Genomic DNA, 215001 nt, shown 5'->3' with positions numbered 1-215001 from the left:
ATCCCAGATAGGTTGACCGTCGCCGTAGAGGCGCCTCGCGGCATCTCGAACAATAAGCTCGTCATCAAGCCGCGACATAATTCCGAGTTATGTGACGTTATTCTCTCTTTCGAAATTACCTTCCTCCACTATCGCCGCTCCCTTCTCCTTCGGAGAGTAGCGAAAATGCACCTTCCAATTGCTGTCGACGCCTTCATTCAATTTTGTGTTGTCGAGCGGCGGCTGTCGCCGCACACGTGCGCGGCGTACCGGTTCGACCTTGCTGATTTCGGGAAGTGGGCGAAAGTCGACCTTGCTGACATCACGACGGCGAGCCTGAAGGAGTACATGGAGGACATGGCGTCGCGAAAACTGTCGACGTCGACGGTGCGGCGGCGGCTTGCCTGCCTCAAGGCGTTCTTCCGTTACACCTGCGAAGCGAGCGGGCTGGCCAATCCGTTCGACGGCTGGCGGATCAGGATCGCGCGGCGCAAGCAGCTGCCGCGGTCGTTGTCGCGCGGCGAAACGTCAGCGCTGCTGTCGACGTCGGGGCTTGCCGTGCCGAGGCTCAGCCGGAGCCACCAGGCGATCGAGATCGCGATCCGGCTGATGGTCTCGACGGGCCTGCGTGTTGGCGAATTGTGCGCGCTACGGAGTGACGATGTGCTGTCGCAGGGCACGGCGTTGCGGGTCCGCGGCAAGGGCTCGCGCGACCGTATTGCCTATGTGTCAGATCCGAAGCTGGCGCAGGACCTGGTGGCGTTGAGCACACGGTCGGCCTCCAGCGCGGCGCTGTTCCTCAATCGCGCAGGGCGTCAGCTGCGACCACATTCGGTCCGCAGCCGACTGCGGACGCTGGCCGAGCAGGCCGGCTTCCGGCGCAAGCTGACGCCGCACATGCTCCGGCATACCGCCGCGACGCTGCTGATCGAGACCGGGGTCGATATTCGCTTTGTGCAGCGGCTGCTCGGCCATTCCTCGATCTCGACGACGGAGATCTACACGCATGTGTCGGATGAGGCGCTGCGCACGACGCTTGCACGGGCCAATGTGCTGAGTTCGTTAGGATAGCTCAACATCGCGCTAAGCGTCGTCATCGTCCGGCTCCTCCTCGCGATATTCGCCGCCGATGGTCAGACCCTCGATCGCCGTGGCGCCTTTCTGTTTGATCACACGGCGAAGCGGGACAGCGCTCTCGCTTCGCAATGCCTCCATCAGCTGTTCCGAATGGGTGACGATCCAGATGTCGGCGCGGCTTGATGCCTTGGCGATCAGCCGGGCCAACGGCGCCAGCAGCGACGGATGCAGGCTGGTCTCGGGTTCGTTCAGCGCGATGAACGGCGGCAGCCGATAGCCCATGAACACCGCGAGCAGGCAGATATATTTCAGTGTCCCGTCGGACAGTTCATGCGCCCCGAACGGCCGCGGCATGTCCTCCAGCTGCAGAGCGAATTCGCACACGCCGTTGTTTTCCCATGCACTGAGCTCGGCGCCCGGGAATGCATCCTGGATCGCGTCCTGGATGTCGGTAGCGTCCTGCCGAATGGTATAAAGCGTCGCCAGGGCGGCAGCCAGATCGCTTCCATCAGCGCTGAGCGAGGGCGTCGTGATCGCGAGGCAGGGCTTTCGGATCAGCGATGCCGGATCGGTACGGAAATCGTGATAGAACCGCCAGCCCAGCATCGCGTTTCTGATCAGATCGATCTCGGGGCATTCCTTGCCGTTGTAAAAGCTCGCCAGCGCCGGCTCGGACGGCAGCACCGCATCCTTGTGGTTGACCCATGCGCCGCTGTCGTTGCGGACGCTGACGAGCGAATTCTTCCGCTCCATCAGTTTAACCGTTCGTTTGCCCTGCGTCGTCTCGATGCTTTCTTCCTTGATCATCGGCTCGCCGGCAAACGACGCCGAAAGCGGGCTGGGAAATCCGATCTCAATGGAATATTTCAGGCGATCGAATCTAGCCGACAATTGCAGTCGCCCGTCCTCGCCGCGCTTGCGGATGCCCGACCAGCAGACCGAATTCAATCCGCCTTCGTCGGCGATCGTCCGCGTGATCCGCCCGGTCGCCGCGTCGCGCAGCAGCGACAAGGACTTGTAGAGATTGGATTTGCCGACACCATTTTCGCCCACAAAGACGGACAAGGGGTGGATGGGTATGGAGAGCCGCCGAATCGAGCGATAGTTCGAGATCGCAATTTCGGTCGGGCGCATCAGGTGCTCTCAATCGGCAGGCTGGTTATGCATTCGCGCAGCTGAGCGAACACGCGCGTTTCAATCCAGAGATGTAGTTTGGATCGACGAACCCGGGAAGGCAAGCTCCGCTCGTCATTCCAGGGCGCGCCCCTTGGCGCGAGCCCCGGAATGACAGTGTGCCCTACGGCTTCACCTGCGCCGGCGGCCCATACGCCTCGCCGTCCTTCGCAGCCTTCGGCTCCTGATCCCCCGCGAGCACGCGCTGCACGGAGACGAAGAACACCGGCACCATCAGCAGCGCCAAAATCACCACCGCGATCATGCCGCCCATCACGATCGAGCCGAGCGCTTGCTGGCTGGCGCCGCCGGCACCATGCGCAATCGCCATCGGCAGCACGCCGCAGATGAAGGCGAGGCCGGTCATCAGGATCGGGCGGAAGCGCAGACGGCAGGCCTCGATGGTGGCGTCCACCAGCGGCTTGCCTTCCTTGCGCAGATCCTTGGCGAACTCGATGATCAGGATCGCGTCCTTTGCCGCTAGACCGATGATGGTGATCAGGCCGACGGTGAAATAGACGTCGTTCGGCAGGCCGCGCAGCATGGCCGCGACCACGGCGCCGACGATGCCGAGCGGCACGGTCAAGAGCACCGCGAGCGGAATGGTCCAGCTCTCGTAGAGCGCGGCCAGACACAGGAACACCACGAACACGGAGAGACCGAGCAGGAACGGCGCCTGCGAGCCCGACAGTTTTTCCTGGAGCGATTGTCCGGTCCAGTCGTAGCCGAAGCCGCGCGGCAGTTTTCCTGCAAGCCGCTCCATCTCGGCGATGGCGTCGCCCGAGGTGAAGCCGGGTTTGGCCTCGCCGGAGATGCGCATCGCCGGATAATAGTTGAAGCCCGCGATCTGCGTCGGGCCGCGCGCCCATTCGACTGTCGCAAAGGACGAGAACGGCACCAGCTGGCCGCGGCTGTTCTTGACGTTGTAGTTCAGGATGTCCTCGGTCCGCATGCGGTCGCGCGCATCGGCCTGCACCACGACGCGCTGCATGCGGCCGCGGTTCGGAAAGTCGTTGATGTAGTTCGAGCCTAGATTGGTCGAGATCGTGTTGTTGATGTCCTCGAAGGTGACGCCGAAGGCGCCGGCCTTTTCGCGGTCGATCATGAGATTGACCACGCCGGCCTCAGGTAGACCTTCGACATAGACTTTCTGCAGCACCGCGCTCGCATTGGCTTCCGCGATCAACTGATCGGCGGCGCGCATCAGGGCCGGATAGCCCTTCTGGCCGCGGTCCTGGAGGCGGAACGAGAAGCCTGACGAATTGCCGAGATTGTCGATCGGCGGCGGCTGCAGCGCGGAGATTTTTGCATCGCGGATCGACGACGACAGATCGCGGTTGATGTCGGCGACGATTGCCGCAGCCGACTCCTTCGGCCCGCGCTCAGACCAGTCCTTCAGCGTGATGAAGGCCTGCGCGGTGTTCATGCCCTGGCCGGAAAAGCTAAAACCGGTGAGGAAGGTGACGTTGTCGACGCCCGGCCGCTGCGCCAGATATTTTTCCACCTTCTCGATCACGGCCTCGGTGCGGCCGTAGGACGAATCCGACGGGGTCTGCACGTCGGTGGTGACAAAGCCCTGGTCGTCGACCGGCAGGAAGCCGCCGGGCAGGCTGACGAAAGCCCAGGACAGACCAACCAGCAGCGCGGCATAGACCAGCATCAGGCGGCCGGTGCGCTTCAGCGAAAAGCCGACGGTGCGCGCATAGTGAAATCGGCAGGCCTCGAGCAGGTGATTGAACCGGCTGAACACGACATTGCTCGAATGGCCGTGCCCCTTGGCAACGGGCTTCAACAACGTCGCGCACAGCGCCGGCGTCAGCGACAGCGCCAGGAAGGCGGAGAAGCCGATCGCGGCGACCATGGTCACCGAGAACTGGCGATAGATGATGCCGACCGAGCCCGGAAAAAATGCCATCGGCACGAACACCGCCATCAGCACCAGCGTGATGCCGATGATGGCGCTGGTGATCTGGCCCATCGCCTTGCGCGTCGCATCCTTCGGCGACAGGCCTTCCTCGGCCATGATGCGCTCGACGTTCTCGACCACGACGATGGCGTCGTCGACGAGGATGCCGACCGCGAGCACCATGCCGAACATCGAGAGCATGTTGATGGAATAGCCGGCAAGCAGCAGCACGCTACAGGTGCCCAGCAGCGCCACCGGCACCACGATGGTCGGAATGATGGTGTAGCGGATGTTCTGGAGAAACAGGAACATCACCACGAACACCAGCACCACGGCTTCGAGCAGCGTCGTCAGCACCTTCTTGATCGAGGCCTCGACCACCGGCGTGATGTTGTAGGGGATCTCGTAGGCGATGTTGGCCGGGAAGAAGCGCGACAGCTCCTTCATCTTCTCCTCGACCGCGCCCGCGGTCGCCAGCGCATTGCCGGTCGGCGACATCAGCACGGACAGACCTGCGGTCGGCTTGCCGTCAAGCCGGGTGTTGAACTGGTAGCTGAGACCGCCGACCTCGATGCGCGCGACGTCGCGCAGGCGCACGGTCGAACCATCAGGGTTGGCGCGCAGGATGATGGCGCCGAATTCGTCCGGCGAGGAGAGCTGGCCCTTGACCAGCACCAGCGCGGAGGTGCGCTGGGTCGCGGTCGACGGCTCGGCGCCGATGCTGCCCGAGGCGACCTGCGCGTTCTGCGCCGCGATCGCCTTGTTGACGTCGTCGGCCGTCAAGCCATAGCCGACGAGCTTGGACGGATCGACCCAGACACGCAACGAGCGCTCGGTCGAATACAGCGTGGCACGGCCGACGCCGGGGATGCGGCGGATTTCGCCGAGCACGTTGCGGATCATGAAATCGCCCAGCCCAACCTCGTCGAGGCTGCCGTCGGTCGAGTTCAGCGTGATGATCTGGAGCACCGCGCTCGATGCTTCCTCGATCAAAATGCCCTGCTGGATCACCGCGCGCGGCAAGCGCGCCTCGACGCGCTTGATGCGGTTCTGCACCTCGACCGAGGCCGCGTTCGTGTCGGTCCCCGGCTGGAAATTGGCGATGATCTCGACCTGGCCGAGCGAGTCGCTGGTGGATTCGAAATTGAGGATGCCGGAGGCGCCGTTGAGCTCCTCCTCGATCAGGCGGGTCACGCTGTTGTAGAGATTTTCCGGCGAGGCGCCGGGATAGCTGGTCGAGATCGAGATCGAGGGCGGCGCGATGATCGGATATTGCGCGATCGGCAGCAACGGGACCGCGATCGCGCCGATCAAGCAGATGAACAGCGCGACGACCCAGGCGAAGATCGGCCTGTCGATGAAGAAGCTTGGCATTTGCCGCTTGCCCTCGTTGTTTCGTTAGTCCTCATGGTGAGGAGCGCGGAACGCGCGTCTCGAACCATGAAGGCCCGGCTCTCGCCCGCGGCCATCCTTCGAGACGCCCGCTACGCGGGCTCCTCAGGATGAGGATGACACTTGCAGCGCTCGCGCGTTACCGCGCGACCTTGAGGGCGTGGCGGTTGTCCGCGCTCGCCTCGGCCTCGGACCAGGATTGCGGCGCGACCTTGTCGCCGGCCGCGAACTTCTGGAACCCTTCGACCACGACCTTGTCGCCGGCCTTCAGGCCTTCGGTGACGAACCAGACGCCGTCCTGCACCGAGCCGGTGCGCACCGGCTGCACGGCGATGCGGTTGTCGTCCTTGACGACGAACACCTCGCTGCCGCCGCCGCCATTGCGCTGGATCGCCTGCTGCGGCACCGCGATGGCGTCGGTATCGAGGCCCTGGTCGAGGCGGACGCGGACATACATGCCCGGCAGCAGCTCGCGCTTGGGATTGCGGAACTCGCCGCGCAGCGTCACCTGGCCGGTATGGGCGTCGACCTTGGCCTCGGAGAACAGCAGCTTGCCGTCGAGCGAATAAACCGTGTTGTCGTCGAGCACGAGGCGCACCTTGACGGCGTCGGCCTCGATGCGATCGAGATCGCCGCTCTCGAAGGCGCGGCGGAGCTGGTTGAGCTCGGTCACCGACTGGGTGAAGTCGGCATAGATCGGATCGAGCTGCTGGACGGTGGCGAGATTGGTTTCGTTCTGCACGACCAGTGCGCCCTCACTGACGGCAGCGGCACCGACCACGCCGTCGATCGGTGCGCGCACGGTGGCATAATCGAGATTGAGCTTTGCGCGCGCAAGGTCCGCCTTGCGGCCCTCGACTTCGGCCTTGGCCTGAAGCTCGCCGGCGATCGCCTTTTCATTCTCGGCTTCGGGCGCGGCGCGTTGATTGGTCAGCGTGGCGATGCGATGCGCCTGCTGCCTGGCCTGCATCAGAGCGGCGTCGGCCTTGGCGACCCCGGCCTCGTTGGCCATCACCTCGACCTCGAACGGACGCGGATCGATCCGGTAGAGCGGATCGCCGGCCTTCACCTCGCTGCCCTGGCGGAACAGGCGCTCGACGACGATGCCGGAGATTCGCGGCCGCACGTCGGACATGCGCGTCGGCGCGATGCGGCCCGGCAGCTCGCGCACGACCGCGCGGGCTTGCTGCCTCACGGTAACGACGCTGACGTCAGGATCGGCGGGCTGGGCAGCGGAAATGGCGGAGTTCGATTGGTCGCAAGCGCCGAGCAGCGGCGCCAAGGCCGCGAGCATCATTGCAACGCATGCCGATCGCGCGCGAAGTCCTGACATGAAGTTAAGTGCCCCGATGTTGTTGAAACTGGTCTCGTTCAGCGCGAGCCCGTTCTGGGCGATTCCGCGCGACTGATGCCGTCAAAATAGAATGGACTTGCTGCGACGCAACGCAGTTGGCGGGCGGCTCAATGCCACACGGTCTATCGTGCTGAGTTCAGGGCACTTTTACGGGCTCACTGTATTGTGAGTCAGGTTCCATCGCCGCGTGCTGCGACAGAAGATCGCAATTACCCGGCGGCCTTCATCCGGTAGCGGCTGACGCCCCATTCGGTTCCATCGGCGTAGCCGAACAGGCCCGATGTCGCGAGCAAGAACCAGCGCCAGCGCCACATCCACAGCACGGTCTCCTCGCCATAGACGTTGCGCAAGGCCGCCTCGATCGTGTCCCGATGCGCATCAAAATTGGCGAGCCAGTCATTGGCGGTGCGCTGATAATGCGCGCCGCTCCAGCACCATTCCTTCTCGATCGCGAGGATGTCGCCGAACTGCCTGATCAGGTGATGGCTCGGCATCAGCCCTTCCGTGAAGATGTGCTGCGCGATCCAGTCCTCACGATTGGCCCGGTCGAGCAGATGGGAGCCGGAACGATGGGTGACGATGTGCATGAAGAAGCGCCCCTCCGGCGCGAGCCATGACCGCACCCGCGTCAGCAGCTTGCGCCAGTTCATCATCTGCTCGAACATCTCGATCGAGATGATGCGGTCGAACTGCCCCTCGGGCGCGAACACGTTCATGTCGGCGGTGACGACGCGCAGATTGAGCAACCCGCGCTGTTGCGCCATATCCTCGACATAGGCGCGCTGGTCTTGCGAGTTCGACACCGCCGTGATCTTCGCATGCGGAAACTGGCGGGCCATCCACAGCGACAGCGAGCCCCAGCCGCAACCGAGCTCGAGGATGGTCTGGCCGTCGGCGATGCCGGCATGCTCGACGGACTGGCGCAGCGCCTCCTCCTCCGCCTCCTGGAGGGTGCTCGCATCGGTCTTGTAGAAGCAGGAGGAGTATTTGAGGTTGGGGCCGAGCACCTGCGCAAAGAACAAGGCGGGCGCCTCGTGATGCCCGGCATCGGCGTCGCCAGCGATCGGCCGTATCATCATCCTTCCTGCGAAGGCGGCATCGTCGGCTGCTCCCAGCGCGGACAGGCGCGTCGCCGATCGGGAGCACAGGCGCTGGATCGCGGCACGGATCACCACGTCCGGCAAGGGCACGCGTTCGACCGTCCCGATGATCGCGGACACGACGCTCATATGACCCCCTTGGTCAAAACGCGGGTCCCCCTGCCAGGATTCCGGCCCGAACCTGCGGAATGCCGATGTTCTGGAAGATACGCAGGTATCAAAGCCCGGTTTCAGCATTGGGTTCCGCATCGCCCCCCGAAATCGGCGCATCCGGCGCTTTTTTTGGCCCGGCGCTGTGCCATAGTGCGCACCGCAAGCAAGTTTCGTAACGGATGATACCGGCCATGCCGTCAGGCGCCTCGCCCCGCTCCCCCATCGACATCGACTACACAAAGCTATCCTCACCCAGCGTTTTCCTGGTGCGGATGCTGGTCTTTCTGGTGCTGTGCGCGCTGGTGGGCGTGGTGCTCTACAAGCAGATCATCCAGGCCTTTTTCGCGAATCCCGGCCTCAACGCCCTGATCGGGGCGGTGCTGTTCATCGGCATCGTGCTGGCCTTCCGCCAGGTCATCCGGCTCTATCCTGAAGTGTCCTGGGTCAACAATTTCCGCATCGCCGATCCCGGCCTGGCGCCGGCGCGGCACCCCAAGCTGCTGGCGCCGATGGCGATGATCCTCGGCGGCGAGCGCACCGGGCGGATGACGATCACCCAGACCACCATGCGGCATCTGCTCGATTCGATCGCGACCCGGCTGGACGAGTCCCGGGACATCTCGCGCTACATGACCGGCTTGCTGGTGTTCCTCGGCCTGCTCGGCACCTTCTGGGGCCTGATCGAGACGGTCGGCTCGGTCGGCAAGGTGATCGACGGGCTCAAGGTCGGCGGCGATTCCGGCGCCCTGTTCGATACGCTGAAGGAGGGCCTCGCCGCCCCGCTCGGCGGCATGGGCATCTCGTTCTCGAGCTCCCTGTTCGGCCTCGCGGGATCGCTGATCCTCGGCTTCCTCGACCTGCAATCGAGCCAGGCGCAGAACCGCTTCTACACTGATCTGGAAGACTGGCTCGCCACCACCGTGCGCGAATATGGCCACGGCGAAGTGGCTGTCGCCTCCGGTGGCGGCGGCGGGGTCGCCAGCGGCGAGCTTCAGGCCGCCGTCGAGCGGCTGCGCATCGTGCTGGAGGAAGGCACTGCAAGCCGCAGCACCACCGCATCGATGGCAAGCCTTGCCGAAGCTATCCAGGCGCTGGTCTCGCACATGCGGACCGAGCAGCAGATGATCCGCGAATGGGCCGACAGCCAGGGCGAGCAGAACCGCGAGATAAGGCGCCTGCTGGAACGCATCGCGCGTCAGCCCGAGAAGGGTTAGCGACATGGCCTTAGCGCGCGGCCGCCGCGGCGATACCTCCTTCAACTACTGGCCCGGCTTCGTCGATGCGCTGTCGACGCTGGTGCTGTCGATCGTGTTCCTGCTGTCGGTGTTTTTGGTCGTGCAGTTCTTCCTGTCGCAGGAAGTCACCGGCAAGGACAAGGCGCTGGAGCAGCTCAACGCCAAGATCGCCCAGCTCAACGAGCTGCTGTCGCTGGAGAAGCTCGGCAAGCTCACGCTCGACGACCAGGTCTCGTCACTGAAAGCCGGCCTCGCCTCGGCCGAGACCGAGCGCGACCGCATCAAGGGCCTCTATGACGGGCTCGCCGCCGCCGGTAACGACGCGCAAGGCAAGAGCTCCGAGCTCGGCAAGGCGCTGGATTCGGAGAAGGCGGTCTCGGCGCGGGCGCTGGCGCAGATCGAGGTGCTGAACCAGCAGATCAGTGCACTGCGCCGGCAACTCGCGGCACTGGAAGAGGCGCTCGACGCTAGCGAGAAGCACGACAAGGAATCACAAAATCGCATTGCCGATCTTGGCTCACGTCTGAACGTGGCGCTGGCCCAGCGCGTGCAGGAATTGTCGCGTTACCGTTCTGAATTCTTCGGCCGGCTGCGCAAAATTCTCGGCGACCGGCCCGACATCCGCATCGTCGGCGACCGCTTCGTGTTCCAGTCCGAAGTGTTCTTCGACACCGGACAGGCGACCTTGCTGCCCGAAGGCCGCGCCGAGCTCGACACCTTGGCGACCGCGCTGATCGAGCTCGACAAGAAGATCCCGAACGAGATCCCCTGGGTGCTGCGCGTCGACGGCCATACCGACGTGCGGCCCGTGAGCGGTGCGAACTTCAAGTCGAACTGGGACCTGTCCGCGGCCCGCTCCATCTCGGTGGTGCAGTACCTGGTCTCGCTCGGCGTCCCCGCTCAGCGCCTCGTCGCCGCCGGCTTTGGCGAATTCCAGCCGCTCGACACCGCCAACACGGAAGAGGCGTACAAGCGCAACCGCCGCATCGAGCTGAAGCTGACGGAGCGGTAGTGAGCGCCGCCCTCCACCTCCGCCCCTATCGCGCAGAGGACGAAGCCGCCTCGATCGATCTCTGGCATCGCACCTGGCAGCAGGCCTATCCGCAGATCGATTTTGCAGCCCGGCTGGACTGGTGGCGCGAGCGCTGGCGGAAGGATCTGGTGCCAAAGGCCTCGATCGTGGTCTCTGAACAGGACGGCGCACTGACCGGCTTCGTCACCATCGACGGCGACGGCTATCTCGACCAGCTCGTGGTCGATCCCGATCACTGGGGCTCGAACGCTGCAAGGCTGCTGGTGGATGAGGCCAAGCGGCTGTCGCCGACTGGTATCACGCTGCTCGTCAACAAGGACAACAGCCGCGCCATCCGCTTCTACGAGCGCAACGGCTTTGCGCAGGCGGGGGATGATGTGAACCCGACCTCGGGACGGCCGGTGCTCAAGATGGTCTGGCGGGCGTGAGGTCTGTCACGTAGCAATCTTGCGGCGCTTGCTATTCGTTGTCGCTACGGCAAGCGGATGGAGATAATCGATGCGGCTGAGCGAGCTGACCAAGGGGTCTACGGTGTTGCTGGGCGTGATCGTCGCCGGATATGTCTCGACGAGCTATGTCGACCAGCGTTTTGCCGCGCCGGTCAAGACGGCGAGTGCGCCTGCACCGACGAACAGTCCAGCTCCAACGAACAACTCTGCTCCGACGGCTTGCGTCGATTCGGACGGGAGCTGGAAAAACTGGCCGTGGCCGAATGTGCCGACGCTGTCGCCGAAGTGCCGGTAAGGTGCGAATCTCCCTCCACACGTCATTGCGAGCGCAGCGAAGCAATCCAGAGTCTTTCCGCTGAGGCAGTCTGGATTGCTTCGCTGCGCTCGCAATGACGAGAGTGCGGCGACGCCTCACGCCTCTCAAGGAGCCTCACACCCCCTCGAACTGTAACCTCGCCAGCCTGGCATAAAGCCCGTTCGCAACCACCAGCTCCGCATGCGTCCCCTGCTCGACGATCTTGCCCTGGTCCATCACCAGGATGCGGTCGCAGGAGAGTACGGTTGCCAGGCGATGCGCGATCACCAGGGTGGTGCGGTGACGCATCAGCTCTTCGAGTGCGGTCTGGACCAGCGTCTCGCTTTCGGCATCGAGCGCGGAGGTGGCTTCATCGAGCAGCAGCAGCGGCGCATCCCGCAGGATCGCACGCGCGATCGCGATACGCTGGCGCTGGCCGCCTGATAGCGTCACGCCGCGCTCGCCGAGCGGGGCGTCAAAGCCTTCGGGCAGGCGGCGGATGAACTCGGCGGCGTGCGCGAGTTCTGCCGCGCGCTCGACTTCGGCATCGGTCGCATCGGGCCGACCGAAGCGGATGTTCTCGCGGGCGCTCGCGGCAAATACGTTCGATTCCTGCGGCACCAGCGCGATCCGGGACCGGAAATCGCGCGGGTCGGCAGACCTGACCGGCACGCCATCGAGCGAGATTGCGCCGCCCCTGGGATCGTAGAAGCGCAGCAGCAGATGAAAGATCGTGCTCTTGCCGGCGCCGGACGGACCGACAATCGCGACCTTCTCACCTGGACGCACGGTGAACGACACGGCGTCGAGCACCTTGACGTCGGGCCGCGCGGGATAGGCGAAGCTGACGTGATCGAAGCCGACCTCGCCGCGGGCCGGTACCGGCAGCGCGCGCGGAGACGCAGGCGCCTTGATCTCGGGCTGCACATGCAAAATCTCGAACAGGCGCTCGGCAGCACCTGACGCCGCGGAAATCTCGCCCCAGACCTCGCTGAGCTGGCCGAGGCCCGCCGCGGCGAACGCCGCATAGAGCACGAACTGGCCAAGACGGCCCGGCGAAATCGTGCCGATCAGCACGTCATGCGAGCCGATCCAGAGGATCGCGACCACGCTTGCGAACACGATGAAGATGATGATGGCGGTCAGCACCGAACGCGCCTGGGTCGAGGTGCGCGCGGCCTCGTAAGCCTGCTCGACCTCGCCGCCAAAACGCTTCTCGGCGAGCCCTTCGCTGGTGTAGGCCTGCACGGTGCGGATCGCGCCGATCAGCTCGCCCGCATAGGCGGAGGCGTCGGCAAGCGTATCCTGCGCATTGCGCGAGAGACGCCGCACCCAGCGCCCGAAGGCGACCAGCGGCAGCACGATCAGGGGAATGGCGAGCAGCACGAAACCGGAGAGGCGCGGGCTGGTGATCACCATCATCGCGGCCGCGCCGAAGAACATCATCAGATTGCGCAGCGCGATCGATACGGAGGCGCCGACCGCGGATTTGATTTGCGTGGTGTCGGCGGTGAGCCGCGACACCAATTCGCCGCTGCGCGCGGAATCGAAGAAGGCCGGCGACAGCGAGAGCAGATGCGCGAAGACATCGCGGCGCAGATCGGCAACGATGCGCTCGCCGATCGTCATCACGAGGTAGTAGCGCGAGGCACTCGCGAGCGCGAGCACGGCGACGACCGCGATCATCACCGAGAAGTAGCTGTTGATCAGCGCGATGCCTTCCGGCGTCAGGCCGAAATCGATCATCCGGCGCACCGCGACCGGCACCAGCAGCGTGGTCAGCGCCGCGACCGTCAGCGAGACGAAGGCCAGCGCCGCCCGGCCGCGATAGCGGGCCACATAAGGCGCCAGCGCCATGAGCGGCCGCAGCTTGGCGCGGCTCTTGGCGGGCTGCTCGATCAACTCGGCTTCGATCGACGGGGCTTCTGCTGGCCCGGTTTCAAGCCGTTCTACTGCGCTCATGGGATCCGACCGTAAGAGAGGAGTCCGCTCCAAATAGGCCGGGGGAGCGGGAGTGGCAAATCCGGGATGTCCCTTAGGGGACGGCCCGGTTGTCCTGTCCCGACAATGGCTTGTTTTAGGGGGGATCGTGGGTTATAGAGCGCCCAAATCCGTCATCGATTATCACTCGAGCGAGCGGCGCCGGTCGCCCTAGGAATTGCCATGAAAGCCGAAATTCACCCGGATTATCATACGATTAAGGTCGTGATGACCGACGGAACCGAGTACCTGACCCGCTCCACCTGGGGCAAGGAAGGCGACACGCTGAACCTCGACATCGACCCGAAATCGCACCCGGCCTGGACCGGCGGCAACGCCCAGATGCTCGATCGCGGCGGCCGCGTCTCGCGCTTCCAGAAGAAGTTTTCGGGCTTCCTCAAAAAGGATTGATCCGGCCGTCAAGGCTGGAGACGAAAAACGCCCCCGGGAAACCGGGGGCGTTTTTGTTTTGGGTGCGTGTCCCGGACGCGCTGCAACGCTTTTGCGTTGCTGCGCTGAGCCGGGACCCAGAAAACCGCACACCCGTTGCTGCTTGGGCCCCGGCTCTGCAGCGCACCGTCGAAGAGACGCTGCGCTGCGTCCGGGGCACGAGACCTGAGCTACGAGCGGAACAGCATCAACATCGTAGACACCGGAGCGCTTACCGCTCGAACGCGGCCTTCAGCGCGTTGAGGTGCGGCACCAGCGGATTGCCGATCGCGGGCATATCTGCCGGCGGGGTGTGGATGGTGGTGTCGAGGCGGCGGACGCGGGTCTGCAGGCTCATCGAGCGATGGATCAAATCCTGCAGCTGCGAGGGCAGCTTGTCGATGGTGTCGGACCCGCCGGGATCGGCCGCCGAGAGCTTGACCTTGGTCTTTTCGCGATTGGCCTGGCCCAGCGTCATCTCGCCTTCCTTCACCGCGCGGTGCAGCAGCAGCCAAGAGGCGAGCTGCATCAGGCGGGTGGTGAGGCGCATGCTTTCGGTCGCATAGGTGAGGCTGACGGCGCGATCGAGCGCCTTGGCCTCGGTGCGGCCGGCACCGTCGAGATAGGCGGCGGTCTCTTCGACCAGGTCCATGCCCTCACGGAACAGGACGCCGAACGCCGCAGAATTGGTGAACCGCTCGCTGAGTTGAACGAGAGCGCCTTCGGCTTGCAAACGTTCCATGGTTAACGCCCCTTACGCAACTGTTTACCTGTCCGGCTTTGCGCCGGCTTTATGATGAACAAATCATTGCGCGGGCGAACCGCGGAGTCCAGCGGCAAGCGCGGATATGGTTTCCACGGGTCTTTCCTCGGAATTCAACCTTCGTGAGAAGCAAAAAAAGAGCCGCCGGAAAACCGGCGGCTTTGAAAGTTGATAACAGGGAGGCGTCAAACAGAGTGGACAGGAGCCACTCGGTGTCCAAACAAGGACAGTTCCAAGTCATAAAGTGAAAAGCTTAATCGGGAGTAAACGAACGATTTTTTTGAGGGTTCATTAGCCATGTCGGTCAGCGGCCGAGCCGTCCTCGTGCCCCGGACGCAGTGCGGCACCAAAAGCGCGTTTACGCGCGTCTTCGACACGCCATGGTGCTGCACTGCTGAGCCGGGGCCCAGCTCTTTTGGCGGAGTTGCTTGGGGAGCCATGGGTCCCGGTTCTGCGCAGCAGCGCTGACGCGCCGTAGCGCGCCCGGGACACGAGAGCGGAGTGCTGGGGCGCTACGACTTGAAGACGCTGTTGGCCGCATCGCGGGAGGCGCGCTTTTTTGTGGCGGCTTCCTCGAGCCTGACGATCTCGGTCTTCAGCAATGCGACGCGCTCGGTCAGTTCCTCGACCGACAAGAGTGAGAGATCCTGTCCGATTTCATGGCTGATCTTCTTGCGCGGGCGATCGTCGTCTTCCGTCGGCATGTCTTTCCTCCTGCGTGCGCGTGGACCAAACAGGCTTGGGCGGTTGCCAGCGCGGACCGCGCTGGCTAAGCAATGGCCCACGTTTCCTCCCGCACCTTTGCTCAAGGACACATCATGGACAAGCTGCCCGCGCAAATGACCGTGGTCGCCATTTCCAAGCCCGGCGGACCGGAGGTGCTGGTGCCGGAACAACGGGCGCTGCCGCAGCCCGGTCCCGACGAGATCCTGGTCAAGGTGCAGGCCGCGGGCGTCAACCGCCCCGACGTGGCGCAGCGCTCCGGCGCCTATCCGCCGCCGCCCGGCGCCAGCGACCTGCCGGGCCTCGAGATCGCCGGCGAGGTAGTGGCGGTCGGCAGCAATGCCAAGCGGCACAAGATTGGCGACAAGGTGATGTCGCTGGTCGCCGGTGGCGGCTATGCGCAGTACTGCATCGCGCAGGACGGCCAGGCCATGAGCGTGCCGCCGTCGCTGTCGATCACGGAAGCCGGCGCGCTGCCGGAAACCCTGATGACGGTCTGGCACAATGTGTTCGAGCGCGGCGGCCTGAAGGCCGGCGAGACGCTGCTGATCCATGGCGGCTCCTCCGGCATCGGCACCATGGCGATCCAGCTTGCCAAGGCGTTCGGTGCAAAAGTGTTCGTCACCGTGGGCTCGCAGGACAAGATCGACGCCTGCCTCAAGCTCGGGGCAGACCGCGCCATCAACTACAAGACCGAAGACTTCGTCGAGGTGGTCAAGGCGGAGACGAACAAAGCGGGCGTCAATTTGATCCTCGACATGGTCGCCGGCGACTATGTCGACCGCAATTATGACGCCGCCGCCGTCGACGGCCGCATCGTCCAGATCGCAACCCTCAACGGCCCCAAGATCAGCGTCAACATCGCCAAGGTGATGGTGAAGCGGTTGACCCATACCGGCTCGACGCTGCGCCCCCGTAGTAATGCGGACAAGGCGGCGATGGTGGCTGCGATCGAGGCGAAAGTGATGCCGCTTTTGCGCGAAGGGCGCGTCAAACCGCTGATGGACAGCGCTTTCCCGCTGGAAAAGGCAGCCGACGCCCACCGGCGCATGGAGACCTCGGCACATATTGGCAAAATTGTGTTGGAGGTCTAGGCCTCTGGCCCACCGGGGACGCCGGAAACCCTTTGATTTTCCTCGCTTTCGTGGCATCTATCGCGACGCGCCGAACCACCTCTGTCCGGCCTGAAATCGTCTTCACCTGAAGAGTTTGCGTCGAAAGCGGAGAACTGACCTTGCGTCTGATCAGGCGCCTCGCGCCCATCGCGCTGGGCCTCATGATTCTTGTCGCCGCGTGTCCCGCGCGCGCGCTCGACGCCGTCAGCGTCCGCGGTGACGCGCCCGCGATCGACCTCACCGGCGTGCTCGAGCATCAGCGCAGCGACGCCGACCGCATCCAGGTCTCCACCGCGCCCGGCACCGACGGCATCGTCCGCCGTATCGAGGTGCGCGCCCGCGAAGGCGGCCAGAACTGGGTGGTGTTCGCGCTCGCCAACAACACCGACGACCAGCTCGACCGCCTGATCGTCGCCCCGCATTACCGCATCGTCTCCTCGGGGCTGCTGTGGCCCGACCTCGGGCTGTCGCGCATCGCGACCATCACACCCTCGACCGGCGACCGGCCGGAGCGCCAGGAAAGCCCGACCGCCGACGTCTTCCGCATCACGCTCGACCCCGGCGCCGTCATCACCTTCGTCGCGGAACTGCGCACCGACAAGCTGCCGCAGCTCTATTTGTGGGAACCGGAAGCCTACAAGGACAAGGTCAACTCGTTCACGCTCTACCAGGGCATCGTGATCGGCATCTCCGGTCTCTTGGCGCTCGTTCTAACCATTCTCTTCGTCGTGAAGGGCAGCATCATGTTCCCGGCCGCCGCGGCGCTGGCCTGGGCGGTGCTGGTCTATATCGGCGTCGATTTCGGCTTCTGGGGCAAGGTCCTGGACATGTCGAACAACGCCGAGCGCATCTGGCGCGCGGCGGGTGAAGCGATTTTGGCGGCGACGCTGCTGGTGTTCCTGTTCGCCTATCTCAACCTCAGTCGATGGCATGTGCGCTATTCGCACATCACGGTGGGCTGGCTCGCCTTCCTGGGCTCGCTGGTGGCGCTCGCTTTGTTCGACCCGGCCGTCGCCTCCGGCATTGCGCGCATCTCGCTGGTGCTGATCGCCTTCGCCGGTTTTGCGCTGATCGTCTATCTCTCTACCCACGGCTTCGACCGCGCGGTGCTGCTGATCCCAACCTGGTTCCTGCTGGTGATCTGGGTGATCGCCGCCGGCATGACGGTCGCGGGCTCGGTCACCAACGACATCGTCGGCCCTGCCCTGCTCGGCGGCCTGGTGCTGATCGTGATGCTGATCGGCTTCACGGTGATGCAGCACGCTTTCGCCGGCGGCGGCGCCACCACGGGCGTCGTGTCCGACATCGAGCGCCGCGCGCTGGCGCTGGCCGGTTCCGGCGATTTGATCTGGGACTGGGACGTCTCCGCCGACAAGGTTTTCACCAGCCCCGAGACCGAAGCCCTGCTCGGCCTCAAGCGCGGCACGCTGGAGGGACCGGCGGCCTCCTGGCTCGAAGTGCTGCACCCGCTCGACCAGGATCGTTTCCGCGCCGCGCTCGACAGCGTGCTCGACCAGCGTCGCGGCCGCCTGGTGCAGGATTTCCGCCTGCGCACGCCGGACGGCCACTTCATGTGGTTCGCGCTGAAGGCGCGCCCGGTGGTCGGCTCGGACGGCGAAGTCTCGCGCGTGGTCGGCACGCTCACCGACGTCACCGAGATGCGCAATGCCGAGGAGCGCCTGCTGCACGATTCCGTGCATGACAACCTCACCGGCCTGCCCAACCGCAAACTGTTCATGGACCGGCTGGGCGCAGTCGCGCATTTCGCCAAGACCATGCCGACGCTGCGGCCGACGCTGATGGTGATCGACCTCGACCGCTTCAAGCAGGTCAATGATTCCGTCGGCATCGCGGTCGGCGATTCCATCCTGCTGACGCTGGCCCGCCGCCTCACCCGCATCCTGAAGCCCCAGGACACGCTGGCACGGCTCGCCGGCGACCAGTTCGGCCTGATCCTGCTCTCGGAGCAGGACCCGGCCCGCATCACCGCCTTCGCCGAGACCATCCGCAAGACCATCCGCGCGCCGATCGCCTTCAACGAGCGCGAGATCTTCCTCACCGCCTCGATTGGGCTGGCGCTCTCCGATCCGCAAGTGCAGCTCACCGACGAGATCATCAAGGACGCCGAGCTTGCGATGTATCATTCCAAGCGCATCGGCGGCGACCGCATTGACGTCTACAAGTCCGCCATGCGCGCGCGAAAGACGGACCGCCTGACGCTGGAGAGCGAGCTGCGCCGCGCCATCGAGCGCCAGGAGCTGACGATCCTGTACCAGCCGATCGTGCGGCTGGAGGACCGTTCGGTCGCCGGTTTCGAGGCGCTGGTGCGCTGGGATCATCCAAAACTCGGGCGGATGGCGCCGTCGGAATTCATCGCCATCGCGGAAGAGACCGGCCTGATCATCGACCTCGGCATGTTCGTGCTCGACCAGACCGCCAAGCAGCTCTCGATCTGGCAGCGCGCGATGCGCTCGCGCGAGCCGATCTTCGCCTCCGTCAACGTCTCCTCGCGGCAATTGCTGCGCCACGACCTCATCCACGACATCCGCACCGTGCTGTCGCGCTCATCGGTCGCGCGCGGCACGCTCAAGCTCGAATTGACGGAATCGATGGTGATGGAGAATCCGGAGCACGCGGCGCAGATGCTGACGCGCATTCGCGAGCTCGGCACCGGGCTCTCGCTCGACGATTTCGGCACCGGCCATTCGTCGCTGGCCTATCTCCAGCGCTTCCCGTTCGACACCATCAAGATCGACCAGTCCTTCGTTCGCACCACCAACCGCGGCACGCGGCCGGTGATCCTGAAGTCGATCATCGCGCTCGCGCACGATCTCGGCATGGACGTGGTGGCCGAAGGCGCCGAAACCGATTCAGACGCGGTCGAGCTCTACCAGATGGGCTGCGAATACGCGCAAGGCTTTGCCTTCGGCGAGCCGATGGACGCGGATGCCGCGATGCGCCTGCTGACGGAAGTGCGGCTGGAAGCTGCGAGCTGATTTTTCTTCGCCTTACCCCGGCCTACGCCCGTCCTTCTTCAGCTTCGTGAACCGCACGCTCTGTCCGTCCGGCATACGCATCGCCTTGAAGCCCGCGGCGAGGCAGGCTTCGCGTTGCGGCATCTGGATGTCCGGACTGCGCTGGGTGTCCCACCATGAGGCGCGGTTCGCCGCGCGCGGCAGGGCCGCGCCGATGATCTCCTCGATCTGTTCATAGGTCAGCACGAATTCGGCCTGCTTGTGCTGCATCAGATAGTCGCGCAACGCGTCGTAGTCGTTCACGATTGTCCTCTCGTTCGAAGCCTGGATTGGCCGCTCGCGGCCTGCCGAAAATCGTTAGCCCAATAAACCGTTTCTTAACTCATTGCGGCAGCGCCGTCCTGCCTTAAACACTACTCAAGATTTCGGGCGCATCCATCGGGATCGGGAGCAAACGATGCTGTCTGGATGGCGCGACGTCACGGCCCGCCGGCCGTGGCGCATTTCGGCGAAGCTGCTGATCATCTCCTCCGTGGTGACGGTGATCGGCTTTTCCGCCATTTGCGTCAACGTCATGCTGGACATGCGCCGGGGCGAGGAGGCGCTGGCCCGCCAGATGCTGGAAAACCTGGCCACGACCATCGAATCCGACATCAGCCGCAACATCGAGATCTACGATTTGTCCCTGAAGGCGGTCGCCAGCAACATGCTGCTGCCCGAGATCGCGACGGTCTCGAAGCCGATCCGCCATCTCATCCTGTTCGATCATGCGACCACGGCGAGGCATTTCGGTGCCATCCAGGTGTTCGATGCGGACGGCAAGCTGACCATCGACGCCTCCACGCTCGATCCCCTTGCGGAGAACCGGAGCGACGAGGATTATTTCAAGGTCCATCGCGACAATCCCGGCGCCGACCTCTTCATCAGCCGCCCGATGCTGTTCCGCGGCGCCTATTCGATCGTGCTGAGCCGGCGCATCAGCGACACCGACGGCGGCTTCCTCGGCGTCGTCGCCGGCTCGATCCGCTTCAGCTATTTCCACGAATTGTTCGAGCGGCTGAGCCTCGATCCCGAGGACACCATCACCGTGCTCAAGCGCGACCGCACCATCATGATGCGGCGGCCGTTCGATCTCGACGTCATCGGCAAGAATCTCGCCGGGCGCCAGGCCTGGAAGGCCAACAATCTGCGTGTCGGCGCGTCCTATTCGGGCCAGGGCCCGGTCGATTCAACGCCGCGGCTCTATGCGCGCAGCGGCGACAACGGGCCGCTGTTCGTCGTGGCCGGCAAGCCGCTCAGCAGCGTGTTCGCGCTGTGGCAGCGCGAGGCGGTTCGCATCGGCGCCGTGGTGCTGCTGCTCGCGCTGTTCCTGCTGGGATCGGCGATCGTGCTCGCACGCGAGATCGGCCGGCGCGCCGAGGCCGAGAGCAAGCTCGAGGAGATGGCGACGACGGACGCGCTCACCGGCCTGAAGAACCGGCGCAAGTTCGACCATGTCATCGACGTCGAATGGCGGCGCGCGATGCGGGCAAAGACGCCGGTCGCACTGCTGATGATCGATGCCGATCACTTCAAGGCCTATAACGACACCTTCGGCCACCAGGCCGGCGACCAGGTACTGGTCGGCATCGCCATCTGCATTTCCGATTCGGTGAGCCGCGCCGGCGATTGCGCCGCGCGCTATGGCGGCGAGGAATTCGCGGTGCTGCTGCCGAACGTTTCAGTCACCGATGCCTACAAGGTTGCCGAGACGATCCGCGGCAAGGTGCAGGGCTGGTCCGACGACCACACGAGCTCGACCGTCTCATGCGGCATTGCGAGCCTCGTTCCCGCTGTTGGCATGGACTGGGCGATCCTGGTCGCCGCGGCCGACAAGGCGCTCTACGCGGCAAAAGCCGGCGGGCGCAATCAGTCGGTGGTGGCGAGCCTTCCGAAGCTGTCGCTGGTGGCGTGAGGCCGCTACTCACCGCCGTCATTGCGAGGAGCTCTTGCAACGAAGCAATCCAGAGTCTTTCCGCGGATGCAGACTGGATTGCTTCGCTTCACTCGCAATGACGAGGAGCGCTACTCTCCCAGATACTTCTTCATCTCCGCAATCAGCCCATCGCGCAGCTCCGGCCGTTGCAGGCCGTAGGCAATGTTGGCGCGGAGGAAGCCGGGCTTGGAGCCGCAATCATGGCGCTCGCCTTCGAACTCGACGCCGTAGAATTTTTGCGACTTGGCGAGGCCGATCATGGCGTCGGTGAGCTGGATCTCGCCGCCGGCGCCGCGCTCCTGGGTCTCCAGGATCTTGAAGATCTCGGGCTGGAGGATGTAGCGGCCGGTGATCGAGAGGTTGGAGGGCGCGGTGCCCTTGGCCGGCTTCTCGACCATGCCGTCGACCTCGAACATCTTGCCGGTGCGTTTTCCGACGCCGCAGATGCCGTATTGATGGGTGAGATGGTCAGGCACGGCCTCGACCGCGATGACGTTGGATTTCTCGCCGAGCTTGGACGCCGTCTCGATCATCTGCTTCAGGCAGCCGGGCGAATTGAGCACGAGCTCGTCGGGCAGCACCACCGCGAACGGCTCGTTGCCGACGATGTCGCGCGCGCACCAGACCGCGTGGCCAAGACCGAGCGGCGCCTGCTGGCGGGTGAAGCTGACGGCGCCGGCTTCGGGCTGGTTCTGCGCCAGGACGTCCTGCTCGGCCTTCTTGCCGCGCGCGGCGAGCGTCGCATCGAGCTCGAACATCTTGTCGAAATGATCTTCGATGACATTTTTGTTGCGGCCGGTGACGAAGATGAAGTGCTCAATGCCGGCTTCGCGCGCCTCGTCATAGACGTACTGGATCAGCGGCTTGTCGACGATGGTCAGCATTTCCTTCGGCATCGCCTTGGTGGCGGGCAGGACGCGGGTGCCGAGGCCGGCGACGGGGAATACGGCTTTGCGAATTTTCATGGGATCGATCGAATACCTGAGGAAGGGAGTAATGGCATCTTGCTAGCTTGTTTGCAGCCGCTAACAAAGGCGGATGTGGGGCCTCGCCAGCACACAGTTAAGAAAAAATCAGCCACTAAAATTTCACCTTTGTTAAGCTGTTGGCAACCGGTGCCGGGCCTCCTGAGGACGGATTTTTTCAGCCGGACAGGTAGGGTATGATGCAATCGGTGGCAGCGCTGGCGAAACGTGCTGGATTTGTGACCAACGTAGCAATGGTTGCGGCCGCCTTGCTGCTGCCTGCCGCCGCGCACGCCCAGGCGCAGAACGGTCTGTCGAACCTGTTCGGCGGTATCTTCTCCGGCCAGAATCAAGCGCCTGCGCAACCGGCGCCCGGCCCCGGCGGCGCCCTGACTGGACCTCAACCTTGGACCGGCGAGGACGGCGCGTCCGGCCATCCGCTGATGACGGCGGCGGCGATCCGCGAGGCCGCGGGCAACTTCAACAATTGCGTCGCAGGCATGTGGCCGGATGCCGCACGGCGCAACATCACGCAGGAGAATTTTCAGCGCTTCACCGCGGGGCTCTCGCCCGATTTGCGCATCATGGACCTGATGGACTCGCAGCCGGAGTTCACGAAATCGATCTGGGACTATCTCGACATCCTCGTGAACGACAACCGCCTCGCCAAGGGCAAAGAAGTCCTCGCCAAATACAAGGCGCAGTTCGATGCGACCGAAAAGGCCTATGGCGTCGACCGCTACATCATCGCCGCGATCTGGGGCATCGAGTCCAATTACTCGACGCAGATGGGTGACCGCAGCGTACTGCAATCGACCGCGACGCTCGCCTGCGTCGGCCGCCGCCAGGCCTATTTCAAGGACGAGTTCCTCTCGGCGCTGGAGATCGTCAATCGCGGCGATCTCAGGCCGGAGCAGATGCGCGGCTCCTGGGCCGGCGCCTTCGGCCCGACCCAGTTCATGCCGACCGCGTTCAAGCGCTTTGCCGTCGACGGCGACGGTGACGGGCGGCGTGACGTCGTCGACAACGCAAGCGACCTGATTGCGTCCACCGCCAACAATCTGAAGAAGGACGGCTGGCAGAGCGGCCAGACCTGGGGCTTTGAGGTCGTGATGCCGCAGGGCTTCAACTACATGCTGGCCGACCGCGCCAAGGCGATGACGATCGCGCAATGGGAGAAGCTTGGGCTCAAGCGCCCGACCAACCAGCCCTTCCCGCATCCGGCGGAAAAAGCCTATCTGCTGGCGCCGGCGGGCGCGCAGGGGCCGGGCTTCCTGATGCTGCAGAATTTTCGCGTCATCATGAAGTACAACCCGGCCGAGGCCTATGCGCTGGCGATCGGCCATTTCGCCGACCGTCTGCGTGGCGGCCAGCCCTTCGTGCAGCCCTGGCCACGGCAGGAACGGGAGCTGTCCCGCACCGAGCGGCTGGAGCTCCAGCAGCTCTTGGTCCAGCGCGGCTTCTACAAGGGGACCCCGGACGGCCAGTTCGGCGGCCAGACCCGGGAGGCGCTCCGCAATTTCCAGGCCTCGATCGGGGTTCCCACGGACGGATTTGCCTCCTCCGACGTGCTGGATCGGCTGCGCGGGCGGTAAAATCGCGCCGAAAGTAACCCTGAACAGGGATTTTGGCCGGCCACCTTGACGGGGGCGGCTGTTCCCCGGTGTATGGGACAAGAATCTGCCAAAGAATCTGCAACGGAATTTGCCCGTTTGGCGCCTGATTCCGTTATTATATCGAACCAATTCCGATCCCCATTGCGCGTGCCCGAGATCGCATGTCGAAGCCCAGGCCCCAGTCCAAGTCCTTCTTCAAGGCGCTGACCGAGACCGGCCCGTTGATCGCGCTGGGGACGGCGCTTGCGATTCTGCTTTCGATCGCGGGACCGGCCTCGGCGCAGTTCTTCAACTTCCCCGGCTTCGGCGGCCCGCCGCAGCGCCAGGCCCCGCAACGCGGCGGCGGTGGCCGCGATGGCGGCTGGTTCGGCGGCGACTTCTTCGCGCCATTCCAGCAACAACAGCAGCAGGCACCGCGCCAGGATTTTTCGCGCGCACCGGCCCCAGCCAAGCGCGACGCGATTGCCGACAAGAACGTGCTGGTGATCGGCGACGCCATGGCCGACTGGCTCGCTTACGGTCTGGAGGACGCCTACAGCGAGCAGCCCGACATGGGCGTGATCCGCAAGCACAAGACCACGTCCGGCCTGATCAAATACCAGCCGAAGGGCGAGCCCTCGGATTGGACGACTGCTGCGAAAGGCATTTTGGAGACCGACAAGCCTGATGTGATCGTCGTCATGCTCGGCCTCAATGATCGCATCTCGATCCGCGAGGCCGCGCCCGACAAATCGGACAAGGCCTCGGACAAGGACAAGGACAAGGACAAGAAAAACGACAAGGGCGCCCGCGCCAAGCCGCAAGGAAAGGGTGACGCAAAGCCCGGCGATGCAAAGCCCGGCGACACTGCCGCCAAGCCGGACGACAAGCCCGCCGATGCCGACTTGCCGCAGGATGACGCCGACAACGCCGACACGCCGGCGGCCGCGCCGGAAAAGACTGCGCGCAACCCGAACGGCCTCTACGAATTCCGCGACGAGCGCTGGGTCGAGCTCTACGGCAAGAAGATCGAGGAGCTCGCCAACGTCCTCAAGAGCAAGGGCGTGCCGGTGCTCTGGGTCGGCCTGCCCGCGATCCGCGGCCCCAAGGGCACGGCGGACATGCTGTTCCTGGATTCGCTCTATCGCGAAGGCGCGGCCAAGGCCGGCATCACCTATGTCGACGTCTGGGACGGCTTCGTCGACGACGCCGGCCGCTTCCTCCAGAAGGGCCCGGACTTCGAAGGCCAGATCCGTCAACTCCGCAGCGGTGACGGCGTCTATTTCACCAAGCCCGGCGCGCGAAAACTCGCGCATTACGTCGAGCGCGAGATCACGCGCCTGCTGGCGGGACGCTCCGGCCCGATCGCGCTGCCGAGCGAGCCGGCGACGCCCGACACCAGCGCCGAGCCCGGCAAGCCCGCGCCGCGGCCGCTCGCCGGCCCGATCGTGCCGCTGATTGCGGCCTCGATTTCGACCGATCAATTGCTGGGTGGGCCGGGCTCGCGTCCCGCCGCCGTCGATGCACTCGCTGCGAAGACGATGGTGAAGGGTGAGCCGCTGGCCGCGCCCGCGGGTCGTGCCGATGATTATGCCTGGCCGCGCCGCGAAGTCGGCCGCGAGCAGGCCAAGGGCGATACGCCGATGGCCGCGACGAATCCTGACGGCAGCGCTGCTTCGGGTACGCCCGGCGCAGCCGCAGCGATCGCGCCGCAAAAGCTCGCGCCGAAGAAGCCGGTGGTGCAGCAGCCGGCACAGGCCCAACCGTCATTGCGCGATTTCTTCGGCTTCGGCTCCCCGCAGCCAGCGCCGCGTCAACTGGCGCCGGGGCCGCGCAACCCGAATCCCAATCCCGCGATCCCGCGTCCGCCGGGTAATGTCGGGCGTTCGGCCGAAGTCATCCGATAATTGATATCGCGATAATTGATCTCGTGTCCCGGACGCGGCGCAGCACCTCTTGGTTATGCGACGCAGAGCCGGGATCCAGCACGTGCGACACTCACAAAAGAATGGGCCCCGGCTCTGCAACGCGGCGTTTCCGGACGATGCTACGCATCGCCTGGGCCGCATTGCGACCGGGGCACGCGAATGCGTGTTTGTGGCTCAGCCGTAATAGCGCCAGCGCGGCGGCGGACGGCGGGCGGGGCGCGACATCAGAAGCGCAAGCGCAAAGCCGATGCCGCCGGCGACCAGAAGTGCACCGAACGGATTGTCCTGCACCTTCTTCGAGATCGCCTGCGAACCGTCACGGAACGTGTCGCCGCTATTCTCGTAGGCATCCTTGGCATAACCGGCCGCCGTCTCGCTGGCGTCACGCACGGCGTCCTTGGCCTGGCCGTAAAGATTCTGCACGGTGCCGGCGGCCTCGCGCGCCTTGCCGGACGCCTGTGTCTGCGCATCGCCTGCGAGATCACCGACAGCGCCTTCCGCGCGTCCGGCGAATTCCTTGGCCGATCCGACAATCCGATCCTTGTCCATGATGCTCCTCCTTGGGGGTCTGCCGGAGTAACCGATCAGGAGCGGCGCGGTTCCAATCCTTTCCGAAAGTGTAGCCCGGGTGAGCGAAGCGATACCCGGGAACGGGGCGAGCAAAGTCCCGGATATCGCTTCGCTCATCCGGGCTACAAGGCGTTACAGGATCAACCCGCCATCGACGACCAGAGTCTGGCCTATGATGTAGGACGACAGCGGCGAGGCCAGGAACAATGCCGCGCCCGCCATGTCGGCCGGCGTGCCCAATCGCCGCAGCGGAATGCGTGACAATGCGCCTTCGAGCCGCTTGGGATTGTCGGTGGTCACTTTCGTCATCTTGGTGTCGACGAGGCCGGGCGCGATGCCGTTGACGCGGATGCCGTCTTCGGCCCAGGCCTCACCGAGCGTGCGGGTCAATCCGACCGCGCCTGTTTTCGAGGCGTTGTAGGCGGGATTGCCCATGGTGGAATGATAGGCCGCGGTCGAGGACACCATGATCAGTGCGCCTTTTGAATCCCGCAACATGGAATGAAAGCGCGTCGCACACGCCATCAGGCTCATCAGATTGACCTCGACGACCTTGCGGAAGCCGGCCATCTCGAACTCGCCGCGGCGATAGAGCACCGCGCCCTGCGCGAGCACCAGGATGTCGAGCCGGTCGAACGTCGGCATGAATGTTTCGATCGCACTGGGGTTGCTGACGTCGAGCTGCGCGTAAGCAAGGCCGGTGAGATCGGAGCCTTCCTCCGCAAGATATTCCTTCGCGTGAGCACGCGTGCCGCAAACCGCAACAGCTGCGCCCCTCGCGCGAAAGGCTTGCGCGATGCCGTTGCCGATACCGCTGGAACCGCCGACCACCAGCATCTGCTTGCCTGAGAAATCCAGCTCGTTCGCCATCGCGGCCTCCCCTTTTGTTTTGCTTGTTTGACCTGTCTGCGGATCGATGCCAGCCTTGTCAATCATAACAACAAACAAGACGCCGCGAGGAAACAGCATGTCCGACTTCAAGCAGCTCAGCAGGTCGGTGAAGGGCCTGACCGTTCTCGTCACGGGCGCGGCCAGCGGCATGGGGCGCGCGACCGCGCGTGTGTTCGCCAGCGAGGGCGCGAACGTTGCCGTCACCGATTACGAGGCGCAAGGCGCGCATGCGGTTGCCAAGGCGATTGCAGCGAACGGCGGATCGGCGGAGGCCTGGAAGCTCGACGTCGCCGACGGCGGCGAGATCAAGCGCGTGGTTAGTGATGTCGCGGCGCATTTCGGCGGGCTCGACATCGTCATCAACAATGCCGGCATCTCCGTGCGCGTCGCTATCGACGACGAGGCTTACGAAGACGCCTGGGCCAAAGGTATCGCCGTGATGTTGACGGCGCATCCACGCATCATCCGCGCGGCGCTGCCTCACCTGCGCAAATCGAAGAGCCCGCGCATCGTCAACATTGCCTCGACCGAGGCGCTCGGCGCGACCGGATTGCACAGCCCCTATTCGGCAGCGAAGGGCGGTGTCGCGAGCCTGACGCGCTCTCTCGCCGTCGAGCTCGGCCGCGAAGGCATCACCGTCAACTGCATCTGTCCGGGGCCGATCCGGACCGCCATCACTGATCGCATTTCCGAGGAGCACAAGACGATCTATGCCAAGCGCCGCACAGCACTCGGCCGCTATGGCGACCCCGAAGAGGTCGCGCACATGACGCTGAGCCTGTGCCTGCCGGCGGCGTCGTTTCTCACCGGTGCGGTGATCCCGGTCGACGGCGGGTTGATGGCGCGCAACGCGTAAGAGCCATGCGCGGCCTGCGTTGACAACGCCGGTTACGGGAGTAGCTTTTTCACCAGCAGAGCGGGACCAACCGCTCGCGGTTCGCGGGAGAGACGCCATGACGATCGCCATCCGGCAGCTTCAGACGCATTTTGTCGGCGAGGTGTCCGGCCTCGATCTGCGAAAGCCGCTCACCGAGACCGAGGCGCGCGAGGTCGAGGCCGCCATGGACAAATATGCGGTGCTCGTCTTCCACGACCAGGACATTAACGACGAGCAGCAGATGGCGTTTGCGCTGAATTTTGGCCAGCGTGAAGATGCGCGCGGCGGCACCGTCACACAGGCGAAAGACTATCGGCTCCAGTCGGGCCTCAACGACGTCAGCAATCTCGGCAAGGACGGCAAGCCGCTGGCGAAGGACAGCCGCACGCATCTGTTCAACCTCGGCAATTGCCTGTGGCATTCCGACAGCTCGTTCCGTCCCATCCCCGCAAAATTCTCGCTGCTGTCGGCGCGCGTGGTGAACCCGAAGGGCGGCAACACCGAGTTCGCCGACATGCGCGCGGCCTATGACGCGCTCGACGACGAGACCAAGATGGAGATCGACGATCTCGTCTGCGAGCACTCGCTGATGTATTCGCGGGGCTCGCTCGGCTTCACCGAATATACCGACGACGAGAAGCAGATGTTCAAGCCGGTGCTGCAGCGGCTGGTGCGGACGCATCCGGTGCATCGCCGCAAGTCGCTGTATCTGTCATCGCACGCCGGCAAGATCGTCAGCATGAGCGTGCCCGAGGGACGGCTGCTGCTGCGCGATCTGAACGAGCACGCGACCAACGCAGAGTTCGTCTACGTCCACAAATGGAAGCTGCATGATCTCGTGATGTGGGACAACCGCCAGACCATGCACCGCGTCCGCCGCTACGACCAGTCGCAACCGCGCGACATGCGGAGGGCGACGGTGGCGGGAACGGAGCCTACGGTGCAGCAGCAGGCGGCGGAGTAGGCCCCGCTGCCTCCGTCATTGCTTCGTCGCTTCGCTCCTCGCAATGACGACGGTGAGGGCCATGCTACGCCCCCCAACCAACTACGCGTGCCCGGCCTCGTTCGAGAGCATGCCGGGATCGATGCCGATCTTGCGCAGGGCCCGCCCGTACTTCTCATCGACGTCGTCGCCAAAAATCAGATCCGCATCGGCGTCGCAATGCAGCCAGCCGTTGCTCTGGATCTCGGTCTCGAGCTGACCGGGCGCCCAGCCGGCATAGCCGAGCGCGAGGATGGCGTGCTTGGGGCCGGAGCCGTTGGCGATCGCGCGCAGGATGTCGACGGTCGCGGTGAGGCAGACGCCGCCGTCGATCCGCAGCGTCGCGTTCTCGATGTAAAAGTCGCTGGAATGCAGCACGAAGCCGCGGCCGGTATCGACCGGGCCGCCGCGCAGCACCTTCATGCTCTCGGCATTCTCCGGCAGCTTGATGTGCTCGCCCTTCTTGATGATGCCGAGCTGCTCCAACAGTTCGGGGAAGTCGATGCTGCCGGCCGGATGGTTGACGATGATGCCCATGGCGCCTTCGGCCGAATGGGCGCAGAGATAGATCACCGAACGCTCGAAGCGGGGATCGCCCATCACCGGCATCGCGATCAGAAGCTGGCCATCGAGATAGCCGGCCGAGTTGGCAAGCGCGGGGCTCGCGCCGCGGGTGCTTTCGCCAATTCGCTTGCCTGTGGGAGCCATCGGTAAACCACTCCGGTTTCAATTCCTATCCTGATGTCGGGCCGGCCCGCTGTCAAATCAAGGCTTGCGGAGACTTGTTTCGAATGTATCCATCACAAGCAATTCAATGGTTTGCCCCGCGGTGACCCTGTAAAGACGTGCCATGCTCACACAAGTTCCCCTGCGTGCGGCGATTGGCGTCGCGACAACCTTGCTTGCGTCGTCACTGGCGATGGGGGCCCATGCCGACGATTCTTCGCCGTGGCAGCGCGACGGACATTCCGCGGTACGGCTGCTCGCGGGATCGCGCAGCGGCGCGGTCCTGCTCGGCGGCATCGCCTTCCAGATCCAGCCGGGATGGAAGACCTATTGGCGCATGCCCGGCGATTCCGGCGTTCCGCCGCGGTTCGACTTCTCGAAGTCGGACAATGTCGAAGCGGTGACAGTGATGTGGCCGGCGCCGCTGAAGTTCGACGACGGCGCGGGCGGCCATTCGATCGGCTATCACGACCAGATCGTGCTGCCCTTGCGCATCGTCGCCAAGGCCGCCGACAAGCCGGTGACGCTGCGCGCCGAGATCAATTACGCGGTCTGCGAAAAGCTCTGCATTCCCGTCGAGGCCAGTGCCGAGCTCGGCTTCAACAGCGTCGCCTCGACCGAGGACACGAACTTGCGTGCCGCGCTGGACACCGTGCCGAAGCCCGCCAATATCGGCGATCCCAATCCGCTGACCATCCGCGACGTCAAGCGCGACGGGCCCAAGAACGTGCTGGTCGACGTGGTCGTGCCCGACAACCGCAACGTCAATCTTTTCGTGGAAGGGCCGACCCTAGAGTGGTCGCTGCCGATCCCGGAGCCGGTCAAGGAGAGCCCGCCCGGCGTGAAGCGATTTTCGTTCGAGCTCGATGGACTGCCGCCGGGCGCCAAGCCTGATGGTGCGGCGCTGAAATTCACGCTGGTCGGGCCGGAGAAGTCGTACGAGTTCAATACGAATCTGGAGTGAGCCCGAGCCGTCGTCCCGGCGAAGGCGAGGACGACACCGCGGATAGGGCGACAGCGCCACCACCCAACCGAATCTTAACGAATGGTTGCTAATTCCCAAGGCTGCCGCAGCATGCGGGACGCCCTGGGGATCCTCGACGTGGCCGTGATGGATGCAGAACCCGCAACGACCGGACCGGCCGGGCTGATCGGGCGGCTGCGTGCCAAATTGACGGGCGGCTCGAGCGAGGCGTCGCTGACGCGGCGGCTGGCCGGCACCATCTTCATCATCCGCGTCATCAGCGCCGGCCTTGCCTATTTCTCGCAGGTCCTGCTCGCGCGCTGGATGGGCACGTCCGACTACGGCATCTATGTCTATGTCTGGACCTGGGTGTTGCTGCTCGGCAGCATGATGGATTTCGGCATCTCCGCTTCCGCGCAAAAAATCATTCCGGAATATCGCAGCAGCGGCGAGCATGCGCTGCTGCGCGGCTTTCTCTCCGGCAGCCGCTGGCTGACCTTCGCGGTGTCCGCGCTGGTGTCGCTTGGGCTTGCCGGTATCGTGAGGCTGCTGTCGCCCTGGATCGACCCGGCCGAGGTGCTGCCGCTTTATATCGGCTGCATGACGCTGCCCGCCTTCGTCGTCGCCAACACCCAGGACGGTATCGCGCGCTCGCATGACTGGATGCAGCTCGGCCTGATGCCGCAATTCATCATCCGCCAGGCGCTGATCATCGGCATCACCGCCTCTGCCTTCCTGCTCGGCTATCATCTCGGCGCGGTCGCCGCGATGGTCGCGAGCCTGGGCGCGGTGTGGATCGCGATGACCGGGCAGATGCTGGTGCTGAACCGCAAGCTCGCCGATCACATCGAGCCCGGCCCGAAGGCCTACGACGTCAGCGGCTGGCTCGCGGTGTCGTTGCCTATCCTGCTGGTCGAGAGCTTTTACCTGCTGCTGTCCTACACCGACGTGCTGGTGCTTCAGCAATTCCGCCCCTCCGACGAGGTTGGCGTCTACTTCGCTGTCGTCAAGACGCTGGCGCTGGTCTCCTTCATTCACTACGCGATGTCGGCGACGACCGCGCATCGCTTCGCCGAATACAACGCAGCCGGCGACAAGGCGCGCCTGTCGGCCTATGTCGCCCATGCCATCAACTGGACGTTCTGGCCGTCGCTGGCAGCGACCATTGTACTGCTCGCGCTCGGCAAGCCGCTGCTGTGGTTGTTCGGCCCGCAATTCATGGTCGGCTACGACATCATGTTCGTCGCCGCGATCGGCCTCGTGGTGCGCTCTGCTATCGGCCCGGTCGAGCGCCTGCTCAACATGCTCGGCCAGCAGAAGATCTGCGCGCTCGCCTATGCGCTGGCCTTCGTCATGAACGTCGTGCTCTGCATCGCGTTGGTGCCGCGCTACGGCGGCCATGGCGCCGCGGCCGCGACCTCGATCTCGCTCACCTTCGAGACCGTGCTGCTGTTCTGGATCGTGCGGCAGCGGCTCGGCCTGCACGTGCTGGCGTTCGGCAAGCGCAGGGACTGAAACGCGTCAGCCGTTCTGCAGGGCGACGGTTCCGGCATCCCCGACCAGCAGCGCATCGAGCATCTTGCGGCCGGAATTATCCGCCTGCATCAACGGGTCGGACTTGAACATCGCCTTGAGGAAGCTCGAGACGGCACGAATGCGCGGCACGAACTGGAGATCGCTGTGGACGTTGATCCAGACGTCCCGCGTCGTCGACATCTTTTCGTGCAGCACCGGGATCAGATCGTTGCGGCCGGCCACCGCAAAGCTCGGCAGCAGCACGAGGCCGATGCCGCCGGCAGCGGCGTTCATCTGCGCGATCATGCTGTTGGAGTGAAAGCTCACCGGCGGGTTGCGGATGATGTCGTCGAGCCAGCGTACCGAGTCGAGCTGGATCAGATCGTCGATGTAGGTGACGAAGCTGTGGCGCGCGAGATCCGCGGGCCGTTCGGGCATGCCTTCGCGCGCGAGATAGTCGGGTGAACCGTAGAGGCCGAGCTGGAAGCTGCCGAGCCGCTCCGACACCATGCCCTGCCCCGGCGGACGGAAGAAGCTGAGGAAGAGATCAGCCTCGCGCCGGTTGACCGAGACCGCCTGCGGCGACGTCAGGAGCTCGATGGTCAGGTCGGGATAGCGCTGCCGCAAAGGCGCGAAACGAAACGCCAGATAGAGCGAAGCGATGCCTTCCATCGTGGCGAGCCTGACCCGGCCCGCCATCCGGCCGCCGCCGCGCTGCACGTCCTGATGCATCGCAATAACGGCGCTTTCGATCCGCTCGGCATGACAGAGCAGGCGCTCGCCGGCCTCGTTGACGCGCAGGCCTTGCGGCGAGCGCTCGAACAAGGCCGCGCCGAGCGCGCATTCGAGATGCGCGATCCGGCGGCTGATGGTGGACTGATCGACCCGCAGCCGCTTCGCCGCGCTGCCAAGGCTGCCGCCGCGGGCCGCGTGAAGGAAGATCTTGAGGTCGTCCCAGTCGAGTGAGTTGAACTCCTGCATGGCCCCCCCAAACAGCAAGCGCTGTGCCACCGGGGTACGGTGGGGCGGATTGCCGCCGTCTGCAAGCCGTCTTGCAGGATTGTCTGTATCAGGGTCCTGGGGACGCCATTAGCCTGACCTGAACCAAGGACAAAGCCATGCTTCCCCGCTTCAAGGCCGCCGCAGTGCACGCGGCGCCGGTGTTTCTCGACCGTTCGGCGACCACAAAAAAGGCAATCTCGCTCATCCGAGAGGCAGCCGCCGCCGGCGCCGGGATCGTGGCATTGTCCGAGACATTCATTCCCGCGTTCCCGGTATGGGCGGCGCTCTGGGCTCCCATCGACAATCACGACCTGTTCGTGCGCATGGCCGACCAGTCGGTGCTGGTCGACGGCCCGGAGATCAAAGCAATCCGCGACGAAGCACGCGCGCTCGGCATCGTGGTCTCGATCGGCATCAGCGAGAAATCGCCGGCGAGCGTCGGTGCCATCTGGAATACCAACTTGCTGATCGGCGAGGACGGCGAGATCCTCAACCACCATCGCAAGCTGGTGCCGACCTTCTACGAGAAGCTGATCTGGAGCAACGGTGATGGCGCGGGCCTGCGCGTAGTCGACACCAGGCTCGGCAAGATCGGGCAACTGATCTGCGGCGAGAACACCAATCCCTTGGCACGCTATTCGCTGATGGCTCAGGGTGAGCAATTGCACATCTCGAGCTGGCCGCCGGTCTGGCCAACCCGCCGGCCGGCCGCGGGCGGCAACTACCACATCGCGGCGGCGACAAGGATTCGCGCTGCCGCGCATTGCTTCGAAGCAAAGGTGTTCGGCCTCGTCACCGCCGGCGTGCTCGACAAGGCGGCGCGCGACATGTTGGTGGCGCGCGATGCCTCGGCCGCCGCGGTGCTGGACGCCACGCCGCGCGCGGAAACCTTCTTCCTCGATCCGACCGGAGAGCAGATCGGCGACGCGCTGCGCGACGAGGAAGGCATCCTCTATGCCGAGATCGATCTCAACCGCTGCGTCGAGCCGAAACAGTTTCACGACGTGGTCGGCTATTACAACCGTTTCGATATCTTCGACCTCAGCGTCGATCGTCGCCGGCTCACCCCGGTGTCTTTCACCGGCGACGCGGCGACGACGGACGCGGCAACCGATACCCGACCCCACACCAAGATCGACGCCGGCGCGTGAGCCGGGCTTTGTCTCCAACCGCAATCCACCAGCCGATCCGGCGGTGACGAAACATGGAAGGTGAGTCATGAAGTTTGACCGTCGTCAGATCCTGCTCGGAAGCGCCGGCGCCGCCGCCAGCCTGATGCTTCCAGACGTCGCCTTGCTTTCAGGTGGCGCCGCCTGGGCACAGACACCGGCCAGCATCGGGACTTTTCCGGACGGCGTCACCGCGGACTCGGTCTTCGTCGGGTTGACCATCCCGCTCACCGGCGTGTTCTCCGGCGACGGCGGCGACCTCAAGCTCGGCTACGAGCTCGCCATCGCAGAAATCAATGCGGGCAGCGACGCCGCGAAAAAATGGGGCTTGCAGGGCAAGGGCGTGCTCGGCCGCCAGATCCGCTACAAGGTGTCCGACACCGAAGGAAAGCCCAATCTCGACGTGCAGAGCGCGACGCAGTTCATCCAGCGCGACAAGGCGATCATGCTGGCCGGCTCGGTGTCGAGCGCCAGCGCGATCGCGCTGGAAGAGCTCGGCTCGCGCGAAAAGGTGCTCTACATGGTCGGCATCGCCGGCTCCAACGACATCACCGGCAAGAACTGCCAGCGCTACGGCTTCCGCTCGCAGCAGAACGCCTACATGGCCGCCAAGGCGCTCGCGCCGGTCGTCGCCAAGGCGCTCGGCAAGAACATGAAGACCGCGTTCCTGGTGCCCGACTATACCTACGGTCATACGGTCTATGACAGCTTCGCAAAATTCTCCAAAGAGCAGGGCTGGCAGCAGGTCGCCAAGGAAGTCGTCCCGCTCGGCACCACCGACTATTCCTCGGCGCTGCTCAACATCGCCAACAGCGGCGCCGACGTGTTCGTCAACATCGCCTTCGGCGCCGATGCGGTGGCCTCCACCAAGCAGGCCGAGCAGTTCGGCGTGCTCAAGCGCATGAAGCTGGTGGTACCGAACCTGTCGTCGTTCCAGGACAAGGAGCTCGGCGCCGAGATCATGCAGGGCGTCTATGGCAGCTGCGACTTCTGGTGGACGCTGTCGGACCGCTATCCGCTCGCCAAGGGCTTCGTCGACGCCTTCGTCGCGCAGAACAAATATCATCCGCGCTGGGGCGCCCATATCGGCTACATGCAGACCTATCTCTGGGCGCTGACGGTCGAGCGCGTGAAGAGCTTCAATCCGGTCGAGATCATCAAGGCGATGGAAGCTTCGAAAGAGCAGCCTTACGAGACCACGATCGGCAAGGTGTATTTCCGCGCCGAGGATCACCAGATGGTGCGTCCGATCCCGATCCTGCGCGGCAAGGCGCCGGCCGAGATGACGAGCCCGGAGGATTATTACGAGATCGTCGACGTTGCCGACGGCGAAAGCGTGATGAATCCGCCGGACCAATTCGGCTGCAAGCTCGGCCCCTATACCTGAGCCATCATGATGCCGAGCTGGCCCGCCCTCGCCTCGCAGGCCTTCAACGGCCTGGCCCTCGGTTCGCTGCTGGCGCTCGTCAGCAGCGGCCTGACCATCATCCTCGGCACGCTCGGCGTGCTGAACTTTGCGCATGGCGCGCTGTTCGCCGTGGGCGCCTATGCCGCCGTCGTCATGCTGCAATATACGCAATCGTTCCTGCTCGCGATCGCGGTCGGCTGCGGCTTCATGCTGGTGCTCGGTTTCCTGCTCGAGCGCTTCATCATCCGCCTGTTCTACGACCGGCCGGATGAGGATCAGATCCTCGTCACCTATGGCGTCGGAATCGTGCTCGTGGAGTCCGTGCGCGCCATCTTCGGCGGCAACGCCCAGCGCGCGCCGACGCCGTCATGGGGACAGGGCGCCACCCAGCTCGGCTTCCTGATCTATCCGACCTACCGCCTCCAGCTCATTGCGATCATCGCGATGCTGCTGCTCGGCCTCTATCTCGTGCTCTACCGTACCTCGATGGGCCTCGTGGTTCGCGCCGGCATCGAGAACCCGCGCATGGTCGGCATCCTCGGCATCAATTTGCGGCGCACGTTCATGCTTGTGTTCGCGATCGGAATCGTCGCGGTCGGGCTGGCGGGGATGCTCTATGCGCCGGTCGTCGCCGTGACGCCGGACATGGGCGCCAACTTCATGGCGCAATCCTTCGTCGTGATCGTGCTCGGCGGCCTCGGCTCGTTCCCCGGCGCCGTGGTCGGCGGTCTCATTGCCGGCGAGATCATCAGCCTGACCAGCGCGTTCAACTCCTCCTATTCGGAGGTGATGCTCTATGCGCTGATGGCGCTGCTGCTGGTGCTGCGACCGCAGGGCCTGTTTGGCTCGGAAGGACGCGTATGAGCAGCGCGCGATCGGGCGGGCTGCGGAGCCATGTTCCGGAACTCGCAGTATTCGTCACGCTGGTGGCGGCGCCTCTTGTGCTGCCGCATCTCGGCTTCTCGATCGACCTGCAGACGCGGGTGCTGAACTGGGGCCTGATCGGGCTCGGCTTCGATATCCTGTTCGGGCTGGCCGGCCTGCTCTCGTTCGGCCAGGCCGCGTTCTACGGCGTCGGCGGCTTCGTCACGGCCTATCTGCTGGTCTCCGGCGTCCTGAAGAGCGTGTGGCTGGCGCTCGCCGCCGGCACGATATCGGCGGGCGCGTTCGGGCTCATCGTCGGCTGGCTCGCGGTGCGCCGCATCGGCATCTACTTCACGATGATTACGCTCGCCTTCGGCCAGATGGCCTATTTCATCGAGAATTCGCCGCTGTCGCACTATACGGGTGGCGAGAACGGCATTCCCGGTGTGCCGGTGCCCGTGCTCGGTTTCGGCGACCACGCCATCCGCATCGGCGCGGGCCTGCCGATGTATATTCTGTTCGCGGTGATCTTCTTCGCTGCTTACGTACTAGCGCGCCGCATCGTCCGCTCGCCGGTGGGCGCGATCCTGCTCGCCATCAAGGAGAACACGGCGCGTGTTGCGATGCTCGGCCACAACGTGCCGGCCTACAAGCTCGCCGCCTTCGTCATCGCCGCGCTCTATGCCGGGCTTGCCGGCGGTCTGCTCGGCTCGTTCCAGAGCTACATGCCGCCGGATGCGTTCTCGCTGGAAACCTCCGGCCAGCTGGTGGTCCAGACCATTGTCGGCGGCGCCAACACCTTGATCGGGCCGCTGGTCGGGGCCGCACTGTGGCTATGGCTGCGCGACAACCTCCAGCTCATTCCCGGCCTCACCACGCTGTGGAAGCTGGTACTCGGCATCGCGTTCATCGTGCTGGTGGTCGGCCTGCGTCGCGGCATCTGCGGCGAGATCATCCATTGGTGGAGCGAACGCCGAAGCCTCGCCGCACGGCAGGCCGCGGAAGCCGTGACCGAAGCGATCGAAGCCCGCGGGAGCGCGGCGACGACGGGATCGCGCCGGACGCACGACACTGCGCTGCCGCTGCCATCACCCCTCACCAGCGAGAGCGATATCGCCTTGGAAGCGTGCGCGCTGGCGCGGCACTATGGCGGGCTGAAAGCCGTCGACGGCGTCTCGTTCAGGGTGCGCTGCGGCTCCATCCACGCCGTGATCGGCCCGAACGGCGCCGGCAAGAGCACGCTGTTCAAGATGCTGCTCGACGAGGTCAGCCCGACCTCGGGCCATGTGCTGCTGTTCGGATCGCAGGTGACAGGCCACGGCGTCAGCCGCGCCGCACAGTTCGGCATCGCCAAGTCCAACCAACTCAACCAATTGTTTCCGAACCTCTCGGTGCGGAAGAATTTGCGCATCGCGGCGCTGGCGCGGCGCCGTGGGCCGCTGCGGATCGACCTGCTGCGCGCGGCCGACAGCCTGCCGGATGTGGAAGCCCAGATCGATGCGATCATGGCGCTGCTCGACCTCGGCGCGCGCGCCGATACGCCGACGCATATCCTGGCCTATGGCGAGAAGCGGCGGCTCGAGATCGGCATGGCGCTCGCCACCAGCCCGAAGGTGCTGTTGCTCGACGAGCCGCTCGCCGGCATGAGCCCGTCGGAGCGAATTGCGACCTGCGCGCTGATCCGCGACATCGCGAAAGCCTGCACCATCGTCATCGTCGAGCACGATCTCGACGCAATCTTCGGCCTCGCCGAGCACATCACGGTGCTCTATGAGGGCCGGCTGCTGGCCGACGGCACCGCCGACGAGATCCGCGGCAACAAGCAGGTCCAGGACGCTTATCTCGGAGGGCTTCACGCGCATGAGCCTGCTTGAAGTCGACCGCATCAACACGCTCTACGGCGATTCCCACGTGCTGTTCGACCTGTCGATCCGGGTCGAGGAAGGCGAGGTCGTAGCACTGCTCGGCCGCAACGGCGCCGGCAAGACCACGACGCTACGCTCGATCATGGGCGTGCTGACGCCGAAGAGCGGCGAGATCAGGCTCGGCGGCAAACCGATCAGCGGACTGGCGCCGTCCGCCATCGCCAATATGGGCGTACAGCTCGTGCCGGAGGAGCGCGCGATCTTTGGCGGCCTGACGGTAGAGGAGAACCTGCGCGTCGCCGCGTTGACCGCGCCGAATGCGTGGTCGTTCGAGCGCATCTACGGCATATTTCCGCGCCTGAAGGAGCGCCGCAAATCGCTAGGGAGGACGCTGTCAGGCGGCGAGCAGCAGATGCTCTCGATTGCGCGCGCGCTGATCCGCGATGCCCGCATCATCCTGCTCGACGAGCCCTTCGAGGGGCTGGCACCCCTGATCGTCCGCGATCTCGTCAACGTCGCCGCGGGCCTCGCGCGCGAAGGCCGCACCATGATCGTGGTGGAGCAGAACGTCGCCGCGGCGCTCAGCTTTGCCACCCGCGTCTACGGCCTCAACAACGGCCATGTGGTGTTCGAGGGCACCTCGGCCGAGCTCACCGCCAACCCGGACCTGGCGCGGGATTTCCTCGGCGTCGGCGCGTGACCCCGCGCGGACGGCTATTCCGCGAAACGACGCCGATTTGGTCGAAATGACTGCCCGGCGCCTCCCCGCAGCATGATTTTTCTTATTCCATCCAAGCAGTTGCACCACAGGGAAAGTTTATTCTACGTCGTATTGCTCAACCGACGAGATAAACCTAGATTCCCTGGACATGATTGATCCGCTCTATGTCGCCTCAGGATTCGGCGTCGGCCTGCTTGTCGGGATGACCGGCGTGGGCGGCGGCTCGTTGATGACGCCGCTGCTGATCCTGCTGTTCGGCGTCCATCCCGCCACCGCCGTCGGCACCGACCTGCTCTATGCCGCGGCGACCAAGACCGGCGGCAGCGTGGTGCATGGCTGGTCGCGCAGCGTGCACTGGCCGGCGGTGCTGCGGCTTGCCTGCGGCAGCATTCCCGCGAGCGCGCTCACGCTGTTCGTGCTGTGGAAGCTCGATCTCAACAGCGACGCCGAGCGCGGCCTGATCAATTTGGTGCTGTGCTTTGCGCTGCTGCTGACCGCCACGTCGTTGATTTTCCGCAAGTCGATCATGGGGCGCTATCGCCGGCGCCTCGAGCAGGTCGACGAGCGCACCACCGCCATTGCGACAATCTTCACCGGCATCGTGCTCGGTGTGCTGGTCTCGATTTCGTCCGTCGGCGCCGGCGCGGTCGGCGTGACCGTGCTGCTGCTGCTCTACCCGCGCCTGCCGATGGCGACCATCGTCGGCTCCGATATCGCGCACGCGGTGCCGCTGACGCTGGTGGCCGGGATCGGACACTGGATGCTCGGGTCGGTCGACTGGGGCCTGATGGGCGTTTTGCTGATGGGCTCGCTGCCCGGCATCATCCTCGGCAGCTACTGCGCGACCCGCGTGCCCGAAACGGTGCTGCGCCTGACGCTTGCCTGCGTCCTCGTCGTGGTCGCCGGCAAGATCCTGTTCGTGGAGTTGAATTTGTCATCCGCGATCGTGACGGCTTTGGCCTGGAGCCATTGAGACCCGACCGGGCGACGGAATCGTAGGGTGGGCAAAGCAGAGCGTGCCCACCATCTCTCTCAATCGCAGAAGCATGATGGGCACGGCGCTCTCGCGCCTTTGCCCACCCTACGGCATCGTAGCCGTTACTCCGCGGTCCAGCCGCCGTCGATCGACAGGTTGGTGCCGGTGATCTGCGCGGCATCATCGCCGCACAGGAACAACGCGAGGGCCGCGACCTGCTCGGACGTCACGAACTCCTTGGTCGGCTGGGCGTCGAGCAGCACGTCGTTGATGACCTGATCGCGCGTGAGGTTGCGGGCCTTCATCGTATCCGGGATCTGCTTCTCCACCAGCGGCGTCCAGACATAGCCGGGGCTGATGCAGTTGCAGGTGATCTTGTTGGTCGCTACTTCCAGCGCCACGGTCTTGGTCAGGCCGGCGATGCCGTGCTTGGCCGAGACGTAGGCCGACTTGAAGGGCGAGGCGACCAGCGAGTGCGCCGACGCCGTGTTGATGATGCGGCCCCAGCCCTTTTTCTTCATGCCGGGGATGGCGGCGCGGATGGCATGGAAGGCCGAGGACAGGTTGATCGCGATGATCTGGTCCCACTTCTCGATCGGGAATTCCTCGATCGGGGAGACGAACTGGATGCCGGCATTGTTGACGAGGATGTCGACCGAGCCGAAGGATTTTTCGCCGAGCGCGATCATCCCGGCGATTTCGACGGGCTTGGTCATGTCGGCGGGCGAATAGACTGCCTTGACGCCGAAATCGGACTCGATCTTCGCGCGCTCCTTCTCGATATCCTCGGGCGAGCCGAAGCCGTTGATGACGACGTTGGCGCCCGCGGCCGCGAAGGCGCGCGCATAGGCAAGGCCAATGCCGCTGGTCGAACCAGTTACGACGGCGTTCTTGCCTGACAGACTACCCATTTTATTCGCTCCTTTTTGGTGGGGGCACGGTGACGTCCCCCGTGAGATCGTAGGTCATCATGGTCTCGCCGGACTGCGGTCGCTCGAGCCAGTCCTTGTGGCGCATCGACAAATGCACGTCGCGCACGCCGCTTTCCCAGTGCTCGACCATGGCAACATGCGAGAAGTCGTAGTCCTTGGACGAGGATTCGTAGTTCTTGCTGCGATAGATCAGGTGCACCACGGTGACCGTGCTCTCACGAGATGCCTTGGCAAGGAACTCGACGGAAGGGTCGTTCTTGAGATAATCGGGCAATTTTGAAATCAGGTCGCGCACCGCCCTGCGGGCGTTGTGCACCTGCTTGTTCTTGTCGGTGTTCATCCGCGTGCGGCTGGAGAAGCGGATGTCCTTCTCGCGCTCCGTGGCCTCCAGCAGCGAGGTCGGCAAATCGCCGCGCGCGCTGAACAGATCCACCTGGAAGATCAGCATGTCGCGATCGACCTCGGCATCGAGCACGTAGTCGAGCGGCGTGTTGGAGGCGATACCGCCGTCCCAATAATGCTCACCCTCGATGACGACGGAAGGAAAGCCCGGCGGCAGCGCGCCGGAGGCCATGATGTGCTCCGGGCCAATCTTCTTGCCGAGCTTCTTGAACTCGTAATTGTCGAAATATTTGAAGTTGCCCGAGGTGACGCCGACCGCGCCGACCGACAGCCGTGTCTTCAAATCGTTGATGCGATCGAAGTCGACCAGCCGCTCCAGCGTCTTCTTCAACGGCGCGGTGTCGTAATAGCTCTGCGCCTGCGGGCTGCCCGGGGGCCAGAGCGGCGCGGGTGGAAGGCGCGGAGTGAAGAAGCCCGGCACGCCGAAAGTCGCGATCAGCGCGGCGCTCGTGGAGTTGAACAGCTCGCGGCTGTGATCGCTCTTGCCGAGAGGCTTCCACGGCACCGGCGCGGAGACCATCTCCCAGAATTCCTTGAGCCGCTTGACGCGGGTCGGGCCTTCATTGCCGGCGATGATGGCGGCGTTGACCGCGCCGATCGAGATGCCGGCGACCCATTCCGGCTCGAAGCCGGCATGGCACAGCGACTGATAGGCGCCGGCCTGATAGGAGCCGAGTGCGCCGCCGCCCTGGAGAACCAGGACGCGTTGCGCATTCGCGGGGACGCTGGCGGATTCCGGACTGGTGTGATCTGTCATATGGGATCAATAGCAGATGGCAGGCCACCGTGGGAGGAGTTCACGGCGGCGTCAATGTATCCCGGGATCAAGTCTGGCTTATCGGGGCTCGGTCGAGGCCAGGATCATGGTCCAGAACACCTTGTACTTGGTGCCCGGAGCATAGCTCGCCGCGATGCCCAATTTTGTGACACCGCCCTTGAGCATGTTGGCGCGGTGGGGGGGCGAGTCGCGCCAGCCGGAAAACGCTTCCGCCAGCGTATGATAGCCGGCGGAGATGTTCTCGACCGCCACGGTCGCCGGGTAGCCGCCGGCGGCAAGGCGTTTGGCCAGGGGCGCGCGGACGTCGTGGTCCATCTTGTTGGCCGCGGCCATGGCGTTGGACTGGGATTCGGCGAGCCGCATCAGATCGGGGTCGATGACGACGGTGCCGAGGGCGTTGTTCTGGCGGTACTGCGAGATCATGATTGCGGCCGCCTGCGCGTCCAGCTTGGAGCCAGGGACGGACATGTCGGCATACATCGACGGCTGCTGGACCGGCGGCTCATTGCCGGCACAGCCGGCGAGCAGCAAAGTGATGAGAATTGCGGCCGCAGCGCGCATGAATCGAGGCCCCCAGATGAAGGGCCGTTGTTGCATACCAACCGTGGCTGAAAGGTGAATTTTGAGGAAAATTTGACCTGTCGGAGGCCGCTCAGGCGCCCGCATATATCCGGTAGCGGCGCGGATTAAGGCCGATCGTGTCGCCGGCGCGCAATTCCCTGTCGCGGGGAGCGTCGATCTCGATGGTCTCGCCGCCCGACAGGGCGACCTCGGCGCGCTGCACCGGGCCGAAATTGCGGACGTGCTGGACGGCGCCCTCGAAGGTGCCGCTGCCGGGCGGACCGACCAGCATGTCATGTCGCCGCACGAACAGTTTTGACGCGCCAGGCGCAAGACCGTCGGCAGCAAGGGCGAGCGGTTGGTCGCCGAGCCTGATCACCCCGCCCTCGACCTGGATCGGCAGCTCGATGGATTCGCCGATGAAGCCGTGGACGAACGCGGTCGCCGGGGTCTCATAGACGTCATCGGGCGAGCCGATCTGCTCGATCCGGCCCTTGTCCATCACGACGACGCGGTTGGCGACTTCGAGCGCCTCCTCCTGGTCGTGGGTGACGAAGATCGAGGTGACGTTGATCTCGTGATGCAGCGAGCGCAGCCACCTCCGCAGCTCCTTGCGTACCTTGGCATCAAGCGCGCCGAAGGGCTCGTCGAGCAGCAGGATGCGCGGCTCGATCGCGAGCGCACGCGCAAGCGCGATGCGCTGGCGCTGGCCACCGGAGAGCTGGCTCGGATAGCGATCGGCGAGCCAGTCGAGCTGCACGAGGTCGAGCAGCTCTTTTACACGTGCACGGATCGCGGCCTCGTCCTTGCGGACCGCGCGCGGCTGGACGCGCAGGCCGAAGGCAACGTTCTCGAACACGGTCATGTGGCGGAACAGCGCGTAGTGCTGGAACACGAAGCCGACGTGACGTTCGCGCGCACCTTGCGCCAGCGCGTCTTCGCCGTTGAAGGCGACGTCGCCGGAGTCGGGCCAATCGAGGCCGGCGATGATCCGCAGCAGCGTGGTCTTGCCGGAGCCGGAGGGGCCGAGCAGCGCCAGCAGCTCGCCGTCATTGACCTTGAGGTCGACGCCGTCGAGGGCTTTAAAGCTGCCGAACTTCTTGACGAGATTTTTGACTTCAATGGTCATTGACGTCTTGTCCTTCGTCGAGGTGATGTTCGAGAACGGTCTTTGCGATCAGCGTGATCAGCGCCAGCATCGCCAGCAGCGAGGCGATCGCGAAGGCCGCGACGAACTGGTACTCGTTGTAGAGAATCTCGACCAGCAGCGGCATCGTGTTGGTCTCGCCGCGGATGTGGCCGGAGACGACCGAGACCGCGCCGAACTCGCCCATCGCGCGCGCATTGCAGAGCAGGACGCCATAGAGCACGCCCCATTTGATGTTGGGCAGCGTGACGCGGAAGAAGGTTTGCAAGCCCGAGGCGCCGAGCGAGACCGCAGCCTCTTCCTCCTGCGTGCCCTGCTCCTGCATCAAGGGGATCAGCGCACGCGCCACGAAGGGGAAGGTCACGAAGGTGGTGGCGAGCGCGATGCCGGGCACCGCGAACAGGATCTGGATGTCGTGATCCCGAAGCCAGCCGCCGAAATAGCCCTGCGCGCCGAACAGCAGCACGAAGACGAGGCCGGAGATCACCGGGCTCACCGAGAACGGCAAATCGATCAGCGTGATCAGGAAGGTCTTGCCCGGGAATTCGAATTTTGCGATCGCCCAGGCGGCAACGAGACCAAAGACGAGATTGAGGCCGACCGAGATCGCCGCCACCAGCAGCGTCAGCTTGATCGCGGATAATGCCTCCGGGTTGGCGAGCGCGGCGAAATAAGCGAGGATTCCCTTCGAGAACGCCTGCGCGAACACCAGAACCAGCGGCAGCACCACGAAGACGGAAAGGAACAGCACCGCCAGCGCAATGATGACGACGCGGACCGCGGGCGGTTCGGTGCGGAGGCTGTCGCGCGCCGCGGCGGCGTGCGCCCGCGCGCGCGCATCGGGCGGGGTCAGAGAGACGGGCTCTGCGATCTGCATCGTCATCGCATCCCCCTCAGCGCGCCGGAATCCGGCTCTGCGCCCAGCGCTGGAGCCGGTTGACGGCGAAGATGATGACGAAGGAGACGACGAGCATGACGACCGCAATCGCCGTCGCGTCGGCATAGCGGAATTCGGAGAGACGGATCACGATCAGCAGCGGCGCGATCTCGGAGACGTTGGGCAGATTGCCGGCAATGAAGATCACCGAACCATATTCACCGACCGCGCGGGCAAAGGCCAGCGCAAGTCCCGTGAGCAGCGCCGGCGCGAGCGAGGGCAGGATCACGCGGATGATGGTCTGCCAGCGACTGGCGCCAAGGCTACCCGCGGCCTCCTCGATCTCGGGATCGAGGTCCTGCAGCACCGGTTGCACCGTGCGCACCACGAAGGGAATGCCGATGAAGATCATGGCGACGAAGATGCCGACCGGCGTGAACGCCACCTTGATGCCGAGTGCGGCGAGCGGCGCGCCCAGCCAGCCCTTCTCGGCAAACAACGCGGTCAGCGCCACGCCGGCCACCGCCGTCGGCAGCGCGAAGGGCACGTCGACGATGGCATCGAAAATTCGGCGGCCGGGAAAGCGGTAGCGCACCAGCGCCCAGACGATGATGCTGCCCATCACGAGATTGACGCAAGCCGCCGCGAAGGCGAGGCCGAAGGAAACCCGCAGCGCATTCAGGGTGCGGCGGCTGGAGATGATGGCCCAGAACTGTTCCGGGCTCAGTTCCAACGATTTGACGAACAACCCGGCGAGTGGAATCAGGATGATGATGGACAGCCAGGACAACGTCAGTCCCATCGTGAGACCGAAGCCCGGAAGAGTCCGTCGTCGTGCTGCGGTTACGCTCACCAGGCCCCCTGTTGCCCCTTCGACAGCGCCCGATCAGTTCTTGTAGATCTGATCGAAGACGCCGCCGTCGGCAAAATGTTCCCTCTGTGCCTTGGTCCAGCCGCCGAAGACGTCGTCGATCGTGAACAGCTCGACCTTTGCGAAGGAGTTTTCATATTTTTTAGCGATCTCGGCATCGCGCGGACGATAGAAGTTGCGCGCGGCGATCTCCTGCCCCTCCTTGGTGTACCAGTACTGGAGGTAGGCGTCGGCGACATTGCGGGTGCCCTTTTTGTCGGCAACCTTGTCGACGATCGTAACCGGCGGCTCGGCGAGGATCGACAGCGGCGGTGCCACGATCTCGAATTTCTCCGGACCGAACTCCTTCAGCGCGAGATAAGCCTCGTTCTCCCAGGCGAGCAGTACGTCGCCGACGCCGCGCTCGACAAAGGTCACTGTCGCGCCACGCGCGCCGGTGTCGAGCACCGGCACCTGCTGGAACAGCTTTCCGATGAACTCCTTGGCCTTGTCGACCGAGCCGTATTTCTTCTGCGCAAAGCCCCAGGCCGCCAGATAATTCCAGCGCGCGCCGCCCGATGTCTTCGGGTTCGGCGTGATCACGGCAACGCCCGGCTTGAGCAGATCGTCCCAGTCCTTGATGACCTTGGGATTGCCCTTGCGCACCAGGAACACGATGGTCGAGGTGTAGGGTGATGAATTCTGCGGCAGACGCTTCTGCCAGTCGGCCGCGGTAAGACCCTTGCCGGCGATGGCGTCGATGTCATAGGCGAGCGCCAGCGTCACCACGTCGGCCTGCAATCCGTCGATGACCGCGCGTGCCTGGGAACCGCTGCCGCCATGCGACTGCTTGATCTCGACGCTCTTGCCGGTTTCCTTCTGATAGGCAGCCGCGAACGACTTGTTGAACTCGGCATAGAGCTCGCGCGTCGGATCGTACGACACGTTCAAGAGGTTGATATCAGCAGCGAAAGCCGCGCTTGCCAACAAACCCGTCGCGAGAAGTCCTGCAGCGAGCGGAACGATACGGCGCATCATGTCCATCTCCATTCACTTCGATGACGTCAATGTCAGCGAAGGCATGCAGGCGAAACTCGTGGCGAAACGCTCTCAAGTCAACGGAACCGGATTTTCTTGTTCGCTAGCTCGCAGCGCGGCTGTGCTACGAAGTCTTCATCGTGTGGATGCCGCATTCTGTCTTGGCCCGTCCGCGCCAGCGACCGGCGCGCTCATCCTCGCCCGCAGTCGTTCTGCTCGTGCAAGGCATACACCCAACCGACAGAAAACCGGAGGCGGCCAGTGGATGACGCGGCAATTTGGCGCGGACGAAGATCGCCTCGAGTTCCTCGCGCGACACATTGGCGAAGGGATTGAACTTCAGCCGCGCGCCGTCGTCCTCGACCACGGAAATGCCGGTCCGCGCATTGCCCTGAAAGCGCTTGCGGCCGTTGAGCCAGGCATCGAACGGTTTTAGCGCGCGCGCCAGCGGCTCGACTTTGCGAATGCGGCAGCAGGCGTCGGGATCGGAGAACCAGAGGTCGCGATCGGCATCCTCGCGCGACAGCGTCTCTTCCGCTGGCTTGATTGAGCGAACATCCTTCAAGCCGAGCGTTGCGATCAGCGTGTCGCGATAGGCCAGCGTCTCCTCGAACAGCCAACCGGTATCGAGGAAGATCACCGGAATCGCCGGATCGACGTCCGCCATCACCTTGAGCAGCGTCGCCGATTCCGTGCCGAAGGACGACACCAGCGCAAGCTTCTCGCGCCCGACCGTCTTCAGCGCCGCGGCAATGACTTCCGCGGGCGAGGCATCGCGCAAGGCGCGATCAAGCTCCTCCGCCGAGGGCAGCGCAGAGACGGACACTGACGAGACCTGGGGCGCGACTGCGTTCACGTGCCGACACCCTCGGAGTGACGCAGCTGCATGCGCCGGTGCAGCGCCGTGATGCGACCATCGCCGGTCGGCTGATAGAACACCGAATAGCGTTTTGCGGTCAGCATGAAGGCTTCCGCGTCGGCCTGCTTCTTGACCTCGAAGGAATCGAAGCCGGCGCGCAGCATGAACACGAACTGATCGCGCAGCACCTGACCGGTGGCACGCAGATCGCCGCGATAGCCGTAACGCTCACGCAGCAGCCGCGCCTGGCTGTAGGCGCGTCCATCGCGGAAGTTCGGGAACACCAATGCAACGGTGGCGATCTTGCCGAGATAGGGCACGAGCTCCGCGATGTCGCGGTTGTTCGGCCAGATCACGCCGACCTTGCCAGCTCGCTTGAGCAGCGCATCGGCATCGCTCAGGAAGCGCTCGGCCGGCACCAGGATGTCGCCGCTCTCGGGCAGCGGCGTGTCGACGGCGAGTTTCACAAAACTGTCGTCGGCGATCTTTCCGCCGTTAACGAGTGGCATAGACGCGCTCCTTGAAGGGTTCGACGCCGAGGCGTTTTACGGTGTCGACGAACAGCTCCTCCGGACGCTCGCGCAGCGCCAGATAGGCTTCCACGATGTCCTCGACGACGTCGGCGACCTCGTCGAACTTGACGCCGGGGCCGATGAGGTTGCCGAGCGCGGCGCTCTCGTCGGCACGGCCGCCGATAGTGATCTGGTAGACCTCCTCGCCGTTCTTCTCGACGCCGAGAATGCCGATATGGCCGACATGATGATGGCCGCAGGCATTGATGCAGCCGGAGATGTTGATGTGGAGACGGCCGATCAGATTGGCCAACTCGTGATTGGCAAAGCGCCGCGTCAGCTCCTGCGCGATCGGGATCGAGCGCGCATTCGCCAGCGAGCAGTAATCCAGACCCGGGCAGGCGATGATGTCGGTGATCAGATTGACGTTCGGCGTCGCGAGGCCAAGCTTGTCGAGCGCCTTCCACAGTGCCGGCAGATCGCGCTTGGCGACATGCGGAAGAGCCAGATTCTGCTCGTGGCCGACGCGAAGTTCACCGAAGGAGTATTTGTCGGCGAGATCGGCCAGCGCATCCATCTGCTCGGCGGTCGCATCGCCCGGAGGCGCGCCGATCGGCTTCAGCGAGATCGTGACGATGGAGTAGCCCGGGTTCTTGTGCGGGGCGACCGAGTTCTTGCGCCAGGCTTCGAAATCAGGCTCGGCTGCGGCCTGCCGCAACTCGTCAGGCATGTGCGGCAGCTTCTCGTAGGCGGGATAGATGAAGCGCGAGCGGATATCCTCAATCACCTCGTCGTCGATCTGGAGCGAGGAGTTACGAAGGTGCTGCCACTCCTCCTCGACCTCGCGGGAGAATTTCTCGATACCTAGCTCGTGCACCAGGATCTTGATCCGTGCCTTGTAGATGTTGTCGCGGCGGCCGTACTGATTGTAGACGCGCAGGATCGCCTCGATATAGCTCAGGAGATCGCGGCCGTGGACGAAGTGCTTGATGGTCTTGCCGATGAACGGCGTGCGACCCAAGCCGCCGCCGACCAGCACCTCAAAACCGGTCTCACCCTTCTCGCTCTTGATCAGGCGCAGGCCGATATCGTGGACCTTGATCGCCGCGCGATCGTGGTCCGACGCAGTGATGGCGATCTTGAACTTGCGCGGCAGGAACGAGAATTCCGGATGCAGCGTCGTATGCTGGCGGATCAGCTCCGACCAGATGCGGGGATCCTCGATCTCGCCGGGCGCGACACCGGCCCACTGGTCGGACGTGACGTTGCGCATGTTGTTGCCGGAGGTCTGCATCGCGTGGATGCCGACCTCCGCGAGGTCGGCCAGCGCATCCGGGAGGTCCGAAAGCTTGATCCAGTTGAACTGGATGTTCTGGCGCGTGGTGAAATGGCCGTAGCCGCGGTCGTATTTGCGCGCGACATGGGCAAGCTGCCGCAACTGGTTCGACGCCAGCGTCCCATAGGGGATGGCGACGCGGAACATGTAGGCGTGCAGTTGCAGATAGACGCCGTTCTGCAAGCGCAGCATCTTGAATTCGTCCTCGGTGAGTTCGCCCGAAAGGCGGCGCTGCACCTGGTCGCGGAATTCCGAGACGCGCTCGTTGACAAGCGTGCGGTCGATTTCGTCGTAAGCATACATTGAAGCGTGCCTTAACCCTGAGCCGGCAGCTCGATGGTGACGCCGGCCTTGCGAATCTGTTCGCGCAGGTTGCCCGGCTCGATCACACCATCATCGCCGACCTGCACCGGTGCGATATAGGGACCGATCGCGCCGACGTCATCGGCAACGGCCTCGGCGAGCAACACTTTCGCCTCGTCGGAGTTGCGCACGATTGCGGCATCGGCCAGCTCCGCCGACCAGCCCTTGTTGGCGGTGCGGTAGACGACGATGCCGTCCCAGGTGCGGTTGGCGGTCACGATGGAGGGACCGGCGATCTTGATTTTCTGTTGCAGTGGGGAGGTCATTCGGCAGCATCCAGGAGGTCAGAGATGATTTGCTTGGGTGTTTGGCGGCGAAGCGAACCGGCATGCCGGACCACGTCGCCGATGATGAGGATGGCAGGACCGCCATGGGTCCGCTGCACCAGCTCGGGCAGGTCGCGCAGCGTACCGATCGCGCCCTGCGCATCCGGACGCGTGACGCGGGCGAACACACCGACCGGCGTCTCCGGCGAGCGGCCGGCGGCGAACAGGCCGGCGCGGATGGCGGGTGCAGCGCTCATGCCCATGTAGACCACGACTGTCATTCTGGTGTCGGTCAGCGTCGACCAGTCCACCGCTTCCGCATCGCGCGCCTTGTGCGCGGTGAGGAAGGTGATGCGGGTCGCTTCATGACGGTAGGTGAGCGGCACCTCGAAATCGGCGGCACCGCCGAGGCCCGCGGTGATGCCGGGAATGATCGAATAGGCGATGCCGGCGGCGCGCAGCGCTTCGACCTCTTCGCCGCCGCGGCCGAACACGAAGGGATCGCCACCCTTGAGACGCACGACGCGCTGGCCGGATTGCGCGGCCTCGATCATGCGCTTGTTGATGGCATCCTGGCCGATGCCGGGCTTGCCGATACGGCGACCGACAGCAACCCGCGTGGTATCGCGGCGGATGCGGTCGAGAATCTCGGGCGAGACCAGTTCGTCATGAAAGACGATATCGGCATCCTGCAACGCGCGCAGCGCCTTGATGGTGAGCAGATCGGGATCGCCGGGACCCGCGCCGACCAGCACGACCGAGCCTTCCGGCTTGTCGGCGCGCGCGAATTCGGACGGATTGGAAATCGCCTTGAGCGCCGCATCCGCCTCGTCCTTGCGGCCGGCGAGCACGGCGGCGCCGATCGGACCGTCGATCACGCGCTCCCAGAAGCGGCGGCGCAGCGGAAACTCGGCAATGCGCTCGTTAATGGATTTGCGGAAGCCGCCGATGAACTCGGCGAGCTCGCCGATGCGCGCCGGCAGCAGCGCCTCGATCTTCTCGCGCACGCGCCGTGCCACCACCGGCGAGGTGCCGCCGGTGCCGACCGCGACCACGACGTCGTCGCGGTCGACGATTGCCGGGAAGATGAAGCTGGAATGTTCGAGATCGTCCATGACGTTGACGGGCAGGCCGAGCGACTTCGCCCGCGCCGACATCGCCACACCGACGTCGCCTGCGCCCGCGCAGACGACGGCGATGACACCTGAGAGATCGGCGGTCAGCGGATCGCCGGCCGCGATCTCGATGCGCGCCGCCTCCCCAAGGCCCAGATCCTGATTGCCGTCGATCGCATGCACGCGGAGGCACGCGCCGGCAGCGGCGAGCACGCGCAGTTTTGCGCGCAAAAGCTCACCCGCGCCGATGAGGACCACCGGACCGGCCTTGAGATCGAGGAACACCGGCAAGAACCGCATGCGATACTCGCTTCCCCCACATCCGGGGTTGACTGGAATTATTTTCTATATATGTGTCGTTTCGAGCGCGCAAAGAGAAAATTTCTTCTTCTCTTCCGCAGTGCAACTATAGAATTTTCGCCTCCAAACGCAAAGTGGCAGAGATGCATCTTCTCAGGACCGATTCCGGTGCAGATGGACGGGACTCCCGCCCCCCCGTTTCCGAGCAAATTCCAGTCGGGCTGACCACCCCCAGCATGGACCATCTGGACCAGTTGGAGGCGCAGAGCATCTACATCTTCCGCGAGGCGTTTGGCCGTTTGAAGAAGATTGCCCTGCTGTGGTCGCTCGGCAAGGACTCCAATGTGATGATCTGGCTGGCGCGCAAGGCGTTCTTCGGCCGGCTGCCGTTCCCGGCCCTCCATGTCGATACCGGCAAGAAGTTTCCGGAGATGTACCGCTTCCGCGACCATTACGGAAAAGAGTGGGACCTGGACCTGCGCGTCGAGCCCTGCCCGCCCATCGATGCCGTCGACCCAACACTGCCGCCAGCTGCCCGTTCCGCCGCGCGCAAGACCGAGGGCCTCAAGATGGCGCTCGGCAAATACGGCTTTGATGGCCTGATCGCCGGCATCCGCCGCGACGAGGAAGCCACCCGCGCCAAGGAGCGCGTGTTCTCGCCGCGCGGTCTCGAAGGCAATTGGGACGTGCGCGACCAGCCGCCGGAGTTCTGGGATCATTTCAATGCGTCGCCGCCGCAGGGCGCTCACTTACGCATCCATCCGATCCTGCATTGGACCGAGTCCGATATCTGGGCCTACACCAAGCGCGAGAACATCCCGATCATCCCGCTCTATCTCTCGCAAAACGGCAAACGTTACCGCTCGCTGGGCGATCAGGACATCACCAATCCGGTCGCTTCGACCGCGTCGAACATCGACGAGATCCTGATCGAGCTCGAGCAGACCAAGGTGCCGGAGCGCGCCGGCCGTGCGCTCGACCACGAGACCGAGGACGCCTTCGAGCGCCTGCGCGTCGCCGGCTATCTCTGATTCCCAAGGACGCGAGCGCGATATGAACATGATCGTCACCCCGGCCTCGCCCGCCACCCCGAACGGCACGACGTCGATGCCAAATGGCACGACGAGACCGCAGGTCCGCATCGTCATCGTCGGTCATGTCGACCACGGCAAGTCGACGCTGGTCGGTCGTCTCCTGCACGAGACCGGCAGCCTCCCCGACGGCAAGCTCGAGATGCTGAAGGCCGTCAGCGCGCGGCGCGGCATGCCGTTCGAATGGTCGTTCCTGCTCGACGCGCTCCAGACCGAGCGCGACCAGGGCATCACCATCGACACCACGCAGATCCGATTCCGCACCAATTCGCGCGACATCGTGCTGATCGACGCGCCCGGCCACGCCGAATTCTTGCGCAACATGATCACCGGGGCGTCGCAGGCCGACGGCGCAGTGCTGATCATCGACGCGCTCGAAGGCGTGCGCGACCAGACCCGGCGGCACGGCTATCTGCTGCATCTGCTGGGCGTGAAGCAGGTCGCGGTCGTCGTCAACAAGATGGACCGCGTCGACTTCTCCGCCGATCGCTTCAAGGAGATCAGTGACGAGATCTCGGCGCATTTGCAGGGCCTCGGCGTCAAGCCCACGGCCGTGATCCCGATTTCCGCGCGTGACGGCGACGGCGTCGCCGAGCGTACCGACCGGATCGGCTGGTACAAGGGACCGACCGTGGTCGAAGCGCTGGATCAGCTCGAACCGGCGCGGCCGCTGGAAGCATTGGCGCTGCGGCTGCCGGTGCAGGCGATCTACAAGTTCGACGACCGCCGCATCGTCGCGGGCCGGATCGAATCCGGCAGCCTGATTGCCGGCGACGAGGTCGTGATCATGCCGGCCGGCAAGATCGCGAAGATCAAGACGGTCGAAAGCTGGCCGGTGACGCCGGTCGCTGGACGCCAAGGCGCAGGCCGCTCGGTCGGCATCACGCTCGACCGCGAATTGTTCCTCGAGCGCGGCGACATCATCGCGCATGCCAACGCCGCCCCGCGCGAGACCCGGCGGCTGCGTGCGCGCATCTTCTGGCTGCACGACAAGCCGCTCGCCAAGGGCGACCAGTTGCTGGTCCGCTGCGGACCGAAGGAAAGCCGCGCCACCGTCGTCGCCATCGAGAAGGCCGTCGATCCCGGCGAGCTGTCGAGCGTCGAGAACAAGGCGATCGGCCGCAACCATGTCGGCGAGATCGACATTTCCCTCTCCAATCCGATCGCGACCGATCCCTACACCGAAAATCCGCGCACCGGCCGTCTGGTGATCGAGGTCTCCGGGCGCATCGCCGGCGGCGGTCTCGTGCTGTCGGTCGATGCCGGCCAGCGTGCCGTGCCTGTCGACATCGTGCCGGTGGAATCCGCGCTGCGGCTGGATGAGCGCTCCGCGCGCTATCGCCACAACGGCGCCGTGGTCTGGCTCACCGGCCTGCCGGCCTCCGGCAAGTCGACCTTGGCCAAGGCACTGGAGCGGCGTCTCTTCACCAATGGCGGCTCGCCGATCCTGCTCGACGGCGACACGCTGCGTGCGGGCCTCAACAGCGATCTCGGCTTCTCCGCCGCCGACCGCAGCGAGAACATCCGCAGGCTTGCGGAAGTCGCGACGCATCTCGCCCGCAATGGCCATATCGCCATCGTCGCGGCCGTCTCGCCTGCCCGCGAAGACCGCGCCACCGCCCGCCGCATCGCCGACACCGCGTTCCGTGAGATCCATGTCGCGACGCCGGCCGGAATCTGCGAGGAGCGCGACCCCAAGGGCCACTACAAGAAGGCCCGCGCCGGCGCGCTTGCCTCCTTTACGGGCATCGGCAACGATTACGAGACGCCGCAGGCCGCCGAGCTCGTGATCGATACCTCGGCACGGACGGTTTCGGATGCGGCCGACGAGATCGAGCAGATGCTGAAGACAACCGGCGTGCTGTTCGACGAAGTCGTGGACCTCGCCGCGAATATTTGAGGCTGTCCTGGTCCCGCTGTCGTCGTCCGGCTTGACCGGGCGACCCAGTATTCCACCGACAGCAGTGATTGAGCCGAGAAGCCGCGGCGTACTGGATTCCCCGCCTTCGCGGGGAATGACAGCGGTGCGTGGGGCCCCGCCCATTCCTTGACATTTTGACAGACGTTGGGGGTCTTCTCACCGCCCCGATTTTGGGGCTAATAGGTCCTGAAAGCTGCCCCGCGTGGGCGCATTTTGCTGCTGTCGGGTCAAAGCAGCCAAAAACAGCCATTTCCAACAAGAAAGACCATCATGAAACGCGTCGATGCCCACGGATTGAGAATCGCTCCCGTCCTGTTCGATTTCATCGCCAAGGAAGCGGCCCCGAAAACGGGGATCGCGCCGGATGCGTTCTGGGCAGGCGTCGCAGGCATCATCAGGGAATTGGGGCCGAAGAACCGCGCGCTGCTCGCCGTGCGTGACACGCTGCAGGCCAAGATCGACGACTGGCACCGCGCCAGCAAGGGCAAGGCGTTCGACCTCGACGTCTATACCGCGTTCCTGAAGGAGATCGGCTATCTCGTCCCGGAGCCGGCGACGCAGAAGGTCGAGACCGCCAATGTCGACGAAGAGATCGGCAAGATCTGCGGTCCGCAGCTGGTCGTGCCGCTGACCAATGCACGCTACGCGCTGAACGCGGCGAATGCGCGCTGGGGTTCGCTCTATGATGCCTTCTACGGCACCGACGCGATCCCGCACGATCAGTCCGAGAGCGGCAAGGGCTACAACAAGGCGCGCGGCGACAAGGTGATCGCGAAGGCAAAAGCCTTCCTCGATGCCGCCGCTCCGCTGGCGACCGGCAGCCACACCGACGTCACCGCCTACAGCGTCGTCGCGGGCCAGCTCGCGGTGAAGCTGAAGAGCGGCAACGCCACCGCGCTGAAGAACGCCGTGCAGTTCGCCGGCTTCCAGGGCGATGCGGCCGCGCCGAGCGCGGTGCTGCTCGCCAATAACGGCCTGCATGTCGAGGTGAAGATCGACCGCAGCAGCGTTATCGGCAAGGACGATCCGGCCGGCGTCGCCGACATGATCATGGAATCTGCCGTGTCGACCATCCTCGACATGGAGGACTCGGTTGCCGCTGTCGATGCCGAGGACAAGGTGCTGGTCTATCGCAACACGCTCGGCCTGATGAACGGCACGCTGTCGGCGGACTTCGAAAAAGGCGGCAAGACGCTGACGCGTTCGCTCAACGCCGACCGCTCCTACAAGACGCCTGATGGCAAGGGCGAAGTAAAGCTGCACGGCCGCAGCCTGCTCTTGATGCGCAATTGCGGTCACCACATGTTCACCGACGCGGTGCTGGACGACAAGGGCGAAGAGATTCCGGAAGGCCTGCTCGATGCCGCCGTGTCGGGGCTCCTTGCCATTCATGACTTGAAAGGCGGCTCCAAGACCAAGAACAGCCGCACGGGATCTGCCTATATCGTCAAGCCGAAGATGCACGGCCCCGACGAAGTGTCGCTGACCTGCGAGATATTCGATCACGTCGAGAAGATGCTAGGGCTGCCGGAGAACACGCTCAAGGTCGGCATCATGGACGAGGAGCGGCGCACCACCGTCAATCTCAAGGCCTGCATCCAGCGCGCCTCCAAGCGCATCATGTTCATCAACACCGGCTTCCTCGACCGCACCGGCGACGAGATCCACACCTCGATGGAAGCGGGTCCGATGATCCGCAAGAACGAGATGAAGGCGCAGGCCTGGATCAAGGCCTATGAGGACTGGAACGTCGACATGGGCCTGATCGACGGCCTGCCCGGCCATGCCCAGATCGGCAAGGGTATGTGGGCTGCGCCCGACAAGATGGCGGACATGCTGACGCAGAAGCTCGCGCATCCGCAGGCCGGCGCCACCACCGCGTGGGTGCCCTCGCCGACGGCTGCGACCCTGCATGCGCTGCACTACCATCAGGTCAACGTGACCGCGCGGCAGCAAGAACTGACCAAGGGCGGTCCACGCGCAAAGCTGTCCGACATCCTCACCATTCCGGTGTCGCAGTCGAACTGGGCGCCCGACGACGTCAAGCAGGAGATCGACAACAACTGCCAGGGCATCCTGGGTTACGTCGTGCGCTGGATCGACCAGGGCGTCGGCTGCTCCAAGGTGCCTGACATCCACGATGTCGGCCTGATGGAAGACCGCGCGACATTGCGCATCTCCAGCCAGCATCTTGCCAACTGGCTGCACCAGGGCGTCATCACCGAAGCGCAGGTGATGGAATCGCTCAAGCGCATGGCCGTCGTCGTCGACAACCAGAACGCTGGCGATGCCATCTACAAGCCGATGGCGCCCGCCTTCGACGGTGTCGCCTTCAAGGCGGCCAGCGACCTCATCTTCAAGGGGCGCGAGCAGCCGAACGGTTACACCGAATACATCCTCACCGCGCGCCGCCGCGAGGCGAAGGCGGCGGGTTGATTGCGATCATTCGAACACCGAAAGCCCCGGCTCGCGCCGGGGCTTTTTTGTTTGAGCAGCAGCCCGCTAGAACACCGCGAGATATTTCAGCAACGACACGATGCCGATGATGATGACAACTACGCGCGCGATTTGCTTGGCGCGGCCGTCCATCGGCAGCATGTTGATGAGATAAAGCACGAGGATGATGACGAGAAAGGTGACGAGTACGCCGACCAACATTGCAAGGCCCCCTTCAGGCAAATTGCTACCGGTCTCTTAACGTCCATCTCCCATGCAGGTTCCACTCAGGCAACCCACTGCAACTTCTAGTATTTCCGTACTTATACGGCTGGAACCGCTGCCTAAAACTTTACCCTTTTCCTTTCAGATGCAGAAACCGTTTGGGCTCCGCGCCGCAAACGGCATGTCATTGCCGAACTGCCGCGCCCCCCGTTTGTCGATGTTGCCGGGCGTCTTCGCGAACTTTGAATTGGGAATTTTGGGGGAACTTCGATGTTGAATCGTTTGACCGTATCCGCGCTGCTGAAGGCGGTGATCGCGATCACATCGGTCTGTGTGGTGATCGCGCTCTCGCTCACCGCCTACGAGTCCTGGGGGCGCCTGAAGACCGCCAACCGCATCTCGCAGATTGCGGACGCCTCCGCCGATCTGTTCAAGGCGATGCACAATCTGCGCACAGACCGCTCGACGACCAACCGGCTTCTCAACTCGACCGAGCCGATGGATTCCGAGATCGAGAAATATCTGCGCGCGATCCGGGACGCCGAGATGCCGGCGATGGCACGCGCGCTGGAGCTGCTGCCCGCCATGGAATTTCCGCAGTCGAGCACGTTGGTGCCGGAGCTCGCGCGTCTGTACAAATCGGCGAGCGAGCAGCAGAAGCAGTTTTGGGAAGATGTGGCCAAGCCGAAGGGCCAGCGCCGCGCGGGCCTGCCGAAGGAATACATGGAGACGACGCAAGGCCTGCTCGAGACGCTGGACAGGCTCTCGAACGTTCTGGCCGCAACCGTCAACCACCAGGACGCGGCGATCGACCAGTTGCTCTCGATCAAGCAGAACGCCTGGCTGCTCCGCAATACCGCGGGCGAAGCGTCGCTGATCGTCTCGACCGGTCTCAACGCCGGCCGCATCACGCCGGAGGCCCGTCTCGCCTATAGCCAATTCGTCGGCGGAACGACCGCGATGTGGCAGGCGCTGGAATTGTCGACGTCCGGCATGCAACTGCCGCCGGCGCTGTCGTCAGCCATGGCCGCCGCCAAGACCGCCTATTTCGAATCGCAATATCTGGCGCTTCGTGATCGCCTCGCCAACACGCTCGCCAACGGCGAAAAGGCTGAAATGACAGCGAACCAGTGGACCCCGGTCACGGTGGGACGCCTTTCCAGCGCGGTTGCCGTGGCCGAGAGCGCACTGGATGCCGCCAAGGGCCATACGCTGGACCAACGCGACGCAGCTCAGCGCGCGCTGATCGTGCAGCTCGTGCTGCTGGCGCTCGCGATCGGGCTTGCCGCCGGTGCCATCATGCTGGTCAGCCGCCGCGTCATCACCCCGCTCAACACCATCCGCGATGCCATGCTGAAGGTCGCCGGCGGTGATCTCGCCGTCGACAGCGGCTATCTCGATCGCCAGGACGAGATCGGCGCGCTTGCCGGCGCACTGGAAACTTTCAAGCAGCAGGCGACCGACAAGCTCAAGATCGAGGAGCACGAGCGCGAGCGCAATGTCGGCGCCTCCGCGCGCCAGCGCGCGATCGAATCCTATGTCGGGGAGTTCGAGGGCGCGGTGCGCAAGACGCTCGGCGAATTGAGCGAAGCATCCGGCGAGATGCGCAAGACCTCAGGCGATCTCTCAAACGTGTCGCGTCAGACCAATGACCGGGTCCAGACGGCCGGCAAGGCTTCGAACGACGCGTCCATGAGCGTCGATAGTGTCGCCGCGGCCGCCGAGGAACTCTCCGCCTCGATCAACGACATCAGCCAGCAGGCCGCGCATGCCGCAGGCATCGCCAGCCGCGCCGTGACCCAGGCGCGCGAGACCGACGGCACCGTGCAGGGATTGCAGAAGTCGGCCGGCCGCATCGGCGAGGTCGTCGGCCTGATCAACACCATCGCGCAGCAGACCAATTTGCTGGCGCTCAACGCCACGATCGAAGCCGCGCGCGCCGGCGAAGCCGGTCGCGGCTTTGCCGTGGTGGCCTCGGAGGTGAAGTCACTGGCGAGCCAGACCGCGAAGGCGACGGAAGAGATCTCCGAGCAGATCGCCGACATCCAGAAGGTCGCGGGCGACGCCATCAACGCGATCCAGACCATCGGCGGCATCATCGGCGAAGTGAACGAGGTCGCGACCGCAATCGCCGCCGCCGTGCAGGAGCAGGGCGCGGCGACCCAGGAGATCACCCGCAGCACCCAGTTCGCCGCGCAGGGCACCAAGAACGTCACGGACAACATCACCGGCGTGAAGGCCAATGCGGACGCCGCCGCGGCCGCGGCCGACAACGTCAAGCATGCCTCCGAGATGCTGGAGACGCAGAGCCGCCAGCTCGGCCATGAGGTCAGTGACTTCCTCGGCAAGATTCGCGCAGCATAAAGTTGCGGGGCGTCGCCCGTAATTATACGGCAAATTATACGGCAAGAACACTGTCTAAGTTTTTACCCTTTTCAGGCCAAATGCGCTTCGAGCGCTTGCCTTAAGGCAGGCGCGTTCATCGCGCGCATCCCTTGGTTTCGAAGTTCGTGGGGGCTGCCGTTCGGGGCCACGAACTTCGAAACGCGTACCGGGGTGTCCGATGCTCAATCGCCTGTCCGTATCCACGCTGCTGAAGGCGGTGATCTCTTCCACTGCACTCATCGTCGTCATCGGTTTCTCGCTCAACGCGTGGAGTTCGTATACCCGATTGCAGCAGGCCAACCGTATCGTGGCAATCGCAGCGGCGTCCGCCGATGTCTTCAAGACAATGGCCAACATCCGCGCCGACCGCTCAACCACCAACCGGCAGCTGACCAGCGACGTCCAGGTTGATGCCGAGATCGAAAAATATATCCGCGGCATCCGCGACGAGCTGATGCCGGCGCTGGCCCGCGCGATCGACATCCTTCCTTCGATTGATATCCCGCAGCGCGACGCGATCGTTTCCGATCTGGCCCGCCTCAACAAGGCGCTGCTGGCGCAACAGGCCGAGTTCTGGACCGAGGTCGCCAAGCCAAAAGCCTCGCGCCGCGCGGCGCTCGCCAAGGAATATCTCGAGAGCGAGGACGGGCTGATGACCATCCTCGAAAAGCTGTCACCGGTGCTGGCGGCGAGCGTCAACCATCAGGACGCCACCATCGACCAGCTGCTGATGATCAAGCAGATGGCCTGGCTGCTGCGCCAGAACGCCGGTGAATCCTCTGTCATCGTCGGCAACGCATTGAGCAGCGGCAAGATCGCGCCTGACGCTCAGCTCGCCTTCACGAAATTCGTCGGTGCAACCGATGCCGCCTGGAGTGCGATCGAGCTTGCCGCAACCGGCATGCAACTCCCGCCCGCGCTCTCCGCCGCCATGAGCGAAGCCAAGTCGGTCTATTTCGACCCGCAATATACCGACACACGCGATGGAATCATCGCGACGGTCGCCAAGGGCGAGAAGCCGTCGATGACGGCCAATCAGTGGAGTCCCTACTCAGTCAGCCGCATGGCGAGTGCAATCAGGCTCGCTGACGCTGCGCTCGCCGCTGCCGGGGAACACGCCGCCAACCAGCGCGCCGGCGCGCTCCAATCCTTGCTCGTCCAGTTGGCTCTGCTCGTGGCCGCGATCGTGTTGACCGGAGCTGCGATGCTGGCGGTCAGCCGCCGCGTGATCACGCCGCTGCACCGGATTCGCGACGCGATGCTCAAGGTCGCCGGCGGCGATCTCGGCGTCGACAGCGGCTATCTCGACCGCCAGGACGAGATCGGCTCGCTCGCCGGCGCGCTTGAAACCTTCAAGCAGCAGGCGATCGACAAACTCAAGATCGAGGAGCAGGAGCGCGAGCGCAATGCCGGCGCCGCCGCGCGCCAGCGCGCGATCGAGAGCTATGTCGGCGAGTTCGAGGGCGTGGTGCACAAGTCGCTGGGCGAGCTGAGCGATGCGTCCGGCGAGATGCGCAAGACCTCGGGCGACCTCTCTGCCGTGTCGCGCCAGACCAATGAACGCGTCGAGATCGCGGGCAAGGCGTCCAACGACGCCTCCACCAGCGTCGAGAGCGTTGCTGCCGCCGCCGAGGAGCTCTCCGCCTCGATCAACGACATCAGTCAGCAGGCTGCCCATGCCGCGGGTATCGCCAGCCGCGCCGTCGACCAGGCTCGCGAGACCGACGGCACCGTCCAGGGGCTGGCGCGGTCGGCGGGACGCATCGGCGAGGTGGTCGGCCTGATCAACACGATTGCGGCGCAGACCAATCTGCTGGCGCTGAACGCCACGATCGAGGCGGCACGCGCGGGCGAAGCGGGGCGTGGATTTGCCGTAGTGGCCTCCGAGGTGAAGTCGCTGGCGAGCCAGACCGCGAAGGCGACCGAAGAAATCTCCGAGCAGATCGCCGATATCCAGCGGGTCGCCGGCGATGCCATCAACGCCATCCAGGCGATCGGCGGCATCATCGGCGAAGTCAACGAAGTCGCCACCGCCATCGCTGCCGCCGTGCAGGAGCAAGGCGCGGCGACGCAGGAGATCACCCGCAGCACGCAATATGCGGCGCAGGGCACCAAGAACGTCTCGGACAACATCACCGGCGTGAAGGCAGATGCCGACACCGCGGCCGGTGCGGCTGATAACGTCAAGCAGGCCTCGGAAACGCTGGAGACGCAGAGCCGCCAGCTCGGTCAGCAGGTCAGCGACTTCCTGGGCAAGATACGCGCGGCGTAGGGAGGCGCCCTACTCCTTCGCCACCACCGGCACCTGACGGAATTTTGCGCGGATCGACTCCGGCAGCGGCGAAAAATTCATCGCGACACCGCGGCGATCGTTGGCGTTGCGGCTGGCGACGACGAGGCCATCGCTGCCCGCGACGATGTCGCCCTTGCGCAAGGTGGGGTCGTCCTCGGCCTTGACCTGGGCGAGCCCGACGGAGTCCTTGCCATTGCAGGTGCAGCCCGCGACGATCTCGTTGCGATAGCGGAACGCGTTCGGCAGCTCGGAATAGGATTTCCCCCTGTCCGTCGTGGCATCGTCGATATTGCTGCCATAGACCAGCGAGGTCTCCGACGTCGGGCAGAAGCTCTTGCAGGATTGCGCCTTGCTCTCGGCATCGTTTCCCTGCGCCGGGAAGTAGCGACCGTCGCAACCGCGCACGCAATAAGCGGTGCCGCCGCCATAGGAAGCCCGCTGACGTGGTGTGTCGTAGCGCGGCATGTCGTCGTTCGCGAACGGCATGCGGACCTCCGGCGCGGGCCGGGCACGAAAGCCACCGAACAAAGCCGAGAAGAAATCCTCCGCATGTGCCGAGGGCGTCAGCGCGAGGCCGAGGGTGGCGACGGCGACGAACGCCGCCGCGCTACCAGCCAGTTTGCCGATCGAACGACTCTTCATGTGACCTCACTCAACTTCTTTAGTTCACGGCCGACGTCGGGATGTTCAGCGCCTGCCGGCCTGAAGGCAGCGTCGTCACGGCCGGGCGCTTGCGCCAGGAATCGCTCCCCTTGTCACCTCCCCTGGCCATGATCGGCGCGTTCTTCGGCAGCACCACGACCTTGGTACCGACGCTAACGCGGCTGAAGAGATCGCTGACGTCCTCATTGGTGAGGCGGATGCAGCCCGAGGAAACGAACTTGCCGATGGTGGTGGGATCGTTGGTACCGTGGATGCGGTATTCGCTGGAGCCGAGATACATCGCGCGTGCGCCGAGCGGATTGCCGGGGCCGCCGGCGACGAAACGCGGCAGATAGGGCTGGCGCGCGATCATCTCGGCCGGCGGATGCCAATCCGGCCACTCGGCCTTGCGCGTCACGCTCTGCACGCCTGCCCAGGTGAAGCCTTCGCGGCCGACGCCGACGCCGTAACGGATCGCGCGGCCATCGCCGAGCACGTAGTAAAGGTAGGTGTTGCCGGTATCGATCACGATGGTGCCGGCCGGCTCGCTGCGGTCGAAGCTGACGATCTGCTTGCGCAGCCGATCGGGCAGCGCAGCGTCCTCGTCGGCGGCTGGCTCAGCCGAATAGCCCTGCGAATAGGTCGCCTGGTCTTGCGGATAGGCCTGCGGCTGCATCGGGGCATAGCCGAGCGTCTGGGCCTGTGCCGCGAACGGCACGGTCAGCAATGCTGTCGCGAAGGCAAAAGCGGTGACGGCGCGCGGCGAGAAGCTGCGGCGGACTGCAGAGAACTTTGTCATGTGCTGCCCCGTGGGATGTGAGCATCAGGGTGATGCGGCTTCCCAACAAACGCAGATGAGCCGACTCAAGTTCCACTGAGCAATGCGGCGGCGATGTCACAGTCAAGCGAGCACAGCTTCACGAAGCCGCGATGGAACTCTGACGCCACTCCGCCGTTCTCTGTTGACCAATGGGCGCCCGGAGACCTCCGTGCGGGAGAGAAATTGTGCGCGTCCTTCCCAGCGAACGTCTGATGTCCGGCAGCAGCGAAGGCGATCCGCTCCCCGGCAGCCGTGCCGACCTGCCGCCGATGATCCGGCGCACCGAGTTCGTCGCCTTTGCGCTCGCCGGCCTGCTTCTGATTGCCATAATCGCCGTGCTCTATTTTGCCAAGGCGTTCTTCCTCCCGGTCGTCATGGCCGTCGTCGCCGGCACCATGCTGTCGCCGGCTGCATCCTTCCTGGAGCGACGACGGGTGCCACGCGCCCTCGGCGCCGTGCTCATCGTGATCGCGGTGACGACGGTGGTCGCCTTCGTCGTCGCGCTGATCGCCGTGCCCGCGATGGAGTGGAGCTCGCACCTGCCGGAGCTCGGCGCGCAACTGAAGGAGAAGATGCACGTCTTCGATCGACCGCTGGCCCTGTGGAAAGATCTGCAAACCATGGTCGGCGGCTCCGACGGGCTGCCGAGCCTGCCACTGCCGAAGGTCGAATGGGTGCAACCGACGCTGGAATTCGTGTCGCCGACCTTCGCCGAATTCCTGCTGTTCTTCGCCACGCTGATCCTGTTCATCGCGAGCTGGCGCGACCTGCGGCGGGCAATGATCATGACCTTTGGCGACCGTGACGCGCGGCTGCGCACGCTGCGGATCCTCAACGAGATCGAGGTCCATCTCGGCAATTACCTTTTGACCGTCACCGTCATCAATGTCGGCGTCGGCATTGCGGCCGGTATCGTCTGCGCGCTCACCGGCATGCCAAATCCCGCGGGCCTGGGCGCGCTTGCGGCCACGCTCAACTTCATCCCGATCATCGGGCCGGTCGCCATGTTCGTCGTGCTGGCGGTTGTCGGGCTGGTCACCTTCCCGACCATCGGCGGCGGGCTGATGGCAGCGCTTGCCTTCGGCGGCGTCACCTTCATGGAAGGGCACTTCGTCACGCCGACCATCATCGGCCGCAGGCTGGAGCTGAACGCACTCGCCGTCTTCATCGCACTGGCCTTCTGGACCTGGCTGTGGGGGCCGATGGGCGCGTTCCTGTCGTCGCCGCTGCTGATCGTCGCGCTGATCCTGAAGGAGCATCTGATGCCGGTGAATTCGCCGCAGCTCCCGCAGGAATGATGGGATCCCACGAACGGAACTTCCGTCATAACGAAACGTTTTCAGCCCAACACACCGCCAACAGTTCGGAGCTTATGATGTCAATAGCCGACGGCGAAGCCAGGATGAGAGACTGGACCGACAAAGCCACCGCAGAACGCCTCGAGAAGGATGTAGCAGCCGTGAAAAACGATATCGCCGCCCTCACCGATCAGATCACCGACGCGCTCAATACCTTTGCCAACGCGACGGGCAAGCAGGCTCGGCGTGGTTACAAGCAGGCACGCGAGAACATGGATTCGACCCTCGACGACATGTCGGAGCGCGGCAGCGCCATGATGGGTGCTGCACAGGACGCCTACGGCTCGATCGAGGAGACGCTGGAGGACGCGATCACGCAGCGACCGCTTGCGACCGTCGGGATCGCGCTCGGCATCGGCTTCCTGATCGGCGCCGTCTGGCGCCGGTAAGGCGACCGGGATCGCGGTGACGGCGGCGCCGTGGCGCCGCCGCGATCGGCTGGTGAGAATTCGGCTTGTGGGGAATTGAGGAGCAAGTCCATGTTTCAACGCATCATCGATGGCATCAGCGCGTCGACCGGCACGACGATCCGGCTGACGTCGCTCGCCGCAGGCGCTGCGTTCGCGCTGTTCATCACCACATGCTTTCTCTGCGCCGCCGCCTTCATCTCGGTGCTCCAGACCTACGGACCGGTGCAGGCCTGCCTCGCCGGCGCCGGCATCTTCTTCCTGCTGACGCTGACTGCTGCGGCGACCTATTGGGGCTACAAGCGCCAGATGCAGAAGCGTGCCCGGATCGCGGCCGAGCGCGCCGCGAAATCGGCGGCCTCGAGCATGCTCGCCGACCCCATGCTGATCGCGACGGGACTTCAGATCGTGCGCGCCATCGGGGTCAAGCGGCTGCTGCCGATCCTCGCCATCGGCGGCGTCGCCCTCGGAATCATGGCAAGCCGCGCAGGCGCCCCCGACGAAGCAGCGGCTGAACCGGCAGAATGATTCTCGAAAGCGCGGCCAGACTGGAAATTTTTTCTTTCGGAAAGTTGCGCTGAGAGGCGATTGAACCGGCTCGCTGGAATTCCACAGCGTATCCTGCGCAATTTTGCGCCATTCGGGACAAATCCCGTCCCGCTCACGTAAACGCTACTCGGATAGGCAGCAGGTTGCCGGTAAAAGCATCACCCTGATTCACAAACCTATTTTACTCAATGAAACTGTCCGTCAAGGCGAACCTCGCCGCATTTCATCACGACGCCAGGCTCTATTTGACGCTCGGCATTGCCAATTGGTCGGTGTTCGTCGACCACATCCCGAACAACGTCGTCAATTTGCTGACGCTGCGCAATTTCGGCTTCAGTGGCGCGGCCGATTTGTTCGTGTTCGTGGTGGGCTATGGCGTCGCCATCATCCACGGCAGGATAGCGCTGGAGCGCGGCTACGTCGTCGCGGCGACGCGGATCTTCCGCCGTGTCTGGCGGCTCTACGCTGCCTATGTCGTGCTGTTCGTGATCTATATCGACACCATCGCCTATGTCGCCTCGCAGTCGATGGCGCCTGAGATCATTCAGGACTACAATATCTCGGGGATTCTCGAGCACCCGCTGCGCATCCTGGTCCAGGGATTGGTGCTCCAGGAAGAACCGCTCAACCTCGACCTGCTGCAACTGATGATCCCGCTGATGGCGTTCTTCCCATTCGCACTGTGGGGTCTGCTGCGGCGTCCGAACGTGACGCTGGTGATGTCGGTCGCACTGTATCTCGCCGCGAGGTGGTTCGGCTGGAATTTTCACGCCTACCCCGACCAGGAATGGACGTTCAATCCGTTCTGCTGGCAGATGCTGATGGTGCTGGGCGGCTGGTTCGCCGTGACGGGCGCACCCGGACGCGCGCTGTACGGCATGTCCTGGCTACGAATCCTCGCAGGCAGCTATCTCGTCTTCGCGATGGCCGTCACGCTGATGCGGCATTCGCCGACGCTGTCCGCTTACCTGCCGGACGTCGTCCTCAACGGCATCGCTCCGACCGACAAGGAAAACCTCGCGCCCTATCGCGTGATCCATTTTCTCGCGCTCGCCTTCCTCGCGACCCATTTCATTCCGGCTGACCATCCCGGCCTGAAATTGCGGCCGCTTCAGGCGGTGATCACATGCGGCGAGGAATGGCTCGCGGTATTTTGCGTCGCCGTGTTCCTGTCCCTTGCCGGCCATCTCATCCTGATCACCGGGGCAAACCTGGTGGTGATGCAGATCGCAGTGAGCCTCGCCGGCTTTGCAGCGATGACAGCGGTCGCCTATTACATCACCTGGTCGAAGCGGCAGGACCTGCCTGCGGCACTGCGTCAGCAGGCCTAGCGCCCCGTTCCGATGCAATCGGAACGCGGCTCTGGAGTCCTGTTTTGACGCGTTTTCTTCACGCGAACCGGTATCCACTTCGCTCGAAAACGCTCTCACAAAATAATCGTGCGATTCTGCTAGGCCGAAAGCTGTGGCTGCGCTATGCCGAATGGCTTTGCGTGAGGAGACCGGCGTGGCGATGGTGAAGGGCGGTGGTGAAGAGGCTGACAGCGCACCCAGGCGCGGCCGGCCGCGGTCGATCGAGACCACCAACGCCATTCTCGAAAGCGCCTATGCGCTGATGGCCGCCACGGGACTCTCCACCACAACGATCGACGCCGTCGCGCGCCACTCCAGCGTCTCCAAGATGACGATCTACAAATGGTGGCCGTCACGCGAAGCGCTGCTGATCGACGCCTTCCTTCATCACGCGGCGCAGATGCTGCCGCTGCCGCCGGTGAGTTCCGGAACGCCAGCGGCGCGCGCGCGCCGCCATGCCGCCGCTTATGCCGAGGCGCTCCAGGGCGAGTTCGGCAAGGTGCAGCTCGCCGTCATCTCCGAATGCATCTCGAAGACCGGCTCGGCGGAGCTGTTCTACGCGCGCTATCTGCAATTCCGCCGCGACGCGCTGGTCGAGATGATCGCCGCGGGCCAGACCGACGGCAGCGTTCTGGCCGACGGGACGCCTGAAGATCTCTACGACGCAATCTATGGCAGCCTGTTCTACCGCTACGTCTTCGGCATCGCGCCGATCACGCCGGCCTATGCGCGCAATCTGGTCGACATGGTCTTGCAGCCGAAGGATTAGCCAGGCGGCTATCGTGCAGGCCTCACCGGCGCGGAGAGCTTGTCGGTGCGATCGCGCTCGGTCATGTCGACCACCGTCACCATCGGCGCGGTCAGCTCATAGACGTAGGAGACATCGGTGAAGTAGCGCTTGGCGGTGCCGCCGAGCGCCTCGGGCGCGACACGGTCGAGCAGGATCAAGCCGAAATCGGAATCCGCGCGTCGCGTCGCCTCACTGGTGTTGAACTCCTCCCAGCGGAAATGGAAGACCGCCTCGGGCTCCTCGCCCGTCACCGTCCAGTTGGCGGTGATGTGCGGATGCTTGCCGACCAGCGACAGGCCCTCGTCGGAATGCGAGGCGAGCTCGAAGAACAGCAGCGAGAGACTTTGCGCCGCGCGCGCGCTGACCGCGATATCAGGACCGGTGACGGCGATGCGGTCGGCGTGGGGAATGGCGCGCGCCTCGAACAGCCCCTTCAGCTTGACGCCCTGCCACTGGCTTTCGCTGAGCAGCGAGACCACGTTGGACATGGCGTGGATGCGGCCGATCAGCAACTCGCGCGCGCCATCGATGTCGGCGCCATGGCGCAGCGTTCGCGTCACGATCGACTGGATCACCGCCAGGATGTTCTTGACCCGGTGGTTGAGCTCGTCGATCACGGCGGTCAGCCGGCGCTCGAAGCCGATCCGCACCTGGATCTCGCGGCTGAGCCGCAGATTGTTGTAGGCGACATAGCCGAACAGGCCGCACACCATTGCGGTGATGGCAAAGCCGATCGCAGCCACGATGATCGCGGTCTGCTCGGCGCGCCGGGCCGAATTGGTCTTGGCGTAATAGCCGAGCTGCCAGTCACGCCCACCGAAGCTCACGGTGCGGGTCGCCGATGGCGCCGGGCCATCGACCGCGGTCATGCGCGTGGAGACCACGCCCTGGTCGTTGGCGACGAGCTCGCCGCCATCCTTGCGCGGATCCCTGAGCGCGACCGAGAACAACGACATGTCGTCGTTGGTCAGCATCAGCGACGCGAGCTCGTAGGAAAACGTGATGAAACCGACAGGCTCCGTTGCCCCCTCGGGAATGACGGGGGCGGCGACGATGATGCCGACCGCCCCGTTTTCGCGCAGGAGTGGTACCGGGTCGGAGGCGACGGACCTCTTCTCGATCCGAGCCCGGGCGAGCATCGCGCTGCGGACCGGGTCCTGGTCATAGCTGCGGCCGGGCAACGCCTTGGTCTCGTCGCTGCGCGGCTCGAGGTCCATCAGCACGTCGATCGGCTGGGTGAGGCTTGCCGGCGCGATCGGCTTGTCGCCGTAGTCGCGAATCTCAGGCTTCGGGAAGCCCGCGGCCGCGATCGCCGCCTGCGCCGCAGCAAGCTCGTTCGGCTGGAGCCGGGCGACCCAGCCGGCCACCACGAAATCGGTCTTGAAGGCGTAGATCGCCGAGCGCAACGGCTCCAGCATGTTGGGCTTGAGCACCGACGGCGTGCGGAACAGGCCTGAGGCGACACGCGCAAGCAGCTCGCGCTCGGTGAGCCGGTCCTGAACCAGGCTCGCATGAACGTCGATCGCACGCGCGAGTGCGATCCGGTCCAGCGCCAACTCCTGGTCGTGGACACGATAGGCCGCCAGCCCGGAGAGCAAGACCCCGAGCAGAGCGATGAAACCGATGATGAATCCCAGCCGGACCACGCGACTACTCAGGCGGAAGCAGGAGGTCGGCAATAAACACGGAGCATATGAACGCCGCTCGAACGGCCATGTGCCGAAACAGGGTGAACCCCAGTGGCGGTGATAATGGATGAGGAGGCATCAGTACGCAACTTGGGTCGCCTGAAAAGCTTAATCTGCCCGGCCGATCGTCCGGCCAAATTGACTTACAAGGCGGATTTGCCCTGGGCGCCGAAAGTAGTTAATCGCCATGTCCGAAATTTGTTCCGCAGATGCCAGTTTGGCCCCGGGCGTTAACGGCAAGAACGCCTGCGCCAAGTCGTCGCGCCGGTCAGCCCGCCCGTCTCAGGCCGCCTTTGGCCTCGATGAAGCCGACGATGCGGTCGAGCCCCTCGCTCTTCTTCAGGTTGGTCATGACGAAAGGGCGCTCGCCGCGCATGCGCCGGGCGTCCGTCTCCATCTTTTCGAGGGATGCGCCGACATGGGGCGCGAGGTCGATCTTGTTGATGACCAGGAGGTCGGAGCGGGTGATGCCGGGGCCGCCCTTGGACGGGATCTTGTCGCCGGCCGCGACGTCGATCACGTAGATGGTGAGGTCGGCCAGTTCCGGGGAAAAAGTGGCAGCGAGATTGTCGCCGCCGGATTCGATCAGCACGAGGTCGAGGCCGGGAAATTTCGCGCGCATGTCCGCAACCGCGGCGAGATTCATCGAGGCATCCTCGCGGATCGCGGTGTGCGGGCAGCCGCCGGTCTCGACGCCGGCGATGCGGTCCGGCGTCAGCGAGCCCGAACGCACCAGGAATTCCGCATCCCATTTGGTATAGATGTCGTTGGTGATCGCGGCGATGTCATAGCGCTCGCGCATGGTCTTGCAGAGCAGGTCCATCAACGCGGTCTTGCCCGATCCGACGGGGCCACCGATACCGACACGCAAGGGGCCGTGAGATTTCGTCAAGACGCTCGCCATATCACTTGCTCTTTCTTGATAGGTCAAAGGCCGCACCGCTCACGAGCGAAACAACCGCGTATATTGCGTCTCGTGCCGCAGGCTGGCGAGATCGGCGCGAAAGGTCGCGCTGCCGAGATCGTCCAATGCCGCTTTCAACGCACGATGGGCGGTCGCGGCAACAGCTAGCTCCAGTTTCACCAGCACGCGCTGGCTGTCGGTCTGACCAAGCGGAACGAGCCGGCTTGCCGCCGAGATCCAGTTCGAGACCAGCGCATGCAGGAAGGCGTGCAAGGTCGGCGCCAGCGGCACGCCGTGCATCGCGGCGACGACGCCGACGGCGACGGGATAAACCAGTGGCGTGCGGCATGCCGCGACCATGGCATCCAGGCCTTCCGCATCCCACGCCGCACGGGAGATCTCGACGAAGGCGCGCCCCTGAGAGGTGGTCTCGAGTTGCCGCTCGCGCGACGGCACGAAGGCGCTCGCGAGTTCCGCGATCTCGCTCAAGCTGGCGTCTTCGCCGGCTTCAGCGGCGCGATAGGCATGGACCAGAAACGTCGCATCGCAAAAGCCGGAGCCATCGGCGAGCATCGCATCGAGCCAGTCGGCCAGCGTCGCGACGTCGGTGATGTCGCCCGCCTCGACCGCCCATTCGATGCCGCTGGAGTAGGAGAAGCCGCCGACGGGAAACGCCGGCGACAGCCAGGTCATCAACCGGTACAGCGCCGCGGCCTCGCGCTCGGCGAGGTCGCAGGCCGCGACCGGCTCATTTGTGGTCATGAGCATGCTTGTGGCCGTGGTGATGGTCGGGATGGTCGCAATGCTCGTCGTGATCATGCCCATGGTCATGCGCGTGGTGCTCATGGCCGTGATGATCATGGTGATCGTGACCATGATGGCCGTGATCGTGGTGCGCATGGTCGTCGTGGCCATGCGCGTGCCCGGCATCGGCATAGGCGCCGCCTTCGGGATCGAACGGCGCCTCGATCTCGACCACGCGGGCACCGAGGCCCTTCACCATGGCCTCGATGACGTGGTCGCGGCGGATGCGCAAGGCCTTGGCCATGATCTGCGTCGGCAGATGGCGGTTGCCGAGATGCCAGCCGACACGGATAAGGTGGTGCGGATCGTGGCCGCGGATCTCGAGCAGCGGCTCGGGCGCCGCAACCACTTCGACCAGCCTTCCGTCCTCCAGCACCAGCGCATCGCCGCCGCGCAGCGCAACGGCATTCTCCAGGTCGAGCAGGAATTCGAGACCCCGGGTCCCCGCCATCGCCATGCGGCGGCGGTGCCGATCGTCGAAATCGAGCACGACCGTATCCGCCGGCGTTTCCGTGAAGCGGTGCTGTCCCTTAACCTGCGTCGCCCGGATCATGCGCACTATCCTCAGAGCTTCTCGACCTTGCCGTCGCTGATGATCTCGATCACCGTCGGCGCCGTCTTCATTTGCGCGGAATATTCACGCCACACCTTCATGTGCGGGGCCTTGCCGTGAGCGTTGAGATCCTCGCGGGTCTCCCAGCGCTCGACCACGACATACTGGTTGGGGTTGTTGACGCTGACATTGCCGTCATAGGAGAGGCAGCCCTTCTCCTTGAGCGTCTCGACGGTGCAGACCTTGTGCCCTTTGATGAAATCGTCCTTGTTCTCCGGCTTCATGGGCGTGGTGGCGATGACATAGATCATGGGGTTATTCCCTGTTGTTCTTGTTAGCGGACGTCGACCTTCTCGGGCGTGATCACTTCAATCTTGGGCGGCGCCGTGAAGCACTTCACCGCGACGCGGCCGAAAGTCTTCATGTGCTCCTGGCCACGATGCGGCACCAGCGCCTCGGCATTTTCCCACTGCTCGACGAACACCATCTTGGCGGGATCGGTCACGCTCTCATGCAAATCATAGGCGATATTGCCGGGCTCCTTCCGCGTCTCCTTGATGCAGGCGGTGGCGGCGGCAATGAATTCGGCGCGCGTTTCAGGCTTGATGGTCAAGGTGGCAACGACGTAGATCACGAGAAATCCTCCCGGCTTTTCTTCTGGGTTCATATACCAGGCGGGACCTTAGACCAGCCGGGATCGAACGCAAAACCGGAAAAGCCCTCCCCGGACATGCACTCAAGCCATGTTCCTGGGACATGCGTTGAGGCGCTATTTCAGTACATGAAATATCGCTGCGCCATCGGCAGCACCTCGGCCGGCGCGCAGGTCAGCAATTCACCGTCGGCGCGGACCTCATAGGTCTCTGGATCGACCTCGATATTGGGTGTGGCGTCGTTATGGATCATGCTCTTCTTGGAGATCTTGCTGCGGGTGTTCTGGACCGCATAGAGCTTCTTCTCGATACCGAGTTTTCGCGCGAGGCCGCCGGTGATGGCCGCCTTCGAAGTGAACACGACGGAAGTGGCCGTCCGCGCCTTGCCGAAGGCACCGAACATCGGCTGGTAATGCACCGGCTGCGGGGTCGGGATCGAGGCGTTGGGATCGCCCATGGGGGCCGCGACGATCATGCCGCCCTTGACGATGCAGTCCGGCTTGACGCCGAAGAAGGCCGGCGACCACAGCACGAGATCGGCGAGCTTACCCTTCTCCACCGATCCGATCAGCTTCGACACGCCGTGCGCAATCGCCGGGTTGATCGTGTACTTGGCGATGTAGCGCTTGACGCGAAAATTGTCGTTGTCCTTGCCCTTGTCCTGCGGCAACGACCCGCGCTGCTTCTTCATCTTGTCGGCGGTCTGCCAGGTCCGGATGATGACCTCGCCGAGGCGGCCCATCGCCTGGGAGTCCGAGGACATCATCGAGAGCGCGCCGAGATCGTGCAGGATGTCCTCGGCGGCAATGGTCTCTTTCCGGATGCGGCTCTCCGCGAAGGCCAAATCTTCCGCGATCGAAGGATCGAGGTGGTGGCACACCATCAGCATGTCGAGATGCTCGTCGATGGTGTTGCGGGTGAAGGGCCGTGTCGGGTTGGTCGAGGACGGCAGCACGTTCTTGAGACCCGCGATCTTGATGATATCAGGGGCGTGACCGCCGCCGGCGCCTTCGGTGTGGAAGGCGTGGATGGTGCGGCCCTTGAACGCCTTGATCGTATCCTCGACAAAGCCGGACTCGTTCAGCGTGTCGGAATGCAGCATGACCTGGATGTCGTAATCGTCAGCCACCGACAGGCAGTTGTCGATCGCGGCCGGCGTCGTGCCCCAGTCCTCGTGCAGCTTCAGCGCGCAGGCGCCGGCCTTGATCATCTCGACCAGCGCCGCGGGCCGCGAGGCGTTGCCCTTGCCGGAAATGCCGAGATTGACCGGGAAGGCGTCGAACGACTGGATCATCCGCCCCATGTGCCACGGCCCGGGCGTGCAGGTAGTCGCGAAGGTGCCGTGCGAGGGGCCGGTGCCGCCGCCCAGCATCGAGGTGACGCCGGACATCAGCGCGTGATCGATCTGCTGCGGGCAGATGAAATGGATGTGGCTGTCGAAACCGCCGGCGGTGAGGATCTTTCCTTCACCCGCGATCACGTCGGTGCCGGGGCCGATGATGATGGTGACGCCCGGCTGGATGTCGGGATTGCCGGCCTTGCCGATGCCTGCGATCATACCGTCCTTGATGGCGACGTCGGCTTTGACGATGCCCCAATGGTCGACGATCAGCGCATTGGTGATGACGGTGTCGGCCGCGCCTTGCTTGTTGGTGATCTGCGACTGCCCCATGCCGTCGCGGATCACCTTGCCGCCGCCGAATTTTACCTCCTCGCCGTAGGTGGTGAAATCCTTCTCGACCTCGATGATGAGATCCGTGTCGGCCAGCCGCACCTTGTCGCCGGTGGTCGGGCCGAACATGTCGGCATAGACGGAACGCTTTATTTTGACGGACATCACAAGCCCCGTTTGCGTTTGAATGTTTTGGTGGTGCTCACAGCGAGGCCCTCGCTCGTTTCACCATGTTCTGGACGCAGTTTGGCAAAATTACTTCCGTAGGAGCTCGTGGCTCACCGCTCTCCCCAACCGTCCCCCGCAAGGCGGGAGGGAGCCTGACCAATGTGCTCACCTGACAAAGCATCATGGCTCCTCTGCTCTGTCGGCATCAGGAGTAAGGGGCGCATCGCTGGAAGGGTTTCCTCCCCCCTTGCGGGGGAGGGTTAGGGAGAGGGGTGCCGCTTGCTCCGCTGCCTCGAGAATAGAAAGAACAACCCCTTCGAGATTTTTCATCACGTCGTCATTGGTAGAACGCAGCACGCGATATCCGCGGGATGCGAACCATTGGTCGCGCCGTTCATCATGCCGGATACGTTCTTCGAAGTCGTGGCTCTCGCCGTCGAGTTCAACGATAAGCTTGCAGGAATGGGCGACGAAATCCGCGATGTAGTGGCCCATGGGTGTCTGACGGCGAAAGGCGAGGCCCGCGAGACGATCGGCCTTCAGGTAGCGCCACAGCAATGTCTCCGCGCGAGTCATCCCGCGTCGCAATCGTTTGGCGCGGGTTCTTTGCTGTCGAGAGACCTCGTCGTGCGGCATACCCCTCTCCCCAACCCTCCCCCGCAAGGGGGGAGGGAGCCCGACCGGCGTGCTCACCTCACATTGAATCACAGCTTGCCCTGCACCTCGCCACGAAAACCGTAGATGGTCTTCTTCCCCGCCACCGCGACCAGCTGGACGTCGCGGGTCTGGCCGGGTTCGAAGCGGACGGCGGTGCCGGCGGCGATGTCGAGGCGCATGCCGCGGGCTTTCTTGCGGTCGAATTTCAGCGCCGGGTTGGTCTCGAAGAAATGGTAGTGCGAGCCGACCTGGATCGGGCGGTCGCCGGTGTTGGCGACCGTCAGCTTCACGGTCTTGCGGCCGGCATTGAGCTCGATCTCGCCGTCCTGGATGAAGAGTTCGCCGGGGATCATGCGTCTTACTCCTACCTGATCGGTTCGTGCACGGTGACGAGCTTGGTGCCGTCCGGGAACGTCGCCTCGACCTGGATGTCGTGGATCATCTCGGGAATGCCGGGCATCACCTGGTCGCGGGTCAGCACCTGGGCGCCGGATTGCATCAGCTCCGCGACGGTGCGGCCGTCGCGCGCGCCTTCGAGGATGAAATCGGAGATGATCGCGATCGCCTCGGGATGGTTGAGCTTGACGCCGCGATCCAGCCGGCGGCGGGCCACGATGGCCGCCATCGAGATCAGAAGCTTGTCCTTTTCGCGGGGAGACAGGTTCATGAAGAATCTCTTCCGTTCAACACGTCAATTCATCCGGTCAATTCAGCCAGAGCCGCGGCAACGCGGCACCGGTGCGCGCCAACACGGCCATCATGTCGGCGCGCAAACGCGCCGCATCTTGGGCACAGAACCGCGCCATTGCAAATCCATTCCAGGCGGATATCCCGACCTCGCCGGAGAATGAGTCCGACGCTTCGCGAATGCGCTCGACGAGAGCCTCGTCGCCGGGAACGATCAACGCCGTACCGATCGCGGCACCGCCCTTGGCCACCGCCGATCGCCCAAATTTTGCGCCGATATTGCCGTCGAGCCTGACGGTCTCGGCGAACACCAGCCTGCCGCCGCGGCGCAGCCGCCAGCGGTCGACGAACTCACCCTGCTCCATCCGCTCGCCCATGGCGGTGCGGCCGAACACGACAATTTCGCAAAGCAGGAGCGAGGCGGTGTCATCGAGATCGATGTCGAAGCGGCGGTGGACCCGAGCGCGATCGAACAGGATCGTCTCTTGCGGCAACCAGCCGAGGTGCGCGCCCGCGGCGACCTTCAAGGCGATATTGAGCTGCGCCGCCCCTCCCGGCGCACGATAGACCTTCTCGGCCGCGGCCGTGGTCAATGTCAGGCGCGAGCCCTGGCTAGCTGCGATGTCGATATCAAAATTGTCTCCCCCGGCAACACCGCCCGCCGTGTTGACGAACACGCCGGACAGGCCGTCGTCCTCCGGCGAAGGAAAGCGCACGCGCAGCGAGCCGGACTCATACAAGGTGCCGCGCCGCGTCACGCCATCGCGCGCGTGGACGTCGAAACGCACCGCGCCGCGGGCACGGTTGGCTTCGAATACCGAAGATGTCGCCATGACGTCGCTGCGCATCCGTCTTCCCCAGCCGGCCGCGGCAGAAATTTTTGGATTACAGCGCCATCTGGCGGCTGATTTCGGCCGGGTCAAGATTGGAGCGATCGCAGGTGAATTTCACTGCGCCGCGATCCATCACCGCGAAACTGTCGCCGAGTTCGCAGGCAAAGTCGAGATATTGTTCGACCAGCACGATGGCGATGTTGCCGAGGTTGCGCAAATAGGAGATGGCGCGGCCGATGTCCTTGATGATCGAGGGCTGGATGCCCTCCGTCGGCTCGTCGAGCAGGAGCAGTTTCGGCCGCATCACCAGTGCACGCCCGATCGCGAGCTGCTGCTGCTGGCCGCCGGAGAGGTCGCCGCCGCGCCGGCCAAGCATGGATTGCAGCACCGGAAACAGCGAGAACACGTCGTCCGGGATATTCCTGTCCTCACGCTTGAGCGGGCCGAAGCCGGTCTTGAGGTTCTCCTCGACCGTCAGCAGCGGAAAGATCTCGCGCCCCTGCGGCACGAAGCCGATGCCCTTGCGGGCCCGCTCATAGGGCTTGAGCGCGGAGATGTCGCTGCCGTCGAATACGATCGCGCCCGACGAGATCGGATATTGCCCGACCATGGCGCGGAGCAGCGAGGTCTTGCCGACGCCGTTGCGCCCGAGCACGCAAGTGACCTTGCCGGGTTCGGCCGCGATCGAGACGCCGCGCAACGCCTGCGCCGCGCCGTAGAACAGGTTGATGTCCTTGACCTCAAGCATTGCTCAGCGCCCCAGATAAACTTCGATGACCCGGTCGTTGGACGAGACCTGGTCGATGGTTCCTTCCGCGAGCACGGTGCCTTCGTGCAGGCAGGTCACCTTGACGCCGAGCTCGCGCACGAACGTCATGTCGTGCTCGACGACCATGACGGTATGGGTCTTGTTGATCTCTTTGAGCAGCTCGGCGGTGAGATGCGTCTCGACGTCGGTCATGCCGGCGACGGGCTCGTCGACCAGCAAAAGCTTCGGGTCCTGCGCCAGCAGCATGCCGATCTCGAGCCACTGCTTCTGGCCGTGGCTGAGGCTGCCGGCGAGCCGATTGCGCGCATCGGTGAGGCGGATCGTCTCCAGCACCTTGTCGATGCGCTCCGACTCCGCCCTGCTGCCGCGCCAAAACAGCGTGCCCTTGACGCTGTGATCGACATTGAGCGCCAGCAGGAGATTGTCCTGCACGGTCTGGCTCTCGAACACGGTCGGCTTCTGGAATTTGCGGCCGATGCCGAGCTCGGCGATGCGGGTCTCGTCGAGCCGCGTCAAATCCGTGACGCCGTCGAACAGCACCGTGCCCTCGTCGGGCTTGGTCTTGCCGGTGATGATGTCCATCATCGTGGTCTTGCCGGCGCCGTTCGGGCCGATGATAGCGCGCATCTCGCCGGGCGCGAGCGTCAGCGACAGATTGTTGATGGCGTGGAAGCCGTCAAACGAAACGTGCACGCCGTCGAGATAGAGCAACGCGGAGGTCGCGCGATTGTCCATGACGTTCATCGCGCTTACTCCGCCATCTTCGGTTCGGTGACGCTGTCTTCAGCCGCGACGCTCGTTGTGGTCGCGGCGGTGCGCTTTTCCTTCAACTGGTCCCACCATGCATTGAAGGTGCCGACGATGCCCTTGGGCAGCAACAGCGTCACCAGGATGAACATGGCACCCAGCATGAACAACCAGTAAGGCGCGAGCATGCCGGAGGTGAAGACCGTTTTTGCGTAGTTAACGACGACGGCACCAAGCGCCGCGCCGACCAGCGTGCCACGCCCGCCGACCGCGACCCAGATCACCGCCTCGATCGAGTTACCGGGCGCGAATTCGCTCGGGTTGATGATGCCGACCTGCGGCACATAGAGCGCGCCGGCCACGCCGGCCATGCAGGCCGAGAGCGTGAACACGAACAGCTTGTAGGATTCGACGCGGTAACCGAGGAAGCGGCTGCGCGATTCCGCGTCTCGGATTGCGATCAGGACCTTGCCGAGCTTGGAGGACACGACCGAGCGGCAGATCAGGAAGCTTAAGATCAGCGCCAGGCAGCTCAGCGCGAACAGCGCGGCGCGGGTGCCCTCGGCCTGCACGTTGAATCCCAAAATGTCCTTGAAGTCGGTCAGGCCGTTGTTGCCGCCGAAGCCGAAATCGTTACGGAAGAAGGCGAGCAGCAACGCATAGGTCATCGCCTGCGTGATGATCGACAGATACACGCCGGTGACGCGTGAGCGGAAGGCGAGCCAGCCGAAGCAGAAGGCGAGCAGGCCCGGCACGACCAGCACCATCAGTGCCGCGAACCAGAACATGTCGAAGCCGTACCAGGACCAGGGCAGCTTCGAATAGTTTAGGAACACCATGAAGTCGGGCAGGACCGGATTGCCGTAGACGCCGCGAGAGCCGATCTGCCGCATCAGATACATGCCCATGGCGTAGCCGCCGAGCGCGAAGAATGCACCATGGCCGAGCGAGAGGATGCCGCAATAGCCCCAGATCAGGTCGATCGAGAGCGCGAGGATGGCGTAGCAGACATATTTGCCCCAGAGCGCGACGAGATAGGTCGGCACCTGCAGGAACGAGCCCGCGGGCAGCAAGAGGTTGGAGAGCGGGATGAGGATGCCGCAGGCCGCGACGACGGCGAGGAAAATCGTCGCGCCGCGGTCCAGCGATCGCGTCAGCATGTGAGGGGTCATGCTTCCACCGCACGGCCCTTGAGCGCGAACAGGCCGCGCGGCCGCTTTTGAATGAACAGGATAATGAGAACCAGGATGGCGATCTTGCCGAGCACGGCACCGGCGACCGGCTCCAGGAATTTGTTGGCAATGCCGAGCGTGAAGGCGCCGACCAGGGTGCCCCAGAGATTGCCGACGCCGCCGAACACCACGACCATGAAACTGTCGATGATGTAGCTCTGGCCGAGATTGGGGCTGACATTGTCGATCTGCGACAGCGCCACGCCGGCGATGCCCGCAATGCCCGAGCCGAGGCCGAAGGTCAGCGCGTCGACGCGCGAAGTGGCGATGCCCATCGAGGCCGCCATGCGGCGGTTCTGCGTCACCGCCCGCATCTCGAGCCCGAGCGCGGTGTAGCGCAGCATCGCCAGCAGGATCGCGAACACCGCGAGCGTGAAGACGAGGATCCAGAGCCTGTTATAGGTGATGGTGATCTGGCCGAGCTCGAAGGCGCCGCTCATCCAGGAGGGATTGCCGACCTCGCGGTTGGTCGGGCCGAACATGGTGCGCACGGCCTGCTGGAGCACCAGCGACAGGCCCCAGGTCGCGAGCAGCGTCTCCAGCGGACGACCATAGAGAAAGCGGATGATGCTGCGCTCGATCAGCACCCCGAGCGCGCCGGCAACGAGGAAGGCGAGCGGCACGGCGATCAAGAGCGAATAGTCGAACAGGCCGGGATAGCGGGTGCGGATCACCTCCTGCACCACGAAGGTGGTGTAGGCGCCGATCATCACCATCTCGCCATGCGCCATGTTGATGACGCCCATCACGCCGAAGGTGATGGCGAGCCCGATCGCTGCGAGCAGCAGCACCGAGCCGAGCGAAAGACCGTACCAGGCATTCTGAACCATGGACCAGACCGCCAGCGAAGACTGGATCGAGCTGATTGCACTGGCCGCCGCCTTGGTCACCGTGGCCGGCTGGTCGCCCATGCCGGTGAGCAGCGCCATCGCCTCCTGGTCGCCGCGCGCCTTAAGGGTGGCGACCGCCTCGAGCTTCTCGACTTCGGTGGCATCAGGCTTGAACAGCAGGATCGCCGCGCGGGCGTCGCCGAGCGCAGCCTTGACGGACTTATTGGTTTCCTTGGCGAGCGCGGCATCGACCGGCTCAAGCGCGGTCTCTTCGTGCGACTTGAAGACGGATTGCGCGGCCTGCAGGCGCGTTCCGACATCCGGCGACTGGAGCGTCAAATTGCCGATCGCGGTATCGACGCTGCGGCGCAGGCGGTTGTTGAGACGCACCGCGCTCGCGCTGTCGGGAACGCTGGCGACGGGCTCGCCGGTTGCGGCATCGATCGACTTGCCGTCGGCACCGGTGACGTAAACTTTCTTGCTGTCAGGATCGGCCATGAGGCGGCCGTCCTGGAGCGCGCTGATGATGGGAAGGGCCAGCTTGTTGCCGCTGCCCGCGACGACGCCGATCGCCTCATCCGTGTCGGAGAAATCATCATTGGCGAATTTGGCGACCGCATCCTCGAACGGACCGGCGAAGGCCGGCAGTGCGAACGCGATCAGGAAGAGCGAAAGGACAAACGAACAAAGACGAGCGGACAAATTGGTTGGCACTGTGAATCACCCCGGCAGAAGTGGGGAGAAGGCGGCGGAATAGCCGCCTCCTCCCATCGTTCAGTCAAGCGTCAGATCCGGATCAGGAGCCCGAGCCGAGGCACTTGTTGGTCTTGGTGTTGAAGTTGCCGCACTTCTTGCCGACCCAGTCGCCGACCAGGTCCTTGGAGCCGTCGAGCTCCTTCGACCAGGCGTCGCCCGCGACAAGACCCGGGGTCTTCCACACCACGTCGAACTGGCCGTTGGCTTTGATTTCGCCAATGAACACCGGCTTGGTGATGTGATGGTTCGGAAGCATCTTGGAGGTGCCGCCGGTCAGGTTCTTGGCTTCGATGCCCGGGAGAGCGTCGATCACCTTGTCCGGATCGGTCGACTTCACCTTCTCGACCGCCTTGATCCACATGTCGAAACCGATCACGTGCGCTTCCATGGGATCGTTGGTCACGCGCTTCGGATTCTTGGTGTAGGCCTGCCACGCCTTGATGAACTTCTCGTTCTCCGGCGACTTGATCGACTCGAAGTAGTTCCAGGCAGCGAGATGGCCGAGCAGCGGCTTGGTGTCGATGCCGGCGAGCTCTTCCTCACCCACCGAGAACGCGACGACCGGGATGTCCTTCGCCTTGATGCCCTGGTTGCCGAGCTCCTTGTAGAAGGGAACGTTGGCGTCGCCGTTGATGGTCGAGACCACGGCGGTCTTCTTGCCGGCCGAGCCGAACTTCTTGATGTCGGCCACGATCGTCTGCCAGTCGGAATGACCGAACGGCGTATAGTTGATCATGATGTCTTCCTGGGCGACACCCTTCGACTTCAGATAGGCTTCCAGGATCTTGTTGGTGGTGCGCGGATAGACGTAGTCGGTGCCCGCGAGCACCCAGCGCTTCACCTTCTCGTCCTTCATCAGATAGTCGACGGCGGGGATCGCCTGCTGGTTCGGCGCAGCACCCGTGTAGAACACGTTACGCTCGGACTCTTCGCCCTCGTACTGCACGGGGTAGAACAGGATGTTGTTCAGCTCCTTGAACACCGGGAGCACCGACTTGCGCGACACCGAGGTCCAGCAGCCGAACACGACCGCAACCTTGTCCTTGGTGATCAGCTCACGGGCCTTTTCGGCGAACAGCGGCCAGTTCGAGGCGGGATCGACGACGACGGCTTCGAGCTTCTTGCCGAGCACGCCGCCCTTCTTGTTCTGCTCGTCGATCAGGAAGAGGATGGTGTCCTTCAGCGTGGTTTCGCTGATGGCCATGGTGCCGGAGAGAGAATGAAGGACGCCGACCTTGATGGTGTCGTCCGCGGCCTTCGCGCCAGAAATGGAAGCCAGACCGAGCATCAGTCCGGCGGTCGCGGCGAGCATGCCGCGGCGGCTAAATGAAGCCGCTATATCGTGAGTGGATTTGTTAAGCATGATTGTATCATCTCCCTGACGCAGACGTGAAAAAGACGCTGCGAAACGGCCCCACGGCCGCCTGCGATTAACGGAATCGCAAGAACCATGCCATGGGCCCGACACAAGGCAAACCATTGGTTTTGTTTGGAAAATTCACTGAAATCAAAGTTTCGCCGCAGTCTCTTTGCTCAAAACTTGGGCGAATAAAATGTACGCCAATGCGGCAGACAGCTTATTCCTTAAGCAAAATGATGCCTCTGTCTAAATTTCCGGCATAACTATTTTGCACCGCAATCGCCGTTTGGGACGAACTTGCCTTGAAAGCGCCCCCACGATGTTCCATATGAGCATCCGAGACCTCTTGCGAATCAAGGGGTCGTTGCGAGCCGCGTGTTCTTAAGCCCTTCCGGGCGTCTGGCTTGCCCCATATCTCCCAAGCCATCCGACACCCCAAACACGCAGGTGTCTTCTCGACACCCTCTCGCGCGCGCCGCGCTCTATGCGCCGGACGCCCGCTTTTGACATGGAAAGAACCCATCTTTTGACTTCGTTTCAGGACTTCGGCCTCGCCGAACCGATCGCTCGCGCTCTTCTTGAAGAGAATTACGTCACTCCCACCCCGATCCAGGCCCAGACCATCCCGACGGCGCTGACCGGCCGGGACGTCGTCGGCATCGCCCAGACCGGCACCGGCAAGACCGCCTCTTTCGCGCTCCCGATCCTGCACCGCCTGCTCGAGAACCGCATCAAGCTCCAGCCCAAGACCTGCCGTGTGCTGGTGCTGTCGCCCACCCGCGAGCTTTCGGGGCAGATCCTCGACAGCTTCAACGCCTATGGCCGCCACATCCGCCTGTCCTCGACGCTCGCCATCGGCGGCGTGCCGATGGGCCGTCAGGTCCGCTCGCTGATGCAGGGCGTCGAGGTGCTTGTCGCCACCCCCGGCCGTTTGCTCGACCTCGTGCAGAGCAACGGGCTGAAGCTCGGCAGCGTCGAATTCCTCGTGCTCGACGAGGCCGACCGCATGCTCGACATGGGCTTCATCAACGACATCCGCAAAATCGTCGCCAAGCTGCCGGTCAGGCGGCAGACGCTGTTCTTCTCGGCCACCATGCCGAAAGACATCGCCGAGCTCGCCGATGCCATGCTGCGTGATCCCGCTCGCGTTGCCGTGACCCCGGTCTCGTCGACCGTGGAGCGTATCCAGCAGCGCATTATCCAGGTCGACTTCTCGGCCAAGCCGGCGTTCCTTGCCAAGCTGTTGAAACAAGAGCCGGTCAACCGCGCATTGGTGTTCACCCGCACCAAGCACGGCGCCGACAAGGTCGTGAAGACGCTTGAGAAGGCCGGCATTCCCGCCAGCGCCATCCATGGCAACAAGTCGCAGAACCATCGCGAGCGGACGCTCGCCCAATTCCGCACTGGCGAGATCCGCACGCTGGTCGCCACCGACATCGCCGCCCGTGGCATCGATGTCGACGGCATCACCCACGTCATCAATTTCGACCTGCCCAACGTGCCCGAGACCTATGTGCACCGCATCGGCCGCACCGCGCGCGCCGGCGCCGAGGGCACCGCGATCTCGCTGGTCGCCGGCGGCGAAGAGCTCGCCTATCTCCGCGACATCGAGCGGCTGATCAAGGTGACGCTGCCGCGCGAGGATCTCCGCACCGACGCCGGCCGCCGCGATGCGGGTGCTCCCGCACCGCAGCAACGACAGGGCCGGGGCAGCCGCCCGGGCCAGCGCCCGCAGGGCGCACGGCATGGCGACGGGCGACGTGCCGACGAAAGACATGCCGACGGTCGTCACCACAGTGCCGGCAAGCAGGGCGACGGAAGGCCCGGCGAGGGACGGCATGGCGACGCCAGGCATGTTGACGGACGGCCCGGCAACGGCCCGAAGGCTTCGAAGCCATCTCGTCGCGGCCACTCCGGCGGCAAGGCTCATTCTTCGCCAAACGGCCGTCCTGAACAGCGTTCTGCGCATAGCGCCGGGGCATCTGATGGGATACAAGGCGTTGCCTTTTTGCGCCGCGAGAGTCGGCCGAACGGCCAACCAAGCCGCAAACCCCATTCGCACTAGCCGTCCACGACCTGGAGAAATTCATGGCTAAAGAAGAGCTGATCCAGTTCGAAGGACTGGTCACCGAAATCCTCCCCGACGCACGCTACCGCGTGCAGCTCGACGCCGGACACGAGATCGTCGCCTACACCGCCGGCAAGATGAAGAAGAACCGCATCAAGACGCTGGCGGGCGACCGCGTGACGGTGGAGATGTCGCCCTATGACCTCGAGAAGGGCCGGCTGATTTTCCGCCACAAGGACGAACGTCCCAGCGGGGTGGGCGGACCTCCCCGTCCCGGACAGCGCGGCGGCCAGTTTCGCCGCCGCTAATGCGCTTCCGGCGCATCAGTTGCGGAACTAAAATTCTGATCTGTATGCCGATCCGCCGTGGACACCACGGCGGATCAAAAAATCGTGCACGTCAGGATTGTTTCGGGACCCTGTTTCCAATAAAATGCGCCAATCGATTTTCGGCCGGACGACATTAGCATCCACCGGTACAGCCGGTTCAGACACGCTGACGACCCTTCCAAAAATTCGATCTAACCTGCCTGCGTGAGTGGGCTCTAACATTGTGTATTTGAGAAGGGACTACCCCCCATGAGCATGGGAACCGTGAAGTGGTTTAACGCGACCAAGGGCTTCGGCTTCATCCAGCCCGACGATGGCGGCCAGGACGTGTTCGTTCACATCAGCGCCGTCGAGCGTGCGGGCCTCGGCTCGCTGCGCGAAGGCCAGAAGATCTCCTACGAGATCGTCGCCGACCGCCGTTCCGGCAAGTCGGCAGCGGACAACCTCCGCGACGCCGGCTGAGCTTTCCGGGCCTTTGGCCCGGATCAACAAACCAAGGCAAAAGGCCGTGCGAGATGCACGGCCTTTTTTTCATGCGCGATGAATCGCGGACGCTCAGTAAGTCGTGCAGGCCGTATCCGGGCTGTAATAGACGCAGGTGGACTGGCGCGGGCGGGTATAGGCGACGTCGCTCAGCGTGATCGCGTTCTTGAGCACATAGCCGACCGACGGCGTGTAGGTGTAGTTGACCTCGCTGAAGATCAGATAGGTGCCGGCGATCGCAAGCGTCGTCGGAATCGTGACCACCGATTTCGGCGCCCGCGGCACCGATCCCTTGCTCCACTGCACATGCGCCTGCAAGGTCGAGGGATCGACATAGAGCTCGGTGATCGTCGCCGACACCGGCGAGGTGGCGTAGGGCGTCATGACGCCGGTCGAGGCGGCGAAGAAATTGGTCATGTCGGTGTCGCCGACCGACGTCGACTGCGAGGTGAGGTCCGACAGCGTCCGCGCCATCAGCGTTACCTTGCGATCGATCGCCACCCCCGACGAGAACTCGACGGTGCCGAAGAACATCACCAGCATCAGCGGCACGATCACCGCGAATTCGGTCGCCGCCAGACCTCTGCCGTCGGCAAGGAATTCGTACGCGGTGAGGCGCGCCGCCCGCCAGAATTTCGCAATCGCCTGCATCGTTCCGCCCGATCCGTTGTCCCGTTTCTTGAGCATGATCTTTGCGAAAAACCGCTGTGCACTTTTCCGGATCAGGCTCTAGTAAGGCTCGTTCTTGAACGCGGCCGTAGCCACCAGCAGCCGCTTGCTGCCCGTGAGATTGGAGATGTTGTAGCCGAGCCCGGTGACGAACAGCGGCCACTGGTAGAACAGCCTGACCACCACGATGTCGCCGGCGTTGCCCGGGCTGTAGCTCGTGCTCGTGTCGAAATTTCCGGAGCCGTTGATGTGGCTCGGCAACGTCACCGCTGAGAACGAGGAGAAGCTCGTGACGTCGACATAGAGGCTGTTGCAGTCGAACAGCGCCGGGATCTGGCTGCAGACGTAGCTCTTGAACGTCGTTTGCGAGCAGGGCGTGCTCACGCCGGAGACCGCGCACGCGGTCACCGAGCCGGATTGCGCCTGCCCGGTCAGGACCACGCGCGCGGAATTCTGCGTGATGGTCTCGAGCACCTGGCTTGCGAAGAACATGAGCGCCGTCTCGATGATGGCGAACAGCAGCCCAAAGAAGACCGGTGCGACCAGCGCGAACTCGACGGCGGCGGAGCCGCGGCGGCTGCCGCGAAACCGGCGCAGCGCGGTGCGAAGCGTAAATCTCGTAGGTGCAGGCGATGGCATCGCGTCAAATTCCCCGGCAGCGGCGATCATCTGCCCAGTTCAATAGCGGAAACTGATTGTTTAAGTGTTTCAGGCGATCCGTACCCGGCGGACCGCGCCGTCAAGGATGGGTTAACCACGAACGATCCGAAGGGCGCGGAAGAAAGCGAACCTGGAAGAGAGCTCTTCGTCGCACGCGTGTCCGGACCGGATCATGCGATCCAGCCCGGGCAAACCCGCCGATCGGTCCCGTTAGTTGGTTTTGGCGCCCGCACCGGCACCGCCGCTGGCACTGCTGCTCAGCGCACCGGCCTGGTTCATCGTGTTGTTGAAATAGTTGTCGCTGTCGCCCAGCGTCACGCGGCGCTGGCACTGCGGCACGCAGCTGTAGGACTCGCGCTCGATCCCGCGATAGACGGTCACGAGCCGGTCGCTCGGACCTTCGACCTGGATCTGGCGGTCCACCAGGATCTCGCCGCCCCGGTCCATTGCGATGAAATTGGTGGCGCCGTAACCCTTGCCGGTCACGACGATCATGCCGCCGGGCTGGAGCGTGACGTCGGCGATCAGGGGATTGCCGACCACGATGGTCGCGACCTTGCCGGGTAGGCGGACCAGCTTGGCCTGGTCGACATTGACGGCGATCATATCGGCGCCGGTCTCGGCAAGGCCGGCAGCCGGCGATGCCAGCATCGCGGCCGCAGCCAGAAGACAGACGCGCGCATGACGGCGCAGCAGTTCTTTACGCATACTCTTACCCCCGGGACGTCACAAACCGGCAGAAGCGATTGGATACAGCGGAGCCGGTGCCCGACCTCGCTAACCTGCCCTCAATTCGTGAACGTTCCGCAAATTCGCCGACTATTGTTTGAACGGACTGGCGTTTTCCGTAACCCACGCTAGCGGCGGAACGGATAGGCGAGCTGGCCCACGATCTCCTTCGGCATGGTTGCTTCGTCCTTGCCGTAATCCTGCGGCAGTTGCCCCTCCGGCATGCGGAAGGTGCCGAACAGCACGTCCCAGATCGGGAACGAGCCGGCGAAATTGGTGTTGCCGCCCTCTTCGAGCTGGGTGTGGTGCCAGCGGTGGAACACCGGCGTCGCCAGCACATATCTGAACGGCCCGAAGGTCCAGTTCAAATTGGCGTGCACGAAGGCCGAATGGAAGGTCGTGAACGGAGCAATCCAGACCATGGCGTTCGGGGAGATGCCGGCCATCAGCAGCACGACGTCGACCCCTATCGTGCCAAGCACGAGATTGACCGGATGGAAGCGAGCCGCCGAGATCCAGCTGATCTCCTCCGAGGAGTGATGGATCGCATGGTACTTCCAGAACTCACCGCCATGGAAAAGCCGGTGCAGCCAGTACAGCATGAAATCGGACAGCACCAGGAACAGCACGGCCTGCCCCCAGAGCGGCAATTGCGCCAGCGGGCCATGGCCATTGTCGTAGAAGGCGATGAGATCGTCGGCCTCATGGATGTTGAAGAGAAGACTCGCGCCGACGATCAGCAGCCCGATCCGCATGGTACGGGCGAACACCGGAACGAAGAACCAGTAACAGATGTCGGTGATGATCTCCCGCTTGCGCCACCAAGCAATACCGGGATTGCAGGCCCAGAAGTACTCGAGCACCGTGAAGATCAGCGCGAGCACGAAGGTGACGGGGACCACTTTGGCGATGGTCTCGCCGAGCATCAGGGCGACTTGCATGGGCAGGCTCGACATCGTCGCCTCTCTTCCGAAATAGCTGGTCCGCCTTAGGCCTACTCCGTGAAATTTAAGGGACGGTGAAGCCTGCGGCGCGCTTGCGGCGGATCAGGAACCGGAGCGAATTCCAACGGGTGCCTTAAGGCGAAATTCACTTTGGGCAAAAGCATCGCGCAGGATTCGGGTTTGCACGATCGAATTAACTCTACCGAAAGAGCTCGGCTCTCATGGTCAGGGCGTCAACGACAGCGCCGAACGAGGCGATCCAACCCAGATGGAGTTATGTTCATGAAGAACCTGATTGCGCGTTTCGCCAAGGATGAATCCGGCGCCACCGCCATCGAATACGGTCTGATCGCCGCCGGCATCGCGCTGGCCATCATCACCGTCGTCAACAACCTCGGCAGCACGCTGAACACCAAGTTCGGTTCGATCAGCGCCTCGCTGAAGTAAGCGACCGACTAGCGATGGCAAAAGCCCCGGACCTCCGGGGCCTTTGTTTTTTTGAGCACGGCGAGTTCCAGTGGCGTTGCACGAGTACAGATCCGATGCCGCGATTGCGGCGAGCAAGGCGGAGACGGTGCAGACCGGCTCGCCGACCTACTGGGTCTGCCTTGCCCTGCTGTTTGCGACGGTCGCACTCGCCGCGCGCATTGCCAGCCTCTGGTGAGCATGCGCACGGGTTCCGCTTCTTGCGGCCGCTGCCACCATTGTCGGTTTGTTTAGCACTGCCGGCTAGCATCGCCCGACGCCGGATCCCGCGGCGAACCCAAGATTGATACCAAGCTCAAGACGCAGCCCATGATCCTCGACCTTGCGCGCCTTCTGCTGTTTCCGGCCCTGATGGCGTTCGCCGCCGCGAGCGATCTCTTCACGATGACAATCTCGAACCGCGTCTCGCTGGCGCTGGTCGCGGGATTCTTCGTGCTCGCCTTCGCCGGTGGCATGGCACCTTACGAGATGCTGAGCCATGTCGGCGCCGGTGCGTTGCTCCTGGTCGTGGCCTTCGGCTGCTTCGCGATGGGCTGGATGGGCGGCGGCGACGCCAAGATCGCGGCTTCTGTCGCGCTCTGGTTCGGCTTCGCCCAGTTGATGGACTTCCTGCTCTACGCTTCGCTGTTCGGCGGAGCGCTGACGCTTCTTCTGCTCCAGTTCCGGCAATGGCCGTTACCTTACGGGCTGGCGGGCCAGGCCTGGCTGGCACGACTGCACGACAAGGAGAGCGGCATCCCCTACGGGATCGCGCTGACGCTTGGCGCGCTGATGATCTACCCGGAGACCGGATGGGTGAAGGCGATCGACCTCGCTCACTTCGCACTGCGCTGAACACACCGGGTAAACCCGGCGTTAAGCCGATTTAGATACGCCTCATTAACCATGCTTTGACGAATAGCTGGTCAACTGCCGATTACGGCGGCGCCAGCGTCGCGGCGTTTTGTGGAAAGTGAAGCGTATGAATAGGGCACGCATAGTCGTCCTGACGGTCGCCATCTGCGCCGGCGGCGTCGCCGCGTACCTGGCGAGCGGCTCGGACAATGCGCCGCCTCCAGCGGCTCAGGTCGCGCAGCTTCCCACCGTCGATGTCCTGGTGGCCAAGAACGACATCGGCCTCGGCCAGACCGTCAAGCCGGAAGACGTGCAATGGCAGACCTGGCCGGCCGCAACCGCCAGCGCCACCTTCATCCGCCGCAACGAGCGTCCCGAGGGCGTGACCCAGGTGACCGGCTCGATCGCGCGCGCTCCCTTCATCCAGGGTGAACCGATGCGCGACCAGAAGCTGGTCAAGCCCGAGGGCTCCGGCTTCATGGCGGCCATCCTGCCCACCGGCATGCGCGCGATCTCCACCGAGATATCGCCGGAGACCGGCGCAGGCGGCTTCATCCTGCCCAACGATCGCGTCGACGTCCTTCTGACCCGCCGCCTCAAGAACCCCGACCAGAGCGGCGCCGCCCCTGATGTCATCACGTCCGAGATCATCCTGACCAATATCCGCGTGCTCGCCATCGACCAGGCGCCGAAGGAGAAGGACGGCCAGAACGCGGTGGTCGGCAAGACCGTGACCCTCGAGCTCAATCCGTCGCAGACCCAGACGCTGTCCGCCGCCCGCCAGAGCGGCACGCTGTCGCTGGCGCTGCGCAGCATCGTCGACGTCAAGATGAGCGAGATCACGCTCGATGATTCCGCACAGAAGCGCGATGGCGTTTCGATCATTCGCTACGGTATCCCAAGCTCGACGGCGAAAGCACGATGAGGACTGTCGATATGAAATGCAGGGCAGATCTGGCGACGCTGCGAACCTCTGTGGTCCGCGCCCTGTCGTTCTCGGCCGCCCTCGCGCTGGTGCTCAACCCCGCGCTGTCCCCCGTGGTCGCCGCCGACTACCGCTCAGTGGCGCAGGTCGCGGCCGACGGCCAGATGAACGCGCGCTTCCTCTCGCTCGGCGTCGGCAAGTCGATCGTGATCGACCTGCCGCGCGACATCAAGGACGTGCTGGTCGCAGATCCCAAGATTGCCAATGCGGTGGTGCGCTCGGCGCAGCGCGCCTACATCATCGGCGCAGCGATCGGCCAGACCAATATCGTGTTCTTCGATTCCGCCGGCCAGCAGATCGCGGCCTATGACATCGCGGTCAAGCGCGACCTCAACGGCGTGCGGGCAGCCCTGAAGCAAATCCTGCCCAATTCCGACATCCAGATCGACGGGCTCGGCGACGGCATCGTCCTGACCGGCACTGCGGCGAACCCGATGGAGGCGCAGCAGGCCAACGAACTCGCCGCGCGCCTCGCCGGCGGCGCCGAAAAGGTGGTGAACTCGATCGTGGTCCGCGGCCGCGACCAGGTCATGCTCAAGGTGACGGTGGCCGAGGTCCAGCGCAACATCGTCAAGCAGCTCGGCATCGACCTCACCGCGAACCTGAACTACGGCACCTCGGTGGTGAGCTTCACCAACTCCAACCCGTTCACGGCTCTCGGCCGCAACCTCGTCGACGGCAACAATCTGACCACGAAGTTCGGCGCGACGCCGTCGGTGCAGGCCACCCTGCGCGCGATGGAAACCGCGGGCGTGATCCGGACGCTGGCCGAGCCGAACCTGACTGCGATCTCTGGTGAGTCCGCGACCTTCATCGCTGGCGGCGAATTCCCGGTGCCGGCAGGCTATGCGTGCGACCCGACCACGCATGTCTGTACCACCCAGATCAGCTTCAAGAAGTTCGGCATCTCGCTCAACTTCACCCCCGTCGTCCTGACCGAGGGCAAGATCAGCCTGCGGGTGATGACCGAGGTCTCGGAACTGTCGAACGAAAATGCGATCACCCTGTCCCAGGCCGTGACCTCGACCTCGGTGAACTCGCTGACGGTGCCCTCGATCAGGACCCGCCGTGCCGAGACCTCGCTGGAGATTCCCTCCGGCGGCGCGATGGCGATGGCCGGCCTGATCCAGCAGCAGACCAAGCAGGCGGTCAGCGGATTGCCGGGACTGATGCAGCTCCCGATCCTCGGCACGCTGTTCCGCAGCCGCGACTTCGTCAACAACGCAACCGAGCTGGTCGTGATCGTGACGCCCTATATCGTTCGCGCAGTGGCGCAGAAGGACCTGTCGCGGCCGGATGACGGCTTCTCCGCGCCCGCCGATCCACAGGCTGAGCTGATCGGCAACATCAACCGCATCTACGGCGTGCCCGGTAAAACCGAGCCGGCACGCAACTACCGCGGCACCTACGGTTTCATCACCGATTGAAGCGGAACGGGGACTTCACGATGACCACAAGACCACCCCAGCTTCGCAAACGCGCCATCGGCCTCGGTGGCGCGCTCGTCGGCATCGCGCTTGCGCTCGGCGGCTGCCAGCACGACGAGGTGACCGCCTCCATTCCCGACGACTACAAGCAGCGTCATCCGATCGCAATCGAGGAGCAGAACCGCTCGATCGTCGTCTTCGTCGGCCATGCCCGCGGCGGCCTGAGCGCCGCCCAACGCGCCGACGTGATGGGCCTGGCATCGACCTGGCTGCACGAAGGCACCGGCGCCATCCATGTCGACACGCCGTCCGGCACGCCCAACGCGCGCCCGGTCGCCGAAACGATGCGTGAGATCCAGGCGATGCTGGCGGCCGCGGGCGTTCCGCCGCGCGGGGTCATCGTTCGCCCCTACCAGCCGGAAGACAAGCGCTTCCTGCCGCCGATCCGGCTGACTTATTCCAAAATCGCCGCCGTCGCGGGTCCCTGCGGCCTGTGGCCGGAGGACATCGGCCCCTCGATGAAGAACAAGAGCTGGTTCGAGAACAAGGACTATTACAATTACGGCTGCGCCTATCAGCGCAACCTCGCGGCCATGGTCGACAATCCGTCGGACCTCGAGCAGCCGCGCTCCGAAACGCCGTCCTACACGACACGACGCACCGCCGCTTTCGAGAAATACCGCAAGGGAAATCCGACCTCGGTTACCTATCCTGAGGCCGAAAAGGCCAAACTCAGCGATACCGGCAAATGATCAGCTACGCTCGCCAGACCCACGAAGAGCAGCCGGACGCATCTCTCCCGCCGGTCGAGGAGCATATTGCGCCCGCGCCGCGCGTTTCGGTCCAGGCCTTCTGCGAGACCGTGGAGACCGCTGCCGCGGTGCAGTCGGCCGGCGAGGATCGCCGTCTCGGCAAGGCCCATTTGAAGATTCAGATGGGCGGCATGCCGGCAGCGATCGAAGCCTACCGCTCAGCCCCCACGCCGAACGTGATCGTGATCGAGAGCGACGGCCGCAACGACCTCCTGGGCGGGCTCGACCATCTCGCGACCGTCTGCGACGCCGGCACCCGCGTGGTCGTGATCGGCCGCATCAACGACGTCACGCTCTACCGCGAGTTGGTGCGCCGCGGCGTCAGCGACTACGTGCTCGCGCCGGTCGGCCCGATCGACGTCGTGCGCTCGATCTGCAACCTGTTCTCGGCGCCGGAAGCCAAGGCGGTCGGCCGCATCATCGCCGTAGTCGGCGCCAAGGGCGGCGTCGGTTCCTCCACCATCTCCCACAACGTCGCCTGGGCGATCGCGCGCGACCTTGCGATGGACGCGGTCGTCGCCGATCTCGACCTTGCCTTCGGTACCGCCGGCCTCGACTACAACCAGGACCCGCCGCAGGGCATTGCCGACGCCGTGTTCTCGCCAGATCGCGTCGATACGGCCTTCATCGACCGCCTGCTGTCGAAATGCACCGACCATCTCAGTCTGCTGGCAGCGCCGGCGACGCTTGACCGGGTCTATGATTTCGGCTCCGACGCCTTCGACGCCGTGTTCGACACGCTGCGCTCCACCATGCCCTGCATCGTGCTCGACATCCCGCATCAATGGTCGGGCTGGACCAAGCGCGCCCTGATCGGAGCCGACGACATCCTGATCGTGGCGGCGCCCGACCTTGCCAATTTGCGCAATACCAAGAACCTGTTCGACCTGCTGAAGGCCGCGCGGCCCAACGACCGGCCACCGCTCTACTGCCTGAACCAGGTCGGCATCCCGAAAAGGCCCGAAATCGCCGCCGCGGAGTTCGCCAAGGCGATCGAGAGCCAGCCGGTCGTCTCGATCCCGTTCGAGCCGCAGATCTTCGGGTCGGCGGCCAACAACGGCCAGATGATCGCGGAGATCTCCGCCAACCACAAGTCGATCGAGATGTTTCTCCAGATCGCCCAGCGCCTGACCGGCCGCAGCGAGACGAAGAAACAAAAGTCGTCCCTGTTTTCACCCCTGATTGACAAGTTGCGCGGAAAATAAGCCGCCGCATGGAGTTGTTAAGTGTTCGGTAAGCGTAGCGGAACAGACACCGATACTCGGGCTCCCAAGCCCGGCGCCGTGTCGCCAGAGCCTGCCCCGGCTTCGGCGCCGATGGTGTCACGCGCGCCGCCCCCGCCGGCCGTCGCCTCGCCGCCGCTTGCCCCGGCCAAGCCTGCGCCGACCATGGAGGCCCGCCGCTCGGATAATTATTACGAGGTCAAGGCGACCATCTTCGGCGCGCTGATCGAGGCCATCGACCTCGCCCAGCTCGCCAAGCTCGACTCCGAGTCCGCCCGCGAGGAAATCCGCGACATCGTCAACGAGATCATCGCGATCAAGAACATCGTGATGTCGATCGCCGAGCAGGAAGAGCTGCTCGACGACATCTGCAACGACGTGCTCGGCTATGGTCCGCTGGAGCCGCTGCTGTCGCGCGACGACATCGCCGACATCATGGTCAACGGCGCCAACACCGTCTTCATCGAAGTCAACGGCAAGATCCAGAAGACCGGCATCCGCTTCCGCGACAACCAGCAGCTTCTCAACATCTGCCAACGCATCGTCAGCCAGGTCGGCCGGCGCGTCGACGAATCCTCGCCGATCTGCGACGCGCGCCTCGCCGACGGCTCCCGCGTCAACGCCATCGTGCCGCCGCTGTCGATCGACGGGCCCACGCTTACCATCCGCAAATTCAAGAAGGACAAGCTGACGCTGGATCAGCTCGTCAAGTTCGGTGCGATCTCGCCGGAAGGCGCCGAAATCCTCCAGATCATCGGCCGCGTCCGCTGCAACGTGCTGATCTCCGGCGGTACCGGCTCGGGCAAGACCACGCTGCTCAACTGCATGACCAATTATATCGAGCACGACGAGCGCGTCATCACCTGCGAAGACGCGGCCGAGCTCCAGCTCCAGCAGCCCCACGTGGTCCGGCTGGAAACCCGCCCGCCCAACATCGAGGGCGAAGGCCAGGTCACCATGCGCGAGCTGGTGCGCAACTGCCTGCGTATGCGTCCCGAACGCATCATCGTCGGCGAAGTCCGTGGCCCGGAGGCCTTCGACCTCCTCCAGGCCATGAACACCGGCCATGACGGCTCGATGGGCACGCTGCATGCCAACAATCCGCGCGAAGCCCTGTCGCGTTGCGAATCCATGATCACGATGGGCGGTTTCTCGCTGCCCTCACGCACCATTCGCGAAATGATCTGCGCCTCGATCGACGTCATTGTCCAGGCTGCTCGTCTGCGCGATGGCTCGCGCCGCATCACCCACATCACCGAGGTGATGGGCATGGAAGGCGACACCATCATCACCCAGGACGTCTTCCTCTACGACCTGGTCGGCGAGGACGCGAACGGCAAGATCATCGGCCAGCACCGATCGACCGGCATCGGTCGTCCGAAATTCTGGGAACGCGCGCGCTATTACGGCGAAGAGAAACGCCTTGCCGCTGCGCTTGACGCCGCGGAAAAGGCACCGACGACGTGAGCAGGTCAACGCAGCCATGAACATGCAGGTCCTCGCCCTCGCCTTCCTCGCCACCGCCGCCGTCGGCGGCATCGCCTGGGTATTCCTTTATCCGCTGCTGTCCGGGGAGCGGAAGGCGGAGAACCGCCGCGCCTCGATCGCACGCGCAGATGCGCCCGCGGCCAAGCAGACCGAAAAGAGCCAGCGATCGCGCCGTGAGCAGGTCGAGACCTCGCTGAAGGATCTCGAGGCACGGCGTCAGCAGGAGAAGAGCGTTCCGCTCGGTGTCCGCCTGTCGCAGGCAGGGCTTGACTGGACGACGCAGAAATTCTGGATCGTGTCCGCCGTCGTGGGCGGCGTGCTGTTCGCGGGCGCCATGTTCGTCGGCGGCGGCCTGCTCGGCGCCGCGGGGCTTGCCTTTGCCGGCGGCTTCGGCCTGCCGCGCTGGGCACTCGGCTTCCTGAAGAAGCGCCGCGAAACCAAGTTCCTGGCAACGCTGCCCGATGCCGTCGACATCATCGTCCGCGGCATCAAGGCGGGCCTGCCGCTGTTTGAATCGATCAAGGTCGTCGCTGCGGACGCACCCGAACCGCTGCGCGGCGAATTCCTGTCCATCATCGAGACGCAAGCGATCGGCATGCCGCTCGGCGAGGCCTGCTCGCGCCTCTACGAGCGCATGCCGCTGCCGGAAGCCAACTTCTTCGGCATCGTCATCTCGATCCAGCAGAAGTCCGGCGGCAACCTCTCCGAAGCGCTGGGTAACCTCTCCAAGGTGCTGCGCGACCGCAAGAAGATGAAGGAAAAGATCCAGGCCATGTCGATGGAAGCCAAGGCTTCGGCCGGCATCATCGGCTCGCTGCCGCCGATCGTGATGTTCCTCGTCTATCTGACGACGCCGCACTACATCTCGCTTCTGTGGACCCATCCCACCGGCCAGCTCATGCTGGTCGGCTGCGTCGTCTGGATGTCGATCGGCATCATGGTGATGAAGAAGATGATCAACTTCGATTTCTGACGGTGCAACATGGTCGATTTCCTCATCACGAGCCTGCATGACGTCCGCTTCATGACCATGCTGCTGGCGGCCATCGCCGCCAGCGCCACCGTCTATACGCTGGTGATGCCGCTATTCGCGGGCGAGGGCCTGTCCAAGCGCATGAAGGCGGTGGCGAACGAGCGTGAGCGCATCCGGCAGCGCGAGCGCGAACGCCTCCACAAGAACGAGAAAGTCTCGCTGCGCCAGACGCCGAAGCAGATCGTCTCCAGGGTCGTCGATGACTTCAACCTCACGAAATGGCTCGCGCAGGAAGCTGCGCGGGAAAAGCTGATCATGGCGGGCTACCGCGGTCAGGCGCCCTACATCACCTTCCTGTTCGCCCGCATGGTGACCCCGATCGTGCTGTTCGTCGGCTCGGTCGTCTACGTGTTCCTGATCGCGCATATGGAAAAGCCGATGCCCATCAAGATCGGCATCTGCGTCGGCGCCGCCTATCTCGGCCTTCAGGCGCCGATGCTGTTCCTCCGGAATGCGATCTCCAAGCGCCAGCTCTCGATCAAGCGCGCCTTTCCCGACGCGCTCGACCTGCTGCTGATCTGCATCGAATCCGGCATGTCGGTCGAAATGGCGTTCCGCAAGGTCGCCGTCGAAATCGTGGGCCAGTCGATCGCGCTATCGGAGGAATTCACGCTGACCACGGCCGAGCTGTCCTATTTGCAGGACCGTAAGGTCGCGTACGAAAACCTGGCGAAGCGCACCGGGCTCGAAGGCGTCAAATCGGTGTGTCTCGCGCTTCAGCAGGCCGAGCGTTACGGCACCCCGCTCGGGCACTCCCTGCGCGTCATGGCGCAGGAAAACCGCGACATGCGCATGAACGAGGCCGAGAAGAAGGCCGCCGCACTGCCGCCGAAGCTGACGGTGCCGATGATCCTGTTCTTCCTGCCGGTGCTGTTCGTCGTCATCCTCGGGCCGACCGGCATCAAGATCTCCGAGCTGCAGTGACGCGAGAGGCGGAGCGCTTCACGCATGATCCGGAAAAGTGCGAAGCGGTCTTTCGGGAAGATCATGCGCAAACAACAGCCTAAAGCACGATGACGATTGATCCCAATCTCATCGCGCTTTAGCGGACCGCCGGGCAGTTTCAACAATCAGGTCAGATCAGTCGGGCTGGCTGAGCGAGGCGACCGGCGTCCGCTTCGGCGCGCCGCGGGGGGCCTCGTTGCGGTTCAGCATTTCCTTCAGGTACGCGACATTGGCCGCGGCCTGGTCCGGCGGCAGGTCTGCCTTCACGATGGTCTCGGCTTCCGCGAAGCGGCCCTGGAGGCCCACGACGAGGCCGAGATTCTGCCGCACCCTGCTGCTGGCACGCGGCGAGGCGTAGGCCTGCCGCAGTGCCTCTTCGGCCTTGGGCAGATCCCTCGAGAGCATATAGGACAGGCCAACATTGGAGAGCACGCCGGGATCGCCCGGCGCGATCTTCAGCGCGCTCGTATAGTAGGAACGCGCTTCGTCATGACGGCCCATCTGGTCGAGCGCGGTACCCTGCACCGAGAGCAGGCGCCAGTCCGGATTGTCGGGCGAATGCGCTTTCGCCAACACGTCGAAAGCCTGCTGGAAATTACCGTTATCAGCGAGCGCACGGCCGTACTGGGCGAGCAGCGCCCTGTTGCCGGGATTGGCGATGGTCGCCTGCTCGAGCACGGCGGCGGCCTGGGCGCGCTGACCGTTGGCGCGCAAGGCCTGGCCATAGCCGAGCGCGGCCTCTGCGTCCTTGGGATTGGCGCGGTAGCGCTCGCCATAGACGTCGACGGCGCGCGCGGGATCGGTGGGGGTGGCGGGAGCGGCATCCGCACGCGACCCGATCGAGCCGGTGGCGTCGGAGAGTTTTGACATTGCCGTGCAGCCGCCGAGGCTCAAAGCCACCATCGCGACAAGCGAGGCAGACGCAAGAAGCCGGGCAGGACTGAACCGTTGACGCATGACGCTTTGACTCTCGAGCGGATGGATCGAGCCGAACGCGCCAGCAATAGACTGTTAACCCTAATGGCCGGTTAACGCCGGCCCACCCCTCACGGCGGTGTCTGCGGCGGCGCGTCCCCGCCGAGGCCCAGATCGAGGCCGAGCGCTTTCACCGGCGCATTCAGATCCCGCAGCAATTGCAGCCTCTGCCGCATCTGCGCCTCGACATCGATGCCCGCATGGGGGATTCCGGACCATTCACGGCAGAGATCGTCGCGATTGACCGGGCGCGTCGCGACGAGCTCGTCAAGCCGAAGCGGATCGATGCCGAGCGCGTCGGCAGATTGCTCGATCAACCGGTGCAGCAGCCCTGCCGCCGCGGCGAGCGCCGCAATGTCACGCTTGCGCCCGGACCTGACCAGCTTGCCATCGAGATCAGCCAGGGCATGCGAGGTGACGAGATAGGTGTGGAGCGCATTCGCCCAGTCCGGCTCGCCGTCTGCGTAGAAGGCTCGGCGCATCAGGAGTCGGCGGACCAGCGCCATAACCTGCTCCCGCGTCAGCGTCGACATTGAAGCGATCTCGATGGCCGACTGGACGGCCGGGTCACGGGAATAATCCCGTCCTGCCGGCAGCCGGATCACACCGTCCGGCAGGTTCGAATCGAGCAGGCCGAAGCCGCTGTCATTGCGCGGCCGCGAATAACGCGTGATCGCGAAGCCATATTCAGAAGCTCCGGCTTGGGACATAGGCGCAAAATGGATGATGTTGAAGCCGGCATCGTCGCCAGCCTGCCCGGTCGAGGACGGACAGGACAGCACGTAGATCGTGCGCCAGAACGCCTCGTCGCCCTTGCTACGCGTCGCACGCGGATCGGGAATCGAATAGCGGGTCAGTCCCTCGACATGCCGGTGTCCGTGCAGGACCAGGTTGACGTTGAGCGAGGTCGCTGCTTCGAGGAAGGTCGCGGGCGCAGCAAGGTACATCAGCGGTTCGTCCGGGGCGCCCAGAAACCGCTTTCCCTCTCCGGTCGCCTGCGGCAGCGGGTGATGGTGCAGCGCCAGCACGCGCACCAGATTTTCCGCCGGCTCGGCATAGTCGGCGCGCCCCGAAGAACCCATGCTGCCCGCGAGCTCGATGCTTAGCCGGGCGGAATCCACGACAAGCGCATGGTAGGTGCTCTCGTCGATATTGCCGCTCGCAAGCGTCGTGAGGCTCGCGCGGTTGGAATCCAGCAGCACCAGATCGAGGCCGGCCTGGCGGTAATAGACGCTCTTCGAGGTCCGCGGCAGGTGCAAATAATCATAGACGTCGTGGCGGCCCCCGCGCTGGCTCGGCCGCTTGACGTCGTGATTGCCGGCAACCGCCTGGATGTCGGTGAACAGCCCGGTCTGCCGGAAGGACGCGATGACGGCGAGCGCCTCGTCGAGCGCGCGCGGCGTCGGGTCGTCGACGAGATCGCCCGTGATCAGCAGGATGCGATCGGGAACGTCCGCGCAGTCAGCCATTCTCTCGCGCAGAGCCGCGCTGAGGGCCTCGATCGTCGCGAGCAGCCGCCCAGTCCCGTCCAGATGCAGGTCGGAGATCTGCGCAATAACGAACGATCTATGCATTTTGCGTCGCTCATTGCGAATGCTGCGCCGCCCAAACGATCAGAGAAATGCCTTCGACGAGAAGATTCAACCCAGTCTCGGCCCGGGCAGGACGCCCCCGGGCAAGTATCAATCGTGTGCCGCTGCGTTATCGCGCGCGATGCGTGCAGCGCCGCACGGAACAATTTAAAATATTCGTCAATCATGCCACAACCGTAGCGCTAGTAAAGCCCTGCGGCGCGCTCTCGTGAACGGCAGTTCTCAACGTGGATAGCTACGAGATCCGGCCGTCGCCGGTTTCGCTTCGCCCGATCAATATTCGATGGCCATGCGCTTGCGGATTTCGTCGATGCGCTTGTCGAGCGCATCGAAGCGCGCGTGGACGGAGCGGTCGTGGAGATAGAAGACGTAGCCACCGGCCAGGAACGCGAAGATCCAATGATGGTGCTCGACGTAGCCGAAGATCGCCTCGACGGCCTGGCCAATGAACGTGACCACGCTCCACACGAATTCCATTGAATTTCCTCCCGGCAGGCTTTGTCTTCGGCCGCGCGCGATCTCCACGACTGGCGGCCGTTTTTCGGAACCTAGCATGGCCCCCCGGCTGCGAGTAGCGGCTCGCGGGACGGTGACAGCAAAGCCGATTGCAGGCGCGGCAAAACTCTGCGAAGTCTGCTCCAATCGCTTGATCTGACGATCCGGACCCGCAAATGCCTTCTGTCTTCGAGACCTCGCCCAACGCTATCCCGATCACCTTCGTCACCAAGTCGAGCTGGGATCAGGTCGCCGAGACGCTGCCGCCGGCACAACGCCAGTTCGCGACCGCGAACGGTTTTGCTGCGAAGCCCGGCGGCTATCTGGCGCTGCCCGCGGCGGATGGCACAATCTCGCAGGTGCTGTTCGGCCTCGAGGACGAGGCTGCAAGATCACGCGACTTGTTCAGGCCGGGCGCCCTGCCCGGCCTGCTGCCATCAGGCATTTATCGCTTTGCCAATGCACCGCACGATGCACGACTGGCGGCGCTCGCTTTTGCACTGGGGTGCTACCGCTTCGCCCGTTACCGCAAGGCCGATCGCCCCGATGTCCGTCTGGTGCCACCGGCTGGCGTCGACGCAGCCGAGATCAGCCGCATCGCGGACGCCGCGATGCTGGCGCGCGACCTCATCAACACGCCGTCCAACGACATGGGTCCGGAGGAGCTTGCCGCAGCCGCGCAAGCGCTCGCGAGCGAATTCGGTGCGAGCTTTGCCTGCACCATCGGCGAGGATCTGGAGACGAATTTCCCGCTGATCCACGCCGTCGGCATGGCCTCTAACCGCGCGCCGCGGCTGATCGACATCAGCTGGGGTGATCCCGGCCATCCCAAGGTGACTCTGGTTGGCAAGGGCGTCTGCTTCGACACCGGCGGGCTCGACCTCAAGCCGTCGAGCGGCATGCTGATAATGAAGAAGGACATGGGCGGCGCCGCCAACGTGCTGGCGCTGGCGCGCATGGTAATGGACGCGAAGCTCAAGGTGCGGCTGCGCGTGCTGATTCCGGCCGTGGAGAACGCGGTCGCCGGCAATGCCTTCCGCCCGCTCGACATTTTTACCTCGCGCAAGGGCATCACCGTCGAGATCGGCAATACCGACGCGGAAGGCCGCCTGGTGCTCGCCGATGCGCTGGCGCTCGCCGACGAGGAGAAGCCGGACCTGCTGATCGATCTGGGTACCCTGACCGGTGCCGCACGCGTGGCGCTGGGGCCGGATTTACCGCCCTTTTACACCAATGATGAGACGCTGGCCGCCGACGTCGCGCGCTGCGCGGCGAAGGAGAACGATCCGTTGTGGCGGATGCCGCTGTGGCCGCCTTACGATGCGTGGCTGGACTCCAAGACCGCCACCATCACCAACGCCCCCTCCGGCGGCTTTGCCGGCTCGATCATTTGCGCGCTGTTTTTGCAGCGCTTCGTCGAGAACGCCAAGAGCTGGCTGCATGTTGATATTTACGGCTGGACGCCGTCGGCGAAACCGGCGCGTCCTGAAGGCGGCGAATGCCAGGCCGCGCGCGCCATCTACACCTTGCTGAGCGAGCGTTATGCCTGATCCGGGACACGATCCAAGGCTGACGCCGGCGCGGGGGGACCTCGCCGCCAAATATCTCGAAGGCAAGGTCGGGGCGGATCGCTTCGTCACCGGCGAGGAATTTGAGGTGGTCGCGCCGATCGCGGCCGTGCGCGAGCAGCCGTCATCGAACGCAATGCTGATGACGGAAGCGCTGCGCGGCGAGCGCGTCACGGTCTACGACCGCAACGGCGAAGGCTGGGCCTGGGGTCAGCTCAATGGCGACGGCTATGTCGGCTGGCTGCCGGATGCAGCGCTGATGAAGCCGACCGCCGCGCCGACGCACAAGGTGAGCGCACTGCGGACGTTCGCCTTCCCCGGCCCCTCGATCAAGCTGCCGCCTGTCGACACGCTGGTGCTGGGATCGAAGATTGCGGTGACGCGCGAGGACGGCTCTTTCGCGATGACGCGCGATGGGAGCTTTTTGCCGAAGACGCATCTCGCTCCACTCGACCATCGCGAGCCGGATTTCGTCGCTGTTGCCGAGCGCTTCGTCGGCACGCCCTATCTCTGGGGCGGCAAGAGCAGCCTTGGCATCGATTGCTCCGGCCTGGTGCAGGTGTCGCTGACCGCAGCCGGCACCGGCTGTCCGCGCGACAGCGACATGCAGCAGGCGGGTTTTGGCCGCGCGCTGGAGCCGCATGAGCGAAGCAGCTTGCGGCGCGGTGATCTGATCTTCTGGAAGGGCCATGTCGCCATCGTCCGCGACGCCGGCACCATGGTTCACGCCAATGCGCATCACATGGCCACGGTGATCGAGCCGATCGAACCGGCGATCGCCCGGATCAAGCAGGCAGGCAGCGAGGTCGTCGCGATCAAGCGGCTGTAACGAAGCTACGTCGCCACCGATCCATTCCCCGCCGTCTCCAGCCGGAACGCCGCCGCGAACAGCGCGCGGGTGTAATCCGTCTTCGGATTCTTGAATAGCTCGGCCGCCTGCCCTTCCTCGACCACCTTGCCGTTGCGCATCACGATGAGATGGCTGGCAAGCGAGGCGACGACGCGCAGATCGTGCGAGATGAACATGTAGGTGAGCTCGCGCTTGCGCTGGAGCTCGCGCAACAGGTCCACCATCTGCGCCTGGAACAGCATGTCGAGCGCGCTGGTCGGCTCGTCCAGCACGACGAAATCGGGCTCCAGCACCACGGCACGCGCGATGCTGATGCGCTGGCGCTGCCCGCCCGAGAACTCGTGCGGATAGCGGTAGCGGGTGTCCGGCTTCATCCCGACATCTTCCAGCGCCTTGACGACGCGCGCCTCGCGTTCCTCGCGCGACAGCTTTGGCTGATGCACGGAGAGACCCTCGGCGATGATGTCCGCGATCGACATGCGCGGGCTGAGCGAGCCGAACGGATCCTGGAACACGATCTGCATGTCGCGCCGGAACGGCCGCATCTCCTTGAAGCGCAGGCCCTGGATGTCTTTTCCCAGGAACACGATGCGTCCGTTCGAGGAGATCAATCGCATCAGGGCAAGTCCGAGCGTGGTCTTGCCCGACCCGGATTCGCCGACAACGCCGAGCGTCTCGCCCTTGCGCACGGCAATGCTGACGCCGTCGACCGCCTTGATGTGGCCCACCGTCTTGCGCATCAGGCCGCGCTTGATCGGAAACCACACCTTCAGATCGTTGGCCGCCATCACCACCGGCGCATCAGGCTGCGGCGGCGCCGGATCGGGCTTCGGCTCGGCCGCGAGCAGGTCGCGCGTATAGGGATGCTCCGGGCTCCTGAAGACCTGCTCGACCGGTCCCTGCTCGACGATCACGCCGCCTTTCATCACGCAGACATGGTCGGCGATGCGGCGCACGATGCCGAGATCGTGGGTGATGAAGAGCAGGCTCATGCCGAGCCGCGCGCGGATCTCGGCGAGCAGCGTCAGGATCTGCGCCTGCACGGTGACGTCGAGCGCCGTGGTCGGCTCGTCCGCGATCAGCAGATCCGGCTCGTTGGCGAGCGCCATCGCGATCATCACGCGCTGGCGCTGGCCGCCGGAGAGCTGGTGCGGATAGCTGTTGAGCCGCGTTTCGGGCTCGGGGATGCCAACCTGGGTCAGCAGTTCCAGCGTGCGCTTGCGCGCCTGCGCATTGCTGGTCGGATTGTGCAGCTGGATGATCTCGCCGATCTGCGACTCGATCGTGTGCAGCGGATTGAGCGAGGTCATCGGCTCCTGAAAGATGATGGAGATGTCGCTGCCGCGAACCTCCCGCATCTGTCGCTCGGTCCGGTCGAGAAGCTCCTGTCCCTTGAAGCGGATGCTCCCCGAAGGATGCGACGCATTCGGGTAAGGCAAGAGCTTCAGGATCGAAAGCGCGCTGACCGATTTGCCGGAGCCTGACTCCCCGACCAGCGCGACGCATTCGCCGCGCTTGATCTGGAACGAGACCTTATCGACCGCAAGCGTGGTGGCGCCGCCCTGGTGGAAGGCCACGGACAGATCGCGCACACTGAGCAAGGGCTGGTTGATGGCGTCCATTGGCTTACCTGAACGTCTTGCGCGGATCGAAGGCGTCGCGCACGGCTTCGCCGATGAAGATCAGCAGCGACAGCATGATCGCGACCGAGAAGAATCCGGAAAAGCCAAGCCAAGGTGCCTGGACGTTAGACTTGGCCTGCGACAGCAGCTCGCCGAGCGACGGCGAGCCGGGCGGCAACCCGAAGCCCAGGAAGTCGAGGGCCGTCAGCGTCATCACCGACGAGGACACGATGAACGGCAGGAACGTCATTGTCGCAACCATGGCGTTTGGCAACAAATGCCTGAACATGATCACGGCGTTCGACACGCCGAGCGCCCGCGCCGCCTGGATGTACTCGAAATTGCGACCGCGCAAAAATTCAGCCCGCACCAGGCCGACCAGCGACACCCAGGAAAACAGGAGCAGGATGCCGAGCAGCACGAAGAAGCCCGGCACGAGCACCGACGACAGGATCAGCAGCAGATAGAGCGACGGGATTGCAGTCCATATCTCGATGAAACGCTGGAATAACAGGTCGACCCAGCCGCCGAAATAACCCTGCACCGCGCCGGCGGCGATGCCGACGACGGAGGAGACGATGGTCAGGCAGAGGCCGAACAGCACGGAGATGCGGAAACCGTAGATCAGGCGCGCAACCACGTCGCGGCCTTGATCGTCAGTACCGAGCCAGTTGTATTCGAGGTCCCGGCAGCTCTTCAGGCCTTTCTTCTCGACAACGGATTTGCACTGCGCTTCCGTCAGCATCCAGGTCGGCGGCGACGGCGCGGGCGTCGGCAGATCGAGATTGTGGGTGCCGTAGGAGTAGCGGATCAGCGGCCAGACCACGCTGCCGCCCTTGTCCTTGATCAGCTTCTGCAAATAGGGATCGCGGTAGTCAGCCGCCGTTTCAAAGTCGCCACCGAAGGTCGTCTCCGAATAGGTGACGAAGGCCGTCCAGTAGAGATGGCCGTCATATTTGACCAGGAACGGCCGATCATTGGCGATCAGCTCGGCGAAAAGCGACACCACGAACAGGATCATGAAGATCCAGAGCGACCAGTAGCCGCGCCCGTTCGCCTTGAAATTCTGCCAGCGCCGCCTGTTGAGCGGCGATGGCACGAACGGCTTGCGCGTGATCGGCACGGCATCGCCGAGCGGCGACTTCGCGGTGGTCTCGATCGGGGTGGGGGCAGTCAGCGTCATCAGACCTCCCGTGCCTCGAAATCGATCCGCGGATCGATCCACATGTAGGTGAGATCCGAGATGAGGTTGACCACGAGACCGACGAGCGAAAAGATGAAGAGCGTGCCGAACACCACGGGGTAGTCGCGGTTGAGAACGCTCTCGAAACTGAGCAGTCCGAGCCCGTCCAGCGTGAAGATGGTCTCGATCAGAAGCGAGCCCGAGAAGAAGGCGTGGATGAAGGTGCTGGGAAAGCCTGCGATGACAATCAGCATGGCGTTGCGGAAGACGTGGCCGTAGAGCACCCGATTCTCGCTGCAGCCTTTCGCACGCGCGGTCATCACGTATTGCTTGCGGATCTCGTCCAGAAACGAGTTCTTGGTCAGGAACGTCATGGTGGTGAAGGCGCCGAGCCCCATCGCGATCAGCGGCAGCGTCAAATGCCAGAAGTAATCGATGATCTTCCAGTACCAGGGGAATTGCGACCAGCCGTCCGACGTCAACCCGCGCAGCGGAAACCAGTTGAAGAACGAGCCCCCGGCAAACAGAATGATCAGCAGGATCGCGAACAGGAAGCCGGGTATCGCATAGCCAAGCACGAGTACGCTCGACGTCCAGGTGTCGAAGCGCGTGCCGTCCTTGACCGCCTTGCGGATGCCGAGCGGTATCGAGATCAAATAGGTCAGGAGCGTCAGCCAGATGCCGAGCGAGATCGAGACCGGCAGCTTCTCCTTGACCAGCTGGAGCACGCTGACATCGCGAAAATAGCTGCTGCCGAAATCGAAGCGGGCGAAATTCCACACCATCAGCGCGAAGCGCTCCGGTGCCGGCTTGTCGAATCCGAATTGCTTCTCCAGCTTCTTGATGAAGTCGGGGTCGAGCCCCTGCGCACCGCGATATTTGGAGCTGACGGCATCGCCACCGGCGCCCAACTGGCCGGGCGCGCGCTGCGCAAAATCTCCGCCGCCCGAGATACGCGAGCTGCCGCCGGTGTCGGCGCCCGAGAGTTGCGCGATCACGCGCTCGACCGGGCCGCCCGGCGCGAACTGCACGACGACAAAGGAGACGAAGAGAATCCCGAGCAAAGTCGGAATCATCAGAAGGATGCGGCGGGCGATATACGCGCTCATGATTATTTCGCCTGCTCGAGCTTGGCCGCCTTGGCGGCGTCGAACCACCAGTTCTCCGGCGCGCCGACGCCTTGCGCATATTTCGGCGGCTTGTCGGGATGGCTGAACTGGTCCCAATAGGCCACGCGATGGAAGTTCGCGTACCATTGCGGCACCCAGTAGCGCCCGGCCCGGAACACCCGGTCGAACGCCCGGCAGGCTGTGGTCAGCTCCGCCCTGGTCTGGGCGGCAATGATCTTGTCGATCAACGCGTCGATGATCGGATCGGAGATGCCGGCGAGATTGTACGAGCCCTTGGTCTTGGCCGCCTGCGAGGAGAAGAACGCTCGCATGGCATCGCCAGGCGTGGCCGACATCGAAAACCGCTCGATCGTCATATCGAAATCGAAATCCTCGAGCCGCGCGCGGTACTGCACGGCATCGACAAGACGGAAGGTCGCGTCGATGCCGAGCGTCGCGAGGTTCTTCAAATAAGGCCCATGATGCGGCTGGATCGATTGCTCGTCGTTCAGGAATTCGATCGTGAAGGGCTCGCCATTGGGCAGCACCCGCTTGCGGTCCTTGATGACGTAGCCGGTTTCGTTGAGCAGCTCGCTCGCCTTGCGCAGCAGGGCGCGGTCCTGTCCTGAGCCATCCGACACCGGCGGCACGAAAGGCTGGCCGAACACTTCGTCGGGCACCTTGCCGCGGAACGGCTCGAGCAACGCGAGCTCTTCAGGCGAGGGCGGCCCGGAGACCATCATGTCGGAATTCTGGAACGGCGAGTGTGTGCGCGCATAGGCGCCGTACATGATCGACTTGTTGGTCCACTCGAAATCGAAGGCGTAGATCAGCGCCTCCCGCACGCGCGGATCCCTGAACTTGTCGCGGCGAAGATTTATGAACCAGCCCTGCGCGCCTGACGGGGTTTCGTCAGGCAGCTGCTCCCGCTTGACGCGACCGTCCTTGATTGCCGGGAAATCGTATCGCGTCGCCCAGATGCGCGACGTGAGCTCCTCGCGGAACAGATAATTCTTTCCGGTGAAACCTTCGAAGGCGACGTCGCGGTCGCGGTAGAACTCGTAGCGCACCATGTCGAAATTGTAGCTGCCGCGGCAGACCGGCAAGTCGGCGCCCCACCAGTCCTTGACGCGCTCGTATTCGATGTAGCGGTTGACCTCGAACCTGCCGACCTTGTACGGGCCGGAGCCCACCGGCGTATCGAGCGTCGATTCATCGAAGGCGCGCGTGGCGTAATACGCTTTCGAGAAGATCGGTAGGCTCGCGACATAGAGCGGCACGTCGCGTGCGCGGTTCGGCGCGAAGGTGACGACCGCGGTGGCATCGTCGAGCGCCTCGGCCTTCACGAAATCGCGGAGCTGCACGACGATCAGCGGGTGGCCCTTCTCCTTCAGCGCGGTGAGCGAGAAGACAACGTCATGCGCGGTAAGCCTGGAGCCATCGTGGAAGCGGGCCTCGGGGCGCATCGCGAAGGTGTAGGTTAGCTTGTCCGGCGAAATCCGCACCGATTTCGCCGCAAGCCCGTACATCGCGTCGGGCTCATCATTGGCGCGCACCATCAACGGCGCGAAGGTCATGTCCATGCCCTGTGCGCCCTCGCCTTTCAGGATATAGGCGTTGAGCGAAGAAAACGTGAAATAGGACTGGTTGTAGGCCCGCACCGACGGAATCAGCGAGAACGCACCGCCCTTCGGCGCACCGACATTGACGTAGTCGAAATGGTGGAAGTCGGCGGGATATTTGAGATCGCCGAACGCCGAGATGCCGTGCGCCTCGGCCGGCCCTTCCGACGCCGCCGCGCCGCGCGACAGGGCGGCGCTGAGCGCGCCGCCGGCACCCAGGGCCAGCACATGCCGGCGTGAAAGCTGCGCCATCCGCGATTGCTTTCTCAAGATCGTTTCCCGATACGCGCAGCTTTTTCGGCGTCGTACCACCACAATGTCGGCAGGCCCGACCGGCCGTATTTCGGCATCGGCTCGGCGTGGCTGAAGCGGTCCCAGCGGGCATAGCGTGCGAATGGATAGGTGAACTGGGGCACCACGTAGAAATTCCACAGCAGCACGCGGTCGAGCGCACGGGTCGCGGCGACAAGACCAGCGCGGTCTTTTGCGAAGATCACCTTCTCGATCAGGGCATCGACAGCCGGATTTTTGATGCCGATGGTGTTGCGCGCGCCCGGCACATCAGCGGTCTGCGAGCCCCAAAACTCGCGCTGCTCGTTACCCGGCGAGAGCGACTCGCCCCACTGATCAATGATCATGTCGAAGTCGAAGCTGCGCAGCCGGTTCTGGTATTGCGCGTCATCCACCACGCGAACCGACGTGTTGACGCCGATCCGCTCCAATGAGGGCTTGTAGAACAGCGCGATGCGCTCGGACGAGGGATCCTGCACCAGGATTTCGACCGTCAGAACCTTACCCGAGGCATCGACCAGCTTGTGGTCCCGCACCTCGAAGCCGGCCTCTTTCAGCAACTTTGCAGCCTCGCGGAGATTGGCGCGTACGGCTTCAGGATTGCCGCCGACGGGGCTCTGGTATGGCGTGGTGAAGACTTCCGGCGGCACCTTGTCCTTGACGGTTTCGAGGATCTGCAACTCCTCACCCTGCGGCAGACCTGTCGCAGCGAGTTCCGTGCCTTCAAAATAGCTGTTGATCCGCTTGTACTGGCTGAAGAACAGCTGCTTGTTCATCTCCTCGAAGTCGAAGGCATAGTTGAAGGCGCGCCGCACCCGCGCGTCCTTGAACTGGGGACGCCTGATGTTGACGACGAAGGCCTGCATGCGGCCGGAATCGTTGATCGGAAATTCTTCCTTGATCACCCGCTTCTCGGCGACCGCCGGGAAGTCATAGGCCGTCGCCCACTGCTTGGCGGAGTTTTCCGCGATCCAGTCGGCCTGGTCAGCCTTGAACGCCTCCAGCGCGACCTGGTTGTCGCGGAAGAACTCGAAACGCAGCTCGTCGAAATTGTTGGTACCGATCTGGCTCGGCACGTTGGCGCCCCAATGATCCTTCACCCGTTCGAGCTTGATCGAACGCCCCGCCACGAATTCCTTGATCCGGTACGGGCCGGAGCCCAGCGGCATCTCCAGCGTGGTCGCGCCGACATCGCGCTTGCGGCCCTGGGCGTCGGTGCCTTCCCACCAATGTTTCGGCAGCACGGTCAATTCGCCGACGATGGTCGGCAATTCCCGGTTGCCCGGCCCGTCGAAGCTGAACTTGACATCACGCTCCCCGACCTTCTCCGCCTTCGTCACATGGCGGTAGTAGGACGCATACATAGGGCTCTGCTGCTTGAACGTCTCCAGCGAGAAGATGACGTCCTCGGGCGTCACCGGCTTGCCGTCGTGCCAGCGCGCTTCCTTGCGCAGACGATAGATCACCCAGGAGAAGTCATCCGGATGTTGGGCGGATTCGGCGAGTTCGCCATATTCAGTCGCGACCTCGTCCTGCGACCGGGTCATCAGCGTCTCGTAGATCATCGCCGCGGCCGGGGCGATGCTACCTTTGATGCCGGCGACCGCGAGATTGAAATTGTCGAACGTCCCGATCGAGATCAGCCGCGCGACACCGCCCTTGGGCGCATCCGGATTGACGTAGTCGAAGCGCTTGAAGTCGGCGGGGTATTTGATGTCGCCGAACAGCGACAGCGCGTGCCGCCAGGGCAGCTCTCCCGCCGACTGCGCCGCGGCCGTGCCGATGACGGGGACGCCCGCTACGGAACCAAGAGCGGGGAGCGCTGCGGCGGCAGTGCCGGTGAGCAGGAGATCGCGTCGGGTAATGGCCAAATCAACATTCCTGTCTTGAAGGAGGCTACTCCTTTAAGGTCCCAATATAGGCGAGGTTTCGACGGAATATGTTGCTTTTTCCTCATCTTGGAAGGCCGGACGCCCCTTGGATGCGGCCAAACGCCCCGATAATTTCATCACGAGGCCGGGATAACGAAACGGCCAGGCTTTTCAGCCTGGCCGCATATTCCAAGACGTGATGTTGAGGCCTTACTTCGCCGCGGTGGGCAGCGGCTTCGGGCTGTCGGAGAGGCTGTTCAGATAGGCAATGACGTCGGCGCGCTCGCTGTCTTTCGGGATGCCGGCAAAGCCCATCGCGGTGCCGGGGACAGCGGCCTTCGGGCTGGCGATGAACTTGTTGAGCGCATCGAAGTCCCAGGCGCCGCCCTTGCCCTTCATCGCGGCCGAGAAGTTGAAGCCGCCACGGCCTTCGCCGACATGGTCGCCGACAATGCCGAAGAGGTTCGGACCGACGCGGTTCGGGCCGCCCTTTTCGAAGGTGTGGCAGGCGCCGCACTTCTTGGCGGCGGAAGCGCCCTTCTCGACGGATGCGGTCTGGAGCAGCTTTTCGATCGGCTCGGAGGGCGCAGCGGCGGCCGCGCCACCTTCCTTGTCGCCAGCCGTTTCCTTCACGGCGATCTCGAAGCCCGGCTTTTCCGGCATCTTGGGCGAGAATAGCGCCTGGGCGGTGAAGCTTGTCACCAGCAGGATGAGACAGGTGCCGAGCACGGCACCGAGAATCTTGTTGAGTTCGAAAGAGTCCATTTCCGGCCAGGCCCCACACCGCAGTAAGGAAATAGCGGCCAAGCGGCCGCCAGGACGAGCCTCAGAGAATCAAACGTTCCTTCTTGTTTCCCCGAGTTTTGCCATTGAGATATCGGTTTGCCCGGGGTCTGGCAACCCGTATAAGCGACCCGGCTTCGAACCCGTCCCCACCCCATTTCTCGACGCGGAAAACCTCCCGTTTCCAGGCCCTTGAACCCGAACCTTCGAACCTCATGACCGATCCTCGCATCCTGGTGCTGATCCCGGCCCGCATGGCCGCCACCCGCCTGCCCGGCAAGCCGCTCGCCGACATCGCGGGCCTGCCGATGATCGTGCATGTGATGCGCCGCGCCGAGGCCGCCGGCATCGGCCGGGTCGCGGTCGCAACCGATACCGCCGAGATCGCCTCGGTGGTATCAGCCCATGGCGGTGAGGCCGTGATGACCCGCCCGGATCATCCCAACGGCTCGAACCGCATCCACGAGGCCATGCAGAAGCTCGATCCGGACCGCAAGGCCGAGATCGTGGTCAATCTCCAGGGCGATTTCCCGACCATCACGATCGACAATATCCGCGAGGTGCTGCCGCCGCTGCAAGATCCGGCCGTGGACATCGCGACGCTGGCCTCGCAGATCCACACCGAGGAGGAGGACCTCGCGCCGAGCGTCGTGAAGGCGATCGGAACCTCGCTCGGGGGTAAGCGGATGCGTGCACTTTATTTCACCCGCGCGACCGCCCCGACCGGAGACGGACCGCGCTACCACCATATCGGCCTCTACGCCTATCGCCGCGCCGCGCTGGAGCGCTACGTCTCCCTTCCGCCCTCACCGCTGGAATTGCAGGAGAAGCTCGAGCAGCTCCGAGCGCTGGAGGCCGGCATGCGCATCGACTTCACCATCGTCGATACCGTGCCCCGCGGGGTCGACACGCCGGCGGACCTCGAGACCGCGCGCAGCCTCCTTTCCAAATCCTGAGCCGCTGTTACAAGGCCCGTCATGAGCAAGATGAAAATCGCATTCCAGGGCGAACCTGGGGCCAATTCCCACATCGCCATCGTCGAGGCCTACCCCGACGCCGAGCCGTTGCCCTGCGCTACCTTCGAGGACGCGCTGTCGGCGATCTCGTCGGGCGAGGCCGATCTCGGCATGATCCCGATCGAGAACTCGGTCGCGGGCCGCGTCGCCGACATCCATCATCTGCTGCCGGCCTCCGGCCTTTTCATCATCGGCGAATGGTTTTTGCCGGTCCGCCATCAGCTGATGGCCGTGAAGGGGACCAAGATCTCCGACATCAAGAGCGTCGAGAGCCATGTCCACGCGCTCGGCCAGTGCCGGCGCATCATCCGCAAGCTCGGCATCAAGCCGATCGTGCACGCCGACACTGCCGGCAGCGCCCGCGACATCTCCGAGCGCAAGGACAAGACCGTCGCCGCGATCGCCTCGCGTCTCGCCGCAAAGATCTACGGCCTCGACATCCTCGCCGAAGACATCGAGGACGAGGCGCACAACACCACGCGCTTCGTGGTGCTGGCGCGCGAGCCGAAATGGGCCGCGCAAGGCTCAGGGCCGCTGGTGACGACTTTTGTATTCCGCGTGCGCAACTTGCCGGCCGCGCTCTACAAGGCGCTCGGCGGCTTCGCCACCAACGGCGTCAACATGACCAAGCTCGAAAGCTACATGGTCGACGGCAATTTCTTCGCGACGCAGTTCTACGCCGATGTCGATGGCCATCCCGACGACAAGGGACTGGCGTTTGCGATCGAGGAGCTGAAATTCTTCTCGCGCGAATTCCGCATCGTCGGCGTGTATCCGGGGCACCCGTTCCGCGCGACGATGGAGTAATCTCGTGTCCCGGACGCGCGTAGCGCGAGCCGGGACTAGGCCGCGCTCTTCGTAAGCCCGAACGCCTCCGCCAGCAGCGAATACGATCTCTTCCGCGCCTCGTGATCGTACACCGCCGTGATCACCATCAACTCGTCCGGCTTGCTCGCATCGATCAGCGGCTGCAGCTTTTTCTGCACCGTCGCCGGATTGCCGACGAACAGGCGCGAGCGGTTGCGCGCCATCGAGGTGCGCTCGGAATCCGTATAGGGATAGGCAAGCGCCTCCTCGACGCTCGGCAGCGGCAGATATTGGCCGCGGTCGCGGCGCAGGCGGTTGAGGTCGAAGGAGGTCGCGAGCTTCTCGGCCTCCTCGTCGGTATCCGCGGCGATGGCAGCGACCGCGAGGATCGCGCGCGGGCTCGCGCTCCAGGCCGACGGCTGAAAGCGATTGCGATAGTGCACCATCGCATCGATCGCATCATGGGACGCGAAATGATGGGCGAAGGCGAAGCCCATGCCGACTTGGGCAGCCAGCTCCGAGGAATAGTCGCTGGAGCCGAGCAGCCAGATCGGCGGCAATGGTGTGTCGTCGGGCATCGCGATGACATTGTGGTAGGGGTGGCCTGAGGGGAATTCGCGGGTCTGCCACAGAATCAATTCGTGCAGCCGTTCCAGGAAATCGTCGCCCTCGCGACGGTCGAGCCGGCTGCGCAGTGCATAGGCTGTGGCGCCGTCGGTGCCGGGCGCGCGGCCGAGACCGAGATCGATGCGGCCGGGAAACAGCGCCTCCAGCATCTTGAAGCGCTCGGCCACCACCAGCGGGGCATGGTTGGGCAGCATCACGCCGCCGGAGCCGACGCGGATGTGCTTGGTCACCGCCGCGATCTGCCCGATCATCACGTCGGGCGCGGGGCTCGCCACCGAGGCGAGGTTGTGGTGCTCGGCGAGCCAGTAACGGACATAGCCGAGCCCATCAACATGCCGCGCCAGGTCGATGCTGTTGCGCAGCGCCGCGGCGGGTTTGGTGCCGGTGGTGACGACGGAGAGGTCGAGGACTGAGAGCGGGATCATGGGGCATCAAATTAGTGGAGGGCGGCACGGCGGCAATGGGCCGACAGCGCAGGTCTGGCGTGTGCGCGACGCGAGCCCTCTTGTTCGCCGGGATCTGGCTGTTGGGACAGGAGCTTGATACATAATATGAGATTCGTTCTGCCCACAGCTTAGATTCAGCCTCGCCGATCGCCAAATCGCGCAATAAACATTGATTTTACTATACTATATCCCAATTCGACAACTTCCCACAACCGACAAAAGCGGCACGATATTTAGCTTCGCATGGCATCTGGTGGGCCATTTCCCACGTCCGATGGGCTGTCGAAAGAACCCTCTTTGCCCTATCTTAGCCTCTCCCAATCTAGACCTGACCGCTGGCCGCCAAAACCGGGCGAGCCCTTGGAGTGAGTGGTGCCATGACCGATCTGACGATTCCCGCCCACTCCGACGGGCAAGACGGGCACTTGAAGCGGCCTGCGATCTCCTTCGAATTCTTTCCGCCCAAGACCGAAGATATGGAGCGCAATCTCTGGGAGACCATCAACCGGCTGGCCCCGCTCGACCCGAAATTCGTCTCGGTGACCTACGGCGCCGGCGGCTCGACCCGTGAGCGCACCCATTCGACGATCTCGCGCATTCTCACGGAAACCGCGCTGCTGCCGGCCGCGCATCTCACCTGTGTCGGCGCCTCGCGCGGCGAGATCGACGAGATCGTCGACCGCTATCACGAGGTCGGCGTCCGCCACATCGTGGCCTTGCGCGGTGATCCCGCCGGCGGCATCGGCACGCCCTACGCCTCGCATCCCGACGGCTACCAGACGTCCGATGCGCTCGTTGCCGGGATCAAGAAGCGGCATGGCGATATCGAAGTCTCGGTTTCGGCGTACCCTGAGAAGCATCCTGAAGCGCGCGACTTCGACGCCGACATCGACACGCTGAAGGCCAAGGTCGATGCCGGCGCGACGCGTGCAATCACGCAGGTGTTCTTCGATAACGACCTCTACTTCCGCTATCTCGATCGCGTCCGTGCCCGCGGCATCAACATTCCGATCGTGCCGGGCATCATGCCCATGCACAATTTCAAGCAGGCCCGCAATTTCGTCACCCGCGCCGGCACCTCGGTGCCGGACTGGTTCGCCGCGAAGTTCGACGGCCTCGATGACGATGCCGAGACCCGCAAGCTGGTAGCCGCGACCGTTGCGGCCGGCCAGGTGCAGAAGCTTGCCAAGAACGGCGTCGACACCTTCCATTTCTACACCATGAACCGCGCCGATCTCGTGTTCGCGATCAGCCATTTGCTCGGCATCCGCGCCAAGAGCGCGCAGAAGGCGGCGTAAGATAAAATGACCACTCCCGTTTCTCCCAAGCGAACTGCCCTGCTCGACGCTGCCCGCGCGCACATCCTCGTGCTCGACGGTGCCATGGGCACGATGATCCAGAATCTCCAATTCGACGAAGCCGCCTTCCGCGGCGAGCGCTTCAAGAATTTCCATCGCGACCTCCGCGGCAACAACGACCTCTTGATCCTGACTCAGCCGCAGGCGATCGAGGACATCCACGCGGCGTATTTGCGCGCCGGCGCCGACATCGTCGCCACCAACACCTTCTCCACCACCTCGATCGCGCAGGCCGATTACGACCTCACCGACATCGTCTACGAGATGGCGCGCGAAGGTGCCCGCCTTGCCGGCAACGCCGCCCGGCGCGTCGAGGCCGAGGACGGCAAGCCGCGCTTCGTCGCCGGTGCCATCGGACCGACCAACCGCACCGCCTCGATCTCGCCAGACGTGTCCAATCCCGGCTACCGCGCCGTCACCTTCGATGATTTGCGCAAGTCCTACGGCGAGCAGATCAACGGCATGCTCGACGGCGGTGTCGACCTGCTGCTGGTCGAGACCATTTTTGATACGCTGAACGCCAAGGCGGCGCTCTATGCGATCGCCGAGATCACCGAAGCGCGCGGCATCGACATGCCCGTGATGGTGTCTGGAACCATCACCGACAAGTCCGGTCGCCTGCTCTCCGGCCAGCTGCCGGAGGCATTCTGGCATTCGGTGCAGCACGCCAAGCCTGTGACCATCGGCTTCAACTGCGCATTGGGTGCAGAAGATCTGCGCGCGCATATCGCCGACATCGGCCGCGTCGCCGATACGCTGGTCTGCGCCTATCCGAATGCCGGCCTGCCCAACGAGTTCGGCCAGTATGACGAAACGCCGGAATACATGGCGCGTCTGGTCGGCGAATTCGCGCGTGATGGCTTGGTCAACATCGTCGGCGGCTGCTGCGGCACCACGCCGGACCATATCGCGGCAATCGCCGCCGCGGTCGCGCCGCACAAGCCGCGCATCGTGCCCGAGATCGAACCTCGCTTAAGGCTCTCCGGCCTCGAGCCCTTCATTCTGACGGATGCGATTCCCTTCGTGAACGTCGGCGAGCGCACCAACGTCACGGGCTCCGCGAAATTCCGCAAGCTGATCACCAACGGCGACTATACGGCAGCGCTGCAGGTCGCGCGCGACCAGGTCGAGAACGGCGCGCAGATCATCGACGTCAACATGGACGAAGGTCTACTCGACTCCGAAGCGGCGATGGTGACCTTCCTCAACCTCGTCGCCGCCGAGCCCGACATTGCCCGCGTGCCCGTGATGGTCGACTCGTCGAAATTCTCGGTGATCGAAGCCGGCCTGAAATGCGTGCAGGGCAAGCCGGTCGTCAATTCGATCTCGATGAAGGAAGGCGAGGAGAAGTTCATCTTTGAAGCCAACATCGCCCGCCGCCATGGCGCGGCCGTGGTGGTGATGGCGTTCGACGAGGTCGGCCAGGCCGATACGTTCAAGCGCAAGACCGAGATCTGCAAACGCGCCTACGATATCCTGGTCGAGCGCGTCGGCTTCCCGCCCGAGGACATCATCTTCGATCCGAATATCTTTGCGATCGCGACTGGCATCGAGGAGCATAATAATTACGGCGTCGACTTCATCGAGGCGACGCGCTGGATCCGCAAGAACCTTCCGGGCGCGCATATCTCGGGCGGCGTCTCCAACCTGTCGTTCTCGTTCCGCGGCAACGAGCCGGTGCGCGAGGCCATGCATTCGGTGTTCCTGTATCACGCCATCAAGGCCGGCATGGACATGGGCATCGTCAATGCCGGACAGATGATCGTCTATGACGACATCGACGCCGAACTGCGCCAGGTGTGCGAGGACGTCATCCTCAACCGCGATCCCGGCGCCTCCGAGCGCCTGCTGGCGCTCGCGGAAAAATTCCGCGGCAACAAGACCCAGACCAAGGAAGCCGATCTCGCCTGGCGCGAATGGCCGGTGGCAAAGCGGCTGTCGCATTCGCTGGTGCACGGCATCACCGAATTCATCGAGCAGGATACCGAGGAAACGCGCAAAACCTCCTCGCGTCCGCTCGACGTGATCGAGGGCCCGCTGATGGCCGGCATGAACGTGGTCGGCGATCTCTTCGGCGACGGCAAGATGTTCTTGCCGCAGGTGGTGAAGTCCGCGCGCGTGATGAAGCAGGCGGTGGCCTGGCTGATGCCGTTCATGGAGGAGGAGAAGGCGCGCAACGCCGCGGCTGGCATCGACACCGGCAAGAGTTCTTCCGCCGGCAAGATCGTGCTCGCGACCGTGAAGGGCGATGTCCACGACATCGGCAAGAACATCGTCGGCATCGTGCTCCAGTGCAACAATTACGAAGTCATCGACCTCGGCGTGATGGTGCCCGCCGCAAAAATCGTCGAGACCGTGAAGGCGGAGAAGGCCGACATCGTCGGGCTATCAGGCCTGATCACGCCCTCGCTCGACGAGATGGCGTTCTTCGCCGGCGAATTGCAACGCGAAGGCCTCAAGCTGCCGCTGCTGATCGGCGGTGCCACCACCAGCCGCGTGCATACGGCGGTGAAGATCGACCCTAGCTATCGCGCCGGCCCCGTCGTGCATGTCAACGACGCCAGCCGCGCCGTCGGCGTCGCCTCCTCGTTGCTGTCGCCGGAGAAGCGCGAGGCCTATGCCGCCGACGTGCGCGCCGAATACGCAAAAATCTCGGATGCGCATATGCGTGCGCAGGCCGACAAGAAGCGGCTAAAGCTCGCTGTCGCGCGCGCCAACCGCGTGCCGGTCGACTTTGCCGCACACAAGCCGGTGAAGCCGACCTTCCTCGGCATCAAGAGCTTTGACGAATACGATCTCGCCGAGCTCGTGCCTTATATCGACTGGACGCCGTTCTTCCAGACCTGGGAGCTCGCCGGGCGTTTTCCGGCGATCCTCGATGACGCCAAGGTCGGCGAAGTCGCGCGCTCCCTGTACGACGACGCGCGAAAAATGCTCGACCTGATCGTCAAGGAAAAATGGTTCCGGGCGCGTGCGACGGTCGGCTTCTGGCCGGCCAATGCACAAGGCGACGACATCGTGCTCTATGCCGACGAGAGCCGGACCAAGAGCATCGCGACGCTGCACACGCTGCGCCAGCAGCTCGAGAAGCGCGAGGGTCGCTTCAACGCGGCGCTGTCCGATTTCATCGCGCCTGTCACGACCGGCGTGCCCGATTATATCGGCAGTTTCGTCGTCACCGCGGGGATCGGCGAGGATGTGGTCGCCGATCGCTTCAAAATGGCCAATGACGACTACTCCTCGATCCTGTGCAAGGCGCTGGCCGATCGTCTCGCCGAGGCCTTTGCCGAGCGCATGCATGCCCGCGTGCGCCGCGAGTTCTGGGCTTACGCGCCGGACGAGGCGCTCTCCAACGACGAGATGATCCTGGAGAAGTACCAGGGCATCCGCCCCGCGCCCGGCTATCCCGCGCAGCCCGATCACACCGAGAAGGCGACGCTGTTCGAGCTGCTCGATGCCGAGAACACGGCCGGCGTGAAGCTGACCGAGAGCTTTGCGATGTGGCCGGGCTCCTCTGTGTCCGGGCTCTATTTCGCGAACCCCGAGAGCTATTATTTCGGCGTCGGCAAGATCGAACGCGACCAGGTCGAGGACTACGCCGCGCGCAAGGGCATGACAGTTGCCGAGACCGAGCGGTGGCTCGCGCCGGTGCTGAACTACATCCCTTCGCGCGAAGGCAACGACAAGGCTTTCGTCGCAACGCCCGCGAACGACGAGACCTCCAAGGACCTCGCCTCGCATCCGCCCGGCTGCACCTGCGCGGTGCATCTGGTCTGGCAGAAGAAGCGCGCGGGGGCGGGGTAGGCCCCGGCTCAAAACCAAAAAGTGAAAACAACCCCATGCACAGTAGAGCTGGGGTTGAAAAAGCTGACGAATTTCGGTCTGACCGAAATTGACTTGCGCCGTCGGGCAAAACACCTGTAGTGTTGCATCATCGCCCACCGCGCCAGCTTCGCAGCCCCGGCGGATGCAGGTGCTCGAATCTCGTCATTGCGAGCGCAGCGAAGCAATCCAGACTGTCACCGCAGAGAGATTCTGGATTGCTTCGCTGCGCTCGCAATGACGGAGCAAGTGGCGACGTCGCGACGTCCAACCTACGTCTCAAAACAACGGACACACTTTCGCGCGCGGGAACTCGCCGCTTGTGAACTCGATCACTTGTCCCCTCAACCTCGATTGGCTACTCTGTCGGTTGACTACCTCCAAACCGATGGTTTGTTCGGGATCGAGCATATGAAGCAGTTCATTGCACTGTTCGTCGCCGCGATCGCCCTTGTCGTACTGCCCACGATTGCCGCCGCGGACTGTCCGAAAGGCTATGTGCCATGCGGCGAGCGAAGCCAGTTGTGCTGCCCGGGAAAGTAGCCAGCCGCAAATGGCTTTGGCTGGGTAGCGGCGTATTCATCGCGATCGGCCTGGTGATGGTCGCAGCCTGGGTCGGATTCCCGCGTAAGAAGCAGACGATCACGGCTATCCTCTCCGACACCGGCTATTTCGAGATGGTCCCGCCGAGCACGTTCGGCGGTCCCGGCACCATCAACACGATCGAATATCTAAGCAACGGCCGGCTGGAGCTGCATCCGACCTGCGACATCGACCCCGCGCTGCTGGCCAGCAAGATCCAGAAATCGCCGACCGTGGACCGCGACCTGAAGCAGTCGCTTGAGAAGAATCTCGACGTGTCCGCACAGGTCAGGGACAAGCTGTCCGCCGTCGTCGGCATGCAGGAAGTCGATTCGATTCACCTCAAGCTCGAGAATGCCAACATTTTGCTGATTTCCGACGAGTCGCTGATCTCGACCCGCAACGCATTGCTGAAGGCCGAATGCGAGGACGCGATCACCCAGAACATTTCGAGTGGCGGCGTCGTGTGCCAGACGCGGTCCGTGCTGGAGGCCGATGTCGTCTACGAGATCAAATATCACAACAAGATTTCGATGGAGGAGCGGGCCAAGCTGACATCCGCGATCGCAGCAAAACTCGACCTCGACGCGCAGCAGGGGGCCGACGACAAGGTGTCTGGCTCTCAATTATTCTTCGGAATCAGGCTGTCACCGAATCCGATCGTGCTGAAGACTGCGACGGGCGAGATCAAGCCGTGTACGCGGAAATAGGACTGGACCCGCACCCACCCCTGCCGTGAACGCAAAGCGTGCTCGCAGCGACCAATGGCGATCGCCGCCGAAGCGCAGGGGAATCGGATGCTGAACGCCCAACAATTGATGTGGACGCAGATTGCCGCCGGTATTGCCGTGCTGCTGTTTGGATTGACGTTGTTCAACCTGGTCCGGATGCGGAGCCGGATGCAGGCGGCGCGGAGTTGGGACAGGGTGGAGGGCATCATCACCGTCTCCCGGGTCGACCAGCCGGCGGCGCACGCCTCGGACGATCAGAACGACGCCAAGCCCATCATCCGCTATCGCTATCAGGCCGGCGGCCAGGAGCTGGAAAGCGACAAGATTTTTGTCGGCGGCCCCGCCATCACGACAAGGGTCCTGGCCGCAAAACTGACCGGACGATATCCGGTCGGCGCCCATGTCGAAATCCATGTCGATCCGAAGCAACCGACCGAGGCCCTGCTGGAACCCGCCGCAGCGCAGAACGTTGCGGCGCTAGTGGCGTTCACCCTCGTATTCGGCGTCATCGCCGCCACCCTGACCGCGCACTCGCTCGCGGGTCACGTACTCTACGCCGACAATGGCGTTCCGCTGTTCGCGTTCGCGCTGCCGATCATCGTGCTCGTGGGCGGCGTGTTCTGTGTCGCCGAATATGTCCGGACGCGCCGGCTGGCGAGCGCCAGCCTGCGTTGGCCGACCGCGACCGGCAGGATTACGCATTCCGACGTGATCGAGGAGATCATCGAGGAGAAGACCGATCACGACAACAAACCGACGACTTCAAAGCTTGTACACCGTTATCAGGTCGACCTCCGCTACGCCTACAAGGTCGGCCAACGCGACTTCACCGGCACCGAAACCAACTGGGGCGGCACCATGATCTCCGGGCTGCGCGATGTCGCCGAACAGGAAGCGGCGAAATATCGTCCCGGGCAGAGCGTTAAAGTCTACTACGATCCGGACCAGCCGGGACATGCCGTGCTGGAGCCTGCGAGCCGGGAAGGCGCGCTGGGGCCTCTGATCGGTGCTGCGGTCTGCGCGGTCGTCGGCGGCCTTTTCCTGACGATCCTGATCAAGGTCGGGTTCGCGTAGCGCCCCGGCGGGCCTCGCTCCTGACCTTTCGCTCGGCTTCGTGCCCCGGACGCGGCGCAGCGCAAAGCGGTGCGCTGCAGAGCCGGGGCCCACATCTCCAAGCAAACCGCCGGCTGGGTCCCGGCTCTGCGACGCAGCGTTGCACGCCGCGTCGCGTCCGGGACACGAGAGCGTTTCACCCCTTTGGGGGCGCCAGCGGTTGCACGATTTCCTGGAACGGCCCGAGCGCCTCGCAACGACCGGCATGCGCCGCAAGCGCAGGATAGCGCGCGGCATCGAACAATTGCGGATGCGCTTCGCGGGTGAAACGAGTGACGCAGGCAACCACGATGTCGGCATGGCCGATGCGGTCACCGAGCCAGTACGACATCGTCACCTTCATGCGCTCGGTTTCGAGCACGCCGAGCACGTCCGCAATCTGCGCCTGACACCGCGCGACCCACAGCGCAAGCTGCTCCTTCCGCAGCACGCGCTCATAGAGCAGGCTCACCGCCTTGTCGCCGAGACCGCAGGCGAGCGCACAGATGCGCAAATGCTTTCGCCGGTCGGCGCCACTGCGCGGCAACATCGCCTTTGCCTCGCCGACCAGCTCGTCGAGATAATCGAGGATGATCGTGCTCTCGATCAGCGCCTCGCCGTCGTCGAGCACCAGTGTCGGCACCCGGCGCAGCGGATTATAGGGTGCAATCTTGTCGGCATCGCCGAAGGTCGACCACGGCCTGTGCTCGAAAGCGAGACCATAAAGCCGCAGCGCAATCGCGACGCGGCGAACGAAGGGGGAGTCGTATTGGCCGATCAGGAACATGGTAAGTCTCTCGTCATTGCCGGCACTGGCCTATGGCGAGGTATGGCAGCGCTCGGGATTCACGTGCCGGTCGGAAAGATGGGTCTGACGTATTTCAACGCGATACGGCACAGGTTCTCGTTGCCTGCGGGCGGATCAGAAGGTGTCTAGCGGGCAATTAGGATCGCGGTCTCTCGGCAAAGATAAATCGAGATTTGCGCAACGCATCCTCGGCATTCTGCCCCCAAAATTCTATGATTTCAAAATTTCGGCGCGCACGCTCACCCGTATACTGACTGAGATCGAGCATATAAGCATCGTACAGTCGATTGACGCGTTCTCGAACCGTGACTCGCGACCGAACGTGGTGGAGGAATTTCAGATCAACAAGATCTGGGACGTTCTCGACGTTGCTCTCGTTATAATCCTTATCGATCAAGAAACAGTTTGCCTTTGCTTCGGTCGAACAGAAATCGCTAAGCTTCTCGAATATCTCTAGCAGCTTCTTTTCCTCGTCTTTGCCGGCATCCCGCGAAAAATCCTCTCTCTTGAATTTGTCGAACTCCCCGGCCGCCTTATTGACATCCTCTGCACCGATCTTCTCACCTCTCGCGCTGTCACCCCGCGCGAGGCGCTCTCTCGCGACGTCAATTGCACGCCGGAAAATAGTGAGAAAATCGCGCGCCACGCCCCCGCTTGCCAACACAAGACGATCGCGCGCTCCATCGGTAAGAAAGTCGTCCAATTTCAGATTGGACTCCCGAGCGAATTGCTCCAAAATTCGCAAGAGAAAACGCTTCGTCAGATCATACTTCTCTAACGTCACATCTAGATCAATCTCTTCTGCGTCATCGCCGAGCTTCATTCCTCGCGGTGGATCGCTATACGTATACCAGCGCGACCTGTGACGTATGGTGCCGACCTTAATCCAAAGATTCAGCCCTTTTGCAATTCGGTGGAGATAATCAACGACCTCGGCCTGATCCGCTTTCCTTATGTGATACAGGTCGTCCAACAATAGAAACGCTGGCCCATCGGCCAGTTCGGTCATCCGCTGGAACAGGCCTTTGTATCGCATAATATTTCGGTGCAGAACTTCGATCTTTCGTGAAGTGTACTCCTGTTGAGTTTGAGTCGACTGCGTGCCTTTTTCGGAGGATTTCAAACTGGATTCAATCGAGGCAATTGGGACTTTTCCTCCAGCAGTAAGCGCAGTCTGCAACTCAACGGCGGTTTCGCCCTTGCGTGTCGTTTGAACTTTGGCATCGTCAGCTGCGAAAAGGACCGCGTTGAGTTCCTTGATCATCGCCCCAAGCTCGGCAGAGATCTCGGAGGTTTTTGTCCGAGGGAATCCCTTCTTCGACGGCGACGCTCCAAAAAGCTTGTTCCAGAATGATGTTCTATTAGATGGGTGGATTGCAGCGGAATCCATCCAAGCTTTGAATTCGCTCAGTGTCTTGATCAGCACGCTCAACAAGACATCGGGGTAGCTGTGCCCCTTAAACTCTTCAAGATCTACGTAAGCAATAGGACTTCTATTGACAGTAAGATCTGCTGTCACCTTCGCCAATAGGCTCGACTTTCCGGACCCTCTGCGTCCAAAGACAATATGATGGCGCTTATTCTTAGCGCGAGCCAGCGTGCCCGGAGCAGGCTCAATAAAGTACTTCACGCCCTCCTTAGTCGATCGAGTTGATTCTTCGACAATTCGCGCGAGGTTCTCGACTTTAGTCGTCTCAAGAATGCTCATTAAAATCTCTTTCTTGAAAAAAACGACAAGCTATCGCAGCCAAACGCAGCTATTCTCGCACCGGTTGCATCCAATTGTCTAGCCATCCGACGACGCGGAAGCAGCCGCGCAGCCCGTGCGCCACCTCCCCTCGTCGCTCGCCAGCACGCTCTTCATCGCGCTCGCCTGGCCGGCGAGCTTCCGCTCACGCATCGCCTGATTCATGTTCGGCTTGCCGGCTGACGAGCAGCTCACGGCGGGTCATGATGCAGTGCACTGAACCAGCCGCGCTGCGCTCGGGCGACCTGATCCATCGGCCACCGGTGTACTGAACACGACAAATCTGCTCGCGCAGAGCAGCATTGGTGCGCAATATAACTACTGGCTTCTTCTCCCTTAGATTGCAGTAGATAAAAATAGACGCTATGGATTGAGTGCCAGTGACGTTTGGTTAAAGAGTGGACAAACGAGGACGTGGTGGCGAAATCGAAGAAGCCGGGGACAAAAGCGCAAGGAAGATATGTAGAGCCGGTAGCTCGGAAACGATCAAGAGGCTCGAAAACTGATCACAAAGGGCCAGCGCGGCATAAGCCTCGGTCAAGCTCCCAAATTGACACGATCGGTTCCGCAAAGAAGACTCGCGCTTTTCAGTCGCGCATAGTTGTTTACGTAAACGACCAACTACTGACAGCGCTTGATAAGCACGCGCAGAGGAAGGATCAAACGAGAGCCCAAGCCGCACTAGAGGCTTTACAACTCTACCTCAAGAATGGAGGAAATCGGAGTTCGATTGCGACCGAGCAGGGCACGGTCGTAATTAGAAGTGTCCGTCAAGCATTGTTTCATTCAAGACTTGTTATCGCGGCGTTCGACGAGGCGCTCGAATACGACGTTCTGCGGCAGCACAACGAACCACCTCCCCTGTTGCTGTTAGATAGCCCCGACTACCTTGATGAGATACGAAAGTTGGTCGTCGAGCTGCGTCACTTGAATTCGTATCTTGAAACAGTAAGACGTTTTCCGAAGCGACGGGCGGAGGACACTACTGTGCTTCGAGGTCCCGTCGCTAGCACGAAGCGGCACATCAATACGTTTCTCGGCCGATATGCGTCCACATTGGGGCATGGCGCAGGAATCTTGACCGTTGGCGCACTGGTAACGCTTCTCTATCAGCTAGGCCTACCAGAAACAGTCTTCGAACAGCTCATTAGAAAACTACATTGACGTGGTCGATAGGATATCGCCTACCTTGACTACTCACTCCCCCTCGTCGCTCGCGAGCACGCCCTTCACCGCCCTCGCCCATCCCGCAAGCTTCCGCTCCCGTGTCGCCTGACTCATGTTCGGCTTGAAGCGGTGCTCCAGGCGCCAGTTGTCGGCGAATTTTGTCGGCTCGGGATAGACGCCGGCCTGGAGGCCGGCGAGGTATGCCGCCCCCAGCGCTGTCGTCTCCTGGATCACCGGACGATCGACCGGCGCATCGAGCAGATCGGCGAGGCGCTGCATGGTCCAGTCGGACGCGGTCATGCCGCCGTCGACGCGCAGCACGACGCTGGCGGTTTCCGAGCTCGGCCAATCGGCGCGCATCGCCGCCCACAGGTCAAACGTCTGGTAGCAGACGCTTTCCAGTGCGGCGTGGGCGAGCTCGGCGGGGCCGGTGTTGCGGGTGAGGCCGAACAGCGCGCCGCGCACGCGCGGATTCCAGTAGGGCGCGCCCATGCCGACGAAGGCCGGGACCAGATAGACGCTCTGCATGGAATCGGATTGGTCCGCGAGCGGGCCGGTCTCAGCGGCGTGCTTGATGATGCCGAGGCCGTCGCGCAGCCATTGCACCGCGGAGCCCGCGACGAAGATCGAGCCCTCCAGCGCGTAGGTGCGTTTTCCCCCGAGCTGGTAGGCGATGGTGGTGAGCAGCTTGTTCTTCGACACGACAGGCGTGGTGCCGGTGTTGAGCAAGGCAAAACAGCCGGTGCCGTAGGTCGACTTCATCATGCCGGGGCGGAAGCAGGCTTGACCAATGGTGGCAGCCTGCTGGTCGCCGGCGATGCCGGAGATGGCAATCGCGCCGCCAAAGAGATCAGGCACGCTTTCGCCGAAGCGGGCGGACGAATCCTTGACCTCAGGCAGCATCGAGCGCGGCACGCGCAGGATTTCCAGCAGTTCGTCGTCCCATTCGCCGGTGTGGATGTTGAACAGCAGCGTGCGCGAGGCGTTGGTGGCGTCGGTGGCGTGCACCTTGCCGCCGGTGAGGCGCCACAGCAGATAGCAATCGACGGTGCCGAACATCAGCTCGCCGCGCGCGGCGCGCGCGCGGGCGCCGGGCACGTGATCAAGGATCCATGCGACCTTGGTGCCGGAAAAATAGGGATCGATGATCAGGCCGGTCTTTTGCGAGATCACGGGCTCGCGGCCTTCCGCTTTCAGTTTTGCGCAGATGTCGGCAGTGCGGCGGTCCTGCCAGACGATGGCGCGGTGCACGGCCTGGCCGGTGGCGCGGTCCCACACCACGGTGGTCTCGCGCTGGTTGGTGATGCCGATCGCCGCGATGTCCTTAGGCCCGATGCCGGCCTGCTCGATCGCGTCGCGGCAGACCATCACTGTCGAGGTCCAGATGTCCTCCGGCTCGTGCTCGACCCAGCCCGACGCCGGAAAATGCTGCGGAAACTCCTGCTGCGCGCGCGCCGCGATCGAGATGTCGCTGCGAAAAACAATCGCGCGCGAGGAGGTGGTGCCCTGGTCGATGGCGAGGACGAAAGACATGGAAGCTTACCTTGGCGTTTCCCGGTGGGGGGTCATTGTGTCGCGCCAAAGGGAGCGGATTAGGGCGGGAAGGTCAAGGTAGGTCTCCGTGCCCCGGATGCGGCGCAGCGCGTTAGCGGTGCGCTGCTAAGCCGGGGCCCATCGCAGAGGCTGTGCTGGGTCCCGGCTCTGCGTCGCAACGCTTCGCGCTGCGCCGCGTCCGGGACACGATCCGCTTACGTCGCTGCTGTCGTCACGCCGCCGTCGATGACGATGGTCTGGCCGGTCATGAAGCTCGACGCATCGGAGGCAAGATACGCCACGGCACCCGCGATCTCATCCGGTTCGCCGATGCGGCGCAGCGGCGTGGTGGCGGTGCGGCGCTTGAGGTTGGCTTCGTCTTCCCAGAGCGCGCGGGCGAAATCGGTCTTGACGAGGCCGGGGGCGATGCAGTTGACGCGGACGCCTTTCGGGCCCCATTCGCCGGCGAGCGAACGACATAGCGCGAAGTCGGCGGCCTTGGAGATGCCGTAGGCGCCGATCACGGTGGAGCCGCGCAAGCCGCCGATCGAGGAGATGATGATGACCGAACCGTTGCCGCGCTCGGCCATCTGCGGGATCGCCAGCGCGGAGAGCCAGATGTTGCTCTTGACGTTCGAGCCCATGATCTTGTCGAAGGCCTCGTCGGTGATGTCGAGCAGCGGGCCGTAGTACGGATTGACTGCGGCGTTGCAGACGAGGATGTCGATCTTGCCGTAATGCTTGATCGTGCCCGCGACCAGCGCCTCGACCTCGGCTTTGCGCGCGATGTTGCAGGGGATGACGGTGGCATCGCCGCCTGAAGCATTGATGCCGTCGGCGACTTCCTTGCAGGCGTCGACCTTGCGCGATGAGACCACGACTTTTGCGCCGAGCTTTGCGAGCAGCTCGGCCGAGGAGCGGCCGATGCCGCGGCTGGAGCCGGTGACGATGGCGACCTTGCCGGTGAGATCGAACGGGGTGTTTTTCATTGTTGTTGGCCTCCGTTGTTTCCATAAACTCCGTCATTGCGAGGAGCGAAGCGACGAAGCAATCCAGACTATCTCCGCGGAGAGATCCTGGATTGCTTCGCTTCGCTCGCAATGACGAAGGAAGTGGCTAGATCAACCCGCCACCATCCGCGACGCGACGCTGGTGGTAGTCGGTGTCGCCAAAGCTGTTCTCGATCATGGTGAGGCGCTTGAAATAGTGGCCGATCTTCGCCTCCATGGTCATGCCGATACCGCCGTGGAGCTGGATCGCCTGCTGTCCGACGTATTTCAGCGACTTGCCGATCTGCACCTTGGCGGCAGCGATGGCGTTGGAGCGCTCGCTGGCGTCCTCGAACTCACCGGCCATTGTCGCGAACATCGACATCGAGCGGGCCTGCTCGGCAGCGACGAACATGTCGGAGGCGCGATGCTGCAGCGACTGGAACGAGCCGATCGCGACGCCGAATTGCTTGCGCGTCTTGATGTACTCGACCGTGGTCTTGAGCGACTCGTCCATCAGGCCGACCGCCTCGGCGCAGAGCGCGACGCGGGCTTCGTCGACCACACGCTCGATCAGGGCGAGTGAGTCGTCGGGATTGCCGAGCGCGGCATCCGCGCCGACCTCGACACCCGTAAACGTGATGTCGGCAGCGTGCAGGCCGTCCTGGGTCGGGTACGATTTCTTCGTCACGCCCTTGGCACTCGCCGGCACCAGGAACACGCCGATGCCGCTCTTGTCGCGGCGGTCGCCCTTGGTGCGCGCGGTGACGATCAGGATCTCCGCGTTCTCGCCGTTGAGCACGACGAATTTTTCGCCGTCGATGACCCAGCCATCGCCCTTCTTCTTCGCCGTCGTCGAGACATCGAACAGATCGTAGCGCGAGTTCTTCTCGAGCTGGGCGAACGCCAGCGTCTTGCTGCCGTCGATGATCCCGGGCACATGCGCGGCCTTCTGCGCGTCGGTGCCGGCATGGCGGAGGAAGCCGCCGCCGATCACGACCGTTGCCAGATACGGCTCGAGCACCAGCGCCTTGCCGAGCGCCTCCATCACGATCATGGTCTCGACGCCGCCGCCACCGAAGCCGCCATCGGCCTCCGCGAAGGGCAGGCCGAGCAGGCCCTGCTCGGCGAGCTTGCCCCAGACGGCTTTGCTCCAGCCGCCCTTCTCTTTCATGTATTTCTTGCGGCTCTCGAAATCGTATGAATCGGTCAGCAGGCCGTCGATGCTGTCCTTGAGAAGCCGCTGCTCCTCGTTCAGATCAAAATCCATTTCTGTTTCCTCAAAGTCACAATTGTCTGCGTTGCGTCGGGCTCCTCTTCACCTCGCCCCGCTTGCGGGGAGAGGTCGGATCGCCTCGGCGATCCGGGTGAGGGGGTACAGGTCCCACGACGACCTCTCGTGTTGAGAGATGCCCCTCACCCCAACCCTCTCCCCGCAAGTGCGGGGCGAGGGAGGAGAGAGCATCAAAGTCCCAGCACCGCCTTGGCGATGATGTTGCGCTGGATCTCGTTGGAGCCGCCGTAGATCGAGACCTTGCGGTTGTTGAAGTAGCTCGGCGCGATCTGGGCGGTCCAGTCCATGGCTTCGTTCGAACCGTCGTCGCCGTGCACATCGTAGGGCGCGGCGAACGGGCCGATCACTTCCATCAACAGCTCGGTGGTGGTCTGCTGGATCTCGGAGCCCTTGATCTTCAGCACAGACGAGGCCGGATTGGGCTTGCCCTTGCCGTGCTTGCCTTCATCCGCGACGACGCGCAACTGCGTCAGCTCGAGCGCCTTCAGCTCGATCTCGCAGGCCGCGAGCTTTTCGCGGAAGGCGGCGTCCTGGATGATCGGCTTGCCGCCGGACTCGACCTTGGAGGCCAGATCTCGGATGCGGCGCAACCGTTCCTTGGAGACGCCGACGCGGGCGATACCGGTGCGCTCATTGCCGAGCAGGAATTTGGCGTAATCCCAGCCCTTGTTCTCCTCGCCGATCAAATTCTCGTAGGGCACCTCGACGTCATCGAAGAAGACTTCGTTGACTTCGAGCCCGCCGTCGATGGTCTGGATCGGGCGCACGGTGACGCCCTTCGACTTCATGTCGAAGACGATAAAGGAAATGCCCATCTGCTTCTTCGCGGTCGCATCGGTGCGGCAGAGGCAGAAGATCATGTCGGCGTGCTGGGCCAGCGTGGTCCAGGTCTTCTGGCCGTTGATGATCCACTTGTCGCCCTTGCGCTCGGCCTTGGTCTTGAGCGAGGCGAGGTCGGAGCCGGAGCCGGGCTCCGAAAAACCCTGGCACCACCAATCGTCGACATTGGCGATGCGCGGCAGATACTGTTTCTTCTGCGCTTCATTGCCAAAAGTGTAGATGACGGGGCCGACCATGCTGACGCCGAAGGCAAGCGGCTGCGGCGCCGGATAGGACTGCAGCTCTTCGTTGAAGATGTAGTGCTGCACGCTGGTCCAGCCAGTACCGCCATATTGCGTCGGCCAGTGGCTGGTGCCCCAGCCCTTCTTGTTGAGGATACGCCACCACGTCACCATCTCGTCCTTCGAGAGGTGGCGGCCCTCGACCAGCTTGCGCCGCGTATCCGGCGGCACGTTGCCGCGGAAGAATGTCCGCACTTCCTCGCGAAACGCCTGCTCTTCTTTCGTGAATGCGAGATCCATCGGATCCTCCTGTGAGCCTATTGTTATCTTATCGTCGATGCGAGTTTCGTGGATTGTGACGGTTTTTGCTGCTGGCGCAATTCGTGGCGCGACAATTTTCCGACCGGCGTGCGCGGCAGATCGTCGACGAACGCGACCTCTACAGGCAATTCGTGCTTGCCGACCTTGCCGGCAAGCTGCGCGCGCAGCTCGTCGAGCGAGAACGGCTTTGCGTCCGGCTTGAGCTTGATGAAGGCTTTTGCCGCCTCGCCGCGATACTGGTCGGGAATGCCGAGCACGATCACCTCGTGCACGCCTGGAATGGTGTAGATCGCCTGCTCGATCATCTGCGGATAGACGTTGAAGCCGCCCGAGATGATCATGTCCTTCTTGCGATCGACCAGGAAGAAATAGCCGTCGGTGTCGACATAGCCGATGTCGCCGGTGAGGAAGCGGCCGTCGGCAAAGGATTCCGCGGATTCATTTGGCTTATTCCAGTAGCCCTGGGTGACGTTCGGGCCCTTGATGCGGATCTCGCCGACTTCGCCCGGCGGCAGCACCCTGCTTGGATCTTCCAGCGCGACGACGTCCATCTCGATGCTAGGCAGCATCAGGCCGATCGAGCCGGGCTTGTCGGGGCCTGTCGGCGGATGGCCGGTGCCGGGCGAGCAGGTCTCGGTCATGCCCCAGCCGCTCTTGAGCTTCTTGCCTATTTTGCGTTCGAAGAAACTTGCGATCTCCACCGGCAGCGGCGCACCGCCAGAGCCGATGGTGACGAGCGAAGAGAAGTCGCGCTTGTCGAGATCGGGGAGCGCTGCGATCGCGATCCACATCGTCGGCACGCCCGGAAAGTAAGTGGCACGCTTGACTTCGATATCGCGCATCACCGCTTCAACATCAAAGCGCTGGTGGAGCGAGATCAAATTGCCGCGGCTGAGCGCGGACAGCAGCACGACGGTGAGTGCGTAGATGTGGAACAGCGGCAGCACGCAGATCACGCGCTCAACGACACCGCCGCGAGCCGCGCGCCCCGGCTTGCCCCAGACATCGTAGATCGACACCGCCGAGGTGAGATTGCCGTGAGTGAGCATCGCGCCCTTGGGCAGGCCGGTGGTGCCGCCGGTGTATTGCAGCAGCGCAACGTCGTCCGCTGTGACTTTCGGCCACTGCGAGGGTGCTGTGGCGCCCTCGACAAAAGTCTTGAAGGTGACGATGCGGGGATCATTCGGGATCGCGGCCTGCGGCGTGCCGACCTTGCCCCAATTGTCGTCCTCGCAGACAACGAGGCGATCGATCAGGCCCTTGTCCAGGAATTTCAGCGCGGTCGGCAGCAGCGCGGCGAGATTGGAGGTCACGAGCAGGCGCGAGCCTGAATCGGAGACCTTGTGGGTCAGCGCGATCTCACCGTCGAGCGGCGACAGATGCGCGACGCGGCTACCTGCCTTCAGCGCACCGAAGAAATTGACGGGGTGATCGGGCGTGTTGCCCAGGAACAGCGCGACGGAGGTATCCTTGCCGCAGCCGGCGCGCAGGAACGCAGCGGCCGCACGCTCGGCCATCGCGGCGAGATCGGTGTAGGTGATCGGACGTTCCCGGAATTCCAGCGCAGTGCGCGGGCCGTATTCGGCGGCGGCCTTCGACAGCAGGTCAGGCAGCGAGCCCTGGACGATGGTGTCGTCCCAGCGCACGCCCTCGGGATAAAACTGTTCGCCGGGATGGGTCATTATTCTTGATTGCTTGAGCGAGCCACTAACAGAGACCGCCATTCCGGGCCGCGACGAAGTCGCGCGCCCGGAATGACGAGGGTTGAGACGAAGCCGCCATCAAGCCGCTTTCGACGATGCCGCCAGCGACGCGAACGTGCCGCCTTCCGCCGCGAGCTTCTTCAGCAGCGGCGCGGGCTCGAGGCTGGGGTCGTTGGTCTCCTTGGCGTAGAAGGCCAGGCGATCGGCGATGTGCTTGAGGCCGACGGTGTCGGCCCAGAACATCGGGCCGCCGCGATAGATCGGCCAGCCATAGCCGTAGAGCCAGACCACGTCGATGTCGGAGGGACGCGCCGCGATGCCCTCTTCGAGGATTTTTGCGCCCTCGTTGATCATCGGGTACATCATGCGCTCGAGGATCTCGTCGTCGCTGACGATGCGCTTCTTGCGGCCGAGGCGCAGCAGCGTCTCGTCGATCAGCTTTTCGACTTCCGGATCGGGCAGTGCCGAGCGGCTGCCTGCTTCATACTTGTAGTAGCCCTTGCCGGTCTTCTGACCGAAGCGGCCGGCTTCGCACAGCGCATCCGCGATCTCCGACTTGATGCCGCGGTCCTTGCGCGAGCGCCAGCCGATGTCGAGGCCGGCGAGATCGCCCATCGCGAACGGGCCCATCGGCATGCCGAACTTCGTCACGACCGCGTCGACCTGCTGCGGCAGCGCACCTTCGAACAACAGCTTTTCAGATTGCTTGCCACGCTGCGCCAGCATGCGATTGCCGACAAAGCCGTCGCAGACGCCGACCACAGCCGGCACCTTTGCGATCTTGCGCGCGATCGTGACAGCGGTCACGAGCGCATCCGGCGCGGTCTTGTCGGCGCGCACGATCTCGCACAGCTTCATGACGTTGGCCGGCGAGAAGAAGTGCATGCCCAGCACGTCCTGCGGACGCTTGGTCGCCTTCGCGATCTCGTCGATGTTGAGATAGGACGTGTTGGAGGCGAGCACCGCGCCGGGCTTGACGTATTGGTCGAGCTTGCCGAACACTTCCTTCTTCACCGCCATGGTCTCGAACACGGCTTCGATGACGAGGTCAGCATCACCGACATTCTCGATGCCGACGACGCCGGTGATCAGCGCCATGCGCTTGGCGGGCGCATCCGCCGGGATGCCGCCGCGTGCCGCGGTCGCTTCCCAGTTCTTCTGCATGATACCGAGGCCGCGCTTGAGCTGCTCCTCGCCGGTCTCGATCAGGGTGACGGGAACACCGGCATTGGCAAACGACATCGCGATGCCGCCGCCCATGGTGCCGGCGCCGAGAATGGCAACACGGTTAACGGGGCGCGGTTTGGTGCCTTCCGGCACGCCGGCGATCTTGTTGGCTTCGCGCTCGGCGAAGAAGGCATAGCGCTGCGCCTTGGACTGGTCGCTGGCGACGAGCTTGAGGAAGCCCTCGCGCTCCTTCTTCAGACCTTCGTCGAACGGCAGGTCGATCGCCGCACCGACGGCGTCGGCAGCCGCGAACGGCGCTTCCAGGCCGCGCGACTTCTTGGTCATGGCGGCAACCGCGTTGGTGAAGATCGAGCGGTCGGCCTTGGCGGCCGCGATCTTGGAATCGTCGTCGCGCAGGCGGCGCAGCGGACGCTTCTCGGCAAGCAACTTGCGGACGAAGAGTTCAGCGCCCAAGGTCGGACCTTCGACGATCTCCTCGATCAGACCGTGCTTGAGCGCTTCCGCAGCTCCGATCGGATCGCCGCCGACGATCATCTTGACCGCGAGCTCAGGGCCAACGGCGCGCGGCAGGCGCTGGGTGCCGCCGGCGCCCGGCAGCAGGCCGAGCTTCACTTCGGGCAGGCCGAGCTTTGCCTCTTTCACAGCCACGCGGAAATGACAGGCAAGCGCGACCTCGAGGCCACCACCGAGCGCGGTGCCGTGAATCGCGGCCACGATCGGCTTCGGCGACCCCTCCATCTCGGCCAGCACTTCGTTGAGGGCGGGCGACTTCGGCGGCTTGCCGAACTCGGTGATGTCGGCACCCGCAATGAAAGTGCGGCCGGCGCAGGTCAGCACGATGCCCTTGATCGCGGGATCGGCGATCGCGGCCTTGATGCATTCCAAAATACCGCCGCGCACTGCGGCACTCAGCGCATTGACCGGAGGGCTGTTCACCGTGACGATCCCGACTTCGTCATGACGCTCAAGCTTGACCACTTCGCTCACGGTGTCCCTCCTTGGTGGGGATGTACTTTTGTTCGATTTCGCGGTGCGGAATTTAATTCCGCATCTTGACGGCAGGGTTATTTTGAAGCACGGACATTGTCAACGACTCCGCGCAAGAAGCAGATCAGGGATGAAGCGTACAGGAAAGAAGACAGCGACCGATCGGAATTTCGTCGTGGCGCTTTCCCGCGGACTGGACGTATTGCGCGCATTCCACCCCAGCGACGGCCTTCTCGGCAACCAGGAAATCGCAGCCCGGACCAACCTGCCCAAGCCCACCGTGTCCCGGCTGACCTACACGTTGACCAAGCTCGGCTATCTGACGCCGGTTCCCCGCTTTGAAAAGTACCAGCTCGCGCCGGCCGCCATGGCGCTCGGTTACGCAGCGTTATCCAATCTCGGCGTTCGGCATTTGTCCGAACCGTTTCGCGAGGACATGATGCGCGCGACCGGCGGCGCCGTCGCAATCGGCGGCCGCGACCGTCACAGCATGATCTATTTCGGGCAAAGCCGTGGCAGCGAGACGGTCGGCGTTCAACTGGACGTCGGCTCCCGCGTGCCGATTGCAACCAGCGCGATGGGCCGGGCTTATTTCTGGGCGCTCGGCGACGAGGATCGCGCCGAGCTGTCGCGTATCTTGCGCGAACATTACGGCAGCCGCTGGCCGAAAATGCGCGACGGACTGGAGCGCTCCGGCGAGACCGTCGCGAAACATGGTTTCGCGATCTCGGTCGGCGACTGGCATGACGACATCGGCGCGGCCGGCGTCGCGCTCAGGCTCAACGACGGAACCGGGCCTTACGCATTCAATTGCGGCGCGCCGGCATTCCGCTTCACGGAAGAGCGATTGATCAACGACATTGGACCGCGTCTGCTTGCGATGGTAAGGAACATCGAAGCGGCACTCGGGGGACTGATGCCGCATTCCAAAAAAGACGTCAGCAAAAAGCTGAAATCAGGAGGAAAAGTTGCGCGTGTGGCCGAGGGGATCAGATAGGCTTTGTGATCATCAGGAGCGGTTCGTATCGCCCCTTCGTCCACTCAACAGCGTGGGCGAGACGAGATGACGCAGGCACAGCTCGCGCAGGGAACATCGCCCCTGCTCGCGGTTCGCGACGTCAGCGTCGTGTTCGGCGGCATCGTCGCGCTCAACGGCGTGTCCTTTGACATGCACAAGGGCCAGATCCTCGGATTGATCGGCCCCAACGGCGCCGGCAAGACCACGCTCTTCAACTGTCTGTCGCGGCTCTACCAGCCGTCATCAGGCGACATCCTGATGGAAGGCGCGAGCATCCTGTCGCGGCCGCCGCACCGGATCGCCGAGATCGGCATCGGCCGCACCTTCCAGAACGTGGCGCTGTTTCCAAACCTCTCGGTGATGGACAACGTCCGCGTCGGCGCCCATTCGAAGACCTCCAGCGACATCATCAGCGACTCCCTGAGGCTGGCCTGGGTCCGGCGCAGCGAGACCCACGTCAACAAAAAGGTTCACGAGATCCTCGCTTATCTCAAGCTCGAGGACGTCGCCCACACTGTCGTGTCCGGTCTCCCCTTTGGCACGCAGAAGCGCGTCGAGCTGGCGCGCGCGCTCGCGGCCGATCCGAAGATCCTGCTGCTCGACGAGCCCGCCGGCGGCCTCAATCACGAGGAAGTCTACGTGCTCGGCGACCTCATCCGCCGCATCCGCGACGAGCGCCACATGACGGTGCTGCTGGTCGAGCACCACATGGGCCTCGTGATGTCGATCGCCGACCACGTCGTCGCGCTGAATTTCGGCAAGAAGCTGGCGGAAGGCACGCCCGCCCAGGTGCAGGTCGATCCCGACGTCATCAAGGCCTATCTCGGGAGCAAGGACCAATGACGACGCTGCTCAACGTCAAGGACCTCCGTGCCTATTACGGCCAGGTCCAGGCGCTCCATGGCCTGTCCTTCTCGCTCAATGAGGGATCGCTGACGACGCTGCTCGGCGCCAACGGTGCCGGCAAGACCACCACATTGCGCGCGATCTGCAACATGGTGCGCTCCACCGGCGCGGTCGAGTTCGACGGCAAGCCGCTGAACAACCGCTCGACCGAGAACATCGTGCGGTTCGGCATCGCCCATGTCCCGCAGGGCCGCGGCACCTTCACCACCATGACGGTGGAGGAGAACCTCCAGCTCGGCGCCATCACCCGCAAGGACAGCGCCGGCATCGTCTCCGACATCGAGCGCATGTACGCGCATTTCCCGGTGCTGAAGCAGCGCCACACCCAGCAGGCCGGCACGCTCTCCGGCGGCGAGCAGCAGATGCTCGCGGTCGCCCGCGCCCTGATGCTGCGGCCACGCCTGATGCTGCTCGACGAGCCCTCCTTCGGCCTCGCGCCGCTGGTGGTCCGCGACCTGTTCGGCATCCTCGGCAAGATCAACCGCGAGGACAAGGTGTCGATCCTGGTGGTCGAGCAGAACGCCCAGCTCGCGCTCGAGCTCGCCGACCAGGCCTATGTGATCGAGACCGGCCGCATCGTGATGTCAGGCAATGCCAAGGACATCGCGAACAACGAAGAAATCCGCAAATCCTATCTGGGTTACTGAGGAGCCGGCACGATGGAGCTTTTTACCAACCAAGTGCTGGCCGGCATCGCCACGGGCGCGATCTACGCCTGCATGGCGCTCGCCGTGGTCATGATCTACCAGGCGATCGACCATCTCAATTTCGCACAAGGCGAGATGGCGATGTTCTCGACCTTCATCTCCTGGCAACTGATGCAGTGGGGTATCCCCTATTGGGCCGCCTTCATCCTCACGTTGGCGCTGTCCTTCATCGCAGGCATCGCGATCGAACGGATCCTGTTCAAGCCGCTGGCGAAAGCGCCGATCCTGACCAACGTCGCCGGCTTCATCGCGCTGTTCGCGATCATCAACTCCTCGGCCGGCCTGATCTGGGACTTCACCATCAAGCAATATCCGACCCCGTTCGGCTCCGCGCCGTTCCTGGGCAGCCAGCTGATCTCGACCCACCAGGCCGGCATGATCGGCGTCACCGTGCTGCTGCTGCTCGGCCTCTATTTCTTCTTCCAGTACACCCGCATCGGTCTTGCGATGCGCGCGGCCGCGTCAGTGCCTGAATCGGCCCGGCTCGTCGGCATCAATACCTCCTGGATGATCGCGCTCGGCTGGGGCATGGCGACCGCGATCGGCGCGATCGCGGGCATGCTGATCGCTCCCGTCGTGTTCCTCGAGCCCAACATGATGGGCGGCGTGCTGATCTACGGCTTTGCGGCGGCGGTACTCGGTGGCCTCACCAGCCCGTTCGGCGCGGTGGTCGGCGGCTTCCTGGTCGGCGTCTTCGAGAACCTCGCCGGCACCTACATTCCCGGCGTCGGCAACGAACTGAAGCTCCCGATCGCGCTCGCGCTGATCATCTCCGTCCTGGTCGTCAAACCCGCTGGCCTGTTCGGCCGGCACATCGTCAAGCGAGTTTGATCATGAGCGCCGTAGAAGAAGTCGTCACGGAAGCCCCGGCCGTCGAGGCCGTTCCCAAGCGGGCCATGACGCTGGGCACCGGCACCTCGCTGCTGGTGCTCGCCGCGCTGATCATCATGCCAATCTTCGTCAAGAACTTCATCATCTTCCAGATGACGATGCTCCTGATCTACGGGCTGGCGGTGCTGGCGCTGAATATCCTGACCGGCGGCTCGGGCCAGTTTTCGCTGGGCCAGAGCGCGTTCTACGCCGTCGGCGCCTACACGACCGCAGTGCTGATGGAGCATTTCGAGGTCAACTACGCGCTGACCTTGCCGATCGCAGGCATAGTCTGCTTCGGTTTCGGCTTCCTGTTCGGACAGCCGGCGCTGCGGCTCTCCGGCGTTTATCTCGCGCTGGCGACCTTCGCGCTCGCCACCGCGATGCCGCAGCTTCTGAAGCTGAACTTTCTCGAGCACTGGACCGGCGGCGTGCAGGGCCTCGTCGTCACCAAGCCGGATGCGCCGTTCGGTCTGAAGATGTCGCAGGACATGTGGCTCTACTATTTCTCGCTCGTGGTCGTGATCGGGATCTACCTCCTGGCCGTGAACCTGCTCCGCTCCCGCTCGGGCCGCGCCTTCATGGCGATCCGCGACAACGAGATCGCGGCCTCGGCCATGGGTGTGGACGTCGCGCTGTACAAGACGCTGGCCTTCGGCGTCTCCGCCGCCATCACCGGCATCGCCGGCTCGCTCGGCGCCATCGCGGTGCAGTTCGTCGCGCCCGACAGCTACACCATCACGCTCGCGGTCTCGCTGTTCCTCGGCATGGTCGTCGGCGGCGTCGGCTGGCTGCCCGGCTCGATCGTCGGCGCTGCGTTCATCATCTTCGTCCCGAACATCGCGGAGGGCATCTCCAAGGGCCTCTCCGGCGCGGTGTTCGGCGTGCTGCTGTTCCTCGTCATCTACCTCGTGCCGCATGGCGCAAGGCAAGTCGCGATCCTGGGCCAACAACTCGCCGGTAAGCTCAGAAAGAACTGAAAACACCCTCATCAAGGAAGGAGACCTGGTTTTGTTTCTCGCAAGAATACTGCGAACCACCGCGCTCGTAACGGCGGTCGCGACCCTCACCTCCGGCGCAGCGCTTGCCCAGAAGACATACGACACCGGCGCGACCGATACCGAGATCAAGATCGGCAACATCATGCCGTACAGCGGTCCGGCGTCGGCCTATGGCATCATCGGCAAGACCGAAGAAGCCTATTTCAAGATGATCAACGACAAGGGCGGCATCAATGGCCGCAAGGTCAGCTTCGTCAGCTATGACGACGGCTATTCGCCGCCGAAGGCCGTCGAGCAGGTCCGCAAGCTGGTCGAGAGCGACGAGGTGCTCGCCGTGTTCAACCCGCTCGGCACGCCCTCGAACAGCGCGATCCAGAAATATCTGAACGCCAAGAAGATCCCGCAGCTGTTCGTCGCCACCGGCGCCACCAAGTGGAACGACGCGAAGAACTTCCCCTGGACCATGGGCTGGCAGCCCTCCTACCAGAGCGAAGCCCAGATCTACGCGAAATGGCTGTTGAAGGAGAAGCCCGACGCCAAGGTCGCGATCCTCTATCAGAACGACGACTTCGGCAAAGACTACCTCAAAGGCACCAAAGACGGTTTCGGCGCCAAGGCTTCCTCCATGATCATCATGGAGGAGAGCTATGAGGTCTCCGAGCCGTCGATCGACGGACACATCGTCAAGATCAAGGCCGCCAATCCCGACGTGCTGCTGATCTACACGACGCCGAAGTTCGGTGCGCAGACCATCAAGAAGACCGCCGAGTTGAGCTGGAAGCCGCTCCAGATCATCACCAACGTGTCGGCCTCGGTCGGCAGCGTGATGAAGCCGGCGGGCCTCGAGGCCTCGCAAGGCGTGCTGTCCGCGGCCTATGCCAAGGATGGTGCCGACCCGCGCTGGAACGATGATCCCGGCATGAAGAAGTGGGCCGAGTTCCTCGACAAGTACGTGCCCGGCGCCGACAAGACCGACTCCAGCGTCGTCTACGGCTACGGCGCCGCGCAGACGCTGGCCAAGGCGCTGGAACAGTGCGGCGACAATCTCACCCGCGCCAATTTGATGAAGCAGGCAGCGAGCCTGAAGGACTTCACGCCGGACACGCTGCTGCCCGGCATCAAGATCAACACCGGTCCAAGCGACTTCGCCCCGATCAGCCAGCTTCAGATGCAGCGCTTCAAGGGCGAGAAATGGGAACAGTTCGGCGAGATCCTGAGCGGCGACGTCGCTCCGGAATAATGCGCTGACGCAATAGTCCAAGTATCGAGAGGCCCCCGCGGGCACAACCGCGGGGGCTTTTTGTTGACGTCAGACGTCAATCTTGTTCAATGCGCTCGATCCAGCCGGGGTGGGAGAACAATGATCGCTGTTCGTTTTCAGGTTGTGGCTTTCTCGGCCGCATTCGCGTTGTGCATTGCGGTGGCTGGCCCGGCGCTGGCGCAGAAGAAATACGACAGCGGCGCGTCGGATACCGAGGTCAGGATCGGCAACATCATGCCCTATAGCGGGCCGGCCTCCGCCTACGCAGTAATCGGCAAGACCGAGGAGGCCTATTTCAACAAGGTCAATGCCGAGGGCGGCATCAACGGCCGTAAGGTCAATTTCATCTCCTATGATGACGGCTATTCGCCGCCGAAGACGGTGGAGCAGGCGCGCAAGCTGGTCGAGAGCGACAACGTGCTGCTGATCTTCGGCTCGCTCGGCACCTCCACCAACGGCGCCATCCGCAAATACATGAATGAGAAAAAGGTGCCGCAGCTGTTCGTGGCAAGTGGCGCCTCGAAGTGGAACGACCCGAAGCAATATCCGTGGACCATGGGCTGGCAGCCGAGCTACGCCAGCGAGGCGCGCATCTACGCCAAATATCTCATGAAGGAGAAGCCGGACGGCAAGATCGGCGTGCTCTACCAGAACGACGATTTCGGCAAGGACTATCTGAAGGGACTGAAGGACGGTCTCGGCGCCAAGGCGTCGATGATCGTCATGGAAGACGGCTACGACACCTGGGAGCCCGCCATCGACGAGCACGTCGTGAAGCTGAAGGCTTCGGGTGCCGACATCTTCATCAGCATCACCACGCCGAAATTCGCAGCGCAAGCGATCAAGAAGGCGGCCGAGATCAACTGGCATCCGGTGCATATCATCTCCAACGTCTCGGCCTCGGTCGGCGGCGTGCTGGAGCCCGCGGGCCTCGAGATCTCGCAAGGCATTTTGTCGGCGAGCTACACCAAGGACGGCTCCGACCCGCAATGGAATGCCGATGACGGCATGAAGAAATTCTATAACTTCCTCGCGCAGTACGCCCCTAAGGCCAACAAGCTCGATGCCGGCGTGGTATTCGGCTATGCCGCAGCCCAGACCATGGTGAAGGTGCTGCAGATGTGCGGCGACGACCTCACCCGCGACAACGTCATGAAGCAGGCCGCTTCCTTGAAGGATTTCGAGCCGGACACGCTGCTGCCCGGCATCAAGATCAACACCGCAGCGGACAATTTCGCCCCGATCGAGCAGCTCCAGATGATGCGCTTCAAGGGCAAGAAATGGGAGCTGTTCGGCGACATCATATCGAGCGACCTCGGGCATTGACGTCGATCAACTCAAGATAACCTACATAATATTTAACAACTCAAGACAGTTGCGGCTTCTCGCACTCGCACACGAGACCGCGCCCGTCGCTGACTACTAAAGAAGCAGCCCCTGCGACGTCGTCGCTGGGGCTTTCTGTTGAAGGCTTGGGGCAAATCGTATTGAATTGCGGCCGCGTCGCCAAAAACAAGCAACACAAGAAAAGGGACGCACACACACCAAGAAAATAGGGAGATAGGAATGCCCGCTGTCACCGGCAAGCTTGCGGCCGCGTCACTGGCGCTCGCGCTCATTGCAGCCGCGACCTCCACCGCATCGGCCCAGAAGAAATACGATACCGGCGCGACCGACACCGAGATCAAGATCGGCAACATCATGCCCTACAGCGGACCGGCCTCCGCCTATGGCATCATCGGGCGGACCGAAGCCGCCTATTTCAAGAAGATCAACGACGAGGGCGGCATCAACGGCCGCAAGATCAACTACATCAGCTACGACGACGCCTATTCGCCGCCGAAGACGGTCGAGCAGGCGCGCAAGCTGGTCGAGAGCGACGAGGTGCTGTTCATCTTCAACTCGCTCGGCACGCCGCCGAACTCGGCGATCCACAAATACATGAACTCGAAGAAGGTGCCGCAGCTGTTCGTCGCGACCGGCGCCACCAAGTGGAACGATCCGCAGAACTTCCCCTGGACCATGGGCTGGCAGCCCAACTACCAGAGCGAGACGCAGATCTATGCGAAGTGGCTCCTGAAGAACAAGCCGGATGCCAAGATCGCCGTGCTCTTCCAGAACGATGATTACGGCAAGGACTATCTGAAGGGCCTGAAGGACGGCCTCGGCGCCAAGGCCGCTTCGATGATCGTCATGGAGGAAAGCTACGAGACCTCCGAGCCGACCATCGACAACCACATCGTCAAGCTGAAGTCGACCGGCGCCGACGTGTTCATGAACATCACGACGCCGAAATTTGCCGCCCAGGCGATCAAGAAGAATGCCGAGATCGGCTGGAAGCCGCTGCATTTCCTCAACAACGTCTCGGCCTCCGTCGGCAGCGTGATGAAGCCTGCCGGTTACGAGAACGGCCAGGACATCATCTCGGCCGACTATCTCAAGGACGTCTCCGATCCCGCGTGGAACAACGACGCCGGCATGAAGGAATTTCTCGCCTTCATGACAAAATACTTCCCGGAAGGCGACAAGCTCGACAAGGGCACCATCGTTGGCTACGCCGTGGCGCAGACGCTGGTTCATGTGCTGAAGCAGTGCGGTGACGATCTCACGCGCGAGAACCTCATGAAGCAGGCCGCCAGCGTGAAGGACTTCCGCACCGAGGCGCTGCTGCCGGGCATCAAGATCAACACCGGCCCGAATGATTTCGCGCCGATCAGCCAGCTCCAGCTCGAGCGGTTCAAGGGCGAGCGCTGGGAACTGTTCGGCGACGTGATCAGCGCCGACGTCGGCGGCTAGCTACTTGGGAATGCGACGATAACGCGTCCCCTGCGAGATGATCGCAGGGGACTTTTTGCTGCGCCGATTATGATCACGCGATTGCACAATCGAATGATGGTAAAGCCTGCTTACGCTTTCCTAGCCAATGCGCTAGGCAGGGGCATGGCGACGTCCTCGCCGCCGCTCTAGTCTGCTCAAGAGTTTGCTGAAGGCCATCGTCATGACCGACCGCCGTCCCCTGCTCCGCGCGCTCTACGACGCCGCTGTTGCCGCCGCCCATCCGAGCACGATCCTGGCGCCGCATTTGCGGCCGGTGCCGAAAGGACGCGTGATTTGTCTTGCCGCCGGCAAGGGGGCGGGCGCGATGGCCGCGGCCGCGGAACGGCATTATCTCGACACGCTCAAACTCGCGCCGGAGCGCCTTGTCGGCATCGCCACCACGCGCCACGGCTACGGCGTGCCGACGCGCCGCATCCGCGTGGTCGAGGCCGGCCACCCCGTGCCCGACGAAGCTGGATTGAAGGGCGCCGCCGACACGCTCGCGCTCGCAGGCGAAGCTGGCCCTGACGATCTGCTGCTGGTGCTGCTCACCGGCGGCGGTTCGGCGAACTGGATCGCGCCGGTGGACGGCATCAGTTTTGCGCAGAAGCAGGCGGTCAACAAGGCGCTGCTGCGTTCGGGCGCGCCGATCGGCGAGATGAATATCGTGCGCAAGCATCTGTCGCGCATCAAGGGCGGACGTCTTGCGCGTGCGGGCAAAAATGCCGCCGAGATCGTCACGCTCGCGATCTCCGACGTGCCGCATGACGATCCATCCGCGATCGCTTCCGGCCCCACGGTGCCCGATCCGTCTACGCTCGCCGATGCACGCGCGATCGTCGCAAAATACAAGCTCGACATCGACGATGCCGTGCGCCGCGCGCTCGACAATTCCAACAATGAAAGCTGCAAGCCGGGCGATGTCGCCTTCGCGCGCGCGTCGTTCGAGCTGATCGCGCGTCCCAAGCAATCGCTCGACGCTGCGGTGAAGCTTGCTGGCGAAGCAGGCTACGAAACCATCGACCTCGGCGCCGATCTCGAAGGCGAAGCGCGCGAGGTCGCAGCCGCTCACGCGAAGCTGGCGCTTCAGGCCCGCGCGCAAGGCAAGCGCCTCGCGATCCTCTCCGGTGGCGAGCTCACGGTGACTGTGCGCGGCAATGGCCGCGGCGGCCCGAACCAGGAATACGCGCTGGCGCTAGCGGCGCTCTTGAAGGACACGCCTGATATCTCCGCACTTGCCGGCGATACAGACGGCGCCGACGGCGGCGCAGGCCACCCCACCGATCCCGCCGGCGCGCTGATCGACGCGGCGACGTTTGCGAAGATGAAGGCACAGGGGCTTCAGCCGCAGGCTTATCTGGACAACAACGACGCGACCACGTTCTTCGAGGCGACGGGGGATTTGCTCCAGCCGGGACCGACGCTGACGAACGTCAACGATATTCGCGTGATCCTGGTGGATTGAGGCCCCTGCTCCGGCATCGCTGTCATTCCCCGCGAAGGCGGGGAATCCAGTACGCCGCGGCTTCTCGATGAATCATAACCGTCACGGAGTACTGGATCGTCCGGTCGAGCCGGACGGTGACAGCCCGGCCTCAAAATTCGTTGGCGATCTTCGCAAGCATTCCGAGCAGCGCTTCCCGGTTGGCCTGGCCGAGCAGTTCGTTCAGCCGCGCCTCGTGCTTGGTGGCGACGAGCTTTTTCGCGCGGGCCAGCACGGCCTTGCCCTTGTCGGTCAAGACCAGGATGTGCGAGCGGCGGTCGTTGGTGGAGCGGATCCGCGCGCAGAGGTCGCGGCTCTCGAGATTGTCGAGCAGGGCCACGAAATTCGGGCGCAGGATGCCGAGGGTGGAGGCGATTTCGGTCTGGTTACGGCCGGGATTCTTCTCGACCAGCAGCAGCACGGAGAACTGCGCCGGCGTGAGCTGGAGCGAGGCCATGCAGCGCAGAAAGTTCTCGAACACCTTGAGCTGCGCCCGCTTCAGCACGTAGCCGAGCTGTTCGGAAAGTTCGCCGAGCTGGAGCGCCTCCGGCTGCGCTTCAGCCGCGTCCTTGCGGCCCTTGGCCGCGTCGCCGGGCTTTTCAGAAGACTTTTCAGCGGTTTTGGAAACGGTCATCGCCTCGTGCTCGTAATCCCGCTAAATTCGGGGCGGGTCGTCCGCCACCCTTGAAGTTATATTTGATAATTGTTATGGACCATATCAAATATCGCCATCGTATTTCAATGGCTGTGAGCGGACCATCCACCGCAATTGCGGAGACCGGTTCGCAATCTTGAGGGGGAGCGTCCGGTCTTGAATACCACCATCATGCTGTTCCTGGTGCAGGACGGCATCACCAATGGCGCCATCTACGCGCTGCTCGGCCTGGCGCTGGTGCTGGTGTTCGCCGTCACCCGCGTCATCCTCATTCCCCAGGGCGAATTCGTCACCTATGGCGCGCTGACCTATGCCTCGCTGGCCTCGGGCCAGATGCCGGGCACGGCCAAGCTCGCGCTGGCGCTCGGCATCGGCGCCTTCGCCTTCGACCTGTTCGTGGCCCGCAAGGCGCTGCATGGCCGGCTGATCCTGCGCAGCTTCCTCACCAATGTCGTGCTGCCGGCCATCGTGCTGGCGCTGACCATTTACTTCGCCGCCCAGAAGCCGCCGGTCGCGATCTGCATCGCGCTGTCGCTGGTGATCGTGGCCATGATCGGCCTCTATCTCTACCGCGTCGCGTTCCAGCCGCTGGCGCACACCTCGGTGCTGGTGCTGCTGATCGCATCGGTCGGCGTGCACCTTGCGCTGCAGGGACTGGGCCTGCTGTTCTTCGGCGCCGAAGGCCAGCGCGGACCTGCCGTGCTGTCCGGTTCGTTCACCGCCGGCGCGCTCCGCTTCACCGGGCAGAGCCTCACCGTCTATGGCATCACCATCGCCTTCATCGTCGGGCTCTGGCTGTTCTTCGGGCTGACGCTGTACGGCAAGGCGCTGCGCGCGACCGCCGTGAACCGGCTCGGCGCGCGGCTTGCCGGCATCCGCACCACACTGTCGGGGCAGATCGCCTTCCTGCTGGCCTCCGTGATCGGCGCGCTGTCGGGCATCATGATCGTGCCGATCACGACGCTCTATTATGACAGTGGCTTCCTGATCGGCCTGAAAGGCTTTGTCGCAGCGATCATCGGCGGCCTCGTCAGCTACCCCCTCACCGCCGTTGCCGCGCTGTTCGTCGGCCTCGTCGAGGCGTTCTCGTCCTTCTACGCCTCCAACTACAAGGAGGTGATCGTCTTCATGCTGCTGATCCCCGTGCTGCTGCTGCGCTCGCTCGCCGCGCCCGCGGTCGAGGAAGAGAAGGACTGAGCCTAAGATGCAGAGCCGGCTTCCCATCCTCGTCTTCGCAGCTCTGATGGCGGCGATCCCGTTCATCCCCGGCATGCCGCCATTCTGGATCGTGCTGCTCGACAATATCGGCCTGACCGCGCTGGTCGCGATGGGCCTCGTGCTGCTCACCGGCGTCGGCGGGCTTACCTCGTTTGGACAAGCCGCGTTCGTCGGCTTCGGCGCCTACACCACCGCGGTGCTGACGACGACGTACGGCCTGTCGCCTTGGCTGACCTTGCCGCTGTCCCTCGTGGTCAGTGGATTGCTGGCCGTGCTGCTCGGCCTCGTCACGGTCCGTCTCTCCGGTCACTATTTGCCGCTCGGCACGCTCGCCTGGGGTCTCGGCCTGTTTTATCTCTTCAGCAAGCTGGAATTTCTGGGACGCAACGACGGCATCTCGGCGATCCCGCCATTGTCGATCGGGACGTTCAAGATGCTCTCGCCCGGCTCGATCTATTACGCGATCTGGGTCGCAGTGATCGTCTCGGCCCTGCTCACGATGAACCTGCTGGACTCCCGCACCGGCCGCGCCATCCGCGCGCTGCGTCGCGGACATGTCGCAGCCGAAGCGTTCGGCGTACACACGCCGCGCGCCAAGATGCTGGTGTTCATCCACGCCGCCGTGCTCGCCGGTCTCTCCGGCTGGCTCTACGCGCATCTTCAGCGCGCGGTGAACCCGACGCCGTTCGGCGCACAGGCCGGCATCGAATATCTCTTCATCGCGGTGGTCGGCGGCGCCGGCTATGTCTGGGGCGGCGTGCTGGGCGCGGCCATCGTCGTGGTCCTGAAAGAGGTGCTGCAAAGCTATCTGCCGCTGATCCTGCCCGGCTCCGGCCAGGTCGAGACCATCGTGTTCGGCATCATGCTGGTCGCCCTGCTCCAGCTTGCGCCAGGCGGTGTCTGGCCCTGGCTGATGTCGTTCCTGCCCGAGCCGACCGGCGGCAAGAAGCCGGACACCGCGCTGAAACTCGAGCAGCGCCCCCGCGCGCCCGGCCAGGACAGCGTGCTGCTCCACGTCGAAAAAGCACGAAAGCAATTCGGCGGCGTGATCGCGGTCAACAACGTCTCCTTCGACGTCCAGGCCCGCGAGATCGTCGCGCTGATCGGACCGAACGGCGCCGGCAAGAGCACGACGTTCAACCTGATCACCGGCGTGCTGTCGGCGACCTCGGGCTCGATCTCGGTGCTCGGCAAGAAGGTCGACAACGCGCCGCCGCAGGAGATCGTCAAGCTCGGCATCAGCAGGACCTTCCAGCATGTGAAGCTCGTGCCTGATATGACCGTGCTGGAAAATGTCGCGATCGGCGCGCATCTGCGCGGCCATTCGGGCCCGATCTCCTCGATGCTGCGGCTCGACCGCGCCGATGAGGCAAAACTGCTAGCGGAAGCCGCCCGCCAGATCGAGCGGGTCGGCCTTGCCGAGCAGATGCACCAGCTCGCAGGTTCGCTGTCGCTGGGCCAGCAGCGCATCGTCGAGATCGCGCGTGCGCTCTGCGTCGATCCGATGCTGTTGTTGCTCGACGAGCCGGCCGCGGGCCTGCGCCACATGGAGAAGCAGCGGCTCGCGACGCTGCTGCGGAGCCTGCGCGACGGCGGCATGAGCGTGCTGCTGGTCGAGCACGACATGGGTTTCGTGATGAACCTTGCCGACCGTATCGTGGTGCTCGATTTCGGCACCAAGATCGCGGAGGGCACGCCCGCCACGATCAAGACCAATCCCGAAGTGATCAAGGCCTATCTCGGAGTGGCGGCATGAGTGCGCTGTTGTCCGTCACCGACGCGCATGTCGCCTATGGCAAGGTCGAGGCGGTGCGCTCGGTCTCGCTCGAGGTCGGCCAGAACCAGATCGTCACCATCGTCGGCGCCAACGGTGCCGGCAAGACCACGCTGCTCTCCGCGATCATGGGCATCCTGCCGCTGAAGGGCCGCGTCGGCTTTGCAGGGCAGGACATGGCGCGGCTCGACATCGAGGACCGCGTCGCAATAGGGCTCGGCCTCGTGCCGGAGCACCGCGAATTGTTCGTGACCATGAACGTCGAGGACAATCTCGAGCTCGGCGCGTTCCGGATCGAGAAGCGCAAGGCGAAGGCCTCGATGGAGCACGTCTACACGCTGTTCCCGCGGCTGAAAGAGCGGCGCAAGCAGCTCGCCGGCACGCTCTCCGGCGGCGAGCAGCAGATGCTCGCGATGGGACGTGCGCTGATGGGCGCGCCGAAACTGCTGATGCTGGACGAGCCGAGCCTCGGGCTCGCCCCGATCATCGTCGCCGACATCTTTCGGATAGTCACCGAACTCCGCGCCAGCGGCGTCTCCGTGCTGCTGGTCGAGCAGAACGCGCAGGCCGCACTGAAGATCGCGGACGAGGCCTATGTGATGGAGCTCGGCGAGTTCGTGCTGAGCGGAAAAGCCAGCGACATCGCGGCGAATGAACGGGTCGCGGCGAGCTATCTCGGCTTCCAGCACGAAGGTGCGAGTGTGCTGTAGTTCTTGCTGCGAACTCCCCTTCCCTTCTCCCCTTGTGGGAGAAGGTGGCGCGAAGCGCCGGATGAGGGGTTCTCTCCGCACGCGACTCCTCTCGTGAGGATAGAAACCCCTCACCCGTCTCGTCGCTGTGCGACGAGCCACCCTCTCCCACAAGGGGAGAGGGTGTACTGCGCAAGCCGCTCTAGCTTTCGTTAGACGGCAAGCTCGCCTTCTCCCCCTTCAACGCCGCAACCTCCGCTTCCAGCTCCGCGATCCGCTGATCCCTTGCCGCCAGCGCTGCCGAAACATCCGCCGCATCGAACTTCTGCGGAATGTGCTGCGGGCAGTTGGTGTCCCACGCTGCGATCTTGAACAGGATCACCTGCTCCGGCCGCGCGCGATAGCCCTTTGGCATCAGCGACGTCGTCAGCGCCTCGTCGTCCTCGACGACCCGTGCCTCGCCCCAGATCTTCACCCGGCGGCGATGGGCGTAGTCCATGATGAAGATGTAGGCCTTGGAATTGTCCGTGAGATTGCCTTGCGTGATGAACTGCTGGTTGCCGGCATAGTCGGCGAAGGCAAGCGTCTGCTTGTCCAGAACCTTGAGGAAGCCCTTGGGCCCGCCGCGGTGCTGGATGTAGGGCTGACCGTCCGCCGAGGCGGTGGCGAAATAGAAGCTGTTGGCCTCGGCGAGGAAGCCGGCCAACTTCTCGTCGACCTCGGTGCGCCAGCCGTGCTGCTCAGCGCGGGCATAGGCTTCGCGTGAACCCTTGCGGGTCTGAATTTCTTTCACCGCCGGCGTGAAGGCCACGTCGCTTGCATAGGTGTGGGCTGCTATCGTCATCGGAATATCTCCTGAATGCCGGCGCGTCTCTGCGTCTTTCGCCAGTAAAGATGGACCTTTCGACGGCTAAAACAATCTGCCCGCTTGACACTTCATCATTGCAATATATGCAATAATGCGATGGACCGCCTCGAAGCCATGCACGTCTTCGTCACCGTCGCCGATCTGCGCGGCTTTGCGCCGGCAGCGCGAAAACTGCGGCTGTCGCCCTCGGCGGTGACGCGGCTGATCGCGGCGCTGGAGGAGCATCTCGGTGCCCGGTTGCTGCAACGGACCACAAGGCAGGTGAGGCTGACGGATGTCGGCACGCGCTATCTGGAGCGCGCGCGGCGCATCCTCGCCGATGTCGAGGAGGCCGACGGCTCCGCGCGGGAGGAACGCAACCGGCCGAGCGGACGTCTGGTGGTATCGGCGCCGGTCGGCTTCGGCCGGCTTCATGTCGGGCCGGTCATGACCGATTATCTCAAGCGCTATCCCGAGGTCGCCTGCGAGCTCAGGCTCTCGGACAACCTCGTCAATCTGGTGGAAGACGCCGTTGATGCCGCAGTCCGCATCGGCCATCTCGCCGATTCCTCGCTCGTCGCGCGCCAGGTCGGCGAAATGCGGCGGATCACGGTGGCGTCGCCCGGCTATCTGAAGCGCCACGGCGAGCCGAAGACGCCGGAGGCGCTGCTCGAACATCAGACCATCCAGTTCGGCGCGGTGGCCGATCGGCGTTTCCTGCAGGACGGCCACGACATCGAGGTGACACCGATGCCACGTTTTACCAGCAACAGCGCCGATGCCGCCCTGCAATATGCCGAATCCGGGGGCGGCGTGACGCGCGTGCTGGCGTATCAGGCCGCCGAGGGCCTGAAGCGCGGGCGGCTGAAAATCGTGCTGGCGAAGTACGAGCATCCGGCGCTGCCGATCCACATCGTCTACCCGACCTCGCGCCTGCTCTCGGCCAAGGTGCGCGCCTTCATCGATCTCGTGGTGGAGACGGCGGAATGGAGGTTTGGGTAGGCTCTCGTGTCCCGGACGCGCTGCAACGTGCAACGTTGCGGCGCAGAGCCGGTGCCCAGAAGGCCGCGGGCTCTCGCGCGGATGGATGGGTCCCGGCTCTGCGGAGCGGCACTTCGTACCGCACCGCGTCCGGGACACGGAGAGAGCGGGGGCTCACCCCTTCTTCGGCACCACGCGGAACGTCCCGCTCGCCCGCGCGATCACGGTGTCGTCGGCCTTGGCCAGGCACTGCGCGAAGCAGATCGTCTTGCCGGTCCTGATCACGTCGCTCTCGATCGAACACCACTGGCCGATCTCGGCAGAGCCCACGAAGTCGACCGTGAGTGAGACCGTCACGAAAGACGTGGTCCAGCCCGTCGCCTGCGCGCAGCTATAGCCCATCGCATTGTCGGCAAGCGCGGCGATGAGCCCGCCGTGAATCAGGCCGCGGCCGTTGGTGTGAGGTTTAGCCAGGCGCAGGCCGATGATGACGGCCTTGTCGGTCTTTCTGGAGTAAAGCGGCTCCCACGGCTCGGTGAGCGGGCTCTTGCGGAACAGCGGCTCGAAGCCATCGGGGATGTCGGTGGAGGTCATGGGTGTCTCGCGTTGCTGTGTCGCCAGCATTGAACGCGATGTGGATGACAGTTTCACCGCCTACAAAGTTTTAAACGGAGTTTGCGCTTGTGTTTGAAACGGATGCGCCGTCGCCTCACAAAGACTGTCATCGTCCGCGAAGGCGGACGATCCAGTATTCCGAAACGGTTGTGATGGATCGATAGGCCACGGCGTACTGGATGCCCCGCCTTCGCGGGGCATGACAGTCTTTGTTAGAACGGCAGCCCCACATAATTCTCGGACAGCGACGTCATCGCGGCTTGTGACTGCGTGACGTAGTCGAGCTCGGCGACCTGGATGCGCGCGCCGATCGTGCCGTTGTCGGGGAATTTGTGCAGCATCGAGGTCATCCACCAGGAGAAGCGCACGGCCTTCCAGACCCGGGCCAGCGCCTTGGCGGAATAGGCATCGATGCCGGCGCTGGATTTCTCGTCGTAGAACTCGCGGAACGCGCTCGACAGATAATGCGCATCGCTTGCGGCAAGGTTAAGTCCCTTGGCGCCAGTGGGCGGCACGATGTGGGCGGCATCGCCGCACAAAAACATCTTGCCGAAGCGCATCGGCTCGGCGACGAAGCTGCGCAAGGGCGCGATGCTCTTCTCGATCGAGGGGCCGGTGACAAGGCTGTCGGCCGCCTCCTGGTCAAGCCGACTTTTCAGCTCATTCCAGAAGCGATCATCCGGCCACTGGTCGACATGGTCGTCGAGCGAGCATTGGACGTAATGCCGGCTGCGCTTCATCGAGCGCATGGTGCAGAGCGCAAAGCCGCGGGGGTGGTTGGAATAGATCAGCTCATGGCTGACCGGCGGCGTCTCCGACAAAATGCCGAGCCAGCCGAATGGATAGATCCGCTCGAACTCCTCGATCGCCGAGGACGGGACGCTGGCGCGGCTGATGCCGTGAAAGCCGTCGCAGCCGGCGATGAAGTCGCAATCGAGCGTATGGGTGACGCCGTCCTTCACCCAGGTTGCGCGCGGGTGACTGCCATCGAAATCATGCGGCTGCACATCTTTGGCTTCGTAGACGGTGGTGAGGCCGGCTGCTTTCCGCGCGTTCATCAGGTCAAGCGTGACCTCGGTCTGGCCGTAGATCATGACAGTCTTGCCGGTCGCGCCCTTCATGTCGATGCGATGACGGCGGCCGGCAAAGGCAAGCTCGATGCCCTCATGCAGCAGGCCCTCGGCATGCGCCCGCGCGCCGGCGCCGACCTGGTCGAGCAACGCGACGGTTCCCTCCTCCAGAAGGCCTGCGCGGATGCGCCCGAGCACGTAATCCGGGCTCTGCCGCTCCAGAATCAAATTGTCGATGCCGTAGCTGTGCAGAAGTTGCCCAAGCAACAATCCGGCCGGCCCGGCCCCGATGATTGCGACTTTTGTCCGCAATACTTGCTCCTCCCGATCCTGTAGGCTTTCGTCGCGGCTCGCTTGTCGTGCTGATCCGCGCAAGTTAATTATATCATATAATCGTTGGGCAAAAGGGGAGCGCGCGTCGCCGCATCGCGACAAATCCATGCAAAATGGCTGACGTCAATGTCGCGCCAGTTCCGGCTTGAATGCGCCGGCCAATTAGATAACATGTTAATTAAAGAGACCGGGCCATCGAAGCCCGCAGTCACAAAGAGGGAGAGATTCGTGATGAGGAAAGCCTGTCTGGCTTTGCTGCTGGCAGCAAGCGTGACGCCTGCGTTGGCGCAGGACAAGACCTTCGACCTGAAGGTCTCGCACTGGGTGCCGGCATCGCACCCGCTGCAGAAATCCCTGGAAGATTGGGTAGCCGCGGTGAACAAGGATTCCGGCGGCACCATCACGGGCAAGGTGTTTCCGGCCCAGCAGCTCGGCAAGGCTTTCGACCATTACGACATGGCGCGCGATGGCATCGCCGACGTCACCTACGTCAATCCCGGCTACCAGCCCGGCCGCTTCCCGATCATCGGCGCCGGTGAATTGCCGTTCCTGATTTCGGACGCCAAGGGCGGCTCGATGGGGCTGGACGCCTGGTATCGCAAATATGCCGAGAAGGAGATGAAGGACGTCAAATATTGCCTCGCCTTCGTCCACTCGCCCTCCTCCTTCCATTCCAAGACCAAGAAGATCGTGATGCCGGAGGACGTGAAGGGGCTGAAGATCCGTCCCGCCCACGCCACCATGGCCAATTTCGTCACCTCGCTCGGCGGCACCAACGTGCAGTCCTCCGCGCCTGAAGTGCGCGACATCATCGAGCGCGGCGTTGCCGACGGCGTCACCTTCCCCTGGGGCTCCCTGGTGCTGTTCGGCATCGACAAGGTGACCAAGTACGACATGGAGGCGCCGCTCTACACCACGACCTTCGTGTTCGTGATGAACAAGGACAAGTACAACGCGATGTCCGACAAGCAGAAGGCCGCGGTCGACAAGAACTGCTCGATCGAGATGGCCGGCGTGGTCGGCGAATACTGGGGCAAGTTCGAGGACGCCGGCGTCGACAAGGTGAAGGCGGAGACCGATCACGAGGTCTACAAGCTGACGCCCGAGCAGACTGCCGCCTGGAAGAAGGCCGCCGAGCCACTGGTGAAGACCTGGGGCGACGGTGCCAAGAAAGCCGGCGCTGATCCCGACGCAGCGCTGGCGGATCTGAAGGCCTCGCTGAAGAAGTACAACGCGCTGGCGGAGTAGCCTCGCGTCGAAAGGAGCACGGCGGCGAGGGGCATCTCGCCGCCGTGCTCCTGCGGGTGCGCGGTTAGGAGCGCACGATGCTTCCTCTCCCTCTCCCCGCACGCGGGGAGAGGCGAAGGGCCGCGGCCGGGTCGAGAACGAGAATGACATCACACAGGAAACTCCCATGAAGCGCGCCTGGATGGATCGCGTGATCGATTCGATCGAATGGATCGCGGCCGCTTTCGTCGGCATCGTCGCGCTCGACATCTTCCTGTCGGTGCTGTTGCGCAACACGCTGAACTACGCGATCCCCGACTCGTTCGATATCGGCCGGCTGCTGCTCGGCATCCTCATCTTCTGGGGCATCGCGGCGACCTCCTATCGCGGCACCCACATCACGGTCGACCTGGTCTGGGGCAATGTCGGTCCGCGCTATCAGCGCTGGATCGACGTGTTCGCGACCCTGGTGCTGCTGTTCGTCGTCACCGTGCAGACCTGGACGCTGTTCGACAAGGTGCGCGGCACCTACAACGACAACGTCCAGACTTTTGATATGCACATGCCGACCTGGCCGTTCTTCGCAGTGGCCTGGATCGGCGACGTCTCGGCCGTGCTCTTGATCGCGATCCGCACCTACCGATTGATCTTCCATCCGGAAGAGATGCACGACCCCAAGCTGAAGGCGACGGAATAATCATGAGCACCGATGCGGTCGCCATCCTCGGCTTCGTTTCCCTGTTCGCGCTGATGCTGCTGCGCGTGCCCGTCGGCATGGCCATGGGCCTCGTCGGTGTGTCCGGCTTCACCTATCTGGTCGGCGCCACGCCGGCGCTGAAGCTGGTGGGCCAGACCTCGATGCGCACGGTGACCGACTATACGTTCGGCGTCATCCCGATGTTCCTGCTGATGGGCTCCTTCGTCAGCAATTCCGGCATGAGCCGCGAGCTGTTCCGCGCCGCCAACGGCTTTGTCGGGCATCTGCGCGGCGGGCTCGGCATCGCCACCGTCGGCGCCTGCGGCGGCTTTGCCGCAATCTGCGGCTCTTCCGTTGCGACCGCCGCAACCTTCTCCGCGGTCGCCTATCCCGAGATGCGCCGCTTCGGCTACCCGCAGTCGTTCGCGACCGGCGTGATCGCGGCCGGCGGCACGCTAGGCGCGATGCTGCCGCCCTCCACGGTGCTTGCGGTCTACGGCATCATCACCGAGCAGGACATCGGCAAGCTGTTCATGGCCGGCATCATCCCGGGTCTGCTGGCGATGACCATGTACATGATCACGATCTTCCTGATCGGCTATTTCCGCCCCGACTTCCTGCCCAAGGGCAAGGTGCTGCCGTGGCGCGAGCGCTTTGTCGGCTTGAAGGAGATCTGGGCGCCGGTGCTGCTGTTCGTGTTCGTCATCGGCGGCCTCTACGGCCTGCCCTATTTGCCGCGCTTCACCCCGACGGAAGCCGGCGGCGTCGGCGCCGCGGGCGCCTTCATCATCGGCGTGGTCACGGGCCGGCTCGATCGCGAGAAGATTTTGGCTTCGCTGCTCCAGGCGACGCGCACCGCGGCCGCGGTGTTCACCGTGCTGATCGGCGCCTTGATTTTCGGCTATTTCCTCACGGTGACGCAGACCCCGCAAAAGGTGACGGAATTCTTGACCGGCCTCGGCCTCGGCCCCTACGGCGTGCTGGCGCTGATCATGGTGATGTATCTGGTGCTCGGCTGCCTGATGGACGCCATGGCGATGATCATCCTGACCGTGCCGATCATTTTCCCCGTGATCACGCATCTTGGGTTTGACCCGATCTGGTTCGGCGTCATCATCGTCATGACCGTCGAGCTCGGCCTGATCCACCCGCCGGTCGGTATGAACGTCTTTGTCATCAAAAGCGTGGTGAAGGACGTGTCGTTCTCCACCATCTTCAAGGGTGTGATCCCGTTCGTGGCGACCGATCTCGTGAGGCTCGTGATCCTGATCGCGTTTCCCATTCTGGCGACCTGGCTACCAACTCGCATGATGGCGCACTGATGATACCAACCCTCGAAACGAAATACGTCTTCACCATCACCGCCAAAATTGGCGACGTCGTCACCGCCGGCGAAACCGGCATCGGCGTTCGCCGCATCATCCCGATCCTCGGCGGCGAGGTGACGGGCGCAATCGCTGGCAAGGTGCTGCCGTTCGGCGCCGATTTCCAGACCATCCGCCCCAACGAGCTGATCGACCTCGAGGCCAAATACGCCTTCGAGACCGACGACGGCGCGGTCGTCTATGTCGAGAACAAGGGCATGCGCTTCGGCCCGGTCGAGCTGCTGCAAAAGCTCAAGCGCGGCGAGCCGGTCGATCCGAAGCTGATTTATTTTCGCACGGTGCCGAAATTCGAGACCGGGCATGAAAACTATCGCTGGCTGATGGAGCACATTTTTGTGGGCTCCGCCGCGCGGCACGCGGACCGCGTCGTGATCGACGTGCATCAGGTGGTGTGAGGGCTTCATTGACAAAGACGAATAGTGTGTATAAATACACACCATGAATAGCTGGGACATTATCTCGGCCCTTCAGAGGGACGGCTGGGTTCAGGTGGCTCAAAAGGGCAGCCACGTCCAATTCAAGCATCCGACGAAAAGCGGCCGCGTCACGGTCCCTCACCCAAAGCGGGACGTGGCGCTGGGGACGCTGAAGAGCATTGAAAAACAGTCCGGCCTGAAGCTGAGGTGAGCGCCATGCGTCATTACATCGGATTGATCCATAAGGATGCCGACAGCGATTTCGGCGTGTCGTTTCCCGATCTGCCCGGACTCGTGACCGCAGGGACCACGCTCGACGAAGCACGCGATATGGCCGAGGAAGCGCTGGCGTTTCACCTCGAAGGCATGGCGGAAGACGAAGAAGCGATCCCGGAACCTTCGTCGCTCGAAGACATCATGTCAGATCCCGAGAACCGCTCGGGCGTCGCCATTCTGGTGTCGGTGAAAGACAGCCAGCCGAAGATCGTACGCGTCAATGTCACCTTGCCCGGCGACGTGCTGGAGCAGATCGACAGATATGCCGAGGCCCATGGCTACACGCGGTCGGGACTGCTTGCTCAGGCCGCGAAGAAGTTGATCACTGAAGCCGTCTGACCTCGTCATTGCGAGGAGCGAAGCGACGAAGCAATCCAGACCGCTTCCGCGGATACAGTCTGGATTGCTTCGCTGCGCTCGCAATGACGGAAGATGTGGCAACGCCCGCGCTGTAAGGCGCCGTCCCGGGCCCAGCCATATTGACTCCCGCCAAATTCGTTATACAACATAACTATTCTTATAAGGACGCAAATGACACAGGGAAACGCCGAGACCGCTGACGCGGGCGCCTCCGGGCTGTTGAGGATCGAGCGGGCGGACCGGGTTCTGACCGTGGGTCTGAACCGGCCGGCCAAGCGCAATGCGCTCAATGACGGCATCATCCTGGAAATCGGCGAGTGTTTTGCGTCCCTGCCCGAGGATATCGGCGCGGTCGTCATTCACGGCATCGGCGATCATTTCTCCAGCGGTCTCGACCTGTCCGAGCTGCAGGACCACGACGCCACCGGCGGCCTGCTGCATTCGCAGATGTGGCACCGGGTGTTCGACCGCATCCAGTACAGCCGCGTGCCTGTTATCGCTGCGCTCCGGGGCGCCGTGATCGGCGGCGGGCTGGAGCTTGCCTGTGCGGCGCATATCCGCGTCGCCGAGCCCTCGACCTATTTTGCGTTGCCGGAGGGGCAGCGCGGCATCTTCGTCGGCGGTGGCGGCTCGGTGCGGCTGCCGCGGCTGATCGGCGTTGCCCGGATGATGGACATGATGCTGACCGGCCGCGTCTATACCGCGACCGAAGGCGCCTCCTACGGCTTTGCGCAATATCTGACCGAAGCCAACAACGGGCTCGGCAAGGCGCTGGAGCTTGCCACCAAGATCGCCTCCAACGCGCCGCTGACGAATTTCGCCGTGCTCCAGGCGCTGCCGATGATCGCGGAGGCCAATCCCCAGACCGGGCTCTTGATGGAATCGCTGATGGCGACGGTGGCGCAGAGCGACAAAGAGGCAAAACGAAGGATCCGCGAATTCCTCGAGCACAAGACCGCCAAGGTGAAGCCAAAGTCATGAGCGCGCAGCCGTCCTCTTCCAGCATGGAGCGCGGCGCGAGCACTTCCCCGCTGCGGCCCATTTCGTTCGGCGATCCCGTCGTCGACATCGATCGTCGCGACGACGGCACGATTTACCTGCGGCCCAAACAGCCGCTCGGCGACTATCCCGTCCGCATCACCGACCGTCTGCACCACTGGGCGGCGACAACGCCGGACCGAATTTTCATGGCCGAGCGCGAGGGTGGCCGCGGCTGGCGCAAGATCACCTATGCCGAGCTGCTCACCGCGAGCCGGCACATTGCCTCCAGCCTGATCCGGCGCGGCCTGTCGGCGGAGCGGCCGGTCGTCATCCTCTCCGGCAATTCGATCGACCATGCGCTGCTGGCGTTCGGCGCGTTCTATGCCGGCGTTCCGTTCTGCCCGGTGTCGCCGGCCTATTCGCTGGTGTCGAAGGATTACGGAAAACTCTCCTATCTGATGAAGCTGCTGACGCCCGGCCTCGTCTTCGCCGAGGATGCCGACAAGTTTTCGGATGCGCTCGCTGCCAATGTCTCGCTCGGCACCGAGATCGCGGCGTCCTACGGCCACGTGCCGGGCCGCGATGTCACGCTGCTCGCCGACCTCATGGCGACGCCGGTCCGCGGCGATCTCGACGTAATGCACGGCAAGATCGGCCCCGACACGATCGCAAAATTTCTGCTGACCTCGGGCTCGACCGGCAATCCCAAGGCCGTCATCAACACCCAGCGCATGATCTGCGCCAACCAGGTCATGCTGCGCGAGACGCTCGCCTTCCTCAAGGACGAGCCGCCTGTCATCATCGACTGGCTGCCGTGGAACCACACCTTTGGCGGCAACCACAATATCGGGCTGACGCTCTACAATGGCGGCTCGATGTATCTGGACGCCGGCAAGCCGGTGCCTGGCGGTATCGAGGAGACCGTGCGCAATCTCCAGGAGATTTCGCCGACGGTCTACTTCAACGTCCCCAAGGGCTATGAATCGCTGCTGCCCTATTTGCGCGACGACCAGGGCCTGCGCGCAAAATTCTTCGATCGGCTGCACGCGATGTTCTTCTCGGGTGCGGCGCTGTCGCCGTTCGTCTGGAACAGCCTCGACGAGCTCGCGGTGAAGGAGAAGGGTTATCGCGTGCCGATGCTGACCGGGCTTGGCGCGACCGAGACCTCGCCGTTCTTCATGTCGGTCAATCCGCGCACCAGCCGCTCCGGCCATGTCGGCCTGCCCGTCTCGGGCAACGACGCCAAGCTAGTTCCGAACAACGGCAAGATGGAAGTGCGCGCCAAGGGCCCTAACGTGATGCCCGGCTACTGGCGGCAGCCCGAGATCACCGCAAAATCCTTCGACGAGGAAGGGTTTTACATGATGGGCGATGCGCTCAAGCCCGCTGATCCCGATGATCTCAACGCCGGCTTCGATTTCGACGGCCGCGTCAGTGAGGATTTCAAGCTCGGCAGCGGCACCTGGGTCAGTGTCGGCCCGCTGCGCGCGCGGTTTGTTGCGGCCTGCGCGCCGCTGGTGCGCGACGTCGTCATCGCCGGCATCAATCGCGACGAGGTCTCCGCGCTGGTGCTGCTCGATCTCGACGGCTGCCGGCTGATCAACCCGACGCTGCCCGCCGACAACCTCACCGTCACCGCCCGCGACCGGCTGGTTCGCGAAGCTTTTCGCGAGCGCCTGACGCGTTTCCTCTCGTCGGCCACCGGCTCCTCGACGCGGATCACGCGCGCAATCCTGCTGGACGCGCCGCTATCGATCGACAAGGGCGAGGTCACCGACAAGGGCTCGATCAACCAGCGCGCGGTGCTCGAACATCGCGGTGAGCTGATCGACGAGCTCTACGCTGCCAATCCATCGGACCATGTGATATCGGTCGGCTAAGAAACCATCGCACCAGGAGAACGCCATGTTGTTGAAGGATCAGGCAGCCATCGTCACCGGCGGTGCATCGGGACTGGGCGCTGCCACCGCGCGAAAACTGGCGGCGCAGGGCGCCAGGGTCGCGGTGTTCGATCTCAATACCAAGCTTGCGGAGACCGTTGCCGCCGAGATCAAGGGCGTGGCCGTGACCTGCGACGTCTCCGACGCCGCCTCCGCTGAAGCTGCGATCGCGCAGGCGACCAAGGCCCATGGCCCGGCCCGCGTGCTGGTCAGCTGCGCCGGCATCGGCGTCGCAAAACGCGTCGTCGGCCGCGACGGCCCGATGGCGCTCGCCGATTTCGACAAGGTCATCAAGGTCAATTTGATCGGCACCTTCAACATGCTGCGCCTCGCTGCAACCGAGATGTCCAAGCTCGAGCCGCAGGCGACCGGCGAACGCGGCGTCATCATCAACACGGCCTCGGTTGCCGCTTATGACGGCCAGATCGGGCAATCGGCCTATTCGGCGTCGAAGGGCGGCATCGTCGGCATGACGCTGCCGATCGCGCGCGAGCTCGCGCAGTTCGGCGTCCGCGTGCTGACGATTGCGCCCGGCCTGTTCCTCACCCCCCTGCTCGCGAACCTGCCGCAGGAAGCCCAGGATTCGCTGGCCGCCGCGATCCCCTTCCCGCGCCGGCTCGGCCACGCCGACGAATTCGCGGCCCTCGCGCTGCACATGGTCGAGAATTCCTACCTCAACGGCGAAGTGGTGCGCCTCGACGGCTCGCTGCGCATGGCGCCGAAGTAAGGCACACGCCGCATGTTCGTGAACCGGCGCGACGTCCAGATCCAGTGGGGCGACTGCGACCCCGCCAACATCGTCTATTACCCGCGCTATTTCGCGATGTTCGACGATTCGACATCGACCCTGTTCGAGGTCGCCGGGTTCTCGAAGCAGGACCTGGTCAAAAAATACGGCCTGGTGGGCATTCCCATGGTCGACACGCGGTCCAAATTCTACATCCCCTCGACCTATGGCGACTGGATCACCATCGAAACGAAGATCGAGAGCATCAAACGCTCGAGCTTCGAGGTGAAGCACAACGTCTACAAGGGCGAGGCGCTGGCGATCGAGGGCTTTGAGACCCGCGTCCTGGTCGGTCGCGACCCCGACAATCCCGACAAGCTGAAATCGGCACCGTTCCCGGCGGAAATGGTCGCCAAATTCACAGGAAGTTAGATCCGGAACTAAATCGCCGCATCGCCAAAAGAGGGGGCTGAATTACCCCCCGATTTCTGCTTTCAAAGAAACACGTAAAGGGAGGAACAATAGATGAAACGCTTTTACCTGACCGCCGCCATCACCGCGGCGACGCTTGCCCTGCCGGCGCTGCCTGCGCTGGCCCAGACCGCCGGAATCACCATCGGCATCACCACCACCACGACCGGCCCCGGTGCCGCCCTCGGCATTCCCGAGCGTAACGCGCTGGAATTCGTACCGAAGGAGATCGGCGGCGTGCCGCTGAAGGTGATCGTGCTCGACGACGGCGGCGATCCCACCACCGCGACCACCAATGCGCGGCGCTTCGTCACGGAATCCAAGGCCGACATCATCATGGGCTCGGCGCTGACACCGTCGACCATTGCGGTCTCGAACGTCGCCAACGAAGCCGGCATTCCGCATTTCGGCCTCGCGCCATTCCCGATCACGCCGGAACGCATGAAGTGGTCGGTGGCGATGCCGCAGCCGATTCCGATCATGGGCAAGGTGCTCTACCAGCACATGAAGTCGAAGGGCGTGAAGACCGTCGGCTATATCGGCTATTCCGATAGCTACGGCGACCTCTGGTTCAACGACTTCAAGGCCCAGGGCGTGCCGATGGGCATGACCCTTGCGGACGAAGAAAGGTTCGCGCGCCCCGATACCTCGGTCACCGGACAGGTGCTGAAGCTCGTCGCTGCCAATCCCGACGCGATCCTGGTCGGCGCCTCCGGCACCGCCGCCGCGCTGCCGCAGACCGAGCTCCGCGAGCGCGGTTACCAGGGCCTGATCTACCAGACCCACGGCGCGGCCAGCATGGATTTCATCCGCATCGCCGGCAAAGCGGCGGAAGGCGTGCTGATGGCGTCGGGCCCGGTGATGGACCCGGAGGATCAGCCGGACGAAGCAGCGACCAAGAAACCGGGCCTCGCGCTCAACACCGCCTATGAGGGCAAGTACGGTCCGAACAGCCGCAGCCAGTTCGCCGGCCATTCCTACGACGCGTTCGAGGTCCTGAAGCGCGTGATCCCGACGGCGCTGAAAACCGCAAAACCCGGCACGCCGGAATTCCGCGAGGCGATCCGCCAGGCCTTGCTGTCGGAGCGGGAAATCGCGGCAAGCCAGGGTGTCTACAACTTCACCGAAAAGGACCGCTACGGTCTCGACGACCGCTCGCGCATCCTGCTCACGGTCAAGGACGGCAAGTACACGCTGGTGAAGTAAGCGAGGCGTCAGTCTTGAGATGACGAGAGCCGGCCCGATAGGCCGGCTCTTTTTCTTTGTGCGATCCGCTTGAGCGACCTCAGGCGGCCTGCCGCAGCGGCGTCCAGGCGAACTCCGGATAGTACGTGTCCATCATGCGATCGACGTAAGCGGTGAGGTTCGCAAATCCCTCGGCCCGCTGGCGCAGGCCGGATTCGAAGAACGGCGTCAGAATTCCAGCGAGTGCGCCGAAGGCGGTGGCATCGACGCCGCAGGGCTTGCTGCCCATCAGGTACGACTTGTCGCCGAGCTGCACCGACAGCGCGAACAGCGAGCGCACCGCGAGCTCGACGTCGTCATCGGGCGCGTGGCGGCCGAGGCCGGAGAGCAGATAGTTCTCGGCGACGCGGAATTGTGCGTCCTCCCGCAGCTTCTCGCGATTGTGCTCCGGCGCGCCGTCGAAGAAATGCGCAGGCCCCTTGGCGAAATTGACCGGATCGACCCAGCGCGCGCCGACCAGCGCAAAATAAACGTGATGCTCGATCATGCGCTCGAACGCCCAGGCCTGGGCGCGTTCCTGCAACGACAGCCCGGCGTCGAAATCGAAGCCATAGCGGCGCTCGATATGGGCGCGGATGAAGGTGGAATCGGCCACCGCCTCGCCGCCGTCGTCGATGAACGGCAATTGTCCCTTGGGCGAAGCGGGCGGCATCGCGCGCTCTTTCCGATAGGGCAGTCCTGCCATCTTGAGCTGCACCTCGGTCTTGGTGACGAAGGGGCTGATTTCCGGCAGGCCGAAGCCGGTGCCAAAGCCGTAAAGCGTGATCATGCGAGCTCTCCTGAACCTGCGAAAGTTGACGGAACCTATCTGCCGGCTGCTGCCACCATGGTGGCAGCAGCCGTGATATCTTCTGCGAAACGGGCCCCCCGCCAGGCGCGGCCCATCACATGGCGGGCCAGCGCGTTCGCAGCCTGGATCAGCGAGCGCGTCACCACGCTTGCGAGCGCAAACCGGAGGTCGACGGCCATGAGATCGAGCGAAACGAGGCGGCCGAACGCCCAGTTGGACCACATTTGTGTCCGCCACAGCGGAGCCGCCGGGCCGAAATGGGTTGGAATGATCATGGACAAATCCCCTTCAGTCGATGTCTTGTCCCGGTATAGAACCCCCCTGCTGCCAACATCCTGTCAGCATCAACACGCCGTTTCCTGACCCGCCCACGATAAGAGAATTGTCATGAGACGCGCCGACCGGCTGTTTCAGATCATCCAGGTGCTGAGGCGCACGCGTAAGCCGCTGACGGCGGACGCCATCGCGGCCGAGCTCGAGACCTCGAAGCGCACGATCTATCGCGACATCGCAACGCTGATGGGGCAGCGCGTGCCGATCCGCGGCGAAGCCGGCATGGGCTACATCCTGGAAAAGGGTTTCGACCTGCCGCCCTTGATGCTGACACCCGACGAGATCGAGGCGGCGGTGCTGGGCGCACAATGGGTCGCGGGCCATGCCGACTCTGCGCTGGCGCGCGCGGCTGAAGATCTGATGGCCAAGATCGCCGACACCGTGCCCGAGCGCCTGCGTCCCTTCGTGCTGGAGCCGGCGAGCCGGGCGCGGCCGAGCTGGAACAAGGAGCCGGATCGCCTGGACATGGGGCGCACGCGCACTCATATCCACGAAGGCAAGAAGATCATGCTGCGCTATCGCGACGAGCAGGGCCGCCCCAGCGAGCGTATGATCTGGCCGATCTCGGTCGGCTATCTTGAAGCGGTGCGCCTGCTTGCAGCCTGGTGCGAGCTGCGCGGCGACTTCCGCAGCTTCCGCACCGACCGCGTCGTGGACGCGACCTATCTCGACGAGCGATATCCGGAGCGGCGCGACGTGCTGCGCGCGAGATGGCGGCAGAGCCTGGTCTGGGGCCCGCCCAAGGACACATGAGACGATGGACGAGACCTCAACCGTCGACCTGTCGACCTGCTGCCAGGGCTGCGGCGCCTGCTGCGGCTATTCGGAGAACTGGCCGCGCTTCTCGATCGAGAGCGACGAGGAGCTTGCCGCGATTCCCGAGACGCTCGTCAACGCGCGTCAATCCGGCATGCGCTGCGAGGGCGATCGCTGTTCGGCGTTGCAGGGAGAGATTGGAAAGCAGACGGCCTGCGGCATCTATGAAGTACGGCCGGAGGTTTGCCGCACATGCATGCCGGGCGACGCCGAATGCGCGATGGCGCGGCGGAAATTTGGACTGCCGATTCTTGCGGGCCCTTAGGCCGGAACGGCTTCGCTGATCCCGTCAACGCCTTCGGTGACTTCGTCGTCGATCTCGTCGTCCATCGGTGCGAGCACCGAGAGCGGCTTGGTCGACAGCGTGATCGGCTTGCGGCTCCCCGACACCGACGGCGACGATTTGGCCGAGCCTTCGCGCGACAGAGCGTAGAGCGTCGAGCCGACACGGCCGCCGCTCTCGATCAGGTCGCGCTCATTACAGCTGCCTGCGATCGCAACCGCCAGCGAATGCAGATGGCTGCGGCGATAGCAAAACAGCGCCAGCATGGCGCGGACGTCCGGGGTAACAGTCTCAACCAGCCTCGGCAGGCCACTTTCATTGGCGCGATACATCTCGCCAAGGAGTTCGTCACGGACCGGGCAGAAATCGCTTTCAAAGGCGTCGCGGCTTGAAAACATTTAAGTTCTCCCTCGACACGGAAGATGCAGCGCAATTCTCTAATGAAAGGTTAACTACCCTGGGCGGTAGTCACCCGGGGTGGTTGCGCGTGAGCCGCGAATCAGAGGGGCGCGGGCGGGTCGAAACGGGAGTGGTGCGACTATCCTTCGAGACGCCCGCCTTTGGCGGGCTCCTCAGGATGAGGGCTGTTGCTGCTGAAAGATTCTAACCCCTCATGGTGAGGAGGCGCGGAGCGCCGTCTCGAACCATGCCGGCCCGGCAGCCGCTCCAGCCGACTGCCAGCCTCAGTTCGCCGCCATGAAGATCGACAGGCCGAAGCCGGTGAGATGGTGCAGGGCCTGGTCGACGCCGATCAGGGTCCAGAACCAGGGATGGGCGAGGTCGACACCGAAATTGGCCGAGACCAGCCCCTTGGCGCGGTCGATGGTGATGTGGATGACGAAATCGATGAACGCCACGAACCAGAATTTAGGAGCCACGATCAGGATCAGCGGCAGCGCAACCGCAAGGTGAATCAGGCAGTGCACCAGAAGCGGCAGGGCCCAGCCGTGCTTCTGATCCTTGCCCTGCGCCATCCAGGCGGTCTGGAGCACGAAATCGGCGATGATGTGCTTGAAGGTGAGCAGCAGCATCCAGCCAATGAGCGCTTCGATCGGAATCGCCGATGACATGGGTGGAAACGACAAAGCTGACGCCCTCATTGACGTGACAAGAAAAATTGGAGCGTTCAGCGCAACTTCTTCTTGGACCGGTCAAATCGCCGGGCCTCCGATTTATGACATCTCCCGCGGCGGAATGCAGCCGGGGGGAACCGGAAAATCGCCAACTGTGGCTAACTGGTGATAGGATGACCAAACGACGCGGTGGAGTTGAGTAAGGTTATTTTCGGCTCGAAATTTGCATTCCACAACCTTCGCGGTATCATCGACGGCAGAGAATACCGTTCTTTTTTCAGGCGTTTACGAATTACAGGGCGCGCGCAGCGATCACATCCGCGAGCCGTCCGCCACCCGGGAATAAGGCCAAGAGTGCTGCCATGAGTACTGAAGGCCCCACTTCATCGCCGATCGAGCCGCCGCCGCGGCGCCCCAAGGTGATCAAGACCAATCAGCAGCAGGTCTTTCTGTACGTCGTGCTGACCCTTCTGTTGTCGCTTGCCACCGTCTGGGCGGGCCGCACCTGGCTGCACAATTCGGAGACGCTGACCTTTGCCGTCGGCGCCCCCAACAGCGACGAAGCGCTGTTCGCCGCCAAGCTCGCCGCGCTGCTCAAGACCAACGCCTCGCGCTTCCGGATCAAGATCGTCAACAGCCCCGACAATGCCAAGGCGCTGGCGCAGTTCGACCGCAAGCAGGCCGATCTCGCCGTGCTACGCACCGACGCCAAGGTGCCGCTGCGGGCGCGCACGCTCGCAATCCTCGAGCATGATCTCGTGCTCCTGCTCGGTCCGGGCAACAAGAAGATCAAGTCGCTTGCCGAGCTCAAGAAGAAGAAGGTCGCCGTCCTCGCCGAGAACGAATCCTCGCTCGCCTTCGCGCGCAGCATCCTCGACATTCCCGACGGGCCTGATGCCGCGAAGATGATCCAGATGGCGCCGCAGGGCGCAACGCTCGACAAGCTGTTCGCCCCGGCCAGCGGCTTCGGCGCGGTGATCGCGGTCGTCCACGCCTCGAAGGCAGTGCGGGACAAAGGCTATGAGCAGGTCGCCAAACGCGGCGGCTTCACACTGAATGCAATCGACGAGACCAAGGCGCTGGCACGCAGATTCCCGGGTATTTCCGACGAGACGCTGACGGCAGGCACGCTGTCGGCCTCGCCTGAAATTCCCGACGACGACCTCGAGACGATCGGGCTCGAATGGCTGCTGGTCGCGCAATCCAGGATGTCGGCGACCACGGCCGGGGATCTCGCGCGCATCGTTTACGAGAACAAGTCCGCCCTCGGGCTCGACAACGGTTTTGCCAGCAGGATCGAGCCGGCCTCCGTCGAGAAGGACGCCTACGTGATGGCGCATCAGGGCGCGGCCGACTACATCAACGACGACACCAAATCGTTCATGGATAAATACAGCGACCTGATGTATCTCGGCGCCGCCGCGCTCAGCGTCATCGGCTCGATCTTCGCGGCGATCTACGCCAAGATCACAAGGATCGCGCCGGAGAAAGCTGGCGAGCTTTCTACCGCCGTCCTCGACATCGGCGAACGCATCGAGCACGCCCATTCACTGGACCAGCTCGAATGTCTCCAGGACGAGCTCGAGGGCATTTTGCGCGGCGCGGTTATCGGCTTGCGGGACGGCACGATCAGTACCGACGGGCTCGACACCTTCAAGCTCGGCTATGAGTTCGTCCGTGACGAGATCGGCATGCGCCGTGACTATCTCAAACGCCATTGCGCCGATGCCGACAAGGTCGCCCAGGATACTGCCCCTTCCCAGCACGACGAGAGTAATGTCGTGGTGGTGAAGACAGCTCAGAGTGCCTGACCTATCGATTCCAAGGCCTTCCAGCGAAGCTTTGCCGATATTTCCCGAATCATCGGGTTGAATTCGGGAACCCTCCCCGGCCACAACTGTTTGTTCCCGGATACAACCGGAGAACGCGCCATGCGTACGCTCCTCGTCATACTCCTTCTGGGAATGTTGATTGCTGCCGGTTATTTCGCCTATTCGGCAATGTCAGTCGAGGGGGAGGCGCTCCCGACGGAACGCTATGTGGCACTGGCGCTGGGGGCGGGTTTCTCCATCGTCGTCGGCATCGGCTTGATGATGCTCCTGTTTTTCAGCAACCGCCGGGGCTACGACGAGCCGCCACATTTCAGGTAGCGCCCCGGCGCCGATCGTTGACGGCCCCTGCCCGGGCGGGCATTTTGGCATTGAGGTCCCAGCCGGGACCGCCAAAACCGAGCCGCCTTCCCCGATGTCTATGCCGCTGATCTCCGCTCTGGCCCAGTTCGCGGCCGCCACGACCGGCCGCAACATGACCAAGGCGGCCTATGTGGCCGTGGCCGTCGGCGTGCTCAGCATGGTCCTGCTGACGGTCGGCCCGGCCTATGAGACCGCACACCACTGGGTCGATGCCCTGCTGTGGATCTGCCTCGCCTATTTCGTGTTCGAATGGGTGGTCCGGCTGCGCCACATGGCGCGAACCGGGCGCCTTGCGCTCTACATGTCCTCTTCCGCCGGCATCGTCGATGCGATCGGAGCCCTGGCCGTGCCGGTTGCGCTTCTCCTCGGCCTCGAGCCCAAGACGGCCTGGCTGCTCAGCGTGCTCTGGGTGCTGAAGGTGGTGCCGGGCATTCCGGGCCTGCGCCAGCTCCGCCGCGTGCTGGTGCTGGAATCGGGGCCGCTGCTCAGCGTGCTCGTGATCTTCCTGATGGTGGTCTTCCTGGCCTCCGTCGCCGAATATTTCCTGGAGCGGGACGTGCAGCCGCAGACCTTTGGCAGCGTCCCCGCCGCGCTGTGGTGGGCGGTCGTGACAATGACGACGACGGGTTATGGCGACGTCGTGCCGGTCACGCCGGTTGGCCGCATGGTGGCGGCGCTGGTGATGATCTCCGGCCTCGGCGTGTTCGGCCTCTGGACCGGTATTTTGGCCACCGGCTTTGCCGCCGAAACAAGGCGCGACAATTTCCTCAAGACCTGGGAATCCGTCAGCAAGGTGCCGTTCTTCGCGGCGCTTGGGCCTGCCGCCATCGCCGACGTCACCCACATGCTGCGGACCATGGAGCTGCCGGCGCGCACCATGATCATCCGCAAAGGCGCGCAGGGTGATTGCATGTATTTCATCGCCGCCGGTGCGGTCGAGGTCGACCTGCCCGGCAAGAAGGTGCAGCTTGGCGACGGCGCCTTCTTCGGCGAGATGGCGTTGCTCGGCAACAACATGCGCGGCGCCAATGTCTCGACCACGAAGGTGTCGCGGCTGCTGGTGCTCGACCTCGTCGATTTCCGCGTGCTGATGGCACGGCATCCTGATCTTGCCGAGACCATCGATACCGAGGCAAAGCGGCGAACGCTCGAAAACAAGTAAATGGAGACAAGAATGTCGGACATCACCGACGCGGCTTCCGGCCCCGTGCTCGAAATCAATGGCGCACGCGCCACCGTCCGCCTCAACCGTCCAAAACATCTCAACCGGCTCCAGGCCGAGGATCTCGGCGAACTTGTAAAACTGTTCGACCGGATCGAGGCTGATCCCACCATCCGCGTGATGGTGCTGACCGGCACCGGACGCGCGTTCTCCGCAGGCTACGACCTCAACTCGGTGGCAGAACGCGCGGTGAGCGCGAACGAGCAGCAGAGTGCGGGCTCCGCCTTCGAAATGGTCGTCAACCGGCTGGAGGATCTGGGCGTGCCGACGATCTGCCGTCTCAACGGCGGCGTCTATGGCGGCTCGACCGACCTCGCGCTCGCCTGCGATTTCCGCATCGGCGTCGACACCGCCGAGATGTTCATGCCGGCGGCGCGGCTCGGGCTGCATTATTACAGGGGCGGCATCAAACGCTACGTGACGCGGCTCGGCCTCGACAATGCGAAAAAACTGTTTTTGACTGCGCAAAAGATCAGCGCGCCGGAGATGCTGCGGATCGGCTATCTCACCGCCATGGTGCCGGTGGAATTTTTGGATGAAGAGGTCGACAAGCTTGCCGGCATTCTCGCCGGCAACGCGCCGCAGGCGATGCGCGGCATGAAGCGCGCCATCAATGAATTCGCCCGCGGCGAATTGGACGAACCCGCCGCCGACCAGCGCCACCGCGACAGCATGCGCGGCGACGAGATCAAGGAAGGCATCAAGGCCTTTGCGGAGAAGCGAGCGCCGAAATTCTGATCACGCCCGCTTCGACCGCATCGCGCGCACCTGCGTGAGCTTGGAATCGCGGAGGAGCGCCTGATAGCGTTTGCTGTCGATGGCGTAGATCGCGATCCGGCCCTCATTGTCGGCATGAACGCCCCAGCCGAAGCGCTTGCCCAGGCTCGACGCCCTCATGCAGGCCTGCCCCCGGGAGAAGAACGCTTCACGGGCCGCATGCTTCTCCGTTTTCGTCGCCTTCACATCGAGCTCGCGTCCCGGCGCAGACGTCGCGAAGATCACGTCGTCGGACGTATATTCATAGGGCGCCTTGGCGATCATCCCGTATTGCAGGCACGCCACCGTCGGCTTTCCCCCGCGGAGCGGCGGCTCCTCGCCAGTACGCGCAGGACAGTCTTCAGCAACCCGGATGAAAGTGTTGAAGCAGTTGGTCGTGTGCATCGGCTTCGTCATCTGCAACCCCGGATCATTCACCCGCCAGCCGCCGCGGCATGCTGCGCCGCCATCTCCTCATCCGCCGCATTGATCCGCTGGAACGCCGGCCGCGAGGTCATGCGCTCGGCATAGCGAACAAAAACGTCCTTCTTCGGCACGATGCCGAACATCATGGTCCAGCTGAACGCGACACCCCACAGCACGTCGGCGGCCGTCATGCGCTCGCCGAGCAGATACGGTCCCCTCGACAATTGCGTCTCCAGCGCGCCGAGCATGGTGTCGTAGTCGGCATAGGGCGACTGCATGATCGGCGCCGGCTCGCGCTGCATGAACTTGTCGATCAGCGCCGGCTCGAAGGACGCCCCGTAATAGGCGATCCAGCGCAGATAGGGGCCGCGCAACGGATCGTTCAGCGCGGGCGTCAGCCCTGCCTGCGGGAAGAGATCGGCGAGATAGATGGTGATCGCGACCTGCTCGGTCACCAGCGCTTCGCCGTGGCGGATCGCCGGCACCTTGCCGAGCGGATTGATGGCGAGAAAAGCCGGCTGGCGCTGCTCGCCGGCCTTCATGTTGAGGACATGGAGATCGTAGGGAGCGCCGAGCTCCTCCAGCAGCACCCGCGTGCCGGTGGCGCGGCTTTGCGGCGAATAATACAGGGTGACGCGGTGGGAATCGGTCATGGCAAATCTCCATCTGGCCGGCTGGCGATTGTGCTTGTAGCGGACCATACCTGACATCCTGTGTCAGGTATGGTTTAAGAGAGCATGCGCGCGAGCCGAATGATGTCGATCCTCACCACCCTCCAGGCCAGAGGGCAGGTCACCGCGCCCGAGCTTGCGGAGGCCTGCGAGGTCTCGGTGCGCACAATCTATCGCGACATCGACGCGCTCGCGGCATCCGGCGTCCCCGTTTATGCCGACCGCGGCGCGGAGGGCGGCTATCGCCTGCTCGACGGCTATCGCGTGCGGCTGAACGGCCTGTCGCAGAACGAGGCGGAAGCGCTGTTCCTCGCAGGGCTCCCGGGCCCTGCGGCGGCGCTCGGGCTGGATGCGGCGATGATCGCGGCGCAGAACAAGCTGATGGCGGCGCTGCCCGCCAACCTGCGCGAAGACGCCGGACGGATGCAGGAGCGCTTTCACCTCGACGCGCCGGGCTGGTTCGGCGAGACAGAAGAGCCAAAACATCTGCGCGCCATTGCCGGGGCGGCTTTGCGCGGGACATTGATCAAGATCCGCTACCAGAGCTGGCGCGCCGAGAAGCAACGCCGCGTGGCGCCGCTGGGTCTCGTGCTGAAGGGCGGCAGCTGGTATCTCGCGGGACAAGTCGACGGCAGCGTGCGCACCTATCGTATCGCGCGCGTGCTCGACTGTACCGCACTCGACGACCGCTTCGATCGCCCCGCCGATTTCGATCTTGCCGCCTATTGGCGAGATGCAACGCTCCGCCTCGAAGCCGAGATGCATCCCAATATCGCGGTCGTCCGGCTATCGCCGCTCGGCGTCAAATTGCTGGACGCGCTGAGCCAGCCATACGTCAGGGCGCGCACACAGATCGAAGAAGCCACCGACGCAGACGGCTGGCGCATCGCGAGAGTGCCGACCGGCAAGACCTCATGGCATGCCGTCGCCGAATTGCTGCGGCTCGGCTCCGAGGCCGAGGTGCTGGAGCCGGCTGATCTTCGCGAGAAGATGACGGAGATGATTCAGGCGATGGCTGCGCGCTACCGCGCAGCGGCGCGGAAAGCCTGACGACGGCGCATCTCGCCGCGGCCCACGAAACAATCCTGAAACACGATTCCCGGCTCGCGTCATGAACGCATTCGCGTTTCGACCCGACGGAGATGCAGGGACACAACAACGGCCGTTGCGCCACACTGGAGAATGAAAATGTTTCGTAAGCTTGCCCTTGGTCTGATCGCTGCCGGTTCGCTCGGTGCCGCCGCTCTCGCACCCACCGCCGCTTCGGCCCACGGCTTCCATCACTGGGGTCCGGGCTGGGGCTTTGGCGGCGTCTATGTCAACACCGGCACCAGCAACTGCTACCAGGAGCGCGTCATCCAGACCCGCCACGGCATGCGCGTCCGCGTCGTGAATGTCTGCGCCTACGGGATCTACTGATACTTCGCATCCACGCCAAAGCCCCGATCGCTGCGCGATCGGGGCTTTGGGCATTTCGCTCGTCCAGCTTCCGCAATGTCGCCAAGCATGGCGAGATCATCGAACCTGGGTGAGGCCGATCTGTTGACGATCGCCGCCGTCCGCGGCGAAGGCCGCGTGATCCGGCATCGTCGGCAATTGCTGGCTCGTCCAGGCCGCACGTTGGGCCACGAACTCATTACGCCGCGAAATCCAGCTTTCCGCGCGCGCGAGCCTTAGCGACGGGCTGAAGAAATACCCCTGACCTATGTCGCATCCCGCGCGTCGAAGAGCCGCCAGCGACTCTGCGGTCTCGACGCCTTCGGCGACGACCTTCATGTTGAAGGCGCGCCCCAGCCCAACCGAGGCCTCGATGATCTTCATCATGTCTTCATCGTCTTCGCAGCCGTTGACGAAGGAACCGTCGATCTTGAGCTCGCTGAACGGCAACTTGACGAGCGCGGCAAGCGAGGAATAGCCGGTTCCGAAATCGTCGATGGCGGTCCCGATGTTCTTGAGGCGGAGCCGCACCAGAACGTCGGTGGCACGGTCGACGTCAGCCATCGCGGTCGTTTCCGTGATCTCGACGATCAGGCAATGTGCCGGCACCTGCTCCTTGCGCAAGACCTCCTCGATTCGTTCCGGCAATGCGAGGTCGGACAACAGCGATCCGGACACGTTCACGGCAATCGTGAAGTCGGAATATCGATCGATCAGCTTGCGTCCCTGCGACATCGCCGAGGTGAGTAATGTATCGGTGAGTTCCGGCATCAAGCCGCACTGCTCGGCGACCGGTATGAATGTCGCAGGCGAAACGATGCCGAGTTCAGACGTGCGCCAGCGCGCAAGCGCCTCGACTCCGACAACCCTCCCGCTCGCAAGCTCCACTTTCGGCTGAAATTCGACGACAAACTCGCCTTGCCTGATGCCGGCGGCAATGCGCTCCGGAGAGACATCCACGCTCGCCGCGCCGACGACCGTAGACGACCGCTGACGCCGCGGCGATTGCAGCAAATCCTTCAACTCGTCGAGATCGAGCGGTTTGCTCAAAGTGCCGATAATCGAGAGCCCCAACGCCTCTGCCACGCGCCTGGTCGATTTCAGAACGCGACCATCACAGCCGCTGATGACCGCAATCGACATGTCGCGAAGGCCGCGATCGGCGACGAACCGCAGCAGTTCGATCCCGTCGCGCTCGCCGAGCGAGAGATCGAGGGTCATCACGTCGAAAGCTTCTCTTGCCAAGGCAGATTCGGCGAGTTCCAGCGACGGGACGATCAGGCAATCGTACCCGATCTTGGCGCCGATCTTTCCGACGACGGTTCGTTGCACGAGATCGTCGTCAACGACCAGCAACCGCCCCAGTGAATTTTCGGTCTGACGGGAAATTCCTCGCATTATTCAATCTCCATATTTGCGGCAAGCAAAACAGACCTTGCGAAATCGACAGTCTCTTCAATGATCTTCCGCAGCGACAACGTGGCTTTCTTCAACTGTTCGGGGCTCATGCACAGGGCGTACTGCTCGACTTCGGAGGCGAGCATCGACAGTGTCAAAAAGCCGAACGTCCCCGCCGAACTCTTGATCGAATGGGCTTCCTGCCGCACCAGCACGGGATCGGGACATGCAGTATCGAGCACGGCGATTTTCCGGTTGGTGTCGTCCAGGAACGCTCTCAGGACTTCTGCGGTGTCCTCCGGGCCAAGCTCGGAAATCAGCTGCCGAAGGACATCCTTGTCAAACGTCTCGACGTCCTTCATGCGGTCAGCTTCCTCTCCGGCCTGGCGAATTTGCGTTGCAACGCGGCGCCGAGCCGCTCACGCGTCACCGGCTTGGTGACAAAGTCGTCCATACCCGCCGCGATACACGCGAGTTCGTCCTGCCTGCTTGCATTCGCGGTGAGTGCGATGATGTAGATGTCCCGCGCCGGCGGCGGCAGCTGGCGGATCGCGCGCGAAGCGGCGAGCCCATCCATCTCCGGCATCATCATGTCCATCAGCACGAGGTCATAAGTACCACTCGCGATCGCCGCCACCGCCTTCAGTCCGGTGTCGACGACGTCAGGTTCCGAACCCAGCTTCTCGAGGAGCTTGCGGATCACGAACTGGTTCGTGATGTTGTCTTCGGCGACCAGCACGCGCAGCGATTCCGCGCCCTCGCCGCTCGCCGGGGCCAGCATGACCCGCTCCGGGACGGCGCGGGTTGCGGAGACCGCTTCGGAGTTGTAGCGCCCCGCGACCTCCACCGAGAACGCAAAGGTGCTGCCGCTCCCCACAACGCTCTGAACCGAGATTTCGCCACCCATGCAACTCACGAGGCGTTTGCAGATCGCAAGCCCCAACCCGGTGCCACCGAAACGACGCGAGATCGAGCTGTCCAGCTGCGAGAACTCCCGGAACAGCAGGCCAAGGGCGTCCTGCGGGATGCCGACGCCGGTATCGCGAACGGTGAAGGCCAACCTCGACCGTCCCGGTCCCGCGGGGCTGGCCTTCACCGTGACGTCGACAGTTCCGGCCTCGGTAAACTTGATGGCATTTCCGACCAGGTTGAGCAGCACCTGACGAATGCGCGCGGGGTCGCCGACGATCGTGTGCGGCACAAGATCGTCGATCGTGCAACTCAGCCGCAGGCCCTTCTCCTTGGCGCGCAACGTCAACAGGTCGACCACGGCCGATACCGACTTGCGAACGTCGAACTCGATGCGCTCGAACTCCAGCCGATGAGCGTCGAGCTTGGAGAAGTCGAGCACGTCGTTGAGGATTTGCAGGAGGTAATCTGCCGAGTCCCGCAGGGTCGCTGCGATCTGCTTCTGATCGGCAGACAGCTCCGTGGACAGCAGGACGTCCGCCATACCGATGACACCGTTCATGGGCGTGCGGATCTCGTGGCTCATCATGGCCAGGAATTCGGACCGGGCGTGCGAGCCGGCTTCGGCCGCATCGCGAGACTTCGCAAGGCCGGCCTGATAGCGGATGATCAGGGCCGTAACGACGCCGAACACGAGGCTCAGCAGTGCTCCCGCGATGATGTCCCTGTCGCGTTCGCGCAGGTAGCCTGCGAAGACTTCCTCCGTGGCTTGTCCGATCACCACGGCCAACGGGTAGCCCTCGATCTTGCGGTAGGAGAGCAGACGCTCAGCACCATCGAGCTTGCTGCGGCCGACATAGGAGCCGCTCGGACTTTTCGAGATGTGGCTGAGCAACGGGCTTGCCGCGATCGATTCGCCGATGGCGGAAGGGCCGCTGGCACCGCGCGCCCGGACGATCCCGTCGAGGCCGACGAGAGAGGCCGAGCCCTTTCGTCCAATGTCGATCGAATTGTAGAACCGCGCCAGATATTCGGGATCGAGCGACACCACGGCCACTCCCGCGAAAGAGCCATCCTTCGCGATGATTCTTCGCGTCAGCTGGAGCGACCATTTGTTCGAGACCCGCCCGAAGACGGGCTTGCTGATGAAGAGGAAATCGTCAGTCCCGTCAGCGTGGACGCGAAAATGCTCCCGGTCGTGCAAATCGAGCCCCTTCACGCTCGGATCGATGTTGCTTGCCAGCATGATCCCGTTCTTGTCGATGATCACGACCTGGAACGCGAAGCCCGAGAGAAACTGACTGCTCCTCCACAGTGGAAAATCGAAGCCGCCCGGTTCTCTGACGTAAGAACTTCGCACAACCAGCAAGGTCTGGTCGGCCGCCATGATCGAGCGAATGATTTGTTCCTCGAAAGCGCGCGCCAAATTCGAGCCGTTTTGCAGGGCTGCATGCTCGGAGCGCGACCGCTCTTGCGCGATGCTGTAGAGGATTCCGCTCCAGACCAGCGCGACTGCCGCGATGCCGAACAGCGCGCTGCCAAAGCGCCCGACCTGCCGCGCGAACCAATCGAGCCCTTTCAGGCCCGAACGCTGTGCTGTGGAATTGGCGGTGGCCATGTCGTCTCCTCGCGGAAGACGCTAGGTGAGAACGTTAGACTTGTCGTGAAAGGCTTCGACTAAAAGTCGCCCGATCATGCAGGGGCGCGCTAACCAAACTCTCCGCGCGACAAAGGGGGCCACAAGCCTCTGATATCGCCGCTATATTTTAAGTCCGCGAGGGCGCTGCGCCGGCAAGGTATCCGGGTGCTCGCGACGACAGGAATTCGCGCTTAGCATGGCGTGAAGACTCGTATCGGAAACGCGCAACAAGCCGGAGCAATCCCCGTAGTCTTCCGGTGACAGCGTCGATGACGAGTGGGACGTTGGCATAATGATGAACGCCACGGGAGACCCGCTGCAATCGCGTGCAGGCGAGCTTAGTGTCGCTCGTCGCCCTGCCGATGCCGGCGAAACCAGGCCCAGGTCTCGCGCGTCGTTCGGATATAGCCGCGGCCGCGATAGACGATTTCGCCGTCGACGATCTCGTTCAGTTTCGGCAGCGCGTGAAACGGGATCGAGGGATAGGCGTGATGCTCGACATGATAGGGCATGTTCCACGCGAACCATTTGACGATCGCACCGGTATAGGTCGTCCGGGTGTTCTGGAAGGCGCTGCGCGTCCGCTCGCAGCCGGTGTGCTCGGCCAAGAGATAGGGCCGCAGGAAGAATTGCCCGATGACCAACGGGACGATCCAGACCCTGAGCAGCAGCGCAGAGGAGAACCACAGCGAGAGCGCGAGCAGCAGGACATAGAGGGCGGCATAGACGCGCGCTTCGGTCACGATAATTGCGCGCTTGCTCTCGGGGATCCAGGGCACCGTGACCTTGCCGGTGACGGCATGGCCGAGCATCAGCCGGAGGCGGCCCGCAACCTGGAGCAAGCCGCTATAGGCGAGCGCGAGCTGGGTGTCGGATTTCGGCTTCACGCCGACGATCAACTCCGGGTCCTTCTCGGGATCCTGGGTGTAGCGATGATGGTCCCAGTGGAACAGGCAGTAATATTCGTAGGGCTGCCCGATGATGAAGGCCGAAAGATAGCCGACCGCGAGATTGAGGCCACGGCTCTTGAACGCGGTCTTGTGCGCGGTCTCGTGCAACGCCACGAACAGGAAGGCGACGAAATAGCCCTGTACCACCATCAGCGGCAGCGCCCAGAGGACGCCGTATGTCGCGGTAACCTTCCAGATCAGCACGCCGACCAGCACAACCACGCCGTAATGGCAGAGGCTGCGCGTGGCGCCCTGGAGATTGGAGCGGACCGACAATTCGCGCAGCATTGCCGGTGTCAGCGGCTTCAGGCGATGGCCGGACTCTGAAACGGTCGCGTCAGTCATGATCGGATGCCTGCCTTACCTGTTGAGGAGTTCTGCGATCTCGGCCCTGAGGAAAGCCTGGTCACGCGGATTGTTGACGGGGTTGCCGGCGCGATGGCCATACAGCGACGGGATCGGGTGCAGCACAGCGGATTTGGCGTTGATCAGCTTGCCGAGTTCGTCCTCATTGTCGCGGACATCGAAATAGCGATCGGTCGCGCCTGGCATCAGCAGCATATGCGCCTTGATCGCGCCGAGTGCGCGATCAACATCGCCGCCGAATGTCGCGCAGCGGCTGATATCCCCGTTCTGCCAGATGCCCACCTGCGCCAGCAGATCGTTGGCGTCACGGCGGGCAAACGCGGCGTCCCATGCACGGACGAGGTAATCTTCGAGCGATGTGAATCCAGCCTCGCGCCAGAGCTCGTCGCGATAGAAGCCGTGCGACATCGCCCAGCCTGCATAGACGCGCCCCATGGCGCGATAGCCGGCAACCGGTCTCTCGACGAAGCGGCCGTCGCGGAACGCGGGATCGCCAGTGAGCGCCGCCTTCACGCTGTCGAGGAAGACATGATTGTAAGGCGCGCAGCGGGCACTGCCGCAGACGACCGCAACCCGCTCGACCATATCAGGATGCAACGCCGCCCAGTGATAGGCCTGTACGCCGCCCATCGACCAGCCATAGACCAGCGCAAGTTTTGTGATGCCGAAGCGCTCGGCAAGCAAGCGGTGCTGGACCGCAATGGCGTCGTGATAGGTGAGTTGCGGGAACGGCCCGGCCGTGTTCGACGGCGAGGACGACAGGCCGTTGCCGAACAGGTTCGGGATGATGATGAAGTAACGCGTGGGATCGAGCACGCCGTCGGGTCCGATCAGCCATTCGGTGTCGAAATGCTGCGCGCTGAACGAGGTCGGATAGAGGATGACGTTGTCCTTGGCGGGGCTCAACGTGCCATAGGTCTGGTAAGCGAGCTTAAGAGCGGGGAAGACGGTACCGGATTGAAGCGTGACGTCCCCGGCCTCGAATATCTCGTAGTCGCGCTGCGCCGTCATGGACCCAATTCCCGCTCGCGCGGCCGCAGAGCGCGCCCGCCGAAACGACGATGCATTGATCGTGCCGGACCGGCAAACGCATCGTTGCGTCGCGCCTGATAACTGTACTTATAGTACAGTTATTTGATTGAGGCAACGGGAATTCTGGCCACAACGCGTCAGGCGATCGCAGCGATGTATCGCGCCACCGACGCCGCGAATGCGGCCTTGGCGCCTGAGGCGATGTTGCGGCCCCACCACGCGCCGTAGATGCGATCGAACGCAAGCGGCTCGACAGCGGCTGCGATCCGCCGCACCGCGGCGGCATTGAGCGGCATGTAGTTCGGATAGGAGTACATGAAGCTGACGAAGCGGCGATCCATTGTCACCTGCGCGATGTCGCCGGTGAGCAGCGCGCCCTTGCCGCCCCCGCCGCACACATGGTGCAGCATGGTCGCGCCCGCGAAATGGCCGCCGGTGCGCAACAGCAGAACGTCATCGGAGATGCGATGATGATCGCCGGTCCAGTGCACGATCGAAGCGTGCTGCCGCGTCACCCACTGGCGATCGTCGGCGTGCAGATAGACCGGTACACCTCCGAATGCCTCGCTCCAGTCGGCGAGCGCGCCATAGTAATGCGGATGCGAGATCGCGATCGCCTTCAGCCCGCCGAGCGAGTGCACATGGGCGATCGCCTCCGGCGTCGCCAGCGGCACGCAGTCCCACATCACGCAGCCCTCCGCCAGCGGGACCAGCAGCGCGCGCTGACCGATGGCAAAACTCGGCTCCAGCCCGATGCCGGCCATGCCGAGATCGTCTCGCCAGACGACGCGGTGTCGTTGCGCCAGCGCCTCGCGGGCAAGGAAGGTCTGTCCCTTCCAGTTCACGAACTGCCGTTCATCCTCGCAGATCGGACAAGACTCAGGTGGAAGTCCGCGGTCGGGAAACTGCGCGCCGCAGGTTTCACATGTCCAGAGAGGCATGGCTCGTACTCCGGATGCGATCCGGCCTCCCTCACGAACGGGAGGCCAACGATGTCAGCCGAACTCCACCACGATCTTGCCGAAATGGCCACCGTGCTGCATCAGCCTCAAGGCCTCGGGTACGGCGTCGAAGCCGAACACGCGGTCGATCACGGGTCTCATTGCGTTGCGTCCGACCGCGGCCGCCATCCCCTCGAACATGCGGCGGCTACCGACCGACAATCCGATGATTTGCAGGTTCTTGGAAAACAGGGTCGGGATCGCGATCTGCTGCGAGAAGCCTGAGAGCACGCCGATCACCAGAATGGTCCCTCCGACCCGCGCCGCTTCGAGCGATTGCGCAAAGGTGTCCTTGCCGCCGACCTCGACGACGTGATCGACGCCGCCCCCCGTCCACTCCGCGGCCGCCTTGCCCCACTCCGGCACCGAACGATAGTTGATGGTATGGTCGGCACCGAGCGCACGCGCCCGTTCCAGCTTCTCGTCGCTCGACGACGTCACGATCACGCTCGCGCCGGCAAGCTTTGCGAATTGCAGCGCAAAGATCGACACGCCGCCGGTACCCTGCACCAGCACGGTGTCGCCGGGCTGCACCTTGGCTTCCTCGAACAACGCACGCCATGCAGTGAGCCCAGCGCAAGGCAGCGTCGCCGCCTCCTGGAAAGAGAGATGCAATGGAATGCGGCTGACGCCCTCGGCGTCGAGCAGCATTACCTCCTGCAACACGCCCGGCCGCGTACCGCCGAGCGCGTAGCGGCGGCTGGTCGCCGAGACCTTCCCGTCGATCCATGACTGGAAGAACATCGGACAGACGCGATCACCGGCCGCGACACGGGTAATGCCCTCGCCGACGGCGATCACCTCGCCCGCGCCATCAGAGAACGGAACCAGCGGTAATCTGGAAACGCCGCCCTTGCCTTGGATCGTGAGCAGATCGCGATAATTCAGCGACGCCGCGTGCATCCGCACCGTGACCTGGCCAGGACCGGGCGCGGGCTCTGGCAGATCGGCCAACTCCATCCCCTCGATCGACCAGTCGCGTGCGACCTGCCAGACTTTCACGGCGATTGCTCCGCCTCAGGTGCCAAAATTCTTCTGGATCGCCTTGTCGAGGGTATCAGCCCCGACGAAGCGCTGGCGCAGCTCGCGCTTGAGCAGTTTTCCGCTCGGGTTCTTCGGCAGGCTGTCGACGAAGATGACGCGCTTGGGCACCTTGAAATGCGCCATCTGGCCGGCGCAGTGCTTGATGACGGATTCTTCGTCGAGCTTTTCCCCGGTCTTGACCACGACGATCGCGGTCACCGCCTCGATCCAACGCGGATCGGGCAGGCCGACGACGGCAACTTCTGAAACCGCCGGGATGCGATAGACCATCTCCTCGACCTCGCGGCTGGCGACATTCTCGCCGCCGGTCTTGATCATGTCCTTGACGCGATCGACCACGGTGATGTGGCCCTCGTCATCGACGGTGGCGAGATCGCCGGAGTGAAACCAGCCGCCGGTAAACGCCGCCGCAGTCTTCACGGGATCGTTGTAATAGCCGGAGAGCAGATGCGGCGAGCGGTGCACGATCTCGCCAACTTCGCCGACCTTCACATCCTCCATCGCCGTGTTGACCACGCGCGTCTCGACATTGACCACGGGCTTGCCGGCCGAGCCAGCCTTGCGCAGCTGGTCCTCCGGGCGCAGCACCGTCGCGAGCGGCGCGATCTCGGTCTGGCCGTAGAAGTTCCAGAACTTGACGTTCGGCAAACGGCGCTGCAGTTCGAGCAGGACCTCCACCGGCATGATCGAGGCGCCGTAATAGCCCTTCTGAAGCGTCGACAGATCGGTCTTGTCGAAATTCGGCGAGCGCAGCATCGCGATCCAGATCGTCGGCGGCGCGAAGAAGGAGGTGATCTTGTGGGCCTGGATCAGCGCCAGGACGTTGTCGGCGGTCGGCTTGCCCGTGATCACGCCGGAGGCACCGAGATAGATTTGCGGCCCCAGGAAAACATCGAGTTGGGCGCAGTGATAGAGCGGCAGCGCGTGCATGAATTTGTCATCCACGCTCATGCCGCCGTCGATGATGCAGCTGACATACTGCCACATCACGGCCTCATGGGTCAGCATCGCGCCCTTCGGCAGCGATTCCGTGCCGCTGGTGTAGACGATCTGCGCGAGGTCGCGACTGTCGACGGACGCCTCCAGGTACGAGCCGTCGGCATGCAGGAGGTCGTCGAAAGTGGTGAGGCCCGCGGGCGCCGTGGCGGGTTCCTCGCCCGGCAGCCAGATCATCTTCTCGACCGCACAATCCCTGGCGCTCGCCGCGCGCGCGGGTTCGACGAAATCCGGCCCCGTCGCGAGCAGCTTTGCGCCAGAACTCTTCAGGATGAAATTGATCTCGTCCGGATTGAGCATGAAGTTGATCGGCACCAGCACCGCGCCGATCCGCGCCAGCGCGAAGCGCAGTGCGGCGAAAGCATGCGAGTTGCGGGAGAGTACCGCAAAACGGTCACCCTTCTTGACGCCGAGACCGAGCAGGCCGCGGCCGAGCCGGTTGCAGATGGCGTCCATCTCGGCAAACGTCCAGCTGACATTACCGCAGCTCACCGCGAGCTTGTTCGGCTCACGGCCCGCGGATCGGCGCAGGATATCGCCGATCGAATGCTCGCGCGCTTTCGAGATGGTGGCTGCAGTTTCGCTCGACATTTCCGTCCCCCGGGAATTTGCAATCTGCGTGAGGACGATCCTGGACGCTCGTCAGGCTATCGCTCTTGCGCATTCGAGTTTGCGTAAAGCGTAGTCGGCGCAATCTGCCGCGTCAAATCAGCAGAAGGCATGGCGCCGTCACGCAAGAATTGACGCCCTCAAGAGGCAAATCTAGGCTGGGGCCCAATTATAAAAAAGGGGGAAATGTCCATGTACCGGATCAAGCACGCCGCTTCCGCGGCCGGGCTGCTTGCCGCGCTCGCCATCAGTCCGTCGTCCGCCCAGCAGACCCCGCTCAAGATCGGCGTGCTCTCCGACTTCTCCTCGGTCTATTCCGATATCGGCGGCCAGGGGAATGTCGAGGCCACCAAGATGGCGATCGAGGATTTTGGCGGGCAGATGTTCGGCAAGCCGATCGACATGGTCGCAGCCGACGTGCTCAACAAGCCCGACATCGCCTCCACCATCGCCCGCAAATGGTGGGAGACCGAGGGCGTCGACATGATCATCGACCTGCCGACCTCGGCCACCGCGCTCGCGGTGATGGAGCTGTCGAAGCAGTACGAGAAGATCATGATCGTGACGGATGCGGCGAGCTCCGACATCACCGGAAAGTCCTGCTCGCCCTATACCGCGCACTGGACCTACGACACCTATTCCAACGCTCACACCGTCGGCAGCGCCATCGTCAAGAACGGCGGCGACAGCTGGTTTTTCCTCACCGCCGACTACGTGTTCGGCCATTCGGTGGAGCGCGACACCTCCGACGTCGTGAGGGCGGCCGGCGGCAAGGTGCTCGGCAGCGTCAAGCATCCGCTCAATACGGCCGACTTCTCGTCCTTCCTGCTCCAGGCCCAGGCCTCCAAGGCCAAGATCATCGGGCTTGCCAATGGCGGCGGCGACACCATCAATGCCATCAAGCAGGCCGGCGAGTTCGGCATCGTTGCCGGTGGCCAGAACCTGGCTGCGATCGTGATGTTCATCTCCGACGTGCACAGCCTGGGGCTGAAGCTCGCGCAGGGGCTGATCATCACCGAGGCCTATTACTGGGATCTCAACGACAAGACCCGCGCCTTCGGCAAGCGTTTTCAGGAGCGCGTCAAGCGGATGCCGACGATGAACCAGGCCGCGACCTACAGCGCGACGCTGCATTATCTCAAGGCCGTGCAGGCTGCCGGCACCAGGGACACCAAGACGGTGATGGCGAAGATGCGTGAGCTGCCGGTGAAGGATGCCTTCACCGACAACGGCATCCTGCGCGAGGACGGCCGCATGGTGCACAGCATGTTCCTGTTCCAGGTGAAGAAGCCCGAGGAATCCAAGGCCCCATGGGACTATTACAAGCTGCTCGCCGAGGTGCCCGCCGACCAGGCGTTTCGGCCGCTGAAAGACGGCGGTTGCCCGCTGGTGAAGTAAGTTCGCACCGGCATGGACTTGCCTCGCATCACGAGGCAGGTCCAGCACATTGCGCACACGCACAAATGCGAGCGAGCGCATTCCCGGAAAATCCATTTCGCCCCTTTTCCGATGCCCTCTCTCTGCGCTAGGAATGACGACAAGGGCGAGAAGCCCACGCCTGGACCAATTGGCAACGCCAAGGGGTCTGGGAAGAAATTTGGGGAGGCAGCGTGAATCTCGCGCGCCGACGACTCTGGACCAATGCGTTCCCGACGGAAGCGCTGTGCACGCGCAGCCTCGAACGCTATCGCGCCCCCATCGGCGTACAGAGGCAGCCCCACGCCGTCGCAAGTCTCCGACGAATCGCAAGCGCCTCTCTCAGGCTCTGCAATAAGCAGGGTGCCCCCGCACTGCGCCGGCTCGGCGAGGTTGCGGCAGCGTCGACCGAGTTGCTCAAGACACTCTCCCAAGCTCTTTCAACGCCACGACAGATGGCGAATCGATAGCCCGCAGGAAGGATCGTGCGAATGAAGCATTTCCGATTTAGCCAACAGGAGATCGTCTTCGTCGTCTTTGCCGGGCTGTTCCTGGTGTTTTCGATCTTCCTGCGTGGCTTTCTGACGACCGACAACATGCTGACGCTGCTCCAGAACGTAGCAGTGCTCGGCATTCTCGGCTTGGCCATGGCGATCGTCGTGATCGGGCGCGGCATCGACATCTCGCTGATCGCAGCGCTTGCGGTACCTCCGGGGCTGGTCTTGCAGATGGTGCAGAACGGTCACTCGCTGCCGGCTTCGCTGCTGACCGCCGTGCTCCTCACGATTGCCTTCGGCCTCGTCAATGGCTGGCTGATCGCCTATGCGGAAGTCCCCTCGCTATTTGCGACGCTCGCAACCGGGCTTCTCCTTGCCGGTCTCGGGCAGACCGCATTGTTTCAGCTCGACGTCGTGCAGTGGAGCCCCGGTATGGACGGCTTCGAGAAGCTCGGACAGGGAACGATCCTCGGTATCCCCACGTCGATCGTGATGTTCGCGATCGCCTGCGTTGTGGTCGCGTTCCTGCTGCGCCAGACCCGATGGGGTGCCTACATCTATGCGATCGGCGACAATCCTTTCGCCGCGCGGGTCACCGGCATTCCCTCCCGTCCGATCATCGTCCTCCAATACGTCATCACAGCCCTGATCGGCTGCTTTGCCGGCCTCGTGCTGGCCGCGTCCGTCAATTCGATGCCGACCCGCATCTTCAACTCGACGCTCATCTACGACGTCATCCTGGTAGTCGTGCTCGGCGGCATCGGCCTGTCAGGCGGACGCGGCGGGGTGCTGAACGTCGTCATCGGGACGCTCGTGATCGGCACGATGCTCAACGGCATGACCATCATGGACATCTCCTACGCGGGGCAAAATCTCATCAAGGGCGTGGTGCTGCTGCTCGCCGTCATCACCGACTCCTTCCTGAATCCGCGCAATGAAGAAACGGCACAACAGGGCGACATCTGAACCACCGATAACAACGACAACCATAACCAAGGAGGAAGCCATGAAGCACTTCAGCAGCCCGACAAAGGCAATCGTTGCCGCACTGGGTCTCGCGGCAATGACCGCACCGGCGCTGGCCCAGCAGGGCTTGGACGAGCCGTTCCAGAAGCCGTTCAAGGAAGCCCTGGCCGGCAAGACCGTGGCCTACGTTCCGGTCGCGATGAACTTCGACCTCACCGAGGGTTGGTATGCCGGCCTGAAGAAGGAGCTGGAGCCGTTCGGCGTCAAGTTCGTGATCCGCGATGCCAACTGGAACACCAATGCCGGCGCGCAGGCCGTGACCTCGCTGATTTCCGAGAAGCCGGCGGTCATGGTGGTTCACAATCCTGATGTGCAGACTTACGCAAAACTGCTGCAGCGCGCCGAGAACGAAGGCATCTACGTCATCCAGATCAACATGGGCTCCGCCTATCGCAGCTCCGCCTTCGTCGGCGCCAATTGGGTCGAGATCGGCGAACGCCAGACCGAAGCCGTGGTGAAGGCTTGCGAGGGCAAGTCGAACAAGATCGCAATCGTGCAAGGCGCGCTTTCGGCAGCCGCCAGTGCCTATACGCTCAAGGGCGTCGAGAACGTTCTCGCCAAGCATCCTGAAGTCAAGGTGGTGTCGAGCCAGGCCGCCGACTGGGACGCCGCCAAGGCCAAGGCAATCACGCAGACGGTGCTGAAGCAGAACCCCGATCTCTGCGGCATCGTCGGCTTCTGGGACGGCATGGACATCGGCACAGCGGCGGCCGTCAAGGAAGCCGGCCTCACCGGCAAGGTGTTCTTGGCAACCTCCGGCGGCGGCGAACGCAAGGGCGCATGCGAGCTGGTCAAGTCAGGCGCGTTCGATCTCAACATGAGCTACGACGTGCCGACGCAAGCCGCACAGATGGCGGGCACGATCAAATGGCTACTGTCCTCGGGCGCCAAGCCCGGCTCGATCAAGGGCTCGGAATACACGACGCTGATTCCGATCACCAAGGAAAATGCCGATAGCCAGACTGCATGCTGGAATCTCAGCGACCTCAAGAAATAGCTCTCACACCGCAAGACTCAGACGTCCCGGGCCGCTTCACGCCCGGGACGCCGTCCCGAAACTTGCAAGGTCCTGGAATGCCGATGCGCGATACTCTGACGAGCCTGCGTTACCGCTACTGGCCCGACCATCTCCTCGGTGAAATCCTGTCCAAGCGATGGACCGAGACGGCCATCCCGGTGATCCTTCTCCTGATCATCGGTCTCGCGCTCAGCCGATCCATCGACAACTTCCTGTCGCCGGCGAGCCTCGCCGACACCGCGCGACAGGCCGGAGAGATCGGCTTCATCGCGCTCGGGCTGGCACTGGTGGTCATCGTCGGCGGCATCGATCTGTCCGTCGGCTCGATCTTCGCGCTCACTGACTTCTGTGCGCTCTATTGCCTGGACGTGCTGGGCTGGCCGGTGCCGGCGGTGGTGGCCGTGACGCTGCTCTGCGGCGCGCTGCTCGGCGCCGTCAACGGCGTGCTGATCGGATATCTGCGGCTGCGCGCCTTCATCACCACGCTGATCACCCTGATCATCTACCGCTCGGCCTACGATCTCCTGATCCAGCGCTATTCCAACGCGATCGCGTCGGCCTTCCCGGACATCCCGTCCTGGGATTTCATCGGCGCCGGCTCTGTCTTTGGCGTTCCAACCGTGGCGCTGGTCTATATCGTCATCGCCATCTTCGGCCATATCTTCCTGACGCGCTTGCGTCCGGGCTGGCATATCACCGCGATCGGCGGCTCGCGCCGCTCGGCTTACAATTCCGGCATCCCCGTTCGTCGCACGATCGCGCTCTGCTACGTCGCAAGCGGCGTACTGACCAGCATCGGCGCGCTGTTCTTCGCCTCCCGGCTCGGAACCGTCGGCGGCGACATCGGCGTCGGACTCGAAGTGATCGTGCTGACCGCGACGGTGCTCGGCGGCATCACGCTCGGCGGCGGCAAGGGCTCGGTCGCCAAATCGGCGGTCGGGGTGCTGATCGTGCTCCTGATCACCAATGGCCTGACCACCATGAACGCGCGCGGTGGCGTCAATCGGATGGCGCTGGCCGGCATCCTCCTCGTCGCCGCGATGGTCGATATCCGCTGGCAGAAGAACCGAACCCGCATCATCAGCAAGGTCTATGTCGCGCCGACCTACCATTCCCTGCCGCCGCCACCCTCCACCGAGATCGGACAAGGCGGCCCGTTCGAGCAGAACGACAAGCTGCGTAACGTCGAGTCGATCGGCCTCGGCCGCATCGAGGCGCCGGAAGACGTCATCCTCGATCGCCACGACAATCTTTATGCGGGCTCCCGCCACGGCGACATCATCCGCTTCCTCGCCCCCGACTATCAGAAGATGGAGGTGTTCGCCCATATCGGCGGCCAGCCGCTCGGCATGGCTTTCGACCGCGCAGACAATCTCTATGTCTGCATCGGCGGCATGGGGCTTTACCGCATCACGCCTGACGGCACGGTCGAAAAAGCCACTGACGAAACCAACCGCAGCATGCGATCGGTCAACGACGATAGCCGCCTGCGGCTGGCCGACGATCTCGACATCACCGACGACGGCCTGATCTTCTTCTCGGAAGCGACCGTGCGTTATGAGATGGACGAGTGGCCGGTCGACGGCTTGGAGGCGCGCGGCAACGGCCGCATCATCTCCTACGACACCAAGACCGGCGCCACGCGCACGGAGCTGCGCGGCCTCAAATTCCCGAACGGCATCTGCGTCGCCAGCGACGGTCAGTCGATCCTGTTCGCCGAGACGTTTGGCTGCTCGATCAAACGTTACTGGTTCGCTGGGCCCAAGAAGGGTGCGGTCGAGGTGGTGATGGATAATCTGCCGGGCTACCCTGATAATATCAACCTCGCCTCCGATGGCAATTACTGGCTGGCGCTGGTCGGCATGCGCAGCCCCTCGCTCGACCTCGCCTGGAAGATGCCAGGCTTCCGCCGTCGCATGGCCAAGCGCGTGCCGGTGGACGAATGGCTATTCCCCAACATCAACACCGGCTGCGTGGTCAAGTTCAACGAACAGGGCAAAATCGTCGAATCGTTCTGGGACCTGCGCGGCGAAAACCATCCGATGATCACCTCGATGCGCGAGCACCGCGGCTATCTCTATCTCGGGGGCATCCTCAACAACCGGATCGGCCGCTACAAGCTCGACAATGCCGATCCGAACTTCGTCCAGTATGACAACCGGTGGGGGAAGCAATCGTGATCGCCGCCGTCAGGGAGTTCGCCAACCGCTTTCTCGGGCGCGGCGACGCCACCATCACCGTGCCGTCCTTTGACGGCGCATTGAGGCCAAACCAGAAGCTGGAATCAGCCGAGACGTTGCTCATTTGCGAGTCGCCGGAGGATCTCGCCACCGATGGACGCAACCTTTTCATTGCGGATGGTCAGCGACTGATTAGGCTGGATGGCGGCACGGCATCGGAAGTCCGCAGCTTCGAGCGGCCGATCTCGGCGCTGTGCGCCCTCCCAGGCGGCGGCCTTGCGGTCGCGCTCGGAGGACGCGAGGTTCATCTCTACGCAAGCCCTTCGGCCGAACAGCCGAGCGTGACATTCGCCGATGCCGCCTTCAGTGCGGTCAACGCGTTGGCGCCCGCGGACGACAACACGGTCATCGCGACGGACGGCTCGGCGACATGCGGCGTCGACGACTGGGCGCGCGATCTGATGGAGCTGAACCGGACCGGTCGCGTGTTCAAGCTGGACCCCGCCAGCAAAAAAATCACTGTGCTGGCGCAAGGGCTCGGCCATGCCTTCGGCGCCTGCGCGCATGGCAATGGTGTGCTGGTCAGCGAGAGCTGGCGCCACCGTCTCGTGCTCGTTACACCGGGTTCAGCGCCGCGCACCGTACTCGCTCACCTGCCCGTCTATCCGTCGCGACTATCGAAGGCCTCGGGAGGCGGCTACTGGCTCACCGCCTTCACCGCGCGCACCCAGCTCATCGAGTTCGTGCTGCGTGAGCCGGCCTACCGGCGGCGCATGATGGCCGAGATCGATCCCGCCTACTGGGTCGCGCCGCGCCTGCGCTCGGGCCTCTCCTTCAAGGAACCGATGCAGGGCGCGCACATCAAGACCATGGGCGTCATCAAGCCGTGGGCGCCGCCGCGCTCCTACGGCATCGTCATTCGCCTCAACGCCGAAGGCCAACCGCTTTATTCGCTGCACAGCCGGGTCGACGGCGTCAATCACGGCGTTGTTGCGGCGATCGAGATGGGCGGCGATCTCGTCCTGATCGCGAAGGGGCCAGGCCGCGTGCTGCGGCTGCCGCTGGCCGGCCTCGCCGAGGAGTTTAGCTCATGAGCGACATCGCACTCTCGCTGCGCAAGGCGACAAAGCTCTATGCGGGCGTGCCCGCCATCGACGGGGTCGACTTCGACCTCCGCCGCGGCGAAATCCACGCCCTCGTCGGCGAGAACGGCGCCGGCAAATCGACCCTGACCAAGGTGATGGCGGGCGTGGTGGCGCTGACGTCGGGCACTATGACGGTCGACGGCGCTGACGTCGCGCCAAGGACGCCGCTGGAGGCGCGCAATCTCGGTATCGCCATGGTGTTCCAGGAGAACAGCCTGGTGCCGACCATGACAGTGGCGCAAAACCTGTTTCTCGGGCAGGAGAAGTTTTACAATCGCCTGCGCGGCATCTACATCGCCGCGCAGCAGTTTTTGCAATCGCTCAATTTCGACGTCACCCCAACCGCCACCGTCGGCGGGCTTGGAGCTGCCAAGAAGCAGATGGTGGAGATCGCGCGCGCAGTCCTGCATCGCGCCAAGGTCATCATCTTCGACGAGCCGACGGCATCGCTGACGCCGGAGGAGAAAAAATACTTCTTCGACCTGGTCCGCGATCTCAAGAAGCGCGGCGTCTCGATCGTCTTCATCTCGCATGCCCTGGAAGAGGCCCTGCTGCTCGCCGACCGCATCACCGTGCTGCGTGACGGCAAGCACGTCGTGACCGACGACGCCGCCAAGTTCGACCGTGCGGCGATCATACAGGCCATGGTCGGGCGCGACCTCTCCAACACGCTCTACGGCGCACGGAAGAGCAATGTGCGGCCGGCCGGCGCGCGCGTGCTCACGGTGCAGAACCTCAAGATGGCGCCGATGGTGAAGAACAATTCGCTGTCGGTGTTCGCGGGACAGATCACCGGCGTGTTCGGCCTCGTCGGCGCCGGCCGCACCGAGACATTCAAGATCGTCTCCGGCGTGCTCAAGCGCGACTTCTTCCATGGCGGCGAAATCCTGCTGCACGACAAGCCGGCGCGCTACCGGGTGCCCGCGCCGGCGGTGAAGGCCGGCATCGCCTATGTCACCGAGGACCGCAAAGTCGAGGGCTTCTTCGAGACGTCCTCGATCGCGCGCAATATCTATCTCGGCCTGCTGGCGAAGTTTCCGGAGGGACGCATGCTGATGTCTCGACGGGAAACCGAGGCGGTCGGCAAGAGCTGGATCGAGAAGCTCAGGGTTCGCGCCATCGGCGACCACGCCAAGGTGGTCGAACTCTCCGGCGGCAATCAGCAGAAGGTCGTGATCGCCAAATCGCTGGTGCAGGAACCCGACTTGATCATCTTCGACGAGCCGACCCGCGGCGTCGACGTCGGCGCCATCGTCGAGATTCACGAGCTGATCAATCAGCTTGCCGACGAGGGCAAGGCTGTCGTGGTCATCTCATCCTACTTGCCCGAAATCATGGCGCTCTCCGACCGCATCCTGGTCTCGCGCCAGGGCAAGGTCGTGGAGGAATTCTCCGCGCTGGACGCGACGGAAGAGAGGATCATGTACGCGGCGATCCACTGAGCATGGGGTCTACGGCTTTTTCCCTTTCTGCCGCAGCGCCTCGATCAGGCGCTGCTTCAATTCATCGGCGGCCTTCTGGCTGACGTCCTGGCCGATCTGCGCAGCTGCCTGCGCCAGCGCATCCGACTTCTCCAGGAATTTTCGGCCCGCTGGCCCGCCGTAGAACGTATCGATCTGGCGCAGCTCGTCGACGGTGAAGCTTTGAGCATAGAGCGCGGCGATCTGGTCGGTCATCGAAGCGAGGTACGGCGCGTAGATCTCGGCGCCCGGGGCCGTCATCGCGTCGTAGTCGCGCTCGATCTCCGGCCTGTCCTGCGCGACCACCGGCCGGAGCTTGAGCAGGAGCTGCGGCAACTGCGCGCGATACTGATCCGCGATCTTCAAGGTGACCACGAGCTTGCGCGCCGCATTCATCGCCTCCGGCGAGGGCGTTTGCGCGGATGCACCGCAAACCAGCAACAGGAGAGTGCCGGCGATCATCAACAAGCGTCTGGGCATTGACCTCTCCACTGGACCTCTCCATCGGACCTCTCCACGAGAATGCGGGCTGGCGATGCTTCAATGACCCGCAGGCAGCACGGTCACGATGGCGGCCGGATCGCTCTCGATTGCAGCCTCCTCGACATCCGTCACCTTCACGAACAGGTTCGGCACCCGCTCGGCACGATCGAGCAGCCACGCCGCGCCGACCATGATGACGATGCCGACGAGGGAGACGGCGAGCTGCTCCCACGTGCCCTTGGTGTACTGGGTCAAGATCCAGTGCGCCGAGAACGACAGGAACACGCTGAGGCAGAAGATCGGCAGCGAATGCTGGCCGCAGAGGATGGCGGGGCGCAGCCAGCTCGTATGGAGCGGCTTCCATCTGCGCGGGACGAAATGGGTCACCCAGATCGCCAGCGCCAGGAAATGCGTGAAGCGCAGCATGTCGAGGTCGGTCTTGTCGATCGGGTAGATCGCCTTGATCATCCATTTCGGGATCAGCGCCTCGAGCGCAGGGATGTGCCAGGTCATCACGATCACGAGCGCGAAGGCGATCCACGCCGCGGCCACGCCCATCACCGCCTTCGACCACACCCATTTGGCGATCTTGTCGATCTGGCCAATACCGCACCAGGCGGCAGACACGAACATCAGCTGCCAGCAGAACGGATTGAAATACCAGGTCGTGCCGGGCGGGTAGGAGGCGATGTTCCAGTCGAACCAGCGCGACAGCACATAAAGCACCACGGAGCCGGCAAGCGTCAGGTTCGGCCGGCGCACCAGGCCCCATACGATGAAGGGCGCGGCGAGCACCAGCGTGATGTAGAGCGGCAGCACGTCGAGATTGACCGGCTTGTAGCGAAGCGAGAGCGCCTGCCCGATCAGAATGTCCGGATGGTCGAGAAAATTGTGAACGTTGAACTCGTCCGCATACATCGGATTGTCGAAGCGGCGCGCGGTGCGGGCGATCTGCGCCGTGAACAACAGGAACAGCATGATGTGGGCGACATACATCTCGGCCGCCCGCCGCCACAGCCGCTTCAGCGCGGCGACAAACCAGCCGCCGGCGACGATCGGTCCATAGATCCAGCCGACCAGATAGCCGGAGATGAAGACGAAGAACTCGGCGGCGTCGCTGAAGCCGTAATTGCGCAAGGTCAGCCAGGCCACGACGTCGTGCGGGATGTGATCGAGGAAGATCATCCACAATCCGATGCCGCGGAAGAGGTCGAGCCGCAGATCGCGCTCGACCGGCGCCAACAGTGCTGACTGGTCCCGTGTGGTCATGGCCCCGCCTCTTACCGTGGGCGTCGCGCCGTCGCGGCGCCGGCAAAATGGAATGCTAAAAAAAGTAAATCAAAAGTCACCTGACCCTGCGGCCCGTCACAACGGTAGCCGACCTCAGCGTCCGCGCAAGGGTCTTCGTCACACGCCGCCCGCGGCGTCCCGAAGCGGCGGCCAATCAGAAATGTCGAAACAACCCCATGCACAGTAGAAGCGATTTCGTAAGTGCTTGCTTTTCCTGCGAAACTCGAATGCCCCGTTAGACCATCGAAATCGTCTACGACGGTAGGATCGTACTCCCATGAGGTATAAGGGTCAGGTGAGCTCGCCGCCGCGCGCGAGCGCCTCGTTCAGCATCGCCTCGGCCTTGTGCTGAAGCGGCAGCGCGCCGCTTTCGGAAGCGATCGCGATGCTGGCGCGTAGCGCAGCAAGGATGGACGCCTTGTTGTCCTCGCTGGAGGCCGGCGTCACCACGGCCTCGCCGAACAGGGCCTCGGCCTCGAGGCCTGAAAACCCCTGCTGGCGGGCGGTGTTGCGCGCCTCGCGCAGCATGTTCTGCGCGGCATTGATGTCGCCGAGACGCCAGGTGGCGAGCGCAAGGTAGATCGAGCTGCGCAGCACCGCCGAGGTATAGCCGACCGTCTTCGCCTCCTCGCGCGCCTCGGTCAGCATGCCGCGCGCCCTGTCGAACAGCCCCTGCTCCAGATAGGCGATGCCGAGATGACAGGCGAGCACCGGTACGAACAGCCGGATGCCGTGCTTCTGCGCGAGGACGAAACCGTCTTCGAGGATGGCGGCGGCCGCGGCTGGTTCGTTGCGGCCGAGCATCAGCCAGCCGCCGCTATAGGCGGCGGCGACGCGATCATAGGGGCGGTTGGTCTCTTCCGCGATCGCGGCGGCCTGCTGTTGGAGCTGCTCGGCAAGATCGAGTTCGCCCATGACGGTGTGGGTGATACTGTTCATCATGCAGCACAACAGCAACGCGTATTTCGGGGTCGAGCCAAAGGGAGCACTGGCCTCCGGCCCCGACAGTTGCGCACAGGTCCGCGCGAAAAACTGATCGGCCTCCTGATAGCGCCCGGCAAGAAAATACACCTGGCCGAGACCGTATTGTGCGGCATTGAGCCAGCCTGGATTGCCCCACTCTTCCGCTAGGCGAACGACTTTCTCGCCGAGGATGACCGCTTCGATCGGTGTCCCGTAGAAATTCTGTGCAGCCGCCATGACCGTCATAGCCGCCACTTTCCGTCCGATGTCATTGATCGCATCGGCGCGACGCTCGGCTTCCTTGCCGAGGTTCAGCCATTCGGAAATCTGGCCGGACGCAATGAACGCCGCGCGAGCCTCAATGCGAATATCCACGGCATTCGCTTCCCTTGCGTGATTGGCCGGCGTCATGTCCAGAGATCTCATCGCGGTCTCGAAATAGTCAGCCGCATCTGTGAATGCCGACCGCGCCAGGCATCTTCTTGCCGAGGCCCTCCCGTAACTGAACGACTTGTCCCAATCCTTGGCCCGCGTAGCGTGATAGCAGAGCTTGTCGGGATCGTCGGCACTGCCTTCGCTGCCCTCCAGCGCCGAAAGGACGCGTGCATGAATGTCTTCGCGCACCTTTTCGACCATCGAGTCGTAGGTGACCTGCCGGACCATCTCATGCCGGAACTCCAGCGAATTTTCCAATTCGCTATCGATCCTGACAAGCAACTCGGCACGATCGAGCGCTTCGAGGCAACCTTGTAGAACCTCGTCAGACAGGGCTGCAATCTTCCCCAGCATAACTTGGCTCGATCTCGGCCCCAACGTGGCTGCGACCTGCAGAAGAGATCGCTCTCGCTTCGACACTCGATCGAGACGCGCTGCAATAACACCCTGGATGCTGGAGGGAATGCCAAGCTCGTCAATTGGACGCACGAGCGCAAGATCGCCCCATTGGCCGCGAAGCGTGCCGCTATCTTTCAATCCGCGACAAACCTCTTCGATGAACAGAGGAACGTTGGCAGTATGAGAAATGATCCGGCTCTTCAAATCGGCATTGGTCTCGGAGGAGCCGAGCATGTCCGCCAGCATGGCCAACCCCGAATCGTCGTCGAGGGGCCGCATCGCGACGATCTCTGCGTGGCAGCGCGCAATCCAAACCGGCATCCCATTCGGTCGCGAGGTGAAGAGCACGAGAAGACCGGGCGCCTGTAGCGAAGCAATGGCGGCCACGACGACGTCGCTTGCCCGGTCAATCCAATGCAGATCTTCGAGCAGAACCACCGTTTGCTGGCGATTGGCCAGGTTTCCGACGATCGCACAGCTTGCATCGGAGATCGCTCGTCCCCGCGCATGAGGCTCCAGCTCGTCCCAGTGCGGATCCGATATCGGCAGATCGAGGATCGCGTCGAGCGCGGATTGCTGGATCGCCGACAGGTCTTTCCTGGGATCCCCCGGACTGCCAGGGTCCTTCGCTGCCGCCTCCATCGCCGACAACAGGATCCGCTTGAGCGTGCTGAAAGGCGCACCCTGAAGGTTCGGGCTGGACTCGGCGTCGATCAACCGCCAGCCATCGGCCTTCAGTTCCTGGGCAAACTCATGCGCGAGCCGCGATTTTCCGATACCCGCATCGCCAAGCAGCAGAACCGTCTGCCGGCCAGCCTTGGCGTTTCCGGCGGTACGCTCCAGTAGCCCCCGCTCGGCAGTGCGATCGACAAAGCGAGAGACGCTGCGTGCCCGCCGCACCCGCCAACTCGACAGGTCGCTCGCCCCCACGATCCGGTAGACCGGCACGGGCTGATTGAAGCCGCGCAGGGACTTGCCACCGAGCGCTTCAAACCGGACATGGCCTTCGGCGAGCTTTTGACAGGCTTCCGAGGCGTAGATCTGGTTCGCCTCGGCCGCCGCCTCCAGTCGCGCGGCCAGATGCTGGGCCGCACCACCGATCTCGTAGACCTTGGAGAACTCACTGGCGACCATGTAGGCGACGACGTGACCGGAGTGGAGGCCAACCCGCACCTGAAGTCCTGGGTCACCCAGGCCAGCAACGCGCCGGACAAGCTCGATCGCCGCGTGGCAGGCCATGGGCGCGTGGTTGTCGTCCGCGATCGGGGCGCCGAACACTGCGGCAAGCCCGTCGCCCAGCTCCTTGCTGACGATGCCCCCAAACTGCCGGACCGCCCCTCTCATCGCCGCCAACGCCGGCTCCAGGCGTGAGACCGCCTCCTCCGGGTCGAGCTCGGCAACGAGCCCGGTGGAATCGATTACGTCGGCCCGGAGAATGGTGACAAACCGCCGTTCGCTGTCGGGGTCGGAGCGGCGCACGCCGGCACCGCAATTGGGGCACCGACCGTTGCCTGGGTCGATCGTCGACTGACACGCCGTGCAAAACATTCCCGTGCTCTCAAGACTTTGCAGCGGCAACGTCGGTCGGCCCTGCGAACGGTGGCGATAAGATCGCTTATGAGGACCTGCTTAGCAACGGGGCATGCTGTTCATCCTGGGCATAGAGCCCCTGAACCGGTTGCCGATCTGGACGATTCACAGTCGCAGGTGGTAGCTTGCCAAGAGCCGCGCGAAAAAGTTGCTGCGAACGAAGAGCCGCGAGGCTCTTGTTCTCGCCTTCAACCTTCGTAGAGCTGCATATTTCCCAGGGAAGCCAAGCACTCACGGAGGGGCAAAATACATGGGCATGGTAGTCTATACTGGTAAGCCGTTTAAAGACCTCATGAACAGCAATTACTACCCGCTGGCGAACATGAAGAAGAGCGTGGCCAAGCTCAAGGCATCGGACGACATCGACCTGCCGACCCTGGAATACGGCCAGTATCACCTGATCTTGAACCCGCCATCGAAATGGCCGCAAGGCAGCGCCAAATACTGGCACAAGGAGAAGGGCCGGGCCCGCGTCGACCTCAGTACCCAACCTAACACGGTCCCGCTGTCCAAGGACGAGCCCGGCGTCATCCCTCTGACCCGCTGCGATCTGCTAGATGCCTGCGTCCGGAAGTGCTTCAACTCCGAGCCGCCGATCCCGATGAAGACCAACATCATCGCCCACGCGCCGAGCGATGCCTATGCCCACCGGCACGAGATCCGGCTGGAGTGGGAGTACAAGAAAGGCTCGGACAAGCCGACGCTGCTCCATCTGACGATGGTCTGTCCACACCGAGGTTGATCGCCAACCTGCCTCCGAGGCGGGTGCCTCCGATAAGGTATCCGCCCTCACCCGGGAAAAGGGGAAGGTCCGTTGCCGCCGTCAGCGCAACCAGTTGCAAACAAGCTGCTCGACGGACCGATCCTGCGCACGCTGCTCTCGCTGGCCTGGCCGAACGCCATCGCGTTCTCGGCCGGGACGCTGGTTGCGATCGCGGAGACGTCCTACATTGGGCAGCTCGGAGTCGAAGCGCTGGCGGCGATGGCGCTGGTGTTCCCCTGCGTGATGCTGACCATGAGCATGTCCGGCGCAGCCATGGGCGGGGGCGTCGCCTCGGCGATTGCCCGCGCGCTCGGGGCCGGCGACCGCGATCGCGCTGAGAGTCTGGCCACCCATGCGCTGCTGATCGCGGTCTTCTTCGGCCTGGTCTTTATGCTGGGCATGCTGGCCGGCGGACGGCAGCTGCTGGAATTGCTGGGCGGCCGCGGCAACGTGCTGGCGCAGGCCGTCGCCTACAACCAGGTTTACTTTGGCGGCGCGGTGCTCGCCTGGCTGGTCAATACTCTGGCGGGCGTCCTGCGCGGCACCGGCAATATGAAGTTGCCGTCGCTGATGGTCGCCAATTCCGCGATCTGCCAGATCATCCTTGGCGGTACGCTGGGCCTTGGCCTCGGACCGGTGCCGCAGTTCGGGATGCCGGGGGTCGCGACCGGATCGCTGATCGCCTATTCGATCAACATCGCGATCATGAGCTGGTACCTGTTCTCCGGCCGGGGTCGCGTCGTTCCCCAATTGCGCGGATTTCGCATGCAATGGGCATTGTTCGCCGACATCCTCAAGGTCGGCGTGGTCTCCTGCTTCACACCGCTGCAAAATACGCTGACGAACCTCATCCTCACCCACATGCTGGCGATTTTCGGCACGGCCACCCTTGCGGCCTACGGCATCGGTGTGCGACTCGAATATGTGCTGGCGACCATTGCCTTCTCCATCGGCATCGGCTCCGTGCCCATGATCGGCGTCGCGATCGGCGCGGGACGAATCGCGCGCGCCCGCCGGATCGCCTGGACCACGGGCCTTGTTGCCCTCATTGTGGTCGGCGGGCTCGCGAGCGCGGTCGCGATCTTCCCCGATCCCTGGGTTCATCTCTTCACCGACGACGCCGGCGCGCGCGCCGCCAGCCGGCAATTTCTGCGGATCGTCGGTCCGTTCTACGCCTTCATTGGGCTTGCCTCGGCAATGTACTTCTCGTCGCAGGGGGCGGGCAACGTGCTCGGGCCGGTGTTGGCGCAGACCGCGCGCCTGCTCTTCGTCGTCCTTGGCGGATGGTATCTCGTCTCGCAGACCGCAACGGCCACGAGCTTCTTCACGCTCACCGCGAGTTCGATGGTGTTGCTGGGTGCTCTCTCCTGCGCGACGGTTGCGTTTACACGCTGGGGGCCGCGCAAGGCCGACGCGAACGGCAAACTGAATTTGGCTGGTGTCGCCGACAAATAGGCGCGCAGAGCGCGCATAACGAAACGCTCAAAGGTTGCTTTCGTTGACGCCGTTTCTTTTCGAATGATACGCTTCGAGAGACCGGGTCACGCAATTGGGGAGCCATCGATGGGTTCGATCTACGACGACCAGCACTACAAAGACCTGATGAACGGCAATTACTATCCGCTCGATAACATGAAGAAGAGCGTGGCCCGGCTCAAGGCCTCTGGCCAGATCGACATCGAGACCATGGAATACGGCCAGTATCAGCCGATCCTGTCGCCGCTAGAGACATGGCCGAACGGCAGCGGCAAGGTGTGGTTCAAGGCGCTCGGCCATGCCCGCCTTCAGCTCACCGCCCAGCCCAACACCATGCCGCTCTCGAACGACGAGCGTGTCGTGGTTCCGCCGACGAAATGCGCGCTGCTGGATGCATCTATCCGCAAATGCTTCAACTCGGAGCCGCCGATCCCGATGAAGGCTGACATCACGCAGCACCAGAAGGACGACGCCAATTCCGACCGGCACGAGATTCGCATGGTCTGGGAGTATGGCAACGGGGACGATCAGGCCCCGACGTTGCTGAACCTGACCATGGTCTGTCCCTACGTGGTCAAGTCGCGCAAAGTGGACACCTCGGTCGAGGCTCAGCAGGAGCTCTCCAGGAAATAGCCACGCGCTCCGGCAACGGTCGACCTCCAGGACAGCGCGGGGCCGGCGCGTTACCGGCCCTGACGCAAAAGGACAAGCTTTCTCTCAACCAGGCACAAATCGGGAGCAATCAATGGGCGGAATCTACGACGATCAGCACTACAAGAACCTGATGAACGGTAACTACTATCCCCTCGAAAACATGAAGAAGAGCGTCGCCAGGCTCAAGGCCTCGAACCAGATCGACATCGAGACCATGGAATACGGCCAATATCAGCCGATCCTGTCGCCGCTGGAGACCTGGCCGAACGGCAGCGGCAAGGTGTGGTTCAAGGCGCTTGGCCATGCCCGCCTTCAGCTTGCGGCCCAGCCCAATACCGCCCCGCTGTCGAATGACGAGCGCGTGGTGGTCCCCGCGACGAAATGCGCGCTGCTGGATGCCTCCATCCGCAAATGCTTCAACTCGGAGCCGCCGATTCCGATGAAGGCCGACATCACGCAGCACCGGCAGGACGACCAGAATTCGGACCGTCATGAGATTCGTCTGGTCTGGGAGTACGGTAATGGTGAAGACAACGCGCCGACGCTGCTCAACCTGACCATGGTATGCCCCTATGCGGCCAAGCCGCGGAAAGCGGATGCCTCGGTCGAGATCCGGCAAGAGCTCTCCGAAAAGTAGGCGCGCTCCGGCGGCATTCCCCTCTGATCTGGCGCGGGCTGGCACTTTGCCGGCCCGCGCTTTTTGGTGCGTGCCCGGGATAAGGCAATGAACGCGCGCTCGACGCCGCACTGTTCTCGCCCGCCGAGAAGAAGGGGCCGACGGATGCCAGGAAGCAGGCCTATCACGAGGTCACCCATTCCTACCGGCAGTTCCTCGGCGCGACGACGAGCAAGGCGCTGCATGATTTCCTCTCTGGCGCGGGCGAAGCCACGCTGGCCTGCCGGGTGTTCACCCATGTCGATGCCCCGAACGAGGTGTTCGACACCTATGGGCGGCTGGTCGGCGACATCGAGGTGACGGTCGGCGGCCACAAGGTCGACGTCAACCACTGGCTAGTCGAGCAGGGCTTTGCCTATCCGACGTTCTACTCCTCGATGAACGGCGACGAGATCAAGGCCTTCCTCGCGCTCGCCAAGACCGCGCGCACGAAGAAGCTGCCGGTCTGGAAGACCCTCGCCAAGACCATTCCCGCCTTCGACTTCGACCTGCGCGAGCCCAAGGCCAACGAGACCGCCGTGCTCGCGACCGACAAGGGCCCGGTGATCCTGCCGAAGCTTTACCGCCGCAATACCAACTGGTCCGCGCGCAAGAAGGCGAAGATCACGAGCCAGAATTTCCAGAAGTTCCTGAGCGAAGGATCCGGCGGCAAGCCCGACACCTGCTACGAGATCGACGATTTCCTCAAGAACGGCGTGCACTCGGCCAGGCCGCGGAATTTCGCGGAGTTCGTCGAGGGCGGGAAGACGATCAAGTTTCAGCCGGAGGGGCTGGTGTTCGGCGAGGCGCCGTCGATGCTGGTCGGGGCGGACGGGAAGCCGATCAAGGCGTTTTGAGGCTACGCGAATCGCCAAACAAAAATGGCCCGCTTGATGCGGGCCATTCCGTTATCGAAACCGGCAAAACCGAACTTCGTTGCGAGGATACGCAACTGGTGCTCCCGGCGTGCCGGAGCGCGCGACTCGTCAGCGAAGGCCGCCGGTAACGTGGAGCGTTTCGCCCGTGACATAGGACGCCTCGTCCGACGCGAAGAACGCGACCGCGGCTGCGATCTCCTCGACCTTGCCGATGCGGCCAAGCGGAGTGGCGGATTCGATCCAGTTGCGCATGTCGCCTTCGTGCAGGCCGGCGGAGACGACGCCTTCGGTTGCAATCATGCCCGGATTGACGGCGTTGACGCGGATCTTGCGCGGCGCCAGCTCCTTCGACAGCACGGAGGAGATCGCGTCCACCGAGGCTTTGGTCGCGGTGTAGACGGCGGTGTTCGGCGGCGCGAGCGTGGATACGCCGGATGATATGTTGATGATGCTTCCGCCGTTGGGATTGAAGTGCTTCACTGCTTCGCCCGAGATCAGAAGAAGGCCGAGCACATTGAGGTCGAAATGCTTGTGGAAATGCTCAGGCGTGATGTCCTCGAGCGGCGCGAACTCGTAAATGCCCGCGTTGTTGACGAGGATGTCGATCGCCCCGAACGCCTTCACGGTCTCCGCGACCACGCTTTTCACGTTCCTGGCATCGGCCAGATTACCATGGACGGCGACGGCCTTGCCGCCCTTGGCGACGATGGCGGCGACCACGCGGTCGGCGGCTTCCTTGCTGGAGCTGTAGTTGACGGCAACCACGGCACCCTCAGCCGCGAGCCGGGCGGAAATTTCGGCCCCGATGCCTTTGGAGGCGCCGGTCACGAGCGCTACTTTTCCTTCGAGTCTTCTGGTCATCGCTTGTCTCCACGAACCGGCGGGGGCGCCGATATTCAATAGTTCAATACTAGTGAACTATTGAATAAGTTCAAGGGACGCGCTATATTTTGGGCATGGTGCAGTTCGTTCACCCACCGCGGGACGAGATTTCGCTGGCCGGGGTGCTTGCAGCCCTCGCGGATCCCATGCGGCTGCGTATCGTCAAAAGCCTCGCCGCGCAGAACGATTGCATGTCGTGCACCGAGGCGGCGCCTTGCCCTGACATGGCGAAGTCCACCCTGTCGAACCATTTTCGGATCCTGCGGGAGGCCGGCCTGATCCGGACGTCCAAGCAGGGCGTCCAGCACCGCAACGTGCTGCGCGAAGACGACATCAACGCGCGATTTCCGAAACTGCTCAAAATGATCCTGAGCTACCCGGATTGATCGCGTTCGCTCGCGCTCGTCGGCGGGCTGCCATCCGCGCCCGCTCACGGCAAATAAAGATACTTCACCAGCGTGCGCCCCACCGCTTCCAGGCTTTGCACCGAGCATTTGTCGGGCGTGTCCTCGGTAGTGTTGTAGAACGGCTCGTATTCGATATCGATCACGATGAAGCTTGGAATGCCCGCGAGCTGGAATGCGGTGTGGTCGTCCTCGACCGCATAGGGCGCAGCTTCCCTCGCGAAAATGCCGGGCGCGACCTTCAGCCCGATCTCCCAGAACTTCTTCACCTCCACTGCGGCCGAGTGAAGCCCCGATTGCTCGGCTTTCAGGTGCATGTCGCGGAAGCAGACCATGTCGAAATCGAGCATCTTCTCCGGCCTGGTCCGCGGATAGAACTCGGCGAGCCGATCGACGAAGTACGGCGAGCCGATCGAATGGAAATCCGGATCTCCCGCGCCCATCGAGATCGGGCCCTCCTCGCCGTCGAAGAAGATCATGTCGATCCCGATCGGCGGCGCATCAGGCATCTCCGACACCACGCGCGCCGTCTCCAGCAGCACGGCGACGCCGGAGGCGGAATTGTTGGCGCCCGGCATCAACCCGTCCGGATTCTTGATATCGCGATAGGCCTTGATGATGCTGTCGTAATGCGTGGCCACGATCACGCGGCGCGGATTTGACGGATTGAAGCGGGCGATGATGTTGGTCATCGCCATGCTGCGGCCGGCCTCGGTCGCGGTCCAGCGCTGGAGCTCGACGGTGTCGAACTTCGTCTTCTTCAGTTCAGCCGTGATGTAGTCGATGGCCTGCTGGTGACCGGGCGTCTCCATCGCGCGCGGCGTGAACTTTACGAGGTCCTCGATGGTGGCAAGCGCGCGCTTGCCGTCCCAGGAGTCCAGCTGGATGGGGTCGGCGCTGGCCTCGCCGCGAAACGGTCCCGGCTGGAGAAGCAGCAGGGCGGTTGCGAGGACAAGCCGGATTCTGAGGTTTTGCAACATCGTTCAGGCCTCGGTCTGCCGCTGTGCGGGCATCATGAACAGCAACGCGGCGCAGGCCGCAAGCACCACCGCAAAGATGTAGGTGATGTTGCGTGAGCCGATCGACGGAATCAGCACGAATGTCGTCAGCAAGGTGCCCGCGACATTGCCGATGGTGGAGACGCCGTAGACGCGCCCCGCCACACGGCCGGCTTCATGCGCCGATCGGGTCAGCAGGCTGACCGCGATCGGCGAGAAGGTGCCGAGCAGCGTCAGCGGAACCAGCAGGAGTGCTGCCGAAGCCGACAGCGTCGCGGCGGGACCGGCACTGAGCTGGTTCAAAATAGCCTGCATGATGGCATCGGCGGTCGCCGGCACGAGCGCGAGCCAGAATGCCGCGACCAGGATCGCCGCGCCGATGGTCCGCTGCGACGGATTGCGATCGACGATGGCGCTGCCGGCAAAATAGCCGATCGCGAGCGCGCAGAGCACGGTCGAGATCAGGCTCGCCCATGTGCCGATGCCGCCGCCGAAATAGGGAAACAGATAGCGGCTGCCGAGCATCTCGAACCCCATGAGAACGCCGCCGGAGACGAACGCGATGAAATAGATGGCCGGCGCGAGCGAGCGGACCGGCGTCAAGGTATCTTCCTGTTGTGCCGCTCGATGCTCTTCAGGCTCTCGACCGGCGCGAAATCGTCGGTCAGCACCGTGGCCTTGTCGCTGATCATCTTGACATCGTTGAGGTCGACACGCTTGCGCTCGGCCAGCATGGCGGCGAGCGGATAGCGCAGGCCGTAAGCCTTGTCGCGCTCGGCTGCCACGGCGGCAAGCTCTTCCGGCTTTCGTGCAGGGCCGTCATAGGCGACGGTGACGAAATTGTCGTCGTTCCTGTAGAACTCGAGTTGCGGAAACACCGCCCCGATCGTCTTCATCGCGGCGTCGAACAGCATGGTGTCGGACGCGACGTTCTGCACCACGACGCCGCCTTCAGTGAGGTGATCCCTGACGATCTGATAGAATTCCCTGGTCAGCAGATGGAACGGCACGAAGGGCCCGCGGTAGGCGTCGATCATGATGACGTCGTATTTGTCCTTCGACTGCGACAGGAACAGACGGCCGTCCTGGGCCTCGACACGGAAGTTCGCCTCGTCCTTGAGGGCGAAATATTTCCGCGACATCTCGACCACCGCGGGATCGAGCTCGACCGAGGTGACGCTGACGTCGGGCAGGAAGCGGTGCAGATACCAGGCGGTGCGTCCGCCACCGGTCCCGATCTCGAGGATCGCATGCACGTTCCTGGCGTACATCAGCGAGGCGGTCATGAACTGGGTGTAGATGATCAGCAAGTCACGGTCGTCAGCGGTGTTAAACACGCTCTCGGTGTAGATCTGCTTGTTGTGCCCGAACGTCAGGATGACATAGGGCGATCGATCATAGACGTAGATGTTGTTGTAAAGGGACTCCCGCGATTCCAGCAGCCGCGGCGGCCCCATCGGAGGCGGGTTCTGCGCGGATGCGGCGCCAATGCCGAAAAACGCGATGGCGAGCGTGCTGAAAATGACTGACCGTATGAACATCGAGACACCGCTTCCCCTAGGCGCCGAAGGATGAGTGGTCTGTCATCTTGATAGACGATCGCGGCGCGGCAGAACAGGGAGAGGCGTCTCCGGGGAAGGCGCCATCGTTCTGGAACAGCGGCATTCCGGCGCAAAGAAAAAGCCCGGCGATCCCATGAGAGGATGCCGGGCTTTGTCTTGGTTGCGGGGATAGGATTTGAACCTATGACCTTCAGGTTATGAGCCTGACGAGCTACCGGGCTGCTCTATCCTCCGCCAATTTGAAACGCGTTTATATTCCGATACTTAGCACGGCGCAAGGAATTAATTCCTCCACAACAAGCATGCCATGTGCCCAACATGTGCCCAAAATTCTTAAGCCGGGGACGACCATTTTTTTAGTGCCCCTCTCGATTTGGTTGTGCTGACCCCCAATATATACTGATCGGAGTTGTCGATCGCAGGGCGATTTATGCCTGGATGGTACAATATTTCATGTGCGGACTGCGGGGATGACGTCCCGGTCCATGAAGATTGGGACAATCCGCCGCGCGTATGCAAACCATGCAAGGCTGAGAAGGCAGCGCAATGGTCCGAAAAGTCATGCGAGCGCTGCGGCACGACAATCCGCGTTCATAGTGACTGGGATCATCCTCCAAAGCACTGCCCTGATTGCAAGGCTGCCTTATCGGCGGAGTGGTATGAAAAAGCCTGCGAGGCCTGCGGGACAACAATTCGTGCCCGTCACGATTGGGAAAGGCCCCCGAAATATTGCAATCCTTGTAAGACGATCAGGAACGCTGAGTGGTACGAAATCAAGTGCCAGCGATGCGGGAGCGATATTCGAGCGCGCCACGATTGGGACAAGCCTCCCAAATTCTGCAAGCCGTGCAAAGTAACTAATGATGCAGAATGGTATGAGTCTCCCTGTCAAAACTGCAGCGGGCCGATACGAGTCAAAAAGGATTGGGAGAAACCTCCCCAATTTTGCAAGACTTGCAAAGCGCAATATCCCGATAAGGAAATTGCGTGCCGCTTCTGCGGTAAGCCAATGCTCGTTCGAACTGGCACCCAGCTTAAATGCAATAGGAATGGTTGGGACCTCCCTAGCGTATGTCAAGAATGCAAAGATGACACCCTTTTGATCAAGGGTGCGATCGGCTCACTACGCGCTCAATTTCCCTTTGCATTAGAGACAACGATCGAATGTCGCGGGTTATTGAAAACCGACAAGGTTGCGGTCGTGCGGAGAAAAAAAACGCAGGAGGTCGTGGCGGAAGTCAGAATGGATGAGAAGGGCTTTTTCTTCACCGAACGGGTTGCTACGACGTACGTTCAGGACATGAATCGGCCGAAGCCGTTATTTCGCGGAAGGCCGTTTGACGTCTCTACGAGCGAAACGCGGGATGAGGAAAAAGGCTTCCTCTCTCCGATGCGCGTAGCGAACACATATATCGAGGAGCCCAATGCACCCAAGCCGCTGTTCGGACCAAAAAAGAAAACACTGCACAGTCATCAAACAGTCAATTCGGAAGAAGGATTTCTTTCGCCGAGGCGTGTGACCGAAACGAGTTCCGTCATTGATCGCAAAGCACCGATTATTAAGACGCGGGGCGGAGAAAGGGGCTTCTTTGCATCGATCAAATTCTGGGGCACTGACAAAGCAAAAAAGTGAAATAGGTCGATTGCTAGTATCGTTGACGACTTCACCGGAGGCTCCGTGCTCAGTTCGCCTACAATATAGGCGATTGTGAAAGGCAACCAGATGCCAGCAAACCTAACGACGCAGCACCCGCCCCTGCCCCTCGACGTTCTTCTCGAACTAGAGAAATTGATCGCCGCCGGGTCGGTCGTCAATCCGCGACTTGAAATCGCATTACGTGAGCTTGTTCAAGCGCATCCACTCCTAAACTACACATGGGAAGCCGGACACACTTTCTGGCGTGGACGGTTGCGTGGCCCCCTTGAACGGCACCCCATCTTGAAGGACATGCTTTGGCCTCCCCCGGATCGAGCGGGCTTGGGGCGGGGTAATCTGGCCGGGGAGTCCATACTCTATCTTTCCGATCATCTGCCTACCGCCGTTGCGGAACTTTCAAATGGCCGTGAGGGACCGATGCAATTCATCGCCATCGAAATTCGCCGGACTGAAACCATGCGGTTTGTGCCAATAGGCGAGATGTCGGAAATTGCCGCAACGGGCCGCAGTTTGGTCACGACCAATCCGGAGCGGGCTAAAATAATTCTGGGCGTTTTGAACGCCTGTCCTCCCGATGAGGCGCGTAGGCTGATCTTGGCGGACAGGCTCATCTTTGAAGCCTACAGCGCGCCGGGTCGGCATGATGCGGCGTCTATCATCGCCAATGAGATGCGGCGGAAGCTTCCGGAATCCGATGGCGTGATGTACCAAAGTACGAAAAAAGCGATAGCACTAAACATTGCGATGCGGCCCTCTAGCTTTTTGTCAAAATGCCAGGTTATCGCTGGCCTAGCCGCCGATGTCTGCAAGATTGGTGGCGTCGCCAAATGCCAGATCGAGGGTGTCGAGCCAATTCTCGCGGTGGATAGGCAGGGATTGTTTGTCTGGAGCGGCACGAAGCAAGCCCACACGCAAATTCCAGCCTTTCCGACACCAGCCAATCACGACCATATATCGGCTCCCTAGCTTGCACGTGAGCTAGTTTCATCTCCAGCTTGGAATGGCATCTTCGAGCTCCCACTACGGTTGAGCCGGCGGCGGCGGAGAAACGTTTGCGGCTGTTTGCCTGTAAGCGATCACTGAATTAAGGAACGCCTCTGCATCGTCCGTTGCACCCACCTCCGTCCCATAACGTTCTAGTTCCAGGGCGTACCGAGCCAGCAGGCCCAGGACCAACTGCGTCAAGTTAGGCCGGCTATCGCGGAGCGAGTAATTCAGCGTGGACCAAGTCCCATGCAGAATTCGAGACCTATCGGTGACAAAACCGGTCGCGAATTTCTCGACCGTGATCTGAGATTTCGGGTTGATAAGCTGCCCTTTGGTCAGTCCGTAAAAGGCATGGATTGCTTTCAAGACCCGGGACTTGCTGCCCGACGTGCTCTCGGCGCGTAATAGCACTTCGATGGCGGTTTCAAGTTTGGGAACGGCAATCGTGTCTAGGGGCTCCGCTAGCGCTTCATGAAACCAGTAAGCGGAATCTGCCCATGCCTGCTCCAGGACGGGAAACGTGCCAAAGCCGTCAACATAGGCTGAAACGCGCGGACTGATCGCCTTGAGCAAGGCCTGCTTCGATGTCAGAAAATGGTTGAACGTTCCGTCGCCCATAGACAAACCCGGCTCTTGGTTTGTTACTGACGTGGACGTATGGCCATTGCTGCGGGTTACTGTTTGCAGGGCCGCAGGGACAGATCGCGCAGTAAGTCTGGTCATGCCCGCCGAATGATCCAGCGGCACAATCAATTGGATTCCGGCGATGGCTATATCAACTGCCAAGTTCCCTCGTTCTTGCGCACGATTTGGCATACAGCCGCCAACTTCGACCGTTGCTATCCAAGTCGCCGAATGTAGCGCCATCCCTTTGAACATTTCGCCATACGTGATGTCAAACATCGCGCCGGTTCTTTTCCGCTCGTGTTCTGCGAACTCTTGCACATACACGAACGTTACCGGTCCGACAGAAAAGCTCGGCGCCGGCCATGGTGACAGACGGCATGGAATATATAACAGGTGGGACGCGACTTTGCCCTGAAACCACTTCTCTAACTCGGCCTCGACGAATGTGAGATCAGTAATCGTTGGAACGACGGTCCTCTTCTCAACGAAATTAAAAATAATCAAATCACTCAACTCGTCGAAAACGTCTTTGAACGTTACGCCGCGCTGATAGGTCTGCGAGCCGCCAAATATGTTACCGGCCAAATCGGTAAGCGCCTCGCCAGCTTCCTTCAGAATTCCAACGGTTCCCATAGGACCGATCTTCGCCTTTGCAAATGGCGTCGCGTTCAATGAGGCCTGCGTAATTGTCCCCTCAACTGGGGCCTCAACGTCCAAATTGGCAACGATGTGCTGAAGCAAAGAAAGACGGTCGGATTGCAGCGTCATTGTTCATTCCCAAAACGCCAACAATCTGATTGGCCTCTGAACAAGTCAAGGCGGGCAACACCCCGCACTGCGCGGTCATTAACAAAGGGCGGGTCCGATGGCGTCGGCCGTTCTGCCTAATGGATAGAAAAATCCGGCTTCGTTGGTTTAGCCCCAACAGGTGCGCGATCCGGACCGGTGGGCGAATACATCTCGTCCGAAATCGCGTCCATTGCCCTGCCATGGTTATCTGACCGGAACAGGTGGCCGTAACGGACCATGGTCACTTGCAGGCTCGAATGGCCTGCGAAGGTCTGAATGGTCTTTGGCGGAAGGCCAATGTCAATCCAGCACGAAATCGCGAAATGCCGGAGGGCAAATGCCAATTGAAATATTCTACCGCCTCGTTGCGCCGCTCGTCCTCCCACTTGGCCTCCAGCAAAGCAAACAAGGGCAGGAATTTCCGTTTCACCATATCGTCGTGATTATTGTAGTTGCCTGAGAGGTTGGGGAAGAGCAGGTCGTCTTTGCCGCTGAAGTCGGTCACGGCGCGCCATTCTCTAGCGGTTACGGTGACAGTGCACTCAATTGAACAGTGGGTAGAAATCGCGATTGTCGCGCGGCGCGCCACCTAATTTGGCAAGGCTGGCTCAATTCGCGCGCGAGTCTCCCCAAAACAAAAATGGCCCGTATCAAACGGGCCATTTTCGTATCGGAACCGGTAAGATCCAAATTTGGTTGCGGGGATAGGATTTGAACCTATGACCTTCAGGTTATGAGCCTGACGAGCTACCGGGCTGCTCCACCCCGCGTTAACAGTTGCACGCCTTCGTCAAAATGCCGGGGACGGTGGAGGATGGGCCGACGCGGTGCGCGTGGCTTGCTTCGTCCGTCCCGAAGGCTTCCTTGGAAGGCAACCCCGGGGCAAAGCCCGTTGGGTGCGGGGGGTATGTACCAACCCGTGCTGCCTTTGGAAAGGGCTGTGGGGACGTTTTTTTCGACTTTATGACAGGTAACGGGCACGGATTCCGGCCGGTTTGCCCCGCACTTGCCAGAAGTTCCACAAACCGCCAGCTTGCGGCAACAAAACAGCGGCGAAACGCCGATTTGGGGAGGACCGCCATGAACAACGCTCTGGACCGCCCCCTTGCGAGCGGCGCGCTGGCCGCGCTCACGGACGCCTTCCACGCCATGGTCGCGCGGTCGCGGGCCGAGGTGGCGCCTGACCTCGCCGGGCGGCTCGACCGGCTGGCGCGGCTGCGCGCGGTGGTGGCCGACAATGAAGAGCGCTTCCGGCAGGCGATCTCGGCCGATTTCGGCCACCGCTCCGCGGTCGAGACCAATATCGCCGAGGCCATGATGGTCTATGGCGAGATTCGGCATGCGACAAAACACCTGAAGAGCTGGATGGCGCCGCAGCGCATTGCGACCGCGCTGCAATTCCTGCCCGCGCGCAACCGGCTGATGCCGCAGCCGCTCGGTGTGGTCGGCATCATCGCGCCGTGGAATTATCCGCTCCAGCTGACGCTGGCGCCCGCGATCGGCGCGCTTGCCGCCGGCAATCTGGTCATCATCAAGCCGAGCGAGCTGGCGCCGCATTTCTCGGCGCTGCTGAAGGAAACGGTCGCCGAGAGGTTCGATGCGACCGAAGTGCTGGTGACAGGCGTCGAGGACGAGATCGCGAAAACCTTCGCCACGCTGCCGTTCGATCATCTCGTCTTCACTGGCTCGACCCGGGTCGGCCGGCTGGTCGCGGAAGCCGCGGGGCGCAATCTGACGCCTGTCACGCTCGAGCTCGGCGGCAAATCGCCGGCGATCATCGATGCGTCGGCCGATCTCGAAGAGGCGGCCGAGCGAATCGCCTACGGCAAGTTGCTCAATGCCGGGCAGACCTGCATTGCGCCGGATTACGTGCTGGTGCCGGAAAATTCCATGCAGGCCTTCGCCGAGAAAGTGCGTGCGCAGATGCGGCGCATGTTCGGCACCGATCCCGCCAACAAGGATTACACCTCCGTTATTTCCGACCGGCATTACGCACGGCTGGAGCGCCTCGTCGCGGATGCCGCGAGCCGCGGCGCAAAGATCCTGCAACCGGCGAAGGCGGACGATCCCAACTGGAAGGCGCATCGCAAATTCCCGCCGACGCTGATCGTCGGTGCGACCGAGGCGATGGCCGTGATGCAGGAGGAAATCTTCGGGCCGGTGCTGCCGGTGCTCGGCACTCGCGATGCCGCAGAGGCGATCGCGTTCGTCAACGATCGCGACCGGCCGCTGGCGCTGTACTGGTTCGGCAAGGATCGCGCGGCCCGTGACGAGGTCCTTGCGCGAACCATCTCCGGCGGCGTCACCATCAACGACTGCCTGTTCCACTTCGCGCAAGCGAACCAGCCGATGGGCGGCGTCGGCGCATCCGGCACCGGCGCCTATCACGGCGAATGGGGATTTCGCACCTTCAGCAAGCTGAAGCCGGTGTTCTACCGCTCGAAATTCAACCGCCTTGCCGACCTCTATCCGCCCTATGGCGGCAGAATCGCGCGGCTGGAGAAGATGATGCGGTTCATGTCGTAGCATGAACACCCGTCATTGCGAGCGCAGCGAAGCAATCCAGAATCCCTCCGCGGTGACAGTCTGGATTGCTTCGCTTCGCTCGCAATGACGAAGACAACAAAAAGACTTCGCAGGGGAAACAGAAATGACGGACACATTCGATTTCGTCGTCGTGGGCGCGGGCTCCGGCGGCTGCGCGGTGGCGGGGCGGCTGTCGGAGGATGCGGCGACATCCGTGGCGCTGCTCGACGCCGGCGGACGCAACGACAATTGGCGGATCACCACGCCGTTCGGGCTCGCTCTGCCATACGGCGCGGCCAACTGGGCCTTTGATACCGTGCCGCAGAAGGGATTGAACGGCCGTATCGGCTATCAACCGCGCGGCAAGGGCCTCGGCGGTTCCTCGGCGATCAACGCCATGGTCTATATCCGCGGCCATCGCGCCGACTACGATCACTGGGCCTCGCTCGGCAATGCCGGATGGTCCTACGCGGACGTGCTGCCCTATTTCAAACGTTCTGAGAACAACAGCGATTTCGACGGCGCGTATCACGGCAAGGACGGCCCGCTGCATGTCAACAGGCTGCGCTCCGACAATCCGATCCATGACATCTTCCATCAGGCCGCACGCGAGGCGCAGTTTCGCATCCGCGAGGACTTCAATGAAGAGGACAACGAGGGGCTCGGCAGCTACCAGGTGACGCAGCACAAGGGCGAACGCTGGAGCGCGGCGCGCGCCTATCTGCAGCCCCACATGGACAAGCGCGCCAATCTGCGTGTCGAGACCGGGACGCATGCCACGAAAATCCTGCTCGAAGGCGGGCGCGCGGTCGGCGTCGAATATGTGCAGGGCAAGCAGACAAAGCAGCTGCGCGCCCGCCGCGAGGTGATTTTGGCTGCCGGCGCGTTCCAGTCGCCGCAGCAATTGATGTTGTCGGGCATCGGCGATGGCGATGCGCTTCGTGCACACGGCATTGACGTCGTGCATCATTTGCCGGGCGTCGGGCGCAATCTGCAGGACCATCCGGATTTCGTGTTCGTCTACGCCTCCGACTATCCGCACTTCGTTCACGCATCGCTCGGTCGGTTGCCATCCCTGCTCCGCGCCATCCAGCGCTACCGCCGCGAGCGACGCGGCCTGATGACCACCAATTTCGCCGAATGTGGCGGCTTCCTGAAGACCCGGCCCGAGCTCGACGTGCCGGACATTCAGCTGCACTTCATCATCGCGATGCTCGACGACCATGGCCGCAAAAAGCACAAGGACGCCGGCTTCTCATGCCATGTCTGCCTGCTGCGACCAAAGAGCCGCGGCAGCGTCTGGCTGAAAAGCGCCGATCCACTGGCAGCGCCGATGATCGATCCGAACTTCCTCGGCGAGGAAGAGGATCTTGAGACGATGGTCGCGGGCTTCAAGACCACGCGACGGCTGATGGAGACGCCTGCAATGCGCGCGTTGCAGAAAAGGGACATGTTCACGTCCGATGTGAAAACGGACGACGACATCCGCGCCATTCTGCGCAATCGCGTCGACACCGTCTATCACCCCGTCGGCACCTGCAAGATGGGGACGGACGCGATGGCGGTGGTCGATCCGGCGCTGAAGGTGCACGGCGTGGACGGCCTGCGCGTAGTCGACGCCTCGATCATGCCGACGCTGATCGGCGGCAACACCAATGCGCCGACCATCATGATCGCCGAGAAGGCGGCGGATATGATCCGGGCAGAGATGCGGGCGAGTTAGCGACGCTATCTCGTCATCCTCCGCCGCCACGATGAAGGTTTCTTTACTCACGTCGAATAGTCATGGGATCCCTGAGCCTCGGGAGCAAAAAAATACAGACAATTTTAGCGATCTGAAACGGAACGATCGGTTCGGCGTTCATTCGTTCCATCGAGGTCTCTTTGCTCATGAACAGTTTCGATCTCACGATCTACGCCGCGCTCGCCATTGCCATCGGCTTCGGTTTCAGGACCGGCCTGCTCGGCAGCGCCATGACCATCCTCGCCTATCTCCTCGCCGCCCCCATCGCGGTTGCACTGATGCCGCTGATCGTCCCGCAGATCGCCAGCAATCCGAATCCGCCGCTGCTGCAGAACTGGAGCTGGTTCTTCGGCATCTTCTTGGTGGTCGGCATGCTGCTCGGATATATCGGCCGCCTGGCGCTGAGCGACACGATCCGCCAAGCCGGGATCGGCGATCGCCTCGGCGGCGCCGCGCTCGGCGCCATCAGGGTCGGCCTCGTCGCCACCACGCTGGTGCTGGTGTTCGACCAGATCGTCCCGGCCAACCGCCAGCCGCCTTTCCTGGCCGGCTCGCACCTGCGGCCATTGTTCTCGGCGGTCGGGCAGATGGGCTTCAAGACGCTGCCGCCGGAGGCGACGTCCGCGATCGACCGCCTCAAGCAGGAACGGCGCATCTAGTCCGCATTTGCATCGCCCCACGGCACGCCATGCATTTTGACGCGGCTCCCTCCCTTATCAGCGCCACTGATGTTGGCTAGAGTGCCGGCCGTTCAAAACCTGCCTGACATTACGGGAGTGAAACAGTGGATCTTGGGATCAAAGGTCGCCGCGCCATCGTCTGCGCATCCAGCAAGGGCCTCGGCCGCGCCTGCGCCATCTCGCTGGCCGAAGCCGGCGTTGACGTCACGCTGACCGCGCGCGGCGCCGAAGCCTTGAAGAAGACGGCCGACGACATCCGCAAGGCCTATCCCGGCGTGAAGGTCACCGAGATCGTCGGCGACATCACGACGCCGGCCGGCCGCGAGGCCGTGCTGAAGGCCTGCCCCGAGCCTGATATCCTGATCAACAATGCCGGCGGCCCGCCCCCCGGCGATTTCCGCAACTGGACCCGCGACGACTGGATCAAGGCGATCGACGCCAACATGCTCACCCCCATCGAGCTGATCAAGTCGACCGTCGACGGCATGATGGCGCGCAAGTTCGGCCGCATCGTCAACATCACCTCGGCCGCGGTGAAGGCGCCGATCGACATCCTCGGCCTCTCCAACGGCGCGCGCGCCGGCCTCACCGGCTTCATCGCCGGCCTGTCGCGCAAGACCGTGATCAACAACGTCACCATCAACGGCCTGCTGCCGGGCCCGTTCGAGACCGACCGCCTGCGCAGCACCGCGAAGGGCGAATCCGAGAAGCGCGGCATCACGCCGGACCAGGTTCTGGCCGAGCGCGCCAAGCTCAATCCCGCGGGCCGCTTCGGCGATCCCGACGAGTTCGGCTACGCCTGCGCCTTCCTCTGCGGCTCAAGGGCCGGCTTCATCACCGGGCAGAACCTCCTGCTCGACGGCGGCGCCTTCCCCGGAACGCTGTGAGGGCGGTCTGGTACGAAGAGACGGGACCGGCGGCTGACGTTCTCACCTATGGTGAGATGGCGACGCCGGTCGCAAGCCCAGGCGAAGTCCGCATTCGCCTGGAAGCCTCCGGCGTCAACCCGGCCGATGTCGGCCGGCGCGGCGGCTCCTATCGCTCGTTGGAATTTTCGCGCGTGATTCCAAACAGCGACGGCGCAGGGTTTGTCGACCAGATCGGCGACGGCGTGACACGCTTCAAGCCCGGTGACCGCGTCTGGCTGTTCAACGGCCAGCGCAACGGTCGCGCCTTCGGCACGGCAGCCGAATATATCGCGCTCGCCGAGCAGCTGGTGACGCCGCTGCCGGACAATCTCTCTTTCGCGCAAGGCGCAACGCTCGGCATCCCCGCGATGACCGCGTGGTGCAGCCTGTTTGCGGACGGGCCGATCGTCGGCAAGACCGTGCTGGTCACCGGCGGTGCCGGCGCTGTCGGACATTATGCCGTGCAACTCGCAAAATGGGGCGGCGCGCAGGTGATCGCTACCGCTAGAGCGGTTCATCGATTGATTGAATCGGGAGGGATTCCGTCGGGCGGCGGTTTGTGATTCAAGATGCTGGCTGGATCGGAGGCCAGCATCAGA

Annotated in this window: 197 protein-coding genes and 2 tRNA genes; 103 read left to right on the top strand and 96 right to left on the bottom strand. The window is 63.5% G+C overall.

Annotation, left to right across the window (positions count from 1 at the left end):
• Nucleotides 1–165 precede the first annotated feature (165 nt).
• Nucleotides 166–1050 carry a tyrosine-type recombinase/integrase gene (locus BMW89_RS29815; RefSeq protein WP_092032337.1) on the top strand — a complete coding sequence of 295 codons (885 nt, stop codon included), beginning with the start codon at nt 166–168 and terminating at the stop codon, nt 1048–1050.
• Between the two features lie 12 nt (nt 1051–1062).
• Here the strand turns inward: BMW89_RS29815 and BMW89_RS29810 are convergent, their stop codons facing one another.
• From BMW89_RS29810 to BMW89_RS29795, 4 genes are all read right to left on the bottom strand, one after another.
• Nucleotides 1063–2190, bottom strand: coding sequence for an AAA family ATPase (locus BMW89_RS29810; RefSeq protein WP_092032333.1), 1128 nt, complete (start codon nt 2188–2190; stop codon nt 1063–1065).
• Between the two features lie 163 nt (nt 2191–2353).
• Nucleotides 2354–5509: a multidrug efflux RND transporter permease subunit gene (locus BMW89_RS29805; protein WP_092032329.1), complete on the bottom strand. Its 3156-nt coding sequence runs from the start codon at nt 5507–5509 to the stop codon at nt 2354–2356.
• A gap of 157 nt (nt 5510–5666) precedes the next feature.
• Nucleotides 5667–6860: an efflux RND transporter periplasmic adaptor subunit gene (locus BMW89_RS29800; protein ID WP_092032326.1), complete on the bottom strand. Its 1194-nt coding sequence runs from the start codon at nt 6858–6860 to the stop codon at nt 5667–5669.
• A 230-nt stretch (nt 6861–7090) separates the two neighbouring features.
• On the bottom strand, nt 7091–8110 hold the full coding sequence (locus tag BMW89_RS29795; RefSeq protein ID WP_092032321.1) for an SAM-dependent methyltransferase: 1020 nt from the start codon (nt 8108–8110) through the stop codon (nt 7091–7093).
• 215 nt (nt 8111–8325) lie between these two features.
• Between BMW89_RS29795 and BMW89_RS29790 the strand changes: the two genes are divergently transcribed.
• The 4 genes from BMW89_RS29790 (at nt 8326) to BMW89_RS29775 (ending at nt 11146) form a co-directional block, all read left to right on the top strand.
• Nucleotides 8326–9348 (top strand): flagellar motor protein MotA, encoded by a 1023-nt coding sequence (locus tag BMW89_RS29790; protein ID WP_177196410.1) that lies wholly within the window; start codon nt 8326–8328, stop codon nt 9346–9348.
• Between the two features lie 4 nt (nt 9349–9352).
• Nucleotides 9353–10381, top strand: coding sequence for a peptidoglycan -binding protein (locus BMW89_RS29785; RefSeq protein ID WP_092032313.1), 1029 nt, complete (start codon nt 9353–9355; stop codon nt 10379–10381).
• Nucleotides 10381–10830 carry a GNAT family N-acetyltransferase gene (locus BMW89_RS29780; protein ID WP_092032309.1) on the top strand — a complete coding sequence of 150 codons (450 nt, stop codon included), beginning with the start codon at nt 10381–10383 and terminating at the stop codon, nt 10828–10830. Before BMW89_RS29785 ends, BMW89_RS29780 begins: the two co-directional genes overlap by 1 nt.
• 70 nt (nt 10831–10900) lie before the next feature.
• On the top strand, nt 10901–11146 hold the full coding sequence (locus tag BMW89_RS29775) for a hypothetical protein (RefSeq protein ID WP_092032305.1): 246 nt from the start codon (nt 10901–10903) through the stop codon (nt 11144–11146).
• A 135-nt stretch (nt 11147–11281) separates the two neighbouring features.
• On the opposite strand, the gene BMW89_RS29770 is transcribed toward BMW89_RS29775, so the two are convergent.
• A complete protein-coding gene (locus BMW89_RS29770) occupies nt 11282–13108 on the bottom strand; it encodes an ABC transporter ATP-binding protein/permease (RefSeq protein ID WP_092032302.1) in 1827 nt (608 codons plus the stop codon).
• A gap of 201 nt (nt 13109–13309) precedes the next feature.
• Here BMW89_RS29770 and rpmE point away from each other — a divergent pair, with 201 nt between their 5' ends.
• Nucleotides 13310–13537, top strand: coding sequence for a 50S ribosomal protein L31 (gene rpmE, locus BMW89_RS29765; RefSeq protein ID WP_014439698.1), 228 nt, complete (start codon nt 13310–13312; stop codon nt 13535–13537).
• A gap of 250 nt (nt 13538–13787) precedes the next feature.
• Here the strand turns inward: rpmE and rcdA are convergent, their stop codons facing one another.
• Both rcdA and BMW89_RS29750 read right to left on the bottom strand, forming a co-directional pair.
• Complete coding sequence (gene rcdA / locus BMW89_RS29760; protein ID WP_092032299.1) at nt 13788–14297, bottom strand: protease adaptor protein RcdA; 510 nt, start codon at nt 14295–14297, stop codon at nt 13788–13790.
• Nucleotides 14298–14830: 533 nt separating this feature from the next.
• On the bottom strand, nt 14831–15022 hold the full coding sequence (locus BMW89_RS29750; RefSeq protein ID WP_092032296.1) for a DUF1192 domain-containing protein: 192 nt from the start codon (nt 15020–15022) through the stop codon (nt 14831–14833).
• A 114-nt stretch (nt 15023–15136) separates the two neighbouring features.
• Between BMW89_RS29750 and BMW89_RS29745 the strand changes: the two genes are divergently transcribed.
• Both BMW89_RS29745 and BMW89_RS29740 read left to right on the top strand, forming a co-directional pair.
• Nucleotides 15137–16135 (top strand): NAD(P)H-quinone oxidoreductase, encoded by a 999-nt coding sequence (locus tag BMW89_RS29745; protein ID WP_092032293.1) that lies wholly within the window; start codon nt 15137–15139, stop codon nt 16133–16135.
• 140 nt (nt 16136–16275) lie between these two features.
• Complete coding sequence (locus BMW89_RS29740) at nt 16276–19152, top strand: EAL domain-containing protein (RefSeq protein WP_177196409.1); 2877 nt, start codon at nt 16276–16278, stop codon at nt 19150–19152.
• Nucleotides 19153–19164: 12 nt separating this feature from the next.
• Here BMW89_RS29740 and BMW89_RS29735 read toward each other — a convergent pair whose 3' ends face one another.
• Complete coding sequence (locus tag BMW89_RS29735) at nt 19165–19434, bottom strand: DUF7662 domain-containing protein (RefSeq protein WP_092032290.1); 270 nt, start codon at nt 19432–19434, stop codon at nt 19165–19167.
• Nucleotides 19435–19588: 154 nt separating this feature from the next.
• Here BMW89_RS29735 and BMW89_RS29730 point away from each other — a divergent pair, with 154 nt between their 5' ends.
• Entirely contained in the window at nt 19589–21085 is a 1497-nt protein-coding gene (locus BMW89_RS29730) for a sensor domain-containing diguanylate cyclase (RefSeq protein ID WP_092032287.1), read from the top strand.
• Nucleotides 21086–21195: 110 nt separating this feature from the next.
• Here BMW89_RS29730 and galU read toward each other — a convergent pair whose 3' ends face one another.
• A complete protein-coding gene (galU, locus tag BMW89_RS29725; protein ID WP_092032284.1) occupies nt 21196–22071 on the bottom strand; it encodes a UTP--glucose-1-phosphate uridylyltransferase GalU in 876 nt (291 codons plus the stop codon).
• A 200-nt stretch (nt 22072–22271) separates the two neighbouring features.
• Here galU and BMW89_RS29720 point away from each other — a divergent pair, with 200 nt between their 5' ends.
• Together BMW89_RS29720 and BMW89_RS29715 are read left to right on the top strand one after the other, a co-directional pair.
• A complete protein-coding gene (locus BMW89_RS29720; protein ID WP_502686407.1) occupies nt 22272–23666 on the top strand; it encodes a lytic murein transglycosylase in 1395 nt (464 codons plus the stop codon).
• A gap of 182 nt (nt 23667–23848) precedes the next feature.
• Nucleotides 23849–25573 (top strand): SGNH/GDSL hydrolase family protein, encoded by a 1725-nt coding sequence (locus tag BMW89_RS29715; protein WP_092032281.1) that lies wholly within the window; start codon nt 23849–23851, stop codon nt 25571–25573.
• A gap of 195 nt (nt 25574–25768) precedes the next feature.
• Here BMW89_RS29715 and BMW89_RS29710 read toward each other — a convergent pair whose 3' ends face one another.
• Both BMW89_RS29710 and BMW89_RS29705 read right to left on the bottom strand, forming a co-directional pair.
• Entirely contained in the window at nt 25769–26143 is a 375-nt protein-coding gene (locus tag BMW89_RS29710; protein ID WP_092032277.1) for a CsbD family protein, read from the bottom strand.
• Between the two features lie 153 nt (nt 26144–26296).
• Complete coding sequence (locus BMW89_RS29705; protein ID WP_092032392.1) at nt 26297–27034, bottom strand: SDR family NAD(P)-dependent oxidoreductase; 738 nt, start codon at nt 27032–27034, stop codon at nt 26297–26299.
• 97 nt (nt 27035–27131) lie between these two features.
• Here BMW89_RS29705 and BMW89_RS29700 point away from each other — a divergent pair, with 97 nt between their 5' ends.
• On the top strand, nt 27132–27911 hold the full coding sequence (locus BMW89_RS29700; protein ID WP_177196407.1) for an SDR family NAD(P)-dependent oxidoreductase: 780 nt from the start codon (nt 27132–27134) through the stop codon (nt 27909–27911).
• A 97-nt stretch (nt 27912–28008) separates the two neighbouring features.
• The gene (locus BMW89_RS29695) at nt 28009–28896 is read left to right on the top strand and encodes a TauD/TfdA dioxygenase family protein (protein WP_092032274.1); all 888 of its coding nucleotides are present in this window, start codon (nt 28009–28011) and stop codon (nt 28894–28896) included.
• An 81-nt stretch (nt 28897–28977) separates the two neighbouring features.
• Here the strand turns inward: BMW89_RS29695 and BMW89_RS29690 are convergent, their stop codons facing one another.
• Entirely contained in the window at nt 28978–29622 is a 645-nt protein-coding gene (locus BMW89_RS29690; RefSeq protein ID WP_092032271.1) for a YqgE/AlgH family protein, read from the bottom strand.
• Between the two features lie 142 nt (nt 29623–29764).
• Between BMW89_RS29690 and BMW89_RS29685 the strand changes: the two genes are divergently transcribed.
• Both BMW89_RS29685 and BMW89_RS29680 read left to right on the top strand, forming a co-directional pair.
• Nucleotides 29765–30604: a protein-disulfide reductase DsbD domain-containing protein gene (locus BMW89_RS29685; protein WP_092032268.1), complete on the top strand. Its 840-nt coding sequence runs from the start codon at nt 29765–29767 to the stop codon at nt 30602–30604.
• Between the two features lie 138 nt (nt 30605–30742).
• On the top strand, nt 30743–32119 hold the full coding sequence (locus tag BMW89_RS29680) for a flippase (RefSeq protein ID WP_177196415.1): 1377 nt from the start codon (nt 30743–30745) through the stop codon (nt 32117–32119).
• 6 nt (nt 32120–32125) lie between these two features.
• Here BMW89_RS29680 and BMW89_RS29675 read toward each other — a convergent pair whose 3' ends face one another.
• On the bottom strand, nt 32126–33100 hold the full coding sequence (locus BMW89_RS29675; protein ID WP_092032383.1) for a LysR family transcriptional regulator: 975 nt from the start codon (nt 33098–33100) through the stop codon (nt 32126–32128).
• 137 nt (nt 33101–33237) lie between these two features.
• Here BMW89_RS29675 and BMW89_RS29670 point away from each other — a divergent pair, with 137 nt between their 5' ends.
• The 6 genes from BMW89_RS29670 (at nt 33238) to BMW89_RS29645 (ending at nt 40121) form a co-directional block, all read left to right on the top strand.
• Complete coding sequence (locus BMW89_RS29670; protein ID WP_092032264.1) at nt 33238–34272, top strand: carbon-nitrogen hydrolase family protein; 1035 nt, start codon at nt 33238–33240, stop codon at nt 34270–34272.
• Nucleotides 34273–34339: 67 nt separating this feature from the next.
• Nucleotides 34340–35677: a substrate-binding protein gene (locus BMW89_RS29665; protein WP_092032263.1), complete on the top strand. Its 1338-nt coding sequence runs from the start codon at nt 34340–34342 to the stop codon at nt 35675–35677.
• Nucleotides 35678–35686: 9 nt separating this feature from the next.
• Nucleotides 35687–36562: a branched-chain amino acid ABC transporter permease gene (locus BMW89_RS29660; protein WP_092032379.1), complete on the top strand. Its 876-nt coding sequence runs from the start codon at nt 35687–35689 to the stop codon at nt 36560–36562.
• Nucleotides 36559–38436 carry a branched-chain amino acid ABC transporter ATP-binding protein/permease gene (locus BMW89_RS29655; protein WP_092032262.1) on the top strand — a complete coding sequence of 626 codons (1878 nt, stop codon included), beginning with the start codon at nt 36559–36561 and terminating at the stop codon, nt 38434–38436. Before BMW89_RS29660 ends, BMW89_RS29655 begins: the two co-directional genes overlap by 4 nt.
• Nucleotides 38423–39127 carry an ABC transporter ATP-binding protein gene (locus tag BMW89_RS29650; RefSeq protein ID WP_092032261.1) on the top strand — a complete coding sequence of 235 codons (705 nt, stop codon included), beginning with the start codon at nt 38423–38425 and terminating at the stop codon, nt 39125–39127. Before BMW89_RS29655 ends, BMW89_RS29650 begins: the two co-directional genes overlap by 14 nt.
• A 169-nt stretch (nt 39128–39296) precedes the next feature.
• Nucleotides 39297–40121, top strand: coding sequence for a sulfite exporter TauE/SafE family protein (locus tag BMW89_RS29645; protein ID WP_092032260.1), 825 nt, complete (start codon nt 39297–39299; stop codon nt 40119–40121).
• Between the two features lie 125 nt (nt 40122–40246).
• Here the strand turns inward: BMW89_RS29645 and BMW89_RS29640 are convergent, their stop codons facing one another.
• From BMW89_RS29640 to cysG, 12 genes are all read right to left on the bottom strand, one after another.
• Complete coding sequence (locus BMW89_RS29640; RefSeq protein ID WP_092032258.1) at nt 40247–41035, bottom strand: 3-hydroxybutyrate dehydrogenase; 789 nt, start codon at nt 41033–41035, stop codon at nt 40247–40249.
• A 1-nt stretch (nt 41036) separates the two neighbouring features.
• A complete protein-coding gene (locus BMW89_RS29635; RefSeq protein ID WP_092032254.1) occupies nt 41037–42215 on the bottom strand; it encodes a DUF3734 domain-containing protein in 1179 nt (392 codons plus the stop codon).
• A 78-nt stretch (nt 42216–42293) separates the two neighbouring features.
• On the bottom strand, nt 42294–42797 hold the full coding sequence (locus BMW89_RS29630; protein WP_092032251.1) for a CAP domain-containing protein: 504 nt from the start codon (nt 42795–42797) through the stop codon (nt 42294–42296).
• A gap of 91 nt (nt 42798–42888) precedes the next feature.
• Nucleotides 42889–43926, bottom strand: a complete 1038-nt coding sequence (locus tag BMW89_RS29625) for a sulfate/molybdate ABC transporter ATP-binding protein (protein WP_092032247.1) — start codon at nt 43924–43926, stop codon at nt 42889–42891.
• A complete protein-coding gene (gene cysW / locus BMW89_RS29620; protein ID WP_092032243.1) occupies nt 43916–44827 on the bottom strand; it encodes a sulfate ABC transporter permease subunit CysW in 912 nt (303 codons plus the stop codon). The genes BMW89_RS29625 and cysW overlap by 11 nt, the downstream gene beginning before the upstream one ends.
• Nucleotides 44828–44837: 10 nt before the next feature.
• On the bottom strand, nt 44838–45674 hold the full coding sequence (gene cysT / locus BMW89_RS29615) for a sulfate ABC transporter permease subunit CysT (RefSeq protein ID WP_177196406.1): 837 nt from the start codon (nt 45672–45674) through the stop codon (nt 44838–44840).
• 33 nt (nt 45675–45707) lie between these two features.
• Nucleotides 45708–46721 (bottom strand): sulfate ABC transporter substrate-binding protein, encoded by a 1014-nt coding sequence (locus BMW89_RS29610; RefSeq protein WP_092032237.1) that lies wholly within the window; start codon nt 46719–46721, stop codon nt 45708–45710.
• Nucleotides 46722–46833: 112 nt separating this feature from the next.
• On the bottom strand, nt 46834–47565 hold the full coding sequence (locus BMW89_RS29605) for a phosphoadenylyl-sulfate reductase (protein WP_092032235.1): 732 nt from the start codon (nt 47563–47565) through the stop codon (nt 46834–46836).
• Nucleotides 47562–48077: a DUF934 domain-containing protein gene (locus tag BMW89_RS29600; protein ID WP_092032231.1), complete on the bottom strand. Its 516-nt coding sequence runs from the start codon at nt 48075–48077 to the stop codon at nt 47562–47564. The genes BMW89_RS29605 and BMW89_RS29600 overlap by 4 nt, the downstream gene beginning before the upstream one ends.
• The gene (locus BMW89_RS29595) at nt 48064–49719 is read right to left on the bottom strand and encodes a nitrite/sulfite reductase (RefSeq protein ID WP_092032228.1); all 1656 of its coding nucleotides are present in this window, start codon (nt 49717–49719) and stop codon (nt 48064–48066) included. The genes BMW89_RS29600 and BMW89_RS29595 overlap by 14 nt, the downstream gene beginning before the upstream one ends.
• A gap of 11 nt (nt 49720–49730) precedes the next feature.
• Nucleotides 49731–50045: a DUF2849 domain-containing protein gene (locus tag BMW89_RS29590; RefSeq protein WP_092032224.1), complete on the bottom strand. Its 315-nt coding sequence runs from the start codon at nt 50043–50045 to the stop codon at nt 49731–49733.
• Complete coding sequence (cysG, locus tag BMW89_RS29585; RefSeq protein ID WP_092032220.1) at nt 50042–51460, bottom strand: siroheme synthase CysG; 1419 nt, start codon at nt 51458–51460, stop codon at nt 50042–50044. The genes BMW89_RS29590 and cysG overlap by 4 nt, the downstream gene beginning before the upstream one ends.
• 236 nt (nt 51461–51696) lie before the next feature.
• Between cysG and cysD the strand changes: the two genes are divergently transcribed.
• The 3 genes from cysD (at nt 51697) to BMW89_RS29570 (ending at nt 56908) form a co-directional block, all read left to right on the top strand.
• Nucleotides 51697–52491, top strand: a complete 795-nt coding sequence (gene cysD / locus BMW89_RS29580) for a sulfate adenylyltransferase subunit CysD (protein WP_092032217.1) — start codon at nt 51697–51699, stop codon at nt 52489–52491.
• A 22-nt stretch (nt 52492–52513) separates the two neighbouring features.
• A complete protein-coding gene (cysC, locus tag BMW89_RS29575) occupies nt 52514–54451 on the top strand; it encodes an adenylyl-sulfate kinase (protein WP_092032214.1) in 1938 nt (645 codons plus the stop codon).
• Between the two features lie 291 nt (nt 54452–54742).
• A complete protein-coding gene (locus tag BMW89_RS29570; protein WP_092032209.1) occupies nt 54743–56908 on the top strand; it encodes a malate synthase G in 2166 nt (721 codons plus the stop codon).
• 66 nt (nt 56909–56974) lie between these two features.
• Here the strand turns inward: BMW89_RS29570 and BMW89_RS29565 are convergent, their stop codons facing one another.
• On the bottom strand, nt 56975–57130 hold the full coding sequence (locus tag BMW89_RS29565) for a Thivi_2564 family membrane protein (protein WP_084292245.1): 156 nt from the start codon (nt 57128–57130) through the stop codon (nt 56975–56977).
• Between the two features lie 273 nt (nt 57131–57403).
• Between BMW89_RS29565 and BMW89_RS29560 the strand changes: the two genes are divergently transcribed.
• Complete coding sequence (locus tag BMW89_RS29560; protein WP_092032204.1) at nt 57404–59497, top strand: methyl-accepting chemotaxis protein; 2094 nt, start codon at nt 57404–57406, stop codon at nt 59495–59497.
• Between the two features lie 199 nt (nt 59498–59696).
• Nucleotides 59697–61790: a methyl-accepting chemotaxis protein gene (locus tag BMW89_RS29555; protein ID WP_092032199.1), complete on the top strand. Its 2094-nt coding sequence runs from the start codon at nt 59697–59699 to the stop codon at nt 61788–61790.
• 9 nt (nt 61791–61799) lie between these two features.
• Here BMW89_RS29555 and BMW89_RS29550 read toward each other — a convergent pair whose 3' ends face one another.
• A complete protein-coding gene (locus tag BMW89_RS29550; protein ID WP_092032196.1) occupies nt 61800–62453 on the bottom strand; it encodes a DUF2865 domain-containing protein in 654 nt (217 codons plus the stop codon).
• A 19-nt stretch (nt 62454–62472) separates the two neighbouring features.
• Nucleotides 62473–63252: a L,D-transpeptidase gene (locus tag BMW89_RS29545; protein WP_092032194.1), complete on the bottom strand. Its 780-nt coding sequence runs from the start codon at nt 63250–63252 to the stop codon at nt 62473–62475.
• Between the two features lie 206 nt (nt 63253–63458).
• Between BMW89_RS29545 and BMW89_RS29540 the strand changes: the two genes are divergently transcribed.
• The 5 genes from BMW89_RS29540 to BMW89_RS29520 all read left to right on the top strand — a co-directional run bounded on the left by BMW89_RS29540 (nt 63459) and on the right by BMW89_RS29520 (nt 67708).
• Nucleotides 63459–64571, top strand: a complete 1113-nt coding sequence (locus BMW89_RS29540; protein WP_177196405.1) for an AI-2E family transporter — start codon at nt 63459–63461, stop codon at nt 64569–64571.
• A gap of 77 nt (nt 64572–64648) precedes the next feature.
• Nucleotides 64649–65020, top strand: a complete 372-nt coding sequence (locus BMW89_RS29535) for an ElaB/YgaM/YqjD family protein (protein ID WP_177196404.1) — start codon at nt 64649–64651, stop codon at nt 65018–65020.
• 90 nt (nt 65021–65110) lie between these two features.
• On the top strand, nt 65111–65566 hold the full coding sequence (locus BMW89_RS29530; RefSeq protein ID WP_092032181.1) for a hypothetical protein: 456 nt from the start codon (nt 65111–65113) through the stop codon (nt 65564–65566).
• Nucleotides 65567–65775: 209 nt separating this feature from the next.
• Nucleotides 65776–66918, top strand: coding sequence for an OpgC domain-containing protein (locus tag BMW89_RS29525; RefSeq protein WP_092032178.1), 1143 nt, complete (start codon nt 65776–65778; stop codon nt 66916–66918).
• 151 nt (nt 66919–67069) lie between these two features.
• Nucleotides 67070–67708: a TetR/AcrR family transcriptional regulator gene (locus BMW89_RS29520; RefSeq protein ID WP_092032175.1), complete on the top strand. Its 639-nt coding sequence runs from the start codon at nt 67070–67072 to the stop codon at nt 67706–67708.
• A gap of 8 nt (nt 67709–67716) precedes the next feature.
• Here the strand turns inward: BMW89_RS29520 and BMW89_RS29515 are convergent, their stop codons facing one another.
• The 16 genes from BMW89_RS29515 to urtA form a co-directional block, all read right to left on the bottom strand.
• Complete coding sequence (locus BMW89_RS29515; protein WP_092032172.1) at nt 67717–69375, bottom strand: CHASE domain-containing protein; 1659 nt, start codon at nt 69373–69375, stop codon at nt 67717–67719.
• 310 nt (nt 69376–69685) lie between these two features.
• On the bottom strand, nt 69686–70309 hold the full coding sequence (ureG, locus tag BMW89_RS29510; protein ID WP_092032375.1) for an urease accessory protein UreG: 624 nt from the start codon (nt 70307–70309) through the stop codon (nt 69686–69688).
• A 51-nt stretch (nt 70310–70360) separates the two neighbouring features.
• Complete coding sequence (locus BMW89_RS29505; protein WP_092032169.1) at nt 70361–71089, bottom strand: urease accessory protein UreF; 729 nt, start codon at nt 71087–71089, stop codon at nt 70361–70363.
• Nucleotides 71070–71678, bottom strand: coding sequence for an urease accessory protein UreE (gene ureE, locus BMW89_RS29500; protein WP_092032166.1), 609 nt, complete (start codon nt 71676–71678; stop codon nt 71070–71072). The genes BMW89_RS29505 and ureE overlap by 20 nt, the downstream gene beginning before the upstream one ends.
• Nucleotides 71679–71689: 11 nt before the next feature.
• Nucleotides 71690–71989: a putative quinol monooxygenase gene (locus BMW89_RS29495; protein WP_092032162.1), complete on the bottom strand. Its 300-nt coding sequence runs from the start codon at nt 71987–71989 to the stop codon at nt 71690–71692.
• 23 nt (nt 71990–72012) lie between these two features.
• Complete coding sequence (locus tag BMW89_RS29490; RefSeq protein WP_092032158.1) at nt 72013–72312, bottom strand: putative quinol monooxygenase; 300 nt, start codon at nt 72310–72312, stop codon at nt 72013–72015.
• A 140-nt stretch (nt 72313–72452) separates the two neighbouring features.
• Entirely contained in the window at nt 72453–74168 is a 1716-nt protein-coding gene (gene ureC, locus BMW89_RS29485; protein ID WP_092032154.1) for an urease subunit alpha, read from the bottom strand.
• Between the two features lie 183 nt (nt 74169–74351).
• Nucleotides 74352–74807, bottom strand: a complete 456-nt coding sequence (locus BMW89_RS29480; RefSeq protein WP_244547718.1) for an endonuclease domain-containing protein — start codon at nt 74805–74807, stop codon at nt 74352–74354.
• Between the two features lie 68 nt (nt 74808–74875).
• Entirely contained in the window at nt 74876–75181 is a 306-nt protein-coding gene (locus BMW89_RS29475; protein WP_092032148.1) for an urease subunit beta, read from the bottom strand.
• 11 nt (nt 75182–75192) lie between these two features.
• Nucleotides 75193–75495, bottom strand: a complete 303-nt coding sequence (locus tag BMW89_RS29470) for an urease subunit gamma (RefSeq protein WP_007605424.1) — start codon at nt 75493–75495, stop codon at nt 75193–75195.
• Nucleotides 75496–75532: 37 nt separating this feature from the next.
• The gene (locus BMW89_RS29465) at nt 75533–76363 is read right to left on the bottom strand and encodes an urease accessory protein UreD (protein ID WP_092032145.1); all 831 of its coding nucleotides are present in this window, start codon (nt 76361–76363) and stop codon (nt 75533–75535) included.
• 37 nt (nt 76364–76400) lie between these two features.
• The gene (gene urtE, locus BMW89_RS29460) at nt 76401–77096 is read right to left on the bottom strand and encodes an urea ABC transporter ATP-binding subunit UrtE (RefSeq protein WP_092032142.1); all 696 of its coding nucleotides are present in this window, start codon (nt 77094–77096) and stop codon (nt 76401–76403) included.
• 3 nt (nt 77097–77099) lie between these two features.
• Nucleotides 77100–77861, bottom strand: a complete 762-nt coding sequence (urtD, locus tag BMW89_RS29455; RefSeq protein WP_092032139.1) for an urea ABC transporter ATP-binding protein UrtD — start codon at nt 77859–77861, stop codon at nt 77100–77102.
• A gap of 5 nt (nt 77862–77866) precedes the next feature.
• The gene (gene urtC, locus BMW89_RS29450) at nt 77867–79036 is read right to left on the bottom strand and encodes an urea ABC transporter permease subunit UrtC (protein WP_092032135.1); all 1170 of its coding nucleotides are present in this window, start codon (nt 79034–79036) and stop codon (nt 77867–77869) included.
• Complete coding sequence (urtB, locus tag BMW89_RS29445; RefSeq protein ID WP_092032131.1) at nt 79033–80640, bottom strand: urea ABC transporter permease subunit UrtB; 1608 nt, start codon at nt 80638–80640, stop codon at nt 79033–79035. The genes urtC and urtB overlap by 4 nt, the downstream gene beginning before the upstream one ends.
• Nucleotides 80641–80722: 82 nt before the next feature.
• Entirely contained in the window at nt 80723–82045 is a 1323-nt protein-coding gene (urtA, locus tag BMW89_RS29440; RefSeq protein ID WP_177196403.1) for an urea ABC transporter substrate-binding protein, read from the bottom strand.
• Between the two features lie 481 nt (nt 82046–82526).
• On the opposite strand from urtA, the gene BMW89_RS29435 reads away from it, so the two are divergent.
• The 3 genes from BMW89_RS29435 (at nt 82527) to BMW89_RS29425 (ending at nt 84901) form a co-directional block, all read left to right on the top strand.
• Nucleotides 82527–84107: a DEAD/DEAH box helicase gene (locus tag BMW89_RS29435; RefSeq protein ID WP_092032124.1), complete on the top strand. Its 1581-nt coding sequence runs from the start codon at nt 82527–82529 to the stop codon at nt 84105–84107.
• A gap of 23 nt (nt 84108–84130) precedes the next feature.
• Nucleotides 84131–84418, top strand: coding sequence for a translation initiation factor IF-1 (infA, locus tag BMW89_RS29430; RefSeq protein ID WP_008131890.1), 288 nt, complete (start codon nt 84131–84133; stop codon nt 84416–84418).
• A gap of 270 nt (nt 84419–84688) precedes the next feature.
• Nucleotides 84689–84901 (top strand): cold-shock protein, encoded by a 213-nt coding sequence (locus tag BMW89_RS29425; RefSeq protein WP_027530211.1) that lies wholly within the window; start codon nt 84689–84691, stop codon nt 84899–84901.
• A gap of 93 nt (nt 84902–84994) precedes the next feature.
• Here BMW89_RS29425 and BMW89_RS29420 read toward each other — a convergent pair whose 3' ends face one another.
• The 4 genes from BMW89_RS29420 to BMW89_RS29405 form a co-directional block, all read right to left on the bottom strand.
• The gene (locus BMW89_RS29420) at nt 84995–85573 is read right to left on the bottom strand and encodes a TadE/TadG family type IV pilus assembly protein (RefSeq protein WP_092032372.1); all 579 of its coding nucleotides are present in this window, start codon (nt 85571–85573) and stop codon (nt 84995–84997) included.
• A 78-nt stretch (nt 85574–85651) separates the two neighbouring features.
• Nucleotides 85652–86230, bottom strand: a complete 579-nt coding sequence (locus BMW89_RS29415) for a TadE/TadG family type IV pilus assembly protein (RefSeq protein WP_092032368.1) — start codon at nt 86228–86230, stop codon at nt 85652–85654.
• 231 nt (nt 86231–86461) lie between these two features.
• Nucleotides 86462–86959, bottom strand: coding sequence for a pilus assembly protein N-terminal domain-containing protein (locus tag BMW89_RS29410; protein ID WP_092032120.1), 498 nt, complete (start codon nt 86957–86959; stop codon nt 86462–86464).
• Between the two features lie 149 nt (nt 86960–87108).
• On the bottom strand, nt 87109–87936 hold the full coding sequence (locus BMW89_RS29405; protein WP_092032116.1) for a sterol desaturase family protein: 828 nt from the start codon (nt 87934–87936) through the stop codon (nt 87109–87111).
• Between the two features lie 270 nt (nt 87937–88206).
• Between BMW89_RS29405 and BMW89_RS29400 the strand changes: the two genes are divergently transcribed.
• The 10 genes from BMW89_RS29400 to BMW89_RS29360 all read left to right on the top strand — a co-directional run bounded on the left by BMW89_RS29400 (nt 88207) and on the right by BMW89_RS29360 (nt 97136).
• Complete coding sequence (locus BMW89_RS29400) at nt 88207–88371, top strand: Flp family type IVb pilin (protein WP_092032363.1); 165 nt, start codon at nt 88207–88209, stop codon at nt 88369–88371.
• A gap of 70 nt (nt 88372–88441) precedes the next feature.
• Nucleotides 88442–88588: a hypothetical protein gene (locus tag BMW89_RS38150; protein WP_177196402.1), complete on the top strand. Its 147-nt coding sequence runs from the start codon at nt 88442–88444 to the stop codon at nt 88586–88588.
• Between the two features lie 131 nt (nt 88589–88719).
• The gene (locus BMW89_RS29395) at nt 88720–89244 is read left to right on the top strand and encodes an A24 family peptidase (RefSeq protein WP_092032113.1); all 525 of its coding nucleotides are present in this window, start codon (nt 88720–88722) and stop codon (nt 89242–89244) included.
• A 127-nt stretch (nt 89245–89371) separates the two neighbouring features.
• A complete protein-coding gene (gene cpaB, locus BMW89_RS29390; RefSeq protein ID WP_177196401.1) occupies nt 89372–90169 on the top strand; it encodes a Flp pilus assembly protein CpaB in 798 nt (265 codons plus the stop codon).
• 11 nt (nt 90170–90180) lie between these two features.
• Nucleotides 90181–91656, top strand: a complete 1476-nt coding sequence (locus BMW89_RS29385) for a type II and III secretion system protein family protein (RefSeq protein ID WP_177196400.1) — start codon at nt 90181–90183, stop codon at nt 91654–91656.
• Between the two features lie 20 nt (nt 91657–91676).
• Nucleotides 91677–92408: a CpaD family pilus assembly protein gene (locus BMW89_RS29380; protein ID WP_092032104.1), complete on the top strand. Its 732-nt coding sequence runs from the start codon at nt 91677–91679 to the stop codon at nt 92406–92408.
• Nucleotides 92405–93673, top strand: coding sequence for a CpaE/TadZ family protein (locus tag BMW89_RS29375; protein ID WP_092032101.1), 1269 nt, complete (start codon nt 92405–92407; stop codon nt 93671–93673). Before BMW89_RS29380 ends, BMW89_RS29375 begins: the two co-directional genes overlap by 4 nt.
• A 21-nt stretch (nt 93674–93694) precedes the next feature.
• The gene (locus BMW89_RS29370) at nt 93695–95158 is read left to right on the top strand and encodes a TadA family conjugal transfer-associated ATPase (protein ID WP_092032096.1); all 1464 of its coding nucleotides are present in this window, start codon (nt 93695–93697) and stop codon (nt 95156–95158) included.
• A gap of 16 nt (nt 95159–95174) precedes the next feature.
• Nucleotides 95175–96152 carry a type II secretion system F family protein gene (locus BMW89_RS29365; RefSeq protein ID WP_092032092.1) on the top strand — a complete coding sequence of 326 codons (978 nt, stop codon included), beginning with the start codon at nt 95175–95177 and terminating at the stop codon, nt 96150–96152.
• 9 nt (nt 96153–96161) lie between these two features.
• On the top strand, nt 96162–97136 hold the full coding sequence (locus tag BMW89_RS29360) for a type II secretion system F family protein (protein WP_092032088.1): 975 nt from the start codon (nt 96162–96164) through the stop codon (nt 97134–97136).
• A gap of 156 nt (nt 97137–97292) precedes the next feature.
• Here the strand turns inward: BMW89_RS29360 and BMW89_RS29355 are convergent, their stop codons facing one another.
• From BMW89_RS29355 to BMW89_RS29345, 3 genes are all read right to left on the bottom strand, one after another.
• Entirely contained in the window at nt 97293–98114 is an 822-nt protein-coding gene (locus BMW89_RS29355) for a tetratricopeptide repeat protein (RefSeq protein WP_092032084.1), read from the bottom strand.
• 89 nt (nt 98115–98203) lie between these two features.
• Entirely contained in the window at nt 98204–99706 is a 1503-nt protein-coding gene (locus BMW89_RS29350) for a metallophosphoesterase family protein (protein ID WP_092032080.1), read from the bottom strand.
• A gap of 291 nt (nt 99707–99997) precedes the next feature.
• On the bottom strand, nt 99998–100201 hold the full coding sequence (locus BMW89_RS29345; RefSeq protein WP_092032077.1) for a hypothetical protein: 204 nt from the start codon (nt 100199–100201) through the stop codon (nt 99998–100000).
• Nucleotides 100202–100395: 194 nt separating this feature from the next.
• Here BMW89_RS29345 and BMW89_RS29340 point away from each other — a divergent pair, with 194 nt between their 5' ends.
• Both BMW89_RS29340 and BMW89_RS29335 read left to right on the top strand, forming a co-directional pair.
• Nucleotides 100396–101769 carry a leucyl aminopeptidase family protein gene (locus tag BMW89_RS29340; RefSeq protein ID WP_092032073.1) on the top strand — a complete coding sequence of 458 codons (1374 nt, stop codon included), beginning with the start codon at nt 100396–100398 and terminating at the stop codon, nt 101767–101769.
• Nucleotides 101762–102616 carry a C40 family peptidase gene (locus tag BMW89_RS29335; RefSeq protein ID WP_092032069.1) on the top strand — a complete coding sequence of 285 codons (855 nt, stop codon included), beginning with the start codon at nt 101762–101764 and terminating at the stop codon, nt 102614–102616. The genes BMW89_RS29340 and BMW89_RS29335 overlap by 8 nt, the downstream gene beginning before the upstream one ends.
• A gap of 5 nt (nt 102617–102621) precedes the next feature.
• Here the strand turns inward: BMW89_RS29335 and BMW89_RS29330 are convergent, their stop codons facing one another.
• From BMW89_RS29330 to BMW89_RS29305, 6 genes are all read right to left on the bottom strand, one after another.
• A complete protein-coding gene (locus tag BMW89_RS29330; RefSeq protein WP_092032065.1) occupies nt 102622–104259 on the bottom strand; it encodes an ABC transporter ATP-binding protein in 1638 nt (545 codons plus the stop codon).
• Nucleotides 104260–104263: 4 nt separating this feature from the next.
• Nucleotides 104264–105442, bottom strand: a complete 1179-nt coding sequence (locus tag BMW89_RS29325; RefSeq protein ID WP_092032061.1) for an ABC transporter permease — start codon at nt 105440–105442, stop codon at nt 104264–104266.
• The gene (locus BMW89_RS29320) at nt 105442–106551 is read right to left on the bottom strand and encodes a microcin C ABC transporter permease YejB (RefSeq protein WP_092032057.1); all 1110 of its coding nucleotides are present in this window, start codon (nt 106549–106551) and stop codon (nt 105442–105444) included. Before BMW89_RS29320 ends, BMW89_RS29325 begins: the two co-directional genes overlap by 1 nt.
• 2 nt (nt 106552–106553) lie before the next feature.
• The gene (locus BMW89_RS29315; protein ID WP_177196413.1) at nt 106554–108425 is read right to left on the bottom strand and encodes an extracellular solute-binding protein; all 1872 of its coding nucleotides are present in this window, start codon (nt 108423–108425) and stop codon (nt 106554–106556) included.
• Nucleotides 108426–108439: 14 nt separating this feature from the next.
• Nucleotides 108440–110335, bottom strand: a complete 1896-nt coding sequence (locus tag BMW89_RS29310) for an extracellular solute-binding protein (protein ID WP_092032052.1) — start codon at nt 110333–110335, stop codon at nt 108440–108442.
• 210 nt (nt 110336–110545) lie between these two features.
• On the bottom strand, nt 110546–111100 hold the full coding sequence (locus BMW89_RS29305) for a c-type cytochrome (RefSeq protein WP_092032047.1): 555 nt from the start codon (nt 111098–111100) through the stop codon (nt 110546–110548).
• A gap of 233 nt (nt 111101–111333) precedes the next feature.
• Here BMW89_RS29305 and BMW89_RS29300 point away from each other — a divergent pair, with 233 nt between their 5' ends.
• Both BMW89_RS29300 and BMW89_RS29295 read left to right on the top strand, forming a co-directional pair.
• A complete protein-coding gene (locus BMW89_RS29300) occupies nt 111334–112074 on the top strand; it encodes a 3-deoxy-manno-octulosonate cytidylyltransferase (RefSeq protein WP_092032043.1) in 741 nt (246 codons plus the stop codon).
• Between the two features lie 21 nt (nt 112075–112095).
• The gene (locus BMW89_RS29295) at nt 112096–112941 is read left to right on the top strand and encodes a prephenate dehydratase (protein WP_092032039.1); all 846 of its coding nucleotides are present in this window, start codon (nt 112096–112098) and stop codon (nt 112939–112941) included.
• A 35-nt stretch (nt 112942–112976) separates the two neighbouring features.
• Here the strand turns inward: BMW89_RS29295 and BMW89_RS29290 are convergent, their stop codons facing one another.
• Entirely contained in the window at nt 112977–113993 is a 1017-nt protein-coding gene (locus BMW89_RS29290) for an LLM class flavin-dependent oxidoreductase (protein WP_092032035.1), read from the bottom strand.
• Nucleotides 113994–114391: 398 nt separating this feature from the next.
• On the opposite strand from BMW89_RS29290, the gene metF reads away from it, so the two are divergent.
• The 4 genes from metF (at nt 114392) to BMW89_RS29265 (ending at nt 121581) form a co-directional block, all read left to right on the top strand.
• Complete coding sequence (gene metF, locus BMW89_RS29285; protein WP_177196399.1) at nt 114392–115312, top strand: methylenetetrahydrofolate reductase [NAD(P)H]; 921 nt, start codon at nt 114392–114394, stop codon at nt 115310–115312.
• Between the two features lie 6 nt (nt 115313–115318).
• Nucleotides 115319–119176, top strand: a complete 3858-nt coding sequence (gene metH / locus BMW89_RS29280; protein ID WP_092032027.1) for a methionine synthase — start codon at nt 115319–115321, stop codon at nt 119174–119176.
• A gap of 521 nt (nt 119177–119697) precedes the next feature.
• Nucleotides 119698–120486, top strand: coding sequence for a hypothetical protein (locus BMW89_RS29270; protein ID WP_092032019.1), 789 nt, complete (start codon nt 119698–119700; stop codon nt 120484–120486).
• Nucleotides 120487–120573: 87 nt separating this feature from the next.
• On the top strand, nt 120574–121581 hold the full coding sequence (locus BMW89_RS29265) for a DUF3592 domain-containing protein (protein ID WP_092032355.1): 1008 nt from the start codon (nt 120574–120576) through the stop codon (nt 121579–121581).
• A 175-nt stretch (nt 121582–121756) separates the two neighbouring features.
• On the opposite strand, the gene BMW89_RS29260 is transcribed toward BMW89_RS29265, so the two are convergent.
• The 9 genes from BMW89_RS29260 to BMW89_RS29225 all read right to left on the bottom strand — a co-directional run bounded on the left by BMW89_RS29260 (nt 121757) and on the right by BMW89_RS29225 (nt 134397).
• Entirely contained in the window at nt 121757–122386 is a 630-nt protein-coding gene (locus BMW89_RS29260) for a glutathione S-transferase family protein (protein ID WP_092032015.1), read from the bottom strand.
• 157 nt (nt 122387–122543) lie between these two features.
• A complete protein-coding gene (locus BMW89_RS29255) occupies nt 122544–124115 on the bottom strand; it encodes a hypothetical protein (RefSeq protein WP_092032011.1) in 1572 nt (523 codons plus the stop codon).
• Nucleotides 124116–124193: 78 nt separating this feature from the next.
• A complete protein-coding gene (locus tag BMW89_RS38145; RefSeq protein ID WP_177196397.1) occupies nt 124194–124349 on the bottom strand; it encodes a hypothetical protein in 156 nt (51 codons plus the stop codon).
• A 1002-nt stretch (nt 124350–125351) separates the two neighbouring features.
• Nucleotides 125352–126854: a glycerol kinase GlpK gene (gene glpK / locus BMW89_RS29250; protein ID WP_092032008.1), complete on the bottom strand. Its 1503-nt coding sequence runs from the start codon at nt 126852–126854 to the stop codon at nt 125352–125354.
• A gap of 215 nt (nt 126855–127069) precedes the next feature.
• Nucleotides 127070–127843, bottom strand: coding sequence for an SDR family NAD(P)-dependent oxidoreductase (locus BMW89_RS29245; RefSeq protein ID WP_092032005.1), 774 nt, complete (start codon nt 127841–127843; stop codon nt 127070–127072).
• A 127-nt stretch (nt 127844–127970) separates the two neighbouring features.
• Nucleotides 127971–129113, bottom strand: a complete 1143-nt coding sequence (gene pimD / locus BMW89_RS29240) for a pimeloyl-CoA dehydrogenase small subunit (RefSeq protein ID WP_092032000.1) — start codon at nt 129111–129113, stop codon at nt 127971–127973.
• Between the two features lie 194 nt (nt 129114–129307).
• Nucleotides 129308–130498 (bottom strand): pimeloyl-CoA dehydrogenase large subunit, encoded by a 1191-nt coding sequence (pimC, locus tag BMW89_RS29235; RefSeq protein WP_092031995.1) that lies wholly within the window; start codon nt 130496–130498, stop codon nt 129308–129310.
• A 23-nt stretch (nt 130499–130521) separates the two neighbouring features.
• Nucleotides 130522–132201, bottom strand: a complete 1680-nt coding sequence (gene pimA / locus BMW89_RS29230; protein WP_092031992.1) for a dicarboxylate--CoA ligase PimA — start codon at nt 132199–132201, stop codon at nt 130522–130524.
• Between the two features lie 99 nt (nt 132202–132300).
• Nucleotides 132301–134397, bottom strand: a complete 2097-nt coding sequence (locus BMW89_RS29225) for a 3-hydroxyacyl-CoA dehydrogenase NAD-binding domain-containing protein (RefSeq protein ID WP_092031987.1) — start codon at nt 134395–134397, stop codon at nt 132301–132303.
• A 130-nt stretch (nt 134398–134527) separates the two neighbouring features.
• Between BMW89_RS29225 and BMW89_RS29220 the strand changes: the two genes are divergently transcribed.
• From BMW89_RS29220 to BMW89_RS29180, 9 genes are all read left to right on the top strand, one after another.
• Nucleotides 134528–135394 (top strand): IclR family transcriptional regulator, encoded by an 867-nt coding sequence (locus BMW89_RS29220; RefSeq protein WP_177196412.1) that lies wholly within the window; start codon nt 134528–134530, stop codon nt 135392–135394.
• 66 nt (nt 135395–135460) lie between these two features.
• Nucleotides 135461–136258, top strand: a complete 798-nt coding sequence (locus BMW89_RS29215) for an ABC transporter ATP-binding protein (protein WP_092031983.1) — start codon at nt 135461–135463, stop codon at nt 136256–136258.
• On the top strand, nt 136255–136968 hold the full coding sequence (locus BMW89_RS29210) for an ABC transporter ATP-binding protein (protein WP_092031980.1): 714 nt from the start codon (nt 136255–136257) through the stop codon (nt 136966–136968). Before BMW89_RS29215 ends, BMW89_RS29210 begins: the two co-directional genes overlap by 4 nt.
• A gap of 12 nt (nt 136969–136980) precedes the next feature.
• Entirely contained in the window at nt 136981–137859 is an 879-nt protein-coding gene (locus tag BMW89_RS29205) for a branched-chain amino acid ABC transporter permease (protein WP_092031975.1), read from the top strand.
• 2 nt (nt 137860–137861) lie between these two features.
• Nucleotides 137862–138878, top strand: a complete 1017-nt coding sequence (locus BMW89_RS29200; protein WP_092031970.1) for a branched-chain amino acid ABC transporter permease — start codon at nt 137862–137864, stop codon at nt 138876–138878.
• A 31-nt stretch (nt 138879–138909) separates the two neighbouring features.
• Nucleotides 138910–140139: an ABC transporter substrate-binding protein gene (locus BMW89_RS29195; protein ID WP_177196396.1), complete on the top strand. Its 1230-nt coding sequence runs from the start codon at nt 138910–138912 to the stop codon at nt 140137–140139.
• A 120-nt stretch (nt 140140–140259) separates the two neighbouring features.
• Complete coding sequence (locus tag BMW89_RS29190; RefSeq protein WP_092031963.1) at nt 140260–141486, top strand: ABC transporter substrate-binding protein; 1227 nt, start codon at nt 140260–140262, stop codon at nt 141484–141486.
• A gap of 240 nt (nt 141487–141726) precedes the next feature.
• Nucleotides 141727–142956 (top strand): ABC transporter substrate-binding protein, encoded by a 1230-nt coding sequence (locus tag BMW89_RS29185; RefSeq protein WP_092031959.1) that lies wholly within the window; start codon nt 141727–141729, stop codon nt 142954–142956.
• 202 nt (nt 142957–143158) lie between these two features.
• On the top strand, nt 143159–144442 hold the full coding sequence (locus BMW89_RS29180) for a glycerate kinase type-2 family protein (RefSeq protein ID WP_092031955.1): 1284 nt from the start codon (nt 143159–143161) through the stop codon (nt 144440–144442).
• A 130-nt stretch (nt 144443–144572) separates the two neighbouring features.
• Here BMW89_RS29180 and BMW89_RS29175 read toward each other — a convergent pair whose 3' ends face one another.
• The gene (locus BMW89_RS29175) at nt 144573–145094 is read right to left on the bottom strand and encodes a MarR family winged helix-turn-helix transcriptional regulator (protein WP_092031951.1); all 522 of its coding nucleotides are present in this window, start codon (nt 145092–145094) and stop codon (nt 144573–144575) included.
• Between the two features lie 177 nt (nt 145095–145271).
• On the opposite strand from BMW89_RS29175, the gene BMW89_RS29170 reads away from it, so the two are divergent.
• Genes BMW89_RS29170 through BMW89_RS29160 form a run of 3 tightly spaced genes read left to right on the top strand, consistent with a single transcriptional unit; the run spans nt 145272 to nt 148817 of the window.
• Nucleotides 145272–146312: a branched-chain amino acid ABC transporter permease gene (locus BMW89_RS29170; RefSeq protein ID WP_177196395.1), complete on the top strand. Its 1041-nt coding sequence runs from the start codon at nt 145272–145274 to the stop codon at nt 146310–146312.
• 7 nt (nt 146313–146319) lie between these two features.
• A complete protein-coding gene (locus BMW89_RS29165; protein ID WP_092031947.1) occupies nt 146320–148089 on the top strand; it encodes a branched-chain amino acid ABC transporter ATP-binding protein/permease in 1770 nt (589 codons plus the stop codon).
• Entirely contained in the window at nt 148086–148817 is a 732-nt protein-coding gene (locus BMW89_RS29160; RefSeq protein ID WP_092031945.1) for an ABC transporter ATP-binding protein, read from the top strand. Before BMW89_RS29165 ends, BMW89_RS29160 begins: the two co-directional genes overlap by 4 nt.
• A 181-nt stretch (nt 148818–148998) precedes the next feature.
• Here the strand turns inward: BMW89_RS29160 and BMW89_RS29155 are convergent, their stop codons facing one another.
• The gene (locus tag BMW89_RS29155) at nt 148999–149640 is read right to left on the bottom strand and encodes a pyridoxamine 5'-phosphate oxidase family protein (RefSeq protein ID WP_092031942.1); all 642 of its coding nucleotides are present in this window, start codon (nt 149638–149640) and stop codon (nt 148999–149001) included.
• A 120-nt stretch (nt 149641–149760) separates the two neighbouring features.
• Between BMW89_RS29155 and BMW89_RS29150 the strand changes: the two genes are divergently transcribed.
• Entirely contained in the window at nt 149761–150645 is an 885-nt protein-coding gene (locus BMW89_RS29150; protein ID WP_092031937.1) for a LysR family transcriptional regulator, read from the top strand.
• Nucleotides 150646–150798: 153 nt separating this feature from the next.
• Here BMW89_RS29150 and BMW89_RS29145 read toward each other — a convergent pair whose 3' ends face one another.
• A complete protein-coding gene (locus tag BMW89_RS29145; protein WP_092031933.1) occupies nt 150799–151218 on the bottom strand; it encodes a PaaI family thioesterase in 420 nt (139 codons plus the stop codon).
• Between the two features lie 233 nt (nt 151219–151451).
• Nucleotides 151452–152621, bottom strand: a complete 1170-nt coding sequence (pobA, locus tag BMW89_RS29140) for a 4-hydroxybenzoate 3-monooxygenase (protein ID WP_092031930.1) — start codon at nt 152619–152621, stop codon at nt 151452–151454.
• Nucleotides 152622–152873: 252 nt separating this feature from the next.
• Between pobA and BMW89_RS29135 the strand changes: the two genes are divergently transcribed.
• The 11 genes from BMW89_RS29135 to BMW89_RS29085 all read left to right on the top strand — a co-directional run bounded on the left by BMW89_RS29135 (nt 152874) and on the right by BMW89_RS29085 (nt 162328).
• Entirely contained in the window at nt 152874–153890 is a 1017-nt protein-coding gene (locus BMW89_RS29135) for a TRAP transporter substrate-binding protein (protein WP_092031926.1), read from the top strand.
• Nucleotides 153891–154056: 166 nt separating this feature from the next.
• On the top strand, nt 154057–154566 hold the full coding sequence (locus BMW89_RS29130; RefSeq protein ID WP_092031921.1) for a TRAP transporter small permease: 510 nt from the start codon (nt 154057–154059) through the stop codon (nt 154564–154566).
• Between the two features lie 2 nt (nt 154567–154568).
• Complete coding sequence (locus tag BMW89_RS29125; RefSeq protein WP_092031916.1) at nt 154569–155888, top strand: TRAP transporter large permease; 1320 nt, start codon at nt 154569–154571, stop codon at nt 155886–155888.
• Nucleotides 155888–156346 (top strand): DUF3237 domain-containing protein, encoded by a 459-nt coding sequence (locus tag BMW89_RS29120; RefSeq protein WP_092031912.1) that lies wholly within the window; start codon nt 155888–155890, stop codon nt 156344–156346. The genes BMW89_RS29125 and BMW89_RS29120 overlap by 1 nt, the downstream gene beginning before the upstream one ends.
• A gap of 43 nt (nt 156347–156389) precedes the next feature.
• The gene (locus BMW89_RS29115) at nt 156390–156578 is read left to right on the top strand and encodes a type II toxin-antitoxin system HicA family toxin (RefSeq protein ID WP_092031908.1); all 189 of its coding nucleotides are present in this window, start codon (nt 156390–156392) and stop codon (nt 156576–156578) included.
• A 5-nt stretch (nt 156579–156583) separates the two neighbouring features.
• Complete coding sequence (locus BMW89_RS29110; RefSeq protein ID WP_092031903.1) at nt 156584–156982, top strand: type II toxin-antitoxin system HicB family antitoxin; 399 nt, start codon at nt 156584–156586, stop codon at nt 156980–156982.
• A 192-nt stretch (nt 156983–157174) separates the two neighbouring features.
• Nucleotides 157175–157984 (top strand): crotonase/enoyl-CoA hydratase family protein, encoded by an 810-nt coding sequence (locus BMW89_RS29105; protein WP_092031900.1) that lies wholly within the window; start codon nt 157175–157177, stop codon nt 157982–157984.
• Nucleotides 157981–159864, top strand: coding sequence for a feruloyl-CoA synthase (locus tag BMW89_RS29100; protein WP_092031897.1), 1884 nt, complete (start codon nt 157981–157983; stop codon nt 159862–159864). Before BMW89_RS29105 ends, BMW89_RS29100 begins: the two co-directional genes overlap by 4 nt.
• A 25-nt stretch (nt 159865–159889) precedes the next feature.
• The gene (locus BMW89_RS29095) at nt 159890–160651 is read left to right on the top strand and encodes an SDR family NAD(P)-dependent oxidoreductase (protein ID WP_092031888.1); all 762 of its coding nucleotides are present in this window, start codon (nt 159890–159892) and stop codon (nt 160649–160651) included.
• Nucleotides 160652–160663: 12 nt separating this feature from the next.
• Entirely contained in the window at nt 160664–161083 is a 420-nt protein-coding gene (locus BMW89_RS29090; RefSeq protein ID WP_092031885.1) for an acyl-CoA thioesterase, read from the top strand.
• Between the two features lie 93 nt (nt 161084–161176).
• Nucleotides 161177–162328 carry an ABC transporter substrate-binding protein gene (locus BMW89_RS29085; protein WP_092031882.1) on the top strand — a complete coding sequence of 384 codons (1152 nt, stop codon included), beginning with the start codon at nt 161177–161179 and terminating at the stop codon, nt 162326–162328.
• Nucleotides 162329–162407: 79 nt separating this feature from the next.
• On the opposite strand, the gene BMW89_RS29080 is transcribed toward BMW89_RS29085, so the two are convergent.
• Nucleotides 162408–163136, bottom strand: coding sequence for a glutathione S-transferase family protein (locus tag BMW89_RS29080; protein WP_092031877.1), 729 nt, complete (start codon nt 163134–163136; stop codon nt 162408–162410).
• A 35-nt stretch (nt 163137–163171) separates the two neighbouring features.
• The gene (locus BMW89_RS29075; RefSeq protein ID WP_092031873.1) at nt 163172–163432 is read right to left on the bottom strand and encodes a hypothetical protein; all 261 of its coding nucleotides are present in this window, start codon (nt 163430–163432) and stop codon (nt 163172–163174) included.
• Between the two features lie 112 nt (nt 163433–163544).
• On the opposite strand from BMW89_RS29075, the gene BMW89_RS29070 reads away from it, so the two are divergent.
• Together BMW89_RS29070 and BMW89_RS29065 are read left to right on the top strand one after the other, a co-directional pair.
• Complete coding sequence (locus BMW89_RS29070; protein ID WP_092031870.1) at nt 163545–164243, top strand: helix-turn-helix transcriptional regulator; 699 nt, start codon at nt 163545–163547, stop codon at nt 164241–164243.
• Between the two features lie 4 nt (nt 164244–164247).
• Nucleotides 164248–164571, top strand: coding sequence for a YkgJ family cysteine cluster protein (locus BMW89_RS29065; protein ID WP_092031865.1), 324 nt, complete (start codon nt 164248–164250; stop codon nt 164569–164571).
• Here BMW89_RS29065 and BMW89_RS29060 read toward each other — a convergent pair.
• On the bottom strand, nt 164568–164987 hold the full coding sequence (locus BMW89_RS29060; RefSeq protein ID WP_092031862.1) for a hypothetical protein: 420 nt from the start codon (nt 164985–164987) through the stop codon (nt 164568–164570). The genes BMW89_RS29065 and BMW89_RS29060 overlap by 4 nt on opposite strands.
• Nucleotides 164988–165272: 285 nt before the next feature.
• Nucleotides 165273–165620: a DUF3307 domain-containing protein gene (locus BMW89_RS29055; protein ID WP_050994376.1), complete on the bottom strand. Its 348-nt coding sequence runs from the start codon at nt 165618–165620 to the stop codon at nt 165273–165275.
• Nucleotides 165621–166024: 404 nt separating this feature from the next.
• Here BMW89_RS29055 and BMW89_RS29050 point away from each other — a divergent pair, with 404 nt between their 5' ends.
• The 4 genes from BMW89_RS29050 (at nt 166025) to BMW89_RS29035 (ending at nt 169814) form a co-directional block, all read left to right on the top strand.
• Nucleotides 166025–167473, top strand: coding sequence for a TAXI family TRAP transporter solute-binding subunit (locus BMW89_RS29050; protein ID WP_092031854.1), 1449 nt, complete (start codon nt 166025–166027; stop codon nt 167471–167473).
• Nucleotides 167474–167593: 120 nt separating this feature from the next.
• Complete coding sequence (locus BMW89_RS29045) at nt 167594–167812, top strand: hypothetical protein (protein WP_092032343.1); 219 nt, start codon at nt 167594–167596, stop codon at nt 167810–167812.
• A gap of 94 nt (nt 167813–167906) precedes the next feature.
• On the top strand, nt 167907–169016 hold the full coding sequence (locus BMW89_RS29040; protein WP_092031851.1) for a cyclic nucleotide-gated ion channel: 1110 nt from the start codon (nt 167907–167909) through the stop codon (nt 169014–169016).
• A gap of 12 nt (nt 169017–169028) precedes the next feature.
• Complete coding sequence (locus BMW89_RS29035; protein ID WP_092031848.1) at nt 169029–169814, top strand: enoyl-CoA hydratase/isomerase family protein; 786 nt, start codon at nt 169029–169031, stop codon at nt 169812–169814.
• Here the strand turns inward: BMW89_RS29035 and BMW89_RS29030 are convergent, their stop codons facing one another.
• Nucleotides 169815–170249: a DUF6157 family protein gene (locus BMW89_RS29030; protein ID WP_177196394.1), complete on the bottom strand. Its 435-nt coding sequence runs from the start codon at nt 170247–170249 to the stop codon at nt 169815–169817. It lies immediately after the preceding gene.
• Between the two features lie 17 nt (nt 170250–170266).
• Complete coding sequence (locus BMW89_RS29025) at nt 170267–170911, bottom strand: glutathione S-transferase family protein (RefSeq protein WP_092031845.1); 645 nt, start codon at nt 170909–170911, stop codon at nt 170267–170269.
• An 84-nt stretch (nt 170912–170995) separates the two neighbouring features.
• Here BMW89_RS29025 and BMW89_RS29020 point away from each other — a divergent pair, with 84 nt between their 5' ends.
• Nucleotides 170996–171979: a helix-turn-helix transcriptional regulator gene (locus tag BMW89_RS29020; RefSeq protein WP_092031842.1), complete on the top strand. Its 984-nt coding sequence runs from the start codon at nt 170996–170998 to the stop codon at nt 171977–171979.
• A 138-nt stretch (nt 171980–172117) separates the two neighbouring features.
• Complete coding sequence (locus BMW89_RS29015) at nt 172118–172348, top strand: hypothetical protein (RefSeq protein ID WP_092031839.1); 231 nt, start codon at nt 172118–172120, stop codon at nt 172346–172348.
• A gap of 96 nt (nt 172349–172444) precedes the next feature.
• Here the strand turns inward: BMW89_RS29015 and BMW89_RS29010 are convergent, their stop codons facing one another.
• The 8 genes from BMW89_RS29010 to BMW89_RS28975 form a co-directional block, all read right to left on the bottom strand.
• A complete protein-coding gene (locus BMW89_RS29010; RefSeq protein WP_092031836.1) occupies nt 172445–173764 on the bottom strand; it encodes an EAL domain-containing response regulator in 1320 nt (439 codons plus the stop codon).
• Nucleotides 173764–174126: an Hpt domain-containing protein gene (locus BMW89_RS29005; RefSeq protein ID WP_092031833.1), complete on the bottom strand. Its 363-nt coding sequence runs from the start codon at nt 174124–174126 to the stop codon at nt 173764–173766. The genes BMW89_RS29010 and BMW89_RS29005 overlap by 1 nt, the downstream gene beginning before the upstream one ends.
• Nucleotides 174123–176291, bottom strand: a complete 2169-nt coding sequence (locus BMW89_RS29000; RefSeq protein ID WP_092031830.1) for a hybrid sensor histidine kinase/response regulator — start codon at nt 176289–176291, stop codon at nt 174123–174125. Before BMW89_RS29000 ends, BMW89_RS29005 begins: the two co-directional genes overlap by 4 nt.
• A 359-nt stretch (nt 176292–176650) precedes the next feature.
• On the bottom strand, nt 176651–177607 hold the full coding sequence (locus tag BMW89_RS28995; protein WP_092031827.1) for a fatty acid desaturase: 957 nt from the start codon (nt 177605–177607) through the stop codon (nt 176651–176653).
• Nucleotides 177608–177622: 15 nt separating this feature from the next.
• A complete protein-coding gene (locus BMW89_RS28990; RefSeq protein ID WP_092031824.1) occupies nt 177623–178639 on the bottom strand; it encodes an alpha/beta fold hydrolase in 1017 nt (338 codons plus the stop codon).
• Nucleotides 178640–178797: 158 nt separating this feature from the next.
• Entirely contained in the window at nt 178798–179601 is an 804-nt protein-coding gene (locus tag BMW89_RS28985; RefSeq protein ID WP_092031821.1) for an MBL fold metallo-hydrolase, read from the bottom strand.
• Between the two features lie 54 nt (nt 179602–179655).
• Nucleotides 179656–180663 carry a zinc-dependent alcohol dehydrogenase family protein gene (locus BMW89_RS28980; protein WP_092031818.1) on the bottom strand — a complete coding sequence of 336 codons (1008 nt, stop codon included), beginning with the start codon at nt 180661–180663 and terminating at the stop codon, nt 179656–179658.
• Nucleotides 180664–180678: 15 nt separating this feature from the next.
• On the bottom strand, nt 180679–182292 hold the full coding sequence (locus BMW89_RS28975) for an acyl-CoA synthetase (RefSeq protein ID WP_092031814.1): 1614 nt from the start codon (nt 182290–182292) through the stop codon (nt 180679–180681).
• Nucleotides 182293–182502: 210 nt separating this feature from the next.
• Between BMW89_RS28975 and BMW89_RS28970 the strand changes: the two genes are divergently transcribed.
• From BMW89_RS28970 to BMW89_RS28945, 6 genes are all read left to right on the top strand, one after another.
• Entirely contained in the window at nt 182503–183708 is a 1206-nt protein-coding gene (locus BMW89_RS28970; protein ID WP_092031811.1) for an ABC transporter substrate-binding protein, read from the top strand.
• A gap of 509 nt (nt 183709–184217) precedes the next feature.
• Nucleotides 184218–185189, top strand: a complete 972-nt coding sequence (locus BMW89_RS28965) for an ABC transporter permease (RefSeq protein ID WP_092031806.1) — start codon at nt 184218–184220, stop codon at nt 185187–185189.
• A 40-nt stretch (nt 185190–185229) separates the two neighbouring features.
• Nucleotides 185230–186246, top strand: a complete 1017-nt coding sequence (locus tag BMW89_RS28960) for a sugar ABC transporter substrate-binding protein (protein WP_092031802.1) — start codon at nt 185230–185232, stop codon at nt 186244–186246.
• A 77-nt stretch (nt 186247–186323) separates the two neighbouring features.
• On the top strand, nt 186324–188447 hold the full coding sequence (locus BMW89_RS28955; protein ID WP_092031798.1) for an ABC transporter permease: 2124 nt from the start codon (nt 186324–186326) through the stop codon (nt 188445–188447).
• The gene (locus tag BMW89_RS28950) at nt 188444–189541 is read left to right on the top strand and encodes a hypothetical protein (RefSeq protein ID WP_177196393.1); all 1098 of its coding nucleotides are present in this window, start codon (nt 188444–188446) and stop codon (nt 189539–189541) included. Before BMW89_RS28955 ends, BMW89_RS28950 begins: the two co-directional genes overlap by 4 nt.
• On the top strand, nt 189538–191034 hold the full coding sequence (locus tag BMW89_RS28945; RefSeq protein ID WP_092031791.1) for a sugar ABC transporter ATP-binding protein: 1497 nt from the start codon (nt 189538–189540) through the stop codon (nt 191032–191034). The genes BMW89_RS28950 and BMW89_RS28945 overlap by 4 nt, the downstream gene beginning before the upstream one ends.
• Before the next feature lie 9 nt (nt 191035–191043).
• Here BMW89_RS28945 and BMW89_RS28940 read toward each other — a convergent pair whose 3' ends face one another.
• The 3 genes from BMW89_RS28940 to BMW89_RS28930 form a co-directional block, all read right to left on the bottom strand.
• Nucleotides 191044–191532, bottom strand: a complete 489-nt coding sequence (locus BMW89_RS28940; protein WP_092031787.1) for a DUF2059 domain-containing protein — start codon at nt 191530–191532, stop codon at nt 191044–191046.
• A gap of 60 nt (nt 191533–191592) precedes the next feature.
• Nucleotides 191593–192804 (bottom strand): OpgC domain-containing protein, encoded by a 1212-nt coding sequence (locus BMW89_RS28935; RefSeq protein ID WP_092031784.1) that lies wholly within the window; start codon nt 192802–192804, stop codon nt 191593–191595.
• A gap of 312 nt (nt 192805–193116) precedes the next feature.
• On the bottom strand, nt 193117–196170 hold the full coding sequence (locus BMW89_RS28930) for an ATP-binding protein (RefSeq protein WP_092031781.1): 3054 nt from the start codon (nt 196168–196170) through the stop codon (nt 193117–193119).
• A 292-nt stretch (nt 196171–196462) separates the two neighbouring features.
• On the opposite strand from BMW89_RS28930, the gene BMW89_RS28925 reads away from it, so the two are divergent.
• The 5 genes from BMW89_RS28925 to BMW89_RS28905 all read left to right on the top strand — a co-directional run bounded on the left by BMW89_RS28925 (nt 196463) and on the right by BMW89_RS28905 (nt 200617).
• Nucleotides 196463–196954 (top strand): hypothetical protein, encoded by a 492-nt coding sequence (locus BMW89_RS28925; RefSeq protein WP_092031778.1) that lies wholly within the window; start codon nt 196463–196465, stop codon nt 196952–196954.
• A 72-nt stretch (nt 196955–197026) separates the two neighbouring features.
• A complete protein-coding gene (locus tag BMW89_RS28920) occupies nt 197027–198430 on the top strand; it encodes an MATE family efflux transporter (RefSeq protein ID WP_244547717.1) in 1404 nt (467 codons plus the stop codon).
• 108 nt (nt 198431–198538) lie between these two features.
• Nucleotides 198539–199084 (top strand): hypothetical protein, encoded by a 546-nt coding sequence (locus BMW89_RS28915; protein ID WP_244547716.1) that lies wholly within the window; start codon nt 198539–198541, stop codon nt 199082–199084.
• A gap of 112 nt (nt 199085–199196) precedes the next feature.
• Complete coding sequence (locus tag BMW89_RS28910) at nt 199197–199742, top strand: hypothetical protein (protein ID WP_092031772.1); 546 nt, start codon at nt 199197–199199, stop codon at nt 199740–199742.
• A 266-nt stretch (nt 199743–200008) separates the two neighbouring features.
• Entirely contained in the window at nt 200009–200617 is a 609-nt protein-coding gene (locus tag BMW89_RS28905) for a thermonuclease family protein (protein ID WP_244547715.1), read from the top strand.
• Between the two features lie 129 nt (nt 200618–200746).
• Here the strand turns inward: BMW89_RS28905 and BMW89_RS28900 are convergent, their stop codons facing one another.
• The gene (locus tag BMW89_RS28900) at nt 200747–201499 is read right to left on the bottom strand and encodes an SDR family NAD(P)-dependent oxidoreductase (RefSeq protein ID WP_092031769.1); all 753 of its coding nucleotides are present in this window, start codon (nt 201497–201499) and stop codon (nt 200747–200749) included.
• 95 nt (nt 201500–201594) lie between these two features.
• Between BMW89_RS28900 and BMW89_RS28895 the strand changes: the two genes are divergently transcribed.
• Nucleotides 201595–201906: an ArsR/SmtB family transcription factor gene (locus BMW89_RS28895; protein WP_092031766.1), complete on the top strand. Its 312-nt coding sequence runs from the start codon at nt 201595–201597 to the stop codon at nt 201904–201906.
• A 44-nt stretch (nt 201907–201950) separates the two neighbouring features.
• Here the strand turns inward: BMW89_RS28895 and BMW89_RS28890 are convergent, their stop codons facing one another.
• The 4 genes from BMW89_RS28890 to BMW89_RS28875 form a co-directional block, all read right to left on the bottom strand.
• Nucleotides 201951–202904 carry a M28 family peptidase gene (locus BMW89_RS28890; protein WP_092031763.1) on the bottom strand — a complete coding sequence of 318 codons (954 nt, stop codon included), beginning with the start codon at nt 202902–202904 and terminating at the stop codon, nt 201951–201953.
• Nucleotides 202905–202907: 3 nt separating this feature from the next.
• Complete coding sequence (locus BMW89_RS28885; RefSeq protein ID WP_092031760.1) at nt 202908–203525, bottom strand: fused MFS/spermidine synthase; 618 nt, start codon at nt 203523–203525, stop codon at nt 202908–202910.
• Nucleotides 203522–204463 carry a spermidine synthase gene (locus BMW89_RS28880; RefSeq protein ID WP_092031756.1) on the bottom strand — a complete coding sequence of 314 codons (942 nt, stop codon included), beginning with the start codon at nt 204461–204463 and terminating at the stop codon, nt 203522–203524. The genes BMW89_RS28885 and BMW89_RS28880 overlap by 4 nt, the downstream gene beginning before the upstream one ends.
• A 182-nt stretch (nt 204464–204645) precedes the next feature.
• Nucleotides 204646–204719: transfer RNA gene (locus BMW89_RS28875), tRNA-Met, on the bottom strand.
• Nucleotides 204720–205583: 864 nt separating this feature from the next.
• Between BMW89_RS28875 and BMW89_RS28870 the strand changes: the two genes are divergently transcribed.
• Together BMW89_RS28870 and BMW89_RS38650 are read left to right on the top strand one after the other, a co-directional pair.
• Nucleotides 205584–206117: a hypothetical protein gene (locus BMW89_RS28870; protein ID WP_143062859.1), complete on the top strand. Its 534-nt coding sequence runs from the start codon at nt 205584–205586 to the stop codon at nt 206115–206117.
• 441 nt (nt 206118–206558) lie between these two features.
• Nucleotides 206559–207107, top strand: a complete 549-nt coding sequence (locus BMW89_RS38650) for a hypothetical protein (protein ID WP_092031750.1) — start codon at nt 206559–206561, stop codon at nt 207105–207107.
• Nucleotides 207108–207161: 54 nt separating this feature from the next.
• On the opposite strand, the gene BMW89_RS28860 is transcribed toward BMW89_RS38650, so the two are convergent.
• The 3 genes from BMW89_RS28860 to BMW89_RS28855 all read right to left on the bottom strand — a co-directional run bounded on the left by BMW89_RS28860 (nt 207162) and on the right by BMW89_RS28855 (nt 209314).
• Entirely contained in the window at nt 207162–208523 is a 1362-nt protein-coding gene (locus BMW89_RS28860; RefSeq protein WP_092031747.1) for a hypothetical protein, read from the bottom strand.
• 262 nt (nt 208524–208785) lie between these two features.
• Nucleotides 208786–209049, bottom strand: coding sequence for a hypothetical protein (locus BMW89_RS37545; RefSeq protein ID WP_143062857.1), 264 nt, complete (start codon nt 209047–209049; stop codon nt 208786–208788).
• A gap of 188 nt (nt 209050–209237) precedes the next feature.
• Nucleotides 209238–209314: transfer RNA gene (locus BMW89_RS28855), tRNA-Met, on the bottom strand.
• Between the two features lie 310 nt (nt 209315–209624).
• Here BMW89_RS28855 and BMW89_RS28850 point away from each other — a divergent pair.
• The 5 genes from BMW89_RS28850 (at nt 209625) to BMW89_RS28830 (ending at nt 214965) form a co-directional block, all read left to right on the top strand.
• Nucleotides 209625–211070 carry a coniferyl aldehyde dehydrogenase gene (locus BMW89_RS28850; protein WP_092031744.1) on the top strand — a complete coding sequence of 482 codons (1446 nt, stop codon included), beginning with the start codon at nt 209625–209627 and terminating at the stop codon, nt 211068–211070.
• A gap of 124 nt (nt 211071–211194) precedes the next feature.
• Entirely contained in the window at nt 211195–212793 is a 1599-nt protein-coding gene (locus tag BMW89_RS28845) for a GMC family oxidoreductase (RefSeq protein WP_092031740.1), read from the top strand.
• A gap of 167 nt (nt 212794–212960) precedes the next feature.
• Nucleotides 212961–213473 carry a CvpA family protein gene (locus tag BMW89_RS28840; RefSeq protein WP_092031738.1) on the top strand — a complete coding sequence of 171 codons (513 nt, stop codon included), beginning with the start codon at nt 212961–212963 and terminating at the stop codon, nt 213471–213473.
• 125 nt (nt 213474–213598) lie between these two features.
• Nucleotides 213599–214381: an SDR family oxidoreductase gene (locus BMW89_RS28835; RefSeq protein ID WP_092031736.1), complete on the top strand. Its 783-nt coding sequence runs from the start codon at nt 213599–213601 to the stop codon at nt 214379–214381.
• Complete coding sequence (locus tag BMW89_RS28830; RefSeq protein ID WP_244547714.1) at nt 214378–214965, top strand: alcohol dehydrogenase catalytic domain-containing protein; 588 nt, start codon at nt 214378–214380, stop codon at nt 214963–214965. The genes BMW89_RS28835 and BMW89_RS28830 overlap by 4 nt, the downstream gene beginning before the upstream one ends.
• Nucleotides 214966–215001: the final 36 nt, after the last annotated feature.

It is taken from the genome of Bradyrhizobium sp. OK095, assembly GCF_900109945.1.
Classification (GTDB): Bacteria; Pseudomonadota; Alphaproteobacteria; order Rhizobiales; family Xanthobacteraceae; genus Bradyrhizobium.
This window is presented reverse-complemented; position numbering and strand designations above follow the sequence as displayed.

Excerpts from the sequence above, each read along its gene's own strand:
- BMW89_RS29815 (WP_092032337.1), top strand. The coding sequence starts at position 166 with ATGCACCTTCCAATTGCTGTCGACGCCTTCATTCAATTTTGTGTTGTC.
- BMW89_RS29810 (WP_092032333.1), bottom strand. The coding sequence starts at position 2,190 with ATGCGCCCGACCGAAATTGCGATCTCGAACTATCGCTCGATTCGGCGG.
- BMW89_RS29805 (WP_092032329.1), bottom strand. The coding sequence starts at position 5,509 with ATGCCAAGCTTCTTCATCGACAGGCCGATCTTCGCCTGGGTCGTCGCG.
- BMW89_RS29800 (WP_092032326.1), bottom strand. The coding sequence starts at position 6,860 with ATGTCAGGACTTCGCGCGCGATCGGCATGCGTTGCAATGATGCTCGCG.
- BMW89_RS29795 (WP_092032321.1), bottom strand. The coding sequence starts at position 8,110 with ATGAGCGTCGTGTCCGCGATCATCGGGACGGTCGAACGCGTGCCCTTG.
- BMW89_RS29790 (WP_177196410.1), top strand. The coding sequence starts at position 8,326 with ATGCCGTCAGGCGCCTCGCCCCGCTCCCCCATCGACATCGACTACACA.
- BMW89_RS29785 (WP_092032313.1), top strand. The coding sequence starts at position 9,353 with ATGGCCTTAGCGCGCGGCCGCCGCGGCGATACCTCCTTCAACTACTGG.
- BMW89_RS29775 (WP_092032305.1), top strand. The coding sequence starts at position 10,901 with ATGCGGCTGAGCGAGCTGACCAAGGGGTCTACGGTGTTGCTGGGCGTG.
- BMW89_RS29770 (WP_092032302.1), bottom strand. The coding sequence starts at position 13,108 with ATGAGCGCAGTAGAACGGCTTGAAACCGGGCCAGCAGAAGCCCCGTCG.
- rpmE (WP_014439698.1), top strand. The coding sequence starts at position 13,310 with ATGAAAGCCGAAATTCACCCGGATTATCATACGATTAAGGTCGTGATG.
- rcdA (WP_092032299.1), bottom strand. The coding sequence starts at position 14,297 with ATGGAACGTTTGCAAGCCGAAGGCGCTCTCGTTCAACTCAGCGAGCGG.
- BMW89_RS29750 (WP_092032296.1), bottom strand. The coding sequence starts at position 15,022 with ATGCCGACGGAAGACGACGATCGCCCGCGCAAGAAGATCAGCCATGAA.
- BMW89_RS29745 (WP_092032293.1), top strand. The coding sequence starts at position 15,137 with ATGGACAAGCTGCCCGCGCAAATGACCGTGGTCGCCATTTCCAAGCCC.
- BMW89_RS29730 (WP_092032287.1), top strand. The coding sequence starts at position 19,589 with ATGCTGTCTGGATGGCGCGACGTCACGGCCCGCCGGCCGTGGCGCATT.
- galU (WP_092032284.1), bottom strand. The coding sequence starts at position 22,071 with ATGAAAATTCGCAAAGCCGTATTCCCCGTCGCCGGCCTCGGCACCCGC.
- BMW89_RS29720 (WP_502686407.1), top strand. The coding sequence starts at position 22,272 with ATGCAATCGGTGGCAGCGCTGGCGAAACGTGCTGGATTTGTGACCAAC.
- BMW89_RS29715 (WP_092032281.1), top strand. The coding sequence starts at position 23,849 with ATGTCGAAGCCCAGGCCCCAGTCCAAGTCCTTCTTCAAGGCGCTGACC.
- BMW89_RS29710 (WP_092032277.1), bottom strand. The coding sequence starts at position 26,143 with ATGGACAAGGATCGGATTGTCGGATCGGCCAAGGAATTCGCCGGACGC.
- BMW89_RS29705 (WP_092032392.1), bottom strand. The coding sequence starts at position 27,034 with ATGGCGAACGAGCTGGATTTCTCAGGCAAGCAGATGCTGGTGGTCGGC.
- BMW89_RS29700 (WP_177196407.1), top strand. The coding sequence starts at position 27,132 with ATGTCCGACTTCAAGCAGCTCAGCAGGTCGGTGAAGGGCCTGACCGTT.
- BMW89_RS29695 (WP_092032274.1), top strand. The coding sequence starts at position 28,009 with ATGACGATCGCCATCCGGCAGCTTCAGACGCATTTTGTCGGCGAGGTG.
- BMW89_RS29690 (WP_092032271.1), bottom strand. The coding sequence starts at position 29,622 with ATGGCTCCCACAGGCAAGCGAATTGGCGAAAGCACCCGCGGCGCGAGC.
- BMW89_RS29685 (WP_092032268.1), top strand. The coding sequence starts at position 29,765 with ATGCTCACACAAGTTCCCCTGCGTGCGGCGATTGGCGTCGCGACAACC.
- BMW89_RS29675 (WP_092032383.1), bottom strand. The coding sequence starts at position 33,100 with ATGCAGGAGTTCAACTCACTCGACTGGGACGACCTCAAGATCTTCCTT.
- BMW89_RS29670 (WP_092032264.1), top strand. The coding sequence starts at position 33,238 with ATGCTTCCCCGCTTCAAGGCCGCCGCAGTGCACGCGGCGCCGGTGTTT.
- BMW89_RS29665 (WP_092032263.1), top strand. The coding sequence starts at position 34,340 with ATGAAGTTTGACCGTCGTCAGATCCTGCTCGGAAGCGCCGGCGCCGCC.
- BMW89_RS29660 (WP_092032379.1), top strand. The coding sequence starts at position 35,687 with ATGCCGAGCTGGCCCGCCCTCGCCTCGCAGGCCTTCAACGGCCTGGCC.
- BMW89_RS29655 (WP_092032262.1), top strand. The coding sequence starts at position 36,559 with ATGAGCAGCGCGCGATCGGGCGGGCTGCGGAGCCATGTTCCGGAACTC.
- BMW89_RS29650 (WP_092032261.1), top strand. The coding sequence starts at position 38,423 with ATGAGCCTGCTTGAAGTCGACCGCATCAACACGCTCTACGGCGATTCC.
- BMW89_RS29645 (WP_092032260.1), top strand. The coding sequence starts at position 39,297 with ATGATTGATCCGCTCTATGTCGCCTCAGGATTCGGCGTCGGCCTGCTT.
- BMW89_RS29640 (WP_092032258.1), bottom strand. The coding sequence starts at position 41,035 with ATGGGTAGTCTGTCAGGCAAGAACGCCGTCGTAACTGGTTCGACCAGC.
- BMW89_RS29635 (WP_092032254.1), bottom strand. The coding sequence starts at position 42,215 with ATGACAGATCACACCAGTCCGGAATCCGCCAGCGTCCCCGCGAATGCG.
- BMW89_RS29630 (WP_092032251.1), bottom strand. The coding sequence starts at position 42,797 with ATGCGCGCTGCGGCCGCAATTCTCATCACTTTGCTGCTCGCCGGCTGT.
- BMW89_RS29625 (WP_092032247.1), bottom strand. The coding sequence starts at position 43,926 with ATGACCATTGAAGTCAAAAATCTCGTCAAGAAGTTCGGCAGCTTTAAA.
- cysW (WP_092032243.1), bottom strand. The coding sequence starts at position 44,827 with ATGACGATGCAGATCGCAGAGCCCGTCTCTCTGACCCCGCCCGATGCG.
- BMW89_RS29610 (WP_092032237.1), bottom strand. The coding sequence starts at position 46,721 with ATGGAGATGGACATGATGCGCCGTATCGTTCCGCTCGCTGCAGGACTT.
- BMW89_RS29600 (WP_092032231.1), bottom strand. The coding sequence starts at position 48,077 with ATGCCACTCGTTAACGGCGGAAAGATCGCCGACGACAGTTTTGTGAAA.
- BMW89_RS29595 (WP_092032228.1), bottom strand. The coding sequence starts at position 49,719 with ATGTATGCTTACGACGAAATCGACCGCACGCTTGTCAACGAGCGCGTC.
- BMW89_RS29590 (WP_092032224.1), bottom strand. The coding sequence starts at position 50,045 with ATGACCTCCCCACTGCAACAGAAAATCAAGATCGCCGGTCCCTCCATC.
- cysG (WP_092032220.1), bottom strand. The coding sequence starts at position 51,460 with ATGCGGTTCTTGCCGGTGTTCCTCGATCTCAAGGCCGGTCCGGTGGTC.
- cysD (WP_092032217.1), top strand. The coding sequence starts at position 51,697 with ATGGACCATCTGGACCAGTTGGAGGCGCAGAGCATCTACATCTTCCGC.
- cysC (WP_092032214.1), top strand. The coding sequence starts at position 52,514 with ATGAACATGATCGTCACCCCGGCCTCGCCCGCCACCCCGAACGGCACG.
- BMW89_RS29570 (WP_092032209.1), top strand. The coding sequence starts at position 54,743 with ATGAAACGCGTCGATGCCCACGGATTGAGAATCGCTCCCGTCCTGTTC.
- BMW89_RS29565 (WP_084292245.1), bottom strand. The coding sequence starts at position 57,130 with ATGTTGGTCGGCGTACTCGTCACCTTTCTCGTCATCATCCTCGTGCTT.
- BMW89_RS29560 (WP_092032204.1), top strand. The coding sequence starts at position 57,404 with ATGTTGAATCGTTTGACCGTATCCGCGCTGCTGAAGGCGGTGATCGCG.
- BMW89_RS29555 (WP_092032199.1), top strand. The coding sequence starts at position 59,697 with ATGCTCAATCGCCTGTCCGTATCCACGCTGCTGAAGGCGGTGATCTCT.
- BMW89_RS29550 (WP_092032196.1), bottom strand. The coding sequence starts at position 62,453 with ATGAAGAGTCGTTCGATCGGCAAACTGGCTGGTAGCGCGGCGGCGTTC.
- BMW89_RS29545 (WP_092032194.1), bottom strand. The coding sequence starts at position 63,252 with ATGACAAAGTTCTCTGCAGTCCGCCGCAGCTTCTCGCCGCGCGCCGTC.
- BMW89_RS29535 (WP_177196404.1), top strand. The coding sequence starts at position 64,649 with ATGTCAATAGCCGACGGCGAAGCCAGGATGAGAGACTGGACCGACAAA.
- BMW89_RS29530 (WP_092032181.1), top strand. The coding sequence starts at position 65,111 with ATGTTTCAACGCATCATCGATGGCATCAGCGCGTCGACCGGCACGACG.
- BMW89_RS29525 (WP_092032178.1), top strand. The coding sequence starts at position 65,776 with ATGAAACTGTCCGTCAAGGCGAACCTCGCCGCATTTCATCACGACGCC.
- BMW89_RS29520 (WP_092032175.1), top strand. The coding sequence starts at position 67,070 with ATGGCTTTGCGTGAGGAGACCGGCGTGGCGATGGTGAAGGGCGGTGGT.
- BMW89_RS29505 (WP_092032169.1), bottom strand. The coding sequence starts at position 71,089 with ATGCTCATGACCACAAATGAGCCGGTCGCGGCCTGCGACCTCGCCGAG.
- ureE (WP_092032166.1), bottom strand. The coding sequence starts at position 71,678 with ATGATCCGGGCGACGCAGGTTAAGGGACAGCACCGCTTCACGGAAACG.
- BMW89_RS29495 (WP_092032162.1), bottom strand. The coding sequence starts at position 71,989 with ATGATCTATGTCATCGCCACCACGCCCATGAAGCCGGAGAACAAGGAC.
- ureC (WP_092032154.1), bottom strand. The coding sequence starts at position 74,168 with ATGTCCGTCAAAATAAAGCGTTCCGTCTATGCCGACATGTTCGGCCCG.
- BMW89_RS29480 (WP_244547718.1), bottom strand. The coding sequence starts at position 74,807 with ATGCCGCACGACGAGGTCTCTCGACAGCAAAGAACCCGCGCCAAACGA.
- BMW89_RS29475 (WP_092032148.1), bottom strand. The coding sequence starts at position 75,181 with ATGATCCCCGGCGAACTCTTCATCCAGGACGGCGAGATCGAGCTCAAT.
- BMW89_RS29470 (WP_007605424.1), bottom strand. The coding sequence starts at position 75,495 with ATGAACCTGTCTCCCCGCGAAAAGGACAAGCTTCTGATCTCGATGGCG.
- BMW89_RS29465 (WP_092032145.1), bottom strand. The coding sequence starts at position 76,363 with ATGCGCAGCGACGTCATGGCGACATCTTCGGTATTCGAAGCCAACCGT.
- urtE (WP_092032142.1), bottom strand. The coding sequence starts at position 77,096 with ATGCTTGAGGTCAAGGACATCAACCTGTTCTACGGCGCGGCGCAGGCG.
- urtD (WP_092032139.1), bottom strand. The coding sequence starts at position 77,861 with ATGAACGTCATGGACAATCGCGCGACCTCCGCGTTGCTCTATCTCGAC.
- urtC (WP_092032135.1), bottom strand. The coding sequence starts at position 79,036 with ATGACCCCTCACATGCTGACGCGATCGCTGGACCGCGGCGCGACGATT.
- urtA (WP_177196403.1), bottom strand. The coding sequence starts at position 82,045 with ATGCTTAACAAATCCACTCACGATATAGCGGCTTCATTTAGCCGCCGC.
- BMW89_RS29435 (WP_092032124.1), top strand. The coding sequence starts at position 82,527 with ATGCGCCGGACGCCCGCTTTTGACATGGAAAGAACCCATCTTTTGACT.
- infA (WP_008131890.1), top strand. The coding sequence starts at position 84,131 with ATGGCTAAAGAAGAGCTGATCCAGTTCGAAGGACTGGTCACCGAAATC.
- BMW89_RS29425 (WP_027530211.1), top strand. The coding sequence starts at position 84,689 with ATGAGCATGGGAACCGTGAAGTGGTTTAACGCGACCAAGGGCTTCGGC.
- BMW89_RS29420 (WP_092032372.1), bottom strand. The coding sequence starts at position 85,573 with ATGCAGGCGATTGCGAAATTCTGGCGGGCGGCGCGCCTCACCGCGTAC.
- BMW89_RS29415 (WP_092032368.1), bottom strand. The coding sequence starts at position 86,230 with ATGCCATCGCCTGCACCTACGAGATTTACGCTTCGCACCGCGCTGCGC.
- BMW89_RS29410 (WP_092032120.1), bottom strand. The coding sequence starts at position 86,959 with ATGCGTAAAGAACTGCTGCGCCGTCATGCGCGCGTCTGTCTTCTGGCT.
- BMW89_RS29405 (WP_092032116.1), bottom strand. The coding sequence starts at position 87,936 with ATGTCGAGCCTGCCCATGCAAGTCGCCCTGATGCTCGGCGAGACCATC.
- BMW89_RS29400 (WP_092032363.1), top strand. The coding sequence starts at position 88,207 with ATGAAGAACCTGATTGCGCGTTTCGCCAAGGATGAATCCGGCGCCACC.
- BMW89_RS29395 (WP_092032113.1), top strand. The coding sequence starts at position 88,720 with ATGATCCTCGACCTTGCGCGCCTTCTGCTGTTTCCGGCCCTGATGGCG.
- cpaB (WP_177196401.1), top strand. The coding sequence starts at position 89,372 with ATGAATAGGGCACGCATAGTCGTCCTGACGGTCGCCATCTGCGCCGGC.
- BMW89_RS29385 (WP_177196400.1), top strand. The coding sequence starts at position 90,181 with ATGAAATGCAGGGCAGATCTGGCGACGCTGCGAACCTCTGTGGTCCGC.
- BMW89_RS29380 (WP_092032104.1), top strand. The coding sequence starts at position 91,677 with ATGACCACAAGACCACCCCAGCTTCGCAAACGCGCCATCGGCCTCGGT.
- BMW89_RS29375 (WP_092032101.1), top strand. The coding sequence starts at position 92,405 with ATGATCAGCTACGCTCGCCAGACCCACGAAGAGCAGCCGGACGCATCT.
- BMW89_RS29365 (WP_092032092.1), top strand. The coding sequence starts at position 95,175 with ATGAACATGCAGGTCCTCGCCCTCGCCTTCCTCGCCACCGCCGCCGTC.
- BMW89_RS29360 (WP_092032088.1), top strand. The coding sequence starts at position 96,162 with ATGGTCGATTTCCTCATCACGAGCCTGCATGACGTCCGCTTCATGACC.
- BMW89_RS29355 (WP_092032084.1), bottom strand. The coding sequence starts at position 98,114 with ATGCGTCAACGGTTCAGTCCTGCCCGGCTTCTTGCGTCTGCCTCGCTT.
- BMW89_RS29350 (WP_092032080.1), bottom strand. The coding sequence starts at position 99,706 with ATGCATAGATCGTTCGTTATTGCGCAGATCTCCGACCTGCATCTGGAC.
- BMW89_RS29345 (WP_092032077.1), bottom strand. The coding sequence starts at position 100,201 with ATGGAATTCGTGTGGAGCGTGGTCACGTTCATTGGCCAGGCCGTCGAG.
- BMW89_RS29340 (WP_092032073.1), top strand. The coding sequence starts at position 100,396 with ATGCCTTCTGTCTTCGAGACCTCGCCCAACGCTATCCCGATCACCTTC.
- BMW89_RS29335 (WP_092032069.1), top strand. The coding sequence starts at position 101,762 with ATGCCTGATCCGGGACACGATCCAAGGCTGACGCCGGCGCGGGGGGAC.
- BMW89_RS29330 (WP_092032065.1), bottom strand. The coding sequence starts at position 104,259 with ATGGACGCCATCAACCAGCCCTTGCTCAGTGTGCGCGATCTGTCCGTG.
- BMW89_RS29325 (WP_092032061.1), bottom strand. The coding sequence starts at position 105,442 with ATGACGCTGACTGCCCCCACCCCGATCGAGACCACCGCGAAGTCGCCG.
- BMW89_RS29320 (WP_092032057.1), bottom strand. The coding sequence starts at position 106,551 with ATGAGCGCGTATATCGCCCGCCGCATCCTTCTGATGATTCCGACTTTG.
- BMW89_RS29315 (WP_177196413.1), bottom strand. The coding sequence starts at position 108,425 with ATGGCGCAGCTTTCACGCCGGCATGTGCTGGCCCTGGGTGCCGGCGGC.
- BMW89_RS29305 (WP_092032047.1), bottom strand. The coding sequence starts at position 111,100 with ATGGACTCTTTCGAACTCAACAAGATTCTCGGTGCCGTGCTCGGCACC.
- BMW89_RS29300 (WP_092032043.1), top strand. The coding sequence starts at position 111,334 with ATGACCGATCCTCGCATCCTGGTGCTGATCCCGGCCCGCATGGCCGCC.
- BMW89_RS29295 (WP_092032039.1), top strand. The coding sequence starts at position 112,096 with ATGAGCAAGATGAAAATCGCATTCCAGGGCGAACCTGGGGCCAATTCC.
- BMW89_RS29290 (WP_092032035.1), bottom strand. The coding sequence starts at position 113,993 with ATGATCCCGCTCTCAGTCCTCGACCTCTCCGTCGTCACCACCGGCACC.
- metF (WP_177196399.1), top strand. The coding sequence starts at position 114,392 with ATGACCGATCTGACGATTCCCGCCCACTCCGACGGGCAAGACGGGCAC.
- metH (WP_092032027.1), top strand. The coding sequence starts at position 115,319 with ATGACCACTCCCGTTTCTCCCAAGCGAACTGCCCTGCTCGACGCTGCC.
- BMW89_RS29270 (WP_092032019.1), top strand. The coding sequence starts at position 119,698 with ATGCGGCGAGCGAAGCCAGTTGTGCTGCCCGGGAAAGTAGCCAGCCGC.
- BMW89_RS29265 (WP_092032355.1), top strand. The coding sequence starts at position 120,574 with ATGCTGAACGCCCAACAATTGATGTGGACGCAGATTGCCGCCGGTATT.
- BMW89_RS29260 (WP_092032015.1), bottom strand. The coding sequence starts at position 122,386 with ATGTTCCTGATCGGCCAATACGACTCCCCCTTCGTTCGCCGCGTCGCG.
- BMW89_RS29255 (WP_092032011.1), bottom strand. The coding sequence starts at position 124,115 with ATGAGCATTCTTGAGACGACTAAAGTCGAGAACCTCGCGCGAATTGTC.
- glpK (WP_092032008.1), bottom strand. The coding sequence starts at position 126,854 with ATGTCTTTCGTCCTCGCCATCGACCAGGGCACCACCTCCTCGCGCGCG.
- BMW89_RS29245 (WP_092032005.1), bottom strand. The coding sequence starts at position 127,843 with ATGAAAAACACCCCGTTCGATCTCACCGGCAAGGTCGCCATCGTCACC.
- pimD (WP_092032000.1), bottom strand. The coding sequence starts at position 129,113 with ATGGATTTTGATCTGAACGAGGAGCAGCGGCTTCTCAAGGACAGCATC.
- pimC (WP_092031995.1), bottom strand. The coding sequence starts at position 130,498 with ATGGATCTCGCATTCACGAAAGAAGAGCAGGCGTTTCGCGAGGAAGTG.
- pimA (WP_092031992.1), bottom strand. The coding sequence starts at position 132,201 with ATGACCCATCCCGGCGAACAGTTTTATCCCGAGGGCGTGCGCTGGGAC.
- BMW89_RS29220 (WP_177196412.1), top strand. The coding sequence starts at position 134,528 with ATGAAGCGTACAGGAAAGAAGACAGCGACCGATCGGAATTTCGTCGTG.
- BMW89_RS29215 (WP_092031983.1), top strand. The coding sequence starts at position 135,461 with ATGACGCAGGCACAGCTCGCGCAGGGAACATCGCCCCTGCTCGCGGTT.
- BMW89_RS29210 (WP_092031980.1), top strand. The coding sequence starts at position 136,255 with ATGACGACGCTGCTCAACGTCAAGGACCTCCGTGCCTATTACGGCCAG.
- BMW89_RS29205 (WP_092031975.1), top strand. The coding sequence starts at position 136,981 with ATGGAGCTTTTTACCAACCAAGTGCTGGCCGGCATCGCCACGGGCGCG.
- BMW89_RS29200 (WP_092031970.1), top strand. The coding sequence starts at position 137,862 with ATGAGCGCCGTAGAAGAAGTCGTCACGGAAGCCCCGGCCGTCGAGGCC.
- BMW89_RS29190 (WP_092031963.1), top strand. The coding sequence starts at position 140,260 with ATGATCGCTGTTCGTTTTCAGGTTGTGGCTTTCTCGGCCGCATTCGCG.
- BMW89_RS29185 (WP_092031959.1), top strand. The coding sequence starts at position 141,727 with ATGCCCGCTGTCACCGGCAAGCTTGCGGCCGCGTCACTGGCGCTCGCG.
- BMW89_RS29180 (WP_092031955.1), top strand. The coding sequence starts at position 143,159 with ATGACCGACCGCCGTCCCCTGCTCCGCGCGCTCTACGACGCCGCTGTT.
- BMW89_RS29175 (WP_092031951.1), bottom strand. The coding sequence starts at position 145,094 with ATGACCGTTTCCAAAACCGCTGAAAAGTCTTCTGAAAAGCCCGGCGAC.
- BMW89_RS29165 (WP_092031947.1), top strand. The coding sequence starts at position 146,320 with ATGCAGAGCCGGCTTCCCATCCTCGTCTTCGCAGCTCTGATGGCGGCG.
- BMW89_RS29160 (WP_092031945.1), top strand. The coding sequence starts at position 148,086 with ATGAGTGCGCTGTTGTCCGTCACCGACGCGCATGTCGCCTATGGCAAG.
- BMW89_RS29155 (WP_092031942.1), bottom strand. The coding sequence starts at position 149,640 with ATGACGATAGCAGCCCACACCTATGCAAGCGACGTGGCCTTCACGCCG.
- BMW89_RS29150 (WP_092031937.1), top strand. The coding sequence starts at position 149,761 with ATGGACCGCCTCGAAGCCATGCACGTCTTCGTCACCGTCGCCGATCTG.
- BMW89_RS29145 (WP_092031933.1), bottom strand. The coding sequence starts at position 151,218 with ATGACCTCCACCGACATCCCCGATGGCTTCGAGCCGCTGTTCCGCAAG.
- BMW89_RS29135 (WP_092031926.1), top strand. The coding sequence starts at position 152,874 with ATGAGGAAAGCCTGTCTGGCTTTGCTGCTGGCAGCAAGCGTGACGCCT.
- BMW89_RS29130 (WP_092031921.1), top strand. The coding sequence starts at position 154,057 with ATGAAGCGCGCCTGGATGGATCGCGTGATCGATTCGATCGAATGGATC.
- BMW89_RS29125 (WP_092031916.1), top strand. The coding sequence starts at position 154,569 with ATGAGCACCGATGCGGTCGCCATCCTCGGCTTCGTTTCCCTGTTCGCG.
- BMW89_RS29120 (WP_092031912.1), top strand. The coding sequence starts at position 155,888 with ATGATACCAACCCTCGAAACGAAATACGTCTTCACCATCACCGCCAAA.
- BMW89_RS29115 (WP_092031908.1), top strand. The coding sequence starts at position 156,390 with ATGAATAGCTGGGACATTATCTCGGCCCTTCAGAGGGACGGCTGGGTT.
- BMW89_RS29110 (WP_092031903.1), top strand. The coding sequence starts at position 156,584 with ATGCGTCATTACATCGGATTGATCCATAAGGATGCCGACAGCGATTTC.
- BMW89_RS29105 (WP_092031900.1), top strand. The coding sequence starts at position 157,175 with ATGACACAGGGAAACGCCGAGACCGCTGACGCGGGCGCCTCCGGGCTG.
- BMW89_RS29100 (WP_092031897.1), top strand. The coding sequence starts at position 157,981 with ATGAGCGCGCAGCCGTCCTCTTCCAGCATGGAGCGCGGCGCGAGCACT.
- BMW89_RS29095 (WP_092031888.1), top strand. The coding sequence starts at position 159,890 with ATGTTGTTGAAGGATCAGGCAGCCATCGTCACCGGCGGTGCATCGGGA.
- BMW89_RS29090 (WP_092031885.1), top strand. The coding sequence starts at position 160,664 with ATGTTCGTGAACCGGCGCGACGTCCAGATCCAGTGGGGCGACTGCGAC.
- BMW89_RS29085 (WP_092031882.1), top strand. The coding sequence starts at position 161,177 with ATGAAACGCTTTTACCTGACCGCCGCCATCACCGCGGCGACGCTTGCC.
- BMW89_RS29080 (WP_092031877.1), bottom strand. The coding sequence starts at position 163,136 with ATGATCACGCTTTACGGCTTTGGCACCGGCTTCGGCCTGCCGGAAATC.
- BMW89_RS29075 (WP_092031873.1), bottom strand. The coding sequence starts at position 163,432 with ATGATCATTCCAACCCATTTCGGCCCGGCGGCTCCGCTGTGGCGGACA.
- BMW89_RS29070 (WP_092031870.1), top strand. The coding sequence starts at position 163,545 with ATGAGACGCGCCGACCGGCTGTTTCAGATCATCCAGGTGCTGAGGCGC.
- BMW89_RS29065 (WP_092031865.1), top strand. The coding sequence starts at position 164,248 with ATGGACGAGACCTCAACCGTCGACCTGTCGACCTGCTGCCAGGGCTGC.
- BMW89_RS29060 (WP_092031862.1), bottom strand. The coding sequence starts at position 164,987 with ATGTTTTCAAGCCGCGACGCCTTTGAAAGCGATTTCTGCCCGGTCCGT.
- BMW89_RS29055 (WP_050994376.1), bottom strand. The coding sequence starts at position 165,620 with ATGCTGCTGCTCACCTTCAAGCACATCATCGCCGATTTCGTGCTCCAG.
- BMW89_RS29050 (WP_092031854.1), top strand. The coding sequence starts at position 166,025 with ATGAGTACTGAAGGCCCCACTTCATCGCCGATCGAGCCGCCGCCGCGG.
- BMW89_RS29045 (WP_092032343.1), top strand. The coding sequence starts at position 167,594 with ATGCGTACGCTCCTCGTCATACTCCTTCTGGGAATGTTGATTGCTGCC.
- BMW89_RS29040 (WP_092031851.1), top strand. The coding sequence starts at position 167,907 with ATGTCTATGCCGCTGATCTCCGCTCTGGCCCAGTTCGCGGCCGCCACG.
- BMW89_RS29035 (WP_092031848.1), top strand. The coding sequence starts at position 169,029 with ATGTCGGACATCACCGACGCGGCTTCCGGCCCCGTGCTCGAAATCAAT.
- BMW89_RS29030 (WP_177196394.1), bottom strand. The coding sequence starts at position 170,249 with ATGACGAAGCCGATGCACACGACCAACTGCTTCAACACTTTCATCCGG.
- BMW89_RS29025 (WP_092031845.1), bottom strand. The coding sequence starts at position 170,911 with ATGACCGATTCCCACCGCGTCACCCTGTATTATTCGCCGCAAAGCCGC.
- BMW89_RS29020 (WP_092031842.1), top strand. The coding sequence starts at position 170,996 with ATGCGCGCGAGCCGAATGATGTCGATCCTCACCACCCTCCAGGCCAGA.
- BMW89_RS29015 (WP_092031839.1), top strand. The coding sequence starts at position 172,118 with ATGTTTCGTAAGCTTGCCCTTGGTCTGATCGCTGCCGGTTCGCTCGGT.
- BMW89_RS29010 (WP_092031836.1), bottom strand. The coding sequence starts at position 173,764 with ATGCGAGGAATTTCCCGTCAGACCGAAAATTCACTGGGGCGGTTGCTG.
- BMW89_RS29005 (WP_092031833.1), bottom strand. The coding sequence starts at position 174,126 with ATGAAGGACGTCGAGACGTTTGACAAGGATGTCCTTCGGCAGCTGATT.
- BMW89_RS29000 (WP_092031830.1), bottom strand. The coding sequence starts at position 176,291 with ATGGCCACCGCCAATTCCACAGCACAGCGTTCGGGCCTGAAAGGGCTC.
- BMW89_RS28995 (WP_092031827.1), bottom strand. The coding sequence starts at position 177,607 with ATGACTGACGCGACCGTTTCAGAGTCCGGCCATCGCCTGAAGCCGCTG.
- BMW89_RS28990 (WP_092031824.1), bottom strand. The coding sequence starts at position 178,639 with ATGACGGCGCAGCGCGACTACGAGATATTCGAGGCCGGGGACGTCACG.
- BMW89_RS28985 (WP_092031821.1), bottom strand. The coding sequence starts at position 179,601 with ATGCCTCTCTGGACATGTGAAACCTGCGGCGCGCAGTTTCCCGACCGC.
- BMW89_RS28975 (WP_092031814.1), bottom strand. The coding sequence starts at position 182,292 with ATGTCGAGCGAAACTGCAGCCACCATCTCGAAAGCGCGCGAGCATTCG.
- BMW89_RS28970 (WP_092031811.1), top strand. The coding sequence starts at position 182,503 with ATGTACCGGATCAAGCACGCCGCTTCCGCGGCCGGGCTGCTTGCCGCG.
- BMW89_RS28965 (WP_092031806.1), top strand. The coding sequence starts at position 184,218 with ATGAAGCATTTCCGATTTAGCCAACAGGAGATCGTCTTCGTCGTCTTT.
- BMW89_RS28960 (WP_092031802.1), top strand. The coding sequence starts at position 185,230 with ATGAAGCACTTCAGCAGCCCGACAAAGGCAATCGTTGCCGCACTGGGT.
- BMW89_RS28955 (WP_092031798.1), top strand. The coding sequence starts at position 186,324 with ATGCCGATGCGCGATACTCTGACGAGCCTGCGTTACCGCTACTGGCCC.
- BMW89_RS28945 (WP_092031791.1), top strand. The coding sequence starts at position 189,538 with ATGAGCGACATCGCACTCTCGCTGCGCAAGGCGACAAAGCTCTATGCG.
- BMW89_RS28940 (WP_092031787.1), bottom strand. The coding sequence starts at position 191,532 with ATGCCCAGACGCTTGTTGATGATCGCCGGCACTCTCCTGTTGCTGGTT.
- BMW89_RS28935 (WP_092031784.1), bottom strand. The coding sequence starts at position 192,804 with ATGACCACACGGGACCAGTCAGCACTGTTGGCGCCGGTCGAGCGCGAT.
- BMW89_RS28930 (WP_092031781.1), bottom strand. The coding sequence starts at position 196,170 with ATGTTTTGCACGGCGTGTCAGTCGACGATCGACCCAGGCAACGGTCGG.
- BMW89_RS28925 (WP_092031778.1), top strand. The coding sequence starts at position 196,463 with ATGGGCATGGTAGTCTATACTGGTAAGCCGTTTAAAGACCTCATGAAC.
- BMW89_RS28915 (WP_244547716.1), top strand. The coding sequence starts at position 198,539 with ATGGGTTCGATCTACGACGACCAGCACTACAAAGACCTGATGAACGGC.
- BMW89_RS28910 (WP_092031772.1), top strand. The coding sequence starts at position 199,197 with ATGGGCGGAATCTACGACGATCAGCACTACAAGAACCTGATGAACGGT.
- BMW89_RS28900 (WP_092031769.1), bottom strand. The coding sequence starts at position 201,499 with ATGACCAGAAGACTCGAAGGAAAAGTAGCGCTCGTGACCGGCGCCTCC.
- BMW89_RS28895 (WP_092031766.1), top strand. The coding sequence starts at position 201,595 with ATGGTGCAGTTCGTTCACCCACCGCGGGACGAGATTTCGCTGGCCGGG.
- BMW89_RS28890 (WP_092031763.1), bottom strand. The coding sequence starts at position 202,904 with ATGTTGCAAAACCTCAGAATCCGGCTTGTCCTCGCAACCGCCCTGCTG.
- BMW89_RS28880 (WP_092031756.1), bottom strand. The coding sequence starts at position 204,463 with ATGTTCATACGGTCAGTCATTTTCAGCACGCTCGCCATCGCGTTTTTC.
- BMW89_RS38650 (WP_092031750.1), top strand. The coding sequence starts at position 206,559 with ATGCAATTCATCGCCATCGAAATTCGCCGGACTGAAACCATGCGGTTT.
- BMW89_RS28860 (WP_092031747.1), bottom strand. The coding sequence starts at position 208,523 with ATGACGCTGCAATCCGACCGTCTTTCTTTGCTTCAGCACATCGTTGCC.
- BMW89_RS28850 (WP_092031744.1), top strand. The coding sequence starts at position 209,625 with ATGAACAACGCTCTGGACCGCCCCCTTGCGAGCGGCGCGCTGGCCGCG.
- BMW89_RS28845 (WP_092031740.1), top strand. The coding sequence starts at position 211,195 with ATGACGGACACATTCGATTTCGTCGTCGTGGGCGCGGGCTCCGGCGGC.
- BMW89_RS28840 (WP_092031738.1), top strand. The coding sequence starts at position 212,961 with ATGAACAGTTTCGATCTCACGATCTACGCCGCGCTCGCCATTGCCATC.